This is a genomic window from Trinickia caryophylli (assembly GCF_034424545.1).
Classification (GTDB): Bacteria; Pseudomonadota; Gammaproteobacteria; order Burkholderiales; family Burkholderiaceae; genus Trinickia; species Trinickia caryophylli.
Window position 1 is genome coordinate 920,372 of the sequence record NZ_CP139970.1, and the last position, 226,482, is coordinate 1,146,853.

Below are 226,482 nucleotides of genomic sequence, written 5' to 3' on the forward strand. Positions count from 1 at the left end.
CTTGGCAAGGTTGCGCTCTACCAACTGAGCTACTCCCGCTTCGACCTGCATGCAAAGTGTCCCGCACCGTGCCCGTTGACCGGACCCGCTAGACCCCTTCGCGAAAACTGGAGCGGGAGACGAGTCTCGAACTCGCGACCTCAACCTTGGCAAGGTTGCGCTCTACCAACTGAGCTACTCCCGCAGTCTTGCGTCTCTCGGCGCTTCCTAAAAAATCGTGCGCGCCGGAGAAACGAGATTATGTATAAGCCGCTGAATCGTGTCAACACCTTTGCGCACACAGAAAGCGCATCGTCAGAATCGCGTCTCGCGTGCGGCGCGCAGGAAGCTGTCCAGCAGCGGCGTGCAGTCGAGCAGCTCCGCCCCGCCCGCGCGATGAAACTCGGGATGCCATTGCACGCCCATCACGAACGGCGCCCGCCGGTAGCGCACCGCCTCGATGAGCCCGTCCGACGACGACACCGCCTCCACGCTCAGATCGCGCCCGAGCGTCTTCACCGCCTGATGGTGAATCGAATTGACGATGGCCTCGCGGCGCCCCGGGAACATGTTCGAGAGCGAGGAGCCGTCGGGAAAGCGCACCGAGTGGCGATGCTGATCGTAGCGCTCGTTCACGTGCACGCCCGCCGTGGGTACCTCGGTTGCGATGTCCTGGTACAGCGTGCCCCCGAACGCCACGTTGATCAGTTGGCAGCCGCGGCAGACGCCGAGCACCGGCTTGCCCGATTCGACGAACTCGTGCAGCAGTTCCAACTCGTACATATCGCGCACCCGGTCGCCCGGCCATTCGGCCCGCGCTTCCGTGGCCGCGTATGTCTGCGGTGAAACGTCCGCGCCGCCTTGCAGCAGCAGACCATCGAGGTGCTTCGCGTAATCGCGCAACCGGATATTGCTCGGATGCAGCATGCCCTGGTGCCCCACCGTCGGAATCATGAACACCATGACATCGCGCGACATCACCCAATGCGCCACAGATTCCTCCAGGTACTGCAACGTCTTGCCTCGCAGGCCCATCGCACCGGGCTCGGGGTGGAAGATGCGTGCCGATACGCCGATGCGCAGGGTGCGCTGAGTGATGCGTTGCCCGGCGCGGTCGAAGAGTCGGCGCGCACGCGCGGCAACGGTACGGCCGAACACGCTCCATGGCGAGTCGTTTTGCCTCAAATAAGCGGGCTTCGTAGGCGGCGCGCCGGCGCCGGCCGCGCCCGCCGGCGGCGGACGCCACGATTCGAAATCGGGCGGCGCACCGAAGCCGGGAGGCGGGCCGCTCTGGTTACCGGCCCGCTCGCCATCGTGAGCGGCAGCCTCTTGCGCCGCGGTCTCTTGCGCGGCGCTCGCGCGCGCTTCGGCGGCATCGGCCTCCTGCGCGGCGTGCGGCGCGGCTCCCTTGGCCGGCGCCACGGCCGACGCGCTCTCCAGGGTATCGCTCGACGCACGCGCGGCCGCTTGCGCCGCGGGCGAGCCCGGCGCGGCGGACGACGACCCGCCGCGCACGTCGGACGATGCCGCCGTTGCGGGAGCGGAAGCCTGGGGAGCCGGAGAAGCCGGCGAGGCGGGAATGTGGAACGAATCGCTCGAAGAAAATTCTGACGAGTCCGAGCCGGGTTGCCCGGCTTTCGGTGGCGTGTTTTCGCTCATGACGATAGGCTGACGCGTTGCACGTGGAAGCGATGAGGACCCCCATTATCCGCCAGCACGCAAATTGGCGGCAATTTCGGCTCGCCGGGCCCCTCCAGCAAGGACTGCCCACTCGCCTGCGCCGCGCTACAATGCCCTGCTGCCCCCGTGCCGCCGCAGTGGCGACGCAGTGGCGAGTAAGGCCGGAAGATCGCTCCGCGCCACGGGCGCGGCCTGCCCCGCCCCGACCCGACCCGACGACGCCCATGACCATCGATTTCGCCCAATTCCCGCCTCTTTCCCGCCTCGCCGCCGATCTGGCCGCGGGCAAAACGACGAGCCGGGCGCTCGTGGAAACCGCACTCGCGCGCATTGCCGATCCGTCCGGCCAGGGAGCAACGGTCTTCATGCACGTCGATGCCAATGCCGCCCTGACGGCCGCGGACGGCTACGATCGCTTGCGTGCAGCCGGCGTCGTGCCGTCTCCGCTCGCCGGCATACCCGTTTCGGTCAAGGATCTTTTCGACGTGGCGGGCCAGGTCACGCGGGCCGGCTCGCGCGTTCTCGCCGATGCGGCACCGGCCGAAGCCGACGCGGTGGCCGTCACGCGCCTCAAGCGCGCAGGCGCCGTTATCGTCGGGCGCACGAACATGACGGAATTCGCGTTTTCCGGGCTCGGGCTCAATCCGCATTACGGCACACCGCTCTCGCCATACCGCCGCAACGAACCGGGCGAAGGCCGGATTGCGGGCGGCTCGTCGTCGGGCGCCGCGGCCTCCGTGGCCGACGGCATGGCCGCGTTTGCGCTCGGCAGCGATACGGGCGGCTCGGTGCGCATTCCCGCTGCACTGTGCGGCCTCGCGGGGTTCAAACCCACCGCGAGCCGTATTCCGCGCACAGGCGCCGTGCCGCTTTCGACGACGCTCGACTCGTTCGGGCCGATCGGCGTGTCCGTTGCCTGCTGCGCCCTCGTCGATCGCGTGCTCGCCGGCATGCCTGCGCGCGTGCCCACGCCACGCCGCGTGGAAGGGCTGCGCCTCGGCGTGCTCACGCATTACGTGACCGACGGCATGGAGCCAGGCGTCGCGACCGCCGTCGATGCGGCCCTCAAGCATCTCGAGGCTGCCGGCGCGATCCTCGCCGACGTACGCTTCGCCCCGCTCGAGCGCCTGCCCGAAATCAATCGTTTCGGCTTTTCGGCGATGGAAGCCTATGCCTGGCATCGCCGCTTTCTCGCTGCGCAACGCGAGCAATACGACCCGCGCGTGCTCGCACGGATACTGAAAGGCGAAACGGCGCGCGCCGTCGACTACCTCGATCTCGTTGCCGAGCGCGAGACGCTGATGCACGCGGCGGAAGAAACCCTGTGGCAGCACTTCGACGCTATCGTCGCGCCGACCGTGCCGATCGCTCCGCCGCGCGTAGCCGACTGCGCCCGCGACGACGAAGCTTACGCACATATCAACGCGCTGGTGTTGCGCAACCCGAGTGCGTTCAACGTGCTGGACGCCTGTGCGATCTCGCTGCCGTGCCACCGGCGCGGCGACGCGCCGGTCGGCCTCATGCTCGCGGCAGGTCCGCACCGCGACGACGCGCTGCTCGCGACAGCGCTCGCCGTCGAGCGGGTAATCGACTCGATCCGCTAGCGGCCGCCGCGCCGCACCGCGCTACATGGCATGGCACCCCATCTAGCGGCGCCAAGCACTAGAATGCATCGATTTCGTACCTCGGAGCCCTCGCTTCATGAATGACTTTCTTTCGCTGCGCCGCGAGCGCCGCCTGCTCGTCCTGCTCGGATGCGTCTGTCTAGGCCTGCTGGGCGGAGCACTCTATCTGCAGTTCGCAAAGGGGGAAGATCCCTGTCCGCTTTGCATCATCCAGCGCTATTTCTTCGTGCTGATCGCCGCCTTCGCCTTCGCGGGCGCGGCCTGCAAGGGCTGGCGCGGCATCGGCGCCTTCGAGGTGCTGATCGCCATCGCGTCGGCGGCCGGCATCGCTACGGCCGTACGCCATCTTTCGATCCAGCTTCATCCGGGTTTCAGCTGCGGTTTCGACACGTTGCAGCCAATCGTCGACGGATTGCCGCCCGCGCGTTGGCTGCCGAGCGTGTTCAAGGTGGCCGGGCTCTGCGAAACGGTCTACCCGCCGATTTTCGGCATCCTGCTGCCCGGTTGGGCACTCATCGCCTTCGCGCTCATTTTTGTCTGCGTGGTCGCGAGCCTCTGGCGCCGACGCGGCAAGCGGCGCCTGAACCTCGCGTAAAGCACGCACGGTCGGTCGCCGGTAGCCGGTAGCCGCTTGCGGCGCGCAACGCATCATCTCGGGCCGCACGGCCGGCGGCCGCGCACCTGGCGCAGCTTGAAGCGACTCGAAGCGGCGTGAAGCTGCGCAATGCGGTTTCGAGCCGCTCGCCCCATACCGGCGGGCGCCTTCTTCGCCGCCGCGCGCCCCTGCAACTTCCGCGCGCGCCGCGCATCGTACTTATGCGGGCGCTGATAGCCCGCATCAGCACGCCGCGATCTTCTCCCTTTATTGCGGTGCTATCTTTTGTCACAGATGGCGATCCACGTGCGCCCGGCGGTCATGGCCGCCCCTCGCGTAACGCGCGCCTGATCCGCACCTCACAGGATTCGGCTATGACGACGCACTCCATCCGCTTTTACTACCGCGGCGCCGTGCACCACGTGCAAGGCGCGCCCTCCACGCGCACCGTTCTTCAATACCTGCGCGAGGATCTGCGCTGTACCGGCACGAAAGAAGGCTGCGCCGAAGGCGATTGCGGCGCCTGCACGGTCGTGATCGGCGAGCTCGATCCCTACGGGGCGCTCGTGCTCAAACCCGTCAACGCCTGCATTCAGTTTCTGCCCACGCTCGATTCCCGCGCGCTCTTCACCGTCGAGGACCTGCGCGGCAAGGACGGCAGGCTGCACCCGCTGCAACGATCGCTCGTCGACTGCCATGGCTCCCAATGCGGCTTTTGCACGCCCGGGTTCGCCATGTCGATGTGGGCGCTCTACGAGAACCGCCTGCCCGCGGCCGGCGCTCCTTCGCGCGAAGAAATCGCGACGGCGCTTTCGGGCAACCTGTGCCGCTGCACCGGCTATCGCCCGATCGTGGACGCGTGCCAGGCCATGTTCGACGAAACGCACCACCCGCGCGTGGCGCTCGATCGCGCGCCCATCGCCAATGCGTTGCTCGGCCTGAAGCGAGAAGGCACTTTCGAGTATGCGGGCGCGAAGCCGGGTGATGGAACAGGCGCGAAATTCTTCGCGCCGACCACCGTCGACGCACTCGCCGCATTGCGTCTCGCCCACCCGCATGCGCGCGTGCTCGCGGGCGGCACCGACGTCGCGCTCCAGGTCACCAAGCAGTTGCGGGCGCCGGGCGATCTCATCTATATCGGCGGTGTTTCCGCACTGAAAACGATCGAGCGCACCGGCGAGGCAATCGTCATCGGCGCGGCTGCCTCGCTCGAAGACGCCTATACCGCCTTGACAGCCGACTACCCAATGCTCGCCGAGTTCGCCCGGCGCTTCGCCTCGCTGCCGATCCGTCAGGCCGGTACGCTGGGCGGCAATGTGGCGAACGGGTCGCCCATCGGCGATTCCATGCCGGTATTGATCGCCCTCGGCGCGCAACTGGTACTGCGGCGCGGCGCGCAAGAGCGCGTGCTGCCGCTCGACGCGTTCTATCTCGGCTACCAGAAGACGGCTCTCGAGCCGGGCGAATTCGTCGCGGCGCTGCACGTGCCCCGCCCCCGCCCGCCGTTGCGCTTTCGCGCCTACAAGGTGTCGAAGCGATACGACCAGGATATTTCGGCCGTGTGCGGCGCATTCGCGATCGAGACCGCCGACGGCACCGTCACGTCCGCGCGCATCGCATTCGGCGGCATGGCGGCTACGCCCAAGCGCGCGAGCGCCGCCGAGGCCGTACTGGAGGGCGGAGCCTGGGACGAAGCCGCTTTGCGGCGCGCCATGGCTGCGCTCGCCGGCGATTTCGTACCGCTCACGGACATGCGGGCCACGAGCCGCTACCGTATGACCGTCGCACGCAACCTGCTCCGGCGCTTTTACCTCGAAACGCGCGAGGACGCGCCACTCGGTGCGACCGAACTCGACGTGTTCGCGTTCGGCCAGGCGCACGCGCCTTGCGCCAGGGAGTCCGCATGAGCTCCCGCACCGATGGCAAGACCGCGATCGGCGTCGCGCTGCCGCACGAATCCGCCGAGCTGCACGTAAGCGGCGAAGCGGCCTATACCGACGATCTGCCGGAGTTGGCCGGCACGCTGCACGTCGCGCTCGGCCTGTCGCGTCATGCGCATGCCCGCATCGTCTCGCTCGACCTCGACGCGGTACGTGCGGCGCACGGCGTCGTCGCAGTGTTGACCGCCGGCGACATTCCCGGGGAGAACAACTGCGGCCCGGTGGTACACGACGATCCTGTCCTGGCCGATGAGCTCGTCTCGTACCTCGGGCAACCGATATTCGCCGTCGTGGCGACGAGCCGCGAATCGGCGCGGCGGGCCGCCGCACTCGCGAAGAGCGACGACGTCGTACGCTACGAGCCGCTCGAAGCCGTGCTGAGCGCCGCCGATGCGCGCGACCGGCGGCAGTACGTCCTGCCGCCGCTCAATCTCGTACGCGGCACGCCGGCCGAAAAGATCGCCGCGGCGCCGCGTCGCCTGCAGGGCGAATTCGAGGTCGGAGGCCAGGAACAGTTCTATCTCGAAGGGCAGATCGCTTATGCGGTTCCCAAAGAAGGTGCGAGCCTGCTCGTCTACAGCTCCACGCAGCATCCGAGCGAAATGCAGCAGGTGGTCGCGCACATGCTCGGCTGGCCTGCGCATCGCGTCGTCTGCGAGTGCCGGCGCATGGGCGGCGGCTTCGGCGGCAAGGAGTCGCAGTCGGCGGTCTTCGCCTGTGTGGCGGCACTCGCGGCACACAAGCTGAACCGGCCCGTCAAACTGCGGGCCGACCGCGACGACGACTTCATGATCACGGGCAAGCGGCATGATGCCGTCTATCGTTACGAGGTCGGCTTCGACGACGATGGGCGCCTGCTCGGCCTGCGCATCGAGATTGCCTTGCGCGCGGGCTATTCGGCGGACCTGTCGGGCGCCGTTGCCACACGCGCAGTCTGTCATGTCGACAACGCCTATTACCTCTCCGACATCGAAATCGCGGCACTGTGCTGCAAAACGAACACGCAATCGAATACGGCGTTTCGCGGCTTTGGCGGCCCCCAGGGCGCGCTCGTCACCGAGGTGGTCATCGACGCCGTGGCGCGCGTGCTCGGACGCGATCCGCTCGACGTACGTCTCGCGAACTACTACGGCGTCGGCGAGCGCGACGTGACGCCCTACGGCCAGCGCGTGGAAGATAACGTGCTCGCGCCGCTCACGGCCGAGCTGCTGGCGACGAGCGATTACCGCGCGCGCCGCGACGAGATCGCCCGCTTCAATGCGGCGAGCCCCGTGCTCAAACGAGGCATCGCACTGACGCCCGTCAAGTTCGGCATCTCGTTCAACGTGCCCTTTCTCAATCAGGCCGGCGCGCTCGTACACGTCTATCGCGACGGCTCTGTGCTCGTCAATCACGGCGGCACCGAAATGGGCCAGGGGCTCAACACGAAAGTGGCACAAGTCGTCGCCCACACGCTCGGCTTGCCGCTGTCACAGGTGCGCGTCACCGCCACCGATACGTCGAAGATCGCCAACACTTCCGCTACGGCCGCCTCCACGGGCAGCGACCTGAACGGCAAAGCCGCCGAAGCGGCCGCGCGCACGATTCGCGAGCGGCTCGCCGAGCTCGCCTGCGCCCGCCTGGGCGGCGAGGCCGGCGACGTTCACGAGGTGCGTTTCGCCGACGCCACGGTATCCGTGAACGGGGCGTCGATGCCGTTCGCCGAGCTCGTCAACGCCGCGTATCTCTCGCGCGTGCAGCTTTGGTCGGACGGTTTTTACGCCACCCCCAAAGTCCACTGGGATGCCAAGACGCTCACGGGCCACCCGTTCTATTACTTCGCGTATGGCGCCGCAGTGTCGGAGGTCGTCGTGGATACGCTCACCGGCGAATGGCGGCTCGTGCGCGCCGACCTCCTGCACGACGTCGGCCAATCGATCAATCCGGCCATCGACATCGGCCAGATCGAGGGCGGCTTCATTCAGGGCATGGGCTGGCTCACGACCGAGGAGCTCTGGTGGTCGAACGACGGCCGCCTGATGACACACGCACCGTCGACTTACAAGATCCCCGCGGTCAGCGACACCCCGGCCGCGTTCAACGTCGCGCTCTATCGCAATCAGAATACCGAGCCGACCGTATTCCGGTCGAAAGCCGTCGGGGAGCCCCCGCTTTTGCTCGGGTTCTCCGTTTTTCTCGCGATTCGGGACGCCGTTGCGGCGACTCGGCCCGAGGCCAGGCGCGCGCCCCAACTGCGCGCGCCGGCTACGCCCGAGGCCATCGTCGATGCGATCGAGGCGCTGCATGCGAGCGGCGCGCCCACCCCCGCTAACCGAGGCACGAACGATGCGGCGGCAGAGCGCGTCGCCGGCACAGCCTGAAAAAGGAACGAATCGCGCATGCACGCCTGGTTGTCCGATCTGCAGCAGTTGCTCACGCACGGCGATGCCGTCGTGCTCGTCACCGTTGCGCGCGTCGAAGGCTCCGCGCCGCGAGAGGCCGGCACGAAGATGATCGTCACACGCGAAACCGCGCGTCACACGATCGGCGGCGGCCATCTCGAATGGCGTGCGATCGAAATCGCGCGCGAGGTCCTGCGCGAAGGCGTGCGTGTACCGCGCGCGCGCCGCCTCGAGCGCATGGCGCTCGGCCCGAGCCTCGGTCAATGCTGCGGCGGAGCGGTCATGCTGGCCTTCGAGCGGCTCGATATCGGCGATCTGGGATGGGTCGCCACACTCTCCAAACGGCTGGCTGCGGGACAAGCGAGCGTGCGAAGCGTATCATTCGGCCCTTCGCGCGACGCCGTGATGCTCTCCGAGGCGCCAGCGGGCACCGATGCGCCCGACTGCCTGCTCTGGGACGGCGCCGGCTTCGACGAAGGCAATGCGCTGCTGACGGAGACGATCGTATCGCGCGAGTTCCCGGTGGTGCTGTTCGGCGCCGGGCATGTCGGCGCCGCGCTCGCGCGTGTGCTGGCCACCCTGCCGTGCCGCGTGCGCTGGGTCGACGAGCGCGATGCGCAATTCGGCGAGCAGCTTGCGCCGAACACCGTGCGCGATTTTGCCAACGTGACGATCGAGGCAAACGACGCGCCGGACGAGGCTGTCGACGAAGCCGCGCCGGGTACGTACTTCATCGTGATGACGCACAACCACGCGCGCGACCTGGCGCTTGCCGAGCGCATCCTGCGGCGCGGCGATTTCGCGTTCTTCGGCATGATCGGCTCGCGCACGAAGCGCCGGCAGTTCGAGCATCGGCTCGCCGCGCACGGCATCGATCCGGCGCTCATCGCGCGGATGACGTGCCCGATCGGCATCGACGGCATCACGGACAAGGCGCCCGAGGTCATCGCGATCGCCGCTGCGGCGCAGTTACTGCAGGCCGTCGAAAGCGTGCGCGGCAAGCGCGGTGCCATGCCTGTGCCGCCCCCGTTCAACCCATCTTCGTTTATCCCATCGACCGACCATGACCCCGACATTTGCTGAGAAGATCGCCGGCGCGCCGAAGGCTGAACTACATATCCATATCGAGGGCTCGCTCGAACCCGAGCTCATCTTCAAGCTGGCCCAGCGCAACGGCGTGGCGCTCGCCTACGATTCGATCGATGCCCTGCGCCGTGCTTACGCCTTTACCGATCTGCAATCGTTCCTCGACATCTACTACGCGGGCGCGAGCGTGCTCGTGACCGAGGACGATTTCTACGAGATGACCGCCGCCTACGTCGAGCGGGCGCTTGCCGATCATGTCGCGCATGCCGAGATCTTTTTCGATCCGCAAACGCATACCGAGCGCGGGATCGCGCTCGAAACGGTCGTGGCCGGCATCGAGCGCGCCCTGGCGGAGGGCGAGCACCGCGGCTTGTCGAGCAAACTGATCCTCTGCTTCTTGCGGCATCTGCCCGAGGAGGATGCGCTCGAAACCTTCGAAGCCGCACTGCCGCTCTTCGAGCGTTACGCCCATCGGCTCGTCGGCGTGGGCCTCGACTCCTCCGAGCGCGGGCATCCGCCGTCGAAATTCGAGCGCGTGTTCGCCAAGGCGCGCGCCCGCGGACTGAAGATCGTCGCGCACGCCGGCGAGGAAGGGCCGCCCGCTTACGTCCACGAAGCGCTGGACCTGCTGAAGGCGGACCGGATCGACCACGGCGTGCGAAGCATCGAGGATCCGGCGCTCGTGGCGCGGCTCGCCGCGTCGCGCATCGCGCTGACCGTCTGCCCGCTCTCGAACCTGAAGCTGCGCGTATTCGACGACATGAAGCACCACACGCTGAAGTCGCTGCTATCGGCCGGCGTGGCCGTCACCATCAATTCCGATGACCCCGCCTACTTCGGCGGGTACGTGAACGCCAACTACCTCGCGGCAGCCGACGCGCTCGCGCTCGACGACGCCGAGGTCTACGCCATCCTGCGCAACGGCTTCGAGGCCTCGTTCATCGAACCCGCCCGGCGCGAGGCTTTGATCGCGCAACTCGACGCCTACTGGCAGCGCGCGCACTGACGCCGCGCGCTCGTTGCATCGAACGTATTCGCCATGACCGATACCGATCCGCGCAAGACCGAACGCATTGCTTATCGCGGGAAGCTCCTGACATTCGACGATCGTCCGGACGCATCGGACGAGGCGACCGTTTTCGAAGAGGACGGGCTCTTGATCGTCGAGTCGGGCCGCGTGGTCGCGCGCGGCAGCTACCCGGCGCTTGCCGCCCAGCTCACGGCCGACACGGACGTGCGAGCGCTGCGCGACAAATGGATCGTGCCCGGCTTCATCGACACGCATCTGCACTACCCGCAGACCGACATGATCGCCTCGCCGGCGGCGGGCCTGTTGCCCTGGCTCGAGCGCTATACGTTTCCGACCGAGCGGCGCTTCGCAGACGCTGCCCGCGCGCGCGAGACGGCCGAGTTCTTCCTTGACGAACTGCTCGCCAGCGGCACGACCACGGCACTCGTCTACTGCACCGTGCACAAGGAATCGGCCGATGCGTTGTTCGCCGCGAGCGACGCCCGCAATCTGCGGATGATCGCGGGCAAGGTGCTGATGGATCGCAACTGCCCCGCGTTCCTGCGCGATACGGCGCAATCGGGCTACGACGACAGCGCCGAGCTGATCGCGAGGTGGCATGGCCGCGGGCGCCAGCTCTATGCGCTCACGCCGCGCTTTGCTCCGACCTCGACGCCGGAGCAGCTCGAGGCCTGCGGCGCACTCGCCGGGCAACACGCCGACGTTTTCATCCAGACCCACGTCGCGGAGAACGTTGACGAAATCAAATGGGTGACCGAGCTGTACCCTGGCCACCGCAGCTATCTCGACGTCTATGACCGATATGGCCTGCTGCGCCGCCGCGCCGTTTACGGTCACTGCATCCACTTCGACGACGCCGATCGCGCGCGCATGAGGGAAACGGGTGCCGTGGCGTCGCACTGCCCGACGTCCAACCTTTTCCTGGGCAGCGGCCTCTTCGATATGGGCAAGGCACGCGAGCATGGGATGCCGGTCGCACTCGGCACCGACGTGGGTGGCGGTACGTCGTTTTCGATGCTGCAGACGATGAACGAAGCGCACAAGGTTGCCCGCATGAGCGGCCACTACCTGAGCGCGACGCAGATGTTCTGGCTGGCGACGGCGGGCGCCGCCGAGGCGCTCGGACTCGATGCGCAGATCGGCACGCTCGCCCCCGGCAGCGAAGCCGATTTCATCGTGCTCGATCCGCAGGCCACACCGCTGCTCGCGCGGCGCATGGAGCAGGCCGAAACGCTCGAGGAATCGCTCTTCGCGTTTGCGCTGCTCGGCGACGATCGCGCCGTGCTCGAGACCTACGCGGCGGGCCGCCGCGTACATCGGCGAGGCGAGCGCGCGACGAAACGCAAACGGCCCTGACACGCAAGGCACGGTCAGAAAGGGCAGACCCGAACGGGATGGCAAACCCGCGCGCCTATGCTAGAATCCGTCCCTCATTGGGGAGTAGCCGCCCCGACGCCACACCTTGCCTACGCAAGGTTCGTTTTGCGCGTTCGGGGGCATCCGTCAACAGACTTGGCCCGCGCGGCCATGGCGGATGCAGCCTCTGGCCTGGCGAGACCGATGACCCGCATGCGCGCCGCTTCAGGGCCCGGCGCACGGTGGGTCGTCGCTCGCTCACATCTCGGCCCGAGGAACATCATCGACGTGGAACAAGCCTTTCTCATCTCGACCGGTGCCGTCGCACTTGCCGAAATCGGCGACAAGACGCAGTTGCTTTCGCTCGTGCTCGCCGCCCGCTACCGCAAACCCGTACCGATCATGCTGGGCGTACTCGCCGCCACGCTGGCGAACCACGCGGGCGCCGGCGCAATAGGCGCGTGGCTCGGCGCGCTCATTACGCCAACAGTCATGCAATGGGCGCTCGCCGTCTCGTTCATCGTCATGGGCATCTGGGTGTTGATTCCGGACAAGCTCGACGAACGAGAGGCGAACGTCACGCGCGGTCACCTCGGCGTGTTCTGGGCTACGGTGCTGACGTTCTTTCTCGCCGAGATGGGCGACAAGACGCAAATCGCCACGGTTGCTCTGGCCGCGCGATTTCACGACTTCTTCGGCGTCGTGGCCGGAACGACGCTCGGCATGATGCTGGCCAACGTACCGGCCATCCTGCTCGGCGAGCGGTTCGCTCACCGCCTCCCCACGCGTGCGGTGCACGTCGTCGCGGCGCTGCTCTTCATTGCGCTCGGCGTACTCGCCATCTTTCGAGGCACGGGCGGAGCCTGACTCCGGCACCGGGAACCCGCGCGGGTTGCCGACGGCACCCGCCCCGTCGCTTTCAGCGCGGCGCGGTGGCCGCGCCGCTCGCGCCGGTTGTCGCCGCCGCAGGCACGACGGGCACCTCGTTCGAGGCTGCCCTCCCCTTTTTGTCGACGGGAATCCGCACTGTACGGACCACACCGTTGCCAAGCGGAAAGTCCGCGAGTGCGCCGCGCACCAGGTACGGCATGGCGCGCACGAGCGAGGAATCGTCATCCGTATCCCGGGCGGTCACGTTGTAGACCTCCTTGCCGGTCGAGCGCTCGGTCATGCGGATGCCCAGCGTGTGCGTGTAGACCGGATACGTCTGACTGACGTAGCCCGCGGGAAATGCGCCGAACGGCCCCCAGGGATCGAACGGGCGCCAGTATGGCCCCGCCCAGGGGCTGCCGTAGTACACGGGCTGGCTCACCGTCATCGTATCGCCGCGCGTGTCGTACGAGAGCGACACGAGATAATTCGCCTCGCCGGCAGGGCGGGGCCTGAACGCGTACAGATCGAGCTCGTTGGCCACCAACTGTTCGTAGGTGGCTTCCTCTATGCTGTTTTGCTGCGCGGACGAGCGCGAGAACGCATACGTGCGCGTGGCATCGCTGCCGCTCCATGCCGAAAAGGCCGTGACCTGCGTCGTCACGTAACTCGTACAGCCTGACATCGCCACGGCCGCCACCGCCAACACCGGCACGGCCAGACGCCTTGCCCTATCCCACATCGCCGTCATGCATTCCTCGCCAATCAATCGAAATTCATGCTTCGTCATGCCCGCGATGCCGATGATACGCCCAGCGCCCACCCGCCCCCAATCGGCAAAGTGTGCTTCCGACGACGCAGGACATTTAAGGCCTTTGTACAATGGGCAACGACCTCGCCCGTTCGCGCGAGCCGCAACGCTCTACTAGACCGATCCGCCATGTCCGATACAGCCACTCCCGCCGTCGTCCGGCGCTCAGACTACAGCCCGCCTACGTTTTTGATCGAATCGGCCGCCCTCGAGTTCGATCTCGTACCCGAACGCACGCTCGTCAGCAACACCATGCGCGTTCGGCGTAATCCCGACGCGGCCCCGGCGTCGCATCTCGAACTCATGGGCGAGGCGCTCGAACTCGTTTCCGTCTCGATCGACGGCGCGCCGCACGCGCAGCACCGCACTCATGAACACGGCCTCGTGCTCGAAGGCGTGCCGGACGCGTTCGAACTCACGATCGTGAGCACCTGCAACCCGGCGAGCAATACGACGCTCTCCGGACTGTACGTGTCGAGCGGCAGTTTCTTCACGCAGTGCGAAGCGGAAGGCTTCAGGCGCATCACCTACTTCCTCGACCGGCCCGACGTGATGTCGACCTACACTGTCACGCTGCGCGCCGACAAGACGGCCTATCCGGTGCTGCTCTCGAATGGGAACCTCGTCGATTCGGGCGAGTTGCCCGACGGCCGTCATTACGCGAAGTGGGAAGACCCGTTCAAGAAGCCGAGCTACCTGTTCGCGCTTGTCGCAGGCAAGCTCGTCGCCCTCGAGGAGCGCATCCGCACGGGCTCCGGCAAGGAGAAGCTGCTGCAGGTGTGGGTCGAGCCGCACGACCTCGACAAGACGCGCCATGCCATGGACTCGCTGATCCACGCGATCCGCTGGGACGAAAAGCGCTTCGGACTCGAACTCGATCTCGACCGCTTCATGATCGTCGCCGTGAGCGACTTCAACATGGGCGCGATGGAAAACAAGGGGCTCAACATCTTCAACACGAAGTACGTGCTTGCCAACCCCGAGACGGCGACCGACACGGACTTCGCCAACATCGAGGCCGTGGTGGGCCACGAGTACTTCCACAATTGGACCGGCAACCGCGTAACCTGCCGCGACTGGTTCCAGTTGAGCCTCAAGGAAGGTCTGACCGTCTTCCGGGACCAGGAGTTCTCGGCCGACATGCAAGGCGGCGCGGACGACGAAGCGGCCCGCGCGGTGAAGCGCATCGAAGACGTGCGCGTACTGCGGCAAATGCAGTTCGCCGAGGACGCAGGCCCGATGGCGCACCCGGTGCGGCCCGAAAGCTATGTCGAGATCAACAACTTCTACACGATGACCGTCTACGAAAAAGGCGCCGAGGTCGTGCGGATGTACCAGACGCTGTTCGGCCGCGACGGCTTCAGGCGTGGCATGGATCTCTATTTCGAGCGCCACGACGGGCAGGCGGTCACCTGCGACGATTTCCGCCACGCAATGGCCGACGCGAACGGGCGCGATCTGGCGCAGTTCGAGCGCTGGTACAGCCAAGCCGGCACGCCGCGCGTAAACGTGCGCACGGCATACGATGCCGGCGCGAAGCGCTACACCGTGACGCTCTCGCAACGGTACGCAGAGGCGGCGCCCGCCGCGCACGAAACGCAAAAGGGGCCGCTGCTCATTCCGTTCGCAATCGGCTTGATCGGGCGCGACGGCAACGACCTTCCGCTGCGCCTCGAAGGCGAGCCGAATGCGAGCGGCACGACGCGCGTGCTCGATCTCACGGCCGAGGACGCGACCTTCACGTTCGTGGACGTACCCGAGGCACCGCTGCCGTCGCTGCTGCGCAACTTCTCGGCCCCCGTCATCGTCGAGTACGAATACACGCCCGACGAACTCGCCTTCCTGCTTGCGCACGACAGCGACCCCTTCAACCGCTGGGAAGCCGGCCAGCGCCTCGCCACGCGCGAGCTGCTGACGCTCGCGGGCCGCGCGGCGAATGGGCTCGACAACGCCGTGGTCGCCGCATTCGCGCGCGTGCTGACCGACGAAACGCTTTCGCCCGCGTTTCGCGAACTCGCCCTCGTCCTGCCTTCGGAATCGTATCTTGCCGAACAGATGGTCGAGGCGGACCCGGCCGCGGTCCACGCGGCGCGCCAGTTCATGCGCAAGCGCTTCGCCGTAGCCATGCGCGAGGCGTGGCTGGACACCTATGCGCACCACGTGACCCCGGGCGGTTACGAGCCGAGCGCACAGGCAGCGGGGCAGCGCGCGCTGAAGAATCTCGCCCTCGCTTATCTGGCCGAACTCGACGATCCGGCCGATGCGATCCGTCTCGCGACCGCGCAATACGACTCGGCTGACAACATGACCGATCGCGCCGCGGCGCTTTCCGCGCTGCTCGCGGCCGCGGCAACGTCAGGCGCGCCCACGGCCGAGCGTGTGCTCGATGATTTCTACCGCCGCTTCGAACGCGAGCCGCTCGTGATCGACAAGTGGTTCGCCATGCAGGCAACGCAGCGCGGCAGCGCCGGCCGGCCGGTCATCGAGATCGTACGCAAGCTCATGACGCACCCGGCGTTCACGCTGCGCAACCCGAACCGGGCACGCTCGCTGATCTTCAGCTTCTGTTCGGCCAACCCCTCGCAGTTCCATGCTCCGGACGGCTCGGGCTATGCATTCTGGGCCGAACAGGTCATCGCACTCGATGCGCTGAACCCGCAAGTGGCGGCACGTCTCGCGCGGGCGCTCGAGCTCTGGCGGCGCTATACCCCCAGCCTGCGCGAGAAGATGCGCGCGGCACTCGAACGCGTGGCGGCGCAGGCATCGTCGCGCGACGTACGGGAAATCGTCGACAAGGCCCTCGCCTGAAAAAAACAGAACGCGCGCCACGCTTCGACGAAGTGAAACCGGCACCGGGTGTGCCGGTTTTTTTTCGCCGGTGCCGGTATTGACTGACTGGCCGACTGTCGTCACGCGCCGAGCACGAGCATGATGAATTCGTCGCATATACCCCTTTACATTTAACGTGACGCGTTATATCATGCCGATGATCAAGACATTCGCCGACAAACGAACGGCCGCGCTGTTCGACGGCTATGTCGTCCACTCGCTGCCGCGCTCCATTCAGGCGATCGCATACCGCAAGCTTCAGATGATCGATGCGGCCGAGTCGATCGTCGATCTGCACGCTCCGCCGGGTAACCGGCTCGAAGCGCTGCGTGGCGACCGGGCCGGCCAATGGAGCGTCCGGGTCAATGCACGCTGGCGCATATGCTTTCACTTCGTGGAGGGCGCCGCATTCAACGTCGAAATCGTCGACTATCACTAAGGGAATCTGTCATGGCTATCGAACGTGGTGCGCTGAACCATGCCGACTTCACCGATATCGGCACGGGCGAGCGCCTGGCGGCGATTCATCCCGGGCTCGTATTGCGCGCCGAGTTTCTCGAGCCGCTCGGCATGTCCGTCAACGCGCTCGCGCTGGCGCTGCGCGTACCCGCCCCACGCATCAACGATGTCGTACGCGGCAAACGGGCCGTTTCTCCGGAAACCGCGCTGCGGCTCGCCCGTTATTTCGGCACGAGCGCAAGCTTCTGGCTCGATCTGCAGAATTCGCACGACCTGCGCATCGCGACCGAGACGTCCGGCGAGCGCATCGAACGCGAGATCGAACCGTTGCCCGCGGCGCTTCGCCGGCCGCTCTCTCAGCCGCCGCGTGCGGCAGCCGCCACAAAAACCCGCAGCCGGGGGCGTGCTGGCGGGTAAAATCCATGGCATCCCCATGGCTTTCGGAGTATCGCAATGTCTCTCCAACGACGCACAACCCTCACGAAGTACCTGATCGAGCAACAGCGCGAAAATCACAATCTGCCCGCTGATTTGCGGCTTTTGATCGAGGTGGTCGCCCGCGCGTGCAAGCTCATCAGCTACCACGTCAGCAAGGGGGCATTGGGCGACGCGCTCGGCACGGCCGGCAGCGAGAACGTGCAGGGCGAAGTCCAGAAGAAGCTCGACATTCTGTCGAATGAAATCCTGCTCGACGCAAACGAATGGGGCGGCAACCTCGCCGCCATGGCGTCGGAGGAAATGGAAACGCTGTTTCCGATTCCGTCGAACTACCCGCGCGGCGAATACCTGCTCGTGTTCGATCCGCTCGACGGCTCGTCGAACATCGACGTCAACGTGTCGATCGGTACGATCTTCTCGGTACTGCGTTGCCCGGACGGCCAGGAAGCCACCGAGCAGTCGTTCCTGCAGCGCGGCACGGAGCAGGTCGCGGCCGGGTACGCCGTATATGGGCCGCAAACGGTGCTCGTGCTCACCACGGGCAACGGCGTGAACGGTTTCACGCTCGATCGCGAACTGGGCTCGTGGGTCCTCACCCATCCGAACCTGCGCATTCCCGAAGACACGCGCGAGTTCGCCATCAACGCCTCGAACACCCGGCATTGGCATCCCCCCGTGCAGCGCTACGTGGGCGAGTTGCTCGAAGGTAAGACGGGCCCGCGCCAAACCGACTTCAATATGCGTTGGGTCGCGTCGATGGTGGCCGACGTGCACCGTATCCTGCACCGCGGCGGCATTTTTATGTACCCGGCCGATCAGCGCACGCCTGACAAACCCGGCAAGCTGCGCCTGATGTACGAGGCGAACCCGATGTCGTTCATCATCGAGCAGGCCGGCGGCGCCGCCACGAACGGCCATCAGCGTATTCTCGAAATCGAGCCCAAGAGCCTGCACGAGCGTGTGGCCGTGTTCCTCGGCTCGAAGAACGAGGTCGAACGCGTGACCGGCTACCATCGCGAAGAAAAAAATTAACGAAGGGGCTTGCCACCTGACGCGAGATGTCTCTATAATCGCGTTTCTCCTGATGCCGGAATAGCTCAGCAGGTAGAGCAGCGCATTCGTAATGCGAAGGTCGGGGGTTCGATTCCTCTTTCCGGCACCATAGAATTCAAAAAGGGCTGCAAGCCAAAAGCTTGCAGCCCTTTTTCATTTGCGCGCGTTGCGGCGCGCCGTGCCTCCCGGCAACGGCACGCACGGCGGCAGGCGCCCGCCGCTACGCGGCGAACGGCAGCCCGACGTAGTTCTCCGCCAGCGCCTGCGCCGCCGCCTGCGAGCGCGACACATACTTCAGCTCCGAGAGCTTCAAGCGGTTTTCGAACGGCGTATCCGCGAGCGACGGATGCAGCATGTTCGTCATGAAGTAGGAAAAGTGCTCGCTGCGCCAGATGCGCTCCAGGCACTGCTGCGAATAACGTTCGAGCTCGCGCGCGTCACCCGAGCGATAGCGGGCCGACAGCGCCTTCGACAGAATCCGCACGTCCGACACTGCGAGGTTGAGCCCCTTCGCACCCGTGGGCGGCACGATATGCGCCGCATCGCCAGCCAGAAACAAGCGCCCGTACTGCATCGGCTCGGTCACGAAGCTGCGCATCGGCGTTACGCTCTTTTGCGTGATCGGCCCGACGTTCGGCGTCCATCCATCGTCGTTCTCGAATCGCGTCGCCAATTCGGCCCAGATACGCTCGTCGGACCATTCGTCGAGATTTTCGTCAGGCCGGCACTGCAGGTATAGCCGCGTGACGGACGGCGAGCGCATGCTGAAGAGCGCGAAGCCGCGTTCATGGTGCGCGTAGACGAGTTCGTCGGCCGAGGGCGCGGCATCGGCCAAAATACCGAGCCACGCATACGGGTAGACGCGCTCATAGGTGCGCAGCACATCGGCTGGAATCGTCGCGCGCGACACGCCATGGAAGCCGTCGCACCCGGCGATGTAGTCGCAATCGATGCGCTCGCGCACACCTTCCTTGACGAACGTGAGGTAGGGACGCGCATGCTCGACCTCGTGCAGCGCCACGTCGCCCGCTTCGAAGATGACCTGCTGCCCATGTTCGATTGCCGCGGCGATGAGATCGCGGACGACTTCGTGCTGGCTGTAGACGGTAATCGATCTGCCGCCCGTGAGCGAGGCCATGTCGATGCGATGACGCTGGCGCTCGAAGAGCAGCTCGATGCCGCGATGGACGAGCCCCTCGCGCAGCATGCGCTCGCCGAGCCCCGCATCGATCAGCGTGTCGACGGTGCCCTGCTCCAGCACGCCGGCGCGAATGCGGTTCTCGCAATACTCGCGCGAGCGCGCTTCGACGATGATCGACTCGATGCCCTCCAGCCGCAACAAATGAGAAAGCAAGAGGCCGGCCGGGCCCGCGCCAACGATCGCCACCTGTGTACGCATAGTCGTCTCCTGAATGATCTTGAAATCGTGAAGACGATTCTCCGCGCTCTCCCCAATATGCAGCAACGCGATTATCAGGATATGTTCTATACGAATTTACGATATCGATCCGCGGAGCTTCGCCGATGCTCAGTCTTGACCTCAATCTGATTCCGTTCCTCGTGGCACTCGAGGAGACGCGCAACGTCAGCCGCGCCGCGGTGAAGCTCGGCGTGAGCCAACCGCGGGTCTCCACGGCGCTCGGCAAGCTGCGGACCTACTTCGGCGACCCGCTCTTCGTGCGGACGTCCCGAGGGATGGAACCCACACCGCGCGCCATGGCGCTGATTCCGGCCGCGCGCGAGGCGCTCGTCCATATCGAGCGTGGCATCGTGGACGTCCAGGAGTTCGACGCGGCGACGACGAACCATACGTTCTCGATCGCGCTTTCCGACGTCGGCGAGATCGTGTTCCTGCCGAAGCTGCTGCAAGTGCTGGCGGAACGCGCGCCGCGTGCGAGCGTACGCTCGCAAACGCTGCCGCCCGCCGAACTCGAGCGCGCGCTCGAAGCGGGGGAGATCGATCTCGCGATCGGCTATTTTCCCGACTTGGGCGGGACGAACTTCTTCCAGCAGCGGCTTTTCTCGCATCGATTCATTTGCATCATGCGGCGCGATCATCCGCTCGCCCACACGCCGCTCACTCTCGAACGTTATCTCGAGTGTGGCCACGCCGTCGTCCACGCGGCGGGACGAAGCCAGGAGGTGCTCGAAAAGTATCTGGACAAAAAGCGCATCCGGCGCCGCGCCGCGCTCGAGACATCGCATTTCATGAGCCTGCCGTTCATCCTTTCCCGCACCGATCTCATCGCCACGGTGCCGCACGCAATCGGCTTTGCCTACGCTGCCGAGCATGCGTCGATCATGCTCGCCGAGCCGCCGCTGCCGCTGCCTCATTTCGATCTGAAGCAGCACTGGCACCGCAAATATCACAACGACGCCTGCACGAAATGGCTGCGCGCCGTCGTATCCGAACTCTTCAACGATGCGCTCGACGAATGGCCGAAAGCGCGCCCCACCCCGGCGAGGCGCGCCCCTCAGCCACCGGCTCAGATGTCGAAGAAGACCGTCTCGCGTCCGCCGTCCGGCGTGTCCTGCAAGCGCACGTCGAAAGTGTAGACGCCCCGGCCGTTACGCTCGCTGCGGGCCGCAACGAGCGTCTTGCGCCGCACCTCCCACTCGATCCCGGTCAGTACCGGGTCGCGCGCGTTCGCTTCGGCTTCGTCGCCGAAGTAAAGCCGCGTATGCAGCCCGAGGTTGATACCGCGCGCGAAGATGGCGACACAGATGTGCGGTGCCTGCGGTGCCCCCGCGCGGCCGTCCACCGGGCCCGGCTTGATCGTTTCGAAACGGTAGACGCCAGTCTCGAAGTCGGTGCCCGTGCGCCCCCATCCACGAAACGCGGGGTCGAGCGGTTTCGCCTGGCGATCGCCGGGGTGTGCATATTTGCCGTCGGCGTTGGCCTGCCAGATTTCGATCAGCGCATCGCGCACGAGCGAGCCGGAACCGTCGTAAAGGCGCCCTTCGATCTCGATGCGCTCACCGCGCGTGTCTTCGGTGGCGAGCATGTTGCCGAAGTTGTTTTCGAAGATATCGAAGCCCGCCTGCTTCGGAGCGAGGCCGATGTGCACATAGGGGCCACCGGTCTGCGAGGCGGTCTCACGCAGACGAAGCGGCGCAAAAGAGGAGAACGACATCACCTGGCTCCCGGAAAAGACGGTTCGAAGTAGGTCGAGCGGCGTCCGCGCAGCGTGATATCGAAGCGGAAACACCGGCTGTCGAGCGGAATGTCGTTGCCCGTGTCGTGCAGCGCGATCAGCCCGCGCACCTGCTCTTCAGTGGGCACGGTCTTCAGGATCGGGCATTGCGCGATCAACGGATCCCCTTCGAAGTACATCTGCGTGATGAGCCGCTGCGCCCAGCCGTCGCCGCTCAGCGAGTAGTGAATGTGCGAGGGGCGCCAGTCGTTGATGCGATTGCGCCACGGATAGGGGCCCGGCTTGATCGTGCGAAAGCAGTAATAGCCGTTCGCATCGGTCAGCATGCGGCCGCAGCCGCCGAAATTCGGATCGATCGGCGCAAGGTACTTGTCGTTGCGATGACGATAACGGCCTCCGGCGTTCGCCTGCCAGACCTCGACGAGCGCGTTTTTCACGGGATGCCCGAATTCGTCGCGAACAAAGCCGTGCACGACGATGCGTTCGCCGATCGGCAACCCTTCTTTTGCAAAATTGAGAATCAGGTCGTTGTCGAGCGGCCCCAGTTCGTCGGGCGTGATAACCGGGCCCGTTGTCTCCGAGAGTGTGTTGAGCGTCGAAATCAAGGCGTTGCGCGGGGAACGCAGCACGCTCGTTTTGTAGCCCGGCGTATAGGCCGGCGGATGCTGCGACGTATCGCGCTGCGCGAATTCGAGCCAGGCGCCGCCGTCGCCGGCTGCCGAGGTCTGCATGGTCGTCTCCTTCAGGATTCGTTCGAGTAGCCGGCCGGCAATGGCCCGGACGGTGAACCGATAATGTAGGTTTCCGGAAAATTTAGGTAAATTGAGATGTTTTCGCGAATTTCATAACCCCAGGTAATGGAAAATCGACTCCGCTTTCGTCATATCAGCTGCTTTCTGGCGATCGCCCGCGAGCGCAACCTCGGGCGGGCAGCCGAACGATTGCATCTGAGCCAGCCCGCCGTGTCGAAGACGCTGTCCGAGCTCGAAGCGCTCGCGGCCGTGCAGCTTGTCGAGCGAGGCCGCCACGGCGCGCGTCTCACACCCGCCGGCGAACACTTCCTGCGTTATGCCGCAAGCGTCGGCCAGGCTTTGGAGTCGGCGGGAGCTGCGCTCGCGGGCGCGGCCATGCCGTCCGCCGCGGTGCTCGAAATCGGCGCACTACCGACCGTCGCGAGCGGGCTGCTGCCCGATGCGCTGGCGCGGCTGCGCGCACTGCGCCCACATGCGGGCGTACGCCTGCGCACGGCCGCCAATGCACCGCTGCTCGCGGCACTGCGCGCCGGCGAACTCGATTTCGTCGTGGGACGCATGGCCGATCCTTCAGCCATGCAAGGGTTGTCGTTCGAGCTGCTCTACGCCGAGCCGCTCGTCATGGTCGTGCGCCCTCGTCATCCCCTGCTCGCGCAAGGCGGTGCCTCGCTGCCGGCGGTGCTCGACTACCCGCTGATCGTCGCGCCGGCCGGCACGGTGCCGAGGCTCAACACCGATGCCTATTTCGATGCCCATGCGCTGCGCGTGCCGCCGGACTGCGTCGAAACGCTGTCAGTCTCGGTGGCGCGCCTGCTGGCCCGCCGCTCCGAGGCGGTCTGGATTACGCCGGAGCGAGCGGCACGGGACGATCTCGATGCCGGCTGGCTCGTCGCGCTCGACCTGCCGATGGCAGGCGCACAGGAGCCGGTAGGTATCGTGCGGCGCAGCGCGGACGCGCCGAACGAGTTGGCCCAGACTTTCGCGGCCATCCTGCGCGAACTCGCAGTGGTCACACCGGCCAAACCGAAGCGGCGGAACAAACGTGGCCTTTCTTGACCGCTAGCGCAGGCGGCGAATACCATGCGATCCGAGCGTTCGATTTTCGACACATCGTTCGATTACCGAACAATCCATCTTCAAGTCATTTCGAAGTCCGCCCATGTTCGAAACCGAAGGACGACTGACCGACCGACTGGCGTCGCCGGACGCCTTGCTCGCTCTTTTCTCCCCGCGCGAGACGGTGCAGCGCATGCTCGACGTCGAGGCGGCCCTCGCGCGCGCGCTCGGAGCCGCCGGGGTGATTCCCTACACGGCGGTAGAGCCGATCGAGCATGCGTGCCGTGCGGAGCTGCTCGATGCCGAAGCGCTGACACAAGCCGCGGCCCGCGCCGGCAACATCGCTATCCCGCTTGTCAAGCAACTGACTGCGCGCGTGGCGCAGCGCGACCCCGAGGCGGCGAAATACGTGCACTGGGGGGCGACGAGCCAGGACATCATCGACACGTCGCTCGTCTTGCAGCTGCGCGATGCCTTCGACTGGTTCGACGAGCACCTCGCGTCGGTGGCTGACACGCTTGCCGCGCAGGCCGAGCGCCACCGCGCGACGCCGATGATCGGGCGCACCTGGCTGCAGCAGGCGCTGCCGATCACGCTCGGCCTGAAATTCGCGCAGTGGCTCGACGCGCTCGATCGGCACCGCATCCGTTTTGCGCAATTGCGCGCTCATGCGCTGGTGCTGCAATTCGGCGGTGCCGCCGGCACTCTCGCCAGCCTTGGCGAGCATGCCCAGGCAGTGGCCCAGGCGCTATCGGATGAATTGGCACTGCCGTTGCCGCTCGTCCCGTGGCATACGCAGCGCGACCGGCTCGTCGAAGTCGCCACCACGCTCGGCCTGCTCACGGGCACGCTAGGCAAAATCGCGCGCGACGTGTCGCTGCAAATGCAATCGGAGATCGGCGAGCTGGCCGAACCTTCGGGTGCTGGCAAGGGTGGCTCGTCGACGATGCCGCACAAGCGCAACCCGGTCGGCTGCGCAGCGGTGCTGAGCGCGGCCACGCGCATGCCGGGCCTTGTTTCGACGATGCTGGCGGCGATGGTGCAGGAGCACGAACGCGCGCTCGGCGGCTGGCAGGCCGAATGGGAAACGCTGCCCGACATCGTGCGCCTCGCTGGAGGCGCCGTCGCCCAGATAGGCGAAATCGCGCAGGGCATGGAGATCGATCGCGACCGCCTGAGCGCCAATCTCGATCTCACGCGCGGGCTCGTCCTGGCCGAAGCGGTCATGCTCGCACTGGGCGAGTCGATGGGCAGGCTGGAGGCGCATCGGCTCGTGGAAGCGGCGTCCCGCGAAGCGCTGCAAAGCGGGCGTACGCTGCGCGAGGTGCTGGCTGGCCGCCCCGAGGTCACGCAGCGGCTCGACACCTCGCGCCTCGATGCCCTCTTCGATCCGGCGCAATACGCCGGGCTGGCCCTTCCATTCGTCGACGCGGTGCTCGACGCGCACCGCGCATCGCTGGTCACTCAGGAGTCCCCATGAACGAAGACCAACGCTACGACGCCGGCATGACCGTGAGACGGGCCGTGCTCGGCGACGCTCATGTCGATCGATCGCTCGCCAACCGTAACGAATTGACGAGCGAGTTTCAGGCCCTCATCACCCGGTATGCATGGGGGGAAATCTGGACGCGCGAAGGGCTGCCGCGCCATACGCGCAGCCTGCTCACCATCGCGATGATGGTCGCGCTGAACCGTGGCGAGGAACTGGCGCTGCACCTGCGCGCTGCAAAAAACAACGGCGTGACGCGCGACGAAATCAAGGAAGTGCTGCTGCAGACTGCAATTTATTGCGGTGTACCCGCGGCAAATTCGGCCTTCCATCTGGCCGATCGCATCTTCCGCGAGGAGGACGGCGCCCCGGCCTGACAGCCAGGTCGCCGCCCGCCAGCCGCCGGGCGGCGGGTGCGACGGCAAGCCGTCCCCCGGCCGCAGTCAGGCCGCCTCGAGCCGCGCGCGCAGATTGCGCGCGGCCTGCACCATGTTCGCCAGGGCCGCCTCGACTTCAGGCCAGTCGCGCGTCTTCAGCCCGCAGTCGGGGTTGACCCAGAGGCGCTCGGACGGAATCACGGCGCACGCACGCTCGAGCAGCCGCTCCATCGATTCAACGCTCGGCACCCGCGGCGAATGGATGTCGTAGACGCCCGGTCCAATGTCGTTCGGATAAGAGAATTCGCCGAACGCGTCGAGCAACTCCATCGCCGAACGGGACGTCTCGATCGTGACGACGTCGGCATCCATTGCGGCTATTGCCTCGAGAATATCGTTGAACTCGGAATAGCACATGTGCGTGTGAATCTGCGTCTCGTCGGCCACCCCACCGGCGGCAATATGGAACGCGCGCACGGCCCAGCCCAGATAAGCGGACCATTCGGCGCGCCGCAGCGGCAGCCCCTCGCGCAATGCGGGCTCGTCGATCTGGATGATGCGAATGCCGGCCTTCTCCAGGTCGAGCACCTCGTCGCGTACCGCGAGCGCGAGCTGAAGCGCCGTCTCCTCGCGCGGCTGATCGTCGCGCACGAACGACCACTGAAGCAACGTCACGGGGCCCGTCAGCATGCCCTTCATCGGACGCGCGCTCAGCGATTGCGCATAGCGGGCCGTCTCGACGGTGATCGGCTCGGGCCGGTAAACGTCGCCATAAATGATCGGCGGCTTCACGCACCGCGAGCCGTAGCTCTGCACCCAACCGTTCTCCGTGAACGCATAGCCCCACAACTGTTCGCCGAAGTACTCGACCATGTCGTTGCGCTCGGCCTCGCCATGCACGAGTACATCGAGATCGAGCGCTTCCTGCCGCCGCACCGCCAACTCGATCTCGGCACGCATGCGTTCCAGGTAGTCGAGAGCCCCCAGCTCGCCGCGCCGGTATGCGGCGCGCGCCTGACGGATCGACGAGGTCTGAGGGAACGAGCCGATCGTCGTCGTTGGCAATAAAGGCAACTGCAATGCCGCTTGCTGCACGCGGGTGCGTTCGTCGAACGGACTTTTGCGCAGCGTATGCGATTCGGTAACGCTCGCCACCCGCTTTCGAACGAGCGCGTTGACGACGGCATGCGAGGCTCGACGCGCGTCGAGCGCTGCGCGGGCCGCTTCGATGGCTGGCTGCGCGGCCTGAGGATCCGCAAGCGCAACGGCTACCGAGTGGACTTCATCGAGCTTCTCGGTTGCGAATGCAAGCCATGACTTGAGTGCCGGATCGAGCTTGCGCTCGGTCGCAAGGGAGACCGGTACGTGCACGAGCGAGCACGACGGCGCGATCCACAACGCCTCGCCGCGCGCCGCGTGCACCTCATGCAACGACTCGCCGATCGCGGCAAGGTCCGCACGCCAGATGTTGCGTCCGTCGATGACGCCGACCGAGAGCACAGTGCCCGCGGGCAGCGCGGCCTGCCAGGCATCGAGCTGGCCGCGGCCGCGCACGAGATCGATGTGCACCCCGCCGACGGGTAGACGGGCGATGCGCGACGCATGCTCGGCCGCCGAGCCGAAATACGTCGCGAGCAGGATCTTCAACCGGCAAGCGCCGAGCGACTCGTACGCGTCGTCGAATGCCGTCAGCCAGCGCTGGTCGAGATCGGTGCAGAGCACGGGCTCGTCGAGCTGTACCCATTCGACACCGCGAGCCGCGAGTGCATCGAGTACGCGCGCATATCGCTCGACGAGCGCCGGCAGCAGCGAAAGCCGGTCGAAGCCCGCAACATGGCTCTTCGAGAGCCAAAGGTAGCTGATCGGCCCGACAAGTTGCGGCTTGGCCGCGTATCCTGCCGCCAGCGCCTCGTCCAGGTCGTCGAAGAGCCCGCTCGCGCCCTCGCCGAAACGCGTCTCGGGTCCGAGCTCCGGCACAAGGTAGTGGTAGTTGGTATCGAACCACTTCGTCATTTCCATGGCGGGCTGCGCCGGGTTGCCGCGCGCCAGCTCGTAGTACTGGGCAAGCGTCAGATGCGCGGCATCGAAGCCGAACCGGGCCGGCAGCGCGCCAAGCAGGGCACTGGCGTCGAGCATCGGATCGTAGTACGAAAAATCGCCCACCGAGACGAAGTCGAGGGACGCGGCCCGCTGCGCGCGCCAATGGCGTTCGCGCAAGGCGCGCGCGGTGGCGCGCAAAGAGGCTTCGTCGGCCTCTGCGCGCCAGAACGACTCTTGCGCGAACTTCAACTCGCGGTGCGCGCCGATGCGAGGGAATCCAAGAATATGAGTGCGAGGCATGAAAGGCTCCAAACAGAATGGCGGCCAGTCTGCGAGACGCGCTATCATTCATCAAGCGACATGTTTTCATGATTCTATGAATTTCATTCATATTCATTTCCACTTGCACCATGCTTGAAATTCGACACCTGCGCTCGCTCGTGGCCATCGCCGAATCGGGCAAGCTGGTGGCGGCGGCCGAACGCGTGCACTTGAGCCAGTCGGCGCTTTCGCATCAGATTCGCGATATCGAAGCGCACTACGGCGTGTCGCTCTTCGAGCGCACGAAGCAAGGCCTGCGCTTCACCCAGGCGGGCGACCGACTGCTCGCGCTCGCGCGCGAAATGCTTGTCGCCGTGGCGGCCGCAGAGCGCGACCTCGTGCGCTTGAAGGGCGATACGGAAGGCGAACTGCGGATCGTGCTCGAATGCCACACGTGCTTCGACTGGTTGATGCCCGTGATGGACGAATTCCGCCGCCGCTGGCCCGAAGTCGAAGTCGACCTCGTCGCGGGCTTTCACGCCGACCCGCTGCGGCTCATCGACGCAGGCAAAGCCGACGTCGTGATCGGCTCGAAGCCCGAGCGCAGCCGCGGCCTGCATGTCGCACCACTCTTTCGCTTCGAAATTCTGGTCGTGCTCGCCAACGAGCATCGGCTGCGCAACAAGCGCCGCGTCGAAGCGAACGACCTGGTCGGGGAAACCCTGATCACGTACCCGGTACCGGAAGCCCGGATCGATCTGATCCGGGAAGTGCTGGCACCCGCCGGCATCGAACTCCCGCGACGGACGGCCGAACTGACGATCGCCATCATGCAGCTCGTCGCAAGCCGCCGCGGCATTGCAGCGTTGCCGAATTGGGGTGTCAAAAACTATGTGGACCACGATTACGTGCTGGCGAAGCGCGTTGGCACGCGCGGGCTGTGGAGCGAGCTCTACGCGATCGGCGGTGCACAGGTGACGGCCAAACCGTATTTCGCCGACTTCGTCTCGATCGTGCGAGACAGTTGCGCCGCGCAACTCGACGGCATCGAGTTACTGCCGCAGGCAGCCGCTGCCTGAGCTTCTGCATCCGCTTTGCCGCGTGCGCTCGGGCACGGAACACAGGGCACGTCTGCCGCAAGCTGATTGCAAAGGCGAAACGGCGCGGGCCTGTTCGATGAGACTTATCGATTTCCCGCAAGCGCTCTTCACTTCCCGACACCTGTGCCGTTAATGCAACAAAGCGTTAAAAAACGCTTCGGCGCTGGCATCGATCGGCGAGCGCATCAGATAATCGCCCTGTGTCAGGAGAGAAATCATGGAAGCAAAGCCCACCAAAATTCCGCCCCCAGACAAAGTGTCCAGCCCGGACCCGGAACCGGTAGGCGTCGAATTCATGGGCGCCGGGCTGCCCGAGCACGTTCGCGCATTCTTCGACGAGCAACGCAATTCTTGCGAGTCGACCTGAGCCCGCACGGTGACGGGTTCAGGTCAGCAGCATCGGCCGCGCAATTCGACGATGCGCGACGCAGGGGCGCTGGCGCCACAAACGTGACGAACGGGTAAGAGCGGGCAAGGCCGCATCTCTTCTCTCTTGGCTGCGCCAGTGCATACTACGCACTGGCCGCTTTTCGCTCGTTGCCGGCTTGCCGGCGCTTCACGCTCATTTCATCCGATGAACCTTCGTTTGCGCGCCACCTTGCTTGGCGCTGCCGTGCTTGTTGCCGCCGTCACGGCGATGCCCGCCCGGGCCGGCGCGGACGGCGACGACACACCGCTCATCAACGTCGTCGCCCTGGCCTCCCAGCGGCTGGCGCTGGCGGTGCCCGTCGCCCAGTGGAAGTGGGCCAACAACCGGCCCATCACCGATGCGCCGCGCGAAACCGCGCTGCTCGCCGACGTCGAGCATCGCGCGCAAGCGGCAGGAGTTGACGCCGCCTATGCGCGCGCGTTTTTCCAGGATCAGATCGACGCCAGCAAACAAGTGCAGGACGCGCTCTTCGCGCAGTGGCGCGCAAGCGCGCCGCCGGCCGGGCCCGCGCCTGACCTCGCCGCGAACACGCGCCCGGCGCTCGATCGGCTCACCCAGGCGCTCGTCGCCGGTCTTGTGCGGGCCGGCTCGCTGAGCTCGGCGCCTGATTGCCCTGTCCGTCTGGCCCGAAGCATCCAGACCTGGAAGACGATGACCCGATATGACGCCATTCAGGCACGCGCGCTACCCACGGCGCTTGCACACGTATGCAAGAACGGCGGCGTGGCACAGATCAGCTGAGCAAGCTCAGGCGGCGGGAAGGCCGCCCTGCTCCAGCGCCGTCTCGCACGGGCTGCCGCTTGGAAGAACTGGCAGAACTGGCGGAACCGGCAGCAGCGGCACGATCTCGAGGCCACGCTCGAGATGCGCGGAGAGAATGCGGTAGGTGGACAGGTCGAAGCCAGCGTTGGTCCCGTCGGTCACCAGCTCGGCTGCAGCAGCCATCGACAGGGCCGACCCGAGATAGCGCCACCGATCGACTACGTGAAAATGCGCTGAGCCCGCGGCCTCGCCGCGCTCCTCGAATGCGATGGCACTGCCGAACGGCCATGCGGCAGAGGTCGGGTCCGTCCTGCTGGCGCGCACCGCCCGATTGAACGTCGGCCGCAAGGCCTCGACCCACTGCGCTTCGACGAGTAACGCGCCCACTTCTCCACCGGTTTCGCGCCATTCCAGGCGCCTCACCTGCTGCGCGATGCGCAGTTCGCGGGCAGACCGGCGCTCGCCCGCCAGATGTGCCCGCACGCGCTGCCGCAGCCGCACGCTGCGCCCGACGTAAAGCGCCGCGCCGGATTCGTCGAAGAAGGCATAGACGCCACAGCCCGGCGGCACCTGATCGAGGACGTCCTCGGTAATGTCGCCGGCAATACGGTAGCGGCGCAGCGTACGCTCGACATGCTCGCGCAGTACCTCGACGGGCCACAGGCCGTGCAATCGGCGCCAGAACTGCCAGAGCAGGTCGGCATCGGCGAGCGCGCGGTGCCGGGCGAGCGGGACGAGCCCATGCCGGTCGATCAGCGCGTCGAGGCCATGCCGCTTCTCGCCCGGCTGCAGCGCGCGCGAGAGACGCACCGTGCAAAGAACGTCCGGATTGAAGCTGAAGCCCGCGCGACTGAATTCGCTGCGCAGAAAGCCGCGATCGAAATTCGCGTTGTGAGCGATGAAGAGCTTGCCCTCCAGCCGGCCGTGAAGTTCGGCCGCGATGTCATCGAACGCGGGTGCGCCGCGCACCATATCATCGGTAATGCCGGTGAGCTGCTGAATGAAAGGCGGGATGGGCTGATGCGGGTTGACCAGCGTGGTCCAGCGGGTGACGCCTGACGCGCCTGCCTCCACAATGCCGATTTCGGTGATGCGGTGGTCGGCGACCGACCCGCCCGTCGTTTCGAGGTCGACGAAAACAATGGGGGTTTCGACTGCCGGGCTCGGCAACGGTGAATCTGACATAAAAAAAGGCGCTCGGTAGGGCTTCGATGATCGAAGTATGCACCAGCCGAGCGCCTGCTTCGATACCGGCTCCGCTCACCGCGAGGCGGCGCGCCGGTACGCGAGGATAGGCGTGTATTTACAGCGGACGAATATTGGCGGCCTGCTTGCCTTTCGGCCCCGTCTTCACATCGAATTGAACGCGCTGGCTTTCCTTCAGCGACTTGAACCCTTCCGCCTGGATTTCCGAGAAATGCGCAAACAAATCTTCGCCGCCCCTATCGGCCGTGATAAAACCGTAGCCTTTAGCATCGTTGAACCATTTGACGATACCGGTTTCCATAGTACTAATTCCCTCGAGATTTAATGAGACGGGCAGCGCCCTCCACCGAAAAAACTTGTTGCCGCGCCGCCCCCAGTCTCTCCGCCCAGGGCCGCCGCCAAGTCGATCCGGCGCTGCTTTTATAAAGGTAACGGCAACCGGTCGTCAAGAAATTTTTCATTAACTGGACACTTCGGACATTGAACGCGCACAGCCTGAAATGGAACCGCCTAATGCGCGTCAATATTACCTGGGTGGGTATGCGCAACCACTATTCCAAAGAAAAATATACCGGATCGAAACAAAGCCTTTCTAATGTAAGTATTTTTCCGGGTTGTGCGGCGCTGTGGCGCGCCGGATGATCGGACTAGATGTACCCGCACGGGAGACCGCCATGTCAATAACAGCTTTCAAGCACCTGCTTCGGCGGGTGCTGCATCTTTCTGCGCCGCCTGCGCGCGAGCGCCTCTCCACCACCTACCCCGCGCCGACGATTCCTCTCGATCCCTTCTGGCACGGAGACCATTGGCAAAACCTGCTTGCTTCGCCAATGGACGCTCGCCACTATGTCATGGAGGACTGGGCGGTGCCGCCCGGAGACGCACTCGACGCTCCGCGCGCCGCGTGGTCCAAGGATTCGCGCAGTCCACGCCGTTCGCACTGACAGTTCGGCGCGGGCTTTCCACCCGCACAAAAAAAAGCGCGCGGCGCAAGGCCGCGCGGAACGGGTTGGAGATCTCTTTCGGGTGAAAAAGAGTCTGCTCTCGCAGAGCGGTCAGTGTAGCAACTGTGCTTATCCTGATTAGCGTCTGAACAGACAAACCTCTTTTTCGCCCGCAGAAACAATCCACGCCTTTTTTCTGCCCTGTTTCGGTGGCGTGACGGTTCCGCCCCTGTGTCCTAAACACAACATCGCCAATTGGCCGCATTCGACCGCCGCACCCCTACGCCAGCCACGAAGCCTTGCCCTGCAAGGCTTTCCAGCCATCGAAGCGCCATTGCGCGAGTGCAAATACATTATTGCCAAATCAGAAATGGCGGTTCTGCGGTAACGCTCATTTACACTCGGCGCAGTTGGGAAACAGATGAAGTTGTTTTGTTGCGGGCCCGTATTCGTGTCGTTTCGCCTCTCGCCTAATAGGGCACGAACATTTCCCGAGGCCGTCAATAAATCCTGTTCTGGAGCGATAACATGAGAAAGACTCTATTGGTCGGCGCCCTCGCGGGCGTATTTGCATCGATGGCTCATGCGCAAAGCAGCGTCACGCTGTACGGCTTGATCGACGCGGGCATCACGTACACGAACAATTATCAGGGCCACAGCAACTGGCAACAGACGAGCGGCATGATCAACGGCAGCCGCTGGGGCTTGCGCGGTGCCGAAGATCTCGGCGGCGGCCTCAAGGCAATCTTCACGTTGGAAAACGGCTTCAACATCAACACCGGTACGCTCGGCCAACAGAGCCGCGAGTTCGGCCGTCAGGCCTACGTCGGCCTGTCGAGCGAACAGTTCGGTACCGTCACACTGGGCCGCCAGTACGACGACGTGGTGCAATACCTCGGGCCGCTGGCGCTCACCGGCACGCAATACGGCGGCACGACGTTCGCCCACCCGTACGACAACGACAACCTCGACAACTCGTTCCGGGTAAACAATTCCGTTCATTATCAAACGCCTAGCTACGGCGGCTTCAAGCTGGGCGCGATGTACGGTTTCTCCAACTCGGCGGGCGCGTTCTCGAACAACCGCGCGTACAGCATCGGCGCGTCGTACAACTGGGCCGGCTTCAACTTCGCGGCCGCTTATCTGCAAGTGAACAATGGCTTGTCGTCGAACACGACGACGGCTCTCGGAACAAACACGGGCGGCGCGGTAACCGACTCCTACTTCACCGCGGGCCGCCAGCGCATTTGGGGCGCAGGCCTGAACTACACGTTCGGCCCGGCGACCGCAGGTTTCGTATTTACGCAGTCGCGCGTCGACAACCTCACGACCATCGCCAACGTGGGGACGCTCCCGGGCTCGAACTCGATGCGCTTCAACAACTATGAAGTCAACGCGCGGTACGCACTCACGCCGTCGTTGAGCCTCGCGGGCGAGTACACCTTCACGGACGGCAGGCTGAACAACGCCGATCCGAAGTGGCACACCGTCGGGCTGCAAGCCGACTACATGCTCTCGAAGCGGACCGACGTCTATCTGGAAGGCGAGTACCAACACGTGAGCCAGGATGGCACGGGCCTCACGGCGTATATCAACGGTCTGCGCCCGTCGACTACGCCGAATCAGGTCGCCGTGACCGCCGGCATCCGTCACCGGTTCTAATACGATTGGAACGAAAGGCTGTACGCTCGAAGGCGCCGCTCGCGGCGCCTTTTTTTATGTCCCATGTGTCTGGCGCTCCCGCTTGCACGCTTGCACGCTTTATTCGCCCGGCTGCGGATAGCGCACGTCGAGCACATCGATCTGCTCGATGCCGGCCGGCGTATGGAGCGTCACCGAATCGCCGATACGCGCCTTGAGCAGCGCCCGCGCGACCGGCGAAATCCAGCTCACGTGGCCGCGGTCGAGGTCAACCTCGTCGACACCCACGATCGTCACCGTATGCGACTCGCCATCTTCGGTCGCATATTCGACCGTTGCACCGAAAAACACCTGATCGACGTTCTCCTGGCGGCTGCTGTCCACCACCTCGGCCAAGTCGAGCCGCTTCGTGAGGAAGCGAATCCGCCGGTCGATTTCTCTCAGCCGGCGCTTGCCATAGATGTAATCGCCGTTCTCCGATCGATCCCCGTTCGACGCCGCCCAAGAGACGAGCTTCACGACATCCGGCCGCTCGGTATCGATGAGATGCAAGAGCTCGTCGCGCAGGCGCTTGTGGCCCGCGGGGGTAATGTAATTCTTTGCGCCGGCCGGAACCTCCGGCTGGGCAATATCGGTATCGTCGTCGGCTTCGCCGCTCGACTCTTTGACAAAGGCCTTGTTCATTCTGACTACCACTGCTTCGATTCAATGAATTTTCAAGCGTACACGATCGCGGCGGCGATAATAAGGGGCCTTGCCCGCCGAGCCGCCCGGCCGGTCCCCGCTCGGGGGCTTCAAGCCCGCGTCACATCGGCGTGACATGATGTCCAACGATGGGAGAACGAACCGAACCATGCGCCTTGCCTCGACGATCGCAACCTACGGCGCAGACCCAGCCGGCCTGATCTGCGGCTTCCGCTTCCGCTTCGAGGAGCCGGGCACGCCCGTGAGCGCCGAGGACATTATTGAAGTGCTTACGGCGGAAAGCGATTCGAGCGAGCGCGCCGAATTCTTCTGGCTGCACTTCAATCTCGCCCATACGGCGAGCGAACCCTGGATGAAGGCGCATCTCGAGCTGCCAGATGCTTTTTTCGAGGCGGTGGGTAACGAATCGCATTCGACGCGAATCGAGCGGCATGAGGGCGGGCTTTTGGCCGCGATCAACGACGTGGTGTTCGACTTCGACTACGGCCCACCACAAATCGCGACACTGTGGGCCTACACCCATCGGCGCATCCTCATCACCGCGCGCCTCAAACCGATGCGTTCGGTCGACACGCTGCGCGAAGCCGTCAAGCGTGGCGAAACGTTTCACTCGTCTGCCGATCTGCTCGTGCACCTCATGCGCGATCAGGCCGATCTCATGGCCGACATCGTGCGGCGCACGAGTGTGGAAGTCGATCGTGCCGAAGACCGGTTCCTTGCCGAAAAGGCTCAAGCCGGTCAGCACGAATTGGCCGCCATGCGACGCGTGCTCGTCCGGCTGCAGCGGATGCTCGCCCCGGAACCCGGTGCGATGTTTCGCCTGCTTGCACGTCCGCCGCTGTGGCTCGACGCGGCCGACATTCAGAGCCTGCGCGAAACGACCGAAGAGTTCTCGCTCGTGCTCGGCGACATGGCCGGCCTCGTCGATCGAATCAAGCTGCTGCAGGAAGAAATCGCCGCCCGCCTGAACGAGCAGAGCAACCGCACGCTGTTCACCCTGACGCTCGTGACCGTGCTGGCGCTGCCGATCAATATCGTGGCCGGCTTCTTCGGCATGAACGTGGGCGGCGTACCGTTCTCGAACAACGAGCACGGCTTCTGGCTGATGGTGATCTTCGTGGCGGGCTTTACCGCGCTCGCCGGCTGGTGGGCATTCCGGCGGCGCCAGTCGCGTTGACCGCCATCCTCCGCCCGCGCAAAAGAAGATGCAAAGGGCTCTTCCCTTTTTCCGCGAGGCTGCTATAATTTCGCTTCTGCGTGCGGCTGTAGCTCAGTTGGATAGAGTACTTGGCTACGAACCAAGGGGTCGTGGGTTCGAATCCTGCCAGCCGCGCCACCTTTTCGAGAGCCTTCTTCACGGAAGGCTCTTTTGTTTCACCGAAGTCAGGTGAAGCGTGTTTGTTTGCGTGCGGCTGTAGCTCAGTTGGATAGAGTACTTGGCTACGAACCAAGGGGTCGTGGGTTCGAATCCTGCCAGCCGCGCCACCTATAAAGGGCCTTCCAGTCGGAAGGCCCTTTGTCTTTTTGGCCGGCGCCGCGGCGCGGATTCCTCGGTTACTTGCCCGGCTCGGCACCCAAAGCGCCACCCCGGCGCCACCCCGGCACTACCCCAAAAGGCGCAGACCCTCCGCCCCGCTCCGCCTGGCACTCAGTAGTCGGCGCGTTCGCGCTCGATGCGCATACCGCCGTCGTGCCGATGATGGCCGTCGTCGCTCGGGCGCTCGCGCGCGATGCGCATGACGTCGGGGTTCGTTCGCACACGGCGCATGACGTTGGCCAGATGCACGCGGTCGCTCACCTGAATCACGAAGCGCAAAACCGTGGATTCGTGCGACAGATCCTCGTCCATTGCGATGTGCACGATGTTCGCATCGGCCGACGTGATGTCCGCTGCCACCCGCGCGAACACGCCCTTCGTATTCTTGACGAGCACTTTTATCGCCACGTCAAACAGACGGCCGGGCTGCGGAGCCCAGGCAACGTCGATCCAACGGCCCGGATCGCGGCGATGAATACGCTGGGCCACGCGGCAATCGGTGGTGTGAATCGCCATACCGAGGCCGATCCCGATGTAGCCCATGATGTCGTCGCCGGGAATTGGCCTGCAGCACGCCGAGAGCTGCACCGACATGCCCTCGGTGCCCGTTATGACCACGGGCGGCGCATGCGGCGCGCTCGCATGCTCGGCGCGGGGGTGATCTTCGTCGGGCTCGCGCCCGTTGATCAGCACCTCGATGCGCTTGGCCATGACGGCAGCCACGCGCCGGCCGAGTCCGATGTCGGCGAAGATCTCCTGCCGGTTCTTGTTGCCCGTCCACTGCACGAGCTTGTCCCAGATCTCGGGCTCGACATCCGCCAGCGAGAGCCCGTAGCCCTTCAAGCTCTGGTCCACGAGACGCTCGCCGAGCTGAACCGACTCGTTGAGCCGCATCGTCTTCAAGTAGTGGCGAATCGCGGAGCGCGCCTTGCCGGTACGCACGAAGCCGAGCCATGCCGGATTCGGCTTCGAGTAGGGCGCCGTGATCACCTCGACGATGTCCCCGCTCTTCAATTCGGTGCGCAGCGGCAGCAATTCGTTGTTGATTTTCACGGCGACGCACTGATTGCCGAGATCGCTGTGAATCGAATAGGCAAAATCGAGTGCCGTCGCGCCACGCGGCAGTGCCATGATCTTCGCCTTCGGCGTGAACACGTAGACCGCATCGGGGAAAAGGTCGATCTTGACGTGTTCGAGGAACTCGCTTGAATCGCCGGCCTCGCTCTGGATGTCGAGCAGCGACTTGAGCCACTGGTGCGCGCGCTTTTGTACGTCGTTGAGATCGGCGCCGCCGTTCTTGTAGAGCCAGTGCGCCGCCACGCCCGCCTCGGCGATCTCGTGCATCTTGCGCGTGCGCACCTGGAATTCGATCGGCGCGCCGAAGGGACCTACGAGCGTCGTGTGAAGCGACTGGTAGCCATTGACCTTCGGGATCGCGATGTAATCCTTGAACTTTCCCGGCACCGGCTTGTATAGCGCATGCAGTGCGCCGATGCAGGTATAGCATTCGAGCGCGCTACCCACGACCACGCGAAAGCCATAGACGTCGAGCACCTGAGAAAACGAAAGCTGCTTGTCGCGCATCTTCTTGTAGATGCTGTAGATCGTCTTCTCGCGCCCGGTCACTTCGGCGTCGATATGGGCATCGCCGATTGCGCGCTGCACCGATTCCAGGATCTTGCCGACCACTTCCCGGCGATTGCCCCGCGCGGCCTTCACCGCTTTTTCGAGCGTGGCGTAGCGATTCGGGTTGAAGTTGGCGAAGCTGAGGTCCTGCAGCTCGCGGTAGGTGTTGTTCAGGCCGAGGCGGTGCGCAATCGGTGCGTAGATATCGAGCGTTTCGCGGGCGACGCGGCGGCGCTTTTCGGGGGGCACCGCCCCGAGCGTACGCATGTTGTGCAGCCGGTCCGCGAGCTTGACCAGGATCACGCGCACATCGCGCGCCATCGCAAGCAGCATCTTGCGGAAGTTCTCGGCCTGCGCCTCCTCGCGATTGCGGAATTCCATCTTGTCGAGCTTCGACAGGCCGTCGACGAGCTCGGCCACTTTCGCGCCGAAGCGCTCGGCGAGCTCCGCCTTCGTCACGCCCTGATCTTCCATGACGTCGTGCAGAAGCGCCGCCATGATCGCCTGCGCGTCGAGCTTCCAACCCGCGCACGTCTCCGCCACGGCGACGGGGTGCGTAATATACGGCTCACCGCTTTGGCGGTACTGGCCGAGGTGCGCCTCGTCGCTGAAATGGAATGCCGCCTTGACCTCCTTGATCTCCTCCGGGCTCATATAGCCCGCCAACATCGACGTGAGCTTGGCGATCGAGACGACGTCGTGCTTGCGAGGCTGCTCGGGAGTGGCCGTCGGGCCGAAGAGGTGGCGGAAGGACTGCTCGAGGACGGCGTCGATGTACTTGCGCGCGGGGCCGGCGCTTTCCGAATCGTGCTCGTGCTCGACGTTCACCGCGTCGGCGGCGGAGGCGGACGATGGAATGTTGCTCATATTCGCCTCCGTGCGGTTGCTTGAGGAGTGGCGCGGGCGGGATGTGCTGCTGCAGCAAAAGCGTGGCGCCGGCGCGCGGCACCACGCGCAATGCTCAGACCGGAACCTTCTTCAACATCTCGATACCGACCTGCCCCGCCGCGATCTCGCGCAGCGCGAGTACCGTGGGCTTATCACGGCTCTCGAGCTTCGGCGTATGACCTTGGGCAAGCTGACGAGCACGATAGGTTGCGGCAAGCGCCAGCTCGAAACGATTCGGGATTTGCTTCAGGCAATCTTCGACGGTAATACGGGCCATGTTCGAAACTTCCTTCTCAGTATGTTGCTCATTCTACCTTATGTGCGCAATGGCTCTGCCCCGCGCCGCATCATTCGGCATGGGGCAGATGAATCCCCAGTTCGACGAACAGCTCGCTATGGCGCGCATATTGCGACGCGAAGCGCAGCCGCGTCGCATCCACTACGCACTGCAACTCGGAGAGCGCGCGTTCGAAATGCTCGTTGATGATCACGTACTCGGCATCGGATGCATGAGCCATCTCGCTGCCCGCCGCCAACAGCCGCCGCGTGATCACGTTCGGCTCGTCCTGGCCGCGCTTTTTCAGGCGCACCTCGAGCGCTTCGAGCGAGGGCGGCAGAATGAAAATCTCCACCGCATTGCGGAACTGCTTCTTGACTTGCTGCGCGCCCTGCCAGTCGATCTCGAGCAGAACATCGTGGCCGCTTTTCATCTGGTCCTCGATCCACAGCCGCGAAGTCGCGTAGTAGTTGCCGTGCACCTCGGCGCTTTCGAGGAACTCGCCGCGGCCGTGACGTGCGAGGAAATCGTCGGCCGTCGTGAAACGGTAATGCTGCCCGTCCTGCTCGCCGGGGCGCGGCTTGCGCGTCGTGAACGAGATCGACAGGCGGATCGCGGGATCCTTGGCGAGCAGCGCGTTCACGAGCGTCGACTTGCCGGCGCCCGAAGGCGCGACCACCATGAAGAGGTTGCCGGGATACACACCGGCGTAAGGGCTGCGAGGCGTGGCATCAGTCATGGGAAGCCTCACTCCAGGTTTTGGACTTGCTCGCGCATCTGCTCGATCAGCAGCTTGAGCGTCATCGACGCATCGGCGAGCTCTTTTGCCGCCGCCTTGGAGCCGAGCGTGTTCGCTTCGCGGTTGAGCTCCTGCATCATGAAGTCGAGCCGCTTGCCGACGCGGCCGCCCTTTTCGATGACGTGGCGCGTTTCGTTCAGATGCGCCGCAAGCCGCGAGAGCTCCTCGGCGATGTCGATGCGAATGCCGTACATCGTCACCTCCTGGCGAATCCGCTCCGCGATTTCCTCGCGCGAAACGATCGTCGCCGCCGCATCGGGCGCCGCGATTCCGAGCGCTTCCTGCAGACGCTCGACGATCTTCTGCTGGTGCTTGGCGATCAACTCGGGCACGAGCGGCGTAATGCGCTGCAAAATCGCTTCCATCTCGGTGACGTTGCCCACGAGCATCGCCGCGAGCTGCGCCCCTTCCCGAGCGCGCACATCGATGAGCTCGCCGATGGCCTGCTTGCCGCAGGCGAGCACGGCGTCGCGCAGCGCATCGGCGGACGCGCCCGTTTCTGCCAGCACGCCGGGCCAGCGCAGGATCTCGCCGGTGCGCATGCGCTCGGCGCCGGGAAACGCCGCGAGCACCGCCTGCTCGAGCTGCGACAACTGGGCGAGCACATCCGTGTTGAGCGTGCCCGCACCCGGGCTTTGGTCGCTGCGCTGCAGATTCACGCGAATGTCCACCTTGCCGCGCGAAAGCTTCGTCATCAGCATTTCGCGCAACGTGGGCTCGCAAACACGCACCTCTTCGGGCATACGGAAGTTCAGGTCCAGAAACCGCGAGTTCACGGTTCGCAATTCGACCGATACGCTGATGCCGGAGGCCGTGCCCGCCGCTGCGATCTCGCGCGTTGCGCTCGCGTAGCCTGTCATGCTGTAAATCATCGTCCGTTCCGGATAGGGCCGTTGCCGGCCGGTTGATCGTGCCGCCCGCCGCTCGTGTGCCGAGCGCGGGGTTGAACGGGCATTATCCCATTTTTGCGGACGCGACCGCCGCGGGCCGGGCCGATTCGGGCCTGCGCAATGCGCGCGTGCGGGGGCGGTAAAATCACGGTTTCCCCTCCTGCTCACCATTGTCTGCCATGACCGAGATCGTCCAACGTCCGAGCGCCCGCCCTGCCGATGCGCTGCGCGACGTTCGCATCACCCGCCACTACACGAAGCATGCCGAGGGCTCGGTGCTCGTCGAGTTCGGCGACACGAAAGTGATCTGCACGGCGAGCGTGCTCGAGCGCGTGCCCGAGTTCCTCCGCGATCGCGGCCAAGGGTGGCTCACGGCCGAATACGGCATGCTGCCACGCGCCACCCATACGCGCAGCGACCGCGAGGCGGCGCGCGGCAAGCAGACCGGCCGCACGCAGGAAATTCAGCGGCTGATCGGGCGGGCGCTGCGCTCCGTGTTCGACCTCGAGCGGCTGGGGCCACGCACGCTGCATATCGACTGCGACGTCATCCAGGCCGACGGCGGTACGCGCACGGCCAGCATCACCGGCGCCTTCGTGGCCGCACACGACGCGGTGACCCGGCTGATCGCCGCCGGGCGTATCGCAACGTCGCCGATCCTCGACTATGTGGCAGCGATCTCGGTGGGCATCTACGAGGGAACCCCGGTGCTCGATCTCGACTACGCCGAAGACTCGCGCTGCGACACCGACATGAACGTCGTGATGACGGGCGAGGGCGGTTTCGTCGAAGTACAGGGGACCGCCGAGGGCGTGCCGTTCTCGCGCGCCGAGATGGACGCGCTGCTCGATCTGGCCGAATCGGGAATCCGGCAGCTCGTCCACAAGCAAAAGGCCGCGCTGGAGGCCGGACGTGACTGATCGCGCCCGGCCGGCGGCCGGCGGCCTCGGCCGTATCGTCGTGGCGTCGAACAATCCGGGCAAGCTGCGCGAGTTTTCGGCGCTCCTCGGTACCGCCGGGATCGAACTCGTCGCGCAAGGGGCACTCGGTGTGCCGGAAGCGCCCGAGCCTCATCCGACGTTCATCGAGAATGCACTCGCGAAAGCCCGGCATGCCGCGCAGGCGACGGGCCTGCCCGCGCTCGCCGACGACTCGGGCCTGTGCGTGCGGGCGCTCGGCGGCGCGCCGGGTGTCTACTCCGCGCGCTTCGCGCAACGGGCGGGCGGCGAAAAAAGCGATGCGGCGAACAACGCGCACCTCGTCGCGCAACTGCGTGATCGAGCCGACCGCCGAGCCGACCGCCGCGCCTACTACTACTGCGTGCTCGTACTGCTGCGGCACGCCGAGGACCCCGAACCGCTGATCGGCGAAGGCCGCTGGCACGGCGAAATCGTCGATGTTCCGCGCGGGGCGAACGGGTTCGGCTACGATCCGCATTTCTTCGTGCCGGCGCTCGGCGCCAGCGCAGCCGAACTCGAGCCGGCCGTGAAGAATGCGCACAGCCACCGCGCCACGGCATTGCGCGCGCTTTTCGCCAGACTCACGGAGGGCGCATGATCAGCCCCGTCAACCCTACCCGCGACGGCGTGGTGTCCGCCTTCCTCGCACCGGGGAAGATCAACCTCGCCTCGCTGCCGCCCCTCGCCCTCTACGTGCACTTTCCGTGGTGCGTGCGAAAGTGCCCGTACTGCGACTTCAACTCACACGAATGGAAGGGCGAGCGCTTTCCAGAAGACGACTACCTCGATGCGCTGCGCGCCGACCTCGAGCAGGCGCTGCCGCTCGTATGGGGGCGTCAGGTGCATACCATTTTCATCGGCGGCGGCACGCCGAGCCTGCTGTCGGCGCGCGGCCTGGACCGCCTGCTTTCGGACGTACGCGCGCTGCTGCCGCTCGATGCCGGCGCGGAAATCACGATGGAGGCGAACCCCGGGACTTTCGAGGCCGACAAATTCGCGCAGTTCAGGGCAAGCGGCGTGAACCGTCTCTCCGTGGGCATCCAGAGCTTCGACGAGCGCCATCTCAAGGCACTCGGGCGCATTCATGGCGGCACCGACGCCCGGCGCGCCGTGGAGATCGCCGCACAGCACTTCGACAACTTCAATCTCGACCTGATGTTCGCACTGCCGCAGCAAACGCTGGAGGAATGCCGTGCCGACATCGAAACCGCGCTGGGCTTCGCTCCGCCGCATCTGTCGCTCTATCATCTGACGCTCGAGCCCAATACGCTCTTCGCGAAGTACCCGCCGGCATTGCCCGACGACGACGCGTCCGCCGACATGCAGGACTGGATTCACGAACGCATGGCCGGCGCGGGCTACGATCACTACGAGGTATCGGCCTACGCGAAACCGCAGCGTCAGTGCAAGCACAACCTCAACTACTGGCGGTTCGGCGATTACCTCGGTATCGGCGCGGGCGCGCATTCGAAGATATCGTTCGCCCACCGGATCGTTCGGCAAATGCGCTACAAGCACCCTGGCACGTTCATGGAGAAGGCGCGCGCCGGTATGCCTGTACAGGACGAGCACGAAGTCGGCACGCGCGACCTGCCGTTCGAATTCATGCTCAACGCGCTGCGGCTCGACGAAGGCTTCCCCGTGCACCGCTTCGTGGAACGTACCGGCCTCACGATGACCTCGATCGAGCCGGCTCTACGGGAGGCCGAACAGCGCGGCTTGATCGCGCGCGACCACGAGCGCATCGTGACCACGCCGCTCGGGCAGCGTTTTCTCAACGACCTGCAGGCGCTCTTTCTCGGTGACAAGGCGCAATAGCGCGTCAGCGGGCCGTTTCGAGTTACAATCGCGCCCTCGGAGGGCTGGCAGAGCGGTCGAATGCACCGGTCTTGAAAACCGGCAAGGCTTCACGGCCTTCGTGGGTTCGAATCCCACGCCCTCCGCCATCCCGCGCATATCGGCCTCTACCGCAACCCGCCGATCGCCGCCTTCGAAAGCCATACCCCACCAAGACGTCCCCTAGGCGAGTTTTCTCGCCTCGACGCACTGCGCTGCGATCCCGCATCGGCTCGGCGCGCGCAGACGAGGCGCCAGCCCGCAGCCTGGGCATTGCCGTTGCTCCGGTTGATCATGCCCTGACGCCACAGCGCATGACGCACCATGAATGCAGAGAAACGCCCGGTACGCGCCGCTGCGGGCGCGCCCGCCGGCACCGACCCGCAGCAGGAGCCGCATACCCTCGACGAGTGCCGTCGCTGCGGACTATGGCACGACGCCACGCAAGGCGTGCCCGGCGCGGGCCCGAAACACGCACCGATCATGATGGTCGGGGAGCAGCCCGGAGACAGCGAAGACAAAGCGGGCAAGCCCTTCGTCGGCCCGGCCGGGCAGTTGCTCGACAACGCGCTGCGCGACGCCGGCGTGGACCGGCACGACGTGTTCGTCACCAACGCGGTGAAGCACTTCAAATGGGAACCGAGAGGCAAGCGGCGCATGCACAAGACACCGGCGCAACGCGAGGTGGATGCTTGCCGTTACTGGCTCGAGCAGGAACTGACGACAGTCGCTCCCCGCGTGATCGTCGCACTGGGCTCGACCGCTCTCAAGGCCCTGCTCGACGACTCGCACGCCCGGCTGCAGGACTACTTCGGCAGGCAAACGAAGCACGGGGAGCACGGGGAGCGCGTGGTGCTGGCCACGTGGCATCCGTCCTACGCGTTACGGGCGCCCGACCCGGATACGCGGCATCGCGCCTACGACGACATCGTCACGACGCTCAGGCACGCGGGCGAAATCGCCAGGCACACCGAGGTTCATCGGCGCAACCGGTGACGCGCCCGCCCCGGCGGCCGTCCTCAGCATTGCATCTGAATGAGTCCCATCGACAGCGCCTTCATCATCGCCGCGCTGCGCGAAGTCGCGTTCAGCTTCATTTTCGCGTTCTGAACGTGAAAGTTGACCGTATGGATCGAGCAGTCGAGTATCCGGGAAATCTCCCAGCTCGACTTGCCGCGCGCAATCCACTTAAGGCATTCGGACTCGCGCGGCGTCAGCCTGGGCGCGCCCGATCGCAGCTGACTATCGCGGTGCGGCACGAACGTCTCGAACGCCGCGTCTCGAACGAGCGCCAATGCGGCCAGATGAGACTTGCAAGCCGCGCTCACCACGTCGGCGGCCCCCGCGCTCGCAAACGAAAGCATGCCGACTTCGCCCGCCGGGCCATGGATCGGAAAGGCGACGCCCGCTTTCACGCCATATCTCATCGCCTGCTCGTAGATGCCGCGCCCGTCGGCCGCCATGAACTCGTCCGCGAACCATATCTTCGGGCTCGTGCGTGCCAGGCAGTGCTGGTACACCGGGTCGATTTGCAAATAGTGGTTTTCTTCGTAGAGTCGCGACCAGGCCCGAGGATAATTGTCCCGCTGAAAAATATCCCCATTCCTCAAACCGTCCCTGAAATTAAGAAAAAACTTTGTATATTCGAACCCGCACTCCTTTCCGAGCGAAGACAGATTATCGAACCACGCCTGAATGTTGGGCGCATGGGAGAGCCCCCATGCGACGCGCGCAAACTCTTCATTCATGAAGACCTCACAGAGTGTGAGACGCTTTGAACAGCGCGCCCGCCTCCCCGACAGCGGTGACCCCGTCGCGCCATTTAGATCTGAATATATAAAGGCTCGATGTTATTTGCAACATCATTTTGCATCGGTCTTTCCTAGATAATGAAACCGTCCTTCCCAGCCACACCATATACATAAGAATCAAAAAAAATGTGTCGCACACCGGATGCCAGCGCATTACCAATTTATGCAAATTTGCTCGAATCCCCTCAACGTTTGGGAGTTCCGGCTACAAAACGGAAAAGCTCGACTAACCTGGATTGACCGGAATCGGCTGGCGAGCGCGGTTGCGTTTCGCCAGCCGCCGTTCGCGGAGCTCATCCATGAAAATGCTCAGATGCCGGGTGCTGGCCGTTGTTATCGCCGCGCTTCCGTCGTTGGTCCGACCTCAGCCGCCAGACATCTCCGTGTCGCCCGCCCCTTCGGCGTCGGCAGTCGAAACACAGCGTGCAACGCCGCAACGTCAGGCGGCCGAGCAGTCGCTGCGGATACTCGCCTCCCGCCCGTTGCTTAACACCGACCCCCGCAGCGGCAGCCGCATCCTGGATATCGACGATGTTCGCGCGCTTCGCGACGCGACGATCGGCTATGGCTTCGAAGTCCACGTCGTCGACCCGAAGCGGCTGCTGGACGGCGGTTCCATCGACGCGAGCCTGATTCGAAGCGGCGTCTGGCGCTTCGCGATATTGCTCGCCGGCAAGCCGATAGGACTCATGACCGTCGCACGCATCGATGGCCGCTGGCAGATGGTCGAAGTCGGCGCTTCCACCCTCGCAAAAGACATCGCCGACGTTGTCGGCGGCTATGCCGACGATCGCCCCGCGCCGCAAATGCGCTTCATCCGCAGCCCCCAGGCCGTCGCCGACTTCATCGAAATCATCCCGCCGCCGACGCGCGAATCGGCTTCCGCGCGCGGCTACGTTCCGCTCCTGAGTGCGAGCGAGATGATCGATCCCGCTGCGGCATCGCTCCCCGCTGCAACAACCGCCAAACGCGCCGCACGCACCGAACGCGAAATCATCGAAGCCTTGCGGACCAACGTTCGCCGCGGCATGCGAGAGCCGCGCTTCAACCGTCAGGAGTCCGCCCCGTGACCCTTTCGCCAGCCGCCCCGCTTACAGCGGGCACCCTCGTTCTCTCCCTGTTTTGCCTGCCCGCCTCGGCCGGTTCGCAACGGCTCGGCGTACCGCTCGTGCAGCAACAGCACAGCGAGTGGTGCTGGAGCGCCGATGCGAGTGCGCTCCTGGCCTTTCGCGACGTGAGCTACGCGCAATGCCGGATCGCCAACTGGGTCGACTCCGTCGACTATGCCTGCGGTCCTTATCCGTTTTATTGGAACGATCGGGCCAACGAACCCAACTATCTTGCCGGCACCACAGGCATCTCGGGCATCTTATGGTCGCTCGGGCGACGCGACTCCCGGTACTACAGCGGCCCGCTCTCGTTCGCGGCAACTCGCGCGGCAATCGGCAGCGGCGCGCCGATCACGGTCCTCTGGAGCTGGCGCTCGGGCGGCGGGCATTTCATCGTGGTCGAGGGCTATGGCGACGACGGGACGATGCTCTATTTCATGAACCCCTGGCCCGGCGAAGGGGCCGGCTACGGCAACTACCGCTGGGTCCGCTACGGCACCGGAGACATGGGCACGCACGTGTGGTCGGAATCGTTGATCGTTTACTGAATAGCGTGCGCAAGCGCGCGAGGCAGGGCGAATCGGGATGGCAAACGGCGCGGCATGACCTACCCTTCATGCAGGGTTCCGATCGCGCTCCCGCGAGCGCTCTGCACAACGTGGTGTCGCGCCATGACTGCCGCCTTTGTTCGCCGCTTACCCGCGCCGCGTGCCCGCGGGTACTGGCTGCTCCTCCCCCTGATCGGCTCGCTGCTTTTCGCCGGAGGTTGCACCTTCACGCCGCCCGGCCGTCCATCCGCGCTGACGCTGCCGCCCCCCGCGGCCGTCAACAGTGCAACGCTCGACGAATACCGGCTGAGCGTGGCCCGGCGCATCGTCGAGCGCAATCCCTCCTACGTCAACAAGCGTGCGCCGCAAGCGATGCTGCGCTCGCTCGTCGTCGTCGCGTTCACTGTCGATCGCGAGGGCAAGGTGGCATCTTCGTCGATTTATCGCACCAACGGCGACGACGAAGCCGAAGCGACTGCGCTCGCCACGTTGCGACGTGCCTCGCCGCTCCCGCCGCCGCCACCACGGCTGCTCAATCGGGTGGGGCAGATCGAGATTCTGGAAGACTGGCTCTTCAACGACGACGGCAAGTTCCAGTTGCGCGAGCTCGCCACGCCGCAGGCGCAGGCGCTGGACTGATGCCCTGACCCCTCGCAGCCGCAACATGCGGCGAAACCGGTTTGGCCGTGGTCTCCCGCGGCATCCGTACTCGCCAGTCGTAATCGGGTCGCTCCGCGCCCGCTACGGCCGGATGAAGTCTCGCCCACACGGCATGCGAGAAAGCAAGCCGCTATAATGCTGGCCACTTTGCCGGACCATCGGCTCATCCGGTCATGCTTGCGGCGCCGTGCTCACCCGGCCCGGCCGCGGCGAGCCCGCAACGCCCGGCCTCGCGCCATTCATGCGCGAATTCCAGCGTGCCCATAGTCTCTCCCGCGTCGCATCGGTGCACGAACCGCCCGAACGGCGCAGCATCGCCGTACTCACGACATCGGACGCCCGAGGCGCCGCGCCGGCACGATCGCGCGGCGCCTCGGGCGCTGGACAACAAGGAGGCTCCCATGCCGGCTTCGCCGTCATCATCCGCAATCGCATCCCCTTCGGGCGATGCCGCTCACACGACGAATCGCTCGCGCATCGTTTTCGCGAGCTTCATCGGTACGGCGATCGAGTTCTACGACTTCTATGTTTACGCCACCGCCGCCGCACTCGTGATCGGCCCGGTGTTCTTTCCGCACAGCTCGCCCACCGCGCAGGCACTCTCGGCATTCGTGACGTTCGGTCTCGCATTCATCGCGCGCCCCGTCGGGTCGTTCCTGTTCGGACACTTCGGGGACCGCATCGGCCGCAAGTCCACGCTCGTCGCCTCGCTGCTCGTCATGGGCCTTTCGACGACGCTGATCGGTCTCGTGCCGGGTTATGACGCGATCGGCGGCCTCGCACCGCTATTGCTTTGCATTCTGCGCCTGGGCCAGGGCATCGGCCTCGGCGGCGAATGGGGCGGCGCCGCACTGCTCGCCACCGAATATGCACCCGCCGGCCGCCGCGGCTGGTTCGGCATGTTTCCTCAGTTGGGGCCGTCGGTCGGTTTTCTCGCCTCGAACGGCCTTTTCTTCGGGCTGGCAGTGGCCCTCACCGACGAGCAGTTTCGCAGCTGGGGCTGGCGCGTGCCGTTCTTGCTGAGTGCGGTGCTCGTCGCACTGGGCCTCTACGTCCGGCTCAAAATCGCCGAGACGCCCGCCTTCCAGGCCGCCATCGAGCGACGCGAGCGCGTGCGCGTGCCGATCGTCTCGCTCGTGTCGCACCATTGGGCACCGACGCTGCTAGGCGCGCTGGCCATGGTGGTCTGCTATACGCTTTTTTATATATCGACCGTGTTCACGCTGTCGTACGGAGTCTCGACGCTGCACTTCTCGCGCCAAAGCTTCCTCGGGCTGCTCTGCTTCGCCGTGCTCTTCATGGCCCTGGCCACGCCGCTCGCCGCCTGGGCCAGCGATCGTTTCGGCCGCAGGCCCGTGCTGATGGCCGGAATCGCCGCCGCGATCCTTTCCGGTTTCGCGATGGCGCCGCTCGTCGGCAGCGGCTCCCCGGTACTCGTCTGCCTCTTTCTGACGATCGAGTTGTTCCTCATGGGCATCACGTTCGCGCCGATGGGCGCATTGCTGCCCGAGTTGTTTCCGACGAGCGTGCGCTACACGGGAGCCGGCGTGGCCTACAACCTCGGCGGTATCCTGGGGGCGTCGGTCGCGCCTTACATTGCGCAGATGCTCGCCGCGCGCGGCGGCCTCGCGTGGGTGGGCGCCTACGTCTCGATTGCCGCCGCTGTCAGCTTGCTCGCGGTCATCGCCATGCGCGAGACGCGTGATATTTCGTTGAGTTGAATGGCTGCGCCCGCGCCGGCCCCGGGCCGATCCGGCGCGGCGAATTTCTTGCACGCCCGGCTTGCGCCTGGCCTTGCGCGAGTCGGTCCCCTCACTCGCGCTCGTACTCTCGCGCACGGCTCGATACGCAAGCCATGGCGGCCGGGACCGTTGCCGGGCGGCTGCGTGCCTTGATCCGGCTCGCCGCCTGCCCGATCAACAACAGGGCCGCGACTGCCGAAAAATCGCCGAGCAGCCGGATGGGCAGGTCGGAAAACCAGTCGTCCGCATGCACGTGCGCCAGCGCGAGTGCCGAGTCGATCGCGACCGAGACGACGGTGCCACAAACGAAACAGACGAGCCCCTGCTTGCCCACGGTCACCACACCGGGCAAACGCTGCGCGATCGTGCGCAGCCATCCCAGACGGATCGCCAGCGCGCATAGCCACGCAAGCGACAGGAAGCTGACGATGCGCACGCTCGCGAGGTTCTGCTTCATGTAGCCCGGCGTGGGATGTGTCTCGAGGCAGAGCTTGACGAAGGCAAACGTGAGCGCCACGACGAATGCGGCGCGCGTCAGCCGCCTGCCCGCGGCCGAGCCGAAAAGCGTGACCGGGACCGGATGCAACCGGCACACCACGCCGAACACGAACATCAGTTGCCACGCGAACGGATTGAAAGGCCAGCCCCCGCCATCCACGTCCGGCAAGGCGGCACCGAGCCACGGTGCGACGAGCCAGACGACGAGGCTCGCGCTCACCGCGAGCGCGGGCGCACGACGCGCGAGCGGCACCGCTAAGGGAACGACGAGCGCGAAGAGAACGTACATCGGCAGCACGGCCGACAAGAACGGTTGCCGCCGCAACAATGCGATATCAAGCGCGGTTCGAACCGGATGATTCGCGAAAACCGGCCATGCCGTATCGTCGATCACGGGCGGAGCCGCGGGCGCCCTCGTCAGCAGCGCACCGCACGCGAGCATCAACGCGGCGGCCAGCAGATAGGCGCAGTAGATCTCCCATGCCCGTTTCGCAAAACGCCGCCTCGCGGCAGTCTCGCCGCGTTGCGCCGCGAGACGTGCGTAAGCCGCAGCCGACGCATACCCGCCCAGGAAGACGAATACCTCGGCTGCATCGCAATAGGCATAGCTGTGCAGCATCGCGTGCTGCAGCACGCCGCCGGAAATATGATCGATCGCGATCACGATCAACACGGCGCCGCGCAAAAAGTCGACTTCGAGCGAACGCCCGGCAGGCCCACTCATCGATTCCCCTTGGATGGCATACAGGTTGTGACGTGCGGGCTCGTCGCCATCGCGACGAGCCCGCCGTCGTTGGTCGGTTCCGAATGCAAAAGATTCCCCGCATCCGGACATCCAACCCGTGTCGACCGGCATCCAAGCAGTCTTTGCGCCAGGGTGCATGCGATGTCCGCCCACACGTGCTCCCTCCGCCGCCCGCGCCCGGCTCGGCGCACCGTGAAGCAGATGCGCGAGCGCGAGTGTTCTCAATCGTATTCGTTCGTTATCCGTCTTCCCGCTTCACCCAAACGTAATTTCTCCCTTCGCCGTTCAACGGTAGTAGTAGCCGTGATGGTGGTACTCGCCGTAATAGCCGGGACCGTAGTAGCCGCCCGCAGGCACGACCACACAACCGCCAAGCGTCGCCGCGAGCAAAACGCCTGTTATCCAGATCAACGCCGAGCGCTTCATTGTCTTTCTCCTGTCGTATCGATGCCGAACGTCGAATGCGGTTCGCATCGGACTCGATTGAACATGAGGACCAATATGGCGGGCGTTGCAATTTGTAAGCGTCGACTGACCGTCCATTACAAGTGGCCGCGGCGCGCTGCCGAAGAGGCCGTGCGGCATGCCGCTCCCAAGATGTGGGGGAACGAAACGGCACAGAAGTAACACGTCTGTAATCGAGCGCGGCGGCGCGCCGGCCTGGCAGGCGCACCACTCGGCAAGGACTATAATTCGCTCTTTGCGCTTGGAAATCATGCCTCGAATAACGCTCAGCTACCGCGACCCGCTGCGGCAGGCACGGCAGCTCTGGCGCCGGTACGGCGTATTCTGGCTGGGCGCGATCGCCGTCGGGCTCATCGCCGTCTTTTATGCGCGCCTCATCGATTGGGGCTACGAGACATTTCGCGCAATGCAGCACCGGTATATATGGCTGCCGCTCATCTGGACGCCGGCAATCGGCGCCACGTGCGTCTGGCTCACACGGCGCTTTTTTCGCGGCGCCGAAGGCAGCGGCATTCCCCAGGTCATCGCCACGCTCGACGAAGGCACCTCGCGCCTGGGGCCCAGATTGCTCGGCATGCGCATCTTCGCCGGGAAAATTCTCGTTTCTTTGCTCGCGATTCTGGGCGGCTACACGATTGGGCGCGAAGGTCCGACCGTGCAGGTCGGCGCTACCCTCATGTTCAATCTGCGGCGCTTGTATCCGCGCTCTACCGCGCTGATCGAGCGGCAACTCGTGCTCGCGGGGGCCGCCGCGGGCCTGTCGGCCGCGTTCAATACACCGCTGGCAGGCGTCGTGTTCGCCATCGAGGAATTGACACGCAGTTTCGAAGCGCGCGCGAGCGGCGTGCTCATCACGGCCATCATCATCGCCGGCGTGATCGCCCTGGGGCTCAACGGCAACTACACCTACTTCGGGACGATCGACATCGGCGCGCACTTTCCGCGACTTCTGGCGGTGGCCGTCGTCGTGACAGCGCTCGTGACCGGTCTCGCCGGCGGGTTCTTCTCATGGCTGCTGCTGCATACCTCGCGCTGGCAGCCTGCCGCCGTACAGCGGCTACATCGCGAGCGGCCCGTCGTCTTCGGCGCGCTGTGCGGCCTTGCGATCGCCATCATCGGCCTCGTTTCGGGCGGCACCACCTTCGGCAGCGGCTATGCCGAAGCGCGCGGATTGCTCGACGGGCACGAGCAGCTATCGCTCTGGTACCCGCTGCTCAAGATGGCATCGATGGTGGGCTCGTATCTGCCCGGCATACCCGGCGGCATCTTCGCGCCGTCGCTCTCGATCGGTGCCGGGTTCGGCAATATTCTGCATACGCTCTTTTCGGGCATGCAATTGCCGATGCTGATCGCACTTGCCATGGTTGGCTACATGGCGGCTGTGACGCAATCGCCGATCACGTCGTTCGTGATCGTCATGGAGATGATCAACGGCCACGCGCTCGTCATTTCGCTGATGGCCACTGCGCTCATCGCGAGCCGCGTGTCGCGCATGATCTCGCCGCCGCTTTACGAAGCGCTTTCGCACCGCTATCTGACGCCGGCGGTCGCCTCAGCCGAGCCTGAGTCGGCGCGCACGCTCGAACCACTCTTCAAGGACGAACGCAGCGAAGGCGATGCCGGGGAAAACGATGCGCGGCGCGAAGATGCGCCGCGCCCATGAACGACTCCGCGCCCCAAGCGCGGCGAACGTTCAGGTTTGCGGGATCTCGATCTTGACCTCGAGCACTTCGAGGTCGTCCTGGCGCTCGAGGCTCACGCGGATATCGTCGTCGGAGATCTTCACGTACTTCGAAATGACGGCAACGAGCTCGCGCTGCAGCGCAGGCAGATAATCGGCTGGCGGATGACCGCCCGCGCGCTCGTGCGCGATGATGAGCTGCAGGCGCTCTTTGGCGACCGCCGCAGACTTCTTTTTCTCGCCGAGCAAAAACGAAAGAATCGACATGGGTGCCCCTCCTTACCGGTTTCCAAAGAGGCGCTGCAACAGCCCCGGCTTTTGGTAATCGGTAAAGCGCAGCGTCTTTTCCTCGCCGAGGAAGCGCGAAACGACGTCCTTGTAGGCTTCGGCAACGTCCGTGCCGTCCATGTGCACGGCGGGCAGACCTTGATTCGACGCATGCAGAACGGCTTCCGACTCGGGGACGACGCCGATCAGCTCGATACGCAAGATCTCCTGGATATCCGAGAGCGAGAGCATCTCGCCTTCGCTCACGCGCTTGGGGTTGTAGCGCGTGATGAGCAGATGTTCCTTGATGGGCTCCTTGCCTTCGATCGCCCGCTTCGTCTTCGACGAAAGGATGCCGAGAATGCGATCGGAGTCCCGCACCGACGACACTTCGGGATTCGTCACGACGAGCGCCTCGTCGGCAAAATGCATCGCGAGCAACGCGCCGGATTCGATGCCGGCCGGCGAATCGCAGACGATGTAATCGAAGCCCATGCCCGCGAGATCGTTCATGACCTTTTCCACGCCTTCGAGCGTGAGGGCATCCTTGTCACGCGTTTGCGAAGCCGGCAGGACGAAGAGGGTCTCGCACTTCTTGTCCTTGATGAGCGCCTGATTGAGATTGGCCTCGCCCTGGATCACGTTGATGAAGTCGTACACCACGCGGCGCTCGCAGCCCATGATCAGGTCGAGGTTGCGCAGGCCGACGTCGAAGTCGATCACGACTGTCTTGTGTCCGCGCAGCGCGAGACCCGACGCGAAGCTTGCGCTCGTGGTGGTTTTGCCCACGCCGCCCTTGCCCGAAGTCACAACAACGATTTTTGCCATTTCCCCTTACCCTGTGTTCGTCAGATGATGTTCGCGGCGGCCGGCGTACGGCGGCACGCTCGTGCGGCTCACGTGAGCCGCAGCGGTTCGATGATCAGTTTTTCGTCGGCCAGCCGAATTTGCACGGATTTGCCGATCACGTCAGCCGGGAGCGGGTTTTCCGTCGTGCGATAGATGCCCGCAATCGAAATCAGTTCCGGCTCGCAGCAGGTGCTGAAGATGCGCGCGTCGTGATTGCCGTGCACGCCCGCCAGCGCCCGCCCGCGCAAAGGCGCATAGACATGGATGTTGCCTTCCGCGATCACCTCGGCACCATAGCTGACCACGCCGAGCACGATGAGATCACCCTTCGCATAAACCTGCTGCCCCGAGCGCAACGGCTTGTCGACGATGAGCGTGGACGGCACGCCTTGCGCCCGCGCGGCCGACCCTTGCTCGATCACGGCTGCGGCCGGCTTCGATTCCACCGCTTGGGCGGCGTTTTCCGCCTTTGTCGAGCCGGCACGCCGGTCGCGCGCCTCGAGCAGCGGCAAGCCCGCTTCCTGAGCCCACGATGTCTGATGCGGTGCCGCGATAACGCCGAGCGCCCGCATGCGCACGCTCTCGAGCAGGCTCGCGATATCGGCCGGCGACACCCGCTCGTCTTCGCCGAGCCGGCGCAGATCCACGGCGACGACATCGCCCGCGAAAAATTCGGGCGTTGCCTCGAAGCGCCGCGTAAGCTCGCCCTTTAACGCATCGAGGTCGGTCGTCTTGACGACGAACAGGAGCGTATCGACGGAGCCGCTGCGTAGTTCGAAGAATGGCGATTTATTCAGCGACATGGCGTTGAAGCAAAAAATTTTGCGTATTTTACAGGGTCGAGGCGGCCGGACCAGAAATTTCGCAAGGCCGGGGAATGCGGGCAACGCCACGGCATGGGCCTGCCCGGCCGGCTGGCGGCGAGGCGCGCCGCGAAATTAGACCACTACAGTCGGGGGCGCCGGATCAGGCAACTGAATCCGGCCAAGCGATGCCCTGCGGATAGCCGTGGAGCGACCGAGGCGTGGCCAAACGCTCCGGCGCTCGGGGGAGAAAAAATGTGAAGCCCGATAGGCGCGGCCGCGCGGACGGATACCGCGCCTCAATGCTTGACGTGCCGCACGAGCAGCGTCTCCCATTCGTTCGGCGCACGGGCCACGCGCGCGTGATCGCCCGTCGGCCCGAAGCCGAGTCGCTCGTAAAAGCGCATTGCATTGCGATTGGCATCGGTCACCCAGGCATGCACTTCGTTGGCGCCGCGCCCCGCGAGCCATTCGCTCGCCGTATTGACGAGCAACTCGCCGCCGCGAAGATGACGGACGGCCGGCGCAACCCAGAGCGCGCAAACGAAGGCACGCTTTTCATCGTCGAAATACGCACCGACGAGGCCTGCCGGGTGCCCCTCGGTGTAGAGAATGAACGACGTCGAGATGTCGGATACGGCATGACGGGCAGCAACGGCGTCGAAGCTTTCCGTCTCTTCGTCAAGCGCTTCTTCCAGCGTTTCGTCGAACGCATACGGCGCTTCGCGCAGCGCGGAAGTACGCAGCTCGCGCAGCGTTGCGCCCTGATCGGCAGCGATACGGCGGACAGTCAGCGATGAACTCATGAGACTCCGTTGAACGGATGGACGCTGGTGCGTAGCTTCGTCCTAACAGACGGATCAGTCAAATATTTGACATCGAGGGCATGACAAAAGGCTCGCAAGCCACGGACCATGCTTTCATAACATGTAATGACTTTGAAAGAAAGCATAGCGGCCCGCCGCGACAGCCCGATACGGCCGCGAGCGGTGCAAGGCTCAGGCCGGCACGATCACCGAGGCCGCGTCGCGCCGCAGCGAGAATGGCAATGCTCGGCCGTAGCCGAAGCGCACGACGAGGTCGGGCCGCTTACCGCGCTCGCCGATAAGCGCGGCAAGATCTGCGCGCCACGCCGGCACTTCCACGGGTTGGTTGACGAATGCGGTCCGCAATCCCAGCCTCGTGGCCAGGAGCAGAAATCGCTGGCACGCACGTCCGACACGCATCCAGTGGACGGTATCCGCCTGCTCGCCGACAAACACCGCCACACCCGCCGACGATGCGAGCTGACGCGCGTACTTCCCGCGTTCGGCCGTCGGCGAGAAAAACTGACGAAACGCCATGCGGCCCAGCGTATCGGGCAGCACGGGCTGACCGCTCGCCGCCGAAAAGAGCCCGTCGCGCATGGCCATCGCCGCGCGCGGGTTGAAGCGCAGCCAGTCGGAAAGCTCGCGTAAAAAGGCCTGGTCCCTCATCTGCGCATCGTTCGCCTCGACAACGAGCTCGCGCAAATCGGACAAGCGCTTGCGATCGGTCAGGACGACCACCCGTACGCCAGGCTCGGCTGCCATGCGCTCGAGCGCAGCCAGATCGCTCGCGGCGACGGGCCGCCCGTCGTACTCGGCGCGCGTCGATTGCCGTCTTCCGATCGCATCGGCCAGCCCATAGGCGCGCGCGCTGTCGCCCGCCGCGTGCGTGTAGGCATAACGCACGCCATCCGCCTGCATGAGCGCTTCGCCAGGCCGGCCGGACGCCGTCGCGGCGATCGTCAGGTTCTCGAGTGCGCAGCCGAGGCTGACGAACAGATGATGGTCGTCGGGATCGACGGCCGGCGTGCGACGCGAACGATCCGGCACGACGTCGATGAAGCGTTCGCCCACCCGAAAGTGCCAAGGCTGTACGTTGTGACCGTTCGCCGCAAGCGTCGCGCAACGGACGATATCGACGAGCGGGGCCGCGGCACGTTCGCTGCGCAATCGGGCGGCAAGCGCAGTGTAGCCGGCCATCGATCCGACCGACGTGCGCCAGCCGGCCGTCGCACCACCTGCAGCCACAGTCGCGGCAGCGGCTGCGGCGACGAAGGTACGCCTTTTCATCCCCACCTCGCGGCTCTGGTAACGACGCGATCATGCGGCCATCGTGCGAGCGCGCCGTTGACGGAGCTCAACGATCGGCCCCGTCCTCTCGCTGACGGAGCAATCGCCAGGCAATCGCGGCGAGGACCGCTACAGCAAGCACGAGTGCCCCCCAGAGCACATAGGGACGTGCCGCCGTCCCATCGCCGGCCAGCGCATCGCGCGCTTCCTTCGCCGAGACAGGCAACGGCGCGCCGACACTCGCCGCGGCAATCGCAGCGGCGGGCGTCACCACGAGTTCGTCGCGCGCCTGCGCCGCGCTGCGAAGCCGGCCGTTGCCCACCGCGAGCGTGAATGGCGGCGCACCTCGCGCAACGAAGGTGAGCGATGCCGGCTGCCAGCCGAACGAAACGGCCGGCACACCGCCTCCGAGCCCACCATTGCGTGCATCGACAACGAGGCGCCACTCACGGTCGGTATCCGGTGCGAGTTCGAGCGGTGCGTTGCGCTGTTCGCTCGCGCCCTGCGCGAGTCGAAAGAGCAGGCCTTGCGCCACCTCGCGCCATGGCGCTCGCGCACCGGGCCGCGAGTACACCGCCGCATGCACGACCGTATTTGCCTGCGGCAACGCAAACGTCACGCGATCGACGGGATAAGCCCCGCCCGTCTCGAATCGGTATTCTCCGGGTTCGTCGCCCGCGCGCGACGTCACGTTCTCGCGCCACGCACGCGCATGCGGCGGAGCCGGCTCGCCCTCGGCAAGCACCTCCGCTTGCATCGCCTCGATCTCGGGTGCCGCGTCGAGCCACTGCAACCGCACGTATCGGCCAGGAGCGAGATCGATCGGAATGCGGTCCTGCACGAGGCTGTCGCCACCGCGTTCGACCTTGAGCAACGAGGTATCGCCGAGCGGCCGCCAGCCGCGCAAGTCGTCGCTCGCCTCCACGCGCACGCGCCCCTGGAAGCGCACATCGTGCAAGCGAACGCGCAATGCGGCGATGCGCCCGGGGCGCGCGCCGAGGTCGACAAGGTCCATGCCGTGCCCAGCCGCACCCCGCTGCGGCGCCGACGGCAGGAAGCGCAACGTGCCGTCCTGTCCGATCGACACGCCCGCGGGCGCGCCCTCGCTGCCGACCGCGGCCTGTGGCAGCGAAAACCATTTCAGATCGCGAAGCGTAGGCGCGGCGGCGGGAGCGCGGGGTGCGTCGAGCGAGTAAGGCACGGGCTCGCCCGCACCGTTGAAGATGCGAACATCGCTCAGATCCTCGCTTCGGCTCGCGGCATAAACCGACGGCGGCACCGCAAGCGTGTAATACGCCGCGGGCCCGTCGAGCGTCAACGCGAAACGATGCGCAAACGCGTCCGCCGCCGAGCAAACAGCCGCGGGAGACAACGTCAGCCCACTCAAGGCCCATGCGACCATCCAGCGCTTCACGATGCGGGGCCCTCGTTGCGGTCTCGTTCGATCTTCTTCGGCGGCAACGGAGAAAAGTAGCCGATCAGGAGCAGCATGATGCCGATGCCGATAAACGAGACGATGCGTTCAAGACCTTGTACATAGGACAGATCGAAGAGAAAGAGCTTGATCACCGTCAGCACGAGCAGCCCCGCACCGACGAACCATATCGTGCGCTCGCGCCGGCGCGTTGCCCAGACCGTGACGGCGAGCGCGCAAACGGTCCAGAGCACCGAGATCGACGCCTGGGCGAGCGTCGACTCCATCATCGCCGACAACCGATATTCGACGCCTGTCCAATGATGAAGCGTGCGCAGCAGCAACGCATTGAGCCAGAGAAAGAGCGTCGCGAGCATGACCGCCGCCGCCGGACGCGACGGCACCGCGACGCCGAGCGCCCGCACCCGGCGCAGCCACGCCAGGATGGCGACGAACATGAGCAGCTCGGCCACGTCGAGGGGATTGAGAACGGGTAGCCACCATAGCGGTGCCGCGCTGCCGTCGCTCGCGAGGCTCGCGAGCGCCCAAAGCCAGAGCAGAAACGCGAGCGGACCGCAGCCCCACAACTGATAGGCTCGCGCGAATCGTCCGATGGGCCAGCGCAAGCGAGCACCCACGCTCGACACGGCCAGCAGCAGCAGGCCGAAACCGTATGCCCAGGCGCTGAAACTCCAGGCCCCCTCCGGAACATAGGCGCGCATGCGCCAATAGCCCTCGTGCGCGAGCAGCAGGCACAACGTGGCGAACAGCACCGTATGAAGCGGGCCGAGAATCCGCGTGCTCACCGTGCGTTCCTGGCGCCACAGCAACAGGTAGCCGAGTACGACGGCAAACGGCCAGGCAAGCGCACCGATACCCGACAGCGGCGCCAGCGACGAACCGATACCGGCGAGCGCGAGCATGGCGAGCGCGGGCGCCAATGCGAGCGCGGCCCGCTCGGCGAGCGGCCATCCGAGCACTCTGCATGCGAGGTGCGCCAGCCACGCGGTGACGAGCGCGAAGAGCACGAAGGCATCGAGCAGGAACCGCGAAAAATGCGAGAGATCGTGATGCCGCGCATAAAACGCGATCTCGTTTGCGCCGCCGCCGAGCCACCAGAGCAGGCCCCAGAACGCCGATGCGAGCCCGACGTGCTCGAGCCACGCATGCCATGCTTTCGTCTCGTCGCGCCCGTGTAGCCACCAGCCGGTGAAAATACCCGCCAGCGCGATCAGCAAGGTGGCAATGTACGGGCCGTTGAGGACGGGCAGGCCGTTCGCCGCGGCGACGATGGGCACGCTGGCCAGATAGGCGGCGGCCGCGGCGAGTTGCATGAGCACGCCGAACGCGAGTTGAACGTGACGGCGCTGCCGGGTCCCGAGCCATACGACCGCGGCGCCCTCGATCGCCCACGCGGCCGACGTCGTGGGGCCGCTGAACGCCAGGGGTATGGCGATCGTCGCAAAAATGACGGCGAGCGCGATCGTCGACTGGAAGAGCAGATCGAACCGGGCCCGCCGGCGTGCCAGCCACGCGCCGATCGCGAGATAGATTGCCGCCAGCGCGACGGCGCTCCACGCGAGACCGAATGGAATGCGGCTCAGGAGGGCCGCCTGCAGGCCGATCGTAACGATCGGCGTGCCGAAGACGAGCGTGCCATCGACGTAATGACGCACGGCAAGTTCGCGCCTGAACGCATAAAGCAGCGCGATGCCCGTATAGATCGCGAAAAAGAGGATGACGAACGGCTCTGTACTCGCGAGCAGTTCCGGGCGGTAGGCTGTGACGCCCCAGACCGTGCCGATCGAATAGGTGAACACGAACCCCAGCAGGTTGAGGGCGCGCCACGCCTTGAACCAGGCGATCGCGAAAATGCCGGCATCGAGCAAGGCGTAGTAACCGAAGAGCATGACATGGCTACCGCCCCCGGTCGAAATCAGCACTGGGGCGAGGAAGCCGCCGGCGGTCCCGAGGAACGCAAGGGCCGGCGCGTCCTGGCGCACCGCGAGAAAAGCACTGAGCGTGCAAACAGCGACGAGCAGCGGCATCGCCGCCGCCACGGGCAGCAGACCGTACAGCCGCGTCGCCGCAAACACGGTCAGATAAAGCACGCCTACCCCGCCCCCCTCCAGCACGAGGCCATAGGCACCGCGCGCCGCGCCGATGCGCCACCCGATGACCAGCAGCGCAACGGCTGCCAGCGCCACGCCGGCGAGCCGGTACTCGATCGGCAGCATATCGTTGTCGGCGGCGTACTTCAGCAGGAACGCGATGCCGAAAAAGAGCACGACGATGCCGACGCGCACGACCGTGTTGCCGCCGAGGAGCCAGTCGCGCGCGACCGCGAAGGCGCGCTCGGGCAGGCTCGGCGCCGGTGGCTGCTGCGGTTGTTGCAACTGCTGCGGGGCCGATGGCGGCTCCGGGGACGGAACGGGTGCAGAAAGGTCGCCGGCCGGTGGTGTAACGCGCGTGTAAATCGTATCCGGCGCGGCGGCTGCGGCGGGCTGGGGCTGGGGCTGGGGCTGGGGCTGGGGTTGAGGTTGAGGCGCGGGCGCTGCCTGCGCGGGCCCCGCCTCGCGCTCGGCCGCGTTGGCAGGCAAACCGGCAGTGCCCGCCCGCATGTCGGCCAGTTCGCGCGCGAGCCTCGCGACCTGCTCCTCGAGCAGCGCGACGCGTTCCGGCAGCGGAAGACCTGCGCCGCGCGCGTCGGCCGGCGGCGCGGCTTGAAGATCGCCGTTCGGGCTGCTCGCGCGCTTGCCGAAGAGCGAACCCAGCGCGATGCCGATAAGCGCACCCGCGAGCGCCGCGCCCAATTCGGACCCTCCGAAGAGCGACGCGATCGACATGCCGAGAAAAAAGCCCAGTAAGCCGAAAATCCAGCGCATCGTTGCCCTCTTTTCTTATCGGTATCGCGTCTGGAGACCGGAGCGGAGCAATGCTCCGCCGGCGGTAGATCGCGGCACGTAGCGTGGTCAAGCGATGCGTAGGCTATCACATCGGACTGGTCGGTTTTTCGGGCATTTCTCCCGCAGGCGCTATGAAACGTGCGCGCGGCGTTTCATGACTGCAGCGACGCCGCATGCGTGGCAATGAAATCCCTTAGCCACGCTTGCGCGGGATGGCTCTCGGTGCGCCGATGCCACATGAGATCGAACACGATCTCGGGCAATACGACCGGCGGCGCAAACGATGCGAGCCGGCGGCTCGCGGGCGAACCGAGCGCAACACGCTTCATGACGGTCGCGACCAGGCTCGTTCGCGCAACGACACCGGGCACCGCGAATAGCTGCGGCAACGTCAGCGCGAGCCTGCGCTTTTGGCCCTGTTGCGCGAGTACCTGATCGACGAGGCCGTGCGCGTCGCCTTCGGGCGATGCGAGAACGTGATCGAGTGCAAGGTAGGTCTTCAGGCTCATGGTGCGACGCGCCGCCACCGGATGATCCCGGGCGACGATGGTGACGAACTCGTCGCGCAGGATGTGACGCGTCCGTATGCGGCCCTCCGAGTAACTCGGCGGCACGCCGATCGCGGCGTCGATGGCGCCGGTATCCAGCAGATCCACCCCGTGGTCGCGATGGGTAAACGCGTGCACGGCGATCGAGATGCCGGGTGCTTGCCGCCCGAGCGATTCCAGCAACGACGGCAACAGGACGAAAGCGGGATAGTCGGACAGGCCCAGGTTGAACTTCAGCGACGCATTCTGCGGTGCGAACGCGGGGGCATCGAGAAACGTGTTTTCGATCTGCCGCAGCGCCTGCGCGATCGGTTCCGCGAGATCGCGCGCCCGCGGCGTGGGAAGCAACCCCTCCGCACTGCGAAGAAAGAGCGGATCGCCAACCAGTTTTCGCAGCCGCGACAACGCCGCGCTCATGGCCGGCTGGCTGACGCCTACCTGCGTAGCCGCGCGCGTCACGTTGCGCTCGTTCATCAACGCATCGAACGCGACCAGCAGATTCAGATCGATTCCTCTGAAATCCATAAAACGAATAAACACATATACCAGTTATTTGTTGGACAGATTTTAGATCGATCCACAAAATTGCGCCATCACCGACCACATCGACGAGCCATCTCATGAGCACTTTTGACATCGACGTTGCCGCACGCCTGCGGGCCGAGCGCGAAGCGGTGGAAACGCTTTATCGCGCGTTCGGGGACAAGAACCCCGATCTCGTGGACGCCGTACTGGCGCCCGACTGGGACGACATCCCGCTCGGGCCCGGACAGGCCCCGGGACCCGCGGGCATCAAGCCCATTATCGAAAGTTTCGGCAAGGCCCTCCCCGACGTACGCATCACGATCCACGATCTGATGCAAGCGCCCGGCAAGATTGCCGTGCGGGCGGAAATCAGTGGGACGCATGAGGGCGAATTGTTCGGCATCGCGCCGACGGGCAAGAAAGTCGCTTTCGGCCTCCATGAATTCCATACGCTCGACGGCGCGCGCATCACGACGACCTGGCACATGGAAGACTGGTTGGGCCTCTTCCTCCAACTCGGCCAGTTCCCGCCCCAGCCTTGGCCCATTTGACGAGACAACCATGAAAGCAGCCGTTATCGGAACCTTCGGCAAACCCGACGTCGTCACTATCGGCGAGGCGAGCCTGCGCCCCCTCGGGCCGGACGACGCCCTGGTACGAGTCGAAGCCACCGGGTTGAACCCGCTCGATCTGAAAATCATCGCGGGCTACATGCAGCAGGTCTTTCCCATCGCGTTCCCCTATGTGCCGGGAACCGATTTCAGCGGCGTCATCGAAGCAGTCGGCACGCAGGTGACTCGATTCCAGCCAGGCGATCGGGTAGTCGGGCGCACCGCGCCGGGCGCCGGTGGCGCGCTGGCCGCCCACGTGGCGATCGGCGCCGCGGACCTATGCGCCGTGCCGCACGAGATGAGCTTCGAGCAGGCAGCCGCACTGCCCACCGCCTTCGGCACTGCCCGGCAAGCCCTCTTCGACGTCGGGCAACTGCGGCGCGGGCAGCGCGTGCTCATCCACGCGGCGGCGGGCGGCGTCGGCGGCATGGCCGTGCAGCAGGCCCGTCACGCCGGCGCTCATGTCATTGCCACGGCATCCAGCGCAAATCATGCGCTCGTGCGCGAACTCGGCGCCGACGAGATCATCGACTACCGCACCGAGGACTTCGCGCGCGTTCGCGATATCGACCTCGTGCTCGATACGATGGGCGGCGAGACGCTGGAAAGATCGTGGTCGGTGCTCGCTCCCGGGGGGCGCATTGCGAGCCTCGTCGAGTTCGGTATCGAGCCCCGCAACGGGCACGCGGGCGAGTTCGTGTTCTTTTCGAGCGCCACACCGTTTCTACCCGACGCGATGCGCTTGTTCGAAGCCGGACAATTGCAGATCGTCATCGATGCGATAGCCGGTCTCGACGAGGCCCGCTCGGCGCTGGAACGTCTCGCCACCGGTCACGTGCGAGGCAAGGTCGTCGTGCGTCGTTAGGATTCCGAAGTTTCATGGTCCACCCAAGGAAAGCACCCGGCCTGCGGGTAGCCGGCCGGGCGAAACGTGGAATCAGATCGGCGAATCCGGAAGTACCGATTTCAGCGGAACGAACGCGCAGCTACAATCGACGGGCACCGCATTTCCCGGCGAGCCCGATACCGTCACGTCGTTCGCCGTCGACGTCACGATCGAGTTGGCAAAGCTGACCGGCCCCGGTCCCAGCGTGAAATGGGCGTAAGCGGGCAATACGGACGGGCTGCCGTTATGCCCTTGCGCGAGAGTCGGCTGCACACCGTCGAACACCACATTGTCGAGCGTAATCTCGAGCGGCTTCTCGACGCCGTTTGCGGCGTACCCCGAGAACGTCACCTGGCTGCCCGCTGAAGCGGCGCTGCCGAGATCGCGAAAGCCGCTGATGACGACGCCGGTAAAGCTCGGATACAGCGAGCCCTTGGCCGAACTGTAGTAGGGATCGAACACGAGCGGCTGATGAACGTTGCGCATGCAGACGTTTTCGTAGCGCACATTGCGCACCACCCCGCCGCGCGACGAATCCGACTTGATACGCAGGCCGTTTCCATTGGGGCTGTCGTGTCCGTCCATCGTCAAGTCCGTGACGAGGACGTTACTGACGCCCGAGTTCGTCTCGCTGCCAATCGACATGCCGTGCCCATAGTAGAAATGGTTATGGGCAAAGACCAGATTTTGGCTGACAGGCGCCTTGCTCGCCTTGACCGCAACGTGATCGTCGCCCGTACTGATGTAGGAATAGGCGAGCAGAACGTTGCTCGACTGACCAGGATCGAAACCATCGGTGTTCTTGACGGTATCTGGCGTAAAGCAGGTAGCGGGCGTACGTACATCAGGGGTGGTGCCGCTCGGGCATGCGTAACCCGCCTTCGTGTACTCGAGACTGGGCGAGAGAATCTTGATTCCCCAAGCGGTGGCGCCGGCCACACTATCGATCACTATGTGAAAGTTCGGCGAGTTTTCGAGCGTGATGCCGTGAAGCGTGAAGGCCGCTCCCTTCGAAACCTGCACAAGACGAGGATTCTGCTGATTGAGGCCCGCCGACTTGTTCTGATAAGCGACGTCCCACCAACTGCGCTTGCCCGCGTTAGGCCCGCTGGTCAGCAGGCTACCGCCGCGACCATCGATCACGCCTTCCCCGACAATTCCACTACCCGTCGTATTGCTCGCGAGAATCAACGGATTGCACGACTTGGTCTTCGCAACCGTTGCCGTACCGCAGGTTCCCACGCCATTGTCGTAGTTGGCCGGGTTGCGCGACGCGAAAAGCGTGACGCCGCGGTCGATCCATAACGTCACGCCTGACTTGAGTTGCAGCGGACCGCTGAGAAAACCGGATTCGCCGGCATAGCCCATCGTCAATTTGACCGCCTGCCCAGCCGGGCAAGCATCAATCGCTGCCTGGATGCGCGCGGTATCCGGTTGCGAATTCGCTGGATCGGCGTCCAGTGTATCGACGGACCCGTCGACGGGCATCAGCTTCGCCTGCAAAGGCGTGCCGCAGACCACCGTGGGCCACGCCGGCTCGCTGACGGTGCCCCATTGCGTCGTGACATCCGACTGCGGGCCAATCTGCGACGGGCTGGTCACAGGCGTCGGGACAACGGGCAGCGTTTTATGGTGTTTCTTCGAGGTGTGCGCATAGCACGAAAAGGCGGTAATAAGAGCTGCAATGCCGATAACGGCATGCGATGCACGACGGGGCTTCAAGTTGTTTTCCTGGACTGTCAAAGATCTGCGTATATTCAAGACAAAACTGAACGCCTCGCGTCGACACGTGCTTCGCGAGGCCATCGATTCAGCCATACCTCGATAGCGCCCGAGCCTTTTGGCGACGGCCTCCCGTCCGACTGGACGGCAAACGTTTGCCAAAAGGCTTGCGAGAGACTGCCCTTCGAGGGACGGTGGAGCAATCTTCGGCGGCTACCGAGCGGTAAGTGCCGGAACGCAGCGAAAAAGTTGCGGAAGGCCCGAAGAAAAGGAAGCGGCAAAATGCCGAAGGGCGGTCCCGGCACTTCAATCACTGCCGAGCGCCTCAAATCCCCTACGCACCGATTCAACGCACCAATCCGACGCGGATTCGCTTTGACAGGAGTACGAGAACGCGTCGTCCTCTTCGAGGAGAGTCAGTAGCCAATAAGCTGATCCTCAGCCGACGGCCTAAAAGAAAAAGCCCCGCAAGTCCGTGAACTTGCGGGGCTTTCTACTGCATTCTGGCGGAAAGGGTGGGATTCGAACCCACGATACGGTATAACCGTATACCGGATTTCGAGTCCGGCGCATTCGACCACTCTGCCACCTTTCCGTCTTCTAGAACGGTGCTCCGCAACGATGAAATCCGTGCTGCACCGCTCTGCTCACCAAGCTGGTCGCTGTTTGGCGAAGCGAAGATTATAGAACATCCTTCACAGCATTCCAAGCTTTTTTTGCCGACTGCATCGGCAGGTCGCCGGCCAAGCTCAGGCTACCTTCAAGCCCCTCAGGCCGCCGGTCCGAGCCGCTCCGCCCCGCCGAGATACGGGCGCAGCGCAGCCGGCACCGTGACCGAGCCGTCGGCATTCTGGAAGTTCTCGAGCACGGCCACGAGCGTGCGGCCCACCGCGAGCCCCGAGCCGTTGAGCGTGTGCACGAGTTCGGGCTTGCCTTGCGCGTTGCGATAGCGCGCCTGCATGCGGCGCGCCTGGAATGCTTCGGTGTTGGAGCAGCTGGAAATCTCGCGATAGGTGTTTTGCGCCGGCAGCCAGACCTCCAGGTCGTAGGTCTTCGCCGCCGAAAAACCCATGTCGCCCGTGCACAGCGTAATGACGCGGTACGGCAGCTCGAGCTTCTGCAAGATCGCCTCGGCATGCGAGACCATCTGCTCGAGCGCGTCATACGACGTCTCGGGCGCGACGATCTGCACCATCTCGACCTTGTCGAACTGATGCTGACGGATCATGCCGCGCGTATCGCGGCCGTACGCACCCGCCTCCGAGCGGAAGCACGGCGAATGCGCAGTCAGTTTCACGGGCAGCGCACCGGCCTCGAGAATGCTCTCGCGCACAGTGTTCGTGAGCGAAATCTCGGACGTCGAAATCAGATACTGCGTCACGACGTTCTCGCCTCCCCCCTTCTCCACGCGAAACATGTCGTCGGCGAACTTCGGCAACTGGCCCGTGCCGTAAAGAATCTCGGGATTGACGATGTACGGCGTATAGATTTCGGTATAGCCATGCTGCTGCGTGTGCGTATCGAGCATGAACTGCGCAAGCGCACGGTGCAGCCGCGCGATCGCGCCGCGCAACATCGTGAAGCGCGCGCCCGCAAGCTTGGCCCCCGTTTCGAAATCGAGGCCGAGCGGCGTGCCCACGTCCACATGGTCCTTCACCGCGAAATCGAACTGGCGCGGCGTGCCCCAGCGGCGCACTTCCACATTGCCCGCTTCATCGTCCCCCACCGGCACGCTCTCGTGCGGCAGGTTCGGAATCTCGAGCATCAGCGCGGAGAGGCGCGCCTGCACTTCGTCAAGCTGCGCGGCCGACGCCTTCATTTCGTCGCCGATGCCCCCCACCTCGGCCATCAGTGCCGACGTATCCTCGCCGCGTCCCTTCATTGCGCCGATCTGCTTCGACAAACTGTTGCGGCGCGACTGCAGCTCTTCGGTGCGAGTCTGGATGGCGCGGCGTTCGGCCTCGAGCGCAGTGAAGGTTGCGACGTCGAGCGTGTAGCCGCGTGCGGCGAGGCGCTTCGCCACGCCTTCGGGATCTTTGCGCAGCAACTGGATGTCGAGCATGGGGAAATCGATCGTGTTGGAGTGAAACCGCGATTTTAGCGCACCGCTTCGTCACGCGGCCGACCGTGCAGGCAAGCCGGCGTCATTCTCAATCATTCGCTCTTGGGCTTCGCCTTGTGCTCGCTGCGCCACGTGGCATCGAGTTCGGCCAGCCGCGCGAGCTTCTCGCCGATCTTGCCTTCGAGCCCGCGCGGGGTCGGACGGTACCAGCGCGGCTCGCGCATGCCGTCGGGCAGGTACGTTTCGCCGGCGGCGTAGGCGTCGGGCTCGTCGTGCGCGTAGCGATACTCGTGACCGTAGCCGAGCGACTCCATCAGCTTGGTCGGCGCGTTGCGCAGGTGCACGGGCACCGCCCGCGACCGGTCCTTGCCGACGAAGCGGCGTGCCTCGTTGTAGGCCATGTAGCCCGCATTCGACTTCGGCGCGACGGCCAGATAAATCAGCGCCTGCGCCAGCGCCAGTTCGCCCTCGGGTGTGCCGAGGCGCTCGTAGGTCTCGGCCGCGTCGAGCGCGATGCGCGGCGCACGCGGGTCGGCCAGGCCGATGTCTTCCCACGCCATGCGCACGATGCGCCGGGCGAGATAGCGAGGGTCCGCCCCGCCGTCGAGCATGCGGCTAAACCAATAGAGCGCACCGTCGGGGTTGCTGCCGCGCACGGACTTGTGCAATGCGCTGATCTGATCGTAGAAAGCGTCGCCGCCCTTGTCGAAACGGCGCAGGTTCTCCGTGAGCGCGCTCGCGATCAAGGCGCCGTCCACCTCGTCGGCCTTTTGCGCCGCCGCCGCACGCGCGACGATCTCCATGTTGTTCAGAAGCTTGCGCCCGTCGCCGTCGGCCGAACCGATCAGCGCCGTCTTCGCCTCCTCCGTCATGCGCAAGCCGCCGAGTGCCACCAGTGCACGCTCCAGCAACTCGCGCTGTTCGTCGTCGTCGAGGCTCTTGAGCACGTAGACGGCCGCCCGCGACAGCAACGCGCTGTTGACCTCGAACGAGGGGTTCTCCGTCGTGGCACCGATGAAAACGAAAAGCCCCGACTCCACATGCGGCAAGAATGCATCCTGCTGGCTCTTGTTGAAGCGGTGCACTTCGTCTACGAACACGAGCGTGCGCCGCCCGTGAGCACGGTGCGTCTGCGCGATCTCGACCGCCTCGCGAATGTCCTTGACACCCGAGAGCACGGCCGACAGTGCGATGAATTCGGCGTCGAATGCGTTGGCCATGAGCCGGGCGAGCGTCGTCTTGCCCACGCCCGGCGGGCCCCAGAGGATCATCGAATGCGGCTCGCGCGACTCGAAAGCCACGCGCAGCGGCTTCATCGGCCCGAGCAGGTGCCTCTGCCCGATCACATCGTCGATCGTATGCGGGCGCAGCCGCTCGGCAAGCGGCTGTGCCACGGCGCGGGTGTCTTCGAACATGGGGGAATCCAATGCGCGCGAACGAAACGCGCGGGTTCGCTCAACCGTTGATGACGTCGGCACCCTTGGGTACCGTGAACTTGAACGCGTCGGCCTTCAGCGGCGGGTTCTTCTGAATGTTCGAGAACGTGAGCAGCGTCACATTGCCGAACACGTCGTGCAATTCCATCGCTTCCAGGCCACCGTCGCGAAAGCCGATGCCGACGCGCTCGAACTGCGTATCGCGCGATTTCGGCGTCAGCTCGAGCCAGTCGATGCCGCCCTTTTCGCCCGCATCGCGCAGCGTGAAGTTCTTTTCGAGATCGTTGCTGCCGAACAGGATCGCCGCCGGGCTCGCGCCGAGCGCACCGCCGAGCTTGCGCACGGTAACCTGGTTCAGATCCTTGTCGTAGACATAGAGGTTCTCGCCGTCCGCCTGCAGGACCTGCTCGTAGGGCTTCTCGTAGCTCCAGATGAACTTGCCCGGGCGCGCGAAAACGAAGGTGCCGCTCGACGTATTGCCGACCGTCGGCTTGCCGCCTTGGGCCTTCGACGGGGCCTTCACCTCTTTCTGGACGAATTCGCCGCGCGCCGAGTGCACCTGCGCGACGAACGCCTTCAACTGCGCCGTGCCGCTCGCGAACGCCGCCGGTGCCGCGAGCAGGCACGCGGCACCGCAGGCCAGCGCGGCAAGGCCGCGCACGAGCGCGCCATGCGCCATAGCCGCGCGGTTGGCTAGCGCGAACGAACGAAAGGCTGACTGCCCGAATCGATGCTGCATGAGACTGGTTCTCCGTGATGATCTTAGCCGCGCCGCTGGCGGACGCCGGCATCCGATGAAGCGTGAGCGGGCCGCGACGGGCTGCTCGTTGTTCTGCGTTTCGGGCGCCCGGTTCCCGGTTCTCTATTCGCTCTCGCGCGCCGGCACGAGGATTTCGCGGTTGCCGTTGGACGACATCGCCGAGACGAGCCCCGATTGCTCCATCTGTTCGAGCAGGCGCGCCGCCCGGTTATAGCCGATGCGCAGATGGCGCTGCACGAGCGAAATCGACGCGCGCCGGTGCTTGACGACGATTTCGACAGCCTGATCGTAAAGCGGATCGGACTCTTCGCCGCCTGCGCCGCCCGCACCCGCTCCACCGGCGCTTTCATCGCCCTCGCCGAGCACGCCGCCTTCGAGCAGGCCCTCGATATAGTTCGGCTCGCCCTGCTCCTTGAGCTTTTCGACGACGCGGTGCACTTCGTCATCCGATACGAACGCGCCGTGCACGCGCACGGGCAAGCCGGTGCCGGGCGGCAGATACAGCATGTCGCCCATGCCGAGCAGCGATTCGGCGCCCTGCTGATCGAGGATCGTGCGCGAGTCGATCTTCGAGGAGACCTGGAATGCCATCCGGGTCGGCACGTTCGCCTTGATGAGCCCGGTAATGACGTCGACCGACGGCCGCTGCGTGGCCAGAATCAGGTGAATACCGGCCGCGCGCGCCTTTTGCGCGATACGCGCAATCAGTTCCTCGACCTTCTTGCCAACGACCATCATCAGGTCGGCCAACTCGTCGATGACGACGACGATGTGCGGCAGGCGTCCAAGCGGCTCGGGTTCGTCCGGCGTCAGGCTGAACGGATTCGGGATCTTCTCGTCGCGCTTGGCGGCGTCGTCGATCTTGTTGTTGTAGCCCGCGAGATTGCGCACGCCGAGCTTGCTCATCAGCTTGTAGCGCCGCTCCATTTCAGCGACGGTCCATGTGAGCGCATGTCCGGCCTGACGCATGTCGGTGACCACCGGGCAAAGCAGATGCGGAATGCCCTCGTACACGCTCATTTCGAGCATTTTCGGGTCGATGAGGATCATCCGCACTTCGTCGGCACTCGCCTTGTAGAGCAGCGAGAGGATCATTGCATTGATGCCGACCGACTTGCCCGAGCCCGTCGTGCCGGCCACGAGCAGGTGCGGCATTTTGGCCAGATCGGCACATACCGGTTTGCCGCCGATGTCCTTGCCGAGGCCCATCGTGAGCTTCGAGGCGGCATCGCCGTACACCTGGGAGCCAAGAATCTCCGAGAGCCGCACCGTCTGCCGGCGCTGGTTCGGCAACTCGAGCGCCATGAAATTCTTGCCCGGAATGGTTTCGACGACGCGAATCGATACGAGCGACAGCGAGCGCGCGAGATCCTTCGCGAGGTTCACGATCTGGCTGCCCTTCACGCCGGTGGCGGGTTCGATCTCGTAGCGCGTGACGACGGGCCCGGGATAGGCCGCGACCACGCTCACGTCCACACCGAAGTCCTTCAGTTTCTTTTCGATGAGGCGCGACGTGAATTCGAGCGTGTCCGCCGATACGGTTTCCTGCACGGCCGGCGCGGCGTCGAGCAGCGCGATTGGCGGCAGGCTCGAGTCGCCGGGCAGATCCGTGAAAAGCGGTACCTGCTTTTCCTTTTCGACGCGTTCCGATTTTGCCGGCGCAACGACGGGCGGCACGATCGTCACGGGCTCATGCTCCTCGAGCCGCACACGGCTTTGCTCCACCTTGCCTTCGCGCTTGACCGCGGCGGCCTCGCCAAGCTTGCGGTCACGGCCCGCCTCGCGCCGCAGTTTCGCGAACGTGACGGCCGAGATGATCGAATCGCCCACGCGCTCGGCCACCGAAAGCCAGGAAAAACGGAAATAGAGCGACAAGCCGATCGCGAGCGCCAGCAAAAGCGCGAGCGTGCCGCCCGTGAAGCCGAGCGCATGCGACACCCCGCGCGCCACGGCGTCGCCCACGATGCCGCCCGGCGCCCGCGGCAGTTGCACGTGCAGCGACCAAAGCCGCAGGGCCTCGATGCCGTCGCAGGCCAGCAGCACGAGTACGAACGCGAATGCATCGGCCACCCACGACTCGCGCGGCGCCTCTTCCTGCGGTTGCGCGCCGTGCGTGAGGCGACGGTAGTTCGAGGCGATCCGGCGCGCGAGCAGGACGATCCACCAGTAGGCGGACAGCCCGAACAGCAGGAGCAGGATGTCGGACGTCCATGCGCCCACGCGCCCCGCCCAGTTCGCGATGTGGTCGACCTGGGCCGCGTGCGTCCAGCTCGGGTCGCGCCGGCTGTAGCTCAGAAGCGCCATCGCCAGGAATACGCCGAGCGCGACCTGCAGGATCCAGCGGATCTCGGTGAAAAGGCGCGACATGCGATGCGGCAAGGCCTGCGCATGCGCCGAATAAGGTGCTTTTGCCATGAATCCCAAAGGCTTGGCGCGGCGGGCGATGCCCCCGGCGCGCCGGTCGTTCGATCCGGCCTATTGTAAACGCAGGTTCGGGGCCGGGGCTGTAATTGAGGGTAACGCCACGTTCGGGCCTGCCCGCGAACGTCCGGCGTGCGACGTACCGCCCCGCCAGACACGCTCGAGCATGACCCGACGCGCGCCCGCCGGTGCGCCGCGGGCCCCGCCCCCCATCGGCGCAGGCGGCGAGAGGCTATCGCGTCGATTGAAAACGCAAGCGCGGCAAGCCTCGGGGCACACCTTTATAATGCGCGGGTATGCCTCATCTTCACCGGGCGACGTATACGGCCACACGCGGCGGATCATCCGCCATCGCGCCGGCCGCTTCCCGATGCCCGGGCATCCTGCGGTATTTCTTACGGATAGACATTCATGTCCACGCGCAAACACGCCAAAGTCCTGATCCTCGGTTCCGGCCCCGCCGGCTATACCGCTGCCGTCTACGCGGCGCGCGCCAACCTCGCCCCCGTGCTCGTCACGGGGCTCGCGCAGGGCGGTCAGCTGATGACGACCACAGACGTCGAAAACTGGCCCGCCGACCCGAACGGCGTGCAAGGCCCCGAGCTGATGCAGCGCTTTCTGGATCACGCCGAGCGCTTCAAGACCGAGATCGTCTTCGATCACATCCACACGGCCAAGCTCACCGAAAAGCCGATCCGCCTGATCGGCGATTCGGGCGAGTACACCTGTGACGCGCTCATCATCGCGACGGGCGCCTCGGCCCAATATCTGGGGCTGCCTTCCGAAGAGGCGTTCATGGGCCGCGGCGTATCCGCCTGTGCGACCTGCGACGGCTTTTTCTACAAGCAGCAGCACGTGGCCGTGATCGGCGGCGGCAATACCGCCGTCGAAGAAGCGCTCTATCTGGCCGGCATTGCAAGCAAGGTAACCGTCATTCACCGTCGCGACAAGTTCCGCGCCGAGCCAATCCTCATCGACCGTCTGCTGGAAAAAGAGAAGGAAGGCATCGTCGAGATCAAGTGGAACCATGTGCTCGACGAAGTGACGGGAGACAACTCCGGCGTGACGGGCGTGCGTATCAAGCACACGCAAACGGGCGAGACGAGCGACGTTGCCGTGCAGGGCGTGTTCGTCGCGATCGGCCACAAGCCGAACACCGACATCTTTGCCGGCCAGCTCGAAATGAAGAACGGCTACATCATCACGACGGGCGGCGCCAACGGCAACGCCACGGGCACGAGCGTACCGGGCGTGTTCGCGGCGGGCGACGTGCAGGACCATGTCTATCGTCAGGCCATTACGAGCGCCGGCACGGGTTGCATGGCCGCGCTCGACGCTCAGCGCTATCTCGAGAGCATTCACGAGGTCAATCAGGCTCACGTGATGAGCCACGAAGCGGATCGCTGAAATTCGGCGGCCGCGAAGAAGGCCTGACACGCGGTGCCGGCGCACGAGGCATCGGCACCGCCAAACGGATATAAAGCGGATATACAGCGGATATACAGCAGCGAATGCACAACGCATGCGCACCGGAGGGGCCGCGGCGATCACGCTCCGCGGCCCTTTTCAATGGGTGCGCAGAACGAACGGACCCGCGGTAAATAGAGCCTCATGAGCAAACACCGAACTCGCCCGCCCGGCGGTAAGCCGGCGCAAGCCCCGGCGCGTGGGCCGGGGCTTGCCGATCTCGGCTCGCTGCGCGACGCGCTGAAGGCAAGCGCCGCCGAACGCGAGCGCGAGCGCATAGCCGCTGAAAAGGCCGCGCGCGAGGCGGCCGCCGAAGCGGAAATCTTTCGCAGGGAGATCGGCGATATCGCACCGTTGAAATCCCAGGCGCGCGCCGCGCAGGGCCGCCAGCCACCGCCTGCGCTGCCGCTGCAGACACGGCGCGATGAAAAGGCCGTGCTCGCCGAGGCCATCTCCGACGAATTCGATCCGGAAGTCCTGCTCGATACCGACGAGTCGCTGTTCTACTGCCGGCCCGGTATCGGTCACGAAGTCGTGCGCAAACTGCGGCGCGGGCACTGGATCGTGCAGGCGCAGCTCGATTTGCACGGCATGCGCCGAGAGGAAGCGCGCGAAGCCCTCGCCGAGTTCATCCGGGACACGGTGAAGCGCGGCTTGCGCTGCGTGCGGGTGATCCATGGCAAGGGGCTCGGCTCTGTCGGCAAGGAACCGGTACTGAAGGGCAAGGTGCGGGCGTGGCTCGTGCAGAAAGCGGAAGTCATCGCGTTTTGCCAGGCACGCGAGCGCGACGGCGGCGCCGGCGCGGTGCTCGTACTGCTGCAGCCGGGCAGCCCGCCCGGGGTGGCGGCGCATGGCGAGCGGGGGCCGCGGCGTGCACCCTAGGCTTACGCTTGCGCTTTCGATCGTCGAAGCCCTCGCGATCTTCGCGTTCGCCGTATCGGGCTTCATCGAGGCCCGCAAACGCCGGCTCGACGCCGTCGGCACGTTTCTCGTCGCGCTCGTCACGGCGTTCGGCGGCGGCACGGTGCGCGACGTACTGCTGAGCCGCCGGCCCTTTTACTGGGTGGAGCACCAGACTTACGTCATCGCCATTTTTGTGCTGTCGTTCTTCGCACCGTTGATGCTGCGCATGGCGTCGCGCGTGCTGACCGAGCGCGCGCTGCTGATCGCGGATGCAATCGGGCTCGGTCTTTTCAGCGTATCGGGAACATCGATCGCCCTCGAAGCGGGCATGCCCTGGTTCATCTCGGCGATGATGGGCGTGGTGACGGGCGTGTTCGGCGGCATCATCCGCGACGTCCTGTGCAACGATGTGCCGCTGATTCTGAAGGATTCGCGGCCCTACGCCACCTGCGCGTTCGCCGGCTGCGGCCTCTTTCTGCTGCTCTCGAAGCTCGACTTCGATCCGGTCTACAGCGTGGTGGCGGCCACGGGCTTCATCCTGGTCGCGCGGCTCGTCACCTACAAGCTCGACGTGCGCCTGCCGCATTGAAGCGGCAGGCGCGAGCCGTCGGCTCGCAATACGTGCCGCCCCTCGTCAGGCCAGGCGCGCCTCGGTGGCCGGGTCGAACAGCACGGCCTTCGAAACGTCGAAGAGCAGCGTCATGTTCTGCAGCGGTTGAGGATTGGCTGCCGGGTGCACGCGGCTCACCGTCCGCTTGCCGTTCACCTGCGCGAACACGAGCGTATCGGGCCCGGTCGGCTCGATCACGTCCACCTTGACATCGATCGCCTGCAACGCTTCCCCGTGCCCATCGTGGGCGTGGCGGGCATCCGTGATTCGCTCGGGACGCAGGCCGAGAATGACCTGCCGGCCCATCGAACCCTTGAGGCGATTCGCATCGAACGGCAGATTGAGCACGCTGCGCGTGACGCCGGTGTCGAGCTCCATGCCCACGCCCGCGCCCTGCTCGACGAGCCGGCCCTCGATGAAGTTCATCGGCGGCGCGCCGATGAAGCCCGCCACGAACAGGTTCGACGGCGAATCGTAGATTTCCTGCGGTGCGCCGAACTGCTGCACGATGCCGTCTTTCATGACCGCGATGCGATCGCCGAGCGTCATCGCCTCGATCTGGTCGTGAGTGACGTAGACGATCGTCGTGCCGAGACGCTGATGCAGCAGCTTGATCTCGGAGCGCATTTCGATGCGCAGCTTCGCGTCGAGGTTCGACAGCGGCTCGTCGAAAAGGAACATCACGGGGTCGCGCGCGAGCGCGCGCCCCATCGCCACACGCTGCCGCTGGCCGCCCGAGAGCTGGCCGGGCTTGCGATCGAGCAGATGGTCGATCTGCAGCATCTGCGAGACGCGCTCGACGATCTGCTTCTGCTCCTGCTTGGGCACCTTGCGGATGTTCAGACCGAACGAGATGTTCTCGCGCACCGTCATCGACGGATAAAGCGCATATGACTGAAACACCATCGCAATGTCGCGGTCCTTCGGCGAGAGCTCGTTGACGATCTTGTCGTCGATGCGGATTTCGCCCTTCGTCACCGATTCGAGGCCGGCGATCATATTGAGCAGCGTCGACTTGCCGCAGCCCGAGCCGCCAACGAGGATGAGGAACTGACCGTCTTCGATGTCGATGTCGACACCCTTGAGAACGGGCACGCCGTTCGGGTACGTCTTGTATACGTCGCGGATGGAAAGGCTTGCCATGCTAAGAATCCTTTGATCTGCTGTAGTGCTTGCAAATATCGGTTGCGCTTCGTTGCGTTGCAGGGTGTGCCGGCCGCGCACGGCGGCCGATCGTTCAGCCCTTCACCGCCCCGGCTGTCAACCCGCGCACGAAATAGCGGCCGGCGATCACGTAGACGAGCAGCGTCGGCAGCGCCGCGATGATGGCGCCGGCCATGTCCACGTTGTATTCCTTGACACCCGTCGACGTGTTGACGAGGTTGTTGAGCGCCACGGTAATCGGCATCGAATCGACACCGGAAAACACGATGCCGAACAGGAAGTCGTTCCAGATCTGGGTGAACTGCCAGATCACGCAGACCATGAAGATCGGCAGCGAAACGGGCAGCAGCACGCGCAAGAAGATCGTGAAAAACCCGGCACCATCGATGCGCGCCGCCTTCACGAGCTCGGCCGGCACGCCCACGTAGAAGTTGCGGAAGAACATCGTCGTGAACGCGATCCCGTAGACGACGTGCACGAAGACGAGCCCCGTGATCGTGTTCGAGATGCCGGCGAAGCCGAGCATGCGCGCCATCGGCAGCAGGATCGTCTGAAACGGGATGAAGCAGCCGACGAGCAGCATCGTGAACACAGCATCGGCGCCGCGAAAGCGCCAGTGAGTGAGCACATAACCGTTGAAGGCCCCGATGATCGACGAGATCAGCACGGCCGGAATCACCATGCGGATCGAATTCATGAAGAACGGCTGCATGCCATCGCAGCGCACGCCGGTGCAGGCCTCGCTCCAGGCCTTCACCCATGGCGCGAACGTCCAGTGCGACGGCGGCGTCAGCAGATTGCCCGTGCGCAGCTCGTCGATATCCTTGAACGACGTCGAGAGCATCACGTAGATCGGGAACAGGAAGTACAGGGCAAAGAGAATCAACGCCGCGTAAATGACGGCTCGGCTGATCGTCATCTTAGGCATTGCGGGTGCTCCTCGATTCCAGATACATGAGCGGCACGAGCACGGCCACGACGGTAGCCAGCATCATCATCGACGACGCCGCGCCGACGCCGAGCTGTCCGCGGTTGAACGAGAACGTGTACATGAAGATGGCGGGCAGCGAGGACGACGTGCCGGGGCCGCCCGCCGTCAAGGCGACGACGAGGTCGAACGTCTTGATCGCGATGTGGCAGAGAATCAGCAGCACCGAAAAGAATACCGGGCGCATGCTCGGGATGACGATCTTGCGATAGATCGTGGGCAGCGTTGCACCGTCGACCTGGGCCGCCTTGAAGATCTCGGCATCGACACCGCGCAGGCCGGCCAGAAAGAGCGCCATCACGAAGCCCGTGGACTGCCAGACCGCCGCGATCACGACGCAGAAGATCGCTTTGTCCGGATCGCCGAGCCAGTTGAACGAGAAGCTCGCCCAGCCCCAGTCGTGCATCACTTTTTCGAGCCCGAGGCCGGGATTCAGAATCCATTGCCAGGCCGTGCCCGTCACGATGAAGGACAGCGCCATCGGATACAGGAACACCGCACGCAGTGCGCCTTCGTTGCGGATCTTCTGGTCGAGCAGGATCGCGAGGAAAAGCCCGAGACCGACGCAGATGGCGATGAACGGGATCGCGAACCAGCCGAGATTCCTGGCCGATGTCCACCAGACGTCGTTGTTGAAAAGTTCGGTATAGCGATCGAAGCCGGCGAACTTGTAGTTCGGCATGAGCCGGGACTTCGAAAACGACAAATAACCGGTGACGGCAATGAAGCCGTAGACGAAAACAAGGCTGATCACCACGCTCGGCGACAGCACGAGCTTGGGGATCCAGCGATCGGCGAGCGCCGAGAACGACGAGCCGCGGTGGTGCGCAGGCGCCACCTTGTTGCCTTTGCCGCTGAGAGAGGCAGCCACTACTCGACTCCTAATCTTGCCCGCCGGCCGCCTGCGCTTCGGGCGCGTGCGGCCGGCATCCACGAGACAGTGAAGCGGGCGCCGCGAGGCGCCGCTTCGGCCGTCGCTTCGCTTACTTCGTCTTGGCCGCCTGCGCGAGCGCCTTCACGGCGTCCTGCGACGATTGCGACGAGTTCATGAACTTGGTCACGACGTCGGTGATTGCGCCGGCAGTGGCGTCAGGCTGTGCCATGCCGTGAGCGAGCGAGGGCACATAGCCGCCCGATTTGATGGCCGTCTGCTCGTCGGCGTACGACTTCTTCGCGCAGTCGTCGAACTTCGCCATCGACACGCCGAGGCGCACCGGGATCGAGCCCTTGTAGAGGCTGAACTGCTCCTGGAACGCGGGGCTCATGATCGTCTTGGCCATGGCCACTTGACCCGGCGTCGCGCCGTTTTGGCCCTTCTGTTGGAAGAACACGAAGGAGTCGACGTTGAACGTATAGGCCTTCTCGGTACCCGGTACGGCCGCGCAGATGTAGTCGACGCCCGACTTCTTGTTGGCGTTCGCGAACTCGCCCTTGGCCCAGTCGCCCATGAACTGCATGCCGGCCTTGTTGTTGATGACCATCGCCGTGGCGAGGTTCCAGTCACGGCCCGTGCGGCCCTTGTCGAAGTAGCCCTGGATCTTGCGGACCGTATCGAAGACCTTCACCATCTGCGGCGAGGTCAGCGTCGACTGGTCGAGATCGACGAGCGCCTTCTTGTAGAAAGCCGCGCCTTGCGACAGCACGACGTCTTCCCACAGCGTCAGGTCCTGCCACGGCTGGCCGCCCATCGCGATCGGCTGAATGCCGGCCGCCTTCATCTTGTCGGCAACCGCGAAGAACTCGTCCCAGTTCGTCGGCACCTTGCCGCCCGCCTTGTCGAGCGCCGCCTTGTTGATGTAGAGCCAGTTCACGCGGTGAACGGAGAACGGCGCGGCAACATAGTGGCCGCCCGCCTGCATGATCTTGTCGATCTCGGGCGGCAGGTTCTTCTTCCAGTCCTCCTGCTTCGCCACGGAATCGATGTTCACGAGCACGTCCTGGTCGGCCCATTCCCTGATGAGCGGCCCCTTGATCTGTGCCGCCGACGGCGCGTTGCCCGAGATCACCTGGGTCTTCAGCGCCGTCATGGCCGCCGCGCCCGCGCCGCCCGCAACCGCGAAGTCCTTCCACGTATAGCCCTGCTTCGTCATGTCGTCCTTGAGCACGCCGACGGCCTTCGATTCGCCGCCCGACGTCCACCAGTGCAACACTTCGACGGATTCTGCGGCCTGCGCCGACATCCCGTACATCAGCCCCGTGGCGGCGAGCGCTGCCATGATCGCGCGAACTTTCATTCTTTATCTCCTCCGGAACACCTGAACAAGAAACGATTGCCCCCCGGGGTTCTTGTCGGGGAACGGTTGGTTGGTGAAGCAGAACAACACTGGAAGAGCCCGGCTCGCATGCCACGCGTCACGCGCGACGTGCACCGCCCGGCCGCGTAAGCGCTTCAGGAAATGAGTGATTCGGAACGCAAAGACTGTCTCCTGGTTTTCATTCGGCCCTGATCCGCATCGCGCGGCAAGGCTCGGGGAGGCGAAAAGCGGATTGCCCGACAGCGCTGTAACATTGCCGCGCGCGTTGCACTCCGGATGCGCCGACGCGCCGGCACATTCGCCGCCGATCGGCCCGCCGCTTGCCGCGGGAAGCGGGCGCGCCGCGCTCGCTTCGATCCCGGCCGCGCAAGCAGCGCATGCTTTTTGCATCGAATCGACGTTACCTCTTGATTTGGATTGTAGTTAAACTACAATTCAGTGTCAAAAATATTTTTATCGCGCTACAAGCGACGTAACCGCGCAGGCGAACGGCCGGGCGCGAGGCAAAACCGGAGACAGCCCACCGTTCACACGACGAAACGCGCCCCTGATCGACCCGAAGCACCCGGACGCGGCCCGCGCCCGGCAACCCTTGACCTTCTGCTCACGACTCATGCAAATCGACTCAGGCTTTACCTTCGTGCTCTTCGGCGGGACCGGCGACCTGTCGATGCGAAAGATTCTTCCTGCGCTTTACGAAGCCCACCGTGCGGGCATGCTGTCGGAAAACGGCAGGATCGTGGCGGTGGCGCGGCACGCGGCCGACCGCGACGGCTACATCGAGTGGGTCAACACGAACGTGAAGGCGCATGTCGCGAAGACGGGCTTCGACGAAGGCATCTGGCAGCGCTTTCTCGAGCGCATTGCCTATGTGAAGCTCGATCTCGGCAAGCCAGAGGATTTCGTGCTGCTGCGCGAGGCCATCGAAGGCCATCCCGGCATCCGCGTCTTCTATCTCGCGACGGGCCCGTCGCTTTTCGTACCGATCTGCCGCGCGCTCGCCTCCGTGGGGCTCAACGAGAACGCCCGCATCGTGCTCGAGAAGCCGCTCGGCTACGACCTGCGTTCGTCGAACGCGATCAACGACTCCGTCGGCGAAATCTTCGCCGAGGATCAGATCTACCGGATCGATCACTACCTCGGCAAAGAGCCCGTGCAGAACCTGCTCGCGCTGCGCTTCGGCAACGCGCTCTTCGAGCCGCTCTGGCGCCGCGAGTGGGTCGAAAGCATCCAGATCACGATCGCGGAGGAACTCGGTGTCGAGGCGCGGGGCGACTTCTACGACAACACCGGCGCGTTGCGCGACATGGTGCAAAACCACCTGTTGCAACTGCTCTCGATCGTGGCGATGGAGCCGCCGCACTCGATGGATTCCGATTCGGTGCGCGACGAAAAGCTGCGCGTGCTGCGCGCATTGAAGCCGATCGATACGCGCGACATCAGCAAACTGGCCGTGCGCGGGCAGTACCACGCCGGCGTCATCAAGGGCACCTCGGTGCCGGCCTATGCGACCGAGCACGGCGTGAAGCCCCAAAGCACGACCGAGACATTCGTCGCCCTGAAGGTGGAGATCGAAAACTGGCGCTGGGCCGGCGTGCCGTTCTTCCTGCGCACAGGCAAGCGCCTGGCCGAACGCATCGCGGAAATCGTCGTCAACTTCCGGCCCGTGCCGCATTCGGCGCTCGGGGCGCCGGCGCTGCGTCCGGGCGCGAATCGCCTCGTCATCCGGCTGCAGCCGAACGAGTCGATCCGGCTTTATTGCCTGGCGAAACAGCCCGGCGAAGGTATGAACCTGTCGAGCGTGCACCTGGATCTCGCCTTCGACCAGTTTTTCAAGGAAGGCCAAATGGAGGCGTACCAGCGCCTGCTGCTCGACGTCATCAACGGCCGTCTCGCGCTCTTCGTGCGCCGTGACGAGCAGGAAGCCGCGTGGCGCTGGGTCGAGCCGATCCTCAACGAATGGGCGGCCTCGAACAAGCCGCCGAAGCCATACGCCTCGGGCACCTGGGGGCCGGCCGCGGCAAGCGCCATGCTCGCGCAGCACGGCACCTGCTGGCTCGAAGAGGAAAACTGAGGCAGGCAAGCGGCACCCTCCGCGCATCGCGCGGCCGGTGCCTGGCGAATCCATCGAGGTATACAAGAAGCTGTCTGGAGGAGAAGTGATCGAGCTTCACGCATTTGACGACTCGCGCGCGCAAGCTGGCGCGCTGGCGAAGGCGGTTGGCGATGCCCTTGGCGCATCGCTCGCCGCATCGGGCGGCGCCGCGCGCACGACGCTCGCGGTTTCCGGCGGCACGAGTCCGCGGCCGTTTCTGCAAACGCTCGCGCTCGCACCGCTCGACTGGTCGCGCATCGACGTGACGCTGGTCGACGACCGCCGCGTGCCCGAGACCGACTCCGCCAGCAACGCACGGCTCCTGCGCGAAACGCTGCTCGCGGGCACCGCTCGGGCTGCGTGCTTTCAACCGCTCGTCGACGTGTCCGCCTCGATCGAGGCAAACGTTGCCGCACTGAACGCCGACGCGGCGCGCGCGCTGCCATCGGTGGCCGTGCTGGGCATGGGCGAAGACGGCCATACGGCCTCGCTTTTCGCCGACGCGCCCGAGTGGGCGCATATCATCGCACCCGATGCCCCGCGCTTCGTCGCCGTGCATCCGGTTGCCGCGCCGCATGCGCGCGTGAGCCTGTCGCTCGCCGCGCTCACGCGCATCGAACGGCTCTATCTGCTGATCTCGGGCTCGAAGAAGCTCGACGTACTGAAGGCGGCCGCGTCCGCCGCGCAAGAAAACGCCATCTCGAAGCTGGCGAACGACAAGGGAGTCAGACTCGATGTCTACTGGTGTGCAAACTAAAGTGGTTTCTCTTTCCGGCAACCGTCAGCACGCCGACGGCCCGCGCCTGCTCGCCGACATCGGCGGCACGAATGCGCGCTTCGCGCTCGAGACGGGCCCCGGGGAAATCACGCAGATCCGGGTCTACCCCTGCGCGCAGTACCCGGGCGTGGAAGACGTGCTCGAACAGTATCTGAAAGACACGAACGTCGGCCACGTCAATCATGCGGCGATCGCGATCGCGAACCCGGTCGACGGCGACCAGGTCAGCATGACGAATCACAACTGGACCTTTTCGATCGAGGCCACGCGCCGCGCGTTGGGCTTCGACACGCTGCTCGTCGTCAACGATTTCACCGCGCTCGCCATGGCGCTGCCGGGGCTCACCGATGCGCAGCGCGTGCAGATCGGCGGCGGCACGCGACGGCAAAACAGCGTGATCGGGCTGCTCGGCCCAGGCACGGGCCTCGGCGTGTCGGGTCTCATCCCGGCCGACGATCGCTGGATCGCGCTCGGCAGCGAAGGTGGCCACGCGAGCTTCGCACCGTCCGACGAGCGCGAGGATTGCGTCCTGCAGTTCGCCCGCAAGAAGTGGCCGCACGTCTCGTTCGAGCGCGTGGCGGCCGGCCCCGGCATCGAGCTCATCTATCGTGCGCTCGCGGCGCGCGACAAGAAGCGCGTGGCCGCATCGGTCGACCCGGCCGAGGTCGTGAACCGCGCGCTCGCGGGCGATGCGCTCGCCGTGGAGGCGGTCGAGTGTTTCTGCGGCATTCTCGGTACGTTCGCGGGCAACATCGCCGTGACGCTCGGTGCGCTCGGCGGGATCTATATCGGCGGCGGCGTCGTGCTGAAGCTCGGCGAGTTCTTCGCCCGCTCGTCGTTCCGGCAGCGCTTCGAGGCAAAGGGCCGCTTTGAAGCTTACCTGGCCAACGTGCCGACTTACGTGATCACGGCCGATTATCCGGCCTTTCTCGGCGTTTCGGCGATCCTGGCCGAGCAGTTGTCGAACCGCTCGGGTGGCGCCTCGTCGGCGGTCTTCGAGCGCATCCGCCAAATGCGCGACGCACTGACACCGGCCGAGCGGCGCGTAGCCGATCTCGCGCTCAACCATCCGCGCTCGATCATCAGCGACCCGATCGTCGACATCGCGCGCAAGGCCGACGTGAGCCAGCCCACCGTCATCCGCTTTTGCCGCTCGCTCGGCTGCCAGGGGCTGTCGGACTTCAAGCTGAAGCTCGCCACGGGGCTCACGGGCACGATCCCCGTCAGCCATAGCCAGGTGCATCTCGGCGATACGGCCACCGACTTCGGCGCCAAGGTGCTCGACAACACGGTGTCGGCCATCCTGCAATTGCGCGAGCATCTGAACTTCGAGCACGTCGAGCGCGCGATCGATCTGCTCAACGGTGCGCGCCGCATCGAGTTCTATGGGCTCGGCAATTCGAACATCGTCGCTCAGGACGCCCATTACAAGTTCTTCCGCTTCGGCATCCCCACGATCGCCTACGGCGATCTCTATATGCAGGCGGCCTCCGCGGCGCTGCTCGGCAAGGGCGACGTCATCGTGGCCGTGTCGAAGTCGGGACGCGCGCCCGAGTTGTTGCGCGTGCTCGACGTCGCGATGCAGGCCGGCGCCCAGGTGATTGCCATCACCTCGAGCAACACGCCGCTCGCCAAGCGCGCCACGGTCGCGCTGGAAACCGACCACATCGAGATCCGCGAGTCCCAGTTGTCGATGATCTCGCGCATCCTGCACCTGCTGATGATCGACATTCTCGCGGTGGGCGTGGCAATCCGTCGCGCGGTGCCGAGCCCCGAGGTCGCGGAGGCCGTGGCGAAAGCGCGCGCGACCAGCAGCGACGAAGCCGCCGCCGTGCTCGATTGGCTCAGCCACGGCGCCGCGTCGTCGGCCACGGACTGAAGCATTCCGGCCGCGGCGCCGGCCCCTTTGGGGGTACCCGCGGCTGGCCCTCGCTCGAGCGCGCCGGGCAAATTCCACCGGCCCCGCGCGTTCGCTCGCCCCTCCCTTGCCGCCTGCTGCCCGCGAGATTCGGGTTTTCCGCTCCCGGAATGCCGAGCGCGAGGCACCGTTTCGATGCAGCAGCCCACCGATTCGCCCCAAACCGGGGCACAGCAAGCTCGACTCGTCTGTTTTTTTCAACGAATCCGCAACAATCGGGGGCGCGCTTTCGTCGCATCCCTGCAACAACGGGCGTCTTTATTTAAGTGCTGGCTATCACTGAAACCCGCGCGGCACGGGCCTCTGCGCCTGCTTTCGCGCCATGCGCGTCGTTTCATAAATGACAATAATCGGTAACAACTGGTAGTTACACCAATAAGGTGTCAGATTCCGGCTATCTAGTATCCCGTCGACTACCTGGACCCGCGGCCTAGACCTCTTGCATTCAAGAGATGCCGGAGTCTGCTGCACCTCCCTACCCGGGTGCTCACTTGCAATTCAACGTCTCGGAGACCATTTGCATGAAGAAATCGCTTATCGCGCTTGCTGTGACGAGCGCCGTGGCTGCGCCGGCATTTGCGCAAAACAGCGTCACGTTGTACGGCATCATCGACGCCGGCATCACCTATACCAACAATTCGGGCGGCCATTCGCAGTGGCAAATGCAAAGCGGCATCCTGCAAGGCAGCCGCTGGGGCCTGAAGGGCGCTGAGGACCTGGGCGGCGGCACGAAGGCCATCTTCCAATTGGAAAATGGCTTCAACGTGATGAACGGCAAGCTGGCGCAGAATGGTCGTCAGTTTGGCCGTCAAGCCTATGTCGGCCTGACGAACGATTCGTACGGTACCCTGACGCTCGGTCGCCAATACGACCCGGTCGTCGACATGGCTCAATCGACGACGTTCAACGGCCAGTGGGGTGCGTTCTTCTCGCATCCGAGCGACATCGACAATACCGACAACGGCTTTCGCGTCAACAACGCGGTCAAGTACGTATCGCCGACGTTCTATGGTCTGAAGGCTGAAGCGATGTACGCGTTCGGCGGCGTAGCCGGCTCGTTCGGTCAGAAGAGCACGATCGGCGGCGGCCTCAGCTACACGGCTGGTCCCCTGTACGTCGGTGCGGGCTACTTCTTCGCGAAGAATCCGGCAGCGCAATTCGACGACGGCAACTTCATCACGAATATCGGCACGGCCGCGGCGCCGGTGGCGCCGGTCGTCGGTAGCTCGAACGGTCACGGTGCGTTCGGTTACGTCGGCACGCCGGGCAGCATGGAATCGGCGAGCGTCGGCGCAAGCTACGCGTTCGGTCCCGCGCTCGTGGGTGCGAACTTCTCGCACGTGCGCTTCGACGACGCCAATCAGGGCTCGGTCGCGCGCGCCGGCGGCGCGGGCGACTACGTGTGGTTCAACAGCTACGAACTCTGGGGGCAGTACAGCCTGACCCCGGCGACGACGCTGGGCCTCGGCTACACGTTCACGAACGGCCGCGATGCGCTGGCAAACGTCAAGCCGAAGTACCATCAAGTGAATGCAGTGGCCGATTACCGCCTGTCGAAGCGCACGGACGTCTATGTGATGGCGGTCTACCAGCACGCCGCCGGTGGCAGCGCGAAGGCCGACATCTATGACGGCGTGGCAGGCAGCCAGTCGACGACCGCGAACCAGGTCGTCGCCCGCGTCGGCATCCGCCACAAGTTCTAAGCAACAACCGCTGCGCCAACCGCACGGTCCAGGCCGCGCGGCAAACGACAGCGCGAAAAGGCAGTACTTCCAAGCGCCGCTACTCGCGGCGCTTTTTTTTGGGGGGCAGCGCGCCGCCGCTCAACGCGGCATGGCCGTACCGCGCGCGGGCAGTCCGTGCCAGCGTTTGACGAGCGTACGCCCGACGAGGCACAGCGCGCCCGTTCCGGCGATCGTAATGCCCATACCCGTGGGCGTGCCGCTTTGCAGCGCGCCGACGACGAGGCTCGCCAACGCGCCGAACGCGAGCTGCGTCGCGCCGAAGAGCGCCGCAGCCGCCCCGGCATTGCGCGGATAACGATGCATGAGGTCGGTCGTGCAGTTGGCCGTGAGCACGCCCACGATGCCGACCACGAAGAAAAGGCCCGCGACGATCGACCACAGGCCACCCCACCCCGTCAAACAGACGACGACGACGAAAAACGACGCCGTGCAGCTCACGAGCGAGGCACCCGCGATGAGCGGCAGTGAGCCGAAGCGCCCGATGAGCCGCGTATTGAGGAAATTGCCGAGCATGATTCCGGCGATGTTCAGCGCGAAGAAAAAGCCGTAATGCTGCGGCTTCACATGGAAGTAGTCGATATAAACGAACGGCGTGGCCGTGATGTAGGCAAACATCGATGCGAACGCCATGCCGCCGCACAACAGATGCCCGAGCGCGACAGGATCGGTCAACAGGTGCCCGTAGACCGCAAACGACGCCCATACGCGCGTGCCGGCGCGCTTTTCGGCCGGCCAGGTCTCGCTCACGCGTGTGAACGCGAGCACCGTGCAAAGCGCGCCGAACAACGCCAGCAGCACGAAGACGGTGCGCCACCCGCCCAGCAGCAGCAGTTGCCCGCCGATCAACGGCGCAAGCAAGGGCCCGACGCCCGTTACGATCGCGATCATCGACAATACCCGCGCCGCGTCCCGCGGCTCGTGCGCATCGCGCGCGATCGCACGCGCCATGACCGACGCCGCGCCGGCGCCGAGCGCCTGCACGAAGCGCACGCCCACGAGCAAACCGATCGAGTTCGCGCTGGCGCACGCAATGCTCGCCAGCAGAAACAGCACGAGACCGCCGAGCAGCACCGGGCGCCGCCCAAAGCGATCGGAGAGCGGACCATAAACGAGCATCCCCACCGAAAAACCGGCCATGAAGCTCGTGAGCGTCCATTGCGCGGCGGCGTCGGGTACGCCGAACGCACGGGCGATCGAAGGCAGGCTCGGCAGGTACATGTCGACGGCGATCGGCCCGCAGGCCGCCAGCGCGCCGAGCAGCGCGATGAGCCGGATGTCGGGCTGGCGTTTGGCGTTTTTTTCGGTCATTGAGCGCTCGAAGAGACCTCCGTCGGCGAATTCGCGCAGGCGCAAATCGCGACATCGGACGAAAAATGCGGATAAGGGGCAGATTCTACGCAACGCTTCGCGCCCTCGCGAGCCGGAGCGCTCCCGGCTCGCCCGCCCCCGCTCCGGTACAATTGCCCTCATCGCCACGGCCGCGCGGCGCGAGCCGATACTCGACGCGCCCGCCCGGCCGGGGCCCGCCACTCTCGAAGCAGGCCTCATTCCCATGTCCAGCAACCAAGCCCTTTTCGAACGCGCTCAGCGCTCCATCCCCGGCGGCGTCAACTCGCCCGTGCGTGCCTTTCGCTCGGTCGGCGGCACGCCGCGCTTCGTCGCGCGCGCACACGGCCCCTACTTCTGGGACGCCGAAGGCGCACGGTACATCGACTACATCGGCTCGTGGGGCCCGATGATTCTCGGGCACGTTCATCCCGAAGTGCTCGCAGCCGTGCAGCGCGTGCTTGCCGACGGCTTCTCGTTCGGCGCGCCGACCGAGGCCGAAATCGAAATTGCCGAGGAAATCCGCAAGCTCGTGCCCTCCATCGAGCGGGTACGGCTCGTCTCGAGCGGTACGGAGGCAACGATGAGCGCGTTGCGCCTTGCGCGCGGCTTCACGAGCCGTAGCCGCATCGTCAAGTTCGAGGGCTGCTATCACGGCCACGCCGACAGCCTGCTCGTGAAGGCCGGTTCGGGCCTGCTCACCTTCGGCAACCCGACTTCGGCCGGCGTGCCGCCCGACGTGGCCAAGCACACGACGGTGCTCGACTACAACAACGTCGAGGCGCTCGAGGCCGCTTTCGCCGCGTTCGGCGACGAGATCGCCGCCGTCATCGTCGAGCCCGTGGCGGGCAACATGAACCTCGTGCGCGGCACCCCCGAGTTTCTGCGCGCGCTGCGGCGCCTATGCACGAAGCATGGCGCCGTGCTGATCTTCGACGAAGTGATGTGCGGCTTTCGCGTGGCGCTCGGCGGCGCGCAAGCGCTCTACGGCGTCGAACCCGACCTGACCTGCCTCGGCAAGGTGATCGGCGGCGGCATGCCGGCCGCCGCTTTCGGAGGGCGTCGCGACATCATGGCGCACCTCGCGCCGGAAGGCGGCGTCTATCAGGCCGGCACGCTCTCGGGCAATCCGATCGCCGTCGCGGCGGGGCTGAAAACGCTGCAACTCATTCAGGCGCCCGGCTTCTACGATCGCCTTTCGGCGCAGACCTCGCGGCTTGCCACTGGTCTTGCCGGCGCCGCGCGCGAAGCCGGCGTGCCGTTTTGCGCCGACGCGGTGGGCGGCATGTTCGGCCTTTACTTTACCGAGACCGTGCCCGGCAGCTTCGCCGAAGTCTCGCGCAGCGACATTGCCCGCTTCAATGCCTTCTTTCACAAGATGCTCGACGCGGGCGTCTATTTCGCGCCGTCGGCCTACGAGGCCGGCTTCGTGTCGATCGCGCACGACGACGCCGTGATCGACGCCACGCTCGACGCCGCGCGCGGCGCCTTCGCCTCGCTCGCGGCCTGACGCGCGAAGCCGCCGCCATGTTTTCCGATACCGACTTCGCTCATATGCAACGCGCGCTGACGCTGGCGGCGCGCGGCCTTTACACGACGACACCGAACCCGCGCGTGGGCTGCGTGCTCGTCAAGAACGGCATGCCCATAGGCGAAGGCTTCACGCAGCCGGCAGGGCAGGACCATGCCGAGATCCAGGCGCTGAAGGACGCGCACCGGCGCGGCAACGATCCACGGGGAGCGACGGCCTATGTCACGCTCGAGCCGTGCAGCCACTTCGGCCGCACGCCGCCTTGCGTCCATGCGCTCGTCGACGCCGGCGTCGCTCGCGTGATCGCCGCGATGGAGGATCCGAATCCGCAGGTTTCGGGCCGTGGGCTCGCGATGCTGCGCGAAGCCGGCATCGACGTGCGCTGCGGCCTGCTCGCGCAGCAGGCGCATGAGCTCAACATCGGCTTCGTCTCGCGCATGACGCGCGGACGCCCCTGGGTACGGATGAAGGTGGCGGCGTCCCTCGACGGGCGCACCGCGCTGCCGTCGGGCGAGAGCCAGTGGATCACGGGCCCCGCCGCGCGGGCCGATGGCCACGCGTGGCGCGCGCGCGCCTGTGCGATTCTGACAGGCGTAGGGACCGTGCGCGAAGACGATCCGCAATTGACCGTGCGTGAAGTCGACACGCCGCGTCAGCCGTTGCGTGTGCTCGTCGACAGCCGGCTCGAGGCACCGCTGGCGGCGCGCCTGTTCGAGGGTGCCCCGCCGCTCGTTTTTTGTGCGCGCATCGACGAACGCAACGCGGCGCAAGCCGAAGCGCTGCGCGCGCGCGACATCGAAGTCGTGACGATCGCAAACGCCGCGGGCAAGGTCGATCTCGCCGCGATGCTGCGCGAACTGGGCGCGCGCGGGATCAACGAACTGCACGTCGAAGCCGGACACAAACTCAACGGCTCGCTGCTGCGCGAAGGCTGCGTGGATGAACTGCTCGTTTATCTTGCGCCGAGCCTGCTCGGTGGCGATGCGGCCGGCATGTTCGATCTGGCCGCGCCGGGCACGCTCGACGAGCGCACGCGTCTCGCGTTTCATGCAGCCGAGCGCATCGGCGACGATCTGCGCGTGCTCGCGCGCATCGTTCGGCCTGACGCACGCCCGTGAGCGCAACCGAAGACGCAACACGACACGATAAAAGGAAGCACACGATGTTCACAGGAATCGTCGCGGCCGTGGGCCGCATCGAAACGGTCGAACCGCTCGGCTCGAGCGCCGACGCGGGCGTTCGCCTCGACGTCCGCGCAGGCGCGCTCGATCTGGCCGACGTCGCCATCGGCGACAGCATCGCTATACAAGGCGCGTGCATGACCGTGATCGAGAAAACGGACGAAACGTTCGCCGTGGAAGTGTCGCGCGAAAGCCTGAACCGTACGGTCGGCCTCGGGGAGCCAGGGGACGTGAATCTGGAGAAGGCGCTGACGGCGCACGAGCGCCTCGGCGGCCACATCGTGTCCGGCCACGTGGATGGTCTGGGAACGGTGACGCGGTTCGCTCCGGTCGGAGAATCGCATGAGCTGCGCATTCTCGCGCCGCGCGAGATGGGCCGATATCTCGCCTATAAAGGGTCCATTACGGTGAACGGGGTAAGCCTGACCGTCAACAGCGTGGAGGATCGCGACGACGGCTGCGAGTTCTCGATCAACCTGATCCCGCACACAGTCGAGGTCACGACGCTCAGACACCTTGCTCCCGGCAGCCAGGTCAATCTCGAAGTCGATCTGATTGCGCGGTATGTCGAAAGGATGCTGTCGACGGCGTCAGCTAAAGCGAGTTCGTGAAGCTTGCCCGAGGACGTCTATAGGGACGAGAAGGCACTGGGACCGATTATTCGGCAGATGGCGAGCGACATTCGGTTATAATACCGGTCTAGTTCCGTTCGCGTCGCATCGGCAAGACGTCTGCCGGTTCCTCGCGAATCCGCCTTTTGACCGATCGTCCGGCAAAGCCGGCGATAGCTGCACCCCGTCGGACTGCACGCCGCGCATCGGCCGGTTGCTGGCCGCCGCGTCTGTCCCATCCCTGGCGTATAGGGCGCTCCGCCCCACGGCGCGGCACCGAGTTGTCAACGACGCCGGGGCCGCAATCACTCCTTACTTTCGCGCGAGCACGTGTCAAGCACCGCTCGTGGCTTTCTTTTTCCGCGAGGCATAGCTTGCCGATGCCCCGCCAACTGAACAGGAACGTGCATGGCAAAAGAAGAACTGCTGGAACTCGATGGTATCGTCGACGAAGTGCTGCCCGACAGCCGCTACCGTGTCACCCTCGATAACGGTGTCGTGGTGGGCGCGTACGCATCCGGCCGGATGCGCAAGAATCACATCCGGATCCTCGCTGGCGATCGCGTCACGCTGGAACTCTCGGTGTACGACCTGACGAAAGGTCGAATCAATTTCCGTCACAAGGACGAGCGCAGCAGCGGCACGGGTCAACGCCCCGCGTTCCGCCGGCGCTGAGCCGGCAACGCGCGAAGCCCGGCAGCGGCCGCGTCAGCGCCCGAATCGGATTCGCGCTCGACGGCGCAGCCGCAGGCCAGGCGCCATGCGAGCCGGCGCCACCCAGCTCAGAACGTCACCCCGGCCACCAGCATCAGATTCGCGTAGGGTGTGCATTCGCCTGTGCGAACCACGGCGCGTGCGCGATGCGACATCCGCTTGAGCTCCTCGTGCGAAACCACCTGGCACGAGCCGATCTCGCGCATCCATTCGCTCGACAGCCATGCGTCGTTGCGCGCGAGCGTTTCGCTCGCCATCACATGCGATTCGACCTGCATCTCGCTCAGCAGGACGCGAACGGTCGTCGCCAGATCGGGCACACCGGGCGTGAGCGCAAGATCGATGATCTCGACGCCCGTGCCGTGCGGCGCCGGCATCCCGGCATCGGCAACAAGCACCATGTCGCCATGGCCCAGCGTCGCAACGAGGCGCGACAACTTACTGTTCAGCAACGCGGTCTTCTTCATTGCAATCAGTCGGACGCCAGGGAGATTTCACGCAAAAAGGGAATGGAGGTTTGCGCGCCGGCGCGTGTCACCGACAGCGCGGCGGCAGCCTGACCGAATCGGACGGCTTCGTCGAGCGGACGCTTCGCTGCCAGCGCCGCGCTGAATCCGCCGACGAACGTATCGCCCGCCGCCGTCGTATCGATCGCGACGACCTTGCGCGGCGGATAGTGCCGGCCGCGCGGCGCTTCACCGCCCGCTTCGAGCAACAACACGCCTTGCGCACCCAGCGTCACGATGACGTTGCGTGCGCCCTGCGTCTGCAGGACCTCGGCCGCACGCTGTGCGCTTTCAGGCGAATCCACCTGGATGCCCGACAGCGCCGAGGCCTCTACTTCGTTCGGAATCAGATAATCGGCCAGTTCGAGCCACGTGCGCGAAAGCGCTCCGGTCACCGGCGCGGGATTCAGCACCACGGTCCGACCGAGCGCACGCGCCGCGCGCATCGCCGCAAGCACCGTTTCGTCCGGCACTTCGAGCTGGCACACCACGACATCGGCCTGCGCGATCGCTGCCTCGTGTTTGCTCACCGCCTCGGGCGCCAGCGCGCCGTTGCTGCCGGCCACGATGACGATCGCATTCTGGCCCGCATCGTCTACAACGATCATCGCGACACCGGTCGGTTGCGCCGCATCGGTCGCCACGCCGTCGCAATCGATCCCCTCGCAGCGCAAGCCCGCCACGAGCTGCGCGCCGTTATCGTCGTTGCCGACGCGCCCGATCATCGCGACCTGGGCGCCGAGCCGCGCGGCGGCCACGGCCTGATTGCCGCCCTTGCCGCCCGGCACCTTCGCAAACGAGCGGCCTGTGAGCGTCTCTCCCGCATTCGGCAGACGCGGCGCCCGGATCACGAGATCCATGTTGAGACTGCCGACCACTGCGACCCGGCCCGTCTCTCCTTTCATTGCTGTCGTCGTCATCGATGTCGTAAGACTCATTGGTTCAATCACGCGCGAGCGACTGCTGGCGCACTCGATTCGCGCATATGCAGGTTCGGTTCGATTACACAGGTTTGCGCCGGGCCCGTAACGGTGCCGCTCAGCCGATCCAACAGCATTTTCGCGGCCGCTTCGCCAAGACGAAGAATGGTCTGCCCCACCGTCGACAATGCCGGATGCACGTAGCGGCTCATCTCGACATCGTCGAAGCCGACGATCGAGCAGTCTGCCGGTACACGCAGACCGCGCTCGGAGGCTGCACGCAGCGCGCCGATCGCCATCATATCGTTGCTCGCAAAAACGGCCGTGGGTGCAACGGTGTCGAAAAGCGTGCGCGCCGCGACGTAGCCGCCCGGGCACGTAAAGTCGCCCTCGACGATCGCCCCCGGCAAGACGGGCACGCCGTGCTCCGCCATCGCCCGTTTGAAGCCCGCCACGCGGATCGCGCTCACCGCGGTGCCGCTCGCTCCTGCGATACAGCCGATGCGCGTATGACCGAGATCGAGCAGATGGCGGGTCGCCATCATCGCCCCGGCTTCATGATCGATCTGGACGAGATCGGCATCGAGGCCGGCAATGGGCCGGTCGAAAACCACGACGGGCACGCGCATCGCCTTCAGGTCTTCCGCGACCGACTCGTCTTCGTCGACGGATGCGACGATGAGACCGTCGATGCGGTTCTGATAGAGCACGCGCAGGCATTCGCGCTGCGTCACGACGTCGTTGTCGGAATTGCACAGAAAGACGCAGTAGCCGCTGCGCCGCAGGAACCCCTCTATTCCACGCGCGAACTCCGCGAAGTAGGGGTTCGTGTTGTTCGGCACGACGAGGCCGATCGTCGACGTGCTCCGCGCCTTGAGCGAACGGGCCGGCGCCGAAGGGACGTAGTTCAGCTCGGCAATGGCCGCCATCACGCGCGCGCGCTTTTCCTCGCTGACCGGGCGCGTGTTGTTCAGCACGTGCGACACCGTGGTGTACGACACGCCCGCCCGCTGCGCGACGTCTCTGATCGTCAACATGGCTCGGTCGCGCCTCCCGGTGCTCAGGCCGCCTGCGCGTCGCGGCTCGTGCCGCGCCGGCTGCGATAGGTGTCGAGCACCACGGCCACGACGATCACCATGCCGGTAATGATGCGCTTGGTCGGCTCGTTCGCGCCGATCTGCGCGAGGCCCGCGGCAAGCACGGAGATGATCAGCACGCCGAAGAACGTGCTGATGACCGAGCCGCGCCCGCCCATGAGGCTCGTGCCGCCGATCACGACAGCCGCGATCACCTGCAGCTCGATGCCGGCACCTGCGTTCGGATCGGCTGCCTCGAGACGCGAAATCTGAAAGAGCGACGCAAGGCCGGCGAGCGCGCCCATCAGCGCGAACACGATTATCTTGTAGGGGCGCGGGTCGATGCCGGCGAGCCGTACCGCGGTTTCGTTCGTGCCGATGCCGACGAGGCAACGGCCGAACACCGTTCGCCGCAGCACGAGTTGCGCCACGACGATGACCGCGATCGCGATGATGAACGCAGGCGAAATGCCGACGGCGATCGGATTCGCGAGCCAGTCGAATTCGCTGCCGATATAGGACGTGCGCGAGTTCGTCAGTTGGTACGCAAGCCCGCGGGCCATTTCGAGCACGCCGAGCGAAACGATGAACGACGGAATTCTCCACGCCACCGTGACGGCGCCGGTGAGCGTGCCGATGAACACTGCGATGCCGAGCCCGACGAGTGCGGAGGGAATCGGTCCCCAGTGCCATTGAAGCGCCGCCACGCTGACGGCCGAGGCCGACAGGGCAAGCACCGAGCCCACCGAGAGGTCGATTCCGGCAATGATCAGAACGAACGTCATGCCGACCGACATGACGACGAGATCGGGGATCTGATTAGCGATCGTGACGAACGTGTCGTACGTGAAAAAGTGCGAGCTCAGCGTGGAGAACAGCGCGATCATTGCGGCGAGCGCCCCCACGAGCCCGAGGTAGCTGTTGAGCTCCGCGCGGGCCGCGCTCTTCGATCTGGGCGCTGCGACACCAGCGGGCGTATTCGAGGAAACCGTCATGACACTTCCCTTTCCAATAATGCGTCACGCTTCGCATAGCCCGAGAATGCCGCGGCCAGCAAATCGTCCTGGGTCCATTCGTCCCGGTTGAAAGTACGAACCAGCCGGCCGGCGGACATCACACCGATCCGGTCGCAAATGAGCATCAGCTCGCGCAACTCGCTCGACACGACCACGATCGCCTTGCCCTTCTTCGCTTCTTCGCCGAGCAGGCTGTAGATCTCGAACTTCGCGCCGATGTCGATTCCACGCGTGGGCTCGTCGAACAGCATGACTTGGGCGTCGCGTTCGAGCCAGCGCCCGATGACCACCTTCTGCTGATTGCCGCCCGAGAGTTCGTCGACCGGCTGTTGCGCGCCCGAGCAGCGGATCCGCATTGCCTCGATCTGCCGGCCCGACAGCGCGCGCTCGCGGCCGCGGTCGATCCAACCGTGGCGCGACACGGCACGAAAGTTGTTGAGCGCGAGGTTCGACGCAATGGACTGGGTGAGCAGCAAGCCCTCGCCCTTGCGGTCTTCCGTGATCAACGCCATCCCCTGCCTCACGGCATCGGAGGGCGAGCGGATCGTCAGCGGCTTCGGCGGGTTGCCGATCGACACGACGCCGCTGTCTTTCGCGTCGGCGCCGAAAATCGCGCGCAGCAACTCGGTTCGCCCGGAGCCGATCAGGCCGCTGATACCGAAAATCTCGCCGCTCCTGACTTCGAACGAGACGTCCTGAACGGCGCTGCCGCGCGTCAGGCGCTCGACGCGCAGCATCGGCGCACCGATCCTGCGCTCCCCGAGATCGATCGTTTCTCCGAGATCGCGGCCAACCATCTGGGTGACGAGGCGTTCGGTCGTGTACTCGGCGATCGGCCCGACGGAGACGAGCTTGCCGTCGCGCAGCACGGCGACGCGTTCCGAAATGCGTGCGAGCTCCTCGAGCCTGTGCGAGATATAGACGATCGATACGCCGTCGCGCTTGAGCCGCTCCACCTGATGAAAAAGGAGTTCGACTTCGCGCCCCGTCAGCATCGCGGTAGGCTCGTCGAGAATCAGGACGCGGCAATCGCCGATCAGATTGCGGGCGATCTCCACGAGCTGCTGGTGGCCGATGCCGAGCTCGCCGACGAGGGTATCGGGATCGAGCGACTCGAGACCGACGCGCGCCATCGCCACCCGTGCGTTTTCGCGCAGGCGCCTGCGCGCGATCCAGCCGATCCCTCTGATGGCCGGCATGTTGTTCAGAAACAGGTTTTCGGCGATCGTGAGCGTCGGCAGCAGGTTCAGTTCCTGCATCACCATTCTGACGCCGAGCGCCTCGGCCTCGCTGCGGCTCGCCGGCGCGTACGGCTGCCCGCGAAACCGCAACTGGCCGGACGTCGGCTGCACGAGGCCGCTGATGATCTTCGACAGCGTGCTTTTGCCGGCGCCGTTTTCCCCCGTGAGCGCCAACACTTCGCCGGCGTTCAGCGTGAGATCGATGCCGGTGAGCACCGGCACGGTATAGGTCTTGCCGACCCCGGCGATCGCCAGCACGGGGCTCGACGCCCGCGCGCGTTCGCCAGCGTCGGTTGAAACTGCGCTCATGCACCCTCCTTGGCGGTTCGACCGGGGTAAAAATCCATCTGCGTTCTATGGCAACGCGTGGCTCACTTCTTGACGACGAGCTCGACCGGCGTCTCGACCACGCTCGACAATTCGTTCTGCTTCTTGTGCTCGCGGATCGCCTTGAGCGCCGTATCGATGCCGAACACGGCCTGCTTGGCGGCGAACTGATCCACGGTGGCGAGCACCCGGCCGTCGGCCAGCATCGGCTTCACAGCGGCAATATTGTCGTAGCCGATCACCGCTACCTTACCCGCGCGGCCAGCCGCGCGAATCGCCGAGACGGCGCCGAGGGCCATGTTGTCGTTGCCGCACAGAATGGCCTTGATGTTCGGATAGGCGTTGAGCATCGCCGAAGCCACGGCGTTGCCCTTGTCGATTTCCCAATCGCCCGATTGCACCGAAACCACCTTGACATTGGCCGCTGCCATGGCGTCCTTGAAGCCGGCCGTACGCTGCTGCGCGTTGGTCGTCGTCGGCACGCCTTCCACGATGCCGACCTCGTCGCCCTTGTGCAGCTTCGCGGCGAGGTAGTCGCCGGCGAGGCGCGCGCCCTTGCGATTGTCCGGGCCGACGAACGGCACCGTGATGCCCTTGGATTTCAGCACGTCGGGATCGAGACGATTGTCGATGTTCACGACGACGATGCCCGCATCGACCGCCTTCTTGATCACGGGCACCATCGCCTTCGAATCGGCCGGCGCGATCACGATTGCGTCGACCTTCGAAACGATCATCTGGTCGACGATGCGGATCTGCGCGGCGGTGTCCGTCTCGTCCTTGATGCCGTTCGAGATCAGATCGAAATCGGCCGCATGCTGTTTCTGGTAGCTCTTCGCGCCGTCTTCCATCGTCAGGAAGAACTCGTTCGCGAGGGACTTCATGACCAACGCGACTTTCGGCTTGTGAGCGGCCTGCTGGGCCTGAGCGGTCAGCGGCAGCGCGGCGGCGGCGGCCAGGCCGATGCACGCTGCGAGGATACGGCGGCGGACGGGTGTCTTCATGAAGTGTCTCCTGGATCGTTCGAGTAGTTCGGTACTTCGGCGTTCGATACGCCCGCAACCGGTTGCGGACCACGTTTGCGCAACAATGTCGGACAAATCACGCCGCGCAACCGGTTGCGGATTGGATATTCGACGAGTCGGCGGGCGAAGTCAACGGGTGGACATTGTGCGATGCACCATCATCGGGCACGACGCTCCCGCCTTCCGCAATCTCGCCCCACCCCACGCGGCAATCTGGCTGCAACCGGGCTGCAAGCCGCGGCGCAAAGCCGCGCGGCCAACGCATTCGTTGCGATTTGACGCCGGACGAATTACCCCGGCAATATGGACGCGTGCAGCTCCCGCGGGCGCTGAAAAAAGTCGCGAACGCCGCACCCGCCTCGCCGCCCGGTACCCCATCGGGACGCCGCTGCTCGAATGGATACCGCATGCCCGATTCGAACACCGTGACGGTCGCCGGCGGCGCCGCCATTGTCCTGGCGCTCTATGCGACGCTGCTCTGGCGCCAGGCAAAGGCGAGACGCGTCTGGCGCGCCGGCTCGACGATGAACGTCACGCGCATCTCCGCCTACCAGATGGCCTTGATGTGCGGCGGCGCGCCGCGGGTCGCGCTGACCGGCGTCGTCCGGCTGCTCGGCAGAAAAATGCTCGTGCCGAGCGTCGCGGGCGTACTGCTGACGAGCGAGGCGGCCGGCGGAGAACTCGATGCGATCGAGCGCGAAGTGCTGGCGGCCGTGCGACGGCGCCCCGCCGTCTTCGACGTACTGCTCGGTCGCCTCGTATCGGCATTGAGGCGTGCCGGCGTGACGCGCAGCCTTCGCCACGAACTGATCGCCATCGGCTACATGCGCTCGATCGGATCGACGGAATGGTGGAAGGACTATCTTTACAACATGCTGCCGTTCGCCGTGCCGATCGGCATTGCGTTCGGATGGTGCGCGACGGCGGCGCTGCCGGCCGATGCCGCGTATCTGGCGAGGGATTTCGTGGGTGCCGCGATTGCGACGATGCTGATCGCGGCATGGCCGACGCGGGTCACGGCATTGGGCCGCTTCATCATCTGGTCCGCCACGCAGCATCATCCGGACTTCAGGACCGCGCGCGCGACGCAGGGCGAGGCGCTCGACGCAAAAACGCTCGGTCAGGCGGTCGCGCTCTATGGCACCGAAGCACTCGCGGGAAGCGACATGGCATGGATACCCGCCGTCTTGGCGCAGCGCAGCGAGACGGCGTGAAGCAACGCCACCCGCCGGACACACGCAACCCCTGGACACACGCGAGCCGCATCGCCGTTCGGCCCGCGGCGGAAGCGATATCGGACGGAGCACGGAGCGGACCACACCCCATGCTTCGCGTGCCGCCGATGCCTACTTCCCCCCTCGGCAATCGCGCACACCCGGAATCGCCGCGAGCCGCGCGACGATGGCCTCGAATTCGTCGGCGGTCGAGCGCGACAGCGCGAGCGACACCTCGTCGAGCCCCGGATCGTCCTCCGACTGCTGAACGATGAACTGCTTGACCCGCACACTGCTCGTGCCGAGTGCGACGTGCACGCTTTCGAGCGTGAGACAGCCGCGCTCCGCGAGCAATTGAACGCTGCGTTGCTGCCTCACGGAGATGAAGCGGCGCTCGAGCGGCTTCACACCCGCCAGAATGATCAGGATGATGATGGTCGCGCCGATCGCCGCCGTGTACATGCCGCCGCCGACGGCGAGTCCGATGCCCGCGACCGACCACAGGCTCGCCGCGGTCGTGAGGCCGCGGATCACTTCGCCGCGCAGCAGGATCGAGCCGGCGCCGAGAAAGCCGATGCCCGACACCACTTGCGCGGCGATCCGCGAAGGGTCCAGCACGACATCCTGCCGCCCGAGTACATCGGCAAAACCGAACGCCGACACGAGCATGATCAAGGCCGAGCCGACGCACACGAGCATGTGCGTACGCAGCCCCGCCGCCCAGTTGAGCCGCTCGCGCTCGAACCCGATGACGCTGCCGAGCAAGGCGGCCAGCACGAGCCGCGACAGCAGTTCGACGTTGCCGATCATGCACTCACCTCCTGTTCGATGGTTTGCCGCACCGCCGATGCCGGGGGACGGCCCTGCTACTGACAATCGGGAACGTCTCATGTTGCACGGTTATCGGATCGCGCGCATGCCCGCTCGCCCTCCTTCGCTCGCGCGCTGCGGCCTCGATACCGGCCATCCGGTGCCGGCGTGGCGTAAAATACGCGCTTTCCCGAAATCAGCTATCGACATGACCCTCGCCTCGACGCCCGAAATCATTGCCGAATTGAAGGCGGGCCGCATGGTGATCCTCGTTGACGAAGAGGATCGCGAAAACGAGGGCGACCTCGTGCTGGCAGCCGAATTCGTCACACCTGAAGCGATCAACTTCATGGCCCGCTACGGCCGCGGCCTCATCTGCCTCACGCTCACGCAGGAACGCTGCCAGCAGCTGAACCTGCCGCTCATGACGTACAGGAACGGCACGCAGTACGGTACCGCCTTCACCGTCAGCATCGAGGCGGCCGAGGGTGTAACAACGGGCATTTCCGCGGCAGACCGCGCGCGCACGATCGCCACGGCCGTCGCGCGCGATGCCCGCGCCGAGCATATCGTGCAGCCGGGCCATGTCTTCCCCATCATGGCGCAGCCCGGCGGCGTGCTCGTGCGCGCGGGCCACACCGAGGCCGGGTGCGACCTCACGGCGCTGGCCGGCCTCACGCCGGCCTCCGTGATCTGCGAGGTGATCAAGGATGACGGCACGATGGCGCGGCTGCCGGATCTGCTCGAATTCGCCCGGCAGCACGGCCTCAAGGTCGGCACGATCGCCGATCTGATCCACTACCGCAGCCGCACGGAGTCGATCGTCTCGCGCGTGGCCGAGCGTACGATGCACACGGCGCACGGCCCGTTTCGCGCCGTCCTCTACCAGGATCAGCCGAGCGGTTCGCCGCACCTCGCGCTCGTGCGCGGGGAACCGCAGCCGGACGCCGAAACGCCCGTCCGCGTACACGAGCCGCTCTCGGTGCTCGATCTGCTCGAGGTCGGGTCGTCCACGCACTCGTGGACCCTCGACGCGGCCATGAAAGAAATCGCCGCACGCGAGCTGGGCGTGATCGTCATGCTCAATTGCGGCGACACGAAAGAGCATCTGGTCGACGTCTTCAAGGCGTTCGACGAGAAAGAAAAGGCCGAGCAACTGAAGCGGCGCCCCGTCGACTTCAAGACCTACGGAGTCGGCGCGCAGATCCTGCGCGATCTCGGCGTCGGCAAGATGCAGGTGCTCTCCAATCCGCGCCGGCTCGGCAGCATGTCGGGCTACGGCCTCGAAGTCACCGGGTTCGCGCCGATGCCGGGCGCGGCCACTGCGAAAAGCGCATAATCGGCCGGCGCCGCGCCCGCCGCGACACGTCCCCTTCCCCCTTTTGAATGGATTAGCCCCATGGAAATCGGACAATACCAACCGAATCTCGACGGCGACGGCCTGCGTGTCGGCATCGTCCAATCGCGCTTCAACGAGCCCGTCTGCAACGGCCTCGCCGATGCCTGCATCGAAGAACTCGAACGCCTCGGCGTCGTCGGCGAAGACGTGCTGCTCGTCACGGTGCCCGGCGCGCTCGAAATTCCGCTGGCGCTGCAAAAGCTCGCCGAAAGCGGCCAGTTCGATGCGCTCATCGCGCTCGGCGCGGTCGTTCGCGGCGAAACGTACCACTTCGAGCTCGTCTCGAACGAAAGCGGCGCGGGTGTCTCGCGCATTGCGCTCGATTTCGGTATTCCCGTGGCCAACGGCGTGCTCACGACCGACACGGACGAGCAGGCGGTCGCCCGTATGACCGAAAAGGGCCGCGATGCGGCGCGGGTTGCCGTGGAAATGGCGAACCTGTCGGTCGCGCTCGAGCAGTTGGGCGGCGATGACGAAGACGAAGACGAGGAAGAAGAGGACGAGGCATGAAGAGCGCCCGCAGACGCTCCCGCGAATTGGCCACGCAGGGGCTGTATCAGTGGCTGCTGTCGGGCGCGCCCGCCGGTGAAATCGATGCGCAGCTGCGCGGCGCGCTCGGCTACGACAAGGCCGACAAGGCACACCTCGACGCCCTGTTGCACGGTGTCATTCGCGACGAACAGGCGCTCTCGGCCGATCTCACGCCGTGTCTCGACCGGCCGATCGACCAGCTCTCGCCCGTCGAGCGCGCGGTGCTGCTCGTTGCGGCCTACGAGTTCAAGTGCCACCTCGACATCCCGTATCGCGTCGTGATCAACGAAGCGGTCGAGCTCGCCAAGACGTTCGGCGGGGCCGACGGCTACAAGTACGTCAACGGCGTGCTCGACAAGCTTGCTCTCACGCTGCGCACCACGGAGGCGCAGGCAGCCCGCGGCGGCCCCCGCTAGCCCCCCCCGGGCCGCCAGGCGCCGGCCCGCGCGGCGATTGCCACGCGCCTGCGCGGATCGCTCTCGATTGCGGTCCGCCAACCCCGGTGCCGGTCAACCGGCCTTCCCTATCTCGATACCCTGAGCATGAACGCCGCTGGAGAACCGCTCGTGAAGCTCGCATCGCGCGTCGATGCGATCGCTCCTTTCTATGTGATGGAGTTGGCCAAGGAGGCCGCCGCGCTGGAACGCGCGGGACGCGACATCATCCACATGAGCATCGGCGAGCCTGACTTCACGGCGCCGGCGCCCGTGGTCGAAGCGGCTGCCGAGGCGCTGCGGCGCGGCGTCACGCAGTACACGAGCGCCCTGGGCATCGGCCCGCTGCGCGAAGCGATCGCTCACTACTACGCACGGGCTTATGGGCTCCAGATCGATCCCGCGCGCATCGTCGTGACGGCGGGTGCATCGGCAGCGCTGCTGCTCGCTTGCGCCGCACTCGTCGATCGCGACGACGAAGTGCTGATGCCCGATCCCTGCTATCCGTGCAACCGGCACTTCGTGGCCGCCATGGAAGGCAAGCCCATCCTCGTGCCGAGCGGGCCGCAAACGCGCTTTCAGCTCGCCGCCGCCGACATCGGGCGGCTCTGGGGCCCGCGCACACGCGGCGTGCTGCTCGCCTCTCCGTCGAACCCGACCGGCACTTCGATCGAGCCGGCCGAACTCGAACGCATCGTCCAGGCGGTTCGTGCACGCGGCGGCTTCACCATCGTCGACGAGATCTATCAGGGGCTCTCGTACGATGCCCGCCCGGTATCGGCGCTGTCGTTCGGCGACGACGTGGTAACCGTCAACAGTTTTTCGAAGTACTTCAACATGACGGGCTGGCGGCTCGGCTGGCTCGTCGTGCCGCCAGCGATGATCGGTGCCTTCGAAAAGCTGGCCCAAAACCTCTTCATCTGCGCATCGGCACTGGCCCAGCATGCCGCGCTGGCCTGCTTCGCGCCCGAAACGATCGCCATCTACGAGGCCCGACGCCTCGAGTTCAAGCGCCGCCGCGACTATCTCGTGCCAGCCCTCGAAGCGCTCGGGTTCTCGGTGCCGGTGGTGCCTGACGGCGCCTTCTACGTCTATGCCGATTGCCGCGGCTTGCCGCATCCCGCCGCAAGCGACAGCGCAGCCCTCACCCGGGCGATGTTGCACGATGCCGGCGTGGCCATCGTACCCGGGCTCGATTTCGGTACGTACGAGCCGCGCCAGCACGTGCGAATTTCGTATGCAACGGCGCTGCCCTCGATCGAGGAAGCAATGGGCCGTCTCGGCCGGTTGCTCTCCCGCTAATCGAGGCGCGGCAAACGGATCGGCAGCCTATCGCGCGCCATGACGCAAGACCAACGAAAAAGGGCACCTCCGGGTGCCCTTTTTAGCTACTGCGCGACCGTACTCGATTTGATTCGCTTCGATTCGAAACGATTCGATTCGCACGCGGCCGGTTCGGTTCAGGCGCCCAACTCGGCACCACCGCCATGCGCGGCGCTCGCGCCGTTGTTCTCATCGTTGCCCGATGCCGAAGCTGCCGGCGCGGCCGCCTTCGTCACAAGCGTGCCGTGACCGCTCGTCATCGCCACCTGCACGCGCTTGGTTGATGCCACGACCGGACGACCCTGGGGCGCCTGCGGCGCATTGATCGGCACCGACCGGCCACGCGCAACGTCGCGCAGGCGGCCGCGCTCCGCCATCACCTTGGCGCCATAGCCCCCGTCGTCGGGCGACGTCGATCCGACATAAAAGCGCAGCCCCTCCGCGAGCGAGCCTCCGCGCGCGATGCAGTCTTTCAGCACGAGCGCGCCCACGGTGATATTGGCGAGCGGCTGGAGCGCCGCCGTCTGGCCGCCGAAGTATTGGAACTTGTCGGAATGCACTTTGGCCATGACCTGCATGAGCCCGCGCGCACCCACGCCGCTTTCCGCATACGGATTGAAACCCGACTCGATCGCCATGACGGCCAGCAGCAGCAGCGGATCGAGGCCGACCTGGCGGCCCGTCTCAAACGCGGCCTTCACCAGTTGCGCCACAGGCTCCTGCGCCACGTGATAGCGACGCGAGAGATACGACGTGACCAGCGCCTGCTCGCGGGCCGAGACGAGGACACGGTCGTCGCGCGCATCCGCGGACACGGGCTGCGACGAAATCATCTTGGCGACGAACTCGGGCATGACGGACGTGCGTGCGTCGAGCAACAGCGCGGGACTCGCAGGCGGAACGAGGCCGCTCGCGCCACTGCCGTCGAAGGCGCCGTCGAATGCACCATCGTTGCGCACGGCCTCGAGCCCAGCGTCCCCGGCGCGCGCCGGTTCGTCGGCCTGCGCCGGACGGGCCGGGCCGAATGCCGGCAGCGGATGGCCGGACAGCAGCCGGGCCGGGCCCGCCTCGATGGCGGCCGTCAGCATCGGCATCAGCCGCGCCGCCAGCGTGCCGCGCACGGCAGGCAGCAGCCAGAGCGCAAGCGCGACGGTCACGGCAAGCGCGCCGACGACGCTGAACAGATGGTGACTAACACGCGTCCCACGGCGCAACGCCGCCCGCAAGGCGGGGACGAAGCGGGCATCGAAGCGCCACGACAACCAAGTATTCATTCGGTTCTCCCATTGAACATGGCGTCGCGACGTAGAAGCCGCGCCTCGGGCGCGTGTCGCGAAAGCCAAGGCGTCGCGGGCCTTGGTTGGGACCGCGGCGACGCCGGGATGCGGAGAGGACCGCGGTAAGCGCGCAGCGCAAACCTCGATCGACGCCGGTATGCGGCAAGGTACCGTTGGTTACGGCAACCGACCGTGTGGAGCGCCACATCGGAGCAAACGACGGGCGGCATGCCCTGGGCACGCACGCGATAGCGCTCACACAAAAAAACGCCGGCAACTGGACGTGCCGACAAGGGCAAACAACAAATCAGGCCGTAACGACCGCGCTGGACGGTGAACGGCCGCGACGCGGTGCGTCAGGAACCGGGGGGCGTTGAACTCAAAACACATGGCACTGCAGCCATTGCGGACGGATTCTAGCAGGGTTTTATAGATCGTCAATGCTATAAAACTCACAAAACATAACAAAATGTAATTAAAGAACGCCCCGAAACGGCCGAAAACTACGGCCCACGCGCGTTTCGGGCGCATTGGCGAAACGGTTCCGGAAGAGCGATTCGGCCCCGCCGCGGTACAATCCGGAGCCATCCGGCCGCTGCCGCACCGCTGATTTCGCGCGGCCGAACCGCGCCGCCCATGCGGCCGCTCGAACGCCAACCTCATGAAATACAAAGACTTGCGTGATTTCATCGGCCGCCTCGAGGCTGCCGGAGAGCTGCGCCGCATCGGCCAGCCCGTTTCCCCGGTCCTCGAGATGACCGAGCTTTGCGACCGGGTCCTCCGCAAAGGGGGTCCCGCCCTGCTGTTCGAATCGCCGGTCGGCCACAGCACCCCCGTGCTCGCCAACCTGTTCGGCACGCCCCGGCGCATCGCGCTCGGCATGGGCATCGACGATACCCTCGCCGCAAGCGACGGTGCCGCGCTCGAATCGCTACGCGACGTGGGCCGGCTGCTCTCCGCGCTCAAGGAGCCGGAGCCGCCGAGGGGCTTCAAGGATGCCGGCAAGCTCTTCTCGCTCGCCAAGGCGGTGTGGGACATGGCGCCGAAGACGGTCAGCGCGCCGCCGTGCCAGGAGATCGTGCTCGAAGGAAACGACGTAGACCTTGCCCGCCTGCCGATCCAGACGTGCTGGCCCGGCGATGCCGCGCCGCTCGTCACCTGGGGTCTCACGGTCACGCGCGGACCGGCGAAAACGCGGCAGAATCTGGGCATCTACCGTCAGCAGCTCATCGGCCGCAACAAGCTCATCATGCGCTGGCTCGCCCATCGCGGCGGCGCGCTCGATTTCCGCGAATTCGCGCTGAAGCACCCTGGCCAGCCCTACCCGGTTGCCGTCGTGCTCGGCGCGGACCCGGCGACGATTCTCGGCGCCGTGACGCCAGTGCCCGATACGCTGTCGGAGTACCAGTTCGCCGGCCTGCTGCGCGGCGGCCGCACAGAGCTCGCGAAGTGCCTTACGCCCGGCGTCGATACGCTGCAGGTGCCGGCGCGCGCGGAAATCGTTCTCGAGGGGTTCATCCATCCGCAGCAGGGGCAGCCCGCCGCCGCGCCGCCCGGCTCTCCGCCCCGGCCCACACGTGGCGCCGCGTCTGCCTACGAACATGCGCTCGAAGGGCCTTACGGCGATCACACCGGGTACTACAACGAGCAGGAGTGGTTCCCCGTCTTCACGGTCGAGCGGATCACGATGCGTCGCGACGCGATCTATCACTCGACCTACACCGGCAAGCCGCCCGATGAGCCGGCCATGCTCGGCGTCGCGCTCAACGAAGTCTTCGTGCCGCTGCTTCAGAAGCAGTTCCCCGAAATCACCGACTTCTATCTGCCGCCCGAGGGCTGCAGCTATCGCATGGCGATCGTGCAGATGAAGAAGAGCTACGCGGGCCACGCGAAGCGCGTGATGTTCGGCGTCTGGAGCTTTCTGCGCCAGTTCATGTATACGAAGTTCATCGTCGTCGTGGACGAGGACGTCGACGTGCGCGACTGGAAGGAAGTCATCTGGGCGATCACCACACGTGTCGATCCCGCGCGCGATACCGTGCTCGTCGAGCGTACGCCGATCGATTACCTCGACTTCGCGTCCCCCGTCGCGGGCCTCGGCTCCAAGATGGGTATCGACGCCACGAACAAGTGGCCCGGCGAAACCGAACGCGAATGGGGGCGACCGATCGCGATGGACCCGGCCGTCAAGACGCGTATCGATACGCTTTGCGCCCAGCTCGGCCTCGGACTGTGAGCCGCTTGTCCGGCCAATCGCACCGTACCCGTGCCACCGTCCAGCCCAGCGGGCCCTTCAGCCCCTACCTCTCGAGCCGCCATGAACGACCACACCGCCGCACCCGCCGCGATCGTCTACCGCGGTGAAGCCGTCGAGAACACGCATTTCGCCCATGTCGCGCTCGTCGATGCCACGGGCCGGCTTGCCTATGCGTTCGGCAACCCGCATCGGCGGACGCTTCCGCGCTCCGCCGTGAAGCCCGTGCAGGCGCTGGCCGTAGTCGAGACCGGTGCGCTCGAGCGCTTTGGATTCGACGATGCCGATCTCGCGTTGATGTGTGCGTCGCACAACAGCGAAGATGCGCAGATCGAGCGCGTGCGCGCCATGCTCGCGAAAGCGCAGGCAAGCGAAGCCGACTTGCGCTGCGGCCCGCACCGACCGATCTCGGAGGAAGTCGAGCGCGCGTGGATCAAGCGCGACTTCTCCCCCACACCGGTGTGCAGCAATTGCTCCGGCAAGCATGCCGGTATGCTCGCGGCCGCGCGTGCGATCGCGGCCGGCACCGCGGATTACGAGCGAGAGACGCATCCGTTGCAGCAACGCGTGAAGGCCACGCTAGCGGAACTCGCGCAGCTGCCGGCCAGCGAAATCGGTTGGAGCATCGACGGCTGCAACCTGCCGACGCCAGCCTTCACGCTAGATCGCCTCGCGCTCGTCTTCGCCAAACTCGCGCACACGGCCGCGTTGCCCGCCCCCGTATCGCCGCGCGAGGCGGCGCTCGCACGGATTGCCCGCGCCATGACGGGGCATCCCGATCTCGTCGCCGGCAAGGGGCGCTTTTGCACCGCGCTGATGCGCGCGCTCGGCGGCGCCGTGGTCGGCAAGGTCGGGGCCGAGGCCAGCTACGCGCTCGGCGTACGAGGCGGCGCGCATCGTGTAGAGGGTGTAACGGGTGCGCTCGGACTCGCTGTGAAAGTGGAGGACGGCAACGGCGCGATCCTCACGGCGATCGTCGCCGAGCTGCTTCATCGGCTCGATATCGGTACGGCGGCACAGCGCGCGGAGCTCGACGCCTGGCGCGCGCCTGTTATCAAGAACACCGTCGGGCTGACAGTTGGCCGGACCGAGGTGACGATCCCGCTCGAGCGGCACGCCGGCTGAGGTCAGCGCGGCCAACACGCTTCGGCACGGCATCGAGGTCGTTACGAAAGCGACTTGAAACGAAAACGGCGCAACGCGGGACGAGCCTGCGTTGCGCCGTTTTCGTATTGCGGCGCGAAGCCGGCGCTATCCGCCGGCTTGCGGTGAATCAGTAGTAGCCCCAGGGGCGGCGGTGATGGTGCCACCCAGGGCGCCCGTAGTACCCACCACCCCCGACATAAACGCCGGGCGGCGGCCCGTAGTAGACGGGCGGCGGGCTGTAGACGACGGGCGGCGGCGCATAGTAAACGGGGGGCGGGGGGGGCGCATACACTGGATACGCCGGCATAACGGGCACGCCGATACCGACCCCGATCGACACTTCTGCCTGCGCCGTCGCGGCGAACCCCGCGCCGAGCGCTGCCACGGCCATCAACGAGACGAGCTTTTTCATTTCTTTCCCCTAGCGGTGTTGGCGCTTGTGTCGACGGTGACACGGCGCAGTCCGCTACGCTACGGTTTCCAATGTAATGAAAAAGCGCTGCGCCAATCGTGTGCATTTGTTGCAAATTGCAATCGCGAAAATCGCTTCCATTCGATGCTTCCCGCTTGGCGGATGTCGACGGGGGCGGCGCACCCGAATTTACCGGCATCCGGGCAGCCGGCACCATCCGATCGGTAATGTTTGATTACAAATTTGCGCGGCCGCTGCGGGCTCGCGCCCACCGCCCATCGGGCTTCAGCCCACTTTGACGTAGGTGAATTCACGCGTGATGCTGGGTGGCACGTAAGCACCGCCGATCTTGACGCGCGGCGTCAGTCGCTTTTTCTGATCCCACCAGAGACGGCGCTGTGCCCGGCTCAAGAACCTCAAATGCTTGCGATAGGAAAAAACGTTCATGGTGACCTCCTACACGTGGCTGCGACACAGGAACGAAACCGCGCACTCTGGAAACCTTCATTCACGCACCCGCAGCCTCGCGCGCGGGCGTCGCGCACCCTTTCGGAGCTCGCAGGGATCCCATCCACATGGCCGCGCCACGCGCGTTCGGAACGCCGTCATCCGGCCGTTCTTTCGGTCAATACGACTCCGTTACCGCATCGCCGAACATCAGCACGAACCCCTCTTGCAGAACCGCGTGTCACAAGCATGTCCGACATCCCTTTGCGCACGCCTCACCGTATGCGCGCCGAATGCGCGATACTTTTGCGGTGCGGCCCAGACCGGCCCACGTCGTGCCCGCAGCCGCTCCGTCCGCCGCATCGCACCCGACAAGCATCCGACAACAAATATGCCATTCTCATTCGCACCCAGGCTGGGCTTCATCGGCGCCGGCCGGCTCACACGCTGCCTCGCACTCGGTTTTTCCCGCGCCGGCTACCCGGTCACGTCCGTGTCGAGCCGCTCCCCGGCATCGGCGCATGCGCTTGCGGAGGCGCTCGACGGCTGCAGGGCGGTGGACGATCCGCAACAAGTCGTCGATACGGCGGACATCGTCTTTTTAGCCGTTCCCGATGACAGCATCGGTACGGTTGCGAACACATTGCATTTCGACGCCGCGGCGCGCGGCGGCCGGCGCCAGGCACTCGTGCACTGCAGTGGGGCAACCGAGGTGGCCATATTGAGCGCCGCTGCCGCCCAGGGTGCATTCACCGGGGGCTTTCATCCGCTCTATCTCTTTGGCGGCACGGCGGCCGACGTCGAGCGCATCGCGGGCTGCTCGATAGCGGTCGAAGCGGCACCCGAGCTCGGCGAAGCCCTGAAGGCATTGGCGCGCGCGATCGGCTGCCACCCGTTGTCGATCGCGCCCGGTGAACGCATGCTGTACCACGGCGCCGCGCATTACGCCGCGAGTTTCGCGCTCAGTGCGCTTGCGGAAGCGGTCGCTCTTTGGCGCGCGCTCGGCATGGACGAAACCGACACGTTGCGCGCGCTGCTGCCGATGCTGGCGGGTTCGATCGAAACGGCGCGGGAAAAAGGCCTGGCCGGGGCACTCGCCGGCCCGGTCTCGCGGGGCGACGCAGGCCTGCTCGAAAAACAGCTGGCCCGCTTCGAGGCACTCGGGGGCGACCACGCTGCGCTTTACGCCCTGCTCACCCGCCGCGCGATCGCACTCGCCCGGAGCCGCGAAGCGCCGCCGGCTACGCTCGAAGCCATGGCGGCCGCCGTCGAGGCCACGCTCGCACGGGCACTGCCCGCTGCGCGAACGTTCGAGGTGCAAGCGTCCAGTAAGCCGTGATATGGTGACGACCGGCCACTATGGCACCGGCGCATCCGCGAATAACTCAAGAAGGAAAGGACCCAAGATGTTCGGCGATATCGCCCGCTTTCTGCTGAATACCGTATTTACGCTTTTCGGGGCCGCGCTGCTGTTGCGCGCATGGATGTTCGCGGTTCGCATCCCGCCCTACAACCCGGTTTCGAACGCCGTCATGCAAGCGACGAACTGGCTCGTACTGCCGCTACGGCACATCATCAAATCATCGCGGTTGATCGACTGGGCGAGCCTCGTCGCAGCCGTGCTCGCGGCGCTCGTATACGTCGTGCTGATGCTGCTGCTGTGGGGCGCCGATCCAGTCTCGCTCGCGCCGTCGGTCGCGATCGTCTCGGTGCTGACCGTCGTGAAATGGGCGCTCAATCTGCTCGTCTGGCTCACGATCCTGATGGCGCTGCTGTCGTGGCTCAATCCGCGCTCGCCGGCCATGCCGATTCTTTACCAGTTGACCGCGCCGTTTCTCGATCCGCTACGTCGCATTCTGCCGAACCTCGGCGGGTTCGATATCTCGCCGATCCTGCTGTTCGTCATCGTCGAAGTGCTGCTGCGGATCGTGACGCGTCTCGCCGTATCGTTGACCTTCTTCGGCATCTGACACGCAGTGGGCCGACTCGCGGCCTGCTCAGCGCCGGCCGCGGCGCAGCTCCCTGCTCGCGGCCGGCCTTGCCTCAACCGCCGCCGATCACACCGAAGCGCGCCGGGATCACGGCATAGACGGCCCGCACCTTCTCCTCGCCAACGCGGTCGATGAGCTTTTGCGCCTCGGCCTCGGTCACGATGAATTCCACTTCCACGGTCAGCGAGCCCTGCAGTTCGAAAAAGCGATCTTCGTGCAAGACGCGGTGGGCACCGAAGCCGGCCATTGCGCGGAACGCCGAACCGCCGGCGATACCCATGGTGTTGGCCTCCTCGAGCAGCCATTGCCAGAGCGGCCGCCAGTGCAGCTTGTGGCTCTCGTGCACATAAAAGCGCAGCAACACATATTCATCCATGGACACCCCCTTCTCGGCCACGACACTTCGCCGCCTTTATCGAGCATAGGACGGCGTGCGCAGTGGACGCAATCGTCATGCGGCAAAAAACCAGCCCCGCGCGGTCCACATGCCGAGGCCCGTCAACGCGAACGAGCCGGCCATATGGAGCCCCGCCTCGATAAGCGCCCAGGCGATCTGGCCTTGCGCGATAAGCGTGACGACTTCTACCGAGAACGTGGAAAACGTCGTGAGCCCGCCCATGAAGCCCGTAATGACGAACAGCCGCCATTCGGGCGGCAGCCCCGCTCGCGCCGAAAAATAAACGACAGCGATGCCGATCAGATAAGCACCGATCAGATTGGATGCAAGCGTGCCCAACGGCACCATCGGAAAAAGCGCATTCAGGCCGAGACTCAGCACCCAGCGCAACAAAGCGCCCAGGCCCGCGCCGATAAAGATGGACAGTAGCGTGAAAATCAAGATTCGATCCTGGTAGGTCTATGGAGATCGAACCGGGGCCGGCGGGCTTCGTGCGGGCGAGCGCCTACCGGTCCCGGTCGGGACAAGGTAGGCATCATCAGCCACGAGGGCGGTTCGAGGAGGCATGCCATCTCCTGTCGCACGGCCAACGGCCCATCTGCCGAGCGACGACGCGATACTCTATGCGCTGGCGCGGCGCGAAGCAACTACCTCGCGCATCTCATGGTATTCCCGGCACGAAGGGCTGCCGACCGCTACAAGACTTAACTCTTGCGCGACGCCGGCCGATATATCGGACGTACAGCAACGCCGGTAAATCTCGCAGACCGCTTGCTGCGAACGCGCCGGAACCCGAATACACGGGCATCCGTGCGGCCACATGGGCGCTCGCGCCGGTCAACGTATAAAAGGTGTTGCAAGATGGTGTTCGAAAACGAACGTTCTTCACGCGCATTGAGCGCATTGCGTGCATTGGACGAGTTGCCGTCCTGCCCGCGTGGCGTCGCATGGGTGGCGGCGGCCATCTGCATCGCGCTGCCTTTCGCATTCGCGCCTCGGGCCGCTCGAGCCCAGGACACGATTAAAATCGGCGTGCCGGTACCGCTGTCCGGCAGCTATCAGCAGGCAGGCAACGACATTCTCGACGGCGCCAGGCTCGCCGTGGCGCAGATCAATGCAGCCGGTGGCGTGCTCGGCAAGAAACTCGAACTCGTGCAGCAAGACGATGCCTGCAACCCCGATCAGGGCGCGAACGCCGCAACGCAACTCGTTGCCGCGGGTGTGGCGGCAGTCGCGGGCGGCTATTGTTCGAGCGCCGCGCTGCCCGAAACCCGCGTCTTGCATGATTGGCACATTCCATACGTGCTCGACGCATCCACGTCCCCACAACTGACCGAGCACGGTTGGACCGATGTCTTTCGCACGATCGGACGTGTCGATGCGCAGGGCGTATTCGCCGCGCAATTCATGAAGGACGTGCTGCACGCGCGGCGCGCGGCCGTTCTCAATGACGGGACCACCTACTCCGACGGCCTCGCCAAGAGTACCGTCGCCGCCCTCAAGCAAAATGGCATCGCGGTCGTGTACGACGCCGCGATGACGCCGGGGCAGTCCGACTATCGCGCCGTGGTCAAAGCGGCGGCCGATCCGGAACCCGACGTGCTCTACTTCACGGGTTATTACACCGAGGCTGCCGTGCTCGCTAAAAACCGACGGGAGAAGACGCCTGCCATCCGCCACTTCATGGGCAACGGCACGGCCGACCCTTCGTTGATCGAGAAGGGAGGCGAGGCCGTGGAGGGTATGATCGTGACGACGTCTCCGCTGCCGCAATTTCTCGACAATCCGAACGCCCGGCGTTTCGTGAAGGCCTATGAAGCGGCGTACCAACGTGCGCCGGGCCCCTACTCGGTCTACGAATACGACGCCGTTGGCGTGATCGCGGCCGCAATCAAATATGCGAAGTCGGACCGGCGCGAAGATATTGCCGCAGCACTGCACAAGCTGAAAGGCTACAGCGGGGCGACGGGCGAAATCGCATTCGATCAAAAGGGCGACAGAGCGAACGCGGCTTTCATGGCCGTGACGGTGCGCGACGGCAAATTCGAACCCTACGCCAACCTCAACGCCAAAGGGCGCTGGATCAAGACGAAATAACGCCAGACCACTATCCCACGCGCGGCGAAGCATGCGCCGGCCCATGCCCCGATGGCAACGCCTCGCGCGGGTTCGGTCGGTTCGCGGGGCCGGCGCGGGCCCCCTGCGCAGGGCATACGCTTATAACTAAACGTTTCTATACAACTGCGTTATCCGGGCAGATAATGCATATGAAAGCATTGCCTTTCTTTTTCTATCTGTTCGCCCTTCTCAGCGCACCCGGACTCCCATATGTCTGACATCTCGGTCGCCACGCGCGCCGCGCGCCCCGCCGTTCACATCGGGGCACTCGGCGTTGCATCGCTTATCTTTCTCGCAGGGCTCGTCTACCTCGACGCAACCGTCAGCGGCCGCCAAGCCGCGCTGTGGATCGTCGGCGGCATGCTCGGTCTTACGCTCTATCACGCCTCGTTCGGCTTCACCTCGGCGTGGCGCCGGTTCATCTCCGATCGCCGGGGCGCCGGCCTGCGCGCGCAGATGGCGATGCTCGCGCTCGGCGTGGTGCTGTTCTTCCCCGCCCTGTCCTCGGGCACGTTGTTCGGCCATCCGGTTGCCGGTCACGTGCTGCCGGCGGGTACGTCGGTCGTCGTCGGCTCGTTCATCTTCGGCCTCGGCATGCAGCTCGGCGGAGGCTGTGCGTCCGGCACCCTGTTCGCGGTCGGCGGCGGCAATACGCGCATGATCGTTACATTGTTCTTCTTCGTCGTCGGCTCGCTGATCGGCACCGCGCACTTTGCATGGTGGACGTCGCTGCCGGCGCCCGAGCCGTTCTCGTTCATCAAGACGTTCGGCGTCGCTCCGGCTATCGCGATCAATCTCGCACTGTTCGCCGCGATTGCCGGAGTGACCGTCATCGTCGAAAGGCGTCGGCACGGCACGCTGCAAGCCGCCAATACGGCAGCGCGCGACGGCGGTCCCGTCTGGCTCGTGGGACCGTGGCCGATGTGGGTCGGTGCGATCGCGTTGGCCGTCCTCAACTTCGCCACGCTGGCGCTCGCCGGCCGGCCCTGGGGCATTACGTCCGCGTTCGCACTCTGGGGTGCGAAGGGGGCGGCGGCGCTCGGCGTAGACGTTGCAAGCTGGCCGTACTGGCAACATCAGGCCAAGGCGCTCGTTGCGCCGCTTCCGTTCGACGTAACGACGATCATGGACATCGCGATCATGATCGGCGCGCTTGCCGCTTCCGCGCTCGCGGGTCGCTTCCAGCCCGGCTGGCGCGTGCCGCCGCGTTCGCTGGCCGCAGCCGTGATCGGCGGCCTGCTGCTGGGGTACGGTGCGCGCCTTTCGTTCGGCTGCAACATCGGCGCGTATTTCAGCGGGATCGTTTCGGGCAGTCTGCACGGATGGCTATGGGCTGTCTGCGCATTCCTCGGCAGCGTGGTGGGGACGTACCTGCGGCCCGTTTTCGGGCTTCCGAACGAGAAGACCGTCAAAGCGGGGGCGTGCTGAAAAGCAGTATCCCCCGAGCGGCTCCCGGTTCGCATTGACGCGAAAGCCGCTTCATTCTCACCCTTGCACGGCTAGGAAGCGGGACGGCCGGGACGGGTTTCCCCGCAATGCCCGGCGCCCTCGCCGTGCGCCGCGCGATGCGGCGCTCGCGGGTAGGCTGCAAGACACAGCTCGTGCACCTCGGCGCGAAGCCAGCGATGCGCCGGATCGTGGTCGAGGCGCGGATGCCAGATCGCCGAAACGTTGAAGGCAGGTATCCGCAGAGGCAGCTCGAAGCTTTGCAAGCCGTTGCCCGACGCGTAATCGGGCATGAAGCGATTACCCAGGCAAGAATGCGGGACGACGGCGAGCAAGTCCGAGTGGCGAGCCACCTGCATCGCGCTCGTGTAGGACGGCACGATCATCGGCGCCTTGCGGCGAGACCCGGGCGGCTCGAGCAGCGCATCGACGGGGCCGTCCGCCTCGCCGGTGCGCGACGCCACCACGTGACCATATGCCGTCCATCGTTCTAAATCGACGGCCTCGCCGCTCAGCAGAGGATGGCCGATGCGACATACGCCGACGTAGCGATCCCGGAAGAGCAGCCGCGTGCGAACCTCGGGGGCCGAGGTCCTGACGATGCCGATCTCCAGATCGATCGCGCCCTCCCTCAGCGGCTGAGCGTTCCAATCAGGCTTCGGCGTGAAGCGAAGCTGTACGCCGGGTGCAATACAGCGGATCCGATCGAACAAGGCTGCGCCAAGCAGATCGATGAAGCCCTCGCCGGCTCGCAGCGTGAAGCGTTGACTGAGAGTCGCGATGTCGAGCGGGTGTTCCGCGCGGCTCAGCGCGGCCTGCGCTTCGCGAACGAGCATGGGGATGCGTTCGCTCAACTGCTCGGCATAAGGCGTGAGCACCAGTGTGCGGCCGGCTTGCAGCAGCAGGCGATCCCCGGTGGCCGCGCGCAGGCGCGCGAGCGTACGGCTCATGGCGGAAACGCTCAGATTCAGGCGACGGGCGGCTCCCGTCACACTGCGTTCGCTGAGCAAAGCATCGAGCGCATTCAGGAGGTTCAGGTCGACGCGTGACATGCTCCGCAGAATAATCCAAAACGCGCCGAGCCATGGCGTTGGGTGCAATCGTGGATTGCAGGGCCAGCGTCTGGTGCAAATCGAGCGCAATCCCGAGAATGCATGGAGTCGATCCAAACAGGAATAGCGCCATGCCCCACACCGCCGCCCCCCTTCATTGCCCCGCCGTTCTGCTCATCGGTGCCTCGCGCGGCCTCGGCCACGCGATGGCGGCCGAATTTCTGAAGAAAGGATGGCACGTCACCGGCACCGTGCGCGCCAGCGGCGGCCGCACACTGCTGCACGATCTGGCCGATGCCCACCCCGGCCGAATCGACATCGAGACGCTGGATATCACCCGGCCCGAGCAGATTCGCGCCTTGCGCGAACGCTTGGCCGGCCGGACATTCGATATGCTGTTCGTCAACGCCGGTACGACCAATCCCGACCCGACTCAGACCATCGGCGAAGTATCGACCGACGATTTCGTGGACCTGATGATCACCAACGCGCTCAGCCCGATGCGGGTGGTCGAACGTCTGTCCGATCTGGTCGCGCCGGCCGGGTTGATCGGGATCATGTCGTCCGGACAAGGCAGCATCGCCAACAATGAGTCCGGCCAGCGCGAGGTTTATCGCGGCAGCAAGGCGGCGCTGAACCAATTCATGCGCAGCTTCGCCGCGCGCGAGGCGGATTCGACGCGGGCCCTGGTGTTGATGGCGCCGGGATGGGTGCGCACCGAATTGGGCGGGCCCGAGGGACGATTGTCGATCGACGAGAGCGTGCCCGGAGTCGTGAATGTGCTCCTGAACAAGCTCGGGCGCCCCGGGCTCGAATACCTCGACTATCTTGGGCGGACTGTGCCGTGGTGAATGGGGGCGGCGGCAAACGGTTGTCTGCGTCGTCTATGCGGAACGGTCAGCGCATGCCGCCGCTCGCGACAATGTGCTCGCCCGTCAGCCAGCCCGAATCGTCGGACGCGAGGAATACCGCGATCGATGCGATATCGTCCGGCTGCCCCACCCGGCCGAGCGGCGTCTGGGTGATTGCCATTGCTTCGAAGTCGGAGCCTGCTATGCCGGCCGCGTGCGTGCCTTCCGTGATCACGATGCCCGGATTGATCGCGTTGACGCGGATTTTCCGCGGCCCGAGTTCGCGTGAGAGCACGCCGGTGATTGCATCGACGGCACCCTTCGTACCGCTGTAGACGGCACTTCCCGGCGGCGTGATCGTGGTCACAACCGAACTCACGTTGATGATGCTCGCGCCCTCGCCCAAGTGCTTCAGCGCCGCTTGTGTCGTCAACATCAGGCCCAGGACGTTGATATTGAACTGCCGGTGGAATTGCTCTTCGGTGAACGCTTCGATCGGCGCCAGCTCGTAGACGCCCGAATTGTTGACGAGGATATCGATGCGGCCATACGTTTCGATGGCCGCGTCGATGATGCCTTGTGCGTCCGCCGCTTTCGATACGTCACCGCCCACCGCAATCGCCCGGCCGTTGGCCGACGTAATCGCAGCGACGACCGCGTCGGCACCCGCCTTGCTGCTTGCGTAATTGACCACGACCGACGCCCCCTCGCTCGCGAGCGCCTTCGCGATACCCGCACCGATACCCTTCGACGCGCCCGTGACGACGGCCACTTTACCTGTGAGCTTGCCCATGTCCTTTTCTCCGATTGATCTGAAACCCTGAATTAAGCCGGCGGCTTGGCGTGCCCGCCGGCCTGCGGTGGATCAAATCTAGTCAGTCGATGGACGTCGATAAAGTGGCTCGAGGCGAATTGACTTGGAGGATCTTGCGAACAATCCCACTTCCGACGGTTCGGCGGAGCAAGCCGTTCGAAGTACGGCAAGCCGGTGGCAGCCCACGTCAGTCGCTGTATTTCCAGAAGTTGTAGTACTTGATCTGCCCCGCGGTCCATGGCAGCTGAACGTTGCGCGAGCCGCCTGCTTGCAGCGCCGGGAACGAGCAGCTCGTCGTGCATTGCTGCGTGCCGGTCTGATCGACACCGGCCGTAACCGTCTGCCTGCCGGGCCGCGCGTGCTCCCACCGTCACACCGCGCCACAGCGGACACCCGACTTCCGTTACGCGATGGGATCATCGCCCGCGGCGTTCACGCCAAGAAGCACATCGATTGCCGCGCGCCCGGCGACTTCGGCAATGAGGTATGCCCAACGGCGTGTATAGGGACCGTTGTGCAGCGAAATCTTGCCTCCGCGCTCACCCACGATACGAAGATTGTCGCCGCCCTTGATCTGAAACGTGACGTCGTAAAGATCCTCTGCGGACTGACTAAGCTCGACATGGATCTCCCATCCTCGGTACGCAATCATCCGATACATAAGACGCCCCGTGAGAGTCAGAGGCCAGCCAGTAACGAGAGCTGGTGTTCGCTTTCGGTGCCGCGCACCAGTGCGTAAACCCGCATCTCGGCCCGCTCGGCAGGTGCGATGGACTCAGTGCCGGAAAAGTCGTTCCATGACTCGTTCGCGATCGATGTGGGCGCACCGCGGCTCCTCGCGAACATGTGCAGCAGACGGCTTGCCTCGCGACGCAAAACACGGTGGTTAGCGTTCAGCACATACGGCTCGCAGCCCGCGCGCAGCACGAGGTAATGCGGAATCTCAGCGAGGTTGATTTGCACAGACAATACCGGTCTGGAGGAATCCCTGCGTTCGGCTCATCGCTTCGTCGCGCGGACTGCCGCTTGCCGCCGCGAGTCGGTTTTTTGCGAGAATGCGACGGTAAAAGAGGCGCGCAACGGCAGAGCCGGTCAGCCGCTTCAGTATGCTCGCAGCGCCCTCACATGTCTATGACGGAAGCTCCGGTCACCTTCCCGTCGATGATGTCTTTTCCCTGCTGCCGGGCGGCACGCCTCGCCACGCCTAGATCGGAAAACGCATCGGACTGGTTCAGTCGAAAAACACGGCTGGCGGGGGAGCCTTCCAGCGAGGCCGGACGACATATCCGCACTGCAATGTCATACCCTTCGGCGTAGCGGGAGTGTCCGTCAAAGCGATTGAACGTGCGGCGAAAGACAAGAGGATGAAGTTCGTACCCCTTGTAGAGAAGAAACACGGGCGTCAGCATGGGGGTCACTCCACAAGGGAAGGCCCACTATACCCCGGAACAGGCAGCACAGGGCGACGCATATTTTCCGAATTGCATTGACCGAAGGTGCCGGTACGCGTATGGTGAACCACGAAGTCCGCAAAGCGGGTCCTGTCCGCACTGTCATCCATCTTCTTTCCGATGACTGACGATGGCTCTCAGCCTCGTTCTTCCTCCGCCGCACGTAGGCGGCCCCCCTGAGAACGTTCGACGGTAACCGGGCCTGTCGGCGCTTGCCGATAGCACGCATGAAATCCCCTGGCGGGTCGGACACAAAACAGCCCGAATCATTGTCTCGCACGAGTTACAGCTTTCCCGCCGGAGAAGGTCCGGCCGGGCTGCATCGACTCGTTAATACAGCCGGTCAGGCGTTTCGGATATCGCCATCGACCGACATATGCAACGATCAAAAAACGGCTGCTCGCTGCGGCCCCAAGGAGTGATCTGATGAGCACCATCCGCCATTATCGAGGCCTCGATATATCTTTACTTGTGTATCCCCATCGCGCGACACAGGCTGGTTTTGGCCATAATTACGACGAAGGATTCGATGCGTCGATCCTTGTCAGCGAAGCCGATTCCGGGATGGACAGCGCGAGGAGTCGCGTTTTCCGCGTGCCAGGCGCGCGTCCATTTTCGAATACCGGCGACGCCAGGCGCGCCTGCGTGGCCTACGCTGAAATGTTGATCGATGCGGGCAGCGGCTCCGGTCGAGCGATCTGGGAACCGCTATGAACGGTCCTGCGATTCAATCGCACCGGGCGGCGGTAAGTCGCGGCGCCAATGGACATCGATAATCTGCCAAACGGCACCGCAGCCGGCTCGCGATGCCACCGTTCCGTCGCACAGCCATGCTGCGCCCCGTGGCCGCTCTCCTCAAACGGCCAAAAACGATGTGGAAACGTTGACTCCGCAGGCGTCGATGGCTATCCCTACCTTCCCAAGCCCCTGCGCGTTGATTAGAACCACTAATCATGCGCCTTCTCACGTCGGGTTTTCTGCCGGCCCCACGTAGTCCCACTGTTCACGCTGATGCCCGGTTTTCACGACAGAAACCTTTGGACGTCGCACGGGCGAGATGCTCGCGTTCGACTCCTCGCCGGCGAAAAGACACCGCCACAAGTAGCCGCTCGCTGGCGACGATCGGTGTATTCGGCCCACGCTCACGTGATCAAGGCCGCCGCATCTTCGCCTGATTCGTATCCTGGTACGTCTTCGAGAAATAACAGCAGCTTGTCGGTGAATTCCGTCCGCGAAAGGTCGCTGCCAAAGACTTCGCGGATCGCGACGGCCAGTTCGCGAATCTGCTCGATGGTCAGCGGCGGGAAATTGTTGGGGTGTTCGGTGTCGTCCATGCGGCGACTATTCCGGCTATGCCCCGATCGTAACAACGAGGGCATCCCACTCTACGTAGCGGGGGTATGAGGCACGGCAGCTGGGCTGGCTGGCGCGCTTGCCCGGTGTAGCCCGCCCTGTCTATTCTCAGATGAATCGACTTCTGATACGTTCTCGCCCTGATTGACTCCGAGGACCAAGACGTGTCGAAAAACACCTACACATACGGCATACACACAAACCTTACGCCACCGCAATTGTTCTTCCTCGTTATGCTCGACGAGGCCCGCAAAGCACTTCGGTGCTGACGAGCTAACCGGGCTGGCACTGCTGATCATCGGCTGGCCTTTCCTTCCCACGAGGCGCAAGCCAAAGGGTGCAACGATCGGCACGTCGATAGCATCACGGGTGGCACGCAGGCACCTCGACTTCAAGATAGAAAAGGACATCCTGCCGACGCTCACGCTGGGCAGCGTGCGGCGCCTCAAAATTCTTTGGACGCGTAACATCGGCGTCTTCGTCGGTCGCACCGTCCCGATCATCGGCGAAGTCATCCTCGCCTACGACGTGTCGGTAATCAGCTACCGCAGCGCCGTTCATTACAACCAGCTCGTGAGACCCGAGGACCGCCTATGAGCAATTCGCTGCTGCTCGAAGAAGTCGAATCGTTCGTGCGCAAGGAGCGCGGCGTGTCGAAGAGCAAGGTCATCACCGCGGCCACGACGCTTGAAGACGACCTCGGCATCACTGGCATCGAAGGTGAAATGTTCATGGAAGCCTTCTTTGCCCGCTTCAAGGTCGACGAAGGCGATTTTTCGTCGGCGCGCTACTTCATGGACGAGGGATCCGGCCTTCTGCTCATGCTCGTCACAGCCCTGTCGCGAAAGCGGCGGAAGGCGCTCGATCGCATTCCTATCACGGTCGGCATGCTCGTCACGGCTGCTCGCCTGGGCAAGTGGGATTCCGCGAAGGTCGAGAACGGTCGCTTGTGACGAACCATCGGGAAGGCGACAGGCGATTTCGGTATTGGTGAACAAGACAGATGTCACAATTGACGCCCATCGACCCGTAGCTGTCATTCATAGCTTAGAAGCGAATGTCCGTGTTGCACAAGGTAGCTGACATTTGGCGACACAGTATCGGAAAGCTGCTCTGGGTCAAAATGATTCCTGTTTGATCGGTACAACCGTGGGGGGACGGATGTTCTGGAATACAGATTCCTAGAAAATCGGCTTTGCCCCAATGCGAAACGAAGGAGGCGAGATGTCATCAGAGGAAAGAATGGTCATCAACATGCAAAGGGTCGAACCGAGTCAAACGTCAGGAACTCTGCCGGATGGCCAGGTTCATATGTACGCCGTCCGTCACGAAAGTGCACGGCGTTGGGTAGACCTCAGTCTTCATCTCTCCGATCTCGAGGTCACTCTCGGTTGGCTGGAACTTCTCACTCACAAGCACACTCAGCGAACGCCAGAAGCAGATGCCCTGTGGACGGCGGCGCTCGCCATGTTCTTCAAGTGCTTCAAACGCAGCGCAAGTCGGAGCAAGCTTGATGCAGCAGTGGTCTTAGCGAACGAGCCAGAGGAGGGCCGCGCACAGTTTGCTGTTCTCCAAGCATTGAGGGATAAAACCGTTGTACATGATGAAAATGCGTACACGCAAGGTGCCGTGTTGGTGCCGGTTGCCAACCCCGATGGACCAGTGGCGCGAGTGGGCCCACCAGTTGTGACTCTCTTTAAGGCATCAACGCTCGATGATTGGCACATCAGCAATCTACGGCTACTTACATTGGCATCTATCACTTACGTGAAATCTGCCATGGCAGATGTTTCAGCAGAAGTCGAGGCCTACATACGTTCAGCCTCCCGTGCCGATATCGTGGCCGCAGGCCCGTACCACTACACATCACCTTCCGTAGACACTGCAAGCCAGCGCAGGGGAAAATGATCAAGAAGCTCGTCATGAACGGCTGGAGCTAGACGATAGCAGATGCACAGTTCTGCCTCCGCCAATGACAGCTATTGGCCGATCCCGGACGGCCGCACCCGTCTCCCGCGATGCCACCGGCCCGCCATCGAGTCACGCCAGTTTCGATGCCAGCGACCGCGACACCCCCCTCCCCAACCAGACAAAAACCCTGTAGAATCACCGACTCTGCGGGCGTCGTATAATGGCTATTACCCTAGCTTCCCAAGCTAGAGACGTGGGTTCGATTCCCATCGCCCGCTCCACTACGGCAACAGGCCTTACCTCATAGGCTGGCTGCGCTGGTCCCGCCCGCCAAGCTCGCCGCCCCTCGAGCGTCCATCGCCAGACTCGCCCTCGAATCGAATTCCCTGCCTTCAGGCTTACCGCGCTTGTCTGCTCGGCATTGCCCAACATCCGTTTCAATCGATCAACAAAGCCGTGGCCCCCGGCCTTGTCATCCGCCGCATTGAACAAGCTTAGCGGGCCGCGCGCAAGCAGGGCCCGCATCAGTCGGAACGTTGCCGCTCAAGCCAACGTCGAGACGAGGCTACCAACGGTCAGAATCGGCCCGGCACCCTTGAGCGTATCCGCCAGCGTCTGCACGAACGACTGAAGCGACGTGCCGGAGCTGCTGCCGCCGAGAGCACTGAGCAGTGACGAGAAATCCGATTCGAGCGAGGAAAGCGTCGACGAGGAGGACGGCGAGGACGAACTCGTGTCGGTGCTCGAATCGCTCGTGCCGGCCGACGCGGTCGAGTCGGTGGACCACGTAGACGAATCAGCCGAGCCGGACGAACCCAACGCTTTCGCGAGCGCGTTCAGCGCCCCACCGATATCGCCCGGGCCGCCACCGGGTCCGCCACCGGGTCCGCCACCATAAAGCGGCGGCGGCGGCGGCATGGAACCGGTGGTCGCCGAATCGCTCGAGTTGCCGGCCGTCGCATCCGAACTCGAAGTCGAGTTCGGCGCCTGCATCGTACTCGCCGCCTGAAAAAGCGCGCCTAGAAAGGCCTGAAGCGCTTCAGAAACCGAACTCGCCGACGACGAAGAGTCCGTGCTCGAAGACGACGACGTATCCGCGCCGCTCGAAGTCGAGGAATCGGTCGAGCTCGTCGAGCCCGACAACGTACTCGACGAAATTCCAAGCTTGGTCAGTGCGGCTTCGATCGCCGCAAGCAGCGGATTCGAGTCTGAGGACGAGGTGGAGGAAGTCGTCGTCGAGTCGAGCGACGACCTCCCGCCCGACGTTCCGCTCCTTTCGATTGCCCACAAATTGCTCAGCGAACTGGAGCTGGCGACAGTTTGAATGCTCATGGCAAATGCACTCCTTACGAATTGAACATTCATCGTAAGGAATTGGAACACTCTCTAATGCCTCGGTAAGAGAGCGTTTCCTCGCAATTGTTACGAGACGGTAAGGACTGGAAAGATTCGGGGCGAGCAGGCCGGCGCAAACACGCCCGCTTGTGATCGACCCTATGCTACGCATGCCCGCTTGCCGCCCGCGCTCGCTCAGGCTGGCTGATCGAGACTCACTCGAGCCCGGCGACGCGTCCGCCAGCCAACGCCGCATCCGCCGAGCCACCGAGAAACAGCGCGGCAATCAGCTCCGTGCGACTCGACACGCCCGCCTTTCTGAAAATCCGCAGCAGATGCGTCTTGACCGTCGTCGGCTCGAGCGCGAGCGATCGGCCGATCTCCTTGTTGGAAAGGCCCGTGCGAACGAGGCGGGCAATCTGCTGCTCGCGATGCGTCAACGGCTTGCTGCCAGCCGGCAAGGGCCGCGGCGCAAGCGCGCTTTGCCACCGCGGCATCAGCGCCGCTTCGAGTAACGGCTGCACCGCCTCCACGCTCTCGATCTCGCGTGGCGAAAATGGCTCGTCCGGCGCCATGCGCAACAATGAAAACGCGCCCACCACTCCTTCCCCCTTGCGCAGCCATACCTCCATGACATCCACCACGTCATAGCGCGAAAGAAAGCTGGACCAGTACGCCGAGCGCTCGCGAAGCGGACGCGGCAAAGCGCGATCAAGCATGAGAACGCGGTCCGCCGGCGATGTCAGACGCGCGGGATGCTGCGGGTCGATCCGGCAATAGCGTTCCAGATAGCTTCGATGCATGGGCTCGGCCAAGCCGAACAACTCGAAGCCGCAAGGCTCGCGATCCGGCCCGACCTGATAAAAGACACTGGCCGACGGGCGCGCCAGCCGGCTCAATGTCGCCACGCCGAGTTCGAGCGCGCGCCGAGCCTCGCCCGCGCCGACAGCGCGATGCCCCTCGCCTGCGCATCGCTCGACGGGCGCCGTAACGGGTTGACTCGACATGGCGGTTCTCGAAATCGTGATGCCTCGGCCGATACTACCGAGCCGCGCTCGCGTGCGTTATCACAAATCGGCAATGCGGCCGGCAGCACACCGGCACGTCGTCATCCTTTTGGTCGATTTCTCCCGGCCATCGCCCCTCCTAGACTGAGGCTCGAATCCCTCTCGAACGGAAAACCTCATGTCGTCCCCACGCACCATCGTCATTACAGGCGCCGGTACAGGTATCGGCGCCGCCTGCGCGAAGCGCTTCGCACGAGCCGACGAACGCGTCGTCCTCATCGGCCGCAGACGCGCACCGCTCGAACACATCGCTCGCGAGACGGGCGGCCGCATACTCGCAGGCGATGCAGCGAGTTCGAAGGACTGGGCCGGGTTCCTCGACGCAATCCGGCACGACGGCAGCCGTGTCGATGCCCTCATCGCCTGTGCGGGCGGCCACGGCCTCGGCTCCGCCACCGAGACCGACGACGCGGCCTGGGCCACGGCCATGCGTGCGAATCTCGATACAGCGTTCGTCAGCGCGCGCGCATGCCTGCCCGATCTCGTCGAGCAACGCGGCGCCATCGTGCTCATCGCTTCGATCGCATCGCTCGCCGCAGGCCCCGCAGTGTGCGGTTACACCACGGCCAAGCACGCCCTGCTGGGCCTCACGCGCTCGCTAGCGCGCGACTACGGCCCCGCGGGCGTGCGCGTCAATGCGGTCTGCCCCGGCTGGGTCCGCACACCGATGGCCGACGAGGAAATGCAGCCCTTCATGGATCTATGCAACGATTCGCTCGACGCCGCCTACCGGCGCGTCTGTGCGGACGTGTCGTTGCGGCGCCCTGCCGAGCCCGATGAAATCGCAGCCGTATGCGCGTTCCTCGCTTCGCCCGAGGCCTCGATCGTAACCGGCGCCACGCTGGTCGCCGACGGCGGGTCCTCGATCGTCGACGTCCCCACGCTTGCGTTCGATCATCTGCAGGCAGGCACGTCGTGATCGCGCCCGTCAGTAGCCGAAGGCGGCCGACGATTCGGGCAGCGTCGCCCCACCATCGACGACGATAGTCTGCCCCGTGACATAGGCACCCGCATCGGAGGCGAGATAGAGCATGGCCCCGGCGATGTCGCCCGGCTCGCCGAGCCGGCCGAGCGGTACGGCGCGCGCGATGCGCTCGGCAAGCGCCGTATCGCCGAGATTACCCATCGCCGGCGTGAGAATCATGCCCGGCTCCACGCCATTCACGGTGATGCGCTCGCAGGCCAGCTCGAGCGCCGCGGCACGGATGAATCCATTCACCCCGGCCTTCGATGCCGCGTAGTGCGCAAGCCCCGGGTAAGCGACGCGCGGCCCCGTCACCGACGAAGTCACGAGTATCCGCCCCGCGCCTCGCCGCCTGAAAGCAGGCAACGCCGACTGCGCAAGCCAGAATGGCGCAGCCAGGTTCACGCCGAACGTACGCTCGAGCATCGTCGGCGTAATCTCCGCGAACGGCGTCAACGGGAAATAGGCCGCGTTATGGACGACGACGTCGAGCCCGCCGAACGCGGTTTCGACCTCGAAGACGAGCTGCGCAATTTGCGCGCGCTCCGCCACATCGACCTGCCACGCGCGGGCGGCACCGCCGATGCCCTCGATACTTGCCGCCGCGGCCTCGGCCGCGGCGCCCTGGATATCGGCAATCGCAACGTTCGCGCCGCACGCCGCGAACGCTTGTACGATTCCAAAGCCGATCCCTTGCGCCCCGCCCGTGACCAGCACCGTTTTTCCGGCGAATGCGTCGCGCGCGAATGCGCTCTGCAAGACAGGGCTCATCGCGGATACCTCGTCGCGTTCAGCACCTGCGCGAGTGCCCCCACCGGGAAATTCGACAACGCACCAAAGTTACTGCCCTCGTAGCCAAGAACTTTTCCGTCCGTCTTCATACGCTCGAGATCGATCATGATCACGCCGAGCGTCGGCACGATTTTCTCGCACCATACGAACAGATACAGTTTTTCGGCAATGCCGATCGTATGGCAGCGGTCCACATCCGCCAGCCCCGCCTCCACCCCGGACAGGCAGTGCCACGCGTAGAAGTGGGCGTTCAGATAAATGTGCTCGTATCGCTCGCTCGCGCTGTAGTCGTACAGATTCCTCAGACCAATCAGTTCGTCGCTGGCGCGATGCAGGGGTGCCTGCGCACGCGCCCCCTCTCTCACGACTCGCCCGTGACGAATGTCGGCCACCACGCCGGTCAACGGCAGGCCACGCTCCACGCGGGTAAACGCACCGAGACGGGCCTCGTTCTCGCCCGGCAGGCTGCCCGTGACGATGGTGCAAAGGCCGAGCGGCTCGTCGAGCACGATGCTCGTCGTGCGGGGCCGCCCGGCAGTGCCCCCATCGGTGCCGCCATCGGTGCCGCCAGCCGGATCGACAAAATCGATCAAATAGTAGCCGGGTCGAATCGACGTCACGCGGCACGGATATTCGCCCTGCTCTGCTCGAATCAAGCCTCCGGCCAGGAACGAGAAAACGCGCGTTTGCCGCGGATCGTCGTCGAGCATGACTTGCAGCACACGGCCGTTCAAATCCTCGATCGGCTCGAGAACGTTGCTTGCAGGGGCAAACCCTTCGGCCAGGGCACCGACCTGGATAAATGCGGGTTGAGACATCGGACGACTCCCGAAATCGTTGAGATACCTCCGCCCGGATCGCGAGGCGCCGCCGGGCAGTACGTGACGTCACTCTACGTTTGCCGCTCGCGCCACGGCATCGACCAAAAGGATGACGAGACAGGCCGCGGGCTCAGGGCAACAACTTATTGAACATAACTTTTTGGCCGTGGAGGATCGAATCGGCTCAATTTCCGCCCGGCTTGCCGCGAACGACGATGGAATGCATCGCCCCGCCGTACACCGCGTCTCCGGGCGGCCCCGCCGGCGCGCCGCATGCCTGCCCTCCATTTGCTTTGCAGCGCTTCGTCTGCGACGACGTGGACGCACTCGCCGAGTCCATGAGCGGCTGGTCCCTCCAGATGGATCAGCTCGCGCCGGGACCATTCCATGGCACGGTCGACCACCTTCGACTTGCCGGCATGCACCTCGTGCGCGAACGTGTGAATCGCGCACTGCTCAAGCGCGGCACCATGGCCGGCGAGACGACTTCGTTCAGCATTCCGCTCGAAACGGCCGGTGCCGGCTATTGCGGCGGGACGGCGCTCGGCGACAGGATGCTGCTCGTCTCGACCGGCCAGGCGCTGCCGGAATTGCGCACGCCCGATCGGCACGACATTGCCGTGCTGACGGTACCGACGGCGGCGCTGGAAGCACTGGCCTCGCTGGATGAGAATGACGCCTGCCCCGCGCTATCGAACGAGGCCTGCCTGATCAGGCTCGGCGCACGGCGCTATGAGGCACTGAAGGCCTTTTTGCTGGCAAGCTTCGAGGCGGCCGAAGCCGTCAGCCCCACGCCCGCCCACGCACAGGCCGGCAAAACACTGCACGATGCGTTGCTGTTCGAGCTGGCCGATCTCGTGACCGCCGCCACCGGCACTGTACGGCTCGATCCGACGGCACGCCGGCGCATCGTGGACCGCGTTCGCGAACTCGTGACCGCGAAGCCCGACGAGCCGCTCACCGTGCTCGACATCTGCCGCGCAGTCGGCACGAGCCGCCGCAAGCTCCAATACTGTTTCGAAGAAATGCTCGGCACGCACCCCGCGTACTACCTGCGGGTGCTGCGCCTGAATGCGGTACGCCGCGAATTGCGCCGACACTCGCCGGCTACCGCTTCCGTGGGCGATGTTGCCTACCGCTGGGGTTTTCCGCATCTGAGCCGGTTCGCCAATCACTACCGGCACCTCTTCGGCGAATTGCCATCGGACACGCTCAAACGGCCGCCTCGATAATTACCAAAAGCGGATAACGCCCGGGATTTTGAAGTTCCTAGACTCCGTACACGCTTTCTAACGGTACGGGGATGGAACGATGAAAAGATGGAGACGAACAAGCGCGAATCGGCGCGCTTTCGCTGCGGCTGCGTCGATCGGCGCATTCGCGGCAGCATGCGGCGGCAACGTCGCTCATGCGCAGTCGAGTGTGACGCTCTACGGCGTGGTAGATGCCGGGGTGCAGTATCAGACGCACGCCGATGGGCAGCACAGCGCGGTCAATCTGCAGAACTATGGCCTGATACCTTCGCAATTCGGCTTCAAGGGCAGTGAAGATCTCGGCGGGGGATTGAAAGCGATATTCCGCCTCGAGCAGGGCTTCAATCTCAACGACGGCACCGCCACCATTCCCGGCTATGCGTTTTTCCGGAGCGCGTGGGTCGGCCTGGAAGGTGGTTTCGGTGCGCTCACGGCCGGCCGCGTGTTCAGCGTACTGTTCGACAACACGCTCTTTCACGATCCCCTCTATTTCGCGAGCTACAGCGGTCAGGGTCTCGTGGTGCCCGTCGATGTCGGCTTCGTCAACAACGCGCTCAAGTACAAGTCGCCGGACTTCAAAGGCCTGACCGTGCAAGCGCTGGCCGCAACCGGCGGCGTGGCCGGCAATTCGCGCTCGGGGCGCGTGCTCGAGCTCGGCGCGCAGTTCAACACCGGCAGCGTCTCGTTGAGCGGCACGCTGCATCAATCGCACGGCACCGCTTCGTCCACAGCCGATACGTCGGCGCTGCAACGAACCATCGGTACGCTCGCCGCGCGCGTGGCGATCGGCGATGCGACGCTCTTCGCCGGCACCGAACGTGTGACGGGCTCGCTCGATCCGCAGAAGACGGTCGTCTGGGGCGGCGCGCGTTACCAGTTCAATCCGGCGGCCGGCCTCGCCACCGGCGTCTATCACACGATGTCGAACACGCCCACGGTCGGCCATCCGACGCTTTTCGTCACGAGCGGCACCTATGCGCTTTCCAAGCGCACCGTCGCATATGTGAATCTCGCCTATTCGCTGAACTCGGCCCACAGCTCGCAACCCGTGTACGAGTACCAGTCGATACCGCTCAACGGTGCCTCGCAGTTCGGCGCCATGGTCGGCATGTTCCACACCTTCTGACCATCGCACTCGCACGACTTCCGGCCCACTTTGCCCAGGCTCCGATATGAAGAACCGACTCATCCCCGTCCTGCTCCCGCATACACACGCTTGCCCGAGCGCATCGTCGTTGCCGTCGCGGCGCGAACGCGCGGCGCTCCGCCGCCCGCTCGCATCCGGAGACTGCAGATGAACCAACTCTCTTCCGCGAATGCCTCGGTACGCTCGAGCGCCAGCGCGCAGGCAGGTCCCGCCCAAGGCGCGGTGCTGCTGCTCGGCAGCAGCCTCACGATCGTGGGCGCGGTCATGGTCGCGCCGATACTGCCGAAGATCGCAGCCGAATTCGTGCCGGCCCATCCAGCCGCGGCAGGCCTCGTGCCGCTCGTCGCGACCGGCCCCGCGCTCGCCATCGCGTTGTTCGCCCCCGTTGCCGGATGGCTCGCCGATCGGCTCGGCCGGAAAATGCTCCTGCTGCTCGCCACGCTCGTCTATGGGCTCGTGGGCGCCGCGCCCGCGCTGCTGAACGATCTCGGCGCCATCCTCGTCAGTCGTTTCCTGCTCGGCGCGGCCGAGGCCTGTGTGATGACCTGTTGCACGACCTTGATAGGCGACTATTGGCAAGGCGACATGCGCGTGCGCTACGTCAACCGGCAGATCGTGACGATCGGCATCGTCGGCACGCTCTTCTTCGTGATCGGCGGTGCAGCGGGGGAGCACGCCTGGCGCTATCCGTTTTATCTCTATCTGTTGCCGATCCTGCTCGTGCCCGCAATCGCCGCCCTCCTCTGGGAGCCGCTGCGCGCGCTGCCGCCTGCGCAGGCCGACGAGGATGCGGCGCCCTTATCGGGCCGCGCACTCGCGCACATGCTCGGCGTCGGGTACGCGCTCATCTGCTTCGGGATGATCTGCTCGTTCGTGGTGCCCGTCCAGATGCCGCAGTTGATGATCGACATCGGCGAGCACTCTTCGACGATGATCGGTCTCGCATCGGGCATCGGCCTGCTTTCCACGCTCGGCGGTTCCATCGCATGGCCGTGGCTGCGCAATGTGGCCGGCCGCCGGCTCGTCAACGTGGTGCTGCTCGTCATGCTCGCCGTCGGGCTCTATCTCTTCGCGCAGGCGCATTCCGTGAAGGCGATCCTGGTCGCCGTCGTGATCCATGGCTTCGGCGGCGGCATGCTCGTGCCCAACGCAATCCTGCCGCTCATGCGCCGGCTTCCCCTGGCCACGCGCGGCCGGGGGCTCGGCGGATTTACCGCTGCGCTCTATTTCGGGCAATTCGTCAGCCCCCTCGTCGTGCTCTCGTGCATCGGCGTATGGGGCGGCCTGCGGCCCGCCATCGTCGCACTTGCCGGCGCCGCCGCCGCAGTGGCGCTCTTCTGGCTGCTCGCCGCGCTGCGCACGCGCGACGATCGATAAGCCGGGATTCTCCAACCGCCCAAGGAAAACACTCATGAATGACTTTCAGGCGCTACTCGCCACGCATGATGGCATCGCGCTTGCCCACCTCGTACGCGGCAAGGAGGTCTCGCCCGCGGAACTGCTCGAAGCCGCCCTCGCCAATGTCGACGCAGTCAACCCTGCATTGAACGCCGTGGCGGAACGGCTCGACGCATCGGCGCGCACCGCCGCTGCGTCGGTTACCGGCCTCGAAAGCGCATTGGCAGGCGTGCCGACCCTCGTCAAGGATTTGTTCATGCCCGTGCGCGGCGCACGCATGGCCAACGGCTCGCACCTCTTCGGAGACTATCGCCCGGATTTCGATGGCGAGCTCGTCGCGCGGCTGCGCAGAGCCGGCATCCCGATCTTCGGCACATCGCTGTCGCCCGAGTTCGGAACGTCCTACTGTACGTCTTCGGCGCGCTTCGGCATCACGCACAATCCGTGGCATCCCGACGTCACCTGCGGCGGATCGAGCGGCGCTGCGGCAGCGCTCGTCGCCGCGCGAGCGATCCCGTTCGCGCACGGCAACGACGGCGGCGGCTCGCTGCGCGTGCCCGCTTCGTGCTGCGGCGTATTCGGCTTGAAACCCTCACGCGGCCGCACGCCGATGGGCCCGATGGCCGGGGAAGGCTGGGCGGGCATGGGCATCAATCACGCCATTACGCGTACGGTGCGCGACAGCGCGGCGCTGCTCGATCTGATCTCGGGCGCCGATATCGGCGCGCCCTATGCGGCGCCCGCTCAGAGCGAGACGTTTCTCTCGGCCACGCACCGCGACCCTCGCTCGCTGAGGATTGCCGTAATCGATCGGGCGCCGCCGTGGCCGACCGATCCGGCGTGCCGAACTGCACTCGCTCATACCGTTTCGCTGCTTTCGTCGCTCGGCCACCATGTCGAGCCGATCGCAAGCCCCGTCGACTCGGAGGCGTTCTACGACCATGTATTCACGATCATCGGCGCGCAGACGCGCGCCATGTTCGACACGATTGCGAGCCAGCGCGGTTTTCCGGTAGATGGCAACGAGGTCGAAGCGCGCACCCGCATCATCGTGCGCGAGAAGGGTGGCGTTTCGGGCGCACAGTATGCTGCCGCGGTCGATTGGATCCATGCGCTCGGCCGTACGTTCGGCCGGTTGATGGAGCGTTACGATCTGCTGCTGATGCCTACGCTTGCCACGCCACCGCTTTCGCCCGCCAAGTTGGCGATCGGCGACGACACGCTCCTTCTGAGCGACGTCATCGAGCGCTCGCATCGGTTCTCGCCGTTCACGGCATGGTTCAATGCGACCGGACAGCCGGCGATGTCGGTCCCCCTCTTCTGGGACGAGCACGGTCTGCCGATCGGCAGCCAGTTTGCCGGTGCATTCGGATCCGAGTCGCTGTTGTTCTCGCTCGCCGCGCAACTCGAGCGCGCCGCGCCGTGGGCCGCGCGCGTGCCGCCGGTCCACGCAGGTTCGATCGCGAGCTGACGCACGATCGTCGATCGTTCGCTATTCGCTGTCGACTGCCTGCTGTCGATTGCCATCGGCGTGAGTGCTCGTCGTTTCGGGCGCCAGGCGCCGATGGCCATAAGCCTGATCATGCCGCCGCACAAGCCCCTGCGCGGCTCCCGCACGCGGCCCGCGCCGCTGGCACCCGCGAACGATGCACGGGGCCGCCTCCTGCCGCGCCAAGCGACGCAAAGCGACGTGACGTGACGTGACGTGACGCGACGCGACGATCATGCGGACCATCGCCAACGTCATGGCCGCCGTTTTCGATCGAAGCGGATGACGATCCGATGACTCTCGCGGCATGAGCCACGCAACATGGCTCACGCCATGCTTTATACTTTGCCTCTGCCCGCACCGGCGCCCGTCGGGCGCGCGAGCGGACTGCACGTGTACTCGCCGGTATCGCGCACGCGCATTGCTGCCGCACAACCTCCGTCCCGTCCCACTCCATGTCGATCAGGCCCGCGCCCAACACCCCGCCATCCGATTCGATCGTGCCGGCCGATCAGGCACCGCTGCTCGACTTCCTGGGCTATCACGTCCGGCGTGCTTATTTGACGGTACAGGCGGACTTCGACGCGTGCATTCAGAAGCTCGACTTGCGGCAGACCGAATTCGGAGTGATGTCGATACTCTGTGCGAACCCCGGCATCAACCAGAAGACACTCGCCGAAGCGCTGGCCATTGCCCCGCCGAATCTGGCGATGCTGCTCGACCGCCTCGAGAACCGCAAGCTGCTCAAGCGCCGGCGCAGCATGGAAGACAAACGCGTGCAGTTGGTGTCATTGACCCAGCAGGGCACGCGCTTGTACGACAAGGCCTTGGAGGCGGCTCGGGAAGCCGATCAGCGCTCGGCCAGCAAGCTCACTCGCGCCGAGATCGATCAATTGAAGGTGCTGTTGGGCAAGATGTTCGCACGCTGACGCGTGCGGTTCTTCTTTTTCGTATGCGCGCGGCCGCCCAACCCGATGGTGCTGGAGCGACCGCGCAAGCACGCACGGAACGGCACCTCGCGAAAACGCCACGCCCGGCCGCGCCGCGCTTGCCGACGTATTACGCCGGATCGGTCAGCATGAGCGCATCCAACGCGATCACGCCCCGGCCGCGCGGGTAGACCACCACCGGATTCAGATCGATCTCGCGAATACGAGGCTCGGACGCGAGCAACGTCCCGAGACGCTGTACGAGGTTCGCGAGCGCCTCGACGTCGAGTGCCGGCGAGCCGCGGTAGCCATGGAGCAAGGGCGCGCCGCGCAGCAACGTCAGTTCGTGGACGATCGCGTCGAGACCGAGATCGTGTGCGAGCAGGCGCACGTCGCGCGTTACCTCGGCGGTCACGCCGCCGAACCCCACGAGGATGACCGGCCCCCATTGCGGATCGTTGCGTGCGCCGACGATCATTTCCAGGCCGCGTTCTCCCATGGCCTCCACCAGCACTCCGTCGAGGTTCGCGCGGGGCGCATGACGCACAACATTGTCGTGCAGCCGCTGCCACGCCTGCTGCAGCGACGCAGCATCGCCGATGCCGAGCAGCACGCCGCCCACGTCGCTCTTGTGACTGAGTTCCGTGGCCTGTACTTTCAACGCAACCGGGTAGCCGATGCGCGCGGCGATCGCCTGTGCCTGCTCCACGTCGGCCGCGAGTTCGCCGCGCGCAAAGGGGATACCGATCGGCGCAAGGATTTGCTTCGCGCGATATTCGGGCACGACGCCGCCGGCAGCGGGCAGCGCGACCGCGACCGGCTCGCCGCCCGCAATCGAGAAATCTCGTGTGGCCCGCTCGGCGAGGCCGGCGAGCGCGCGCAGCGCACGCTCGGTGCTCGGGAAGTATGGAATCCGCAGCTCGCGCATCTGCGCGATATATTCGGGCGGCACCACCGCGCCTTCGTCCAGCCCCGCGCAGATCACAGGCTTCGTCGGCCTCAGCTCGCGCACCGCGCGCAACACCGGCGGCACCTTGATCGCGCACGTCACCGGGTCGGTCTGAATCAGACCCACCACGATGCTCGAGAAGCGTTCGTCGTCGAACAACGCTGCAAGCGTCCGGTAGTAAAGATCGGGATCGACGAGCGCTTGCGCCGTGAGGTCGAGCGGATTGCTTACCGCCACGAACGGCGGCATGGCCGCACGCAGGCCCGGCGCGTCTTCATCGCCGACGGATGGCAGCGGAAGCCCCAATTCGTCGCATAGATCGAGGCAAAGCGCCTTGAACGCGCCGGATTCGCCGAGGATTGCCGTGCCGGGAGCGGGCAGCCTCGCGCACCGAAATGCGATTTCGGCCATATCGCCCAGTTCCTCGAGCGTGTGCGCAACCACGACGCCCGCCCGCTCCACTTTCGTGGTCATCAATGCGTGATCGCCGGCCATCGCGCCGGTATGCGTCGCCGCGGATTCGCGTGCCGCGCTGCTCCTGCCAGGATGCAACAGCAACAGTACCTTGCCGGCTTCACGGGCCCGCCGCGCGATGTCCAGCAACCGCAGCGGCTGACGAAACTGCTCGGCGATGATCGCGATGACGCGCGTGCCGGGGTCGTCCAGCAGGAACTGCGCGTAGTCCTCGATGTGGCTCGCCGCTTCGTTGCCGGTTGAGATGGCGTAAGACAGCGGGAGATCGCGGCTCGCAAGCGTCGTGTTGAGCACCGTCATCATCGCGCCGCTTTGGGACAGAATGCCAATCGCGGGTTCGCTGCGATTGCGCCGCGCCTGCGCCTCGCTCACGTTGACTTCGATGAAGGTCAGGGCAATGCGCTCGAGGTAGTTGATGCAGCCAAGGCAATTCGGTCCTTCGACGAGCATGCCGGACGCAGCCGCAATCCGTGCGATCTCGCGCTGCTGTTCCATGCCGGCGGCCCCCGCCTCGGCGAACCCGGCGGAAAAGATCACGGCGGCGCCGACCTCGCGCTCGGCGAGCTCCCGCACGGTCTCGACCACGGCGGCCTGGGGGATCGCCAGGATAGCGACGTCGACGCCGCGCGGCAGGTGCCCCACCGATGCGAGACAGGGACGCCCGCCGATTTCGCTGCGCTTGGGGTTGATCAGATGAATTTCGCCGCCGAAACCATTGCGCTCGAGATTCGCAAGCACGGAAGCGCCGAGCGCACCTGGCGTGGCCGAGGCACCGACGATCGCGATCGAGGCCGGCCGAAGCAGACGCGCAAGCACCGAACGCGCCGCGCCGGGCGATGACGAGGGAGTAGTCATGCTTCGCTCCTATGCCGAACGGCGCTGCTTCGCCAGGTCGTAAGCGGCAAGACCCGGCTTGTAGCTCTTGTCGTCGAGAAACTGCTTCAGCCCTTCGCGGCGGCCGTTGTCGTCGAAACTGTTGGCGGCCTCCTGCGCGCGGACGAGGAAATCCTCGGCATTGTCGTACGTCATTTCGCGCACGCGCCGGATTGCGTCCTTGGTCGCCTTCAGCGCCACCGGGTTCTTTTCGAGCAGGGCGTTGGCCACCTCCGATACGCGCTCGCGCAGGCGCGCCAACGGCACCGCCTCGTTGACGAGCCCCCATTCCGCCGCCGTACGGCCATCGATGTTTTCGCCGAGCATGGCGTGATACATGGCACGGCGAAACGAGAGCAGCTCGGTCGCGACCTTCGACGCGCCGCCACCGGGCAGAATGCCCCAATTGATCTCCGACAAGCCGAAGCGCGCCTCTTCCGACGCAAATGCGAGGTCGCATGCGAAAAGCGGGCCGTAGCCGCCGCCGAAGCACCAGCCGTTGATCATCGCAATGGTCGGCTTCTGATACCAGCGCAGGCGCCGCCACCATCCGTAGCTCTCGCGCTGCGCCTTGCGCGTACCCTTGAGACCATCGGCCTCGGTGTCGCGGAAGTACTCCTGCAAATCCATGCCCGCCGTCCAGGCGCTGCCCTCGCCGGTCAGCACGAGCACGCCCACCTCCGGATGAAATTCGAGCTCGTCGAGCACCGTCATCATGCGCCGGTTCAGCGCCGGGCTCATCGCGTTGCGCTTTTCCGGCCGGTTGAATTTCACCCACGCCACACCGTTGTCGATCGAATAGACGACGGTATTCTGTTCGCTGCTGCTCATCAACTTCCTCCTGATTCCCAATCGAAACGCTGCCGAGCCGAGGGCCGGCAGTCAGACGTGACTTGTTTCAAAACGGCTCCGTCGAGGCTGCCGCTGCCGCGCCGGTGCATCGCAGATTTAGTTATTCGAAATAGTAGTTATGTGTCATAACTATCAGGGCAAACGCGATTGCATCGAATCCGGTGAAACCCGAATGTCTGCGGGGATACGCCCGAATCGGGCGCCTCCCTCACGTAGGAAAAATCAGCCGGAGCAGGCCGCGAGTGTTCGCGACAACGGCTGGCAGCGGACCGGCGCCTTGGCGCTCCCGGCCCGCGTCGGATACGGCGTGGCGGCAGGGCCGGGTCTAAAGGTCAAGCACGAGCGTGCCCTTGCCGCGCGATACGCAGGGCAGAAAGCATCCCGAGGTGCGCTCCTCGTCGGTCAGGTACTGATCCCGATGATCCGGCTCGCCCGCAAGCACGCGAGTCAGACAGGTTCCGCAAACGCCCTGCTCGCACGACGTCAGCACCTCGATGCCGTGGGCGGCAAGCGCCTGGATCACGGTGCGGTCCGCCGGCACAGGCACCTCCAGGCCGCTGCTCGAAACACGCACGGCAAAGGTCTCGCCCGGTGCCGCGGCGCCGTTGCCTGCGCTGAAGGATTCGAAATGCAGCTGCGTTTCCGGCCAGCCGGCGACACGTGCCGCATCGAGCATTGCATCGATGAAACCGCGCGGCCCGCACACGTAGAGATGAGTGCCGGGCGCCGCGGCCGCGAGCACACTGGCCGCATCGAAGCGCTGCTCGGGCGCGCCGTCGTCGTAGTGAATGCGGGCCTGGACGCTGAACCGCGAACGCGCGATTCTTTCGCGAAATGCCGTGCGCTCGGGCGTGCGCGCGCAGTAATGCAGCATGAACGATTTGCCGGCAGCGCACAGTTGCTCGGCCATGGCGACGATCGGCGTGATGCCGATTCCGCCCGCGAGCAGCAGGTGATGCTCGCCCTCGCGAACGACCGGAAAGAGGTTTCTCGGCCCGCCGATTTGCAGTTCCTGCCCTTGCGCCAGCACGTCGTGAACCGCGGCGGACCCTCCGCGCCCCGACGCCTCCCGCAGCACGGCGATCTCGTAGCGCCCGCGTTCCGCGGGGTCGTTGCACAGCGAATACTGCCTTACGAACCCGCCAGGAAGGTGGACGTCGATGTGCGCGCCCGCGTCGAACGCCGGCAAGGGAGAACCGTCGGCGCTCGCAAGTTCCAGTCCGCAGATGTCACGCGCCTCGGACCATTTGCGGGCCACGCGCACGCGCAGCGTTGCGTCGCTCATTTGGCCTCCAGACTGACAGCCGACGCGGTTCGCTCCGCCGCAAGCAACCGGTCGAGCACCTTACGCGACAGCACACCGCCCGCGTCGATGTTCAGCTTCAGCAAATCGCGCCCCGGCCACGTTTCGAGATTGCGCTGCTGCCGCTCGAGCATCTCGAGGTCTTCGCTGAATATCTTGCCCTGCCCTTCCTTGATGCTCGCCGTCAATGCCGCATCGTCGGGGCGGAAGTTGCGCGCCATCCCCCAGAAGTACCAGATCGAATTTTCGGTTTCGGGCGTGATGAAATCGACGACGATCGACGAGACCTTATGCTCGGCCGGCGCGTGATAGCCGCCATGTCCCGCGTGGGCCACGCCGACTTCGATCATCACGTGGCTTGGCGGCGAGAAACGGCAGATCTGCCAGCGATCCACGGGGACGTCGTCCGCCAGGCCGTTGTTGCGCAGCGCCATGCGCCAGAACGGCGGCGGCATCACATTTTCCATGAACCGGCTCGTGACCACTTCGTTGCCTTGCGCTGTCGTCTTCGGCGCGGCCTCGTCGATCTCCTTCTGACCGATGCTGTTCGCGTGAACGTACGTCTCATGCGTCAGGTCCATCAGATTGTCGATCATGAGGCGGTAGTCGCAGCGGATGTGGTAGAGCCCGCCCCCATACGCCCACGCGGGATCGCTCGCCCAGGGCAGCGAATGGCGAGCCGCCGGGTCCGCCTGCTCCGGATCGCCTGGCCAGACCCATATGAAGCCATCGCACTCCAGTACAGGAAAGCGGCGTACGGCAGGAAATGCCGCCACGCGCTGCCCAGGCATGCACGCCGTGCGCCCATCGCAGCCCACTTCGAGGCCGTGATAGCCGCACACGAGGTTACCGCCACGCACGAAGCCCAACGAGAGCGGCGCGCCGCGGTGCGGACAAAAGTCTTCGAGCGCCGCGACCGTTCCGTCCTCGGTCCGATAGAGCACGAGCGATTCACCGCAGATCTTGCGGCCCAACGGCTTACCCCCGATTTCGTCCGGGGTGCATGCCACATACCACGCATTCTTGAGAAACAATTGTTGCCTCCGTTGCTTGGGTTTTTCCGGAGCGTCCGAGGGAGAGCGGTACGGTATCATTCCGTACACTGAATGTGATTCAGTGTACTCACCGCCGGCTGGCGGCAGCAAGCGATGCGGTATACTGGTTTTCCCGGAATCCTTGCTGGATCAGGCTTTGCGGCGCCGAAACAGCCACCGGATCGCGACACCCCTTATGCTCGCCCGCTCGCTTCGTCGTGCGGCCGACTCAACCCGTAGGCACCGCCGGTAACATGCTCGAACTGTATGACGAACCGGGTCACCTGATCCGCAGGGCACATCAAATATCGGTGGCGATGTTCCACGAAGTGGTCAGCCGGGAAGTCACGCCCGTGCAATACGCCATCCTGCGCACGCTGCATGACCGGCCCGGTCTGGATCAGGTCACGCTCGCTCAGCGTGTGGCCTTGGATACCTCGACGACGGCCGACATCGCCGTACGTCTCGAAGCTAAAGGCTGGATCGTCCGAGAACTGATGCCTCGGCGCCAACGCCGCCTCATTCTCACGCCCGAGGGCGAAGCCCAGCTGGCCACACTCATGCCCCGCGTGGCCACGCTGCGTGCGAAGCTTTTCTCCGGCATGAACGATGCCGATGCCGATACTCTGACGAACCTGCTGCGGCAGTTCGTGCACCTCAACAACGAGGAAAGCCGGGCGCCACTTCGAATCGACTGACCAACGTCGATCGGTACCGATGACTCCGCTGCGCATTGGATGCGCACATCCCAGGGTCATTCAACCGTCCGCACGCCGCTGCTCGAGCGTATTGACGGACGATATAGATCTCCATGTCCGCACTGGTCGTTGGCACGGGCCCAATAATCCGGGTCATTTTTAACGCTCGCTTTCTTCCGTTTCGCACTATGTGAGCGCAACGAGGCGTCATCGTCATCTGATTTTTGTGTGACTCGCCGGCTACGGTCTAACATGAAGAGCCAGCAATGGTGACCGCCTGCCGGAGTGAAAACGGCATTACCTGGACTCGTGTCGGCTCCGAACGAGGATTTGCGACATGCGAACTCACGCCTCACTCAGCAGAACAACGCCCCCAACAGTTGGACGGTGGAAGCCGAACGACATCAGAGACCGTTTGCAGGCCAACGCCGCGCATGCAAATTATCAAAACCAACAGGCTTCGAAGCCGCTGCCGGGCCGGTATGTCGATCCGCCTCCACTCGACGATGATTTTCTGGAGGAGCTGCACAACGACCCTGTCATTGATTATTTTCTAGCGCTCGATGAACCGTTGGGGCCACCGCAGCCCCACCTACCCGCCCCGCCGGGTGAGGAAGAAGCCCCGATCGACCCGCCGACCACCCTGAGCGACATAGGGTGGGTCATCAAGTTCATCCTGTTCAATCTTCTGTTATTGAGCGGCCAGGTTCACGCGGAGATCGATTCGAGAAAGGCGCACGGCCTTGCCGGCACCGACAACGATCCTCGCGCCAGGCCGGGCCATGACCACACGGGCTCGGGAACGAATAATGGCAGTGACGCCGGTCCTTCGACCTCGGAATCCGCCACTTCGGCGCATGTCCCGCCCGCGTCTTTCGATGGTATGAGCGGGGCACACCACGTGCCTCACACAGAAAGCCATGATCGCTTCCCGACCGAAGAGGAGAATCCGGCATCAGCGGATTTGGCGGAAATCGACCAGAGGCAGGACGAGTACCCGGCGCTGCGCGACCCGCGGAGTACCAATCACAAAAAGCGCAAATTTCAGAAACTCAAGGTCACGGCGAAAAAAAACGACGAGGCCTTGAGCGCTTATCGTGATCTGATATGCAACACGCCGCTCCAGACCGCAATGGAGCAATTGGTGACAAGACGAGAGCTCGCCAGATTCCTGATGCAGATGCACGGCCTGGATCCCGATCAGGTCTTCATATATGAGTATCCGATCAATCCCCAGGAATATCACAAATTAGCGCCGAGAGAGATATCGGCAATCGATATCTTTATCGACATGCAAACCCACCCGCAAACCTACAAACCGCCACCCGGATACGAAGTACTTCGCCACATAGACCTCGATCAAATTTTCTGGGATTTGATGGAATCCGTAAAAACGAGAACAAAGGAAAATATCTTCGAAAAAGCCAAGAAAGCACTGGAAGAAAAACACAATTTCCGCCTTTTCATGGGGCGAGGAACTTACTCCGTTCGCCCGATCAGCGTTTACGATCAAGATTGGTGGAGCCTCGTCAAAAATTCGCTCGGTGGGTCGCCAGCGGCAACGTCGGTTATCGCGTACATCATAAACTTCGAGGAATGGAAAGGCGAGGACCGCTCGTTTATCATCGCATCCAACCATCCGGACGTTGTTCTTCCGATCTCGACGGATTACGCAAAGCAGGTTGAATTCGTCAAGGAAAACAAGAAACTATTCTTCAGCCAAGAACTGAAACTCGATGAGAAGGAGTATGGAAAGGATTACATCATAGCAATCGACGATGCCACCAGGAAGGCATCCTACAGGGATGAGACGGTCAACGCGGCGGCCGAAGAGATATCGAATCGCCTGGTCAACAGCATCAAAGAAGAGGCGTTTGGCGCAACCGGCAAAGAAGGAGTAATCGACTTTTTCATGGGTCACATCCCGTTCTACAGCGCCTTAAAAGCATACCGGCGGTACGAATATACCGAGGCAGCGGTTCACGGAATTCTGGATGGACTATCTTTTGTGGGAGGCCCGCTCTCGAACGCATTCAAACGCCTCGGCCTCAATAAAATCGCTGGCGTATTCCAAAAGGTCGGGAAATTGAACATATTGTCCGCACCGAACGATGCCTTGGAGAAAAATGCCTGGAGAGTCGTCAAGGCGGTGAGCCGCAAGGTCGAGAAAAGCGCACCGAGGGTGGGCGCCGTCGGGCGGGAAATCATAAATGAAATTGGAAAAGAGAGGGTCTCCGCCGGTGGGGAATGGTTATTCGATCGTGCGGCGAAAGAGGTTGGGCAGGTCTATAACGTCAAGGACTATCTGATAGATCGCGCGAAGAGCGATAGGGAGACCGACTCAAAGTACGGCGGCGCCGCAAAATGTGAATAATCGGCAAGCAAGCCGCTAGCGGGCGCGCCTGCCGCGCAGGATGTTGCGCGGCTTGCTGTCGGCGCGGTACAAGCTCGCGTTCGCCATCATGGGCACACGATACCTTTCGGACATCGCAGACCTCGCGGCTGCAGGCACGTTGCGGCCGACGATCGGTTTGGAGCGGCCCTTTGCGGATGCGGTGCCCACGCTCGCCGCGGCGGAGCACGGACTACGCGTGTCCGGCAGGGTGGTTCTGATCTTCTGACGGCCGTGGCTCCATTGTCGGTGCCCGGAGTGGCCGAAACGCGAAACAGTTTGGCGCAACTCGCCAATGACGTGGCACCCAGCCCCCCGTATGCTGCCGGGAGCTCGCGCAACGATACGTCGCCGCACCTGCGCTTTTCGCAGAGAACGAAGCACGAATATGGCCAACAGAGCCAGCATCGCTGCGCCGGCCCGATGAAACAACGAGCCGCTGGGGTAACACGCCAATGAACGATTCAAGTCACGCACGAGGCGCGGTCATGCAAACGTCGGAAAAGACGACCGTTTCCCGACAGCAGCCCGGAAGGCTCGCCAAGGCATTGCTGCGCATGTTCATGAAGCACGCGTATGTGGTCGCGACCGAGCCCCTCTCTGAACGCTTCCGATTGCTCACGCTCGAAAGCGCGGCATTCGAGGGCGTCGCGTGGGTACCCGGTCAGAAGGTGCAGATCGCGATGGGCTCGGCGTTCGTCGCGCGCACGTTCACGCCGATCGACTGGGATGCGGCCGCTGGCCGGACGCGCCTCCTCGGCTATGTACACGGCGGGGGACCGGGCAGCGAATGGGTCAGCTCCGTGGCTGCTGGGGACGAGTGCGACGTGTTCGGTCCGCGCGCCTCGCTCGCATTCCCGGGCAACGCCGAGCCCATCGTGGTATTCGGCGACGAAACCTCCTTCGGCCTCGCCTGCTCGCTGCTGCGCGCGCAGCCCACGCGTGCGCCGCATTGCCTGTTCGAGGTCGACGATATCGAAGCGGCGAGGCGGGTCGCCACGCGGCTGGGCCTTCGCGATGCAAAGCTGGTTCGACGAACGGATGACGAGGCACATCTCGCCGAGTTGGAGACGGCACTCCCGTCGCTTGCGGGCGCACATGCACACTTCGTGCTGACCGGGAAGGCACAGTCGATTCAGCGACTGCGCCGTACGCTCAAAGGTCTCGGGGTGGCCTCTTCCCATCTTTCGGCCAAGGCGTATTGGGCACCGGGGAAGACAGGCCTGGATTGACGCGGGCCGATGCGTTCGAATGTCGCGGACGATAGCGCTCCGAACATCCGTCTACGGCAGCAACCCGAACACCGCCACTCCGTTCGTCGCACCGACATAGACTTTCCCCAACGCGATCATCGGCGTAATGAATTTGTTTCCGGCCCCCCACTGATCGCGTGTGCCTGCCTGATTGCTGTTATAAAGTTCGTTGCCGAGATTCGACGCATCATAGGCGTGCAGCACCCCGGTCGATCCGTTTTGCGCCGCCCATACGATCCCATTCGACGTGCCGTTCGCCGACACGGCCGGCGTCGCGCCCGGATACGGAAACGTCGTGGGGCTTTTCGACGACGCGGTGGACGCCACGAGCGCATTCGTCACCGGCAGCGCTTTCAAGCTGTCGTTGAGCCCGCCGTAATAGACGACACCGTTGTAATACGCAGGCGAGCCCCAGATGCCCCCCGCCAGCGTGCCCACCAGCTCCTGCCATACGTGGTTTGCCGATGCATCGAATTTGCCCATCGCATCGCGATCGACCACGTAAATCCGGTTGTTCTTCCCCGCCGCCACCGCCAGATGCTTGACGGTGCCATCGGTCGCGGTCTGATCGGGCAGCAGCATCGCGCCACCGGAGCCGAAATCGTCGTCCGCGTTCGACTCCGCCACCGTATTCGACATGGCGAAGTAATCGGTCACGCGCAACGACGAAGCCGAGAGCTTCATGAACGTATTGCCGAAGTCCCCCGCGCTCGGCATGCCTTGCGCATCGAGCGCCGTATCGAATGTGCCGTTGCCGTCCACGACGAAAAGCGATGTGCCATCCGACGCCATGCCGGAGCCCGCCATCCAGACGGACCCTTGACTGCCGTTCGGCGCGACGTCCAGCACCGCCGTCTGCTTGAGCGTGGCAGCACTGTAGGCCATGATCCAGCCCGTATAGGCGCCAGCCATGCAGTGCGCCGTCCAGCCCATGTAGATCGTCCCGCCCACGAGCGTCAGTGCCGCGCGCTCGGTATGCAGCGACGGATCGAACGTCAGCACGCCGTTCGCGCTGCCGGAACCATTGCCGGGGTATGTGGCCGCAATCCCGGTCGGGCCGCCCAGCGCTTCGCCGCCTGTGGCGAGATCGAGCGCATGCAGCCGATGATGATACCCGCCGCTCGCATCCCGGGTCATCGCCACCGCATAGAGCACGCCGTTCGCGCCGCGATTGCGATCGATGACGGGCGTGGACGTGATGCCGATCTCGGGTGTGAAATCCGCGCAGCCACGATCGTCGCTCGGCGTTTCGCCGCTGCCGAGCAGCGATGTCTGCCACAGGCGCGTATAGGTATCGGCATCGTAGGCATAGACGCTATCGTGCTCGGTGACCACGTACACGACGTTGTGCGGCGTGCCGCCGATCGACAACTGCGTCACGAAGAGCGGCTGCCCGTTCACCCTGCCATCCGCCGCGAGAAACGCAACCTTGCCGAACGTCGCGGTGCGCACGTTGGCCGGCGTGAGCGTGGTTTCGGCGAGCATCTGCCCCGTGCGCGCGAGATCGTTGTGATGCATGAGCACGTCGGTGGCATGAACTGTCGCGCCGGCCCCCGATCCGCCGCCCGAACCCGATCCGGCGCCGCCTGCCGAGGTGGTCGAGCTATCGCCGCCTCCGCCCGAGCACGACACGCACAAACCCGCGATGACGGCCGACAGACATGTCCGCCGCCGCGATCCGGCGCGCGGACTGCGCGTCTCGCCGCTCTTTCGCCGCCAGAGTCGCATGCTCGCCTCCTTTCGCCGGCCGACGCGTACGAGCGGGCCGCAACCACACTCGCGCCCTCGCGGCTGTCACAGCCGCCGTCGCCCGATATTACGAATTCGCGCCGAAAGGCAATCGCCATTGGCGCGCATCGTTCCGCCACCGTCGAAAAGAAAAAGACGTGCGCCACATCGGTGAAGACGCTCGCCGCGGCAAGCGAACTGGACGCGCGGTATCGGCCGCCGTGAGAAAGTTTTTTCAATTTGCGGCAGCCGAGCGCACGCCGGCGCGATTCGAGAGACAATCGTGCCTCGCGGTCTCCCCCCTGACGAATCAGAAGATGGAACAGTATTTCATGTCCCGCACGAGCGCGGTCGCCTTGCTGGTCGACACACGGCGCGCGGCCGTTGCGGAGTCTGCCGATAAAGCGGAACACGAAGCACAAGACAGAGAGCGCCTGGTCAAAGACCTCGAGCGGCTGCTGCTGGACGTACGCGTCGGCCGAACGAGCGAGTTCAGCCTCGACTTTCCGAGCCGCATACACGTGATCGTGTCCGATTGATACGTTCGCCGCGCGGGTGCCGTTGCCACGCGCCTCCGTCTATCGTCTACAATCTCGCGCACGTTGCGCATCTTGGCCGCTGTCATCAGCGGCCGGCGCCGGCGCTCAGGCCGCCTCGAAAGGCGGCTTTTTCGTCTGAAAGCTCCCCCGCGCGCCGCAACCGATCGACCGTTCTCGCCACCATGATTGAAGACTCCAACGAACCGGGCACGACGCCCGACGACGCCCACATCGACGACGACAACGGGCAGGCCCCCTATCTGCGCCGCATCCGCAGCTTTGTGACGCGCGCGGGCCGCGTATCCACGGGCCAGCGCCGCGCGCTCGACGAGCTCGGCCCGCGCTTCGTGGTGCCGTATTCGGGCGCGCCGGCCAACTGGGATGCCATCTTCGGACGGCACGCGCCGCGTGTGCTCGAAATCGGTTTTGGCATGGGCGCGACGACGGCCGAGATCGCAGCCCATCGCCCGGATGACGACTTCATCGGCGTGGAGGTTCACGAACCCGGTGTGGGCGCGTTGCTCAAGCTCATCGGCGAAGAGGCACTCGCGAACATTCGCATCGTCCAGCACGACGCGGTGGAAGTGATCGAAACGATGCTGGCGCCGGCTTCGCTCGACGGCGTGCATATCTTCTTCCCGGATCCGTGGCACAAGGCACGTCATCACAAGCGTCGGCTCATTCAGCCCCCGTTCGTCGCGCTGCTCGCTTCCCGCCTGAAGCCGGGCGCGTATCTGCATTGCGCAACCGACTGGCAGAACTACGCCGAGCAAATGCTCGAGGTGCTCGGCGCCGAGACTGCGCTCGAGAATACGGCCGACGGCTACGCGCCGCGCCCCGCCTACCGCCCCGTGACGAAGTTCGAGCGGCGCGGCCTGAAGCTCGGGCACGGCGTGTGGGACCTCGTCTTCAGACGGCGCGCGTAACCCCAGGCATCGGAAGGACTCCGGCGGAACGCCGGGTGCCGTATTGACTCGCGGCCCGGCTCAAGCGCCCCACTGCAGTTCGCTGCCGTAGCCGATCACCAGCACGAGCATGCCGAACGCGATGCGGTACCAGGCGAACACGGTGAAGTCGTGCGTGGCGACATAGCGCAGCAGCCAGCGTACGCAGACGAAGGCGCTCGCGAACGCGGCGACCGTGCCAACGGTGAATATGTCGAGCGCGCCGACGAGCCCGTCGTGTCCATGTTTGACGATCTCGTACAACGTGGCACCCACGATGATGGGGATGGCGAGAAAGAACGAGAATTCGGTCGCGACGCGCCGCTCGAAGCCGAGCAGCATGGCGCCGATGATCGTCGATCCCGAGCGCGAAACGCCGGGGATCAGCGCGCAGCACTGCGCGATGCCCACCTTGAGCGCGTCGAGCGGCCGCAACTCCTCGAGCGAGACCACGCGCGCCTGCTCATCGCCGCGCGTACGCTCGCGCGCCTGCGCCCACAAAATGACGATGCCCCCCATCACCAGCGCGAAGGCGACGGGCACCGGCGAAAACAGCACCTGCTTGATCCGGGCCTCGAATAGAAAACCGAGCACGACAGCCGGAATCGTCGCGACGATCACGTTCAGTGCAAAGCGCCGTGCGCCGGCATCCGAGAACATGCCGGCGGCCACGGAACCGATGCGGCGGCGATACTCCCAGCACACGGCCAGGATCGCACCGAACTGAATCACGATGTGAAATGTCTTCGCCCCGGCGCCATTGAAGTCGAGCAACTGCCCGGCGAGGATCAGATGGCCGGTGCTCGAAACGGGAAGGAACTCGGTCACGCCCTCGACGATACCGAGGATCAGCGCTTTGCCGATCAATGCCAGATCCATCGTGCCTCCCAAAAAGAATGCGAGAGAAAGCAAGGCGGCCTTCGTCGCGCAAGGCGCCTCGCGCATCGCGCGCATCAGGCATCGAGCATTACTTTTCGACGATCTGAACGCGTATGCCGTTTGTAAGGATCGTGATTGTACCGGGTTCGAACGATGCCCCCGCGAATTGCAGTTCTTCGGGCTTGAAGGTGTAGATCGGATAGCCGTCGAGCCAGCGCGCGGCCACGAGCGCGCCCGCGGCCTCGATCTGCTGCTGGTACGCGCGCGCATCGCCTTGCACGTCCACGCTGTCGACGCTGGGCGAGCGCAGCACGACGGCCCGCTGCGCCGCGTCGTACTCGAGCCGGCTCGAGAGCGTGAACGTGCCGTCCACCGGCTCTTGCAGGAACGGGCTCGCCACGTGCGCGTCGAGATGCACGGTCAGCCGGTTGGCATCGGGCGCAAAGCCGACGACGGGGTTCGCCAACGCGACATCGGCGAGTTGCGACATCGAGTGGCGGTAGGGAAACTTGCGTGCGACGGCCGCCTGCACCTGTCGCTGCGAAAACGTGTAGTGATCGGGAATGAACGGAAACGTGGGCGTGGCACAGGCGGCCATGGGCGCGGCGAGCACGGCGACCGCGCAAAACGTCGACATCTTCCGCAAGAACCGGCGCCGCCGGGACGCCGAAGCATGCGTCATACTGCATCTCCTTTCAGAGCAAAACGGGCCGAAAACGAACCGGAGCGAGGCACAGGCCCTTCGGCCAAACCGGTAGGTATGAGTGAGCTCAACCGGGGGAAGTTTCGCGTTCCATCGCGTTCAACCAGCGGATGGCATGCTCCCGATCGTCGCCGCACATTTCCTCGCTGGGCCGCAACGAGCCGCAAACGGCCGGTCGTTCCGGACGGCCGAAAATCATGCACCGGTCCGCCTCGTCCAACTGAACACACCGTACGCCAGCGGGCTTGCCGTCGGGCATACCCGGAATCGGGCTCGAAATGGAAGGGGCTATGCAGCAGGCAGCGCAATGCGCACGGCAATTCATGGCGTCATCACCCGAGGGGCGGCTGGCGTGCCGCGTCGAGCAGGGTGCAGGTATCGGAACACTCATCCGTCGAAACAATCCATCGGCGCGCGAAAGCGCGGCGCCATCTCCCGCATTATGCCGTCTCGCCAGCCGGGCCTCGATCTTGTTAAAGTAGCCGATTCGATACGTCACCCGACAGGACACGTCATGCGCAGCACACGGGCAACCCATGCCGTCGAGCGGCTCAAAACACGCAGCGGCAACGAAGCTTACACGGCCGTAGGCCTGCCCGGCGGTATTTTCCGGCTCGTCGACCGCGCGGGCGGCGCCGATCGCACCGTCGGCGAGCCGATGCCGCTCGATGCGTTCGTCGCCTTCGTCGATTCGCTCTCCCCCGCCCAGCCGAAAAAGCAGAGCAAGCTCGACGCCGCCTTCGACGCGCAGATCAAGCGCAGCCGCCGATAGCCGCCGATCGCCGCTGGCGCCGCCGCACACACGGGCGCGGCCCGCGGTTTGGTACAATCCCGCAGTTTCTCCCCATCGATCTGTCGAACCGCTTACGTCAGCAGTCCGTACCGTAGAACCCGCCATGAACATCGAGCAAGCCCGTTTCAACATGATCGAGCAGCAAATCCGCCCCTGGGACGTGCTGGACCAGGACGTGCTGAATCTGCTCGCGATCGTCAAGCGTGAAAATTTCGTGCCGGCCGCCTATCGCGACCTGGCATTCGCCGACCTCGAACTGCCGCTGCCGGCAGGCGAGCACATGTTCGCGCCGCGCGTCGAAGCGCGCGTGCTGCAGGAGCTGGCCGTCAAGAAGCACGACAGCGTGCTCGAAATCGGCGCCGGCTCGGGCTACATGGCCGCTTTGCTCGCATACCGTGCGCGCCATGTTCTCACGGTCGACATCAAGCCCGAGCTCGCTCAGCTCGCCAAGGAAAACCTGGCCCGCAACAGCGTAGCGAACGCCGAAGTGGCAACGGGCGACGGCTCGCGCGGCTGGCTCGCGGCGGCGCCCTACGACGTCATCTGCGTCTCGGGCGGCCTGCCCGTGCTGCCGCAGGAGTTGCTCGAGCAACTCAAGATCGGCGGCCGGCTGGCGGCATTCGTCGGCACGGCGCCCGTCATGAAGGCGCAGGTCATTACGCGCATCGACGAAAAGCAGTACCGGGTTGCCGACGTGTTCGAAACCTACGTCGAGCCGCTCGTCAACGCCGTCGAGCCGCCGCGCTTCAAGTTCTGAATCCGTACCGTCCGCACGGCCCGCGACCCTTGCCGCGGGCCGCTAACCCGCGTGCCGTTCTCGGCCGATACTCGCCCGAGCGTTCCCGATGCAAAACCTGACCGCCCCCGCCCTTGCTCAATGGCTTGCCGACGAGGCGCGCCCGACCCCCGTGCTGCTCGATGTCCGCGAGCCGTGGGAAATCCAGACCGCCAGCATCGGCGGCTGCGTATCGATTCCGATGCGCGACATCCCGGCACGCAGTGAAGAACTCGACGATGAAGCGCCGATCGTCTGCATCTGCCATCACGGCGCGCGCAGCGCCAGCGTGGCAGCGTTTCTCGAGGCACGGGGCTTTACGCAGGTGTTCAACCTGCAAGGCGGCATCGATGCCTGGTCGCATCAGGTAGACCCCTCCGTTCCAACGTATTGACGTATTGACGTCGATACGTCGGCTCACGGCAACAAGCGACCCTCCCCGCTTCGCAACACGCCGTACGCTTCGCGACACGCCGTACATCGCTTCGTAGTCCGAAACCAACATGACCGCCGGTGCTCGCGCGCCGGCGGTTTTTTTGTTTCCTTCCCCCTTCTTCACCAACATCGCTCACCGCACGCCTCATCGCGACGCACTGCGCACCACACGCGCGCATCGCGCCCCACCATCGTTCCTAGCCTGATTGCACGCGCTGCACCTTCGCTCCGCAGAAAGACCGGTATCGGTTCCGAGCGGGTCCGTCGCGTCCCCTGGCTGGCACACAGCTTGCGATGGCAGGCGGGCCGATTTTCAGCGGCACAGCAATTCGCGGTCCATCCCAACAAATCGCAACTCACCCACCGGCAAGGGGAAGCACATGAAACGTCGCAGCCTGTTGAAGCTCGGTACCGTTTCGGGCGCACTGGCACTCGCAGGTCAAAGCCCGCTCACGCGCGCTCAGTCGAAAAGCGGACCGATCAAGGTCGGCATCCTGCATTCGCTGTCCGGCACGATGGCCATCTCGGAGACGTCGCTCAAGGACACGGCGCTCATGACGATCGCCGACATCAACAAGAGCGGCGGCGTGCTCGGCCGGCAGATCGAGCCGGTCGTCGTCGATCCGGCCTCGAACTGGCCGCTCTTCGCCGAGAAAGCGCGGCAGTTGCTCACGCAAGACAAGGTGGCTTGCGTATTCGGCTGCTGGACCTCCGTCTCGCGCAAATCCGTGCTGCCCGTGTTCGAGGAGCTCAACGGCCTGCTGTATTACCCCGTGCAGTACGAAGGCGAAGAGATGTCGCGCAACGTCTTCTATACGGGCGCGGCGCCCAACCAGCAGGCCATCCCCGCCGTCGAGTATCTGATGAGCGCGGAAGGCGGCGGCGCCAAGCGCTTTTTCCTGCTCGGCACCGACTACGTCTACCCGCGCACGACCAACAAGATCCTGCGCGCGTTCCTGCACTCGAAGGGCGTCAAGGACGCCGACATCCAGGAGATCTACACGCCGTTCGGCCACAGCGACTATCAAACCATCGTTGCCAATATCAAGGCGTTCGCGCAAGGCGGCAAGACCACGGTCGTCTCGACGATCAATGGCGATTCGAACGTCCCGTTCTACAAGGAACTCGGCAACCAGGGCCTCAAGGCGAGCGACGTGCCCGTGGTGGCGTTCTCGGTGGGCGAAGAGGAACTGCGCGGCATCGATACCAAACCGCTCGTCGGCCACCTCGCGGCGTGGAACTACTTCATGTCGGTGAAGGCCGGGGAGAACAACAAGTTCAAGTCGGAATGGGCGAAATGGGTCGAGTCGCAGAAGCTGCCCGGCGGCGGCAAGCGCGTCACCAACGATCCGATGGAAGCGACGTTCGTCGGCATCCATATGTGGAAGCAGGCCGTCGAAAAGGCGAAGAGCACCGACGTCGACAAGGTACGCACGGCCATGATCGGCCAGACCTTCAATGCCCCGTCGGGCTTCGTGCTGACGATGGACGGCAATCACCACCTGCACAAGCCGGTGATGATCGGAGAGATCCGGGCCGACGGCCAGTTCAACGTCGTCTGGAAGACCAGGCAGGCTATCCGCGCGCAGCCGTGGAGCCCGTTCATCGCCGGCAATCAGGGCAAGCCCGATGTCGTGAGCTCGATTCCCGGGTTTCTCCGCCGCCGGCGCGCTGTCGCATAGGCCGATATCGACGATGCACGCGCGGCGCACTCGACGTGCGTTCGCGCATTTTTCTTTCATCACGGCGCCTCGACCCATGATTGCCCTGCTACGCTCATGCCTCTTTACGGTGCCGCTCGCCTGCGCGCTCGCGAGTTCCGTTGCGCTCGCGGCCGCGGGTGCGCTGACGCCCGCCGATCTCGCCCCGCTCGCGGCCGACGACTTCACGGCAAAATCGGCAGCCATCGACAAGCTGGTTGCCACCCACGATCGGGTTTCGCTGACGGTGCTGAATGCGCTGGCCAACGAACAGGCGCTCGCCACGGCGTCGGGCGAGGTGATCGTCCAACAGGACGAGTCCAGCGATCATGCGCTCGATCCGATTACGGGCAAGACCGTCGCCACCGGCGACGCACAGCCGATCACGCTCAACAACCTTTTGCGGACCAAGGTGGCGGGCGCCGTCGCCGGGCTGAAACTCACGTCGACCGATCCCGCAACACGGCGCGCCGCCGTCGATGCGCTGCTCGCGAGCCCCGACTCGTCGATGAAGCCGCTCATCGACGAGGCGCGCGCCAAGGAGACCGATCCCGCGATCCGGCGCCGGCTCGACACGCTCTGGGCCACGACGGCGCTCACGGACAGCGATGCCGCGAAGCGGCTCGAAGCCGCCACGCTCGTTTCCGCGCGACGCGATCCCGACATGTATGCGCTCCTGCGGCCGCTCGTCGCCCAAAAGGCCGATGGGACCTTCGCCGAACCCGACGCGCGCGTGCGCGAGGCGGCACAAAAAGGCATCGACGCACTCGATGCCATGGAGACGCAAAGCCGCGTGGCCGGAACGCTCTTCGCGGGTATCTCGCTCGGCAGCGTCCTGCTGCTCGCCGCGCTCGGGCTCGCGATCACCTACGGCGTGATCGGCGTCATCAACATGGCGCACGGCGAATTCCTCATGATCGGCGCCTATGCCACCTACGTCGTGCAAAACCTCTTTCAGCGCTGCGCGCCGGGCGCGTTCGACTGGTACCCGCTCGCCGCCGTACCGGCTTCGTTCGTGGCCGCGGCGGCAGTGGGCGTGGCGATCGAGCGGCTCGTCATCCGGCACCTGTACGGACGCCCGCTCGAAACGCTGCTCACCACGTTCGGCGTCAGCCTCGTGCTGATGCAGGCAACGCGCACGATTTTCGGCGCCCAGAACGTGCAGGTTTCCAATCCGGGCTGGATGACAGGCGGCGTTGCGCTGCTGCCGAATCTCATTCTTCCGTACAACCGCCTTGCGATCCTCGCGTTCTCGATCGCGGTCGTTGCCATCGCATGGGCGGTGCTCACGCGCACGCGGCTCGGACTGTTCGTGCGCGCCGTCACGCAAAACCGCAGTATGGCGGCGTGCGTCGGCATCAAGACCGCGCGCATCGATTCCTACGCGTTCGCGTTCGGCGCAGGCATCGCGGGCCTCGGCGGATGCGCGCTCTCGCAGATCGGCAACGTCGGGCCCGATCTCGGCCAAAGCTACATCGTCGACTCGTTCATGGCCGTGGTGCTCGGCGGCGTGGGGCAGCTCGCGGGCACCGTGCTCGGCAGCTTCGGCCTCGGCGTGCTGGCCAAAGCCATCGAGCCGCTCTCGGGCCCCGTGCTCGCGAAAATCGCCGTGCTCGTCATGATCGTTCTCTTCATTCAGAAGCGTCCGCAGGGCCTCTTCGCTCTCAAGGGACGCAGCGCATGAAACCCGCGATGACCACCACATCCTTTCCCTCACCCGCGGCACAAGCGCCGTCTCCGCCCGGGACCGCAGCCGTATCGGGCTTCGCGCTCGGGCTTGCGCCGCGGCGCGCTCTGCTCTCGCATCGTGCATGGGCCCTGCTGCTCGCGCTCGTTGCGGCCATCGGCCTGGGCGTGCCGTTCGCCTCGCTGGTGCTGCCCGAATCCAGTGCGTTTCATCTGTCGGCCTACGCGCTCACGCTCGGCGGAAAGTTCATGTGCTACGCGATCGCGGCGCTCGCGCTCGATCTCGTGTGGGGATACTGCGGCATTCTGAGCCTCGGGCACGGCCTCTTTTTCGCGCTCGGCGGCTATGGGATCGGCATGTATCTCATGCGCGCGATCGGCCGCGACGGCGTATACGGCAGCGAGCTGCCCGACTTCATGGTCTTCCTCAACTGGCATGCGCTGCCCTGGTACTGGCACGGCACCGAGCACCTCTGGTATGCGCTCGCCCTCGTCGTGCTCGTGCCGGCCGCGCTCGCCTGGACGTTCGGCTTCTTCGCCTTTCGCTCGCGCGTGCAAGGCGTTTATCTGTCGATCATCACGCAGGCGCTCACCTATGCGGCGATGCTGCTTTTCTATCGCAACGAAACGGGCTTCGGCGGCAACAACGGCTTTACCGATTTCAAGCGCATCGCGGGCTTTTCGATCACGCATCCGGGTACGCGCACCGCGCTCTTCCTCATGACGTTCGCCGCGCTCGTGCTCGCGTTCCTGCTCGCGCGCGCAATCGTCGTCTCGAAGCTCGGCCGCGTCGTCACCGCCATGCGCGACGGCGAGACACGCCTCATGTTCCTCGGCTACAGCCCGCTTGCCTACAAGCTCTTCGTCTGGACCTTGTCTGCCGTGCTGTGCGCCATCGCCGGCGCGCTCTACGTGCCCCAGGTCGGCATCGTCAATCCGGGCGAGATGTCGCCTGGTAATTCGATCGAGATGGCGATATGGGTAGCCGTGGGCGGCCGCGGCACGCTCGTCGGACCGATCGTCGGCGCGTTCGCCGTCAACGGCGCAAAGAGCTTCTTCACCGCCTATTTCGCCGAGTATTGGCTGTTCTTCCTCGGCGCGGTATTCGTCGTCGTGCCGCTCGTCATGCCGCGCGGCATCGTGGGGCTCGTTCAGACAATCACGGCCCGCGGGAGGCAGCAATGACGAACACCGCCAGCAATCCGGCACATCCGGCACATCGGGCACGTCAGGCAAACGATACGAACGGGTACGCGCTCTCGGGTACGGCCGCGATGGGGCACGCCGTCGCCGCCGGCAGCATCGACGTTTCCCACGGCACGATTCTCTACGTGGAGGACGTGACCGTGAGCTTCGACGGCTTTCGCGCGCTCGACGCGCTGACGCTCACGCTCGACGTGGGCGAGCTGCGCTGCGTGATCGGGCCGAACGGCGCGGGCAAGACGACGATGATGGACGTGGTCACGGGCAAGACGCGCCCCGACAAAGGCAAGGTATTCCTCGGCCAGACGCTCGATCTCACGCGCATGGACGAGCCGTCCATTGCTCGCGCCGGCATCGGGCGCAAGTTCCAGAAGCCCACCGTGTTCGAGCAGCACCCTGTCTGGGAGAACCTCGAGCTCGCCATGCAGGCCGACAAGGGCTGGCTTGCGTCGCTGCGCGCGCGTCTCACGCGCGAGGCGCAGGCGCGCATCGAGCAGACGCTCGAGACCATCGGACTCGAGACGCAGGCGCACCGGCTCGCGGGCGAGCTCTCGCACGGGCAGAAGCAACGGCTCGAAATCGGCATGCTGCTGATGCAGCAGCCGGCGTTGCTGTTGCTCGACGAGCCGGCCGCCGGCATGACCGACGACGAGACGATGGCGCTCGCGCAACTGCTCGAACGCCTGCGCGGCACCTGCTCGATGCTCGTGGTGGAGCACGACATGGAGTTCGTCGCGGCCCTGGCCGGCGCGCACTCGCGCGTAACCGTGATGGCCGAAGGCAGCGTGCTCGCGGAAGGCACGCTCGACGACGTGAAGCGCAACAAAGCCGTGATCGAGTCGTATCTCGGCCGATAACGTTGAAACGAAGACGATGAAACGAGGATGGCTTCGATGCTGAACATCACCGGGCTCAACCAGTATTACGGCGGCAGCCACATTCTGCGCGACGTCACGCTCGAGGTGCCGAAAGGTTCGCTGACCGTGCTGCTCGGGCGCAACGGTGTGGGCAAGACCACGCTGTTGCGCTGCCTCATGGGGCTCGTGCGCGCGAAGACGGGCAAGATCGCGTGGCACGGGCAGGCATTCGAGACACTGCCCACGCCCGCGCGCGTCGCGCATGGCTTCGGGTATGTGCCGCAAGGGCGCGAGATTTTCGGCCGGCTGACGGTCGAAGAAAACCTGCTCGTGGGCGCGGCGAGCCGCAAGCCCGTCTCGCAGGTGCCCGATCGCATCTACGCGCTCTTTCCCGTGCTCAAGGAGATGCGCAAGCGCCGCGGCGGCGATCTTTCGGGCGGCCAGCAGCAACAACTCGCGATCGGCCGCGCGTTGATGAGCCAACCGGAGCTGCTCATTCTCGACGAGCCGACCGAGGGTATCCAGCCCTCGATCATCCAGGATATCGGCCGCACGCTGCGGCGGCTCGTCGATGAAGAGGGCATGACGATCCTGCTCGTCGAGCAGTATTACGACTTCGCACGCGCACTTGCCGACCGCTACTGGGTGATGCGCCGTGGCGAGATCATCGCGGGCGGCGACGGTGCGGAAATGGACGAGCACGGTGTGCGCGAGCTGATCGCCGTCTAGGCCGGGGGCGGCCGGCCACGGCGGCCCGCACCACGTTCGCAAATATGCAAGCGGCGAGAACGGGCTCCGGGCCGCTACTCGCCGCGTTTCTCGATCGCCGCCGCTTTCGTGTAGATTGGCGGCACCTTCCGCCCGCCGCTCGTTTTCATCGATGCTTTTGCCGCAATCACTCACGCCCGCCGATTCCCCCGAAGCCTTCTCGAGCACGAGCGCCTGGAACGCGCGACTCGAGCTTGCATTCACGCGTCGTGCCGCGCGCACGACGCTCTCGCATCGGCGGCACGAAGGGCCCCTCGTCGTCCAGCGCGCGCTTTATCCGGAAGGCGAGGAGGTCTGCCATGCCGTGATCGTGCATCCGCCGGGCGGCGTGGCGGGCGGCGACCGCCTTTCGATCGACGTGCGGCTCGGCGAGGGCGCACATGCGGTGCTGACGACGCCCGGTGCGACGAAGTGGTACAAGGCCAACGGCCGCAGCGCCTCGCAGCGGATCGCCATCGATCTCGGCAAGGGCGCAAAGCTCGATTGGCTGCCGCAGAACAACATCGTCTTCGACGAAACCCGCGCCGCGCTCGATTTCGCGCTGACGATCGCACCGGGCGCGTCGGCCATCGGCTGGGATGCGATGCAGTTGGGCCGTCAAGCAGCCGGCGAGCGGTGGAGCTCAGGCGAGCTCGCCTTCACCACTTCGATCGGCGTCGCTGCCGGCGGGCCGCTCCTGTGGCACGAGCGCGCCCGGCTCGATGCGTCCGATCCGCTGCGCGATGCACCGCAAGGGCTCGCCGGTCTGCCCGTATTCGGTACCTTATGGGCCCTCGGCGCAGCCTGTACGACCGAGCTCGGCGAATCGCTCGCCGCCTCGCTCCCGTTCGATGCGAGGCTGCGCGCGGCACCTACTGTCCTGCCCGGCGGCGTATTGCTCATACGGGTGGTGGGCGCGTCGATGGAAGACGTGCAGTTGCTGATGCAACGCTGCTGGATGACGCTGCGGCCGATCGTGCATGGCGTGCCGGCGCGCGCGCTGCGTTTGTGGTCGACCTGAGCTCCCACGCGCACCACCGAAGGGCGACGCACCATTTCCGATCTCCATTCCGGTGCATGCCGGCCTGACTGGACTGACCAGACTGACCAGCCGACGGCCTCGCAACGGAATAGGCCTCATGGCACAGCGCTTGCTCAATGGGGCGCTCACCCGGCTACGGACGGTGCCGCATTCCTGACGGCACGCTTAGCCGCGTAGGAGACCCGTTCATGAAGCACCGCCTTTTCGGGCGCATGTTCGCCGCGCTCGTCGCCGCAGCCGCCCTCCTGCCGATCGCAAGCCTTTCCGCGCGAGCCGATGCCCTCGATACCGTCAGCAAGAACGGCATGCTGCGCGTGGCCATTCCCGAAGACTATCCGCCGTTCGGCTCCGTCGGCCCCGACATGAAGCCGCAAGGCTACGACGTCGACATGGCCGCGCTGCTCGCGAAGTCGCTCGGCGTGAAGCTGCAACTCGTGCCCGTGAACAGTGCCAACCGCATTCCGTATCTCACGACCAACAAGGTCGATCTCGTGATCTCGTCGCTCGGCAAAACGCCCGAGCGCGAGAAGGTCGTCGATTTCTCGCAAGCCTATGCGCCCTACTACCAGGGCGTGTTCGGCCCTGCCGACATCAAGGTCGCCGGCCCGGCCGATCTGACGGGCAAGACCGTCGGTGCGACGCGCGGCGCGCTCGAGGAAATCGCGCTCACGCAGATGGCGCCCAACGCCACGATCAAGCGCTTCGAAGACAACAACGCGACGATCGCCGCATTTCTTTCGGGCCAGGTGCAGTTGATCGCGGCCGGCAACGTCGTGGCCGCGGCGATCGTCGCCAGGCATCCGCCGCGCATGCCCGAGCCGAAGTTCGTCATCAAGGATTCTCCCTGCTATGTCGGCCTGAACAAGAACGAGCCCCGCCTGCTCGAAAAGGTCAACGCGGCGATCAGGCAGGCGCGCACGGACGGCGCGCTCGATGCGATGTCGAAGAAGTGGTTCGGCCAACCGTTGCCGGCCAGCCTCTGATGAGCTACTCGCTCGAATTCGGGGAGCTCGCGCAATATGCGGGCATGTTCGCGCGCGGCGCGGCGCTCACGCTCGCGCTTACCGCCGGATCGACAGTGCTGGGGGTGGGCATCGGCATCGCGGGCGCGGCCGCGCGCGAGAGCCGCTCGCGCGTGCTGCGCGGCGTGTGCGCCACCTATGTGGAGGCGATCCGCAACACGCCGTTCATCATTCAGCTCTTCTTCGTATTCTTCGGACTGCCCGCGCTCGGCGTGCGACTCGACGAGCTCAGCGCGTCCGTCATCGCGATGACGCTGAACCTCGGCGCCTATGCCACCGAGATCGTGCGGGCCGGCGTGGCGGCCGTGCCGCGCGGCCACCTCGAGGCGGCCGCCTCGCTCGCCATGACACCGGCTCAGACCTACCGGCACGTGGTCCTGCCGCAAGCGCTGGCCAAGGTGTTCCCCGCGTTGACGAGCCAGATCGTCATCGTCATGCTGGGCTCGGCTGTCGTCTCGCAGATCTCGGTGCCCGATCTCACCTACGCGGCGAGCTACATCCAGTCACGCAACTTCCGCGCGTTCGAGACCTACCTCACGATCACCGCGTCGTACCTCGGCCTGGCCGTCATCGTGCGCATGGCGCTCAACGCCGCAGGCCGCAAGCTCTTTGCGCGAGGTGCGCGATGATCGAATTCAGCTTCGAGCAAATCGTCGCCAATCTGTTGCTGGCCGCCCGCTGGACGATTGTGCTGTCCATCGTATCGTTCGCCGCGGGCGGGCTCGCCGGCTTCGTTCTCCTGCTCGCGCGCGTCTCGCCCTCGCGTGTGCTGCGCGGGCTGGCGAAGCTCTATATCGAGGTATTTCAAGGCACGCCGCTGCTCATGCAGCTTTTCGTCGTGTTCTTCGGCTTGCCGCTCGTCGGCCTCGACGTGGAGCCCTGGGTTGCCGCCACGCTCGGCCTCACGTTCTTCACGAGTGCCTATCTGGCCGAGATCTGGCGCGGCTGCGTGGAGGCGGTTCCGCGCGGGCAATGGGAAGCGTCGGCGAGCCTCGCCATGAACTATTTCGAGCAGTTGCGCCACGTGATCCTGCCGCAGGCCCTGCGTATCGCGATCGCCCCGACCGTCGGCTTTTCGGTGCAGGCGATCAAGGATACGGCGCTCGTCTCGATCATCGGCTTCACCGAGCTGACGAAGGCCGGCACCGTGATCTCCAATGCGACCTTCCGGCCGTTCGCCGTGTACGGCTGCGTCGCGATCATCTACTTCGCCCTGTGCTACCCGCTGTCGCGCACTGCGCGTGCGCTCGAAAGGAAACTCCATGTCGCTCGTTGAAGTCAGTCAGGTGCACAAGCAGTTCGGTGCGACGCACGTGCTCAAAGGCATCGATCTCGCGGTCGAGCCCGGGCAGGTCGTGACGATCATCGGCAAAAGCGGCTCGGGCAAGAGCACGCTGCTGCGCACGCTCAACGGCCTCGAAAGCATCGATTCGGGCTCGATCGACATCGACGGCGAACGCATCGATGCACGCCACGCCGATTTGCGGCGCCTGCGGCTCAAGGTCGGGATGGTCTTTCAGCAATACAACCTGTTTCCGCATCTGAGCGCCGGCGAAAACGTCATGCTCGCGCAGACGGTCGTGAAGAAGACCTCGCGCGTGAAGGCACAGGTCGTCGCTCAAAGCATGCTCCAGCGTGTGGGCCTCGGCGACAAATTCGACGCCTACCCCGATCAGCTCTCGGGCGGTCAGCAGCAGCGCGTGGCGATCGCGCGCGCGCTCGCGATGGAGCCCGCCCTGCTTCTGTGCGACGAGATCACCTCGGCGCTGGACCCCGAACTCGTCGGTGAAGTGCTCGGCGTGGTCGAACAACTGGCCCGCGAAGGCATGACGCTGATCATGGTCACGCACGAGATGCGCTTCGCGCGCCGCGTAAGCGACATCGTCGTCTTCATGCATCAGGGCCGCGTGTGGGAAAGCGGGCCGCCGGAGCAGATCTTCGGTCACCCGCAAAGCATAGAATTGCAGAAGTTCGTTCAATGATGCGCTTTCAGACTGCTTTCACCTCACTGCGATGAAGCTCACCCCACGCGAGAAAGACAAGCTGCTCATCTTCACGGCAGCACTCCTGGCCGAGAGGCGCAAAGCGCGCGGCCTCAAGCTCAACTACCCCGAAGCGGTCGCATTCATCACCGCCGCGCTGATGGAAGCGGCGCGCGACGGGCAAACCGTGGCCGAGCTCATGCACTACGGCACGACGCTGCTCACGCGCGACGACGTCATGGAAGGCGTGCCTGAGATGATCCCCGACATTCAGGTCGAGGCGACGTTTCCCGACGGCACGAAGCTCGTGACCGTCCATCATCCGATTCCCTGACAGGCGCCGGCCGTCCATGCCGTCACTCGTCGTCACCGTCCCAGGACCACGCCCATGATTCCAGGCGAAATCATCATCGAACCCGGCGAGATCGAACTGAACGCGGGGCGAGAGACACGCACGCTCAAGGTCGCCAATACGGGCGACCGCCCCGTGCAGATCGGCTCGCACTTCCACTTCTTCGAAGTCAATGCCGCGCTTTCGTTCGACCGCGAGGCCGCCCGCGGCTTCAGGCTCAACATCGCCGCCGGCACGGCCGTGCGGTTCGAGCCGGGCCAGGAGCGCACCGTGGAGCTCGTCGCACTGGCGGGCGATAGAGCCGTCTACGGCTTCAACGGCAAGGTGATGGGGCCGCTCTGAGGCGCTGTCCGCCCCTTTGCCCATTCCCGCCCGCTCGCTACCGATTCTCCAGGACATCCAATCACCATGACATTGCGCATCGACCGCCGCGCTTACGCGGAAATGTTCGGCCCGACGACAGGCGACCGCATCCGGCTCGCCGATACCGACCTCGTGATCGAGGTCGAACGCGACTTCACGATCTACGGCGAAGAGGTCAAGTTCGGCGGCGGCAAGGTCATACGCGACGGCATGGGCCAGTCGCAGCGCGTAGCCGCGCTCGTGGCGGACACGGTCGTGACGAACGCCGTGATCCTCGACCATTGGGGCATTGTGAAGGCCGACATCGCGATCAAGGACGGGCGCATCGCCGCAATCGGCAAGGCGGGCAACCCCGACATCCAGCCGGGCGTGACGATCGCGATCGGCGCCGCCACCGAGGTGATCGCGGGCGAAGGGCTCATCGCGACGGCCGGCGGCATCGACACGCACATCCACTTCATCTGCCCGCAGCAGATCGACGAGGCGCTGGCCTCGGGTGTCACGACGATGATCGGCGGCGGCACGGGGCCCGCCACCGGCACGAACGCCACGACCTGCACGCCGGGCCCGTGGCACCTCGAACGCATGCTGCAGGCGGCCGACGGCTGGCCGATCAATCTGGGCTTTCTCGGCAAGGGCAATGCAAGCCTGCCGGAGCCGCTCACGGAGCAGATCGCGGCTGGCGCGATCGGGCTCAAGCTGCACGAAGACTGGGGCACGACGCCGGCCGCGATCGACAACTGCCTCTCGGTGGCCGACGCCACCGACACGCAGGTCGCCATCCATACCGATACGCTGAACGAAGCGGGCTTCGTCGAATCGACGGTGGCCGCGTTCAAGGGGCGCACGATCCACACGTACCACACCGAGGGTGCCGGCGGCGGGCACGCGCCCGACATCATCAAGGTCTGCGGCGAAGCGAACGTGCTGCCTTCGTCGACGAATCCCACGCGGCCCTACACCGTCAATACGCTCGACGAGCACCTCGACATGCTGATGGTCTGCCATCACCTCGATCCGTCGATTGCCGAGGATCTGGCTTTCGCCGAATCGAGGATCCGCCGCGAAACGATCGCCGCGGAGGACATCCTGCACGATCTCGGCGCGCTTTCCATGTTGTCGTCGGACTCGCAGGCGATGGGGCGCGTGGGCGAAGTCATCATCCGCACCTGGCAGACAGCGCACAAGATGAAGGTGCAGCGCGGCGCGCTCGCGCAAGACAGCGCACGTAACGACAATTTTCGCGCGAAGCGGTACGTCGCGAAATACACGATCAACCCCGCACTCACGCATGGCATTGCGCATGAAGTCGGATCGATCGAGCCCGGCAAGTTCGCGGATCTGGTGCTTTGGGAGCCCGCGTTTTTCGGCGTGAAGCCGTCGATGATCGTCAAAGGCGGCATGATCGCCATCGCGCAGATGGGCGATCCGAACGCGTCGATCCCCACGCCACAGCCCGTCCACTACCGCGAGATGTTCGCCACGCGCGGCGGGGCGCTCGCGCGTACCTCGCTCACCTTCGTTTCGCAGATGGCCGCCGAAGGCGGCATCGGCGAGCGCTACGGTCTTGCCAAGCGCATCGCGCCCGTGCGCGGCTGCCGCAGCGTGACGAAGGCCGACATGATCCACAACGCGTGGCAGCCGTCGATCAGCGTGGACCCCGAAACCTATCAGGTCGTGGCCGATGGGCAATTGCTCACCTGCGAACCGGCCAAGGTACTGCCGATGGCCCAACGTTACTTCCTGTTTTGATGCTCATGCGCACGATCGACAAACGCATCGCGCCTCCCGCGAAACTCGCCGCTTCGCTCGTGGCGCGCGCCCCGACGCTCACGCTTGCCTACGATGCCCGCTGCAAGAGCCGGCTCGCGGCCACGCTCGATAATGGCGAGCCCGTCGCGCTCGTGCTGCCGCGCGGCACCGTGCTCGCGCACGGCGACGTACTCGTGGCCGACGACGGCGCGCTCGTTCGCGTCGTCGCCGCCCCCGAAGCGGTACTGCTGGTGCGGGGCCCCGACGCGCTCACGCTGACGCGGGCCGCCTATCATCTCGGCAACCGTCATACGCCGGTGGAAGTCGGCACGGACTATCTCAAGCTCGAGGCCGATGCCGTGCTGGAGACGATGCTCGTGAGGCTCGGCGCGCTCGTCGAGCGTGCGTGCCTGCCGTTTCAGCCTGAAGCGGGTGCTTACGGCGGCGGCCATCGGCACGGGCACGATGCGACATTCGACGAGGACTATGCGCTCGCACAGCGCGTGTTCGACGAACACCACGGGCATCAGCACGATCATGGCCACGACCATGCCTGCGGAGACGGTCATGGGCACGACTGCGGCAAGAGCCATGCGCATCGATGAGCTGACCGCGCTGTTGCACCTCGCCTCCCCGGCATTGCCGATCGGCGCTTTCAGCTATTCGCAGGGGCTCGAGTCGGCGATCGACATCGGGCTCGTGCACGACGCCGACACCGCGCGCAACTGGATCGAGAGCGGCCTCGCGCATGTGCTCGCGCGCTGCGAGTTGCCGTTTCTCGCGCATCAGATGGGGCGCTGGATCGCGCACCAAGCCGACGCGCTCGCCGCGGCCGATGCCATGTTCCTCGCGAGCCGCGAATCGGCCGAGTTGAGGCGCGAAACGGAACAGATGGGCTGGTCGCTCAAGCAGCTGTGTCTTTCTCTCGAGTGGGGCGATTGCGCGCAGCGCGAAACGCTCGCCGCACTCGCCCCGGTTTCGCAGCCGAGCGCCTTCGCATTCGCCGCCGCGGCGCATGGCATCGAAGCGCGGGCAGCGCTCGCGGCTTATGCGTTCAGTTGGGTCGAGAATCAGGCTGCCGCCGCGCTGAAGGCGATACCGCTCGGTCAGATGTCGGGGCAGCGGATCATCGTGGCGCTGCGCTCGGCGATCGGCGAGGCCGTCGAACGCGCAGTTTCCACCGAGCCCGATCGAATCAGTACGTTCGCGCCGCTGCTCGGCGTGTTGTCGGCGCGGCACGAGTCGCAGTACTCGCGCCTGTTCCGCTCCTAATCCCACGAAGGACCTGGACTTCACCATGAGAACGAAGAAACTGCCGCCGTTGCGCGTTGGCGTCGGCGGCCCGGTCGGCTCCGGCAAGACGACGCTGCTCGAAATGCTCTGCAAGGCGATGCGCGATCGCTACGATCTCGTTGCCATCACGAACGATATCTATACGAAGGAAGATCAGCGCCTGCTGACGATTGCAGGCGCGTTGCCGCCGGAACGCATCATGGGCGTGGAGACAGGCGGCTGCCCGCATACGGCGATCCGCGAAGACGCATCGATCAACCTCGAAGCCGTCGATCGCATGCTCGCGCGCTTTCCCGATGCCGACATCGTCTTCATCGAATCGGGCGGCGACAATCTGGCCGCCACGTTCAGCCCCGAGCTCTCGGATCTGACGATCTACGTGATCGACGTGGCCGGCGGCGAGAAAATCCCGCGCAAGGGCGGCCCCGGCATTACGAAATCGGACCTGCTCGTCATCAACAAGACGGACCTCGCGCCGCTCGTCGGCGCGAATCTCGACGTGATGGCATCGGACGCGAAGAAGATGCGCGGCGAGCGGCCCTTCGTGATGTGCAACCTGAAGGCGCTCGACGGCCTGGCCGAGGTTGTTTCCTTCATCGAAACGAAGGGATTGCTCAACGCTTAGCCGGCGAGACGGCGCTGTGTGTGTGTCACGCGCCCCGCCCGCCCTCCATCAGCGCGCCCAGCACTTCCACCGTGCGTGCGGTCGCGCCGCGATGGCGCGCAGCGAATGCGGAGGCGGCGCCGCGCATCGCCACGCGGCGCGCCTTGTCCGCAAAGAGCATGTCCAGGGTACGCGCGAGCTCGGCCGGGTCCTGCACTTGCAGGGCCGCTCCCGCGGCCACCGCATCGGCCGTTGCCTGCGTGAAATTGAACACGTGCGGTCCGATCAACACGGGCACGCCGACGGCGCACGCTTCGATGAGGTTTTGCCCGCCCAGCGGCAGCAGGCTGCCGCCGATAAACGCGAGATCGGACGCGGCATAGTAGGCGCCGAGTTCCCCCATCGAATCACCGAGCAGCACCGACACCTCGGCCGGCAGCGGCGCGAGCGGGACCTCGCTCGGAGCCGCCGCAGCAGCCGCGGCCTGCCCGGCCCACGCCGAGCGCCGCGCGAGCTGCCGCCCACGCCGGCCGACGAGCGCGGCCACTTCGTCGAAACGCTGCGGATGGCGCGGCACGAGCACGAGCAGCGCCTCTTTCGTGGCAAGCGCATCGAACGCATCGAGTACGAGCGCCTCCTCGCCCTCGCGCGTACTCGCGGCCACCCATACCGGCCGCGCACCCATCGCGGCGCGCCACGCACGGCCACGCGCGACGAGTTCGGGAGGCGTTGCCATGTCGAATTTCAGGTTGCCGAGCACGACCGCCTGCCGCGCACCGAGCGCCGTCAACCGCTCGGCATCGGATGGGCTTTGCGCGAGCACGCGCGCGAAGCCGCCGAACACCTCGCGCGCCGCCTTGCCGAAACGCGCCGCACGCCGATACGAGCGCGCCGACATCCGCGCATTGGCCAGCACGAGCGGCACATCGGCGTTGCGGCATTCGTCGATCAGCGTCGGCCACACCTCGGTTTCCATCACGATGCCGAGCGTCGGCCGCCATGCCCGCAAGAAGCGGCGCACCGTGTGCGGCATGTCGTAAGGCAGATAGCAGCGCGCGACGCGCTCGCCGAAAAGCCGCTCGCCCGTTGCACGCCCGCTCGGCGTCATGTGCGTGAGCAGGATGCGGGCATCGGGGTGCGCTTCGATCAGCGCGTCGATGAGCGGTTGCGCCGCGCGCGTCTCCCCGACCGAGACGGCATGCACCCAGATGAGCGGCGCCCGGTCGTCGGGCCCGCGGCCGGACGACCGCCCGAACCGCTCGCCGATATGCTCGCGATACCCGCGCTCCCGGCGCGAGCGGACCAGAAGACGGACGACGGCGAGCGGCGCGACGAGCCACCACAACGTGCGATAGACGGCGCGCAGCATGCGATGAGCGCTCAAATCAGCGCCCGGCCCTTGAGCCGCTCCAAAATGCCGAGCGGCGCGCAGCGCGGCTCGGCCATCGCCGCCACAGGCAGAAAGAAGGTCTGCTCGAGCATGAACTGGCCCGACATGACCGCATGCGAGGCCTGATCGGAGAAACAGACCCACACGCTGCCCGGCGGAAACGGCACGGTTTCCTGCGGGCACGTGCGCTGATACTCGAGATCGCCCTTCATTCCATCGTGAAGATTGAGCATCAAGTGATCGTATTCGGTACGGCGCGACTTCGTGATGTGCAGCCGCTCGAGGAGCCAGGCCGAGCCCGGCAACTGCGGCTTGATCTTCGGCAGAAGACGTGCGGCCATCTGCTCGAACGGCTCGCCGACACGCCACACGCGCGGCACGCCGTTGGGGTTGACGTTCGTGAAGACGCGCAGGATGCGCTCGCCGCGATTCGGGCGCGAGGGAAAGGCATCGACGTGCAGCCGGCTGTCGTCCTTGCGCCAGGAGGTATGGCGCGTTTCCACTTGCATGAGGCGCAGGCTCGTCGGCGCCGCGCGCAGCTTGCCGCGATATTCGGGAAAGAGGCCGTCGACGAGCGAACGCGCGAGCGTCTGATAGCGTGTGACGAGCGCACGCACGGCCGATTGGGTGACGGCGTCGCCCACCACGCCGCGCAGCGCGCCGCCGTTCGGTTCGAGGCTGATGTTCTTGCGCTTCGGGTCGGCGAGCCGCGGATCGAGCAAGGCCGCCTCGCCGCCCTCGATCGCGAAACGCAGGTTCGGGAAATAGAGCACCTTGCCATGCTCGAGCCCCGCAAGCAGCGTTTCGCGCGCAACGGCCAGCTCTTGTCCCTGCCAGTCGGCCGCGCTTACTTCTATGATTTGCGATTCGTTCATGGTCCGTGTCGCGCCGCGCGCGCGTTTACAGCAGGCCGAAACCGGCGAGCGCGGACTTTACTTGTTGCAGCGCCGGCGGCTCGCCGCCGGCACCGAGATTGACGACGCGCGGCGACCAATAGCCGCCCGTGCGCCATGCGGTCGCGAAATTGTACAACTCGACGGTGGGACGCTTGAGCGCAGCGGCAATATGTACCAGCCCCGTGTCGACGCCCACGGTGGCGGCCGCCGCGTCGAGCAGCCCGACCACCGCCGGCAGCGAAAGCCGCGGCGGCACGATCGCCGCCGCGCCGAACTCCTTGGCGAGCCGCGCGCTCGTTTCGCGCTCGGCGTCGTTGCCCCATGGCAGCACGAGCGAGGCGCCGCGCGACACCAGTGCGCGGCCGAGCTCGACCCAGTGCGCCTCGGGCCACTGCTTGTCGGCGCGCGAGGTCGCGTGCACGAAAACCACGTAAGGCACGGGAAGATTGAGCCCAAGCTCCGAGAGAGCGAGCGCCGCGCGCGATGTGTCGAGGCCGAAGTCGATCTCGTCGGTGGGCTCGGGCACCGGCAGATCGAGGGCGGCGGCCACGAGCTGACGCGTGCGCTCGACCACATGCGTGCGCGCGGCGATCGGCACGCGCCGGTCGTAGAAGAAGCGTACCGGCCACTCGTAGCCCGCGCCGTCGGTGCGGTTGCCGAGGCCGACGAGCGGCCCGCGCGCCCAGCTCGCCACCCAGGCCGTCTTGATGAGGCCCTGGCAGTCGATCACGAGGTCGTAGCGCTCCTGCGCCAGCCGGCGCCGGAATGCGCCGATCTCGCGCCAGGTCGCACTCGAGAGCGGATGCTTGCGCCAACGTCGCAGCGAAAAAGGGATCGCGGCGCGCACGCCGGACACGAGGCGCACGAGATCGGCGAAACTCTCTTCGACGAGCCAGTCGATCTGCGCATCGGGATAACGGCGCCGGATATCGGCCACCGCGGGCATGTTGTGGACGACGTCGCCAAGCGACGACACCCGGACAATCAGGATCTTTTGCACACCGAAAGAAAAGAAAGGAACGCCGCTTGCGGCGAAGCAGGCCATTCTTACCGCAACTGGCCTAAACGCGCGATTTTACCGCGTCGGCGCGAGGTTTTCCGCGATCGTCCGGATCGCGAGGCAACGTCATATCGCCGCGCAGCCGATTCGAGCGTCTTATTCTTCTCGCAGCGATCGCACTACAATGTCAGGTTCGAATCTGACCGGCTCGTGTCCGCTAATCGGCCACTGCAAGGTCACTCCGAGGCCGCACCCACGCTCACCCGATCATGCTCAGCCAGTTACGCTTCCATTTTTCCCGCCTGGCCCTGCCGCTCGCCGCGTCAGCCGCCGTCGCCGCCTGCTCGAGCGCACCGCCGCCGAAATTGCAGCAGGAGATGTTCGATACCGGCGCGAGCCCGTTCTCGCGCAGCTTCCGTGCGACCAGCAACGACGCCTGCGAGGCGGCTCGTCGCGCACTGCTGAGCCAGGGTTACCTGACTACCACGTCGACCCGCTCCGACACCATCGACGCCTCGAAGGATTTCCAGCCGAGCAGCGACAAGCACATCGGCGTGGAATTTCACGTCGTCTGCACACCCGGCGAGGACGCGGACAACTCGAGCATCGTCTATGCGAACGCCGTGCAAAGCGGCTACACGCTCAAGAAGAGCGATACGTCCGCGAGCGTGGGCCTGAGTATCCTGGGCTCGCTGTCGCTACCGATCCGCTCGAACAGCGACGCCATGGTGAAGGTGTCGAGCGAGACGATCCAGTCCGGCGCGTTCTACGACCGCTTCTTCGATTACGTCGACCAGTACCTGCGTACCGTCGTGAAGGCCGCGCCGGTACCGGCCACGCCGCTCATCAAGTCGAGCGAGATCCCGGCGTCGCCGGCCGTGGCGCCGGCCTCGCCGGCAACTCAGGCCGACGCCCCGGCCACAGGCATCGCGTCGCAGCCGGCCGCCGCGCAGCCCCACTGAGCACGCGGCGGGAACAGGCGGCAGGACCGGCCGCGCACGGTCGGAACATCGTCAGAACGGCAGCTTCGCGTCCGGCTTGGCGGCAAGAATCACGCGGCGGAAATCGTCCTGAATGCGCGCGAGCGCATCGCCACTGTCGGCCTCGAAGCGCAGCACGACCACTGGCGTCGTGTTCGACGAGCGCGCCAACCCGAAGCCGTCGGGGTACTCCACGCGCAGACCATCGATGGTAACGACCTCGTCGGCGCCTTCGAAACGCGCCTCTTTCTGCAGACGGGCAATCAGCGAGAAGTTCTCGCCCTCCTCGAGCTTGAGCTGCAACTCGGGCGTCGAAAGAGAGTTCGGCAGATCGTTGAGCACCTTGCTCGGATCGCTCGCGCGAGCGAGCAGTTCCAGCAGCCGCGCGCCCGTGTAAAGGCCGTCGTCGAAACCGTACCAGCGATCCTTGAAGAATACGTGGCCGCTCATTTCGCCCGCGAGCGGCGCTCCCGTCTCGCGCAGCTTCGCTTTCACGAGCGAATGGCCCGTCTTCCACATCACGGGCTCGCCGCCGTGCTTGCGCACCCAGCTTGCGAGGTTGCGTGTGCACTTCACGTCGTAGATGATCTGCGCGCCCTGGTTGCGCGAGAGGATTTCCTGCGCAAACAGCATCAGCTGACGATCGGGATAGATGATCTGGCCGTCTTTCGTGACCACGCCGAGACGATCGCCGTCGCCGTCGAACGCGAAGCCGATCTCGGCATCCGTCTCCTTCAGCGCGCGAATGACGTCCTGCAGGTTCTCGGGGTGTGCCGGGTCCGGGTGGTGGTTCGGAAAGCTGCCGTCGATGTCGGTGAAGAGCTCGACGAGCTCGCAGCCGAGCGCCTTGAAAAGCCGCGGCGCGAGGCCGCCCGCCACGCCGTTGCCCGTATCCACCACGAGCTTCATCGGCCGCGCGAGCTTGACGTCGCTCACTATGCGCTCGATGTATTTGTCGGCGATGTCGAATTCGACGTAGCCGCCGTTGCCCTCGGTGAACTGGCCTTCCGTGATGCGGCGGTAAAGCGCCTGAATCTGCTCTCCGTAGATGGCCGCACCGCGCAGCACCATCTTGAAGCCGTTGTAGTCGGGCGGATTGTGACTACCCGTCACGACGATGCAAGAATCGACGGAGCGCTCGCCGCCGGGCAGCGCGAGCGGCACGCTTGCGGCAAAATAGCCCACGGGCGTCGGCACCATGCCGACGTCGACGACATCGACGCCCGCGGCGCGCAAGCCATCGGCCAGCGCCGCAACGAGCGAAGGGCCGGACAGCCGCCCGTCGCGCGCGACCACGACGGCATCGCCGCCTTGTGCGCGAATCTCACTACCGAATGCACGGCCGACGAGGCGTGCGACGTCCGCATCGAGCGTCTTGCCGACTACGCCGCGAATGTCATAGGCCTTGAAGATGGATTGCGAAATCATGGATGGCTCTCAGTAGCTGGAAAAAAGTAATCCAAACGACGCCGCGGCGCCATCGAGGCGCGCCGCGAAAGGTGTCCATCGTTCCCCATACACCGGCGCCGCACGAAGGTGCGTCTTGGTTCCCACTTATAATGGCCGTTTTTCGACCGACGCACGACGCGCCCATTTTAATGCCTAGACGTTTCTTTATCGGACATTCGTCGGTCGACGCCACCCGGAGCGCGTTCGGCGCCGCGAGCCGGGCGTGGGCGCGGCTCCCGGCACTGCGCCCGGCACTGCGCCCGGCACTGCGCCCTCTTCGGGCCGTACCCGAACGATGCGAGCCGGTGCGCGGGCGCTCGCCCGCCCCCCTGTCTTGCCGCGCATGCTGAAGCGTTTTGCGAACCGGGACGTGGCGAAAGCGTTCGCCAACATCGTCTGGCTCGGTCTCGAAAGACTCACGCAAATTGCCGTGGCGATCGCCGTCAGCGGGCTGCTCGCACGCTACTTCGGCCCCGACGCCTTCGGCAAGTGGCAGTACGCGAATACGCTGCTGCTCGTGCTCGCGCCAATCACCTGGGTCTGCGGCGCCGAGATCCTGGTCCCCACGATCGTCCACCGGCGGGCCTCGGAAGTGGGCACCGTGCTCGGCAGCGCATTCGCACTGCGGATGACCGTTTCGGCGCTCGCGCTCGCAGCCACCTGGGCGGCGATCGCGGCGGGCGTGACCGACCGCGTCGTGGGCGCCATGCTGGCGGGCCTCGCCGTCACGATGCTGTTTCGCGAACCGTTCATCGGCGTCATCAACTCGTGGCTGCAAAGCCAGACCTACAGCAAGCCGCAGCTTCTGGCGAGCATCGCGACCGCGCTCGCGAAAGCGGCCCTCGTCTACCTCTTCGTGCGAATCGCCCTGACGCCTGCCGCGTTCGGCTGGCTGTGGGCGCTCGAATCGGCCGTCATCGCCGCCGTGCTCGTTGCCTACTACATGCGCCGCCACGGCGGCAGGCTCGGCTGGCGCGTGGACGGCCCGCTGCTGCGCCATTTCGCGAGTGCCGGCACGGTCTTCTGGATCGGGCTCGTCTGCATGTACCTGTTCCTGAAGCTCGACCGCCTCATGCTCGAGCGGGCGATCTCGTTTGCGGACCTCGGCCGCTACTCGGCCGCGCAGCAGATCAACGAAAACTGGATCGCGCTCGGCCTCATGCTGGCGCAGACGATCGCACCGGCGTTCGTGTACCGCGTCGACGATGCGCGCCAGTTGCTGCTCAATGTGCGGCGCCTCATGCTCATGGCGGGCGCGATCATGATGCTCGGCGCGCTCGTGCTCGATGCGCTCGCGCCCGTCATCATCACGCGCGTGTTCGGGCAACAGTACGAAGGTGCGATCTCCATTTTCCGGTGGTGCGTCTGGCTTTCGGTGCCAGCCGGTATCGAGGCGATCGGCAACCTCGTCGTGCTCAAGTACCAGGCGAAATACGTACTCCTCGCCAAGTGGGTACTCGCACTCGCCGTCGCGTTCGCCGTCAACCTCGTCGCGATCGGCCGCCTCGGCGTGTACGGCCCGCTCGTCGGGCTCGCGGCCGGCTATCTTTGCGCCGCCGCCGTGAACCTTTATTACATCCGCCTCAAGCTTTGCTCATGACCACGCCCTCGCCCCGCGCTCGGACGGACGACGCGCTCGCCGACGTCTGCGTGCTGATGCCCGCTTACAACGCGCAAGACGACGTGGCGCGCACCCTGGCATCGTTCAGCGAGGCTGCGCGCGTGCGCGCGCTGATCGTCGACGACGGCAGCACGCCCCCGATCGTCGCGCCGGCGCTGCCGAACGTCGAAATCGAGATCCTGCGAATGCCGCAAAACGGCGGCATCGAGCGCGCGCTGCAAGCCGGCATCGACGCACTGGCGGTGCGCGGCTTCCGGTACGCAGCGCGTATCGACGCCGGCGACCTGGCCGCGCCCGGCCGGCTCGCGAAGCAGCGCGCGTATCTCGAAGCGCACGAGCGCGTGGCCGGCGTCGGGATGTGGACGCAAGTAGTCTCGCGCGACGGCGCTCCGCTTTTCATGCTGCGGCCCGCAACCGAGCCGGCCGAGATCCGCCGGCAGCGCTTCTTCCGCGCCTCGCTCGTGCATCCGGCCATGATGCTGCGCGTCGATGCGGTGCGCGCCGTTGGCAACTACCGAGTGGCCTATCGCGCGGCGGAGGACCTCGACCTGTTCCTGCGGCTCATGGAGCGCTACGATTGCGCAAACCTGCCTGAACTCGGGCTGTACTACGAGCTCAACACAGGCGGCATCAGCGCGACCAGGCGGCGGCGCCAGATCGCTTCGACGCTACGACTGCAGTGCCGGTACTTCGATGCCCGCAACGTCTACGACTGGCTCGGGCTCGCCAAGAATCTGCTGCATCTGGTCACGCCCTACACCTTGCTGCAACGAATCAAGCGCACGCTCTTCACAGCGCCCCCTCCCGCATGAATCCGCACGACACCGCGCCGCAACCGGCCGCCCCGCTCACGGTCTGCCTCGTCTGCAATACCGCCTGGGCCATCTACACTTATCGGCACGGGCTGATCCGCACGCTCGTGGAAAAGGGCGCACGCGTCGTCGTCATCGCGCCGCGCGACCGCACGTTCGCGCTGCTCGAGGAAATGGGCTGCCGCACTGTCGACCTGTTCGTCGCCTCCAAGGGCACGAACCCGCGCGACGATCTGCGCACGCTTTTGGCGCTTTATCGCCATTACCGTGCAATCCGGCCCGAGGTCGTATTTCACTACACGATCAAGGCGAATATCTACGGCTCGGTGGCGGCATGGCTCGCGCGCGTACCCTCGATCGCGGTGACGACCGGGCTCGGCTATGTCTTCATCCGCAAGAGCCGGGCGGCAGCCGTCGCCAAAGCGCTGTACCGCTTCGCCTTCAGGTTTCCGCGCCAGGTTTGGTTTCTCAATCGCGACGATCATCAGGCGTTCGTCGACGAGCGACTGCTCGCGCACCCTGATCGTGCACGGCTTCTGAACGGCGAAGGCGTCGATCTGACGCATTTCGCGCTCGCTCCGGTACCGCGGAAACAGAACTTTACATTTGTCTTGATTGGGCGCTTGCTTTGGGACAAGGGCGTCGGCGAATATGTCGACGCGGCACGCATCCTGCGAGCACGGCACCCCGATGTCCGCTTCCAGTTGCTCGGGCCGGCGGGCGTCGACAACCCGAGCGCGATCTCGCTCGAAACCGTGAGATCGTGGGAGCGCGAGGGCCTCGTCGAGTATCTCGGAGAAGCGCATGACGTGCGCCCCTACATCGCGGGCGCCAACTGCGTGGTTCTTCCGTCGTACCGGGAAGGTGTGCCGCGCACGCTGATGGAAGCATCCGCAATGGGACGCCCGATCGTGGCAACGGACGTCCCCGGCTGCCGCGACGTCGTGAGCGACGGCGTGACGGGGCTGCTGTGCGAGGCTAAAAGCGCGGCCAGCCTCGCCGGCAAGCTCGAAGCAATGCTTGCGCTGAGCGATGCGCAACGCCGCGAAATGGGCGAGCGGGGCCGCGAACGGGTCGCGCAGCAGTTCGACGAACGGGCCGTGATCGCGCGATACCTCGAAACACTGGCCGAACTCACCGGCGTATCACTTTGATCCTCGATCTTTGACGGAGCACGACGATGGCGAACAAGGGCACGATTCTGGTAACGGGCGGAGCGGGGTTCATCGGATCGCATACCGCCGTCGAGTTGCTGGCAAACGGCTATGACGTCGTGGTCGTCGATAATCTCGTCAACAGCAAGCGCGAGGCGATACGCCGTGTCGAGCAAATCGCTCAACGTTCCGTCGCTTATTACGAGGCCGATGTACGCGATGCGGCGGCGCTCGGCGAAATCTTCGATCGTCATCCGATCGACGCCGCGATTCATTTCGCCGCTTTGAAGGCGGTGGGCGAATCGGTCGCCAAGCCGATCGATTACTACCGCAACAATGTCGACAGCCTGCTCGTGCTGCTCGACACGATGCGCGCGCGCAACGTGAAGCGCTTCGTGTTCAGTTCGTCGGCCACGGTCTACGGCGTGCCCGAGCGCTCGCCGATCGACGAGTCCTTTCCGCTTTCGGCGACGAACCCCTACGGCCAGTCGAAGCTCATCGCCGAGCAGATCCTGCGTGACGTGGAACGGGCCGATGACAGTTGGCGCATTGCGGTGCTGCGTTACTTCAACCCGGTGGGCGCGCATGAAAGCGGGCTCATTGGCGAGGACCCCGCCGGCATCCCGAACAATCTGATGCCCTACGTTGCCCAGGTTGCCGTGGGCAAACTCGAGAAGCTGCGCGTATTCGGCGGCGACTACGACACACCGGACGGCACGGGCGTGCGCGATTACATTCACGTGGTCGACCTCGCGCGCGGGCACATCGCCGCGCTCGATGCACTCGCCGAACGCGATGCCAGCCTCGTCGTCAACCTGGGCACGGGGCGCGGGTATTCGGTGCTCGAGGTGGTGAAAGCGTTCGAAGCGGCATCCGGGCGCAGTGTGCCCTATGAGATCGTGGCGCGCCGGCCCGGCGACGTGGCGCAGTGCTTCGCCAGCACGGCGGCCGCGCAGCGCGTGCTCGGCTGGCGTGCGGAGTACGGCATCGAGCGCATGTGCGCCGATCATTGGCGTTGGCAGTCGACGAATCCGCGCGGGTACGCCTGAGGCGCCGGCCGGCAGCCGGCCCACGGGAACAGGACGAATTCGTTTGTATAATTCGCCGTCCGTCCCAAGACCATCATCATGCTCAGCTTTGCGCTCGGTTTCCTGGTTTCGCTCTTCGTTACGCTGCTGATCGTGCGCTATGCGCACTTGCACGAGAAGTTTTCGATCGACGCGGATCTTTCCGGGGTACAGAAATTCCACGCGCGGCCCGTACCGCGGGTGGGGGGCATTGGCATCGTAGTCGGGCTCGTCGCTTCCGCTATCCAGCTGTACGGCCCCTATCCCGCCGTCTCCCGCGGCATACTCGCACTCGTCGCGTGCGGCATCCCGGCACTTGCCTCGGGGCTCCTCGAAGACTTGACGAAGCGCGTCTCGCCGCGCGTACGGCTCATCGCCACCATGGGTGCGGCCGCGCTTGCCTATGTCGCACTCGATATCGCCGTCGTGCGCATCAGCGTGCCGCCGCTCGATTTTCTGCTCTCGTATGCCGCCGTGTCGGCCGTCGTGACCGTACTGGCCGTAGCCGCGCTCGCCAACGCGATCAACATCATCGATGGCTTCAACGGCCTCGCTTCGATGGTCGCGATGATGATGTTCGCGTCGCTCGCCTACGTGGCCTTCCGGCTCTCGGACCCGATCGTGCTGTCGGCCTCGCTGATCATGATGGGCGCCGTGCTGGGTTTTTTCATCTGGAATTTTCCGGCCGGGCTCATCTTTCTCGGCGACGGCGGCGCCTATTTCATCGGCTTCATGCTCGCCGAACTCTCGATCATGCTCGTCATGCGGCATCGCGAAGTCTCGGCGTGGTATCCGGTTTTGCTGTTCGTCTACCCAATCTTCGAAACCTGCTTCTCGATCTACCGCAAGAAGTTCGTTCGCGGCATTTCGCCGGGCATTCCCGATGGCGTGCACCTGCACATGCTCGTCTACAAGCGCCTCATGCGTTGGGCGGTCGGAGCGAAAACCGCACACGAGTTGACGCGGCGCAACTCCCTCACCTCGCCTTACCTCTGGCTGCTGTGCCTCGTTGGCGTCATTCCCGCGACGCTCTTCTGGCAGCACACCGTCCACCTTTTCGTGTTCGTGATGCTGTTCGCGTTCACCTACGTCTGGCTCTACCTGAGCATCGTGCGTTTCCGCTCGCCGAAATGGCTCGTCGTCCGCAAGCATGACCTCTGACGCATTGCGCCGCCGCGCTCACGCCGGCTTGCACCGGCTTGCACCGGCTCACACGGAGCGTAGCGCGGGCCGCTTGACCGATTGCAGGACCGGCGCAGTGGCGGGGCGATACTCGGGCACCCAGCGCCGCAGATCGCGGCGCACTTCTTCGTCCGACAGCACGCGGTGCTGCATCAGCCACGGCAGCAGCTGATCGAGCAGATCGTCGGGTACCTCGCGAGCCTGCGCAATGCGCAGCTTGGGATGCGGCGTGCGCTTGGTGGTCTCATCATCGGCCAGCAGTTCCTCGTAAAGCTTCTCGCCGGGACGCAAGCCGGTGAACTCGATCGTGATCTGCTCCTCGCTGTAGCCGCACAGCTGGATGAGGTCGCGTGCGAGGTCGACGATGCGCACGGGGTGCCCCATGTCGAGGATGAAGATCTCCCCGCCCTGCCCCATGCTCGACGCTTGCAGCACGAGCTGCGACGCCTCGGGAATGGTCATGAAATAGCGCGTGATCTCGGGATGGGTCACCGTGACGGGTCCGCCTCGGGCAATCTGCTGCTGAAACTTCGGAATGACGCTCCCGGCACTGCCGAGCACGTTGCCGAAACGGACCGTCTCGAACTGCGTATGCCCGCTCGTTTGCTGCAGTGCCTGGCAGACCATCTCGGCCAGACGCTTGCTCGCGCCCATGACGTTCGTCGGGTTGACGGCCTTGTCGGTGGAGATCAACACGAACCGCTTGACGTCATGGCGGATCGCCGCGCGTGCAACCCGGTAGGTGCCCAGCACGTTGTTGCGCATGGCTTGCCACGCGTTCAGCTCCTCCATCAGCGGCACATGCTTGTAGGCAGCCGCGTGATAGACGATGTGCGGCGCGTAGCGCGACATGATCTGGTCGAGCAGCAGCGAGTCCTTCGCATCGCCGATCATCGGCACCACTGTGCATTCGGGAAATCGATCCTTGAGTTCCTCGGTCAATCGATAGACCGCAAACTCGGAAATGTCGAGCGCCACGAGCTGCGCGGGCGAAAACCGCAGAATCTGACGACACAGCTCGGAGCCGATCGAACCACCCGCGCCCGTCACCATGACGACACGCTCGTGCAGCAGCGCTTCGACGTGAGGCGTGTCGATCTTCACCGGGTCGCGGCCGAGCAGATCCTCGAGGTCGATGTGGCGCACCTGGGACAGGAACGCCTGCCCGGGCACGAGTGCCGTGAGTGCCGGCAGCACGAGGGCGCGCACGCCTGCGCGCACGCACAACGTCGCCACGCGCCGCTGCATCTCCACGGATGCGGATGGAATCGCGATGATCGCGTGCTCCGCCTTGAACACCTGGGCGTAATGCGCGAGATCGCCAATGGGCCCGAGCACCTTGTGACCGTATACCTCCCGGCCGCGTTTGGCGGGATCGTCATCGAGAAGGCCTACGAGACGCCACTCCTTGGAGCGTGCCAGTTCCCGGGCGAGACTGGCGCCCGCGCCGCCCGCGCCGAGCACGAGCACGGGTTTGCCCTGACCGACCAATGCGCCGTAAAGGTAGAACTCCTTCGTTGCGCGATACACCGCACGCGCGCCGCCCATCGCCAGAAACAGCAGCAAGGGCGATACGACCAGCACGGAGCGCGGCGTCGTGGGCAGGGGCTGCACCATGACGGAGGCCACCATGGTCAAGAGCGCCCCGACCGCCACCGCTTTCGAAATGCGCACGAGATCGGGCAAGCTGGCGAAGACCCACATGCCGCGATAAAGCCCGAAAGCGCGGAACATCACGGCGTAAACGGGCAGTACCCAGACCAGCGCCCTCAGGCCGCCCGTAAGAAAGTCGTGGGGAATGGCCCCATTGAAACGAATGAGGTAGGCAGCCAGCCACGCGCCGCCCACGGCACACAGGTCGAAGGCGAAGGCGCAAAGGGAGCGCCATGAGCCTTGGTGATGTTTGAACATCGGCGTCACCTCTCAGCTTGTCCGTCTGTTTTCGAAACGGCGCCAGCGCAGATCCACCGCGGCACCGACCAGTATCAGCACGACAGCCCATACGACGACGACAGTCCACTGCAGGCGCGCCGAACCGCGGCTCGCCCATAGCGAGAGCATTATGCCAGTGCCCATCAGGGCATACCAATAGAGCGCGGTGCGCGCATGGCCAAGCCCCGAGCGGACCATGCGCTGGTAGTAGTGCTCGCGGTGCGCCTGCCAGAAGCGCTCGCCGCGCGCAAGCCGCCGGGCAAGCGTGACCGACGCATCGCCGATGAACGGCGAGAACGTCATGGCGGGGAACCAGATCGGCCATACGCCCATGCTCCATCCCCAATACCCGAGCGCGCCGGCCAGAAAGCCGAGCGGAATGGAACCCGCATCGCCCAGAAAAACGCGTGCCGGATGAAAATTGAAGACCAGGAAGCCGAGCGCGGCACCCGCAATGGCCGCGCATCCGAGCGCTAGTGCGATGGACGGCTGAGAAGACGTGAGCGCCGCCAACGCGTAGCCGCCGAAGCCGAAGACGGCCATGCCGCCCGCGAGGCCGTCGGAGCCATCCATGAAGTTGTAGAGGTTGGTGAGCCAGATCATCAGAAAGCCGATGACGGCGAGCGCCCACCAGGGCACCGCGGCGGGATACACCGCAAGGACGATGACGACCGCGATGAGATGCCCCGCAAAGCGCACACGCGCGGGCAATCCACGGCGGTCGTCGATCTGAGACATGGCCGCGAGCGCGAGCGCGCATCCCGCGATGGCCGCGAGCCCGGGTGCGAGGATGACGATTGCGAGCAGTGCCACGGGCATGATGCCCCAGCCGCCGACGCGCGGCGTGGGGCGCTCATGTAACGAACGTTCGTTGGGAACGTCGGTCGCGAGCCGCCAAGCCAGTCCCGTCTTGAGCAGCAGGGCAAGGATTGCGGCGCAGGCCAGCGCCGCGGCAACGGCAACGGCGGACGTCTCGCCCAGCGGCGTGAGCGAGAGAAGATTGCGGTCCAGTGTCATCGTGATCGGCGACTCGTCAGATACCAGCGCGCGGTGGCGGCGAGCCCCTCTTCGAATGAGTACGGCGGCTGCCATCCGAGCGTCGATCGGAGGCGGGAAGCGTCCACGCGTAGGCTGCCCGTCAGGCGCTCGATCTGCGGCGCCCGGCCGGTCATGCGGCCCATCAGACGCAGGCAACCGGACGGCACCGGTACCAGCCGCGCGGGCTTGCGCAGGTGCCTGCCGATACTGCGCGCAAGCTCGGTGGTGGTCGTATCTTCGCCGTCTGCCACATGAAAACAGCCGTGTGCCGCCCGCGCATCGAGCGCACACTCGGCGAGCGCATCGGCCAGGTTGCCGACGTAGACGAGGCTGCGCTGCGCCGCGAGCGCGCCGAGCGGCAACGGCAGTCCCGCGGCAATCGCACGCATCAGCTGCAAGAAGTTCGCCTTGACGCCTGGCCCGTACACGAGCGGCGGGCGAACGACGACGACGTCGAGGCCTTGCTCGCGGCCGAAGCGGTGCAACGCAAGCTCGGCCTCGCGCTTCGATTGTCCGTACGCATCCTGCGGCAAGGCCGGATCGTCCTCTCGCAGCGGCCGCCCCGGATCGGTTTCACCCAGCGCCTTGATGCTGCTCACGAACACGAACCGCTGCACGCCGTGACGCTGCGCCGCACGCGCGACGCGCAGCGCACCTTGCACATTGGACGCGCGAAACGCGGCAAGCGGATCCACCGCGTTGTCGTGCATCACATGCACGCGCGCGGCGAGATGCACGACGCATCGAGCCTCGAGCGACGCGGGCCACGCTTCGTCGATGCCTTCGAAATCGGCTCGATCGAAAACCCACTCGTCGACGCCGGGCGCGCACGTGCCGGCGCGGCGCACGAGCCCCGTTACGGCATGGCCGCGCTCGAGCAGCGTGCGGCAAAGGGCATCGCCGACGAAACCGTTCGCCCCCGTCACCACCACGCGGCTCATATCAGCTTCCACCCGAACCGGTTGTAGAACTTGATGGCCGACGAGACGAACATCCGGACGTGCGCCGAGCCCTTGCGCGCGGCGCCGCCGCCGTGGTGCAGCACGTGTACCCGCGGCACGTAGGCGACGGGCGCCAGTTCGTGCGTGCGCAAGCTCAGGTCGTAGTCTTCGAAGTAGAGGAAATAGCGCGGATCGAAACCCGAGAGGCGCTTCAGCAGCTCCGTTCTGAAAAGCATGAAGCACCCGCTGACGATCGGCGGGTTCCAGACGACATCCTTGTCGTTGATGAGATCGCGCATTTCGTAGCGGGCCAGGCGCCGCTCGAATCGCTTGCGCCACGACGCGGGCAGAAAGCCGCGCGCAAAGAGGTCCACGAGTGCGGGATAACGGCGGCAGAGATACTGCAACTGCGAGCGGTCGTCACGTACGCGAGGCGCTAGCAAGCCCAATTCGGGATGCGCACGCCAGAATTCGACGGCCGACACCAGCGCGTCGGCCTCCATTTCGATGTCGGGGTTCAGAATCAGGTGAAACTCGCTTTGCGCGCGCTCGATCGCCACGTTATGGCCCCGGCCATATCCGACGTTGCCATGGCCGCCGATCGTCGTGCTGGCCACGCCCTGGGCGCGCAACGCCTCGACGCTGGCGGAAACGTCCGGCATGCCCCCGTTGTCGATGAGAAAGCAGCGGATGCGCCAATCCGGCCAGCGCCGGAGCAGCGATGCGCACGCATCGCCCAGGCTCTCGAGCGTGCTGGCCAGCAACGTGGGGTTGGGTCGATAGACGACGATCGAGACGCTCAGATCCTCGGGCTCCGAAATCTGTGCGGCGGATAATTCCAGGGGCAAAGACGCCATCAGTAGCGGTAGCGAACCTGCATCGGACGAATACGCCGCCCGTCCGAATGGGCTCATATTTTAGAAGCTCGTATTGTAATCGCGGGCGTATCGAGATTCGACCGTTCGGCGGCCATAATCTCCGCGTCAACTGGTACCCGACATATCTTGAAACGACTCTTCCAGCCTGGAAACGTTACGGGGCCCTTCGAACACCGAAGTGCCCGCGCCCAAACCAAGCAAAACGAAACGAGTCGCATTTCCAATGTCGCCGGTCACGGTCGCGCGGCGGAAGTCGCGATGAGCATGAACGGGCACTAGCGCGCCCACAGTTCCTCCAGCGTCATGGCAAGGCCGTCGCGCCAATCGACGCGATGCAACCCAAAGCGACGCTCGAATTTGCCGTTGTCGAGCAGGGAATACTTCGGCCGGCGCGCGGGTGTCGGATAGGCTTCGGAGCCGATGGGCTCGACAACCGCCGTTTTGATCGTCTCGGGCATGGCGGCGCGCGCGGACTCGACGATAGCGCTCGCAAAACCGTGCCATGTCGTTTGCCCCGCCGCGGTCATATGAAATATGCCGGACTCGAAGCTGCCCGCTGCCCGTTCGCGTTGCGCCGTGGCAACGGCGTGTGCGGTCAGATCGGCGATCGTCCGCGCCGGCGTGGGCGCTCCGGTCTGGTCGGCAACGACTTTGAGCGTATCGCGCTCACCCGCGAGCCGCAGCATCGTACGCAGAAAATTGCGCCCGCGCGGCGCGTACACCCACGTCGTGCGCAGGGTGAGCCAGTCGCCACCCGCCGCCTCGATGGCCTGCTCGCCCGCGAGCTTCGATCGGCCGTAGGCATTGATGGGCATCGGAGGATCGCTTTCCGTGTAGGGGACCGATGATGATCCGTCGAAAACGTAGTCGGTGGAGTAATGGACGAAAAGCGCGCCATGTCCGCGTGCAAGTTCGGCCAGCACGCCGACCGCCTGCGCATTGACGACGTGCGCCGCCGCTTCGTCCTGCTCCGCCTGATCCACGGCCGTATAGGCAGCGGCGTTCACGATCACGGCTGGGCGCACCGACGCAACGACGGCGGCCAGCGTCTGCGGCTTCGCCAGATCGGCCACGCTTCTATCGACCGCCACCACTTCGCCAAGGGGCGCCAGCGCGCGGCGCAACTCCCACCCCACCTGCCCCTGGCGTCCCGTCACGAGAATCTTCACGCGTACACCTCGGCTTGCGCCAGGCATTTACCCGCCGCGTCCTTCGCCGCCAATATGGGCTCGAAATCGATGGGCCACTCGATGCCGATCGCCGCATCGTTCCAGAGAATGCTGCGTTCGTATTCGGGATACCAGTAGTCGGTGGTCTTGTAGAGGAACTGCGCCGCATCGGAAAGCACGACGAAGCCGTGCGCGAATCCGGGCGGAACCCAGAGCTGGCGGTGATTATCGGACGAGAGCATCACGCCGGCCCACTTGCCGAAGTTCGGTGAGGCTCGGCGAATGTCGACGGCCACGTCGAACACGGCCCCTTCCACCACGCGCACGAGCTTGCCCTGCGCGTGCTCGATCTGATAATGCAGGCCGCGCAGCACGCCTTTGCCCGAACGCGAATGGTTGTCCTGTACGAAGCGAGCTTCGCCATCGACATGCTGCGCGAAATCGCGTGCATTGAAGCTCTCGAAAAAAAAGCCGCGCGTGTCGCCGAAGACCTTCGGCTCGATCAGCTTCACCTCGGGCAACGCCGTCGCCGTTACTTGGATTGCCATACGACCTGGTCCGTAACAAGATTCTTGAGATATTGCCCATACGCGTTCTTCGCGAGCGGCGCGGCGAGCTTGAGCAACTGCTGTTCGTCGATCCAGCCCTTGCGGTAGGCGACTTCCTCGGGGCAGGCGACGACGAGCCCCTGCCGTTTCTGCAAGGTGGCGATGAACGTTGCCGCGTCGATCAGCGAATCGTGCGTGCCCGTATCGAGCCAGGCATAGCCGCGGCCCATGATCTCGACGTTGAGTTCGCCGCGCGCCAGATAGCAGGAGTTGACATCCGTGATCTCGAGCTCGCCGCGCGCCGAAGGCTCGATCTGCGACGCGATGTCGCACACCTGCTCGTCGTAGAAGTAAAGGCCGGTTACGGCGTAACTCGAACGCGGCCGCGCCGGCTTTTCCTCGATCGAAATCGCACGCAGCGCCGCGTCGAACTCGACGACCCCGTAACGCTCCGGATCCGTCACGTGATACGCAAAAACGGTCGCGCCCGCGCTTCGCGCATTCGCTCGCTCGAGCGGCTCCGCGAGGTTATGCCCATAGAAGATGTTGTCGCCGAGAATCAGCGCCGACGGCCCGCCGCCAATGAACTCGCGGCCGATGACGAAGGCCTGCGCGAGCCCGTCGGGCGACGGCTGCTCGGCATACTGGAAGTTCATGCCCCACTGGCTGCCGTCGCCGAGCATGGCCGCAAAGCGCGGCGTGTCCTGCGGCGTCGAAATCACCAGCACCTCGCGAATGCCGGCCAACATCAGCGTCGACAGCGGATAGTAGATCATCGGCTTGTCGTAGACGGGCAGCAACTGCTTCGATACGACCTGTGTCACCGGATAGAGGCGCGTGCCCGAGCCGCCCGCCAGGATGATGCCTTTACGCCCTTTATCGCGCGTCACGATGGCCGTCCTTTTCCGACGCGCGTTGCGCGTAATTCGTTTGAACCCACTTGCGGTACTCGCCCGAGGCAACTTCGTCGACCCAGTGCCGGTTGTCGAGGTACCAGCGGACGGTTTTCGCGAGGCCCGTTTCGAACGTTTCGGCGGGTCGCCAGCCGAGTTGGCGCTCGAGCTTGCGCGCATCGATCGCGTAACGGCGGTCGTGGCCGGGCCGGTCCGTCACAAACGCGATCTGATCGCGGTATGACCCGGAGGCCTTCGGCCGTGCCGCGTCGAGCAGATCGCACAGCGTATGGACGACGTCGAGGTTTTTCTTCTCGTTCCAGCCGCCGATGTTGTAGGTTTCGCCCGGAATGCCGCGCGCGAGCACTTCACGAATCGCGCTGCAATGATCGCCGACATAGAGCCAGTCGCGCACGTTCCGACCGTCACCGTACACCGGCAACGACTTGCCCGCGAGTGCGTTCGAAAGCATGTGCGGAATCAACTTCTCGGGAAACTGATACGGGCCGTAGTTGTTCGAGCAGTTGGTCGTGAGCGTCGGCAGACCGTACGTGTGATGGTAGGCGCGAACGAGATGATCCGAGCCGGCCTTGGTCGCCGAATAAGGACTGTTCGGCGCATAGGGCGTCGCCTCGGAGAATGGCGGGTCGTTTGGCGCGAGCGAGCCGAACACTTCGTCGGTGGAAACGTGCAGGAACCGGAATGCATCCTGCTCGGCTTGCCCGAGAGCCGCCCAATAGGCACGTACCGCTTCGAGCAGGGTGAACGTGCCGACGACGTTCGTCTGAACGAAATCGGCCGGACCGTGAATCGAACGGTCGACATGGCTCTCAGCGGCAAAATGCAATACCGCGCGCGGCCGGTGCTGCTCGAGCAGCGCATCCATTGCGCCCCGATCGCAGATGTCGGCGCGCACGAACAGGTGTCTCGGATCGCCCTCGAGCGACGCAAGCGTGCGCAAATTGCCGGCATAGGTCAGCTTGTCGACGTTGAGCAACGCCTCGTCCGTCCCGCTCAGCCAATCGAGTACGAAATTGGCGCCGATGAAGCCGGCGCCGCCCGTCACGAGAATCATGGGCAGTCCTATCAAGTTGGGTTCAGGCACACATGCGCCGGCGCCGTCAAAACCGGCGCACGCGGGCAAGCGCTGCGGCCGCACGCATGGCCGGCCCCTCGGCTGACCCGAAGGCTCGTATTATAGAGGCCGCAGGCGGGCCCCGACCCGATGCGGCGAACGGCTTCGGAGCCTGCGCCCGGGCCCGGCACGCGCCATGCGTCGAATCGCGGATCCGTTCACTGCCGCCACTCGATATCTGATCGATCCCTCATGCCTTTTTCCTCCATGCACGTACCGATCGCGTTCGGCGATATCCAGGGCTGCCACGGCCCGTTCAAGCGCCTGCTGGCGCAAGTGGCAAACGAACACGATGCGGCGCCGCTCTGGTTCGCGGGCGACCTCGTGAACCGGGGGCCGGCCTCGCTCGCCACGTTGCGTGACATTGCGGCACTCGGCGAGCGTGCAACCGTCGTGCTCGGCAACCACGACCTGCACTTGCTTGCGGTGTCGGCAGGCATCCGGCGCACGCGGGCGAGCGACACGCTGGACGAGGTCCTCGCCGCGCCCGATAGCGGCGAGCTGCTCGACTGGCTGCGCCACCGGCCATTCGCGCATTTCGACCACGGGATGCTGCTTGTTCACGCGGGCGTCCTTCCGCAATGGGATAGCACGCTGGTGCTCGAGTTGGCCGACGAGCTGCAACGCGCGCTGCGAGCCCGCGAGTGGAAGAAGACGCTTGCCGATTGGTACGGCAATGAGCCGCGGCGCTGGTCGCCCGATCTCAAGCGATCGGAGCGCTTGCGCGTCGCCTTCAATGCGTTCACGCGCATCCGCTTTTGCACGAAGGACGGCACGATGGAATTCTCGGGCAATGGTGCCCCGGGCGCGGCCCCGCCCGGCTACATGCCGTGGTTCGACGCGCCGGAGCGGCTTACCGGCGACGTCACGGTCGTCTTCGGGCACTGGGCCGCGCTGGGCGTGATGATGCGCGACCGGCTCGTTGCGCTCGATTCGGGCTGCGTGTGGGGCAATCGCTTGACGGCAGTGCGTTTGGCCGAGGCGCCCGCCGCCCGCACCGTCATGCAAGTCGAGTGCGAGGCGTGCCGGAAACCCTTCAACAAAGGGGATGTGTGATGCGCCCCCCTCGCACGTGGCCCATCGAGTAACGATCCGTAACCCGACGAGCGCCCCGTCCATCCGCACCTCGAAATAGAATCGTCTCTGCAGGCACTCGCACAAGGAACGAGTTTGACAACTGACGACAAACCCTCACGATCCGAGGGCAGCCCCCTCGCTTCCGGTCACGCGTGTGGCGGCGTGATATGGATGACCGGTCTGTCCGGCTCCGGCAAGTCGACGCTTTCCGCCGCGCTCAAGGAACGCCTCGCGCAGGAACGCAGCCTCGCGATCGTGCTCGATGGCGACGTCCTCCGTACGGGCATCAACGCGGGTCTGGGCTACGGCAGCGCCGATCGGCTCGAAAACATCCGGCGCGCGGCCGAGGTGGCAGCCCTGTTCAAGAATGCGGGCTTCATCGTCATCTGCGCGCTGATCTCGCCAGCGGCGGAACATCGGCGGCTCGCGCGCGCAATCGTCAGCAGCCGCTTTTTCGAAGTGCATATCGACAGCAGTCTCGAAGTATGCGAATCGCGCGATCCGAAAGGGCTCTATGCCAAGGCGAGAAAGGGCGAGATCGCCGAATTCACCGGCGTCTCGTCGATCTACGAGCCGCCCGCCACGCCCGAACTGAAAATCGATACGGCGCATTCATCCGTCGAGAGCGCCGTGGCGCAACTGCATGCTTTCGTGCGCGAGCGCATCAAGCCGCTACGTATCGAACAAGCGTAGGGCGAGCGGCGCTCAAGCGCTGCCGGTGCGCTCCGCCGACGGCGCGGCGGCCACCGGCGCGAGCTCCTGGCGCGGCTGCAGCGCAGGCAGACATTGCCCTTGCAATTGCGTGAGGCCGTCGTTTACCGCCTCCCTCGCCCGCGCCGCGAGCGCGCGGCGGTCGGTGCCGGCCTCGATCGGCTCCCCGATGTACAAATGCGCGGTCAGCGGCGCGGCGCGCAAAACCGCGCTGACCGATTCGCCCAGCGTGATTTCGTCGATATAGGCAGGGGCAGTCGTCTGGCGCCCGGAAGCGTCCTCGTAGAGCAGGCAGACCGGCTGAACCGCCGAGCCGGCTGACACGGCGGCTTGAAAAAGATTCGCGTGAAACGGCAGCAAATCGAGGCCGTTGGAGGTCGTGCCTTCGGCAAACATGCACATGACCTCGCCGCGTTGCAGGCGCGCCGCCATTTCGTGCATTGTGCGATGCGCATCCTTGCGCTTCTCGCGGTGCACGAACACGGTGCCGAGCCGATGCGCGAGCCAGCCCACGACGGGCCATTTCCGCACTTCCGCTTTGGAGACGAACGGCGTCGGCCGCCATGCGTTGATGACGTAGATATCGATCCACGAAATGTGATTGCCGACCACGAGTGCGCCCTGCTCGAGCCGCCGCTCGTCGTGATGCACGACGAGCCGCATTCCCGCGAGACGCAGCAACTTGAGCGACCAGGCCCGAATGCGTTGCGTCCGGCGAGCCGGCGACAGACGCGGAAAATACACGGCAATGACCCACATGCCGTGCAACAGATGCAGCCCGAGCCGGAGCTTGGCGAGCGCGACTTTCATTGCGTGCGATCCACCTATGTCGACGCGTTGCGATCAGGACTGCTCGAAGGCCACGCGGCCGCCGACGATCGTCGCGCGCACACGTGCCGGCAGTTCATACCCGAGAAAAGGCGTATTGTGCCCCTGACTGCGCAGCACGCGCGGCTCCACGCGCCAATGTGCCGCGCGATCGAAAACGCACAGATCAGCGGGTGCGCCGACTGCGACGCTTCCCGCCGGCAAGCCCAGCACGGCAGCCGGGCTCGCCGTGATGTGCCCGAGCGCCTTCGCAAGCGGAACCCCCGCTTCGTCCGCCCACTTGACGGTCAGCGAGAGCAGCAGTTCGAGCCCCGTCGCACCCGGGGTGGCCTCACCGAACGGCAGCAGCTTTTCGTCGTCGTCGACAGGCGTGTGATTCGAGCAGATCGCGTCGATCGTGCCATCGGCGAGCCCCGCGCGAATGGCCTCGCGGTCGCGCTGCTGCCGCAGCGGCGGATCGAGCCGGAAATGCGCGTCGAAATAGCCGATGTCGATATCGATCAGATGCACATGATTGGCGGAAACGTCGCAGGTAACGGGCAAGCCTTCGGCCTTCGCCTCGCGCACGAGCGCGATGCCCGCCGCCGAAGACAACTGTGAAAGATGCACGCGCGCGCCGGTCACCCGCATCACTTCGAAAAGCGTGTGCAGTGCGATGGTCTCGGCCGCCACGGGCACACCCGACAAGCCGAGACGCGAGGCCACCGCGCCGCTCGCGGCCACCCCACCCTTGGCAAGCCACGCATCCTGCGGACGCAGCCAGACCATATAGCCATACGTGCTCGCGTACTGCAGCGCGCGCAGCAGTACCTGCGTGTCGGCGATGGGTACGTCTGCCTGCGTGAAGCCGACACAGCCTGCTTCGGTCAGCGCGACCATCTCGGTGATCACCTGCCCTTTCAGGCCGACCGTCAGCGCGCCGAGCGGATAGACGTGCGCACGATCGAGGTTGCGAGCACGGAACTTCAGCATTTCGACGAGGCCGGGCTCATCGAGCACAGGGTCCGTATCGGGCGGGCAAACGAGGCTCGTTACACCGCCGGCCAGCGCGGCAGCCGTCTCCGATTCGAGCGTCGCCTTGTGCTCGTAGCCGGGCTCGCGAAGCCGTGCCGAAAGGTCGACGAAACCGGGCGCGACCGACAGCCCGGTTGCGTCGATCTTCTTCGTCGCCTGAAAGCCTTCGGGCGCCGCGCCGACCGACGCGATCCGGCCGTCGGCGATGAACACGTCCGTTCGTTGCTCGGTACCGGCCGCCGGATCGATGAGCGTGCCGTCTGCGATATGAATCTTCATGCGCTGCCTTGCCTTCTGTTCGTTTCGTCTTTGCGTCTCGTCAGTTCCAGCTCGACGTGCTCGCCGTCAATCATTGTTGCCGGCGACGATGCTCATCACGGCCATGCGCACGGCAATACCGAACGTGACCTGGTTGAGGATCACCGACTGCGGGCCGTCCGCCACCTGCGAGTCGATCTCCACGCCACGGTTCATCGGCCCGGGATGCATTACGATCGCATCGGGCTTCGCGCGCGCGAGACGCTCGGGCGTGAGCCCCCAGCTCTGGAAGTACTCTTGCGCCGATGGCAGCAGCGCACCGCTCATGCGCTCGTTCTGGAGCCGCAGCATGATGATCACGTCGACGTCGCGCAGCCCTTCGTCGAGATTGTGAAAAACGCGCACGCCCATTTGCTCGAGCCCGCCCGGCAGCAGCGTACGAGGGCCGACGGCTCGGATTTCGGGTACGCCGAGCGTCGTCAACGCATGGATGTCGGAGCGCGCCACGCGCGAATGCAGGATGTCGCCGACGATCGCCACGCGCAGGTTCGTGAAGTCGCGCTTGTAGTGGCGGATCGTGTACATGTCGAGCAGGCCCTGCGTCGGATGCGCATGCCGGCCGTCGCCCGCGTTGATGACGTGCACGTGCGGCGCGCAATGTTCGGCGATCAGATACGGCGCGCCGCTCGACGCATGACGCACGACGAACATGTCCGCGTGCATGGCCGACAGATTGTTGATCGTATCGAGCAGCGATTCGCCCTTGCTCGTCGACGACGCGTTGATATTCAGGTTCAGCACGTCGGCCGACAAACGCGTGGCCGCGATCTCGAACGTCGTGCGCGTACGCGTCGAATTCTCGAAAAAGAGGTTGAAGACCGACTTGCCCCGCAGCAGCGGCACCTTCTTGACCTCGCGGTCGGTCACGCTCACGAACTGCTCGGCCGTATCGAGGATGTGCGTGACGATCGCGCGCGGCAGGCCCTCGATCGTCAGCAAATGCTTGAGTTCGCCGCTTTTCGTGAGCTGCGGATTACCCTTCAGAAACCCATAGCGGAAGCGTTCCGGCGATCCGCTCTCGCCGGCAAGACCGGCCTGCCCCGGCGTGACGATGTTCATGTTCTGCCTGATTCAAACGTTGGTTCAGTTGCGCGAAACGCACACGCCGCGCGCTGCCCCGGCCAGTCGCCTCGAAAGTCCAGGAGAAGCCTCGTGCGCATGCGTTCGTTTCTCTCGCCCGCCGCCCCGATGCACGCTCAGTCGACGCGCGGTTCGGTGCGAAACGTAAAGCGGCCGTCGGTGCCGCGTTCGAGCACGAGCGTGGTGTCGGCATCGACCTCGGTGCGCGCACCGACGAAGCGCGCCGCGATCGGCAGTTCGCGCCCGCCGCGCTCAGCAAGGACTGCCAGCTCGATCGCGGCGGGACGCCCGTAGTCGTAGAGTTCGTTCATCGCGGCGCGCACCGTGCGCCCCGTATACAGGACGTCGTCCACGAGCACGATGCGCCGCCCGTCGACCTCGAACGGCAGCGATGTCGGGCTCGCCTGGCTGTGCAGGCCCTTCTTGGCATAATCGTCGCGATGCAATGCGACGTTGACCACGCCGAAAGACGCGATGCCGAGATCGCGCGCGAGCCGCTCGGCGAGCCATGCTCCGCCGCTGTACACGCCCGCCAGTACCGGCGCATCGTGCGCGCCGAACGATTGGCCGTACGCGTCGCGAATCTGATCGAGCAAAGCGCGATAAGACGCTTCGGCATCAATGCAACTCATCGGTAAGTCCGTCCAGGTATTGTTGAAGAATGACGCGTGCGGCCTCGGCGTCGAGCATGTCGTCGCCCGTCCCGCGCTCGCGCAGATCGGCCGCCGCCTCGACCGACGAATAACGCTCGTCGACCCAGCTCACGGGGAGATTGAAACGTCCGTTCAACTGATTGCCGAAACGCTTGGCAAGCTGAGTGCGCGCGTGAGGGGTGCCGTCAGGGTGCAGAGGAAGGCCGACCACGAGGGCATCCGGCTTCCATTCCCCGATCAGTTTGCCGAGTGCTTCGAAGCGAAATTCGCGGTTGCGATTGGGCACGACCGCCAGCGCACGCGCGTGACGCGTCAAGGCGTTGCCAATTGCCACGCCGATGCGTTTTTCGCCGTAGTCGAATGCAAGCAGCGTCGCCTCAGGCCCGACGGGCTTGCTCATGCGTGTCCCGCGTCGCCCGAAAGCATCGAGGGCGTGACGCCAAGCAGCGCAAGCGCCGCCTCGAACCGGTTCTCCGCCGGCACCTCGAACACGATCCGGGGATCGGCCTCGACGGTGAGCCAGCCATTGCGCGAGATTTCTTCCTCGAGCTGGCCGGCGCCCCAGCCGGCATGGCCCAGGGTCAGCAAAAAGCGTTGCGGCCCCTTGCCGCTCGCCACGGCTTCGAGAACGTCTTTCGAAGTCGTCATCTCGAGCCCGCCCGTGACGGCCATCGACGAAGTGTACGCACTGCCCTCGACGGGCTCGTGCAAGACGAAGCCGCGCTCGGTCTGGACCGGGCCGCCAAAATAAACGGGAACGTGCAGCAATGGTTCGATCTCGAGCTTCAGATCGATGCGGCTGAACAGCGACTCGAGATCGATGTCGGTGGGCCGGTTGATGACCAGGCCGAGCGCGCCGCGCTCGCTGTGATCGCAAAGGTAGACCACGGTCCCAGAGAAAGTGGGATCGGCCATGTTCGGCATGGCGATCAGGAACTGGTTGGTCAGGTTGATGCGATCGTTACTCTTGGGCATGGTTCGAATTCTAGCAAAGACGGTGCGGGATCGCCCCTCGAGTACGGAGCTTTGCGGGCGGCCTCGCACGAAGCGCGCCACGGGCGCGCGACCGGCCGGCGGCACGCCGCACTTACCGCACACTCTAACATGGCATGGAGCGCGCGCCCGGCAGGCACGCGGCCATCCGGTGGCCGCCGTTGGGAAGGCTCAGACTGGAGGTGCCGGATAAGCAGGCGCCGCCCGTTCGATGGCGCGCGTCAAATCGACGAGCGGCTTGGCCGACTCCGGCGGCGCGACGCCGGCCGCCACGCGCAGCAGCATCGCGCGCAGCGCCTCGCTGCCGGCCTCTACCGCCTTCGCGTCAGGCATCCGGCCGGGCGCCCCTTCGTCTAGCGCATAACTGCCGAGCCGCCACGCCAGCCCCAATGCATCGGCAAGCACGGCAACGTGCCCAAAGCCAACCGCGCAGGCGGCCGCGCCGAGCCGATAACCCGCTTCGGAGGCTCGCCGAGCAGCCTCCCCGTCGGCGGTATGCTCGCTTTGTGCCACGAGCGCAGCCATCGAGGCATCCGCCGTTTGGAGGAAGTCCTCGTAGGCCCGCACGTTGATCGAAAGCACGCCGAGAACGCGCGTGCCACCGCCGTCGTCTGCCGCAGCACGCTCGGCGCCGGCTTCCCAAAGCACCTCCGAGGCGGACGTGCCGGCAACGTGCCAATCGACCGTCAATCCGTAATCGTTGAGCAGCGCGACGTGATCCGCATCCTCCGCCGCCGCGCCATAGAGCGCGTAGTCGCGCCAGAGCAGGGCAAGCGCTGCCCGGACGAACGAGCGCGGCGCGCTCGTCGCACCGCGTGCCTGATCGGCAAGAAGCAGGTTCGAGCGCGCATAGAACCGTTTGGCTTCGGCATCGGCCGACACCGCCCTGCCCGTCAGCCGCAGCGCCTTTGCGCAAGACGTGACGAGCCGCCAAACATCGTAGGGATCGGGCCCGATGAGTTCGGACGCGCAACGCTCCAGTTCGTCGACCGCGCCCGAGGCATGCGGCTCGCGCAGGACTGCGAGCAGCGCCGCTTCGTAGCAGGCACGCAGCCGCGCCAGTTGCGCCGCGGGCAATCGCCGCATGGTTGCCGGAGCGATGGGGCGGGCGGCCAGCGCAAGATCTTCGAAGGCAACGACGCTCGGTGCGCCGGTATGCGCGGCAATGCGTGCGCTGAATTCGCGGTAATGCGCGAAGAGCGTGCCCGAGCAGGCCAACTCCCGCAGGTTGCGGCGCCGAAGCGCGGCATGAAAATCGTCGAGCGCCGTCTGGAAACGGTCGGAGAGCTCGCCGGCCGCAAACGGGGACGCCAATACGAGCGCATCGGCAAAGCGTTGCGCGGGCAGCCAACCTGCCTGGCCCAGCGCCTGTGACGCACGCAGCAACGGCGCGCCGGCTGCCAGACCCGCCCGGCAGGCCTCGCGCGCCTCCGCCACCGCCCGTTCCGCCGATGGAACAGCCGCGCCACGAGTGTTCGGCAATGCTTCGAGGTTCGACTCAGCGGAACGTGTCATAGGCATTCAGCGTGCGGCTCGTCCGAGCAGACAGCAGGCCCGCGCGACCGCGTGACGGCGGTGGCTCAGATCTGGACCATCTCGAAGTCTTCCTTGCGCGCGCCGCACTCGGGGCAGGTCCAGTTCACGGGGACGTCTTCCCACTTGGTGCCGGGCGCGATCCCCTCTTCCGGCAGCCCGGCTTCTTCATCGTAGATCCAGCCGCAAATGAGGCACATCCAGCTTCTGTATTCCATTCTTCTGCCGCGTCGAAAGGTCCGTTGATCAAAAGAGCCATGATGGTACCGTTTTGGCCGTGCGGTGGCTATGACTTCATCCTTCGCCGTCCGGCGTGCCATTTCTTGCGATTAAGCCGCATAATTGAGGCCGGCGGCGCACCGCGCCGCCCTCACCGCCAATACTCTTCGCCTCAAGCCCCCATCGTCATGCCCAGTGCCGCTCCTCCGATCGTCCTTACCTTCGGCCTCTCCGACCCGACCGGTGGTTTCGGCGTGCAAGCCGACTTGCTGACGCTGGCAAGCATGGGCTGCCACGGCGTCTCGGTGCTGACGGGCTACACGGTGCGAGACTCGGCCACCTGCGAGGAGGTCACGGGGCTCGACCCCGACGTCGTGGCAACGCAGGCGCGCATGCTGCTCGAAGACATGCCGATTGCCGCCTTCAAGGTGGGAGCGGCCACGCGAGCGGAGGTGGTGAGCGCGGTTGCCGAAGTCATTTCCGATTACGACGATATTCCGCTCATTCTCGCGCCCGACTTCACTGTCGACGACGAACACGTGCTTGCGGCCGATGAACTGCGCGAATCCATCGCCGATTTGCTCGCGCCGCAAACAACGGTGCTCGTAGCCGATCACGCCACGCTGTGCGCGCTCGCACAGCCCGACGGCGATGCCGAATCGCCGAGCCTGGATGCGGCCATCGCACAACTGCTCTCGCAGGGGACGGAGTATATCCTCGCCACCGAGCCGGGCACGCATCGGCTCGTCAACACCCTTTTCAGCGAAGACGGCCAGTTGCGTCAGGACATGTGGGATCGCCCCGCGCACCGCATCATGGGCACGACGGACACACTCGGCGCGGCCATTGCGGCACTGCTTGCCAACGGGCAGGAGCCCGCGGAAGCCGCACGCGAGGCTCAGGAGTACCTTTACCAGGCGACACGCAACGCCTTTCGCCCAGGTATGGGTGCCTATCTGCCCGATCGCTTCTTCTGGGCCCGCGATGACGACAGCGACGAAGTGCGGGCGGCCAGTCCGCGATACAAGCAGCCTCCGCGGTGATTGCGGACAGCGGCGGCGCAGCCGGCCTTACTCCACGAGATCGCCCAACGCCTCCTGGAAGGCCGGCGCCGCCTGCCGCGCCGCTTTCGCCACGTTGATCTGCATTGCCGCCGCCGCCGTTTCCCAGAGATCCGCGCCAACATCGTAGCTGCCTCGTGCACGAAGCCAAGCCAGCACCTCGGCCAAGTGCCATATCGCAGCGCTCCCGCAGTGGACCGGCGCCGGAAAACTCCCGGCGTGCGCGATCATCAGTTTGCGCATGTTCTGCCGCGTCACGCCCACTGCTTGAGCGACGTCCGTCAGACCGACGAAATCAGGCACGGCCTCAATCAGGCAACCGCCCGGAACCGCCCGCCGGACATCCGCCAGTGCACTGAGAAACGCTTCGCGCGCGCTCGGGGCTTCGCGGGTGAACTCCAGTGCGACACGGCCCGGCAGCCCCGTACCGACCAGGGCGTCGTCGCAACCCGCCGCTCCGAGCCGCTCCATCAGGTCGTCCGGATCGAGCGAACTGTCGGGCAAGCGGTACCTCAACGTAAACGTATATTCCATTTCACTTCCTGCCCGGAGCACGCCGGGACATGACCGCCGCCAGGCGCTTGTGCATCGTGCAACCGTCCACCACCCGCCGTATAGCCCGCGCGTGATTTCCGGCGCTTCTCGGCGTGCTCCAAACGCCGCTGATGCAAAAGTCGCCGCATCGGCATTCATCGTTGTTGTAGGGGCAATAAATCTTTCCCCATGCATGGGACCCGCCCCGCTTGACCGTCCAGCCGTGCGCTTCGGCATGCCGTAACGCCTCTTCGATCTCCTTGCTCGGATGCACAGGACGAGTCATACGGGCCCCAAGATACAAAGTTCAGGTGCGGTTGTCAAACGACAACCCACCAACCTAGGACGAAGGGAAGCTGACGCGGAGGCGGGCCGCTTCAGTGGACAGGGGCATGGTGTTCGCGGTGTCAAAGCCGTTCTCTCGATGAAGGACACCCCGACATGCTGCCCGCCAAAGGCCTCACATGGGTATTCCCCGAACGGCCAGAACGAGTATGGAGCGAGCGGTGCATCGCGGCGGCACGCGTGCCGGCATCGCCGAATCGGCAGGAGGCTGTTGACCGGCGAAAAAAAACCCGCATTTCTGCGGGTTTTTCGAGCGGGTGCGCCGAAGCGCACCCCATGTGAATCCGGCCTGCGCCGAATTACATGTCCATGCCCATGCCGCCCATGCCGCCCGGCATGCCGCCAGGAGCAGCCGCTTCCTTCTTCGGCAGCTCGGCAACGGCCGCATCGGTCGTGAGCAGCAGGCCTGCGACGGACGCGGCGTTTTGCAGCGCCGTGCGCGTCACCTTCGTCGGGTCGACGACACCGGCTTCCACGAGGTCGCCGTATTCACCGGTGGCCGCGTTGTAGCCGTAGTTGCCCTTGCCGGCAGCGACAGCCGCCACGACAACGCTGGCTTCCTCGCCGCCGTTCGTCACGATCTGACGCAGCGGCTCTTCCATCGCGCGCAGCACGATCTTGATGCCGGCGTCTTGATCGGCGTTGGCGCCCTTCACGCTGGCGATCGCGGCGCGAGCACGGATCAGCGCAACGCCGCCGCCCGGCACGATGCCTTCTTCAACGGCTGCGCGCGTAGCGTGCAGCGCATCTTCGACACGCGCCTTCTTTTCCTTCATTTCGACTTCGGTTGCAGCACCGACCTTGATGACGGCCACGCCGCCGGCCAGTTTCGCCACGCGCTCCTGCAGCTTCTCGCGATCGTAGTCCGAGGTCGCTTCTTCGATTTGCGTGCGGATCTGCTTCACACGCGCTTCGATGTTCTTTGCGTCGCCGGCACCGTCGATGATCGTGGTGTTTTCCTTGGCCACTTCGATGCGCTTGGCTTGGCCGAGCTCTTGCAGCGTCGCCTTCTCGAGCGTCAGGCCCGTTTCCTCGGCGATGACCTGGCCGCCGGTCAGGATCGCGATGTCTTCGAGCATCGCCTTGCGACGATCGCCGAAGCCCGGCGCCTTGACCGCAACGGTCTTCAGGATACCGCGGATGTTGTTGACGACGAGCGTGGCGAGCGCTTCGCCTTCCACGTCTTCAGCGATGATCAGCAGCGGGCGGCCAGCCTTGGCCACTTGCTCGAGCACCGGCAGCAGATCGCGAATGTTCGACACCTTCTTGTCGTGCAGCAGCACGAACGGGTTCTCGAGCACGGCGACTTGCTTGTCGGGGTTGTTGATGAAGTACGGCGACAGGTAGCCGCGGTCGAACTGCATGCCTTCCACGACTTCGAGTTCGTCGGCAAGCGACTTGCCGTCTTCGACCGTGATCACGCCTTCCTTGCCGACCTTGTCCATCGCTTCGGCGATGCGATCGCCGATCGACGAGTCGCTGTTTGCCGAGATCGCGCCGACCTGAGCGATTTCCTTGCTCGTCGTGCAGGGCTTGCTGACCTTGCGCAGCTCTTCCACAGCAGCTTGCACGGCCTTGTCGATGCCGCGCTTGAGGTCCATCGGGTTCATGCCCGATGCGACGTACTTCATGCCTTCACGAACGATCGACTGGGCCAGCACCGTTGCCGTCGTCGTGCCGTCGCCGGCGTTGTCGCTGGTCTTGGAAGCGACTTCCTTGACCATTTGCGCGCCCATGTTCTGGAGCTTGTCCTCGAGCTCGATTTCCTTCGCGACCGACACACCGTCCTTGGTGACCGTCGGGCCGCCGAAGCTACGCTCGAGCACGACGTTGCGGCCCTTCGGACCCAGCGTGACCTTCACCGCGTTGGCGAGGATATTCACGCCTTCAACCATCTTGGCACGTGCGCTGTCGCCGAATACGACGTCTTTAGCTGCCATCTTCTAACTCCTTGAAATCTTGTGGAATAGGATCGAGACGAGTTACTTCTGGACGACTGCCATGATGTCTTCTTCGCGCATCACCAGCAATTCCTGGCCGTCGACCTTGACCGTCTGGCCGGCGTACTTGCCGAACAGGACACGGTCGCCGACTTTGACGTCGAGCGCGATTTGATCGCCCTTGTCATTGCGCTTACCCGGCCCGATCGCGAGCACCTCGCCTTGATCCGGCTTTTCGGCGGCGGCGTCAGGAATCACGATGCCCGAGGCGGTCTTGGTTTCCTGATCCAAACGCTTCACGATGACGCGATCGTGCAAAGGACGAAGGTTCATACACACTCCTCTCTTGATTGAGACTGAAGAACGCTTAGGTTAGGCCGCCCAGCGACCCGGACGGAACTTGTTAGCACTCACGTGCAGCGAGTGCTAATTATATGGACCGGTGTGGGCGAATTCAAGAAGGGACCGAGGGACAATTGCGACAATGCCCCCGCAACGCCCCAGTTGCCAAACGCGGCCGGTCGAGTTATAAACGCAAATCATTCTTATTTGCAACGCCGGTAGCCGGCGCGCGACGCGAAAGGGGATCGTTCGATGGCCGCCGTGCCTTCAGACGTGCGACAGGACGTGCACGCACTCTACCGGGACCACCACGGCTGGTTGCAGGGCTGGCTGCGCCGAAAGCTCGAAAACGCGTTCGACGCATCCGACCTCGCGCAGGACACGTTCGTGCGTATCATCGGTTCCTGGGCGCGGCTGGGCCCACCAGCGTTGCTGGAGCCGCGCGCTTATCTCGCCACCGTCGCCCGCCACGTTCTTCTCAATCACTACCGGCGGCTTTCGCTCGAAAAAGTCTTTCTCGACACGCTCGCGCATCTGCCCGACGCGCAGGCGCCTTCCCCCGAGGAACGCCTTGCCATCCTCGAAACGCTTCACGAGATCGACGCCATGCTCGACGGCCTGCCGCCCAAGGTTCGAACCGCGTTCCTGCTGGCGCAGTTGGAAGGGCTGGCCTATGCGGATATCGCAGCGCGCATGCAAGTGAGCGTTCGCACGGTGAAGCGCTACATGGCGAACGCGTACGAAGCCTGCCTGCTGGCGGCTCCGTGAACGGCGCGGGAATCGACGCGCAACGCGCGGCCGCCGAGCGCGCCGCCGACGACGCGCTCCCGCTCTCGCGTGCCGTCGCGCGCGAAGCCGCGGCGTGGCTCGTGCGGCTGCACGGCGGCGGCTCGCGCGAAGACGAGGAAGCGTGCCGGCGTTGGCGCGCCGCGGACGCCGAGCACGAACGCGCCTGGCAGCGCGCATTGCGGCTCACGGCCCGGCTCGATGCGGTGCCGGCCAGCGTCGGCATGCCCGTACTCGGGCGCAGCGTCCGCACCACCCGGCGCACGACCGTCAAGGCCCTGTCTCTGATGCTCGCGGCAGGGCCCATCGGCTATGCCGCATATCGCGCCACGCCCTGGCGCGAATGGGCCGCGGACGAACGGACTACGATCGGCGAACGCCGGAGCGTCACCCTGGCCGACGGCTCACGCGTCGATCTCGATACGGCTACCGCATTCGACATCCGGTTCGGCGACGGCGAGCGCCGCCTCACGCTGTATGCCGGTGCGATTCAGGTGACGACGGGTAGCGATGCGGGTCATGCCCGCCCTTACCGCCCGCTCGTCGTACAAACGGCGCAAGGAATGCTCCGCGCACTCGGCACGCGCTTCGTCGTGCGCGATGACGGCAGCGCCGGCACGTTCGTAGCCGTGCTGCACGGCGCAGTGGAAGCCGCGACGGAAGCGGCACCGCTCAAGCGCATCGTCCCGGCCGGGCGGCAGTTGCGCTTCACGGCCTCGTCGATAGGCGAGGCCGTGCCTGTGGACCCCCATGTGGCCGACTGGGCACACGGCACGTTGTTCGCCGAACGCATGCGGTTGGCCGATTTCCTGTCGGAGTTGAGCCGCTACCGGCCGGGCCTGCTGCGGTGCGACCCGTCCGTGGCCGACCTCCGTATTTCCGGTGTCTTCCGGCTCGATCGGGCGGACGACATTCTCGCGGCGCTACCGCAGACCCTCCCCGTCCGGATCGTCTCGCGCACGCGCTACTGGATCGGCGTGACGGCAGCAGGCATCTGAAGAACCAGCGGAACCTGCGCTCTCACCGGCGCCGCTTGCGAGTGCCAGCGGGAGTCAGCGCTTCAGCGCCGCACTCCAGCCCCGCTGCGCCCGGCACGCGCAGCCCGCCGCAAGCCCTCCAACCTGCGCACCGGTCCCAACGCAGCGGTATGCCGCATCGCCCCTCGATCGGAGGGTGTCCATTCGATGCCCCGATGTCCCCTTTTAGCGGCTCGCGTGTCCTACCTGAATAACCGCACCGCTATTTCGACAAAGGAGCCACCGATGACCCGACGGCCATTCCGCCGGACGCCAGCCGCCGCACGCGGCTTAACCCTGCCTCTGCGCGTTGCCCCACGGCCGGCCGTGCTCGCGCTCGCCTGCCTCGGCGCGGGCTTCGCATTGACGGCGGCCGCGCCGGCAAACGTCGGTGCCGCCGAGGCCTCGGCCAACTCGGCGCCGGCGACGATCCGGCCAACGTTCAAAATCCCCGCCGGCCCCTTGGGCCGCGCGCTGGCCGAATTCGCGAGCCAGGCCGGCGTCAGCGTCCAGATGGACCCGCGTCTCGTCGATGGTCTGACAAGCCCCGGCCTTGACGGCCGCTTCACCGTCCACGAAGGCTTCGCGGCCTTGAGCGCGGGCACGCCAGTGGAAGCAATAGAGACGGCGAACGGCGTCTACCTCGTGCGCGCGCGGCCCACCTCCGGCCCCGTATCCGTGCAGCCAGCCCGGCAATTGCCCACCGTGCACGTAACGGCCGGCGCGGGCGCGGACGACGAAACGGATGGCTATGTCGCGTATTCGAGCACGACGGCGACGAAGAGCGACACGCCCATCGTCGACACGCCTCAGTCGATCTCGGTCATCACGCGCCAGCAGATGACCGAACAAAACGCGCAGACCCTGAATGCCGCCGTGCGTTACACATCCGGGGTGACGGCCGAATCGCGCGGCGGCCTCGCCACGCGCTATGACCTGCTGAAAGTACGCGGTTTCGACGCGGACACTTATTGGAACGGTCTCAAGCTGCTCGGCAACGGCATGTATTCGGTTCCGCAGCTCGATCCTTACCTGATGGAACGAGTCGACGTTCTCAAGGGACCGGTTTCGGTGTTATACGGCCAGGCATCCGCGGGCGGGGTCATCGACCAGCAAAGCAAACAGCCCTCGCAAAAGCCGCTGCACGAAGTGGGCGTCGAGTTCGGAAACTACGGCCACAAGCAGGCAACGTTCGACTTCTCGGGGCCGCTCGATGCCGGCGCGCATTACCTTTATCGATTCGCCGCGCTCGCGCGCAGCGAAGACGGGCAAGTCGCCACCACGCGCAACGAACGCATCGCGATCGCCCCGTCGTTCACGTGGCGCCCCGACAATACGACCGCCCTCACGCTGTTCGCGCTCTATCAGCGCGACCCGCGCAGCACGTCCTACGGCAGCGTGCCGCCCGAGGGCTCCGTGCTCTTCAATCCTTATGGGAAGCTGCCGTCGGACTTCTACGACGGCGACACCGCCTTCGAACGGTTCAGCCGCACACAGGCGTCCGTGGGCTACCAGTTCGAGCACAGGCTGAATCCCGCTTGGACCGTACGCTCGAACGGCCGCTATTTCCATATCAGCCAGGACTACGCAAGCGTCTATGGCAGCGGCCTCGAAAGCGACTATCGCACGCTCGACCGGTACTCGATCGCGTCGACCGACAGCATGAACACGGTCGAACTCGATAACCAGATCGAGGGAAAGTTCGCGACCGGCCCGCTCAGCCATACGGTGCTCGCAGGTTTCGATTATCAGCACATGGCGAGCTCGTACCTGCTCGGATACGGCTCGGCACCCACGCTCGACATCTTCGCGCCCGACTATTCGGCGGCAATCGCCGATCCGGCTCGCACGCTCACTCGTGTGCGCAGCAATCAATACGGCGTCTACGCACAAGACCAGATCCGCTTCGGCCGTTTCGTGTTCACGCTCAGCGGCCGCGAGGACTGGATGAACACTTCCACGCGCAACGTCGACAACGCGACACAAACGAGCCAGTCCGCGCGGGCGTTCACCAAGCGCGCGGGCCTCACGTATCGGTTCGACAACGGCATCGCCCCTTATGCGAGCTATACCGAATCGTTCTCGCCGCAGTCGGGCACCGATGCGGCCGGCAGGCCTTTCGACCCGGAGCGCGCACGGCAGTACGAAGTGGGCATCAAGTATCAGCCGGCCAATTGGGATGCGCTGTTTACGGTTGCCTGGTTCGACCTCACGCGCCGCAATCTGCTGACCGTCGATGCAAACAATCCGGGCTTTCAGACGGAAGCCGGCGAAGCCCGCTCGCGCGGCCTCGAACTCGAGGCAAAAGCGCGTCTCGGCGATGCGCTGGACGTGGCTGCCAGCTACACCTACCTCGACACGAAATACGTGAAGGACAGCAGCGGATTACAGGGCAAATACCTTTCGGCCGTGCCGCAGAACCAGGCGTCGCTCTGGGCGTACTACACGCAGCACCGCGGTGCGCTGGCGGGGCTTTCCGGCGGCATGGGCATACGCTACACGGGGCAGACGTACAGTTACGACAACAGCTACAAGCTCAGCAGCTTCGTGCTCCTCGATGCCACGCTGCGCTACGACCTCGGCCGGCTCTCGCCCTCGCTCAAAGGCAGCGAGGTGTACGTCAATGCGCAGAATCTGTTGAACCGGCGCTATGTCGCGTCTTGCAGCTATACGACCTGGTGCTGGTTCGGTTATGGGCGGCAGGTTTTCGCGGGTGCGAACTATCGGTGGTGAGCGTGGGGGGCTGCGAGGCCTCCTGCTCCCCGCGGTGGGTACGCCGAATACTCCAGGTAATCGCCTATTCTCGTCAGACGTAGGATGACGTACCTTACAGTTTCCATAAAACAACGGAGGAGACATGACACTCGGCTTTTCCCAGAGCGCACCCGCACGCTCGCGCCTCAAGCAGTGGACCCGCCTCGCCGCGGCGCTCGGCGCCATGGCCACGATCTGGTCGATGCCGGCCCACGCAAGCCGCACCTATGTTTACGTCTCCAACGCAGACAGCCAGGACATCTCCGCCTACGAACTCGACGAGGCTTCCGGTTCGCTCGCCCCCATCCAGACACTCCCCCTCGGCGGCACGGCCATGCCGATCGCTCGCTCGCCGAACCGCCCGCATCTTTATGTCGCACTGCGCTCGAAGCCGTACCGCGTCGTCACGCTTTTCGCGAATCCGCTCGACGGCCGGCTCACCGAAATCGGCTCCGCCGCGCTGCCCGAAAGCATGGCGTACATTTCGACCGATGCTTCCGGGCGCTATCTGTTCGGCGCGTCGTACGGCGGCAACATGCTCTCCGTGAACCGCATCGACGCAAGCGGAATCGCTGCCCAGACCTTCCAGACCGTGCCGACGGGCCCGATGGCTCACTCGATCCGCACCTCGCCCGACAACCGCTATGCCTTCGCGTCGGTACTCGGCGCCGATGCATGGCTGCGCCTGAAGCTCGACGCCGATGCCGGCACGCTCGCCAACGACGCACAGCCGGCCTACTCGCTGCCGCCAAAGTCGGGCCCGCGCCACTTCATCTTCTCGGGCGATGGCCGCTTCGTCTATCTGATCGACGAACTGGACGGAAAACTGCACGTGCTGTCCTTCGATAGCCGCACCGATCGCGCCAAGCCCATCCAGAGCGTCTCCATCCTGCCGCCCGACTTCGGCAGCGGCAAGCCGTGGGGGGCGGACGTCCACCAAAGCCTCGATGGCCGCTTCGTCTACGTATCCGAACGGACATCGAGCACGCTCACCGGCTACCGCGTCGATTCGCGCAAGGGCACGCTCGAACGCATCGGCACCTGGCCCACCGAAAAGCAGCCGCGCGGCTTCGGCATCGACCCGTCCGGCCATTACCTGCTCGCGGCCGGACAACTGAGCGACCACCTCTCGGTGTACCGCATCGACGCGAAAACGGGCACGCTCTCGGCCGTCGGACGCTACCCCACCGGTAAAAATCCGAACTGGGTCGAATCCGTCACGTTCGAGTAAGCACTCCCCGGTAGCTGGCTACGCGCGGCCGCCATGGTCAGTTGTCGGATGACCGCGCGAACCGCTAGCTATAATGAATAAATAATCGACCGTTCGCTGTCGCAAGAGGTACCCGATGTCAGCGCCGCCCCTTAACGCCGCTTCGCCGCGGCGCGCCCGCAATCTCGCGGAATTCGTCGTCAATCAGTTGGTCGAGCAGATCGAAGCGAGCGTGCTGAAGCCTGGCGACAAGCTGCCCACCGAATCGCAGCTGATGGAAAGCATGAACGTCAGCCGCACCGTGATTCGCGAGGCTATCTCACGCTTGCAGGCCGCGAAAGTCATCGAAACACGCCACGGCATCGGCAGCTTCGTGCTCGAGCCGGCCGCGAAAAGCGTCGGCTTCAACGTGGCGCCCGGCACGACGCTGCGCGACGTGCTTCACATCCTCGAGTTGCGCATCAGCCTCGAAACCGAATGCGCCGGGCTCGCCGCGCAGCGCGCCCAGCCCGATGACCTTGCGCGCATGCGCGCGGCGCTCGATACGCTCATCGCCACCCATAGCGACGAACCGGCGAGCGTCGAAGCCGATCTGCACTTCCACATCGCCGTGGCACAGGCCACGGGCAATCGTTATTTCGTCGACATCCTCACGCAGCTCGGCACCGCGCTGATCCCGCGCGAGCGGATAGACTCGGCTGGCATCGCACACGAAGATCCCGGCATCTATCTTTCGACCGTCAATGGCGAGCACGAGAGCATTTACGATGCGATCGCACGGCGCGATGCGGAAAGCGCGCGTGCCGCGATGCGCATGCATCTGTCGAACAGCCGGGAGAGATTGCGGCGCGCGAATGCAACTGCCATGGCAGTGGAATCGCACAGTTGACGATCGCGTAACCGGGTACGCACCGGGGCCGCGACCGTGCATCGGGCGCGTGCCCGGTTCAGCGTGCGGCATACCGCCGGCGCGCCACGACGGATCAATCAGACGAACGGCCGCTCGGCGGCGGCCGCTGCCTTCTTTCAGCGCGCGCTCAAGCGGAACGCCGCCACTGCCGTTGCGGTGGCCTGCGCTTGCTGCTCGAGCGCGCTCGCCGCGGCCGCCGACTGCTCGACCAGTGCCGCGTTTTGCTGGGTGACCTGATCCATCTGGCTCACCGCCTGACCCACCTGCTCGATGCCGAGGCTTTGCTCGGCCGTTGCAGCCGTGATCTCCGTCATGATCGAGGCGACCTCGCGCACCGATGCGACGATCTCGCCCATCGCGCGGCCCGCTTCGGTGACGAGCGCATTGCCGCTCTTCACGTCTTCGACCGAGGTGCCGATGAGCGTCTTGATCTCCTGCGCCGCCGCCGCGCTGCGCTGCGCGAGCGAGCGCACCTCGCCCGCCACCACGGCGAACCCGCGGCCGAGTTCGCCTGCCCGGGCCGACTCCACTGCGGCATTGAGCGCCAGGATGTTGGTCTGGAACGCGATGCTGTCAATGAGGCCCGTGATGTCGGCGATCTTCTGCGAGCTCGTGGACACCGCGCTCATCGTTTGAACGGCGCGGCCGACCACATCGCCACCACGCTCCGCCGCCTGCGCCGCATTGGCGGCAAGGTCGCTCGCCGTACGCGCGTGCTCGGCATTGCGCTTGACCGTGGACGTCAGCTCGCCCATGCTCGCGGCCGTCTCCTCGAGCGACGCCGACTGCTGCTCCGTGCGACTGGAAAGGTCCAGGTTGCCCGCCGAAATTTCGCGCGCGGCGGTATGGATTGCGTCGCAGTTCTCGCGCACGACCGAGACGGCCTGCCAGAGACCGGAGCGCATACGGCTCATCGCGGCGAAAAGCTGGCCGATTTCATTTGCGCCGGCCTGGGGCACTTCAACGGTGAGATCGTTCGCGGCGATCCGATCGAGCATGTTCACGGCTTCGTGCAGCGGCCCGATGACGATCCGGCGCAACGCGAAGTAGGTGGACGCAATCAGTACGAGCGAGAACGACACGCCCACCAGGACGAGGCCGAGCACCCACTGGTAATCGCGCGCGGCGCCCGCAGCCGATACCTGGGCGAACCCGCCCGCCAGCTTCTGGAATTTCTCGACCGCCGCCGAATAATCGATCCCGGCGGTTCGGATGTCCTTGTCGTTGATCGTCACGTAGGCAGGAGTGTCGCCATTACGCAACGCTTGGGATGCAGCTTTCAGGTAGGAGGCAAGGCGCTCGGAGGCGTCGAGCAACTGTTGCTTTAACGCATCATCCTGGCCGTCGAAACGCGCGGCGCGGCGAAATGCGTCCGTTTCCGAGGCGGCGCGGTCGATCGTCGTCTGCGCGCTCTTGAGCGCCGAGTCGCGCGTGGCCGTATCGCCCGCTTCTTTCAGCGCGGCGTAGGCACGGGTCAATGCCGAGCGCGTGCGCGTGGTGTCCTTGTAGCCGTCGTTGACGAGAATCACCTGGCTGGCGATCTCCTGCTGCAACGCCGCCGCGGCGTTCGCGCGGCTGAGCGCCACGACACCCAGCACGCCCCCCAGCACCATCATGGCTGCGAACACTGCCAATACAGCAAGCAGGCTGCGCCTCACCGACAAATTACCCATCGCGCCGACACCCCGTTCGTCCATGCCGGACACGGGCCGGCGGTTGGTCTTCAAATCGTTCTATATAACGGCCGTCCGGCGACGAACTGTAGGCCAAAACGCGCCGCGCACATCATACGTTGTCTTACAACACGCATCCAGCAAGATTGCGCGTAGTAATTTCCCTAGTATCTCCAGCAATTCACTGCCCCGAGAATTTTTAATGGCATCACAGTTGTACGATGACATATGAGTAGCAACTCAGCGCCTTTCGCACCAAACCAAGCATGCATGGAGATCTAATGAAAAAACGGGTGATTTCTACGATGGTGGCCGCCTCGGTTGTAGGCCTCGCCGCCGGCGCCGCGCAAGCGCAAAGCAACGTGACGCTGTACGGTATCGTCGACACCGGCATCGGCTGGCAGAACAATTCGACGTCGGTGGGTTCCACCTCGGGCGGCAAGTCGCTCGTGAAGATGAACCAAGGCATCTGGGCCGGCAGCCGTTTCGGCTTGAAGGGTAGCGAAGATCTCGGTGGCGGCAACAAGGCGATCTTCACCCTCGAACAAGGCTTCAACAGCGCGACGGGCGCCGAGCAGTTCTCGGGCCTCGGCTTCAGCCGTCAGGCTTGGGTCGGTATCTCGAACGCGACGTACGGTACGGTGACGGCTGGCCGTCAGTACACGCCGTACTACACGCTGCTGTCGCCGTGGAGCCCGACGACGTGGCTGACCGGCGCATACGGCGCACATCCGGGCGATATCGACTCGTTGGACACCAGCTTCCGCACGAACAACCAGGTCGTCTACACGTCGCCGACGATCTCCGGCTTCACGTTCAGCGGTGGCTATGCGTTCGGCGGCGTCGCCGGCAGCATGGCGGCCGATTCGGTGTGGAGCGTGGCGGCACAGTACAAGAACGGTCCGTTCGGCATCGGTGTCGGTTACCAGCACATCAACAATGCGACCACAACCACGCAACTGTGGAATTCGTCGGCAATCAGCGGTCCCGGCTCGGCCACGACGTACGCCGGCGAGCAAGCTGTGTCGGCAGTCAACAATGGCTACCGGTCGGCTACCCGTCAACAGCGCATCGGCGTGACGGCCGGCTATCAGTTCACGCCGAATTTGGACGTCTCGGCATCGTTCACGAACGTGCAGTACGTTCCGGGTGCAACGTCGTCTTTCCGCAACGAAGTGATCTTCAACACGGCCGGCGCCGTGCTGCACTGGAAGGCAACGCCGACGCTCGATCTGGCTGCTGGCTATAGCTACACCGCTTCGTCGAAGGCCAACGGCATCAGCGACGCCGCGCGCTATCACCAGTTCAACCTGTCGCAGTACTACGCGCTGTCGAAGCGCACGGGCCTGTATGCTGTCGAGGCATACCAGCACGCGAAGGGCAAGACGATCGGCTCGAACGGTACGAGCATCATCAACGCGACGGCTTCGATCGGCGACGGTTTCAACAGCAACCCGTCGAGCAGCGCCAACCAAGTTGCCGTCGGCGCCGGTATCATCCACCGCTTCTAAGCAACAACGACTGCGCGGCATCGCTGCCGAAGCCGCGCTGCTCGAACTTCGGTACGAGCACTTGAACGCCAGGGTCTCACGCCCCTGGCGTTTTTCTTTTTCCCGCCGCATTTCCTTCAGCGTCTCGCCGCCAGCAACAAAAAAGACGGTTGCAGGATCTTCCCGCAACCGTCAAACCGGCGACGAATCGTCGACTGGAGGGAACGCGTTCTACCGTCCGATTCCGCGCGCGCTCAGAAGAACCCGAGCGGCTTGGCGTCGTAGCTCACGAGCAGACACTTCGTCTGCTGATAGTTCGACAGCGCGATCTTGTGCGTTTCGCGCCCGATACCCGATTGCTTGTAGCCGCCGAACGCCGCGTGGGCGGGATACAGGTGGTAGCAGTTGGTCCACACCCGGCCCGCCTCGATCTCGCGGCCCATGCGGTAGGCGCGCGTGCCGTCGCGCGTCCACACGCCGGCGCCCAGACCGAAGTACGTGTCGTTCGCAAGCTCGATCGCGTGGGCTTCGTCCTTGAACGTCATCACCGAGGCGACGGGCCCAAAGATCTCCTCCTGGAACACGCGCATCTTGTTGTTGCCGAGCAGCATCGTCGGCATCACGTAGTAGCCGCTGCCGAGGCCCTCGGCCGGGCTGCGGCGCTCGCCGCCCGTCAGGCACTGCGCGCCCTCCCCGCGGCCGATGTCGATGTAGGAGAGAATCTTGTCGAGCTGCTGCTGCGAGGCCTGCGCGCCAATCATCGTCGACGGATCGAGCGGGTGCCCCGCCTTGATGTTCTGCACGCGTGCGATCGCCTTCTCGATGAAGCGCTCGTAGATCGATTCCTGGATCAACACGCGCGAGGGGCACGTGCAGACTTCGCCCTGGTTCAGCGCGAACATCGCGAGGCCCTCGAGCGCCTTGTCGAGGAACGCATCGTCGCGATCGAGCACGTCGGCGAAGAAGATGTTCGGGCTCTTGCCGCCCAACTCGACCGTGGTCGGAATCAGCGTCTCGGCCGCCGCGCGCATGATGTGCTTGCCCGTGGGCGTCGAGCCCGTGAACGCCAGCTTCGAGATGCGCTTGCTCGTGGCGAGCGCCTCGCCCGCCTCCCGGCCGAAGCCATTCACGATGTTGATCACGCCGGCCGGGAACAGATCGCCGATGATCTGCATCAGCACGAGGATCGAGGCCGGCGTCTGCTCGGCCGGCTTCATGACGACGCAGCAGCCGGCCGCGAGCGCGGGCGCGAGCTTCCACGCCGCCATCAGCAGCGGGAAGTTCCACGGGATGATCTGGCCGACGACGCCCAGCGGCTCATGGAAGTGATAGGCGACGGTGTTGTCGTCGATCTCCGAAATCCCGCCTTCCTGCGCGCGGAGGCAGCCCGCAAAGTAGCGGAAGTGGTCGACGGCGAGCGGCAGGTCTGCCGCCATCGTCTCGCGCAGCGGCTTGCCGTTGTCGATCGTCTCCGCCACGGCCAAAAGCTTCAGGTTCCTCTCCATGCGATCGGCTGCCGCGAGCAGCAGATTCGCGCGATCGGTCGTCGACGTCTTGCCCCAGGCGCGGCGCGCCTTGTGCGCGGCATCGAGCGCGAGTTCGACATCGGCCGCGGCCGAACGGGGAATGCGACAGAACGGCTTGCCGTTGATCGGCGAGACGTTTTCGAAATACTCACCGGCCACGGGCGGCACCCACTTCCCGCCGATATAGTTCTCGTATTGCTGAACGTACGGGTACTCGATGTCCAGTCCCAGGCTCTTGAGGTCGAACATATCCATCGCGTGTCTCCTTGAATCGAAAATTTGTTCACAGCGCCAGCCGGCTGTGGCACCCATCAAGGCAACATGTGTGCCACACGCTCGGTAGCGGCAGGCGCCGTGACCGGAGCCGCACGCCCGCGCAAGACTGTTCCAATTCGCATCACTCCTGTAGCGATACTGAACAGTTGCTGTCCATGGGACGGCCTCGCGCGGCGCGTGCCGGCGTTCACTGTTGCGGGCCCGCGTTGAGCGGCGTTGCCGATGCCTTCGCGACGTCGGCCGTCAGCTTCTCGGCCTTGGGCCGATAGCCGTTCGAGCTCAGCAGGAACGCCATGATGTCGGCGTAGTCCTGCGGCTTGAGCTTGCCGGGACGATCCGCGGGCATGTTCGTCGACATGTAGCCGAAGATCCCGCCGATCGTCAGGTGCGAGTTGCTGGCCGGTGCGAACGCCGGCCCTGTCAACGCCGGCGCCGTCACGCCCTCGAGCTTCGCCCCGTGGCATTTCGCGCAGGCGTTGGCATACAGCTTCTTGCCGTGCGACACCTGCACGGCATCGAACGACGGCGCCTCCGAGGGCGGCTGCGCCGACACTCGAACGAACGCGCCGCGCCCCCCGGCTCCCAATACGGCCGGCATGATGCCTGCCCGCGGCAGGCCGTCGCCCGGCACCGCTTGCGCCCGGCCTGCGTGGCTCGCAGCGGCTTGCAGGCCCACCGGCATGTCCCATTCGCGCGTGAGGGCGGCCAGGCGTCCATCGGCCCGCATCGCGCTCAGCGCGCGATCGAGGCGGGCGCCGAGCGCCGCATGCCGCGCCGCGATCGCGAAGACGAGATGCCAGTCGGCATAAGGCGACTGCGTGGCCGCAACGTCGAACCGTAGTTGCGGATGCGCCTGCCGATAGGCCACGACGGCCGGATACCAAACGATTGCGCGCTGAGCCCGGCCTTCGGCCACGGCGGCAACGGTCAGCGCCGGCGTGTTCTCGAGGTCCAGCTTCACGCCGCGCGCCTGCACGGCGATCAGTTGCGCCGGGCTGCCATATGTGGCCGCCACTACGCCCTCGCGCGCGCCGGCGGCGCCGGGCGCGTTGCCCGCACTCGCCTCCTGCACGCTCACGTAGCCCGCACGCAAATAGCCGCGCGAAAAGACGAGATCGGGGCTCGTGGCGTCGGCCACCGACGAGCGCGGAAAGCCCGCGATGACGTCGCAGCGCCGCGTCAGTGCGCGCCGCAGCTCCTTCAGCGATACGCCGTCGTCATCGCCGCCGGCGATGGCGTCGGCAACAAACGATGCATCGATGCGCGCGGCCTTGAATGCTTCTCGTGCGACGGCGCGATCCACGACGGACGAGGGACTGCCGTCGAACATACACACGCGGACGGCGGCGTTCGCAGGCGCGTCGGCCAGCGTGGCGGCAAGCGCGACGATGCTGGTCGCCGCGAGACGAGTAAGGTTTGTGTTCATGATGAGGCTGTTCCTGAACCTGAATGCTCGAGCACGGTCACGACCGCGCCGGCCGACGTGGCAGGCGCGGCCATGACCGCCGGACCGATCGCCAAGCGGGGCCATGGCGACCGATGGCGGTCAATAAGGCGGCTGGAGGCCGAGAGGGGCCGTTGTCGACCGCTTACCCGCGGCCGAGGGCGAAAACGTAGAGCGTGCCGCCGCGCGGGATCTTGTCAGCGATCTTCGCCATCGGGCCGCCCCAGATCGGATTGGCACCGCCGTAGCCGGCAAGCACCGCCACGTACTCCTTGCCGTCCACCTCGAAGACCGAAGGCTGCGCGACAATGCCGCTCGCGAGCTTCGGGCTTTGCCAGAGCACCTTGCCGGTGGCCGCGTCGAACGCATAGAGGTAGCCGTCGAGCGAGCCGCTGAACGCGATGCCCGACGCGGTGCTCGCCACGCCGCCGTTCCACGGCAATTTGCTCCAGTGGCTCCAGACCTTCTTGCCCGTGTTGACGTCGATGGCCTGCAGTTCGCCATAGCCGCGGCTGCCGGGCTCGGCCTTGATCTCGAAACCCTCGCCCAGATACGGCAACCCCTCCATGTAGCTCACCGACTTGCCGGACAAGCTCATGCAGGCGTGCAGCGCCGGCACGAAGGCGAGATGGCGCTCGGGGTCGTAGGACATCGACCACCAGTTCTTGCCGCCGAGAAAGCTCGGGCAGGTGTTGATCGTCGAGCCGACTTTCGGGTACTTCGCGCCGTCCTGAATCGGCTTTCCTTCGGCCGTGTATCCGGTCACCGAAGTCGCCTTCACGAACGGCTTCGCATAGATGAGCTTGCCGTTGCTGCGATCGATCGCATGGAAGTATCCGTTGCGGTCGGCGTGGACGATCGCATCGTAGTCCTTCCCTTCATAGGTGATTTTCGCGAGCACGGGCGTGTTGACGCCGTCGTAATCCCAGGTGTCGTGCGTCGTGTACTGGAAGTGCCATTTGAGATCGCCCGTCTTCGGATCGAGCGCCAGCAGCGAGTCCGAATAGAGGTTGTCGCCGGGACGCAGATCGGCGAGCCAGGGACCGGGATTGCCCACACCCCAGTAAAGCGTCTTGGTCGCAGCGTCGTAAGTGCCCGTCAGCCACGCCGGTGCGCCGCCATGGTCCTGCATGCCGTTGGGCCAGGTGTCGCCGCCCTTCTCGCCCGCGCCCGGCACCGTGAAGCGCTTCCATAGCACCTTGCCGTCGTCGGGGCTCAACGCGGCGATGAAACCGCGCGCGCCATACTCGCCGCCCGAGCTGCCGACGACGATCGAGCCGTCGAGCGCCAGCGGCGCCAGCGAGAACGCGTAGCCGACGCCGGGGTCGAACATGCGTTTTTTCCAGACCACACTGCCCGTTTGTGCATCGAGCGCGACGACCTCGCCGCTCAGCATCGCCACGTAGACGTTCTTGCCATAAAGCGCGACGCCTCGGTTGATCACGTCGCAGCATGCGGTTTTGAACGATTCGGCGCCGAGCTTCGGCTCGAACCGCCAGAGTTCCTTGCCCGTCGCCGCATCGAATGCATAGACGTTGTCTTTCGGCGTGGTGACGAAGAGATAGCGGCCGTTGACGATCGGCGTGGCTTCGAAGCCTTGCTGCAGCTCGGCGGGAAACTTGTAGGTCCACGCAGCCTTCAGGCTCTTCACGTTGGTCGCATCGATCTGCTTGAGCGGCGAGTGCGATTGACCGCCGTAGCTCCGGTAGTAGGTCAGCCAGCCCGCGTCGTCTTGCGCGCCCGCCAATCGCTCGTAGGTGACCGGCTGATACCCGTCGGCGGCGCTCGCGCGAGATGCATCGAATGCCAGGGCGCCGACTACCGCGCCCGCAAGCGCCGTCATCAGGAAGGCCGAAGCCGTACGTCTCTTCATGTCTGTCTCCTATCGGTCGGACTCGACGCGTCGGCACCCGGCCCGATTCCGTCCGAGACAATCGATCGAAATCGGCGCGTCAGCGTCTGCTCGATCGGATGCAAGGAGAGCGTTCGAACCTGGCACTTCGGCGCGTGGGCCGATCCCATGCCAAAGCTGAGGGTTTATCTATCTATCGCGGCGATGTCGACCAGGCAGTCGCATGCATCGCGGCGGGCGGGCTCGACGCAAGTCGTATGCCATCGGCGTAAGCGCTGCCCGGACAGCACGGCAATGTGTCAAATGCGCGCGTTGCGCGCGCTGCGCGACGAATGCACTCGTTCGCGTTGCGCTGTTTCAAAGTGCGACAGGTGACCCGCCTGGCTGTACAGCAACGCAACACCCGTTGCGTTCCACGGTCATCTCATCGTTGTTCGGCCGCAGGCTGCTGCGACACGCTTCGATATGACGTCGCGCAATGGCATGGTTCTCGCTGAATGGGGCTTCGAAGGCCGCTGCACACGGACACACGGGCGCACGGCCGTCGCGATCGAGAGGAGGACAAGCGGATGGGACGTCTACGTTCGATAGTGGAGAAATGGCTGGTGCCGCTGCCGGACCCATCCATCGGATCGCTGCGCGTGCAGCGGCTGGGACGCGCGGCGAGCCGCGACGGACGCTGCGTGCGCATTGAAGTGTGCGGTATGCAAGGTACGGCCTGCCTTCACTTCTTCAGGCACGGCGACGGTTGCTGGCATGTCTTTCCGCCACCGCGCCCGCGGCCCGCGATGGGCACCGACGGCGTATCGCTGGCCGCCGCCAATGCGCGACTCGAATGATGCGCTGCCTCAGCCGAACATCGCCTCGACTGCGCGCCTCAGCGCGTCGGCCAGCGCCGGCTCGCTGCCGAGGTGCCCGGCGCGGGCGACACGCTCCGCGCGCGTGGCCGGCACCGCCCTCGCGAGGCGATCGAGATTGGCCGGCGGGCAGACGGGATCGCGCGAGCCATGAATAGCCGCGATCCGCACGCCGTGCGATGCGGCCCGTTGCGCAAGCCGCAGCAGGCGGCGCGGCCCGAGCCAGCAGTCGTGCGACAGATAGTGCGCCTGCACGCGGTATTTCGCGACGAGCGCCGTCGCATCCCGGTTCGACACGCGTGGGTGGGCACGCACGCGACGGCGATGAGCGGACGCAAGCACCGCCCGCTCGTACTCGCGCCACGCCACCGCGACCGCCCGCTGCCGTGCCGCCGGTGCGCCGGCCGCGAGCGAATCGGCGCACCGGCGCGCCAGGACAGAAGCGCGGCCGCCGCCCGCTGCGCGCCAAAGCGCCCGCCATGCGCGCGGCGCGCGTGAGCGCGACCTGATGAAAAGCTGCCTGACCTCCTGGCGCGACGCCAGGAAAAGACCGCGCAGGACAACGCCCGACACGCGCGACGGATGCGTGCCCGCATAGGCCAGCGCGAGCGCCGCTCCCCACGACCCGCCCACGACGCCCCAGCGCTCGATACCGAGGTGCCGCCGAATGGCTTCCATGTCGCCGATCAGCCGATCGGTGCGGTTTTGCCGTACGATTCCACGCGGAGACGACGCACCCGCGCCACGCTGGTCGACGAGGACCACGCGAAACCGCGCAAGGTCGAATAACCGCAGCGTACCGATCTGGCTGCCGCTGCCCGGGCCGCCGTGCAGCACGACCACCGGCGTGCCCGAGGCCGCACCGGCGAGCGTGAAAGCGATGCGCTGGCCGTCGCGCGTAAAGTATCGGCGTTCGTATCGGCGTTCGGGCGTGCCGGACGTCCGCGGATGACGGATCGAAGACCAATGGCTCATGAGCGGCAACGAGGCGGCGGTCGCCCGACGGACGAAAATTGCCGCAGATCAAGAAAACCTGAACGATATCGGGGAACTACGGAGAACACCCGATATCGGTGCCAAGGTGACGGCGCCATCGTAAACGATATGGCCGAACCCGCGCGATACCCGCGCGATACCTGCGGTATGGCCGACCGAACCGGCAGGCAAAGGGCGTTTCTGGCGCAGAACTTGCTCTCATGCGGCATCAAAAGAGCGTCAGCGCGTGCGTCGCCGCTCGAAAAGGAGGAGACATGCGCGACGAGGTCCGCGACGTTCACGACGTCCGCAGCGCCGCCCACCCGCTGACGGCGAACGAGGGTGGCTGGCTGACGCCCTGCATTCAGAAGGCTCACGAACGATCGGAAAGCTTCGGTCTCGTCGCGTCGGCGCGGCCCGACTATGACGTGCTCACCGGTGCGGAGCTGACACTCAAGCTCGAGCAGAACCGCGTGCTGACGGCGCACGCGCTGCCCGTCATGGAAACGCTCCACGAGCAGATCGTCAACACCCAGAGCATGATCGTGCTCACCGACGCCGAAGGCTTGATCCTGCATTCGATCGGCGACGACGACTTTCTGCGGCGTGCCGAGAAAGTCGCGCTGCGCCCGGGCGCGAACTGGGCCGAGGACCGCCAAGGCACGAACGCGATCGGCACGGCGCTCGCCGAGCGCAACGCCACGGTCGTCCATGGCGATCAGCACTATCTGGCCGCGAACCGCTTTTTGACCTGTTCGAGCGTGCCGATACTCGACCCCTACGGCGACGTTGCCGGCGTGCTCGACGTGACGGGCGACTATCGCAGCTACCATCAACACACGATGGCGCTCGCGAAGATGTCGGTACAGATGATCGAGAATCATCTGTTCGCGAGCAAGTTTCGCGATACGCTGCGGATCGCATTTCACAGCCGTCCCGAGTTCCTCGGCACGCTGATGGAGGGCATCGCCGCCTTCACGTTCGATGGGCGATTCCTCTCGGCCAACCGCAGCGCCCAGTTCCAGCTTGGCTTATCGCTGGCCGCCTTGCGTGCGCATACGCTCGGCTCGCTCTTCGGCGTGACGAGTGCGCAACTCGTCGAGCGCGCGCGCGGCCAGGCGGACCAGGTGGTGCCGCTGAACCTGCACAACGGCGCCGTGGTCTGCGCGCACGTCGCGCTGCGGCGCCCCTCGCTCTCGCAGCAAGAGCGCGACGACGCACGGCCCGAGGCCCGCTCCACCGTTTCCTCCGCCCGCGCCGAGCCGCGCGCCGCGGCGCAACCGAGCGCCGCGCCGGTCACGCTCGCGCAACTCGATACGGGCGACGCCCAGGTGGCCGCCGTCATCACGAAGGTGCGCAAGGTGATCGGCAAGGACATCCCGATCCTGATCACGGGCGAAACGGGCACGGGCAAGGAGTTGCTCGCGCAGGCGATTCACAACGACTCACCGCGACGCGACGCGCCGTTCGTGGCGGTGAACTGCGCCTCGATTCCCGAGACGCTGATCGAATCGGAACTCTTCGGCTACGAGGAAGGAGCCTTCACGGGCGCGCGCCGCAAGGGCGCACTCGGCAAGCTGTTGCAGGCCAACGGCGGCACGCTCTTTCTCGACGAGATCGGCGACATGCCCTATCCGCTCCAGGTGCGGCTGCTGCGCGTGCTACAGGAGCGCGTGGTGAACCCGCTCGGGTCGACGAAGTCGATACCCGTCGATATCGCCGTCGTCTGTGCTACGCACCGCAGCCTGCGCGAGATGATTGCGCAAAACCGCTTCCGCGAAGACCTTTACTACCGGCTCAACGGCCTCGTCGTGAAGCTGCCGCCGCTGCGAGAGCGCACGGACCTCGCCGTCGTCATCGCGCGCATGCTCGAGCGCGAGTCGCTTTCGGGTGCCGGCGACAAGCCGCTCGCTGTCGCGCCCGAGGTCATGGCGCTGTTCTCGCAATGCACGTGGCCCGGCAATTTCAGGCAACTGGGCAACCTGCTGCGCACGGCCGCCGCCATGGTCGAAGCCGACGGCGAAATCCGGCGCGAGCATCTGCCGGATGACTTCTTCGAGGACCTCCCCGCCACCGCCGGTTCGTACGCCGCGGCCGCGCCCGCGGCGTACGAGCCGACGGCCGTCACCGCATCGGCGCAAGGCACGCGGCTTCATGACGTCGCCATTTCGGTGATCGCGGCAACGGTCGCCCAGCATGGCGGCAATGTATCCGCCGCCGCCCGCGCGCTCGGCGTATCGCGCACGACCATCTACCGGAAGCTGCCGGCTACGATGGGCATGACGCGCGCCTCCAACGACGAGTGAGCGCCGCTGGCCCCAGCGAGCCGCCGGGGCCGCGACACCCGCCGCGGCGACGCGTTGTCGCACGCCGAAACAGCACTGTTCCAAAACGGAACAGCCCAGCTTTCCTGGGTTGCCCTACCGAGATCCGCACGACCGAGGACCGCCTGCGCGCGCGTCCGTTTTCCATCGCCTGATCGATTTCCCATGCCGCGCGCGACTGTAAGGCGGGCCGCATCCGCTCGCGTGCCGCTCGGCATGCGCCTTGCTTCGTTCGCACCCGCCGCGATACGCGCGGCCATTTCAGCGAAACCGACCATTCTTCAGGAGACACACCATGCAGTGGAGCACGCCCGCCTACACCGATCTGCGCTTCGGCTTCGAAATCACGATGTACGTCGCCACGCGCTGACGCGGCGACGAGCGGCCGCGCGTGCGTCCTCCTCGCGCTCGCGCGGCGCCTGTCGAAGCCGAAACATCCATTGCCTCATTGCCCCATTGCTCCGCCCCAGTCGACATCCCGTACTCATGCTCGAGGCGATCGAAAAGGCGTAACCCGCATGAACGACGAATCGACCGCAGCCGGCGCGCCGCTGCGCCCGCACCTGAAAACCATGTTCCGCCTGCAATGGGAGCCCATGCACGACGCGTGCATGCTGGTCCACCCCGAGGGCAGGGTCACGCTGAATCCGAGCGCCGGCCAGATTCTCGAGCGCTGCGACGGCACACGCGACCTCGACGAAATCATTGCCGAACTCGAAGCGCTCTTTTGTTCGGCCGAACTCGCCACGGACGTCTACCGCTTCCTCGACGACGCCCGGCAACGGGGCTGGCTCGACTGACCGATTCGATCCCGAACGCGGCCCGCTCCTGAACGCCTGAACCGGGCCGCCTCGCTTACGCCTGCACGAAGCGCCACGCATCGCATTCCTCGGGAATAAACACCCCTGCACGGCGGTACTGCTCGATAAGGACGGCACGCACGCCGCCCTCGCGCAAGGCGGCCCGCTTCTCATGCCGCCGCATTCGACAGAAGAGGCCATCATGGATCGTGGCGACGAAAGCATCCCACCCTCGGGCAGACGCAGCTTTCTCAAATGCATGGCACTGGCGGGCGCCGGAACCCTCTGGCTGGTGAAGGGCGGTGTGCCGCAGGCCCACGCCATCGGTGACGACACGGCGAGCGCCGATGCCAGCTTCGGCTTCGTGCAGATCAGCGACTCGCATATCGGCTTCGACAAAGATCCGAATCATGACGTCGCCGGCACCTTCAAGGCAGCGCTCGAGCGCATCGGCAACGCGCGGGCACGGCCCGATTTCGTCGTCCACACCGGCGACCTGACCCATCTGTCGCAGCCCGCGCAATTCGATACCGTTGCCGAACTCATGCGCGCCGTGCGCACGCAGACGTTCTATGTGCCCGGCGAACACGATGTGATCGGCGACAACGGCGCCGCCTTCTTCGAGCGCTTCGGTCAACGGGGCCACGAGGGCGGATGGTACAGCTTCGATCATCGCGGCGTGCATTTCGTCTCGCTCGTGAACGTGCGGAACCTGAAGGCCGGTGGCCTCGGCTCGCTCGGCAGCGACCAGCTCGACTGGCTCAGGAACGACCTCGCGGGCCGATCGCCCGAGACGCCGCTCGTCGTCTTCGCGCATATGCCGCTCTGGTCGCTCTACCCCGCGTGGGGATGGGGCACCGACGATGCCGCCCAGGCCCTCGGACTGATGCGGCGCTTCGGCTCGGTCACCGTCCTCAACGGCCACGTGCATCAGGTTCAACAGAAGATCGAGGGCAACGTGACATTTCACACGGCGCGCTCGACCGCCTACCCCCAGCCCGCGCCCGGCGCCGCACCTTCGCCCGGGCCGCTCAAGACACTGCCGGCCGGCCGGCTGGCCGACTATCTTGGCGTGCGCACCGTCCATCACCTGCAGGCGGCGAGCACGCTCACTCTCGACGACGAGACCCTGTCATGAGTTCATCCGCTTACCGCCTGCGGGTCGTCGCACGAATCGCACGAATCGCACGATCCGCGCTCGCCGCGCACACCACGCCCGCACCCGGCAGCGGCAGCCGCCGGCGGCTCGTACGCGCGTTCGCCGCCACGCTGCTCGGTGCCGCGCTTGGCCGCTCCGCGCTCCCGCTTGCGCACGCGGCCGGTATGGGGGAAGCCGGCACCGATACCGCCGGCACGAGCGAATCGGGGCGAGCCCGGCGCGACTATCGCATCGACATCCGGCAATTCGCCTTCGCACCGCCGACGCTCAGCGTACCGGCCGGCGCCCGCATCGTCTGGACCAACGACGACGAGGACCCGCATGTCATCGTCAGTTCGACGGGTGCGTTCAAGGCGTCGCCGGCCCTCGACACGAACGATTCCTATGCCGTGATTCTCGATACGCCCGGCACCTATCGCTATTTCTGCAGCATTCATCCGATGATGGTCGGCACCCTCGTCGTACGGTGATCGGCTCGAGTGATGCGAGTGATGCGAATGATGCGATTGGTGCGCTTGGTACGATTCACGGGAACGATCGGATGACGAGGAATAAACTCGCCGTGTCGCCGGTATCGAGCTTATCGTGCGACAAAGCATGGAGAGCCACGGTGGCCGACACCGACAGACGCAGCACGCGGGAGCGCGCCGACGCCGAGCGCAGCCTCCGCTTTCAGCAAGTGGTCCTGCCGCATCTCGATGCGGCGTACAACCTTGCACGCTGGCTCGCCGGCAACCCCGCCGATGCCGAGGACGTCGTGCAGGAAGCGTTCATGCGCGCCCTGCGTTTTTTCGATTCGTTCCGGGGCGAAAGCGCGCGGCCGTGGCTGCTCGCCATCGTGCGCCGCACCTGGTACACCGAGTGGCAGCGCCGCGCAGCCGCGCACGAGGTCGCCGCGTTCGATGACGAAAACGACGCGAGCCACGAGAGCAACGATATGCCGATCGACGGCTGGTGGGCCGGGCCGACCGATCCGCAAGCGCTCCTCATCCGCGAGCAGGAAACCCATCGCGTACACGCGGCGCTGGCGCAATTGCCCGTGCCGTTCCGAGAGGTGCTGATCCTGCGCGAACTCGAGGACATGAGCTACCGCGAAATCGCGCTCGTGACGGATCTGCCGGTGGGCACCGTCATGTCCCGCCTCGCGCGAGCGCGGCGCAAGCTGGCGGCCGTGCTCGCCGCATCGGAACATTCGCAGGCCGCGCCCGCCCCGCGCGCCAACCCGCAGGAGATGCCCGATGGACTGTAACGAAGCGCGGCCCCTCATCGACGCAAGCGTCGACCGCGAACTCTCTGCGCTCGAGGCCGCCCGCGTGCAACGGCATATCGAAGGCTGCGCCGCATGCCGCCAGGAAAGCGAGCGCATCGCCGCGCTGAGCCGGGCCGTTCGCGCGACGGACTACCACCGTGCCCCCGCGCACCTGCGCGAGCGCATCGTCGCCGGCCTGGCCGACGGCGTCGCCCGCGAGCGCGTGCAGCACGGGCGGCGAAATGCATGGCAAGCGCTGCTTGCCTGGCTGCGTCTCGGGCAAAGAGCAAGCGGCGCGCATCACGGGCTCGGCTCAGCCGCCCCAGCCGGGTCCGCCGCCACGGCGGGCCGCGCACTTGTGGCCGGCCGCTTCGCCATGCTTGCCACCGCCCTGGCGGCACTCGCGATCGGCTCCGCGATGCTGCTGCGCGGCCAGATGCACTCCGAGCGTTTCGTCGACGAACTCGTCACGAGCCACGTGCGCGCGCAGTTGTCCGGGCGCGACATCGACGTGATCTCGTCCGATCAGCATACCGTCAAACCGTGGTTCAACGGGCGGCTCGACTACGCGCCGCCGGTGGAGGATCTCGCCGCCCAGGGATTCCCGCTCGCCGGGGGGCGTCTCGACTACATCGGGCACCGCCGCGTTGCCGTACTCGTCTACCGCTCCAGGCTGCACGTAATCGATGTCTACGTGATGCCGGAGCAAAGCGCCGATTCGCGTGCGAGCGACGATGCAAACGACGGTGCGAGCGTGCGCGTGCGCGACGGCTATGCGCTCGTCCGCTGGCGCTCCGCGGGCATGGTGTGGTGGGCGGTGAGCGATGCGCAGCCCGAGGCGCTGCAGGCCCTGAAGGCCGCGCTCGACGCCCGGCTCGGCGCTGCTCGGCCGGGCAGTGCGGCCGACCGCAATGCGTGAGCGCCGCCGCAGCCCGCCATGCCGCCAGCACCGGGTTGGCATGAGTCAGCGCTTCAGCGCTTTATGGCGGTGCCGCGGTGACGGTCCAGCGCACTCACGGCTGAACATGCTCGTTCTCGCCGGAGGCCGCCTGCTCGGGCAATGTTTCGACGAGCCGCAGCAACTGCGGCGGATCGAGCGGCTTGACGAGGTGATAGTCGAAGCCCGCCGCCCGGCTGCGATCGCGGTCGGCCTCCTGCCCATAGCCGGTGAGGGCGACAAAGAGGCAGGCGCGGCCGCCGAGCGCGGCGCGCAAGCGCCCGATCAACTGGTAGCCGTCCATCACCGGCAGGCCGATGTCGATGACGGCGATCTCGGGCGAAAAGCGATTGACGATCTTGAGCGCCGAGGCGGGATCGTAGACGGCCTCCGCCTGGTGTCCGCATTCCGTGAGCAGCAAGGCAAGCGCTTCGACACCGTCGACGTTGTCGTCGACGAGCAAAATGCGCCGGCCCTGCGCTGAGCGCGACAACGAAGCGGCGCCGACGGCTTCGCCACCGGTGCGATCGCTGCCCGCCGCGGGCGCGCCGCTCGCCATCGGCAGCGTGGGTACCGCCGACGGAACGCGAATCGTGAACTCGCTGCCCCGCCCCGGTCCGACACTCGCCGCGGCCACCGTGCCGCCATGCAGCTCGACGAGGCTCTTGACGAGCGCGAGCCCGATGCCGAGGCCGCCTTCCGCCCGGTCGAGATCGCGTTTGCCCTGGAAAAACAGATCGAACACGCGCGGCAGCATCTTCGATGCGATACCGATGCCGTTGTCGCTGACGGCAATGGCGACGAGGCCGTCCGCCTCGCGCCACGCCGCCAGCCGAACCTGCCCGCCAGTGGCCGTATAGCGTGCCGCGTTCGTCAACAGGTTGGACACCACCTGCGCCATGCGCGTGACGTCGACGTGCCAGACGAGATCGGGCTCGACCATCTCGACCGTGAGCCGGTGACCGCGCTGCTCCAGTAGCGGGCTCGCCATCTCCACGGCATTGGTCAGCACCTCCGACACGCTCACCGTTCGCTTCTTGAGTTCGATCTTGCCGCGCGTGATGCGCGAAATGTCGAGCAGATCGTCGACGAGCCGCACGAGGTGATCCACCTGACGCTGGATGATGTCCTGTTCGGGCGACACGCCGCCGTCTTGCCGCATGCGCATCAACTGCAGCGCGGTGACGATCGGCGAGAGCGGATTGCGCAGCTCGTGGCCCAGCATGGCAAGAAACTCATCCTTGGCCCGGCTCGCCCGTTCGAGGGCGACCACGAGCCGCTCGCGCTCCGCATGCGACTTCTCGAAGCGCGCGCGCGTGCGCACCTGCTCGGTCACCTCCACGGCGACAGCGATGACGCCGTCGACAACTTCGCCGTCCGAACGCGTCGGCTGAAAACGGAAGGTGAAGTAGCGCGGCTCGAATGCGCCGTCGGCGCGCGTCATGTCGATGCGGTATTCCTCGCGCTGGATCGATGCGCCGCTTTGGTACGTTTTCGTCAGAAGCTCGATGATTTCGCCGCCGTGTTGGGCGTCGGGGCACACCTCGGCATAGACGCGTCCGATCGGCTCCGGACAGCCTGCAAGTTCGCGGTAACGATGGTTCGCGAGCCGGAAAACATGTTGCGGCCCCGCCAGCAGGGCCGCGGCAACGGGCACGTTCAGGACGAAGTCGGCGAGTTCGCGCTCGCGCCGGCGCAGCGCGGCCTCGGCCTGCTTGCGGCGTTCGACCTCGCGCTCGAGCGCCGCCGCCTTTTGCTGCCATTGGGCGATGAGGCGGTGCGTACCCGAATCGCCGGCTCGATCGAGCACCTCGCTCGGCAGCACGCGAGAATGCGCCCCGCAAATCCGCTCGAATACGCCGCTTCGCTCGGTCTCGGAAAAGAGCGCATGCGGGTAAGCGCAAAAAAGCGCAAATGCGTGGCGGCGCGCGAGCCCGTTCCAAAGCAGCTCGAGTCGCAGCGCCGCCTCGTAGCCGCCCGCCTCGCAAAGCACGGCCACCATTTCGCCGAACGCATGCACGGGGCGCGGCCGCGCCGCGGACACGGCATCGGCCATTACCGCGCCGATCGTCGCGTAAAAGCGCTCCTCGTCAGGCCAGCCGTCCACCATGAAGCCGGCGAGCGCCTCCTCGGCCTCGAGTGAGACGAACTTGCCGCGCGGCGGGGCCGGCCCGCCCCTCTCGACAGGCGAGATCTCATGCTGCCGCTCGATCCGCGGCACAATCTCCGCCAGATGCGCGCGCGTCGCGATCAGGATGGCCGAGCCGTCCGCACGCAGCGCGCGGCATGCAAATTCGACCACCTCGTCGACTAGCAACGACTGCTCGTGATAGAAGCGCACTACATGCCCGCCTGCTTCGTCCGGCGGGCGAAGTGCGCGGCTGGCTAGTGCCATTCGGCTCTCCGGACATCGACGACTTTCGAGCAATGCGCAAGGAGCGTGCCGCGCGATCAGCGGCGCGGCGCGCCCTCCCGGGCGAGCGCGGATGCGATATCGTCCGCGAGCGCCGCCAGGATCCGGCTCAGTGCGGCGGCCTGATCGTTCGCGCCACCGCCCGTGCCTTGCGCCGTGAGCGTGACCGCGTGCGGGGACGAGGACGAGGACGGCGTGGCGTGCGGCGCCGATAGACTCCAGCCCGCCTGAAGCGAGAGCCTGCCGTTCGAATCGGCGTCGAGCGCAAGAACGGTCACAACCAGACTATGCGTGCCTGCGGGTACCGGCGCGTCAGGCAACACGAAGCTGCCTGACGGCAGGCGCCCGAGCAGATCCTGAGCGAGCACGCTGCGCATCATCTGTGCAAGTGGCGCGGCCCAGCGGTCGTCGTCGGCAACGTCGAGACGGTTGGGCGCCACTCGCGTGACGACCTCGGGCCGGTCGAGCATGGCTGGGATATGCACGGCGGTCAGTTGCACCGGAGCGGCCGGCATCGCGCCGCCCGGCGCCGCCGCCGGCGGCACCCTCGGCCCGATAGCCTCCAGCGCGTAATAACGCGTCGGCGGACTATGGGCACAGCCGGCCAGCGCCGCGAGCGAGGCGGCCAGCGCAATCGTCCGCATCGTCCGCATCGTCCGCATCGCCCGCATCGTCCGCATCGTCCGCATCGTCCGCATCGCCGCCGCGACGCTGCACGCAGCGCCGGGCGCCGGCTGGCGCCACCACGTCGAGGTGCTCATCTCCCCTCCTTCTGCTTACCGCGCACGAGCGATTCGGGATGGCGATCGAGATAGTCGGCAAGCGCACGGACCGAGCGCGCCATGTCGGTCAGCTCGCGCAACGCGCCCGGCAGATCGTTCTGACTCGTGGCATCGCCGCCGATCGTGCGGTTGGCTGCCGCAACGGCGCTGTCCGCCGCCTTGGCCGTCTCGCGCAGTTGGGCAACGAGCGGCCCGATCTGCGGGGAGACCTGCCGCAGCGTCCGGTCGATCTCGGTCACGGCACGGTCGATGTGGGCGAGGCTGTCGGCCAGCTCAGGCGACGAGGCCAACGCTCCGATGCGCGCCGCGATACGCCGCACGTCGCGGCCGGTCTCCTCGATCGGCAATGCGTTGAGCTTCGTCATGACCTGATCGGCTTTTGCGGCGATCGCATCGACGTCGGCCGACGCCACACTCGGGATGACCGGCACGCCGGCGTCGTCGGCCAGCTCCGCCGCAGCCGCGCCGGGCACGAACTCGAGCTGGACCTTGCGCGCGCCGATGAGCGGCGGATCCTGCGCCAGCCTCGCGCGCAGCCCCTCGGCCACGAGCCGCCGCATCATCGCATCGACGATGCCGCGCCAGTTCCCGTCGGCAGGCGGTGCGACGCCGGCAATCCCGAGCTTGTCCGGCTCGAGCTCGACGCGCACAGGGGTACTGAGCGTACCGTCGTGCGCGTCGTAGGCAAGCCGCACGCCAGTCACGGTGCCGACGCGAAAGCCGCGCAGCACCACCTCGGCACCGTCTTCGATTTCGCCTGCCGCGCCATCGAAGCGCACGACATAGGCGACGGTCGGACCGTGCACGGCCGGCAGCGCGGGACGATGCGTGCTGCCGGCAAAGCGCCGCACAGGCTCGCCGGGCCCCGGCTCCATCACGATTTCAGGGCCCGCAAGCAGCGCCTTCATCGACGACGGGTCGCTGAAATCGGCCCGCGCCCCGGTGAGAAAGAACTGCGTGCCACGGCGCAGATACTTCTCCTCGTCGCGCTCGATCCGCAGCTCGACGTCGACGTGCCGGCCGTCGCGCGCCAGGGCGACATCGGTCACATCGCCGACTTTCACGCCCCGCAGGGTGACGATCGTGTCGTCCGCTTTCATGCCGTAGGCTTCGTCGAAGGTGACGGTCACCGTTTCGCCGCCATGCACGAGTGCGCGAATACCGAGCCAGCCTGCGAGCCCGAACGCGGCGACCGGCACCGCCCAGATCCATCCGGGCCAGGCACTGCGCCGGATCTCGGCCTGCGTGCGGCGCAACCGCGTATCGCTCATGGCCGGCCTCTCGCATGCGCGTCCCACATCAGCCGCGGATCGAACGCGCGGGAAGCCAGCATCGTCAGAAAAACGACGAGTGCGAAGGCGGTCGCGCCGGGGGCCGGCCGCGCCGACGCGAGGCCGCCGAAACGGATCAGCGGAACGAACGCGGCGATCGTGAAGACGTCGACGTTCGACCAGCGCCCGAGCTCGTCGATCCAGCGATAGAGATGCGCCTTCACCCGTAAATGCCGGCGCGAGCGCCGCTTGATCGAGACGATGAACCAGAGCATGCCGCCGAGCTTGCCGAACGGAATGACGATGCTCGTGCAGAACACGAGGATGCCGAGCGGCCAGAGCCCCGCGCGAAAGAGCTCGTGGATGCCGTCCACGATGCGCTGCGGAACGTCATGGCCGAGCTGCGTGGAGACCGTCATCGGATAGAAATTGGCCGGAAAGGCCAGCACGAGCGCGGCGAGCGAAAGCGCGCCGGCGCGCACGAGGGCGTCGGGCTTGCGCGCGCGCAGCCTCAGCCCGCAACGCGCGCACGGGCTGCCTTCGTCCCGGAGCGGCGCAATGAGATCGCAGGCCGTGCACGACAGTGCGCGGTCGCCCGGAGGCAGTGGTCGCTCGGGCGCGATCGCCCGCCATATCGTTCGGCTGTCGAGCGTTGCGCGTGTGAGCATCGACATCAGCGAGGCGGCGATGAAGCAGTAGCCGCCCGCGCCGATGGTGCCCGTGAGATCTTGCGTGACGCGCACATAGCCGATGAAGCAGCCGACGAGGAACACGTCGGGCATGGCCCAGAGGTCGAGCGCGCGGGTCCAGCGAAAAAGAGGCCCGATCGCATGGGTGCGCACGCCGAATCGCACGGCGGCCAGCGCGAGCGTGAGGCCACCGAAGCGCACCAACGGCAGCACGATGCCCGAAACGCCGAGCAGCAGCGCAAGCGCCTCCCAGCCCTGACGCCACATCAGCACGATGCCCGAAGCGAGCACGGCCTCGCGCTGCGCGCCCAGCATGTGCACGGTCATGAGCGGCGCGAGATTGGCCGGTATCAGGAGCACGAAAGTCGTCAGCGCGCAGGCGAGCGCCGCGTTCACGCTGCGCCCGCTGCGGCGTTCGAGCGGGTAGTGGCATATGCGGCAACGCGCGAGCGTGCGCCGCGTGAGCGGCGGGATGTCTTCGAGCGCGCCGCATTCGGGACATCCGATCGTCATATCGGCCCGCCCGGGCGCAGAGCCGGCCGCGAACATGCGGCGGTCGCCCGATCCCGGTGGATGGCGGATGCGTTTGCATTACTCACGATCACCTCACTCCAGGCAGCGCCCGTGCAATGTGCCAATGGGGCATCGGTCGGAGTGCACGCTTGAGCGCTTACTCCTCCCGACGGGCGTTGCCTGCGCTCAAGCATGGACCGTACCCGGCGCCCGCGCCGGCCCGGACGCGCGTCGCCTCCGCGCGAGCGGCGCGCCATGCGACACTTCGAGCACGGCACACATGTGCCGCATCGACCTGCCGAGGAGTAACGATTCCATGCACCCAGCCCGTTGCGCCGAGTGGTTTTTCGATTTCGTCTCCCCCTTCTCTTATCTTCAACTCGAACAGTTCGACCGCTTGCCGGACACGCTGACGATCGAGCCGCGCCCTCTTCTGCTCGGCGCGCTCTTCACGCACTGGGGTAAAGCGGGTCCGGCCGAAATGGAAACGAAGCGCGTCTTCACCTATCGGTACACGCTCTTTCGCGCGCAGCAGCTCGGTATCCCGCTCGTCATGCCGCCCGCGCATCCGTTCAATCCGATCAAGGCGCTGCGGCTCGCGATCGCCATGGGCGGCTCGCTCGACACCGTGCGCGCGATCTTTCGCCATATCTGGCGCGAAGGCGGCGATGTTTCGTCGGCCGAGGGCTTTGCCGCCTTGTGCGAGGCGCTTGGGTACCCCGAGGGCGTAAGCGCCGTCGAAGCTCAGACAGTGAAGGATACGTTGCGCGCGAATACCGACCGCGCGATCGCGTTGGGTGTGTTCGGCGTACCGACGTTCGTCGTCGAGGGCGAACTCTTCTGGGGCGAGGATGCCACCGGCATGCTCGCGCATTGCCTCGCGCATCCCGACTGGCTCGCTGCCCCCGAAGTGCGGCGCATCAGCGCGTTGCCCGTGGGCGCACGCCGCCGGTGAACGGACGAGGC

General features: G+C 65.3%; 212 protein-coding genes, 8 tRNA genes, 2 pseudogenes and 2 riboswitches (1 of these 224 running past the window's edge). Of the genes and pseudogenes, 122 read left to right on the forward strand and 100 right to left on the reverse strand.

The genetic code is table 11. The annotated features are described in order from the left end of the window. The 3 genes from U0034_RS04135 to U0034_RS04145 form a co-directional block, all read right to left on the reverse strand. Window positions 1-39 (reverse strand) — tRNA-Gly (locus U0034_RS04135) (it extends 37 nt beyond the left edge of the window). A 69-nt stretch (window positions 40-108) separates the two neighbouring features. Further along, window positions 109-184 (reverse strand) — tRNA-Gly (locus U0034_RS04140). Between the two features lie 110 nt (window positions 185-294). Continuing rightward, complete coding sequence (locus tag U0034_RS04145; RefSeq protein WP_085224056.1) at window positions 295-1,638, reverse strand: gamma-glutamyl-gamma-aminobutyrate hydrolase family protein; 1,344 nt, start codon at window positions 1,636-1,638, stop codon at window positions 295-297. Between the two features lie 245 nt (window positions 1,639-1,883). On the opposite strand from U0034_RS04145, the gene U0034_RS04150 reads away from it, so the two are divergent. From U0034_RS04150 to U0034_RS04185, 8 genes are all read left to right on the forward strand, one after another. After that, entirely contained in the window at window positions 1,884-3,263 is a 1,380-nt protein-coding gene (locus tag U0034_RS04150; protein ID WP_085224054.1) for an amidase, read from the forward strand. A 97-nt stretch (window positions 3,264-3,360) separates the two neighbouring features. Continuing rightward, the gene (locus tag U0034_RS04155) at window positions 3,361-3,879 is read left to right on the forward strand and encodes a disulfide bond formation protein B (RefSeq protein WP_085224053.1); all 519 of its coding nucleotides are present in this window, start codon (window positions 3,361-3,363) and stop codon (window positions 3,877-3,879) included. 374 nt (window positions 3,880-4,253) lie between these two features. Further along, window positions 4,254-5,786 (forward strand): xanthine dehydrogenase small subunit, encoded by a 1,533-nt coding sequence (xdhA, locus tag U0034_RS04160; protein WP_085224050.1) that lies wholly within the window; start codon window positions 4,254-4,256, stop codon window positions 5,784-5,786. Then, complete coding sequence (xdhB, locus tag U0034_RS04165; protein WP_085224048.1) at window positions 5,783-8,179, forward strand: xanthine dehydrogenase molybdopterin binding subunit; 2,397 nt, start codon at window positions 5,783-5,785, stop codon at window positions 8,177-8,179. The genes xdhA and xdhB overlap by 4 nt, the downstream gene beginning before the upstream one ends. A gap of 18 nt (window positions 8,180-8,197) precedes the next feature. Further along, entirely contained in the window at window positions 8,198-9,283 is a 1,086-nt protein-coding gene (gene xdhC / locus U0034_RS04170) for a xanthine dehydrogenase accessory protein XdhC (RefSeq protein ID WP_085224046.1), read from the forward strand. Then, the gene (locus U0034_RS04175; protein ID WP_085224044.1) at window positions 9,264-10,292 is read left to right on the forward strand and encodes an adenosine deaminase; all 1,029 of its coding nucleotides are present in this window, start codon (window positions 9,264-9,266) and stop codon (window positions 10,290-10,292) included. Before xdhC ends, U0034_RS04175 begins: the two co-directional genes overlap by 20 nt. A 33-nt stretch (window positions 10,293-10,325) precedes the next feature. Then, window positions 10,326-11,672, forward strand: a complete 1,347-nt coding sequence (guaD, locus tag U0034_RS04180; RefSeq protein WP_085224042.1) for a guanine deaminase — start codon at window positions 10,326-10,328, stop codon at window positions 11,670-11,672. A 67-nt stretch (window positions 11,673-11,739) separates the two neighbouring features. Then, window positions 11,740-11,904, forward strand: a riboswitch (yybP-ykoY riboswitch). A gap of 56 nt (window positions 11,905-11,960) precedes the next feature. After that, on the forward strand, window positions 11,961-12,539 hold the full coding sequence (locus U0034_RS04185) for a TMEM165/GDT1 family protein (RefSeq protein WP_085224041.1): 579 nt from the start codon (window positions 11,961-11,963) through the stop codon (window positions 12,537-12,539). Window positions 12,540-12,591: 52 nt separating this feature from the next. Here U0034_RS04185 and U0034_RS04190 read toward each other — a convergent pair whose 3' ends face one another. Then, entirely contained in the window at window positions 12,592-13,293 is a 702-nt protein-coding gene (locus tag U0034_RS04190; RefSeq protein WP_085224483.1) for a DUF4136 domain-containing protein, read from the reverse strand. Between the two features lie 189 nt (window positions 13,294-13,482). Between U0034_RS04190 and pepN the strand changes: the two genes are divergently transcribed. The 5 genes from pepN (at window position 13,483) to U0034_RS04215 (ending at window position 18,241) form a co-directional block, all read left to right on the forward strand. After that, the gene (gene pepN / locus U0034_RS04195) at window positions 13,483-16,161 is read left to right on the forward strand and encodes an aminopeptidase N (RefSeq protein WP_085224039.1); all 2,679 of its coding nucleotides are present in this window, start codon (window positions 13,483-13,485) and stop codon (window positions 16,159-16,161) included. Between the two features lie 178 nt (window positions 16,162-16,339). Further along, window positions 16,340-16,621 carry a type II toxin-antitoxin system RelE/ParE family toxin gene (locus U0034_RS04200; RefSeq protein WP_085224481.1) on the forward strand — a complete coding sequence of 94 codons (282 nt, stop codon included), beginning with the start codon at window positions 16,340-16,342 and terminating at the stop codon, window positions 16,619-16,621. Between the two features lie 11 nt (window positions 16,622-16,632). After that, complete coding sequence (locus U0034_RS04205; RefSeq protein ID WP_085224037.1) at window positions 16,633-17,058, forward strand: HigA family addiction module antitoxin; 426 nt, start codon at window positions 16,633-16,635, stop codon at window positions 17,056-17,058. 36 nt (window positions 17,059-17,094) lie between these two features. Further along, window positions 17,095-18,111: a class 1 fructose-bisphosphatase gene (locus tag U0034_RS04210; protein ID WP_085224035.1), complete on the forward strand. Its 1,017-nt coding sequence runs from the start codon at window positions 17,095-17,097 to the stop codon at window positions 18,109-18,111. 54 nt (window positions 18,112-18,165) lie between these two features. After that, window positions 18,166-18,241, forward strand: a tRNA-Thr gene (locus U0034_RS04215). A 111-nt stretch (window positions 18,242-18,352) separates the two neighbouring features. Here U0034_RS04215 and pobA read toward each other — a convergent pair. Further along, window positions 18,353-19,531 (reverse strand): 4-hydroxybenzoate 3-monooxygenase, encoded by a 1,179-nt coding sequence (gene pobA, locus U0034_RS04220; RefSeq protein ID WP_085224479.1) that lies wholly within the window; start codon window positions 19,529-19,531, stop codon window positions 18,353-18,355. Window positions 19,532-19,656: 125 nt separating this feature from the next. Between pobA and U0034_RS04225 the strand changes: the two are divergent. Next, window positions 19,657-20,577, forward strand: a pseudogene (locus U0034_RS04225) (LysR substrate-binding domain-containing protein); the annotation flags it as partial. 41 nt (window positions 20,578-20,618) lie between these two features. Here U0034_RS04225 and pcaG read toward each other — a convergent pair. Both pcaG and pcaH read right to left on the reverse strand, forming a co-directional pair. Continuing rightward, entirely contained in the window at window positions 20,619-21,266 is a 648-nt protein-coding gene (gene pcaG, locus U0034_RS04230; protein WP_085224031.1) for a protocatechuate 3,4-dioxygenase subunit alpha, read from the reverse strand. Continuing rightward, the gene (gene pcaH, locus U0034_RS04235; protein ID WP_085224029.1) at window positions 21,266-22,018 is read right to left on the reverse strand and encodes a protocatechuate 3,4-dioxygenase subunit beta; all 753 of its coding nucleotides are present in this window, start codon (window positions 22,016-22,018) and stop codon (window positions 21,266-21,268) included. Before pcaH ends, pcaG begins: the two co-directional genes overlap by 1 nt. Before the next feature lie 126 nt (window positions 22,019-22,144). On the opposite strand from pcaH, the gene U0034_RS04240 reads away from it, so the two are divergent. The 3 genes from U0034_RS04240 to pcaC all read left to right on the forward strand — a co-directional run bounded on the left by U0034_RS04240 (window position 22,145) and on the right by pcaC (window position 24,961). Next, window positions 22,145-23,095: a LysR substrate-binding domain-containing protein gene (locus tag U0034_RS04240; protein WP_085224026.1), complete on the forward strand. Its 951-nt coding sequence runs from the start codon at window positions 22,145-22,147 to the stop codon at window positions 23,093-23,095. A 103-nt stretch (window positions 23,096-23,198) separates the two neighbouring features. Continuing rightward, a complete protein-coding gene (locus tag U0034_RS04245) occupies window positions 23,199-24,575 on the forward strand; it encodes a 3-carboxy-cis,cis-muconate cycloisomerase (RefSeq protein ID WP_085224024.1) in 1,377 nt (458 codons plus the stop codon). After that, window positions 24,572-24,961: a 4-carboxymuconolactone decarboxylase gene (gene pcaC / locus U0034_RS04250; protein ID WP_085224022.1), complete on the forward strand. Its 390-nt coding sequence runs from the start codon at window positions 24,572-24,574 to the stop codon at window positions 24,959-24,961. The genes U0034_RS04245 and pcaC overlap by 4 nt, the downstream gene beginning before the upstream one ends. 66 nt (window positions 24,962-25,027) lie before the next feature. Here the strand turns inward: pcaC and metE are convergent, their stop codons facing one another. Continuing rightward, entirely contained in the window at window positions 25,028-27,301 is a 2,274-nt protein-coding gene (gene metE / locus U0034_RS04255; protein ID WP_085224020.1) for a 5-methyltetrahydropteroyltriglutamate--homocysteine S-methyltransferase, read from the reverse strand. A gap of 110 nt (window positions 27,302-27,411) precedes the next feature. On the opposite strand from metE, the gene U0034_RS04260 reads away from it, so the two are divergent. The 3 genes from U0034_RS04260 to U0034_RS04270 all read left to right on the forward strand — a co-directional run bounded on the left by U0034_RS04260 (window position 27,412) and on the right by U0034_RS04270 (window position 29,533). Then, a complete protein-coding gene (locus U0034_RS04260; protein ID WP_085224019.1) occupies window positions 27,412-28,341 on the forward strand; it encodes a LysR family transcriptional regulator in 930 nt (309 codons plus the stop codon). Between the two features lie 238 nt (window positions 28,342-28,579). Continuing rightward, window positions 28,580-28,729 (forward strand): hypothetical protein, encoded by a 150-nt coding sequence (locus tag U0034_RS04265; protein WP_170151704.1) that lies wholly within the window; start codon window positions 28,580-28,582, stop codon window positions 28,727-28,729. 207 nt (window positions 28,730-28,936) lie between these two features. Then, window positions 28,937-29,533: a chorismate mutase gene (locus U0034_RS04270; RefSeq protein ID WP_085224018.1), complete on the forward strand. Its 597-nt coding sequence runs from the start codon at window positions 28,937-28,939 to the stop codon at window positions 29,531-29,533. Window positions 29,534-29,539: 6 nt separating this feature from the next. Here U0034_RS04270 and U0034_RS04275 read toward each other — a convergent pair whose 3' ends face one another. Beyond that, window positions 29,540-30,739, reverse strand: a complete 1,200-nt coding sequence (locus tag U0034_RS04275) for an exonuclease domain-containing protein (protein ID WP_085224017.1) — start codon at window positions 30,737-30,739, stop codon at window positions 29,540-29,542. A gap of 118 nt (window positions 30,740-30,857) precedes the next feature. Then, window positions 30,858-31,061 (reverse strand): cold-shock protein, encoded by a 204-nt coding sequence (locus U0034_RS04280; RefSeq protein WP_085224015.1) that lies wholly within the window; start codon window positions 31,059-31,061, stop codon window positions 30,858-30,860. A gap of 212 nt (window positions 31,062-31,273) precedes the next feature. On the opposite strand from U0034_RS04280, the gene U0034_RS04285 reads away from it, so the two are divergent. From U0034_RS04285 to U0034_RS04295, 3 genes are all read left to right on the forward strand, one after another. After that, window positions 31,274-31,402 (forward strand): hypothetical protein, encoded by a 129-nt coding sequence (locus U0034_RS04285; RefSeq protein ID WP_254902539.1) that lies wholly within the window; start codon window positions 31,274-31,276, stop codon window positions 31,400-31,402. Window positions 31,403-31,434: 32 nt separating this feature from the next. After that, window positions 31,435-31,704 carry a hypothetical protein gene (locus U0034_RS04290; RefSeq protein ID WP_139831104.1) on the forward strand — a complete coding sequence of 90 codons (270 nt, stop codon included), beginning with the start codon at window positions 31,435-31,437 and terminating at the stop codon, window positions 31,702-31,704. A gap of 528 nt (window positions 31,705-32,232) precedes the next feature. Next, a complete protein-coding gene (locus U0034_RS04295) occupies window positions 32,233-33,366 on the forward strand; it encodes a porin (protein ID WP_085224011.1) in 1,134 nt (377 codons plus the stop codon). A 99-nt stretch (window positions 33,367-33,465) separates the two neighbouring features. Here the strand turns inward: U0034_RS04295 and greB are convergent, their stop codons facing one another. After that, window positions 33,466-34,029 (reverse strand): transcription elongation factor GreB, encoded by a 564-nt coding sequence (gene greB / locus U0034_RS04300; RefSeq protein ID WP_085224009.1) that lies wholly within the window; start codon window positions 34,027-34,029, stop codon window positions 33,466-33,468. Window positions 34,030-34,198: 169 nt separating this feature from the next. Here greB and U0034_RS04305 point away from each other — a divergent pair, with 169 nt between their 5' ends. The 3 genes from U0034_RS04305 to U0034_RS04315 all read left to right on the forward strand — a co-directional run bounded on the left by U0034_RS04305 (window position 34,199) and on the right by U0034_RS04315 (window position 35,535). After that, the gene (locus tag U0034_RS04305; protein WP_085224007.1) at window positions 34,199-35,227 is read left to right on the forward strand and encodes a transporter; all 1,029 of its coding nucleotides are present in this window, start codon (window positions 34,199-34,201) and stop codon (window positions 35,225-35,227) included. 82 nt (window positions 35,228-35,309) lie between these two features. After that, window positions 35,310-35,386, forward strand: a tRNA-Arg gene (locus tag U0034_RS04310). Window positions 35,387-35,458: 72 nt separating this feature from the next. Beyond that, window positions 35,459-35,535, forward strand: a tRNA-Arg gene (locus U0034_RS04315). A 163-nt stretch (window positions 35,536-35,698) separates the two neighbouring features. Here the strand turns inward: U0034_RS04315 and U0034_RS04320 are convergent. From U0034_RS04320 to U0034_RS04335, 4 genes are all read right to left on the reverse strand, one after another. Next, window positions 35,699-38,080, reverse strand: coding sequence for a RelA/SpoT family protein (locus tag U0034_RS04320; RefSeq protein ID WP_085224005.1), 2,382 nt, complete (start codon window positions 38,078-38,080; stop codon window positions 35,699-35,701). Between the two features lie 94 nt (window positions 38,081-38,174). Beyond that, the gene (rpoZ, locus tag U0034_RS04325; protein ID WP_085224003.1) at window positions 38,175-38,378 is read right to left on the reverse strand and encodes a DNA-directed RNA polymerase subunit omega; all 204 of its coding nucleotides are present in this window, start codon (window positions 38,376-38,378) and stop codon (window positions 38,175-38,177) included. Between the two features lie 70 nt (window positions 38,379-38,448). Beyond that, complete coding sequence (gene gmk, locus U0034_RS04330; RefSeq protein WP_085224001.1) at window positions 38,449-39,117, reverse strand: guanylate kinase; 669 nt, start codon at window positions 39,115-39,117, stop codon at window positions 38,449-38,451. Window positions 39,118-39,125: 8 nt separating this feature from the next. Next, a complete protein-coding gene (locus U0034_RS04335; protein ID WP_085223999.1) occupies window positions 39,126-40,049 on the reverse strand; it encodes a YicC/YloC family endoribonuclease in 924 nt (307 codons plus the stop codon). 197 nt (window positions 40,050-40,246) lie between these two features. On the opposite strand from U0034_RS04335, the gene rph reads away from it, so the two are divergent. From rph to U0034_RS04360, 5 genes are all read left to right on the forward strand, one after another. After that, window positions 40,247-40,987, forward strand: a complete 741-nt coding sequence (gene rph, locus U0034_RS04340) for a ribonuclease PH (protein ID WP_085223997.1) — start codon at window positions 40,247-40,249, stop codon at window positions 40,985-40,987. Next, window positions 40,980-41,624, forward strand: coding sequence for an RdgB/HAM1 family non-canonical purine NTP pyrophosphatase (gene rdgB, locus U0034_RS04345; protein WP_085223995.1), 645 nt, complete (start codon window positions 40,980-40,982; stop codon window positions 41,622-41,624). The genes rph and rdgB overlap by 8 nt, the downstream gene beginning before the upstream one ends. After that, window positions 41,621-42,844, forward strand: coding sequence for a radical SAM family heme chaperone HemW (hemW, locus tag U0034_RS04350; protein ID WP_085223993.1), 1,224 nt, complete (start codon window positions 41,621-41,623; stop codon window positions 42,842-42,844). The genes rdgB and hemW overlap by 4 nt, the downstream gene beginning before the upstream one ends. Before the next feature lie 38 nt (window positions 42,845-42,882). Further along, window positions 42,883-42,972: transfer RNA gene (locus tag U0034_RS04355), tRNA-Ser, on the forward strand. Between the two features lie 214 nt (window positions 42,973-43,186). Beyond that, entirely contained in the window at window positions 43,187-43,858 is a 672-nt protein-coding gene (locus U0034_RS04360) for a UdgX family uracil-DNA binding protein (RefSeq protein WP_085223991.1), read from the forward strand. Window positions 43,859-43,881: 23 nt separating this feature from the next. Here the strand turns inward: U0034_RS04360 and U0034_RS04365 are convergent, their stop codons facing one another. Further along, on the reverse strand, window positions 43,882-44,610 hold the full coding sequence (locus U0034_RS04365) for a helix-turn-helix transcriptional regulator (RefSeq protein WP_085223989.1): 729 nt from the start codon (window positions 44,608-44,610) through the stop codon (window positions 43,882-43,884). Between the two features lie 362 nt (window positions 44,611-44,972). On the opposite strand from U0034_RS04365, the gene U0034_RS04370 reads away from it, so the two are divergent. From U0034_RS04370 to U0034_RS04385, 4 genes are all read left to right on the forward strand, one after another. Next, window positions 44,973-45,743 carry a hypothetical protein gene (locus U0034_RS04370; RefSeq protein WP_158243589.1) on the forward strand — a complete coding sequence of 257 codons (771 nt, stop codon included), beginning with the start codon at window positions 44,973-44,975 and terminating at the stop codon, window positions 45,741-45,743. Further along, window positions 45,740-46,330 carry a papain-like cysteine protease family protein gene (locus U0034_RS04375; protein WP_158243588.1) on the forward strand — a complete coding sequence of 197 codons (591 nt, stop codon included), beginning with the start codon at window positions 45,740-45,742 and terminating at the stop codon, window positions 46,328-46,330. The genes U0034_RS04370 and U0034_RS04375 overlap by 4 nt, the downstream gene beginning before the upstream one ends. Before the next feature lie 123 nt (window positions 46,331-46,453). Beyond that, window positions 46,454-46,969 carry an energy transducer TonB family protein gene (locus tag U0034_RS04380; protein WP_085223983.1) on the forward strand — a complete coding sequence of 172 codons (516 nt, stop codon included), beginning with the start codon at window positions 46,454-46,456 and terminating at the stop codon, window positions 46,967-46,969. A 422-nt stretch (window positions 46,970-47,391) separates the two neighbouring features. Further along, window positions 47,392-48,711, forward strand: coding sequence for an MFS transporter (locus U0034_RS04385; RefSeq protein WP_085223981.1), 1,320 nt, complete (start codon window positions 47,392-47,394; stop codon window positions 48,709-48,711). Between the two features lie 91 nt (window positions 48,712-48,802). On the opposite strand, the gene opgC is transcribed toward U0034_RS04385, so the two are convergent. Further along, window positions 48,803-49,954 carry an OpgC domain-containing protein gene (opgC, locus tag U0034_RS04390; protein WP_085223979.1) on the reverse strand — a complete coding sequence of 384 codons (1,152 nt, stop codon included), beginning with the start codon at window positions 49,952-49,954 and terminating at the stop codon, window positions 48,803-48,805. 306 nt (window positions 49,955-50,260) lie between these two features. Then, window positions 50,261-50,401: a hypothetical protein gene (locus U0034_RS04395; protein ID WP_170151705.1), complete on the reverse strand. Its 141-nt coding sequence runs from the start codon at window positions 50,399-50,401 to the stop codon at window positions 50,261-50,263. A gap of 289 nt (window positions 50,402-50,690) precedes the next feature. Here U0034_RS04395 and U0034_RS04400 point away from each other — a divergent pair, with 289 nt between their 5' ends. Then, window positions 50,691-52,103 carry a chloride channel protein gene (locus tag U0034_RS04400; RefSeq protein ID WP_085224477.1) on the forward strand — a complete coding sequence of 471 codons (1,413 nt, stop codon included), beginning with the start codon at window positions 50,691-50,693 and terminating at the stop codon, window positions 52,101-52,103. Window positions 52,104-52,133: 30 nt separating this feature from the next. On the opposite strand, the gene minE is transcribed toward U0034_RS04400, so the two are convergent. The 8 genes from minE to U0034_RS04440 form a co-directional block, all read right to left on the reverse strand. After that, window positions 52,134-52,388 (reverse strand): cell division topological specificity factor MinE, encoded by a 255-nt coding sequence (gene minE / locus U0034_RS04405; RefSeq protein WP_085223977.1) that lies wholly within the window; start codon window positions 52,386-52,388, stop codon window positions 52,134-52,136. Window positions 52,389-52,400: 12 nt separating this feature from the next. Further along, window positions 52,401-53,216, reverse strand: a complete 816-nt coding sequence (gene minD / locus U0034_RS04410; protein ID WP_085223975.1) for a septum site-determining protein MinD — start codon at window positions 53,214-53,216, stop codon at window positions 52,401-52,403. A 68-nt stretch (window positions 53,217-53,284) separates the two neighbouring features. After that, complete coding sequence (gene minC / locus U0034_RS04415; RefSeq protein WP_085223973.1) at window positions 53,285-54,040, reverse strand: septum site-determining protein MinC; 756 nt, start codon at window positions 54,038-54,040, stop codon at window positions 53,285-53,287. 299 nt (window positions 54,041-54,339) lie between these two features. Next, complete coding sequence (locus U0034_RS04420) at window positions 54,340-54,846, reverse strand: GNAT family N-acetyltransferase (RefSeq protein ID WP_085223971.1); 507 nt, start codon at window positions 54,844-54,846, stop codon at window positions 54,340-54,342. A gap of 192 nt (window positions 54,847-55,038) precedes the next feature. Beyond that, the gene (locus tag U0034_RS04425; RefSeq protein ID WP_085223969.1) at window positions 55,039-56,136 is read right to left on the reverse strand and encodes an Acg family FMN-binding oxidoreductase; all 1,098 of its coding nucleotides are present in this window, start codon (window positions 56,134-56,136) and stop codon (window positions 55,039-55,041) included. A 67-nt stretch (window positions 56,137-56,203) separates the two neighbouring features. Then, window positions 56,204-57,550 (reverse strand): DUF3999 domain-containing protein, encoded by a 1,347-nt coding sequence (locus U0034_RS04430; RefSeq protein ID WP_233212107.1) that lies wholly within the window; start codon window positions 57,548-57,550, stop codon window positions 56,204-56,206. After that, the gene (locus U0034_RS04435) at window positions 57,547-60,435 is read right to left on the reverse strand and encodes a DUF2339 domain-containing protein (RefSeq protein ID WP_085223967.1); all 2,889 of its coding nucleotides are present in this window, start codon (window positions 60,433-60,435) and stop codon (window positions 57,547-57,549) included. Before U0034_RS04435 ends, U0034_RS04430 begins: the two co-directional genes overlap by 4 nt. A 173-nt stretch (window positions 60,436-60,608) precedes the next feature. Next, complete coding sequence (locus U0034_RS04440) at window positions 60,609-61,529, reverse strand: LysR family transcriptional regulator (RefSeq protein ID WP_085223965.1); 921 nt, start codon at window positions 61,527-61,529, stop codon at window positions 60,609-60,611. 95 nt (window positions 61,530-61,624) lie between these two features. Here U0034_RS04440 and U0034_RS04445 point away from each other — a divergent pair, with 95 nt between their 5' ends. Together U0034_RS04445 and U0034_RS04450 are read left to right on the forward strand one after the other, a co-directional pair. Next, complete coding sequence (locus tag U0034_RS04445) at window positions 61,625-62,080, forward strand: ester cyclase (RefSeq protein WP_085223963.1); 456 nt, start codon at window positions 61,625-61,627, stop codon at window positions 62,078-62,080. A 10-nt stretch (window positions 62,081-62,090) separates the two neighbouring features. Then, window positions 62,091-63,005 (forward strand): NADP-dependent oxidoreductase, encoded by a 915-nt coding sequence (locus U0034_RS04450; protein WP_085223961.1) that lies wholly within the window; start codon window positions 62,091-62,093, stop codon window positions 63,003-63,005. Between the two features lie 72 nt (window positions 63,006-63,077). Here the strand turns inward: U0034_RS04450 and U0034_RS04455 are convergent, their stop codons facing one another. The 6 genes from U0034_RS04455 to U0034_RS04480 all read right to left on the reverse strand — a co-directional run bounded on the left by U0034_RS04455 (window position 63,078) and on the right by U0034_RS04480 (window position 71,421). Then, entirely contained in the window at window positions 63,078-64,628 is a 1,551-nt protein-coding gene (locus U0034_RS04455; protein WP_233212104.1) for a glycoside hydrolase family 28 protein, read from the reverse strand. 624 nt (window positions 64,629-65,252) lie between these two features. Beyond that, a tRNA-Ser gene (locus tag U0034_RS04460) sits at window positions 65,253-65,343 on the reverse strand. A gap of 174 nt (window positions 65,344-65,517) precedes the next feature. Next, window positions 65,518-66,810, reverse strand: coding sequence for a serine--tRNA ligase (gene serS, locus U0034_RS04465; protein WP_085223959.1), 1,293 nt, complete (start codon window positions 66,808-66,810; stop codon window positions 65,518-65,520). Window positions 66,811-66,902: 92 nt separating this feature from the next. Then, a complete protein-coding gene (locus U0034_RS04470) occupies window positions 66,903-68,225 on the reverse strand; it encodes a replication-associated recombination protein A (protein WP_085223957.1) in 1,323 nt (440 codons plus the stop codon). A 40-nt stretch (window positions 68,226-68,265) separates the two neighbouring features. Next, window positions 68,266-68,925: an outer membrane lipoprotein chaperone LolA gene (lolA, locus tag U0034_RS04475; RefSeq protein ID WP_233212106.1), complete on the reverse strand. Its 660-nt coding sequence runs from the start codon at window positions 68,923-68,925 to the stop codon at window positions 68,266-68,268. 183 nt (window positions 68,926-69,108) lie between these two features. Beyond that, entirely contained in the window at window positions 69,109-71,421 is a 2,313-nt protein-coding gene (locus U0034_RS04480) for a DNA translocase FtsK (RefSeq protein WP_085223953.1), read from the reverse strand. 417 nt (window positions 71,422-71,838) lie between these two features. Between U0034_RS04480 and trxB the strand changes: the two genes are divergently transcribed. The 3 genes from trxB (at window position 71,839) to U0034_RS04495 (ending at window position 74,386) form a co-directional block, all read left to right on the forward strand. Next, window positions 71,839-72,834, forward strand: coding sequence for a thioredoxin-disulfide reductase (gene trxB / locus U0034_RS04485; protein ID WP_085223951.1), 996 nt, complete (start codon window positions 71,839-71,841; stop codon window positions 72,832-72,834). A gap of 204 nt (window positions 72,835-73,038) precedes the next feature. Then, window positions 73,039-73,776, forward strand: coding sequence for a Smr/MutS family protein (locus U0034_RS04490; RefSeq protein ID WP_085223949.1), 738 nt, complete (start codon window positions 73,039-73,041; stop codon window positions 73,774-73,776). Further along, window positions 73,766-74,386, forward strand: a complete 621-nt coding sequence (locus tag U0034_RS04495) for a trimeric intracellular cation channel family protein (RefSeq protein ID WP_085224470.1) — start codon at window positions 73,766-73,768, stop codon at window positions 74,384-74,386. Before U0034_RS04490 ends, U0034_RS04495 begins: the two co-directional genes overlap by 11 nt. Window positions 74,387-74,431: 45 nt before the next feature. Here U0034_RS04495 and U0034_RS04500 read toward each other — a convergent pair whose 3' ends face one another. From U0034_RS04500 to U0034_RS04515, 4 genes are all read right to left on the reverse strand, one after another. Beyond that, a complete protein-coding gene (locus U0034_RS04500) occupies window positions 74,432-75,550 on the reverse strand; it encodes an ABC transporter ATP-binding protein (RefSeq protein ID WP_085223947.1) in 1,119 nt (372 codons plus the stop codon). A gap of 94 nt (window positions 75,551-75,644) precedes the next feature. Then, the gene (locus U0034_RS04505) at window positions 75,645-76,490 is read right to left on the reverse strand and encodes a carbohydrate ABC transporter permease (RefSeq protein ID WP_085223945.1); all 846 of its coding nucleotides are present in this window, start codon (window positions 76,488-76,490) and stop codon (window positions 75,645-75,647) included. A gap of 1 nt (window position 76,491) precedes the next feature. After that, window positions 76,492-77,430: a carbohydrate ABC transporter permease gene (locus U0034_RS04510; protein WP_085223943.1), complete on the reverse strand. Its 939-nt coding sequence runs from the start codon at window positions 77,428-77,430 to the stop codon at window positions 76,492-76,494. 112 nt (window positions 77,431-77,542) lie between these two features. Beyond that, the gene (locus U0034_RS04515) at window positions 77,543-78,793 is read right to left on the reverse strand and encodes an ABC transporter substrate-binding protein (RefSeq protein WP_085223942.1); all 1,251 of its coding nucleotides are present in this window, start codon (window positions 78,791-78,793) and stop codon (window positions 77,543-77,545) included. 634 nt (window positions 78,794-79,427) lie between these two features. On the opposite strand from U0034_RS04515, the gene zwf reads away from it, so the two are divergent. From zwf to U0034_RS04535, 4 genes are all read left to right on the forward strand, one after another. Further along, on the forward strand, window positions 79,428-80,888 hold the full coding sequence (gene zwf, locus U0034_RS04520) for a glucose-6-phosphate dehydrogenase (RefSeq protein ID WP_085223938.1): 1,461 nt from the start codon (window positions 79,428-79,430) through the stop codon (window positions 80,886-80,888). Between the two features lie 85 nt (window positions 80,889-80,973). Further along, a complete protein-coding gene (gene pgl, locus U0034_RS04525; protein WP_085223936.1) occupies window positions 80,974-81,666 on the forward strand; it encodes a 6-phosphogluconolactonase in 693 nt (230 codons plus the stop codon). Continuing rightward, a complete protein-coding gene (locus U0034_RS04530; RefSeq protein ID WP_085223934.1) occupies window positions 81,644-83,566 on the forward strand; it encodes a bifunctional transcriptional regulator/glucokinase in 1,923 nt (640 codons plus the stop codon). Before pgl ends, U0034_RS04530 begins: the two co-directional genes overlap by 23 nt. Window positions 83,567-84,126: 560 nt before the next feature. Next, on the forward strand, window positions 84,127-85,308 hold the full coding sequence (locus U0034_RS04535) for a porin (protein WP_085223932.1): 1,182 nt from the start codon (window positions 84,127-84,129) through the stop codon (window positions 85,306-85,308). A 120-nt stretch (window positions 85,309-85,428) separates the two neighbouring features. Here U0034_RS04535 and U0034_RS04540 read toward each other — a convergent pair whose 3' ends face one another. Then, on the reverse strand, window positions 85,429-86,658 hold the full coding sequence (locus U0034_RS04540; RefSeq protein ID WP_085224468.1) for a Bcr/CflA family multidrug efflux MFS transporter: 1,230 nt from the start codon (window positions 86,656-86,658) through the stop codon (window positions 85,429-85,431). A 244-nt stretch (window positions 86,659-86,902) separates the two neighbouring features. On the opposite strand from U0034_RS04540, the gene hemL reads away from it, so the two are divergent. The 4 genes from hemL to infA all read left to right on the forward strand — a co-directional run bounded on the left by hemL (window position 86,903) and on the right by infA (window position 90,674). Next, window positions 86,903-88,186, forward strand: a complete 1,284-nt coding sequence (gene hemL, locus U0034_RS04545; RefSeq protein WP_085223930.1) for a glutamate-1-semialdehyde 2,1-aminomutase — start codon at window positions 86,903-86,905, stop codon at window positions 88,184-88,186. A 17-nt stretch (window positions 88,187-88,203) separates the two neighbouring features. Beyond that, entirely contained in the window at window positions 88,204-89,325 is a 1,122-nt protein-coding gene (gene ribD, locus U0034_RS04550) for a bifunctional diaminohydroxyphosphoribosylaminopyrimidine deaminase/5-amino-6-(5-phosphoribosylamino)uracil reductase RibD (RefSeq protein ID WP_085223928.1), read from the forward strand. Window positions 89,326-89,369: 44 nt separating this feature from the next. After that, window positions 89,370-89,999, forward strand: a complete 630-nt coding sequence (locus U0034_RS04555; protein WP_085223926.1) for a riboflavin synthase — start codon at window positions 89,370-89,372, stop codon at window positions 89,997-89,999. 408 nt (window positions 90,000-90,407) lie between these two features. After that, window positions 90,408-90,674, forward strand: coding sequence for a translation initiation factor IF-1 (gene infA / locus U0034_RS04560; RefSeq protein ID WP_085223924.1), 267 nt, complete (start codon window positions 90,408-90,410; stop codon window positions 90,672-90,674). A 107-nt stretch (window positions 90,675-90,781) separates the two neighbouring features. On the opposite strand, the gene rbsD is transcribed toward infA, so the two are convergent. From rbsD to U0034_RS04590, 6 genes are all read right to left on the reverse strand, one after another. Then, a complete protein-coding gene (rbsD, locus tag U0034_RS04565) occupies window positions 90,782-91,180 on the reverse strand; it encodes a D-ribose pyranase (protein ID WP_085223922.1) in 399 nt (132 codons plus the stop codon). Between the two features lie 5 nt (window positions 91,181-91,185). Beyond that, window positions 91,186-92,139, reverse strand: coding sequence for a ribokinase (gene rbsK / locus U0034_RS04570; RefSeq protein ID WP_085224466.1), 954 nt, complete (start codon window positions 92,137-92,139; stop codon window positions 91,186-91,188). Between the two features lie 26 nt (window positions 92,140-92,165). Then, entirely contained in the window at window positions 92,166-93,176 is a 1,011-nt protein-coding gene (locus tag U0034_RS04575; protein ID WP_085223920.1) for a LacI family DNA-binding transcriptional regulator, read from the reverse strand. Between the two features lie 23 nt (window positions 93,177-93,199). Beyond that, entirely contained in the window at window positions 93,200-94,102 is a 903-nt protein-coding gene (locus U0034_RS04580; RefSeq protein ID WP_233212105.1) for an ABC transporter permease, read from the reverse strand. 104 nt (window positions 94,103-94,206) lie between these two features. Continuing rightward, window positions 94,207-95,781, reverse strand: coding sequence for a sugar ABC transporter ATP-binding protein (locus tag U0034_RS04585; RefSeq protein ID WP_085223916.1), 1,575 nt, complete (start codon window positions 95,779-95,781; stop codon window positions 94,207-94,209). A 62-nt stretch (window positions 95,782-95,843) separates the two neighbouring features. Beyond that, on the reverse strand, window positions 95,844-96,803 hold the full coding sequence (locus U0034_RS04590; RefSeq protein ID WP_085223914.1) for a sugar ABC transporter substrate-binding protein: 960 nt from the start codon (window positions 96,801-96,803) through the stop codon (window positions 95,844-95,846). 428 nt (window positions 96,804-97,231) lie between these two features. Here U0034_RS04590 and U0034_RS04595 point away from each other — a divergent pair, with 428 nt between their 5' ends. Continuing rightward, complete coding sequence (locus tag U0034_RS04595; protein ID WP_102623129.1) at window positions 97,232-98,038, forward strand: TIGR04222 domain-containing membrane protein; 807 nt, start codon at window positions 97,232-97,234, stop codon at window positions 98,036-98,038. Window positions 98,039-98,170: 132 nt separating this feature from the next. On the opposite strand, the gene U0034_RS04600 is transcribed toward U0034_RS04595, so the two are convergent. Then, window positions 98,171-98,848 (reverse strand): MgtC/SapB family protein, encoded by a 678-nt coding sequence (locus U0034_RS04600; protein ID WP_102623128.1) that lies wholly within the window; start codon window positions 98,846-98,848, stop codon window positions 98,171-98,173. Between the two features lie 208 nt (window positions 98,849-99,056). Between U0034_RS04600 and ribBA the strand changes: the two genes are divergently transcribed. The 4 genes from ribBA (at window position 99,057) to U0034_RS04620 (ending at window position 102,514) form a co-directional block, all read left to right on the forward strand. Then, entirely contained in the window at window positions 99,057-100,187 is a 1,131-nt protein-coding gene (gene ribBA / locus U0034_RS04605; RefSeq protein WP_085224464.1) for a bifunctional 3,4-dihydroxy-2-butanone-4-phosphate synthase/GTP cyclohydrolase II, read from the forward strand. Between the two features lie 60 nt (window positions 100,188-100,247). Further along, entirely contained in the window at window positions 100,248-100,757 is a 510-nt protein-coding gene (gene ribH / locus U0034_RS04610; protein ID WP_085223907.1) for a 6,7-dimethyl-8-ribityllumazine synthase, read from the forward strand. Then, window positions 100,754-101,194, forward strand: a complete 441-nt coding sequence (gene nusB, locus U0034_RS04615) for a transcription antitermination factor NusB (RefSeq protein ID WP_085223905.1) — start codon at window positions 100,754-100,756, stop codon at window positions 101,192-101,194. Before ribH ends, nusB begins: the two co-directional genes overlap by 4 nt. Before the next feature lie 126 nt (window positions 101,195-101,320). Then, window positions 101,321-102,514 (forward strand): pyridoxal phosphate-dependent aminotransferase, encoded by a 1,194-nt coding sequence (locus tag U0034_RS04620; protein ID WP_085223903.1) that lies wholly within the window; start codon window positions 101,321-101,323, stop codon window positions 102,512-102,514. A gap of 158 nt (window positions 102,515-102,672) precedes the next feature. Here U0034_RS04620 and U0034_RS04625 read toward each other — a convergent pair whose 3' ends face one another. Continuing rightward, window positions 102,673-103,809, reverse strand: coding sequence for a transglycosylase SLT domain-containing protein (locus tag U0034_RS04625; protein ID WP_085223901.1), 1,137 nt, complete (start codon window positions 103,807-103,809; stop codon window positions 102,673-102,675). Window positions 103,810-104,473: 664 nt separating this feature from the next. Between U0034_RS04625 and U0034_RS04630 the strand changes: the two genes are divergently transcribed. Together U0034_RS04630 and U0034_RS04635 are read left to right on the forward strand one after the other, a co-directional pair. Next, window positions 104,474-106,048: a UbiD family decarboxylase gene (locus U0034_RS04630; RefSeq protein ID WP_085223899.1), complete on the forward strand. Its 1,575-nt coding sequence runs from the start codon at window positions 104,474-104,476 to the stop codon at window positions 106,046-106,048. Window positions 106,049-106,129: 81 nt separating this feature from the next. After that, a complete protein-coding gene (locus U0034_RS04635; RefSeq protein ID WP_085223896.1) occupies window positions 106,130-107,191 on the forward strand; it encodes an asparaginase in 1,062 nt (353 codons plus the stop codon). A 148-nt stretch (window positions 107,192-107,339) separates the two neighbouring features. Here the strand turns inward: U0034_RS04635 and U0034_RS04640 are convergent, their stop codons facing one another. After that, the gene (locus U0034_RS04640) at window positions 107,340-107,624 is read right to left on the reverse strand and encodes a hypothetical protein (protein WP_085223894.1); all 285 of its coding nucleotides are present in this window, start codon (window positions 107,622-107,624) and stop codon (window positions 107,340-107,342) included. 285 nt (window positions 107,625-107,909) lie between these two features. Beyond that, a complete protein-coding gene (locus tag U0034_RS04645; protein WP_170151684.1) occupies window positions 107,910-108,071 on the reverse strand; it encodes a hypothetical protein in 162 nt (53 codons plus the stop codon). A 391-nt stretch (window positions 108,072-108,462) separates the two neighbouring features. Here U0034_RS04645 and U0034_RS04650 point away from each other — a divergent pair, with 391 nt between their 5' ends. Both U0034_RS04650 and U0034_RS04655 read left to right on the forward strand, forming a co-directional pair. After that, window positions 108,463-109,410, forward strand: a complete 948-nt coding sequence (locus tag U0034_RS04650; protein ID WP_085223892.1) for a Rossmann-like and DUF2520 domain-containing protein — start codon at window positions 108,463-108,465, stop codon at window positions 109,408-109,410. 67 nt (window positions 109,411-109,477) lie between these two features. Next, a complete protein-coding gene (locus tag U0034_RS04655; RefSeq protein ID WP_085224462.1) occupies window positions 109,478-110,041 on the forward strand; it encodes a YggT family protein in 564 nt (187 codons plus the stop codon). Window positions 110,042-110,114: 73 nt separating this feature from the next. Here the strand turns inward: U0034_RS04655 and U0034_RS04660 are convergent, their stop codons facing one another. Continuing rightward, the gene (locus U0034_RS04660) at window positions 110,115-110,438 is read right to left on the reverse strand and encodes a DUF190 domain-containing protein (RefSeq protein ID WP_085223890.1); all 324 of its coding nucleotides are present in this window, start codon (window positions 110,436-110,438) and stop codon (window positions 110,115-110,117) included. A gap of 75 nt (window positions 110,439-110,513) precedes the next feature. Continuing rightward, window positions 110,514-110,900: a fluoride efflux transporter CrcB gene (gene crcB / locus U0034_RS04665; protein WP_085223888.1), complete on the reverse strand. Its 387-nt coding sequence runs from the start codon at window positions 110,898-110,900 to the stop codon at window positions 110,514-110,516. Window positions 110,901-110,981: 81 nt separating this feature from the next. Next, a riboswitch (Fluoride riboswitch) is annotated at window positions 110,982-111,044 on the reverse strand. 276 nt (window positions 111,045-111,320) lie between these two features. On the opposite strand from crcB, the gene U0034_RS04670 reads away from it, so the two are divergent. Together U0034_RS04670 and U0034_RS04675 are read left to right on the forward strand one after the other, a co-directional pair. Then, window positions 111,321-112,556, forward strand: coding sequence for a branched-chain amino acid ABC transporter substrate-binding protein (locus U0034_RS04670; protein WP_085223886.1), 1,236 nt, complete (start codon window positions 111,321-111,323; stop codon window positions 112,554-112,556). A 231-nt stretch (window positions 112,557-112,787) separates the two neighbouring features. Continuing rightward, window positions 112,788-114,005: a YeeE/YedE family protein gene (locus tag U0034_RS04675; protein WP_085223884.1), complete on the forward strand. Its 1,218-nt coding sequence runs from the start codon at window positions 112,788-112,790 to the stop codon at window positions 114,003-114,005. Between the two features lie 71 nt (window positions 114,006-114,076). Here U0034_RS04675 and U0034_RS04680 read toward each other — a convergent pair whose 3' ends face one another. Further along, complete coding sequence (locus U0034_RS04680; protein WP_085223882.1) at window positions 114,077-115,075, reverse strand: LysR family transcriptional regulator; 999 nt, start codon at window positions 115,073-115,075, stop codon at window positions 114,077-114,079. A 131-nt stretch (window positions 115,076-115,206) separates the two neighbouring features. Between U0034_RS04680 and U0034_RS04685 the strand changes: the two genes are divergently transcribed. Beyond that, window positions 115,207-115,926: an SDR family NAD(P)-dependent oxidoreductase gene (locus U0034_RS04685; protein WP_085223880.1), complete on the forward strand. Its 720-nt coding sequence runs from the start codon at window positions 115,207-115,209 to the stop codon at window positions 115,924-115,926. A gap of 46 nt (window positions 115,927-115,972) precedes the next feature. Here U0034_RS04685 and U0034_RS04690 read toward each other — a convergent pair whose 3' ends face one another. From U0034_RS04690 to U0034_RS04705, 4 genes are all read right to left on the reverse strand, one after another. Beyond that, a complete protein-coding gene (locus U0034_RS04690; protein WP_085223878.1) occupies window positions 115,973-116,719 on the reverse strand; it encodes a glucose 1-dehydrogenase in 747 nt (248 codons plus the stop codon). Between the two features lie 424 nt (window positions 116,720-117,143). Continuing rightward, complete coding sequence (locus U0034_RS04695) at window positions 117,144-117,401, reverse strand: hypothetical protein (RefSeq protein ID WP_085223875.1); 258 nt, start codon at window positions 117,399-117,401, stop codon at window positions 117,144-117,146. A gap of 17 nt (window positions 117,402-117,418) precedes the next feature. Then, window positions 117,419-117,703 (reverse strand): hypothetical protein, encoded by a 285-nt coding sequence (locus U0034_RS04700; RefSeq protein ID WP_085223873.1) that lies wholly within the window; start codon window positions 117,701-117,703, stop codon window positions 117,419-117,421. Between the two features lie 158 nt (window positions 117,704-117,861). After that, window positions 117,862-118,149 (reverse strand): hypothetical protein, encoded by a 288-nt coding sequence (locus tag U0034_RS04705; RefSeq protein ID WP_085223871.1) that lies wholly within the window; start codon window positions 118,147-118,149, stop codon window positions 117,862-117,864. A gap of 468 nt (window positions 118,150-118,617) precedes the next feature. On the opposite strand from U0034_RS04705, the gene U0034_RS04710 reads away from it, so the two are divergent. Beyond that, window positions 118,618-118,905 (forward strand): hypothetical protein, encoded by a 288-nt coding sequence (locus U0034_RS04710; protein ID WP_085223869.1) that lies wholly within the window; start codon window positions 118,618-118,620, stop codon window positions 118,903-118,905. Between the two features lie 428 nt (window positions 118,906-119,333). Here the strand turns inward: U0034_RS04710 and U0034_RS04715 are convergent, their stop codons facing one another. Further along, a complete protein-coding gene (locus tag U0034_RS04715) occupies window positions 119,334-119,525 on the reverse strand; it encodes a hypothetical protein (RefSeq protein ID WP_085223867.1) in 192 nt (63 codons plus the stop codon). A 183-nt stretch (window positions 119,526-119,708) separates the two neighbouring features. Here U0034_RS04715 and U0034_RS29210 point away from each other — a divergent pair. From U0034_RS29210 to U0034_RS04735, 4 genes and pseudogenes are all read left to right on the forward strand, one after another. Continuing rightward, a pseudogene (locus tag U0034_RS29210) lies at window positions 119,709-120,141 on the forward strand (STM2901 family protein). Further along, window positions 120,138-120,497, forward strand: coding sequence for a DUF1493 family protein (locus U0034_RS04725; protein WP_085223865.1), 360 nt, complete (start codon window positions 120,138-120,140; stop codon window positions 120,495-120,497). The pseudogene U0034_RS29210 and the gene U0034_RS04725 overlap by 4 nt, the downstream one beginning before the upstream one ends. A gap of 271 nt (window positions 120,498-120,768) precedes the next feature. After that, entirely contained in the window at window positions 120,769-121,452 is a 684-nt protein-coding gene (locus U0034_RS04730) for a hypothetical protein (RefSeq protein WP_139831103.1), read from the forward strand. Window positions 121,453-121,661: 209 nt separating this feature from the next. Next, window positions 121,662-121,736: transfer RNA gene (locus U0034_RS04735), tRNA-Gly, on the forward strand. A gap of 262 nt (window positions 121,737-121,998) precedes the next feature. Here the strand turns inward: U0034_RS04735 and U0034_RS04740 are convergent. Next, the gene (locus tag U0034_RS04740; protein ID WP_085223863.1) at window positions 121,999-122,373 is read right to left on the reverse strand and encodes a hypothetical protein; all 375 of its coding nucleotides are present in this window, start codon (window positions 122,371-122,373) and stop codon (window positions 121,999-122,001) included. A gap of 154 nt (window positions 122,374-122,527) precedes the next feature. Between U0034_RS04740 and U0034_RS04745 the strand changes: the two genes are divergently transcribed. Further along, window positions 122,528-122,779, forward strand: coding sequence for a hypothetical protein (locus tag U0034_RS04745; RefSeq protein WP_085223861.1), 252 nt, complete (start codon window positions 122,528-122,530; stop codon window positions 122,777-122,779). A 226-nt stretch (window positions 122,780-123,005) separates the two neighbouring features. Here U0034_RS04745 and U0034_RS04750 read toward each other — a convergent pair whose 3' ends face one another. Next, window positions 123,006-123,797 carry a helix-turn-helix transcriptional regulator gene (locus U0034_RS04750; RefSeq protein WP_085223859.1) on the reverse strand — a complete coding sequence of 264 codons (792 nt, stop codon included), beginning with the start codon at window positions 123,795-123,797 and terminating at the stop codon, window positions 123,006-123,008. 178 nt (window positions 123,798-123,975) lie between these two features. On the opposite strand from U0034_RS04750, the gene U0034_RS04755 reads away from it, so the two are divergent. Continuing rightward, window positions 123,976-124,776, forward strand: coding sequence for an SDR family NAD(P)-dependent oxidoreductase (locus U0034_RS04755; RefSeq protein ID WP_085223857.1), 801 nt, complete (start codon window positions 123,976-123,978; stop codon window positions 124,774-124,776). Between the two features lie 9 nt (window positions 124,777-124,785). On the opposite strand, the gene U0034_RS04760 is transcribed toward U0034_RS04755, so the two are convergent. Together U0034_RS04760 and U0034_RS04765 are read right to left on the reverse strand one after the other, a co-directional pair. Then, on the reverse strand, window positions 124,786-125,592 hold the full coding sequence (locus U0034_RS04760; protein ID WP_085223855.1) for an SDR family oxidoreductase: 807 nt from the start codon (window positions 125,590-125,592) through the stop codon (window positions 124,786-124,788). Further along, window positions 125,589-126,431 carry a MoaF C-terminal domain-containing protein gene (locus U0034_RS04765; RefSeq protein WP_085223853.1) on the reverse strand — a complete coding sequence of 281 codons (843 nt, stop codon included), beginning with the start codon at window positions 126,429-126,431 and terminating at the stop codon, window positions 125,589-125,591. Before U0034_RS04765 ends, U0034_RS04760 begins: the two co-directional genes overlap by 4 nt. A gap of 218 nt (window positions 126,432-126,649) precedes the next feature. On the opposite strand from U0034_RS04765, the gene U0034_RS04770 reads away from it, so the two are divergent. The 5 genes from U0034_RS04770 to U0034_RS04790 all read left to right on the forward strand — a co-directional run bounded on the left by U0034_RS04770 (window position 126,650) and on the right by U0034_RS04790 (window position 132,650). Beyond that, on the forward strand, window positions 126,650-127,666 hold the full coding sequence (locus U0034_RS04770; RefSeq protein ID WP_085223851.1) for a helix-turn-helix domain-containing protein: 1,017 nt from the start codon (window positions 126,650-126,652) through the stop codon (window positions 127,664-127,666). Window positions 127,667-127,745: 79 nt separating this feature from the next. After that, a complete protein-coding gene (locus U0034_RS04775) occupies window positions 127,746-128,813 on the forward strand; it encodes a porin (protein WP_085223849.1) in 1,068 nt (355 codons plus the stop codon). A 168-nt stretch (window positions 128,814-128,981) separates the two neighbouring features. Next, a complete protein-coding gene (locus U0034_RS04780; RefSeq protein WP_085224460.1) occupies window positions 128,982-130,211 on the forward strand; it encodes an MFS transporter in 1,230 nt (409 codons plus the stop codon). A 34-nt stretch (window positions 130,212-130,245) separates the two neighbouring features. After that, window positions 130,246-131,703, forward strand: a complete 1,458-nt coding sequence (locus U0034_RS04785; RefSeq protein WP_085223847.1) for an amidase — start codon at window positions 130,246-130,248, stop codon at window positions 131,701-131,703. Window positions 131,704-132,176: 473 nt separating this feature from the next. Then, entirely contained in the window at window positions 132,177-132,650 is a 474-nt protein-coding gene (locus U0034_RS04790; RefSeq protein ID WP_085223842.1) for a MarR family winged helix-turn-helix transcriptional regulator, read from the forward strand. 130 nt (window positions 132,651-132,780) lie between these two features. On the opposite strand, the gene U0034_RS04795 is transcribed toward U0034_RS04790, so the two are convergent. The 4 genes from U0034_RS04795 to U0034_RS04810 all read right to left on the reverse strand — a co-directional run bounded on the left by U0034_RS04795 (window position 132,781) and on the right by U0034_RS04810 (window position 138,135). Further along, window positions 132,781-134,928: an acetate--CoA ligase family protein gene (locus U0034_RS04795; protein ID WP_085223840.1), complete on the reverse strand. Its 2,148-nt coding sequence runs from the start codon at window positions 134,926-134,928 to the stop codon at window positions 132,781-132,783. 9 nt (window positions 134,929-134,937) lie between these two features. Then, window positions 134,938-135,777 (reverse strand): p-hydroxycinnamoyl CoA hydratase/lyase, encoded by an 840-nt coding sequence (locus U0034_RS04800; RefSeq protein ID WP_085223838.1) that lies wholly within the window; start codon window positions 135,775-135,777, stop codon window positions 134,938-134,940. Between the two features lie 346 nt (window positions 135,778-136,123). Continuing rightward, complete coding sequence (locus tag U0034_RS04805; RefSeq protein WP_085223836.1) at window positions 136,124-137,083, reverse strand: PDR/VanB family oxidoreductase; 960 nt, start codon at window positions 137,081-137,083, stop codon at window positions 136,124-136,126. After that, entirely contained in the window at window positions 137,080-138,135 is a 1,056-nt protein-coding gene (locus U0034_RS04810) for an aromatic ring-hydroxylating dioxygenase subunit alpha (RefSeq protein ID WP_085223834.1), read from the reverse strand. The genes U0034_RS04805 and U0034_RS04810 overlap by 4 nt, the downstream gene beginning before the upstream one ends. 254 nt (window positions 138,136-138,389) lie before the next feature. On the opposite strand from U0034_RS04810, the gene U0034_RS04815 reads away from it, so the two are divergent. The 4 genes from U0034_RS04815 to U0034_RS04830 all read left to right on the forward strand — a co-directional run bounded on the left by U0034_RS04815 (window position 138,390) and on the right by U0034_RS04830 (window position 142,457). Then, on the forward strand, window positions 138,390-138,833 hold the full coding sequence (locus tag U0034_RS04815) for a MarR family winged helix-turn-helix transcriptional regulator (protein ID WP_085223832.1): 444 nt from the start codon (window positions 138,390-138,392) through the stop codon (window positions 138,831-138,833). Window positions 138,834-139,170: 337 nt separating this feature from the next. Further along, on the forward strand, window positions 139,171-141,207 hold the full coding sequence (locus U0034_RS04820; RefSeq protein WP_139831102.1) for a hypothetical protein: 2,037 nt from the start codon (window positions 139,171-139,173) through the stop codon (window positions 141,205-141,207). A gap of 52 nt (window positions 141,208-141,259) precedes the next feature. Further along, window positions 141,260-141,454, forward strand: coding sequence for a hypothetical protein (locus U0034_RS04825; protein ID WP_139831101.1), 195 nt, complete (start codon window positions 141,260-141,262; stop codon window positions 141,452-141,454). 259 nt (window positions 141,455-141,713) lie between these two features. Continuing rightward, window positions 141,714-142,457, forward strand: coding sequence for a siderophore-interacting protein (locus U0034_RS04830; RefSeq protein ID WP_085223826.1), 744 nt, complete (start codon window positions 141,714-141,716; stop codon window positions 142,455-142,457). 51 nt (window positions 142,458-142,508) lie between these two features. On the opposite strand, the gene U0034_RS04835 is transcribed toward U0034_RS04830, so the two are convergent. Continuing rightward, window positions 142,509-144,206 carry a pyrrolo-quinoline quinone gene (locus U0034_RS04835; RefSeq protein WP_085223824.1) on the reverse strand — a complete coding sequence of 566 codons (1,698 nt, stop codon included), beginning with the start codon at window positions 144,204-144,206 and terminating at the stop codon, window positions 142,509-142,511. A 317-nt stretch (window positions 144,207-144,523) separates the two neighbouring features. Here U0034_RS04835 and U0034_RS04840 point away from each other — a divergent pair, with 317 nt between their 5' ends. Further along, complete coding sequence (locus U0034_RS04840) at window positions 144,524-144,745, forward strand: hypothetical protein (protein ID WP_139831100.1); 222 nt, start codon at window positions 144,524-144,526, stop codon at window positions 144,743-144,745. A gap of 182 nt (window positions 144,746-144,927) precedes the next feature. Then, window positions 144,928-145,671 carry a tRNA (guanosine(46)-N7)-methyltransferase TrmB gene (trmB, locus tag U0034_RS04845; protein WP_085223820.1) on the forward strand — a complete coding sequence of 248 codons (744 nt, stop codon included), beginning with the start codon at window positions 144,928-144,930 and terminating at the stop codon, window positions 145,669-145,671. 60 nt (window positions 145,672-145,731) lie between these two features. Here trmB and U0034_RS04850 read toward each other — a convergent pair whose 3' ends face one another. From U0034_RS04850 to U0034_RS04860, 3 genes are all read right to left on the reverse strand, one after another. After that, complete coding sequence (locus tag U0034_RS04850; RefSeq protein ID WP_085224458.1) at window positions 145,732-146,568, reverse strand: undecaprenyl-diphosphate phosphatase; 837 nt, start codon at window positions 146,566-146,568, stop codon at window positions 145,732-145,734. An 88-nt stretch (window positions 146,569-146,656) separates the two neighbouring features. Continuing rightward, on the reverse strand, window positions 146,657-147,250 hold the full coding sequence (locus U0034_RS04855; protein WP_085223818.1) for a DUF1439 domain-containing protein: 594 nt from the start codon (window positions 147,248-147,250) through the stop codon (window positions 146,657-146,659). An 88-nt stretch (window positions 147,251-147,338) separates the two neighbouring features. Continuing rightward, a complete protein-coding gene (locus tag U0034_RS04860; protein WP_139831099.1) occupies window positions 147,339-147,596 on the reverse strand; it encodes a YkgJ family cysteine cluster protein in 258 nt (85 codons plus the stop codon). A 189-nt stretch (window positions 147,597-147,785) separates the two neighbouring features. Here U0034_RS04860 and U0034_RS04865 point away from each other — a divergent pair, with 189 nt between their 5' ends. From U0034_RS04865 to ureG, 19 genes are all read left to right on the forward strand, one after another. Next, complete coding sequence (locus U0034_RS04865) at window positions 147,786-148,043, forward strand: hypothetical protein (RefSeq protein WP_085223816.1); 258 nt, start codon at window positions 147,786-147,788, stop codon at window positions 148,041-148,043. Between the two features lie 124 nt (window positions 148,044-148,167). Further along, entirely contained in the window at window positions 148,168-148,821 is a 654-nt protein-coding gene (locus U0034_RS04870) for a protein-L-isoaspartate O-methyltransferase family protein (protein WP_085223814.1), read from the forward strand. An 88-nt stretch (window positions 148,822-148,909) separates the two neighbouring features. Continuing rightward, entirely contained in the window at window positions 148,910-149,233 is a 324-nt protein-coding gene (locus tag U0034_RS04875) for a rhodanese-like domain-containing protein (RefSeq protein WP_085223812.1), read from the forward strand. A 421-nt stretch (window positions 149,234-149,654) separates the two neighbouring features. Next, window positions 149,655-150,956 (forward strand): urea ABC transporter substrate-binding protein, encoded by a 1,302-nt coding sequence (gene urtA / locus U0034_RS04880; protein ID WP_085223810.1) that lies wholly within the window; start codon window positions 149,655-149,657, stop codon window positions 150,954-150,956. Window positions 150,957-151,032: 76 nt separating this feature from the next. Beyond that, window positions 151,033-152,658: an urea ABC transporter permease subunit UrtB gene (gene urtB / locus U0034_RS04885; RefSeq protein WP_085224456.1), complete on the forward strand. Its 1,626-nt coding sequence runs from the start codon at window positions 151,033-151,035 to the stop codon at window positions 152,656-152,658. A gap of 8 nt (window positions 152,659-152,666) precedes the next feature. Beyond that, window positions 152,667-153,845: an urea ABC transporter permease subunit UrtC gene (urtC, locus tag U0034_RS04890; protein WP_085224455.1), complete on the forward strand. Its 1,179-nt coding sequence runs from the start codon at window positions 152,667-152,669 to the stop codon at window positions 153,843-153,845. A gap of 89 nt (window positions 153,846-153,934) precedes the next feature. Then, window positions 153,935-154,720 (forward strand): urea ABC transporter ATP-binding protein UrtD, encoded by a 786-nt coding sequence (urtD, locus tag U0034_RS04895; RefSeq protein ID WP_102623012.1) that lies wholly within the window; start codon window positions 153,935-153,937, stop codon window positions 154,718-154,720. A gap of 36 nt (window positions 154,721-154,756) precedes the next feature. Beyond that, entirely contained in the window at window positions 154,757-155,449 is a 693-nt protein-coding gene (gene urtE / locus U0034_RS04900) for an urea ABC transporter ATP-binding subunit UrtE (protein ID WP_085224453.1), read from the forward strand. A gap of 151 nt (window positions 155,450-155,600) precedes the next feature. Continuing rightward, window positions 155,601-156,488, forward strand: coding sequence for an urease accessory protein UreD (locus U0034_RS04905; RefSeq protein WP_085223806.1), 888 nt, complete (start codon window positions 155,601-155,603; stop codon window positions 156,486-156,488). 233 nt (window positions 156,489-156,721) lie between these two features. Further along, window positions 156,722-157,492 (forward strand): transporter substrate-binding domain-containing protein, encoded by a 771-nt coding sequence (locus tag U0034_RS04910; protein WP_386092222.1) that lies wholly within the window; start codon window positions 156,722-156,724, stop codon window positions 157,490-157,492. Beyond that, entirely contained in the window at window positions 157,492-158,160 is a 669-nt protein-coding gene (locus U0034_RS04915) for an amino acid ABC transporter permease (protein ID WP_085223802.1), read from the forward strand. Before U0034_RS04910 ends, U0034_RS04915 begins: the two co-directional genes overlap by 1 nt. After that, a complete protein-coding gene (locus U0034_RS04920; protein WP_085223800.1) occupies window positions 158,157-158,807 on the forward strand; it encodes an amino acid ABC transporter permease in 651 nt (216 codons plus the stop codon). Before U0034_RS04915 ends, U0034_RS04920 begins: the two co-directional genes overlap by 4 nt. After that, window positions 158,794-159,513, forward strand: coding sequence for an amino acid ABC transporter ATP-binding protein (locus U0034_RS04925; RefSeq protein WP_085223798.1), 720 nt, complete (start codon window positions 158,794-158,796; stop codon window positions 159,511-159,513). The genes U0034_RS04920 and U0034_RS04925 overlap by 14 nt, the downstream gene beginning before the upstream one ends. A gap of 31 nt (window positions 159,514-159,544) precedes the next feature. Beyond that, the gene (gene ureA / locus U0034_RS04930) at window positions 159,545-159,847 is read left to right on the forward strand and encodes an urease subunit gamma (RefSeq protein WP_085223796.1); all 303 of its coding nucleotides are present in this window, start codon (window positions 159,545-159,547) and stop codon (window positions 159,845-159,847) included. A gap of 54 nt (window positions 159,848-159,901) precedes the next feature. Continuing rightward, window positions 159,902-160,207, forward strand: coding sequence for an urease subunit beta (locus U0034_RS04935; protein WP_085223794.1), 306 nt, complete (start codon window positions 159,902-159,904; stop codon window positions 160,205-160,207). A gap of 66 nt (window positions 160,208-160,273) precedes the next feature. Continuing rightward, window positions 160,274-161,980, forward strand: a complete 1,707-nt coding sequence (ureC, locus tag U0034_RS04940) for an urease subunit alpha (protein ID WP_085223792.1) — start codon at window positions 160,274-160,276, stop codon at window positions 161,978-161,980. Between the two features lie 5 nt (window positions 161,981-161,985). Continuing rightward, a complete protein-coding gene (ureE, locus tag U0034_RS04945) occupies window positions 161,986-162,585 on the forward strand; it encodes an urease accessory protein UreE (protein WP_085223790.1) in 600 nt (199 codons plus the stop codon). Continuing rightward, window positions 162,572-163,252, forward strand: coding sequence for an urease accessory protein UreF (locus U0034_RS04950; RefSeq protein ID WP_085223788.1), 681 nt, complete (start codon window positions 162,572-162,574; stop codon window positions 163,250-163,252). The genes ureE and U0034_RS04950 overlap by 14 nt, the downstream gene beginning before the upstream one ends. 25 nt (window positions 163,253-163,277) lie before the next feature. Beyond that, window positions 163,278-163,898 carry an urease accessory protein UreG gene (ureG, locus tag U0034_RS04955; protein ID WP_085223786.1) on the forward strand — a complete coding sequence of 207 codons (621 nt, stop codon included), beginning with the start codon at window positions 163,278-163,280 and terminating at the stop codon, window positions 163,896-163,898. 25 nt (window positions 163,899-163,923) lie between these two features. On the opposite strand, the gene waaA is transcribed toward ureG, so the two are convergent. From waaA to waaC, 3 genes are read right to left on the reverse strand one after another with little or no spacing between them, the layout of a single operon-like run. Next, a complete protein-coding gene (waaA, locus tag U0034_RS04960; protein ID WP_085223784.1) occupies window positions 163,924-165,246 on the reverse strand; it encodes a lipid IV(A) 3-deoxy-D-manno-octulosonic acid transferase in 1,323 nt (440 codons plus the stop codon). Between the two features lie 11 nt (window positions 165,247-165,257). Continuing rightward, window positions 165,258-166,142, reverse strand: a complete 885-nt coding sequence (locus tag U0034_RS04965; RefSeq protein ID WP_085223782.1) for a Kdo hydroxylase family protein — start codon at window positions 166,140-166,142, stop codon at window positions 165,258-165,260. A gap of 25 nt (window positions 166,143-166,167) precedes the next feature. Continuing rightward, a complete protein-coding gene (gene waaC / locus U0034_RS04970) occupies window positions 166,168-167,163 on the reverse strand; it encodes a lipopolysaccharide heptosyltransferase I (RefSeq protein WP_085224451.1) in 996 nt (331 codons plus the stop codon). 269 nt (window positions 167,164-167,432) lie between these two features. Between waaC and U0034_RS04975 the strand changes: the two genes are divergently transcribed. Next, window positions 167,433-168,125, forward strand: coding sequence for a DUF2242 domain-containing protein (locus U0034_RS04975; RefSeq protein ID WP_085223780.1), 693 nt, complete (start codon window positions 167,433-167,435; stop codon window positions 168,123-168,125). A gap of 51 nt (window positions 168,126-168,176) precedes the next feature. Here U0034_RS04975 and U0034_RS04980 read toward each other — a convergent pair whose 3' ends face one another. Beyond that, window positions 168,177-169,571 carry a phosphomannomutase/phosphoglucomutase gene (locus tag U0034_RS04980; RefSeq protein WP_085223778.1) on the reverse strand — a complete coding sequence of 465 codons (1,395 nt, stop codon included), beginning with the start codon at window positions 169,569-169,571 and terminating at the stop codon, window positions 168,177-168,179. A gap of 316 nt (window positions 169,572-169,887) precedes the next feature. Between U0034_RS04980 and U0034_RS04985 the strand changes: the two genes are divergently transcribed. The 5 genes from U0034_RS04985 to U0034_RS05005 all read left to right on the forward strand — a co-directional run bounded on the left by U0034_RS04985 (window position 169,888) and on the right by U0034_RS05005 (window position 175,407). Next, window positions 169,888-171,192 carry an oligosaccharide flippase family protein gene (locus tag U0034_RS04985; protein WP_233211960.1) on the forward strand — a complete coding sequence of 435 codons (1,305 nt, stop codon included), beginning with the start codon at window positions 169,888-169,890 and terminating at the stop codon, window positions 171,190-171,192. Continuing rightward, window positions 171,189-172,025, forward strand: a complete 837-nt coding sequence (locus U0034_RS04990) for a glycosyltransferase (RefSeq protein WP_085223776.1) — start codon at window positions 171,189-171,191, stop codon at window positions 172,023-172,025. Before U0034_RS04985 ends, U0034_RS04990 begins: the two co-directional genes overlap by 4 nt. Further along, a complete protein-coding gene (locus tag U0034_RS04995; RefSeq protein ID WP_085223774.1) occupies window positions 172,022-173,179 on the forward strand; it encodes a glycosyltransferase family 4 protein in 1,158 nt (385 codons plus the stop codon). Before U0034_RS04990 ends, U0034_RS04995 begins: the two co-directional genes overlap by 4 nt. A 26-nt stretch (window positions 173,180-173,205) precedes the next feature. Beyond that, entirely contained in the window at window positions 173,206-174,228 is a 1,023-nt protein-coding gene (gene galE, locus U0034_RS05000) for a UDP-glucose 4-epimerase GalE (RefSeq protein WP_085223772.1), read from the forward strand. 78 nt (window positions 174,229-174,306) lie between these two features. Next, complete coding sequence (locus tag U0034_RS05005) at window positions 174,307-175,407, forward strand: MraY family glycosyltransferase (RefSeq protein WP_085223770.1); 1,101 nt, start codon at window positions 174,307-174,309, stop codon at window positions 175,405-175,407. Between the two features lie 48 nt (window positions 175,408-175,455). Here U0034_RS05005 and U0034_RS05010 read toward each other — a convergent pair whose 3' ends face one another. The 8 genes from U0034_RS05010 to rfbB form a co-directional block, all read right to left on the reverse strand. Then, entirely contained in the window at window positions 175,456-177,339 is a 1,884-nt protein-coding gene (locus U0034_RS05010) for a nucleoside-diphosphate sugar epimerase/dehydratase (RefSeq protein WP_085223768.1), read from the reverse strand. Between the two features lie 12 nt (window positions 177,340-177,351). Then, window positions 177,352-178,377 carry an MraY family glycosyltransferase gene (locus U0034_RS05015; RefSeq protein WP_085223766.1) on the reverse strand — a complete coding sequence of 342 codons (1,026 nt, stop codon included), beginning with the start codon at window positions 178,375-178,377 and terminating at the stop codon, window positions 177,352-177,354. After that, complete coding sequence (locus U0034_RS05020) at window positions 178,374-179,339, reverse strand: UDP-glucose 4-epimerase family protein (protein ID WP_085223764.1); 966 nt, start codon at window positions 179,337-179,339, stop codon at window positions 178,374-178,376. The genes U0034_RS05015 and U0034_RS05020 overlap by 4 nt, the downstream gene beginning before the upstream one ends. Further along, window positions 179,336-180,196 (reverse strand): glycosyltransferase family 2 protein, encoded by an 861-nt coding sequence (locus U0034_RS05025; protein WP_176072575.1) that lies wholly within the window; start codon window positions 180,194-180,196, stop codon window positions 179,336-179,338. The genes U0034_RS05020 and U0034_RS05025 overlap by 4 nt, the downstream gene beginning before the upstream one ends. Before the next feature lie 296 nt (window positions 180,197-180,492). Then, window positions 180,493-181,386 carry a dTDP-4-dehydrorhamnose reductase gene (gene rfbD, locus U0034_RS05030; RefSeq protein WP_085224445.1) on the reverse strand — a complete coding sequence of 298 codons (894 nt, stop codon included), beginning with the start codon at window positions 181,384-181,386 and terminating at the stop codon, window positions 180,493-180,495. Then, window positions 181,383-181,934, reverse strand: a complete 552-nt coding sequence (gene rfbC, locus U0034_RS05035; protein ID WP_085223762.1) for a dTDP-4-dehydrorhamnose 3,5-epimerase — start codon at window positions 181,932-181,934, stop codon at window positions 181,383-181,385. The genes rfbD and rfbC overlap by 4 nt, the downstream gene beginning before the upstream one ends. Further along, complete coding sequence (rfbA, locus tag U0034_RS05040) at window positions 181,919-182,824, reverse strand: glucose-1-phosphate thymidylyltransferase RfbA (RefSeq protein ID WP_085223760.1); 906 nt, start codon at window positions 182,822-182,824, stop codon at window positions 181,919-181,921. The genes rfbC and rfbA overlap by 16 nt, the downstream gene beginning before the upstream one ends. Beyond that, a complete protein-coding gene (rfbB, locus tag U0034_RS05045; RefSeq protein WP_085223758.1) occupies window positions 182,811-183,902 on the reverse strand; it encodes a dTDP-glucose 4,6-dehydratase in 1,092 nt (363 codons plus the stop codon). Before rfbB ends, rfbA begins: the two co-directional genes overlap by 14 nt. Before the next feature lie 252 nt (window positions 183,903-184,154). Between rfbB and U0034_RS05050 the strand changes: the two genes are divergently transcribed. Together U0034_RS05050 and cysC are read left to right on the forward strand one after the other, a co-directional pair. Then, window positions 184,155-185,018, forward strand: coding sequence for a symmetrical bis(5'-nucleosyl)-tetraphosphatase (locus U0034_RS05050; protein WP_085223756.1), 864 nt, complete (start codon window positions 184,155-184,157; stop codon window positions 185,016-185,018). Between the two features lie 192 nt (window positions 185,019-185,210). Next, complete coding sequence (cysC, locus tag U0034_RS05055) at window positions 185,211-185,732, forward strand: adenylyl-sulfate kinase (RefSeq protein WP_085223753.1); 522 nt, start codon at window positions 185,211-185,213, stop codon at window positions 185,730-185,732. A 12-nt stretch (window positions 185,733-185,744) separates the two neighbouring features. Here cysC and U0034_RS05060 read toward each other — a convergent pair whose 3' ends face one another. The 8 genes from U0034_RS05060 to U0034_RS05095 all read right to left on the reverse strand — a co-directional run bounded on the left by U0034_RS05060 (window position 185,745) and on the right by U0034_RS05095 (window position 192,387). Then, the gene (locus U0034_RS05060; RefSeq protein WP_085223751.1) at window positions 185,745-186,560 is read right to left on the reverse strand and encodes a lysophospholipid acyltransferase family protein; all 816 of its coding nucleotides are present in this window, start codon (window positions 186,558-186,560) and stop codon (window positions 185,745-185,747) included. A gap of 33 nt (window positions 186,561-186,593) precedes the next feature. Beyond that, on the reverse strand, window positions 186,594-187,871 hold the full coding sequence (locus U0034_RS05065; RefSeq protein WP_085223749.1) for a dihydroorotase: 1,278 nt from the start codon (window positions 187,869-187,871) through the stop codon (window positions 186,594-186,596). A 66-nt stretch (window positions 187,872-187,937) separates the two neighbouring features. Beyond that, entirely contained in the window at window positions 187,938-188,969 is a 1,032-nt protein-coding gene (locus U0034_RS05070) for an aspartate carbamoyltransferase catalytic subunit (RefSeq protein WP_085223747.1), read from the reverse strand. A 137-nt stretch (window positions 188,970-189,106) separates the two neighbouring features. Then, window positions 189,107-189,622, reverse strand: a complete 516-nt coding sequence (gene pyrR / locus U0034_RS05075) for a bifunctional pyr operon transcriptional regulator/uracil phosphoribosyltransferase PyrR (RefSeq protein ID WP_085223745.1) — start codon at window positions 189,620-189,622, stop codon at window positions 189,107-189,109. Continuing rightward, a complete protein-coding gene (ruvX, locus tag U0034_RS05080; RefSeq protein WP_085223743.1) occupies window positions 189,609-190,043 on the reverse strand; it encodes a Holliday junction resolvase RuvX in 435 nt (144 codons plus the stop codon). Before ruvX ends, pyrR begins: the two co-directional genes overlap by 14 nt. Next, window positions 190,040-190,618 (reverse strand): YqgE/AlgH family protein, encoded by a 579-nt coding sequence (locus U0034_RS05085; RefSeq protein WP_085223741.1) that lies wholly within the window; start codon window positions 190,616-190,618, stop codon window positions 190,040-190,042. The genes ruvX and U0034_RS05085 overlap by 4 nt, the downstream gene beginning before the upstream one ends. A gap of 189 nt (window positions 190,619-190,807) precedes the next feature. Then, entirely contained in the window at window positions 190,808-192,157 is a 1,350-nt protein-coding gene (locus U0034_RS05090; RefSeq protein ID WP_085223739.1) for a hypothetical protein, read from the reverse strand. A gap of 59 nt (window positions 192,158-192,216) precedes the next feature. Continuing rightward, window positions 192,217-192,387: a rubredoxin gene (locus U0034_RS05095; protein WP_085223737.1), complete on the reverse strand. Its 171-nt coding sequence runs from the start codon at window positions 192,385-192,387 to the stop codon at window positions 192,217-192,219. Between the two features lie 189 nt (window positions 192,388-192,576). On the opposite strand from U0034_RS05095, the gene thiD reads away from it, so the two are divergent. Beyond that, window positions 192,577-193,431 (forward strand): bifunctional hydroxymethylpyrimidine kinase/phosphomethylpyrimidine kinase, encoded by an 855-nt coding sequence (gene thiD, locus U0034_RS05100; protein ID WP_085223735.1) that lies wholly within the window; start codon window positions 192,577-192,579, stop codon window positions 193,429-193,431. Window positions 193,432-193,458: 27 nt separating this feature from the next. Here thiD and U0034_RS05105 read toward each other — a convergent pair whose 3' ends face one another. The 4 genes from U0034_RS05105 to groES form a co-directional block, all read right to left on the reverse strand. After that, complete coding sequence (locus U0034_RS05105; protein ID WP_085223733.1) at window positions 193,459-193,983, reverse strand: helix-turn-helix transcriptional regulator; 525 nt, start codon at window positions 193,981-193,983, stop codon at window positions 193,459-193,461. Window position 193,984: 1 nt separating this feature from the next. Beyond that, complete coding sequence (locus U0034_RS05110) at window positions 193,985-194,269, reverse strand: hypothetical protein (protein ID WP_085223730.1); 285 nt, start codon at window positions 194,267-194,269, stop codon at window positions 193,985-193,987. Between the two features lie 358 nt (window positions 194,270-194,627). Next, entirely contained in the window at window positions 194,628-196,268 is a 1,641-nt protein-coding gene (gene groL, locus U0034_RS05115; protein ID WP_085223727.1) for a chaperonin GroEL, read from the reverse strand. Window positions 196,269-196,310: 42 nt separating this feature from the next. After that, entirely contained in the window at window positions 196,311-196,601 is a 291-nt protein-coding gene (groES, locus tag U0034_RS05120) for a co-chaperone GroES (protein WP_085223724.1), read from the reverse strand. Window positions 196,602-196,862: 261 nt separating this feature from the next. Here groES and U0034_RS05125 point away from each other — a divergent pair, with 261 nt between their 5' ends. The 5 genes from U0034_RS05125 to U0034_RS05145 all read left to right on the forward strand — a co-directional run bounded on the left by U0034_RS05125 (window position 196,863) and on the right by U0034_RS05145 (window position 203,265). Continuing rightward, complete coding sequence (locus tag U0034_RS05125) at window positions 196,863-197,378, forward strand: sigma-70 family RNA polymerase sigma factor (protein ID WP_085223721.1); 516 nt, start codon at window positions 196,863-196,865, stop codon at window positions 197,376-197,378. Next, window positions 197,375-198,394, forward strand: a complete 1,020-nt coding sequence (locus U0034_RS05130) for a FecR domain-containing protein (protein WP_233211961.1) — start codon at window positions 197,375-197,377, stop codon at window positions 198,392-198,394. Before U0034_RS05125 ends, U0034_RS05130 begins: the two co-directional genes overlap by 4 nt. 264 nt (window positions 198,395-198,658) lie before the next feature. Beyond that, complete coding sequence (locus tag U0034_RS05135; protein ID WP_233211962.1) at window positions 198,659-201,145, forward strand: TonB-dependent siderophore receptor; 2,487 nt, start codon at window positions 198,659-198,661, stop codon at window positions 201,143-201,145. A 124-nt stretch (window positions 201,146-201,269) separates the two neighbouring features. Beyond that, window positions 201,270-202,397, forward strand: a complete 1,128-nt coding sequence (locus U0034_RS05140; protein WP_085223718.1) for a lactonase family protein — start codon at window positions 201,270-201,272, stop codon at window positions 202,395-202,397. A gap of 115 nt (window positions 202,398-202,512) precedes the next feature. Further along, window positions 202,513-203,265, forward strand: coding sequence for a FadR/GntR family transcriptional regulator (locus tag U0034_RS05145; protein WP_085223716.1), 753 nt, complete (start codon window positions 202,513-202,515; stop codon window positions 203,263-203,265). A 137-nt stretch (window positions 203,266-203,402) separates the two neighbouring features. Here U0034_RS05145 and U0034_RS05150 read toward each other — a convergent pair whose 3' ends face one another. Continuing rightward, window positions 203,403-204,959, reverse strand: a complete 1,557-nt coding sequence (locus U0034_RS05150; protein WP_085224439.1) for a methyl-accepting chemotaxis protein — start codon at window positions 204,957-204,959, stop codon at window positions 203,403-203,405. A gap of 281 nt (window positions 204,960-205,240) precedes the next feature. Here U0034_RS05150 and U0034_RS05155 point away from each other — a divergent pair, with 281 nt between their 5' ends. Then, complete coding sequence (locus U0034_RS05155) at window positions 205,241-206,470, forward strand: porin (protein WP_085223714.1); 1,230 nt, start codon at window positions 205,241-205,243, stop codon at window positions 206,468-206,470. Between the two features lie 233 nt (window positions 206,471-206,703). Here the strand turns inward: U0034_RS05155 and U0034_RS05160 are convergent, their stop codons facing one another. From U0034_RS05160 to U0034_RS05170, 3 genes are all read right to left on the reverse strand, one after another. Beyond that, the gene (locus U0034_RS05160) at window positions 206,704-208,230 is read right to left on the reverse strand and encodes an aldehyde dehydrogenase family protein (RefSeq protein ID WP_085223712.1); all 1,527 of its coding nucleotides are present in this window, start codon (window positions 208,228-208,230) and stop codon (window positions 206,704-206,706) included. Window positions 208,231-208,438: 208 nt separating this feature from the next. Next, window positions 208,439-209,677: a c-type cytochrome gene (locus U0034_RS05165; protein WP_085223710.1), complete on the reverse strand. Its 1,239-nt coding sequence runs from the start codon at window positions 209,675-209,677 to the stop codon at window positions 208,439-208,441. Window positions 209,678-209,840: 163 nt separating this feature from the next. Then, window positions 209,841-211,568 carry a methanol/ethanol family PQQ-dependent dehydrogenase gene (locus U0034_RS05170; RefSeq protein ID WP_085223708.1) on the reverse strand — a complete coding sequence of 576 codons (1,728 nt, stop codon included), beginning with the start codon at window positions 211,566-211,568 and terminating at the stop codon, window positions 209,841-209,843. A gap of 548 nt (window positions 211,569-212,116) precedes the next feature. On the opposite strand from U0034_RS05170, the gene U0034_RS05175 reads away from it, so the two are divergent. Then, a complete protein-coding gene (locus U0034_RS05175; protein WP_085223706.1) occupies window positions 212,117-212,386 on the forward strand; it encodes a hypothetical protein in 270 nt (89 codons plus the stop codon). Window positions 212,387-212,395: 9 nt separating this feature from the next. Here the strand turns inward: U0034_RS05175 and U0034_RS05180 are convergent, their stop codons facing one another. Further along, window positions 212,396-213,379 carry an alpha/beta fold hydrolase gene (locus U0034_RS05180; RefSeq protein WP_085223704.1) on the reverse strand — a complete coding sequence of 328 codons (984 nt, stop codon included), beginning with the start codon at window positions 213,377-213,379 and terminating at the stop codon, window positions 212,396-212,398. 275 nt (window positions 213,380-213,654) lie between these two features. On the opposite strand from U0034_RS05180, the gene U0034_RS05185 reads away from it, so the two are divergent. The 7 genes from U0034_RS05185 to U0034_RS05215 all read left to right on the forward strand — a co-directional run bounded on the left by U0034_RS05185 (window position 213,655) and on the right by U0034_RS05215 (window position 219,830). Continuing rightward, a complete protein-coding gene (locus tag U0034_RS05185) occupies window positions 213,655-215,685 on the forward strand; it encodes a sigma-54-dependent Fis family transcriptional regulator (protein ID WP_085223702.1) in 2,031 nt (676 codons plus the stop codon). 313 nt (window positions 215,686-215,998) lie between these two features. Then, on the forward strand, window positions 215,999-216,073 hold the full coding sequence (pqqA, locus tag U0034_RS05190; protein ID WP_085224436.1) for a pyrroloquinoline quinone precursor peptide PqqA: 75 nt from the start codon (window positions 215,999-216,001) through the stop codon (window positions 216,071-216,073). Between the two features lie 148 nt (window positions 216,074-216,221). Next, complete coding sequence (gene pqqD / locus U0034_RS05195) at window positions 216,222-216,503, forward strand: pyrroloquinoline quinone biosynthesis peptide chaperone PqqD (protein WP_085223701.1); 282 nt, start codon at window positions 216,222-216,224, stop codon at window positions 216,501-216,503. Window positions 216,504-216,705: 202 nt separating this feature from the next. Beyond that, the gene (locus U0034_RS05200; protein ID WP_085223699.1) at window positions 216,706-217,641 is read left to right on the forward strand and encodes a metallophosphoesterase family protein; all 936 of its coding nucleotides are present in this window, start codon (window positions 216,706-216,708) and stop codon (window positions 217,639-217,641) included. Continuing rightward, window positions 217,638-218,132 (forward strand): cupredoxin domain-containing protein, encoded by a 495-nt coding sequence (locus U0034_RS05205; protein ID WP_233211963.1) that lies wholly within the window; start codon window positions 217,638-217,640, stop codon window positions 218,130-218,132. The genes U0034_RS05200 and U0034_RS05205 overlap by 4 nt, the downstream gene beginning before the upstream one ends. Window positions 218,133-218,272: 140 nt before the next feature. Further along, window positions 218,273-218,911 (forward strand): RNA polymerase sigma factor, encoded by a 639-nt coding sequence (locus U0034_RS05210; RefSeq protein ID WP_386092001.1) that lies wholly within the window; start codon window positions 218,273-218,275, stop codon window positions 218,909-218,911. Beyond that, a complete protein-coding gene (locus U0034_RS05215) occupies window positions 218,901-219,830 on the forward strand; it encodes an anti-sigma factor family protein (RefSeq protein WP_085223697.1) in 930 nt (309 codons plus the stop codon). The genes U0034_RS05210 and U0034_RS05215 overlap by 11 nt, the downstream gene beginning before the upstream one ends. 94 nt (window positions 219,831-219,924) lie before the next feature. On the opposite strand, the gene U0034_RS05220 is transcribed toward U0034_RS05215, so the two are convergent. From U0034_RS05220 to U0034_RS05235, 4 genes are read right to left on the reverse strand one after another with little or no spacing between them, the layout of a single operon-like run. Then, window positions 219,925-222,243 carry a hybrid sensor histidine kinase/response regulator gene (locus tag U0034_RS05220; RefSeq protein ID WP_085223695.1) on the reverse strand — a complete coding sequence of 773 codons (2,319 nt, stop codon included), beginning with the start codon at window positions 222,241-222,243 and terminating at the stop codon, window positions 219,925-219,927. Between the two features lie 56 nt (window positions 222,244-222,299). Continuing rightward, on the reverse strand, window positions 222,300-223,022 hold the full coding sequence (locus tag U0034_RS05225) for a PqiC family protein (protein WP_233211964.1): 723 nt from the start codon (window positions 223,020-223,022) through the stop codon (window positions 222,300-222,302). Further along, window positions 223,019-224,314, reverse strand: coding sequence for an MlaD family protein (locus U0034_RS05230; protein WP_085224428.1), 1,296 nt, complete (start codon window positions 224,312-224,314; stop codon window positions 223,019-223,021). The genes U0034_RS05225 and U0034_RS05230 overlap by 4 nt, the downstream gene beginning before the upstream one ends. Then, window positions 224,311-225,516 (reverse strand): paraquat-inducible protein A, encoded by a 1,206-nt coding sequence (locus U0034_RS05235; protein ID WP_085224426.1) that lies wholly within the window; start codon window positions 225,514-225,516, stop codon window positions 224,311-224,313. The genes U0034_RS05230 and U0034_RS05235 overlap by 4 nt, the downstream gene beginning before the upstream one ends. Before the next feature lie 316 nt (window positions 225,517-225,832). Between U0034_RS05235 and U0034_RS05240 the strand changes: the two genes are divergently transcribed. Continuing rightward, a complete protein-coding gene (locus tag U0034_RS05240; RefSeq protein WP_085224425.1) occupies window positions 225,833-226,471 on the forward strand; it encodes a 2-hydroxychromene-2-carboxylate isomerase in 639 nt (212 codons plus the stop codon). Window positions 226,472-226,482 lie beyond the last annotated feature (11 nt).

Coding starts and splice junctions, on each gene's coding strand:
- U0034_RS04145 (WP_085224056.1), bottom strand. CDS start 1,638: ATGAGCGAAAACACGCCACCGAAAGCCGGGCAACCCGGCTCGGACTCG.
- U0034_RS04150 (WP_085224054.1), top strand. CDS start 1,884: ATGACCATCGATTTCGCCCAATTCCCGCCTCTTTCCCGCCTCGCCGCC.
- U0034_RS04155 (WP_085224053.1), top strand. CDS start 3,361: ATGAATGACTTTCTTTCGCTGCGCCGCGAGCGCCGCCTGCTCGTCCTG.
- xdhA (WP_085224050.1), top strand. CDS start 4,254: ATGACGACGCACTCCATCCGCTTTTACTACCGCGGCGCCGTGCACCAC.
- xdhB (WP_085224048.1), top strand. CDS start 5,783: ATGAGCTCCCGCACCGATGGCAAGACCGCGATCGGCGTCGCGCTGCCG.
- xdhC (WP_085224046.1), top strand. CDS start 8,198: ATGCACGCCTGGTTGTCCGATCTGCAGCAGTTGCTCACGCACGGCGAT.
- U0034_RS04175 (WP_085224044.1), top strand. CDS start 9,264: ATGACCCCGACATTTGCTGAGAAGATCGCCGGCGCGCCGAAGGCTGAA.
- guaD (WP_085224042.1), top strand. CDS start 10,326: ATGACCGATACCGATCCGCGCAAGACCGAACGCATTGCTTATCGCGGG.
- U0034_RS04190 (WP_085224483.1), bottom strand. CDS start 13,293: ATGACGGCGATGTGGGATAGGGCAAGGCGTCTGGCCGTGCCGGTGTTG.
- pepN (WP_085224039.1), top strand. CDS start 13,483: ATGTCCGATACAGCCACTCCCGCCGTCGTCCGGCGCTCAGACTACAGC.
- U0034_RS04200 (WP_085224481.1), top strand. CDS start 16,340: ATGATCAAGACATTCGCCGACAAACGAACGGCCGCGCTGTTCGACGGC.
- U0034_RS04205 (WP_085224037.1), top strand. CDS start 16,633: ATGGCTATCGAACGTGGTGCGCTGAACCATGCCGACTTCACCGATATC.
- U0034_RS04210 (WP_085224035.1), top strand. CDS start 17,095: ATGTCTCTCCAACGACGCACAACCCTCACGAAGTACCTGATCGAGCAA.
- pobA (WP_085224479.1), bottom strand. CDS start 19,531: ATGCGTACACAGGTGGCGATCGTTGGCGCGGGCCCGGCCGGCCTCTTG.
- pcaG (WP_085224031.1), bottom strand. CDS start 21,266: ATGTCGTTCTCCTCTTTTGCGCCGCTTCGTCTGCGTGAGACCGCCTCG.
- pcaH (WP_085224029.1), bottom strand. CDS start 22,018: ATGCAGACCTCGGCAGCCGGCGACGGCGGCGCCTGGCTCGAATTCGCG.
- U0034_RS04240 (WP_085224026.1), top strand. CDS start 22,145: ATGGAAAATCGACTCCGCTTTCGTCATATCAGCTGCTTTCTGGCGATC.
- U0034_RS04245 (WP_085224024.1), top strand. CDS start 23,199: ATGTTCGAAACCGAAGGACGACTGACCGACCGACTGGCGTCGCCGGAC.
- pcaC (WP_085224022.1), top strand. CDS start 24,572: ATGAACGAAGACCAACGCTACGACGCCGGCATGACCGTGAGACGGGCC.
- metE (WP_085224020.1), bottom strand. CDS start 27,301: ATGCCTCGCACTCATATTCTTGGATTCCCTCGCATCGGCGCGCACCGC.
- U0034_RS04260 (WP_085224019.1), top strand. CDS start 27,412: ATGCTTGAAATTCGACACCTGCGCTCGCTCGTGGCCATCGCCGAATCG.
- U0034_RS04265 (WP_170151704.1), top strand. CDS start 28,580: ATGGAAGCAAAGCCCACCAAAATTCCGCCCCCAGACAAAGTGTCCAGC.
- U0034_RS04270 (WP_085224018.1), top strand. CDS start 28,937: ATGAACCTTCGTTTGCGCGCCACCTTGCTTGGCGCTGCCGTGCTTGTT.
- U0034_RS04275 (WP_085224017.1), bottom strand. CDS start 30,739: ATGTCAGATTCACCGTTGCCGAGCCCGGCAGTCGAAACCCCCATTGTT.
- U0034_RS04280 (WP_085224015.1), bottom strand. CDS start 31,061: ATGGAAACCGGTATCGTCAAATGGTTCAACGATGCTAAAGGCTACGGT.
- U0034_RS04285 (WP_254902539.1), top strand. CDS start 31,274: ATGCGCGTCAATATTACCTGGGTGGGTATGCGCAACCACTATTCCAAA.
- U0034_RS04290 (WP_139831104.1), top strand. CDS start 31,435: ATGTCAATAACAGCTTTCAAGCACCTGCTTCGGCGGGTGCTGCATCTT.
- U0034_RS04295 (WP_085224011.1), top strand. CDS start 32,233: ATGAGAAAGACTCTATTGGTCGGCGCCCTCGCGGGCGTATTTGCATCG.
- greB (WP_085224009.1), bottom strand. CDS start 34,029: ATGAACAAGGCCTTTGTCAAAGAGTCGAGCGGCGAAGCCGACGACGAT.
- U0034_RS04305 (WP_085224007.1), top strand. CDS start 34,199: ATGCGCCTTGCCTCGACGATCGCAACCTACGGCGCAGACCCAGCCGGC.
- U0034_RS04320 (WP_085224005.1), bottom strand. CDS start 38,080: ATGAGCAACATTCCATCGTCCGCCTCCGCCGCCGACGCGGTGAACGTC.
- rpoZ (WP_085224003.1), bottom strand. CDS start 38,378: ATGGCCCGTATTACCGTCGAAGATTGCCTGAAGCAAATCCCGAATCGT.
- gmk (WP_085224001.1), bottom strand. CDS start 39,117: ATGACTGATGCCACGCCTCGCAGCCCTTACGCCGGTGTGTATCCCGGC.
- U0034_RS04335 (WP_085223999.1), bottom strand. CDS start 40,049: ATGATTTACAGCATGACAGGCTACGCGAGCGCAACGCGCGAGATCGCA.
- rph (WP_085223997.1), top strand. CDS start 40,247: ATGACCGAGATCGTCCAACGTCCGAGCGCCCGCCCTGCCGATGCGCTG.
- hemW (WP_085223993.1), top strand. CDS start 41,621: ATGATCAGCCCCGTCAACCCTACCCGCGACGGCGTGGTGTCCGCCTTC.
- U0034_RS04360 (WP_085223991.1), top strand. CDS start 43,187: ATGAATGCAGAGAAACGCCCGGTACGCGCCGCTGCGGGCGCGCCCGCC.
- U0034_RS04365 (WP_085223989.1), bottom strand. CDS start 44,610: ATGAATGAAGAGTTTGCGCGCGTCGCATGGGGGCTCTCCCATGCGCCC.
- U0034_RS04370 (WP_158243589.1), top strand. CDS start 44,973: ATGAAAATGCTCAGATGCCGGGTGCTGGCCGTTGTTATCGCCGCGCTT.
- U0034_RS04380 (WP_085223983.1), top strand. CDS start 46,454: ATGACTGCCGCCTTTGTTCGCCGCTTACCCGCGCCGCGTGCCCGCGGG.
- U0034_RS04385 (WP_085223981.1), top strand. CDS start 47,392: ATGCCGGCTTCGCCGTCATCATCCGCAATCGCATCCCCTTCGGGCGAT.
- opgC (WP_085223979.1), bottom strand. CDS start 49,954: ATGAGTGGGCCTGCCGGGCGTTCGCTCGAAGTCGACTTTTTGCGCGGC.
- U0034_RS04395 (WP_170151705.1), bottom strand. CDS start 50,401: ATGAAGCGCTCGGCGTTGATCTGGATAACAGGCGTTTTGCTCGCGGCG.
- U0034_RS04400 (WP_085224477.1), top strand. CDS start 50,691: ATGCCTCGAATAACGCTCAGCTACCGCGACCCGCTGCGGCAGGCACGG.
- minE (WP_085223977.1), bottom strand. CDS start 52,388: ATGTCGATTCTTTCGTTTTTGCTCGGCGAGAAAAAGAAGTCTGCGGCG.
- minD (WP_085223975.1), bottom strand. CDS start 53,216: ATGGCAAAAATCGTTGTTGTGACTTCGGGCAAGGGCGGCGTGGGCAAA.
- minC (WP_085223973.1), bottom strand. CDS start 54,040: ATGTCGCTGAATAAATCGCCATTCTTCGAACTACGCAGCGGCTCCGTC.
- U0034_RS04420 (WP_085223971.1), bottom strand. CDS start 54,846: ATGAGTTCATCGCTGACTGTCCGCCGTATCGCTGCCGATCAGGGCGCA.
- U0034_RS04425 (WP_085223969.1), bottom strand. CDS start 56,136: ATGAAAAGGCGTACCTTCGTCGCCGCAGCCGCTGCCGCGACTGTGGCT.
- U0034_RS04435 (WP_085223967.1), bottom strand. CDS start 60,435: ATGCGCTGGATTTTCGGCTTACTGGGCTTTTTTCTCGGCATGTCGATC.
- U0034_RS04440 (WP_085223965.1), bottom strand. CDS start 61,529: ATGGATTTCAGAGGAATCGATCTGAATCTGCTGGTCGCGTTCGATGCG.
- U0034_RS04445 (WP_085223963.1), top strand. CDS start 61,625: ATGAGCACTTTTGACATCGACGTTGCCGCACGCCTGCGGGCCGAGCGC.
- U0034_RS04450 (WP_085223961.1), top strand. CDS start 62,091: ATGAAAGCAGCCGTTATCGGAACCTTCGGCAAACCCGACGTCGTCACT.
- serS (WP_085223959.1), bottom strand. CDS start 66,810: ATGCTCGACATCCAGTTGCTGCGCAAAGATCCCGAAGGCGTGGCGAAG.
- U0034_RS04470 (WP_085223957.1), bottom strand. CDS start 68,225: ATGTTCGAAGACACCCGCGCCGTGGCACAGCCGCTTGCCGAGCGGCTG.
- lolA (WP_233212106.1), bottom strand. CDS start 68,925: ATGGCGCATGGCGCGCTCGTGCGCGGCCTTGCCGCGCTGGCCTGCGGT.
- U0034_RS04480 (WP_085223953.1), bottom strand. CDS start 71,421: ATGGCAAAAGCACCTTATTCGGCGCATGCGCAGGCCTTGCCGCATCGC.
- trxB (WP_085223951.1), top strand. CDS start 71,839: ATGTCCACGCGCAAACACGCCAAAGTCCTGATCCTCGGTTCCGGCCCC.
- U0034_RS04490 (WP_085223949.1), top strand. CDS start 73,039: ATGAGCAAACACCGAACTCGCCCGCCCGGCGGTAAGCCGGCGCAAGCC.
- U0034_RS04500 (WP_085223947.1), bottom strand. CDS start 75,550: ATGGCAAGCCTTTCCATCCGCGACGTATACAAGACGTACCCGAACGGC.
- U0034_RS04505 (WP_085223945.1), bottom strand. CDS start 76,490: ATGACGATCAGCCGAGCCGTCATTTACGCGGCGTTGATTCTCTTTGCC.
- U0034_RS04515 (WP_085223942.1), bottom strand. CDS start 78,793: ATGAAAGTTCGCGCGATCATGGCAGCGCTCGCCGCCACGGGGCTGATG.
- zwf (WP_085223938.1), top strand. CDS start 79,428: ATGCAAATCGACTCAGGCTTTACCTTCGTGCTCTTCGGCGGGACCGGC.
- U0034_RS04530 (WP_085223934.1), top strand. CDS start 81,644: ATGTCTACTGGTGTGCAAACTAAAGTGGTTTCTCTTTCCGGCAACCGT.
- U0034_RS04535 (WP_085223932.1), top strand. CDS start 84,127: ATGAAGAAATCGCTTATCGCGCTTGCTGTGACGAGCGCCGTGGCTGCG.
- U0034_RS04540 (WP_085224468.1), bottom strand. CDS start 86,658: ATGACCGAAAAAAACGCCAAACGCCAGCCCGACATCCGGCTCATCGCG.
- hemL (WP_085223930.1), top strand. CDS start 86,903: ATGTCCAGCAACCAAGCCCTTTTCGAACGCGCTCAGCGCTCCATCCCC.
- ribD (WP_085223928.1), top strand. CDS start 88,204: ATGTTTTCCGATACCGACTTCGCTCATATGCAACGCGCGCTGACGCTG.
- U0034_RS04555 (WP_085223926.1), top strand. CDS start 89,370: ATGTTCACAGGAATCGTCGCGGCCGTGGGCCGCATCGAAACGGTCGAA.
- infA (WP_085223924.1), top strand. CDS start 90,408: ATGGCAAAAGAAGAACTGCTGGAACTCGATGGTATCGTCGACGAAGTG.
- rbsD (WP_085223922.1), bottom strand. CDS start 91,180: ATGAAGAAGACCGCGTTGCTGAACAGTAAGTTGTCGCGCCTCGTTGCG.
- rbsK (WP_085224466.1), bottom strand. CDS start 92,139: ATGACGACGACAGCAATGAAAGGAGAGACGGGCCGGGTCGCAGTGGTC.
- U0034_RS04575 (WP_085223920.1), bottom strand. CDS start 93,176: ATGTTGACGATCAGAGACGTCGCGCAGCGGGCGGGCGTGTCGTACACC.
- U0034_RS04580 (WP_233212105.1), bottom strand. CDS start 94,102: ATGATCGCGCTGTTCTCCACGCTGAGCTCGCACTTTTTCACGTACGAC.
- U0034_RS04585 (WP_085223916.1), bottom strand. CDS start 95,781: ATGAGCGCAGTTTCAACCGACGCTGGCGAACGCGCGCGGGCGTCGAGC.
- U0034_RS04590 (WP_085223914.1), bottom strand. CDS start 96,803: ATGAAGACACCCGTCCGCCGCCGTATCCTCGCAGCGTGCATCGGCCTG.
- U0034_RS04595 (WP_102623129.1), top strand. CDS start 97,232: ATGCCCGATTCGAACACCGTGACGGTCGCCGGCGGCGCCGCCATTGTC.
- U0034_RS04600 (WP_102623128.1), bottom strand. CDS start 98,848: ATGATCGGCAACGTCGAACTGCTGTCGCGGCTCGTGCTGGCCGCCTTG.
- ribBA (WP_085224464.1), top strand. CDS start 99,057: ATGACCCTCGCCTCGACGCCCGAAATCATTGCCGAATTGAAGGCGGGC.
- ribH (WP_085223907.1), top strand. CDS start 100,248: ATGGAAATCGGACAATACCAACCGAATCTCGACGGCGACGGCCTGCGT.
- nusB (WP_085223905.1), top strand. CDS start 100,754: ATGAAGAGCGCCCGCAGACGCTCCCGCGAATTGGCCACGCAGGGGCTG.
- U0034_RS04620 (WP_085223903.1), top strand. CDS start 101,321: ATGAACGCCGCTGGAGAACCGCTCGTGAAGCTCGCATCGCGCGTCGAT.
- U0034_RS04625 (WP_085223901.1), bottom strand. CDS start 103,809: ATGAATACTTGGTTGTCGTGGCGCTTCGATGCCCGCTTCGTCCCCGCC.
- U0034_RS04630 (WP_085223899.1), top strand. CDS start 104,474: ATGAAATACAAAGACTTGCGTGATTTCATCGGCCGCCTCGAGGCTGCC.
- U0034_RS04635 (WP_085223896.1), top strand. CDS start 106,130: ATGAACGACCACACCGCCGCACCCGCCGCGATCGTCTACCGCGGTGAA.
- U0034_RS04640 (WP_085223894.1), bottom strand. CDS start 107,624: ATGAAAAAGCTCGTCTCGTTGATGGCCGTGGCAGCGCTCGGCGCGGGG.
- U0034_RS04645 (WP_170151684.1), bottom strand. CDS start 108,071: ATGAACGTTTTTTCCTATCGCAAGCATTTGAGGTTCTTGAGCCGGGCA.
- U0034_RS04650 (WP_085223892.1), top strand. CDS start 108,463: ATGCCATTCTCATTCGCACCCAGGCTGGGCTTCATCGGCGCCGGCCGG.
- U0034_RS04655 (WP_085224462.1), top strand. CDS start 109,478: ATGTTCGGCGATATCGCCCGCTTTCTGCTGAATACCGTATTTACGCTT.
- U0034_RS04660 (WP_085223890.1), bottom strand. CDS start 110,438: ATGGATGAATATGTGTTGCTGCGCTTTTATGTGCACGAGAGCCACAAG.
- U0034_RS04670 (WP_085223886.1), top strand. CDS start 111,321: ATGGTGTTCGAAAACGAACGTTCTTCACGCGCATTGAGCGCATTGCGT.
- U0034_RS04675 (WP_085223884.1), top strand. CDS start 112,788: ATGTCTGACATCTCGGTCGCCACGCGCGCCGCGCGCCCCGCCGTTCAC.
- U0034_RS04680 (WP_085223882.1), bottom strand. CDS start 115,075: ATGTCACGCGTCGACCTGAACCTCCTGAATGCGCTCGATGCTTTGCTC.
- U0034_RS04685 (WP_085223880.1), top strand. CDS start 115,207: ATGCCCCACACCGCCGCCCCCCTTCATTGCCCCGCCGTTCTGCTCATC.
- U0034_RS04690 (WP_085223878.1), bottom strand. CDS start 116,719: ATGGGCAAGCTCACAGGTAAAGTGGCCGTCGTCACGGGCGCGTCGAAG.
- U0034_RS04695 (WP_085223875.1), bottom strand. CDS start 117,401: ATGTATCGGATGATTGCGTACCGAGGATGGGAGATCCATGTCGAGCTT.
- U0034_RS04705 (WP_085223871.1), bottom strand. CDS start 118,149: ATGCTGACGCCCGTGTTTCTTCTCTACAAGGGGTACGAACTTCATCCT.
- U0034_RS04710 (WP_085223869.1), top strand. CDS start 118,618: ATGAGCACCATCCGCCATTATCGAGGCCTCGATATATCTTTACTTGTG.
- U0034_RS04715 (WP_085223867.1), bottom strand. CDS start 119,525: ATGGACGACACCGAACACCCCAACAATTTCCCGCCGCTGACCATCGAG.
- U0034_RS04725 (WP_085223865.1), top strand. CDS start 120,138: ATGAGCAATTCGCTGCTGCTCGAAGAAGTCGAATCGTTCGTGCGCAAG.
- U0034_RS04730 (WP_139831103.1), top strand. CDS start 120,769: ATGTCATCAGAGGAAAGAATGGTCATCAACATGCAAAGGGTCGAACCG.
- U0034_RS04740 (WP_085223863.1), bottom strand. CDS start 122,373: ATGCCGCCGCCGCCGCCGCTTTATGGTGGCGGACCCGGTGGCGGACCC.
- U0034_RS04750 (WP_085223859.1), bottom strand. CDS start 123,797: ATGTCGAGTCAACCCGTTACGGCGCCCGTCGAGCGATGCGCAGGCGAG.
- U0034_RS04755 (WP_085223857.1), top strand. CDS start 123,976: ATGTCGTCCCCACGCACCATCGTCATTACAGGCGCCGGTACAGGTATC.
- U0034_RS04760 (WP_085223855.1), bottom strand. CDS start 125,592: ATGAGCCCTGTCTTGCAGAGCGCATTCGCGCGCGACGCATTCGCCGGA.
- U0034_RS04765 (WP_085223853.1), bottom strand. CDS start 126,431: ATGTCTCAACCCGCATTTATCCAGGTCGGTGCCCTGGCCGAAGGGTTT.
- U0034_RS04770 (WP_085223851.1), top strand. CDS start 126,650: ATGGAATGCATCGCCCCGCCGTACACCGCGTCTCCGGGCGGCCCCGCC.
- U0034_RS04775 (WP_085223849.1), top strand. CDS start 127,746: ATGAAAAGATGGAGACGAACAAGCGCGAATCGGCGCGCTTTCGCTGCG.
- U0034_RS04780 (WP_085224460.1), top strand. CDS start 128,982: ATGAACCAACTCTCTTCCGCGAATGCCTCGGTACGCTCGAGCGCCAGC.
- U0034_RS04785 (WP_085223847.1), top strand. CDS start 130,246: ATGAATGACTTTCAGGCGCTACTCGCCACGCATGATGGCATCGCGCTT.
- U0034_RS04790 (WP_085223842.1), top strand. CDS start 132,177: ATGTCGATCAGGCCCGCGCCCAACACCCCGCCATCCGATTCGATCGTG.
- U0034_RS04795 (WP_085223840.1), bottom strand. CDS start 134,928: ATGACTACTCCCTCGTCATCGCCCGGCGCGGCGCGTTCGGTGCTTGCG.
- U0034_RS04800 (WP_085223838.1), bottom strand. CDS start 135,777: ATGAGCAGCAGCGAACAGAATACCGTCGTCTATTCGATCGACAACGGT.
- U0034_RS04805 (WP_085223836.1), bottom strand. CDS start 137,083: ATGAGCGACGCAACGCTGCGCGTGCGCGTGGCCCGCAAATGGTCCGAG.
- U0034_RS04815 (WP_085223832.1), top strand. CDS start 138,390: ATGCTCGAACTGTATGACGAACCGGGTCACCTGATCCGCAGGGCACAT.
- U0034_RS04820 (WP_139831102.1), top strand. CDS start 139,171: ATGCGAACTCACGCCTCACTCAGCAGAACAACGCCCCCAACAGTTGGA.
- U0034_RS04830 (WP_085223826.1), top strand. CDS start 141,714: ATGCAAACGTCGGAAAAGACGACCGTTTCCCGACAGCAGCCCGGAAGG.
- U0034_RS04835 (WP_085223824.1), bottom strand. CDS start 144,206: ATGCGACTCTGGCGGCGAAAGAGCGGCGAGACGCGCAGTCCGCGCGCC.
- U0034_RS04840 (WP_139831100.1), top strand. CDS start 144,524: ATGGAACAGTATTTCATGTCCCGCACGAGCGCGGTCGCCTTGCTGGTC.
- trmB (WP_085223820.1), top strand. CDS start 144,928: ATGATTGAAGACTCCAACGAACCGGGCACGACGCCCGACGACGCCCAC.
- U0034_RS04850 (WP_085224458.1), bottom strand. CDS start 146,568: ATGGATCTGGCATTGATCGGCAAAGCGCTGATCCTCGGTATCGTCGAG.
- U0034_RS04855 (WP_085223818.1), bottom strand. CDS start 147,250: ATGACGCATGCTTCGGCGTCCCGGCGGCGCCGGTTCTTGCGGAAGATG.
- U0034_RS04860 (WP_139831099.1), bottom strand. CDS start 147,596: ATGAATTGCCGTGCGCATTGCGCTGCCTGCTGCATAGCCCCTTCCATT.
- U0034_RS04865 (WP_085223816.1), top strand. CDS start 147,786: ATGCGCAGCACACGGGCAACCCATGCCGTCGAGCGGCTCAAAACACGC.
- U0034_RS04870 (WP_085223814.1), top strand. CDS start 148,168: ATGAACATCGAGCAAGCCCGTTTCAACATGATCGAGCAGCAAATCCGC.
- U0034_RS04875 (WP_085223812.1), top strand. CDS start 148,910: ATGCAAAACCTGACCGCCCCCGCCCTTGCTCAATGGCTTGCCGACGAG.
- urtA (WP_085223810.1), top strand. CDS start 149,655: ATGAAACGTCGCAGCCTGTTGAAGCTCGGTACCGTTTCGGGCGCACTG.
- urtB (WP_085224456.1), top strand. CDS start 151,033: ATGATTGCCCTGCTACGCTCATGCCTCTTTACGGTGCCGCTCGCCTGC.
- urtC (WP_085224455.1), top strand. CDS start 152,667: ATGACCACCACATCCTTTCCCTCACCCGCGGCACAAGCGCCGTCTCCG.
- urtD (WP_102623012.1), top strand. CDS start 153,935: ATGGGGCACGCCGTCGCCGCCGGCAGCATCGACGTTTCCCACGGCACG.
- urtE (WP_085224453.1), top strand. CDS start 154,757: ATGCTGAACATCACCGGGCTCAACCAGTATTACGGCGGCAGCCACATT.
- U0034_RS04905 (WP_085223806.1), top strand. CDS start 155,601: ATGCTTTTGCCGCAATCACTCACGCCCGCCGATTCCCCCGAAGCCTTC.
- U0034_RS04910 (WP_386092222.1), top strand. CDS start 156,722: ATGTTCGCCGCGCTCGTCGCCGCAGCCGCCCTCCTGCCGATCGCAAGC.
- U0034_RS04915 (WP_085223802.1), top strand. CDS start 157,492: ATGAGCTACTCGCTCGAATTCGGGGAGCTCGCGCAATATGCGGGCATG.
- U0034_RS04920 (WP_085223800.1), top strand. CDS start 158,157: ATGATCGAATTCAGCTTCGAGCAAATCGTCGCCAATCTGTTGCTGGCC.
- U0034_RS04925 (WP_085223798.1), top strand. CDS start 158,794: ATGTCGCTCGTTGAAGTCAGTCAGGTGCACAAGCAGTTCGGTGCGACG.
- ureA (WP_085223796.1), top strand. CDS start 159,545: ATGAAGCTCACCCCACGCGAGAAAGACAAGCTGCTCATCTTCACGGCA.
- U0034_RS04935 (WP_085223794.1), top strand. CDS start 159,902: ATGATTCCAGGCGAAATCATCATCGAACCCGGCGAGATCGAACTGAAC.
- ureC (WP_085223792.1), top strand. CDS start 160,274: ATGACATTGCGCATCGACCGCCGCGCTTACGCGGAAATGTTCGGCCCG.
- ureE (WP_085223790.1), top strand. CDS start 161,986: ATGCGCACGATCGACAAACGCATCGCGCCTCCCGCGAAACTCGCCGCT.
- U0034_RS04950 (WP_085223788.1), top strand. CDS start 162,572: ATGCGCATCGATGAGCTGACCGCGCTGTTGCACCTCGCCTCCCCGGCA.
- ureG (WP_085223786.1), top strand. CDS start 163,278: ATGAGAACGAAGAAACTGCCGCCGTTGCGCGTTGGCGTCGGCGGCCCG.
- waaA (WP_085223784.1), bottom strand. CDS start 165,246: ATGCTGCGCGCCGTCTATCGCACGTTGTGGTGGCTCGTCGCGCCGCTC.
- U0034_RS04965 (WP_085223782.1), bottom strand. CDS start 166,142: ATGAACGAATCGCAAATCATAGAAGTAAGCGCGGCCGACTGGCAGGGA.
- U0034_RS04975 (WP_085223780.1), top strand. CDS start 167,433: ATGCTCAGCCAGTTACGCTTCCATTTTTCCCGCCTGGCCCTGCCGCTC.
- U0034_RS04980 (WP_085223778.1), bottom strand. CDS start 169,571: ATGATTTCGCAATCCATCTTCAAGGCCTATGACATTCGCGGCGTAGTC.
- U0034_RS04985 (WP_233211960.1), top strand. CDS start 169,888: ATGCGAGCCGGTGCGCGGGCGCTCGCCCGCCCCCCTGTCTTGCCGCGC.
- U0034_RS04990 (WP_085223776.1), top strand. CDS start 171,189: ATGACCACGCCCTCGCCCCGCGCTCGGACGGACGACGCGCTCGCCGAC.
- U0034_RS04995 (WP_085223774.1), top strand. CDS start 172,022: ATGAATCCGCACGACACCGCGCCGCAACCGGCCGCCCCGCTCACGGTC.
- galE (WP_085223772.1), top strand. CDS start 173,206: ATGGCGAACAAGGGCACGATTCTGGTAACGGGCGGAGCGGGGTTCATC.
- U0034_RS05005 (WP_085223770.1), top strand. CDS start 174,307: ATGCTCAGCTTTGCGCTCGGTTTCCTGGTTTCGCTCTTCGTTACGCTG.
- U0034_RS05010 (WP_085223768.1), bottom strand. CDS start 177,339: ATGTTCAAACATCACCAAGGCTCATGGCGCTCCCTTTGCGCCTTCGCC.
- U0034_RS05015 (WP_085223766.1), bottom strand. CDS start 178,377: ATGACACTGGACCGCAATCTTCTCTCGCTCACGCCGCTGGGCGAGACG.
- U0034_RS05020 (WP_085223764.1), bottom strand. CDS start 179,339: ATGAGCCGCGTGGTGGTGACGGGGGCGAACGGTTTCGTCGGCGATGCC.
- U0034_RS05025 (WP_176072575.1), bottom strand. CDS start 180,196: ATGGCGTCTTTGCCCCTGGAATTATCCGCCGCACAGATTTCGGAGCCC.
- rfbC (WP_085223762.1), bottom strand. CDS start 181,934: ATGGCAATCCAAGTAACGGCGACGGCGTTGCCCGAGGTGAAGCTGATC.
- rfbB (WP_085223758.1), bottom strand. CDS start 183,902: ATGATTCTCGTGACGGGCGGCGCCGGCTTCATCGGCGCCAATTTCGTA.
- U0034_RS05050 (WP_085223756.1), top strand. CDS start 184,155: ATGCCTTTTTCCTCCATGCACGTACCGATCGCGTTCGGCGATATCCAG.
- cysC (WP_085223753.1), top strand. CDS start 185,211: ATGACCGGTCTGTCCGGCTCCGGCAAGTCGACGCTTTCCGCCGCGCTC.
- U0034_RS05060 (WP_085223751.1), bottom strand. CDS start 186,560: ATGAAAGTCGCGCTCGCCAAGCTCCGGCTCGGGCTGCATCTGTTGCAC.
- U0034_RS05065 (WP_085223749.1), bottom strand. CDS start 187,871: ATGAAGATTCATATCGCAGACGGCACGCTCATCGATCCGGCGGCCGGT.
- U0034_RS05070 (WP_085223747.1), bottom strand. CDS start 188,969: ATGAACATCGTCACGCCGGGGCAGGCCGGTCTTGCCGGCGAGAGCGGA.
- pyrR (WP_085223745.1), bottom strand. CDS start 189,622: ATGAGTTGCATTGATGCCGAAGCGTCTTATCGCGCTTTGCTCGATCAG.
- ruvX (WP_085223743.1), bottom strand. CDS start 190,043: ATGAGCAAGCCCGTCGGGCCTGAGGCGACGCTGCTTGCATTCGACTAC.
- U0034_RS05085 (WP_085223741.1), bottom strand. CDS start 190,618: ATGCCCAAGAGTAACGATCGCATCAACCTGACCAACCAGTTCCTGATC.
- U0034_RS05090 (WP_085223739.1), bottom strand. CDS start 192,157: ATGCCTATGACACGTTCCGCTGAGTCGAACCTCGAAGCATTGCCGAAC.
- U0034_RS05095 (WP_085223737.1), bottom strand. CDS start 192,387: ATGGAATACAGAAGCTGGATGTGCCTCATTTGCGGCTGGATCTACGAT.
- thiD (WP_085223735.1), top strand. CDS start 192,577: ATGCCCAGTGCCGCTCCTCCGATCGTCCTTACCTTCGGCCTCTCCGAC.
- U0034_RS05105 (WP_085223733.1), bottom strand. CDS start 193,983: ATGGAATATACGTTTACGTTGAGGTACCGCTTGCCCGACAGTTCGCTC.
- U0034_RS05110 (WP_085223730.1), bottom strand. CDS start 194,269: ATGACTCGTCCTGTGCATCCGAGCAAGGAGATCGAAGAGGCGTTACGG.
- groL (WP_085223727.1), bottom strand. CDS start 196,268: ATGGCAGCTAAAGACGTCGTATTCGGCGACAGCGCACGTGCCAAGATG.
- groES (WP_085223724.1), bottom strand. CDS start 196,601: ATGAACCTTCGTCCTTTGCACGATCGCGTCATCGTGAAGCGTTTGGAT.
- U0034_RS05125 (WP_085223721.1), top strand. CDS start 196,863: ATGGCCGCCGTGCCTTCAGACGTGCGACAGGACGTGCACGCACTCTAC.
- U0034_RS05135 (WP_233211962.1), top strand. CDS start 198,659: ATGACCCGACGGCCATTCCGCCGGACGCCAGCCGCCGCACGCGGCTTA.
- U0034_RS05140 (WP_085223718.1), top strand. CDS start 201,270: ATGACACTCGGCTTTTCCCAGAGCGCACCCGCACGCTCGCGCCTCAAG.
- U0034_RS05145 (WP_085223716.1), top strand. CDS start 202,513: ATGTCAGCGCCGCCCCTTAACGCCGCTTCGCCGCGGCGCGCCCGCAAT.
- U0034_RS05150 (WP_085224439.1), bottom strand. CDS start 204,959: ATGGGTAATTTGTCGGTGAGGCGCAGCCTGCTTGCTGTATTGGCAGTG.
- U0034_RS05155 (WP_085223714.1), top strand. CDS start 205,241: ATGAAAAAACGGGTGATTTCTACGATGGTGGCCGCCTCGGTTGTAGGC.
- U0034_RS05160 (WP_085223712.1), bottom strand. CDS start 208,230: ATGGATATGTTCGACCTCAAGAGCCTGGGACTGGACATCGAGTACCCG.
- U0034_RS05165 (WP_085223710.1), bottom strand. CDS start 209,677: ATGAACACAAACCTTACTCGTCTCGCGGCGACCAGCATCGTCGCGCTT.
- U0034_RS05170 (WP_085223708.1), bottom strand. CDS start 211,568: ATGAAGAGACGTACGGCTTCGGCCTTCCTGATGACGGCGCTTGCGGGC.
- U0034_RS05175 (WP_085223706.1), top strand. CDS start 212,117: ATGGGACGTCTACGTTCGATAGTGGAGAAATGGCTGGTGCCGCTGCCG.
- U0034_RS05180 (WP_085223704.1), bottom strand. CDS start 213,379: ATGAGCCATTGGTCTTCGATCCGTCATCCGCGGACGTCCGGCACGCCC.
- U0034_RS05185 (WP_085223702.1), top strand. CDS start 213,655: ATGCGCGACGAGGTCCGCGACGTTCACGACGTCCGCAGCGCCGCCCAC.
- pqqD (WP_085223701.1), top strand. CDS start 216,222: ATGAACGACGAATCGACCGCAGCCGGCGCGCCGCTGCGCCCGCACCTG.
- U0034_RS05200 (WP_085223699.1), top strand. CDS start 216,706: ATGGATCGTGGCGACGAAAGCATCCCACCCTCGGGCAGACGCAGCTTT.
- U0034_RS05205 (WP_233211963.1), top strand. CDS start 217,638: ATGAGTTCATCCGCTTACCGCCTGCGGGTCGTCGCACGAATCGCACGA.
- U0034_RS05215 (WP_085223697.1), top strand. CDS start 218,901: ATGGACTGTAACGAAGCGCGGCCCCTCATCGACGCAAGCGTCGACCGC.
- U0034_RS05220 (WP_085223695.1), bottom strand. CDS start 222,243: ATGGCACTAGCCAGCCGCGCACTTCGCCCGCCGGACGAAGCAGGCGGG.
- U0034_RS05225 (WP_233211964.1), bottom strand. CDS start 223,022: ATGAGCACCTCGACGTGGTGGCGCCAGCCGGCGCCCGGCGCTGCGTGC.
- U0034_RS05230 (WP_085224428.1), bottom strand. CDS start 224,314: ATGAGCGATACGCGGTTGCGCCGCACGCAGGCCGAGATCCGGCGCAGT.
- U0034_RS05235 (WP_085224426.1), bottom strand. CDS start 225,516: ATGACGATCGGATGTCCCGAATGCGGCGCGCTCGAAGACATCCCGCCG.
- U0034_RS05240 (WP_085224425.1), top strand. CDS start 225,833: ATGCACCCAGCCCGTTGCGCCGAGTGGTTTTTCGATTTCGTCTCCCCC.